Genomic DNA, 196,070 nt, shown 5'->3' with positions numbered 1-196,070 from the left:
CGATCGTGCCGATGTTGACGTGCGGTTTCGTCCGTTCAAACTTTGCCTTAGCCATTGGCCGAGCGCCTCGTGAGTTCGGGGGTCGCAGCGGACCCGGGTCAGTATCGGGCGCCACTTAGCTGCCGGAGCGGGGAAAATCAAGCACCACTTGGCCATTTGCAGAGGCCTGTGCCCGCCGCGGCAGGCCTCTGCCGGGCTTGCCCCGCCGATACCCCGAGCGGTTGCGATCCCCCTGACCGCCGCCCGGTGTCAGGGCAGCGTCTGGTCGACCATCGGAAGCGGCAGGACAGTCTTGCCTGACGCCCCCTTCGACGTCCGCGTCCGGGTGGTCGCCTTGGTCGCGGCCGGTGCGGCGGTGTTCGCGCCTGCCGACCCGCCGGCTGCGGTGGGGGAAAGCGTCGTCACCGTCCCGCCCGAGGCCGCCGCCGGCGCGGACGTGGCCTTGGCCGCCTCCCGCGCACGCTTGGCCAGCTCCGCCTTGGTCGGCTCCTTCGCCGGCACGGTCCCATGGCTGCCGTCGGCATTTTCCGGCATGCCGGCGCCTTCGGCCGGGAACCACTCGGGGTGCTGCAGAAGCCAGCCCTCGATCTTCTTCACCGCGTTGTACGCCAGCCGGTCCATCTGCGTGTGCTGGTTCTGCAGAAGGCCCGAGCCGACCACCGTCTCGCCGTTCAGCCCCTCTGTCACCACGAACTGCTTGCCCTTGGCGTTCAGCTTGGTCTGCGTCGGGTCGTCCCATATGTTGGCCGTGATCACCAAGACCGACTTGGGCGAGAGCACCACTGGAATCCCGGGCGGCGCCAGCGCGTAGCCGTCGACCTTGATCCCGAAATCGTAGAACCGGTCACCGTCGTAGCGGCCAAAGCGGTCCTTCATCGCCTTCTTCAGCGCGGCTTCCCATTCCGACGCCTTGGCATCGCGCGACACGGGGCTTTTCTGCGCCCCTTCGGCAACCACGATGTTGAGCCCCAGCTTGAACTGCCCCAACGGCGGCGGCGGCTTGTTCAGGTCGCCCTTGCCCGCGCAGGCGGCCAGCATCGACAGACAGCTTACCGCCACGACCGCGCGCAGGGTGGCGCGCTTCCGGGCGCGAAGGGCGTGCAACATTCTCTCTCCCCGTTTTTTCCCCGCTTAGCCTGCCCGCCGCCGGCACGCAACTGCCGCCACCTTTGCCGCGCGCGGCGCCTTGCCTATATTGTGTGAAAGCCACGGAGGAACGCCCATGACCCTCATCGAGGACAGGCCCGTCCCGCGGGCCGCCGCGGCCACCGCCGCAGGGGATGCCCCGCCGACCGTTCCGGTGTCCGTCCCCCTCGTCACCCGGCCGCTCGGCCTCTGGGGGTCGCTGAAGCATGCGCGGCGCAACCTCTTGGAGATCATCCCCGAGATCGCCACCCGCCAACCGATCGTCTCGGGCCGGACCGGCAAGCGCTGGCACATGGTGATGGACCCCGAGGCGAACCGCCGGATCCTGAAGGAAAAGGTCGAGGATTACCCCAAGTCCGACGTCACCAAGGCGATCCTGCGCCCGGCGATCGGCGAAAGCCTGTTCGTCGCCGAGGGTCCCCACTGGCACTGGCAGCGGCGGGTCGCGGCGCCGGTCTTCTCGCACCGCAACATCGCGGCCCTCGGTCCGGTGATGACCGCCGCCGCCGAACGCGCCTCGGACCGGATCGCCGCCCAGTCGGGCCGCGCGGCCAACCTGCATCACGAGATGGTGACCGCCACGTTCGAAGTGATCTCGGACGTGACGCTGTCGGGCGGCGAGGGCTTTGACCGCGACGAGATGCACCGCGCAATCGATGGCTACATCGCCGAGACGGCCAGGGTATCGCTGTTCGACATGCTGGGCCTGCCCGACTGGGTGCCGCGGCTGAACCGGATGTTCACCCAGCGCACCATGGGCGACATGAAATCCGTTGCCGATGCCGCGATCGAGGCCCGCAAGACGGCGCCCCACACGGGGGTGCCCGACCTCCTCGACCTGCTGCTCTTGGGGCACGACGCGAAATCCGGCCGGCGAATGACCACAGCCGAGCTGCGCGACAACCTGCTCACCTTCATCGTAGCCGGGCACGAGACGACGGCGCTGACGCTGGCTTGGTCGCTCTACCTCTGCGCCTTCGATCCCGCGGTGCAGGACCGCGCCCGCGACGAGGCGCGCGCCGTGCTCGGGGACCGCGCGGCGACCGCGGCGGATCTCGCGTCGCTCCCCTACATCCGGCGCATCGTCGACGAAGCGCTGCGGCTCTATCCGCCGGCGGCGTTCCTGTCGCGCACGGCGCAGAAGGCCGACACGATCTGCGGACGCGAGGTCCGGCCGGGCGACACGGTGATGCTGCCGATCTACGCGCTGCACCGCAATCACGCGCTCTGGCCCGACCCCGACCGCTTCGATCCCGACCGCTTCGCCGATCCGAAGGCGATCGACCGCTTCGCCTACCTGCCCTTCGGCGACGGCCCCCGGGTCTGCATCGGCGCCAGCTTCGCGATCCAGGAGGCGGTGATCATCCTCGCCACCCTGCTCGCGCGCTTCCGCTTCACCCGCGTCCCGGGCCGCGATCCGAAACCCGTGCTGATCCTGACCCTGCGGCCCGAAGGCGGGGTCTGGCTGAACGTCGAACCGGCCTGAAGCCCTGGCGCGCCCCTGCCGCGAACCAATGACGCCCTCCCCGGCGCCCCCCGGAACCTTCCTCCGCATAAGGAAACGGCCCCACTCCCCTTTCTGCTCTCAAATATCCCGGGGGTGCAGGGGGCAGCGCCCCCGCCGCCGACCGCGCCGCACGCACCGATCGCCGGGGGCGCAGCGCGCGCCCACCGCGGGCCTCACTCGCCCTTCAGGCTCTCGTAAAGCCGGATCCGCCCCGCCTTGCCCTCGATCCTGGCCCGGTAGATCGTGTAGGCCTCCGACACCCGCATGATGTAGTTGCGGGTCTCGGTGAAGGGCACCTCCTCGATCCAGTCGATCGGGTCCACCGTCTTCGTGCGCGGATCGCCCAGCACCTGGATCCAGGCCTCGGGCCGCTTCGGCCCCGCGTTGTAGCCCGCGGTGACCAGCGTCAGCGCCGGGCCGAACTCGTCCACCAGCTTCGCGAGGTAGGCCGCCCCCAGCCGCGCGTTGTAGTCGCCGTCGCTTGTCAGCCGCCCCTTGTCGTAACCGACTCCGATTGCCTCGGACATCAGCTTCGCCGTACCCGGCATGACCTGCATCAGCCCCCGCGCCCCGGCCGGGCTGATCACCGAGACGTTGAACTCGCTCTCGCGCCGCGCGATCGACAGCGCCAGCGCCGGCGGCACCGCCAGCTTCAGCTTGGCAAGGTCGGACATCGGGAAATACGGTCGGGGCAGGATCACCCCGCGATCCGCCGCCGCCTTGGCGATACGAAGCGCGATATGCGGCTCGTTCACCGCCAGGGCAAGGTCCGACAGCGGCCCCAGCTCGGCCGTCTTCAGCCCCTCGGTCAGCTGCAGGAAGAACCGCGTGGCCAGCGGCCGGTCCCCCGCCTTCACCAGCAGAAGCCCCGCCCGCACCAGCGAGGAGGACAGGAACGGCTGGCGGCGCCAGTCGGGATAGCGCTCGTGTCCCAGAAGCGACGGGTCCAGCGGCAGCCCCAGCCGTTCCGCCGCCATCTGGCCGTAGAAGGCCGACTGATAGCGCGCGCCCTTGCGCAGCGCCGCGGCGGCCTTGTCGGGCAGGCGCATCGCCTCCAGCGCCCGGCCCTGCCAGTAATAGGCCCGGCCCAGGCTGATCGGCGTCGAAACCGCCCGCTCCAGCCGGGTGAAATGCACATAGGCCGTCTTCGGATCCTTCAGCCGCATCAGCGCGACATAGCCTGCCACGAATTCCAGGTCGGCATAGGCCGCCCCGTCCTTCAGGTGGTGGTTCGCCGCGATCCGGTAGGCCTTCTTCGCATCGCCCGAGCGCATCTCGTCGCGCGCCAGCGCCGCGCGCACCCGGGCCCAGTCCTCCGGCCGCCCGAGGCTTGCCACCGAGGTGGAGCGTTGCAGCAGCAGCTCCTCGGCCGAGTCGTTGAAATCGTGGTAGTAGCGCCAGATGAAGCGGTCGTGCGCCAGCCCCGCATCGCCCGCCTCGCGCGCGGGCACCTGGTCGACCAGCGCATCCACCCCCGGCGCGTTCGACTGCAACGCGATGCGCGCCTGCGCCAGCCGCTTCGGCCCCTCGGCCACGAGGTCGAGCATCCGCCCGGCCTCGGTCAGCCGGCCCTCCCACAACAGCATGTCGAGCCGCGCGACGTGATGCGCGACAAGCACCCTGCCCATCAGCGCAAGCTGCGCCTCCTGGTCGTCGGCACCGTAGACCAGCGTGGCCCAGGCTGTGCGCGCCGCCGCCTCCGCCCGCTTGCGATCGCCCGCGGCCAGAAGCACCTTCTGCAGCGCGATCGCCCCCTTCGCCGTCTGCGGCGCGTGATGGGCGAAATAGGCCCGCACCTCGTCCGGGCTGCCGCTCTCGGCAAGGACCTTCTCTCCCGCCGCCCGCAGAAGCGGCAGGCCGGGCCAGTCCGGCCGCCGGCGCAGGAACGCGACGTAGTCCTCCAGCGTCCCTTGCCCCGCGCGCAGCCGCATCCACTCGATCACGTCGCGCCCCACCGGCCCGGCTGGCCGCGCCGCGGCCTCCGCCCCGTCCCAGTCGCGCCGCAGCACGAGATCGAGCGATTCGCGCAGGGCGTCGGCTTCGGGATCGGCATTGGCGAGGGTGGGCAGGACAAGCGCGGCACTTGCCACGAGGCCCAGAAAGGCGCGTCGGATCACGGGGATTTTTCCGTCACTTCGGGTGGGTCAGCCGGGGGCGCCGGCGCGATGCGTGGAGGGCGGGCCCGCGGATTCTAACGCCCCCGCGCCGCACCGCAAGAGCCGACCTTGGCAAGTTCCTCTCCCGGGGATAGGTTGCGCCGGATTTGCGCGGGCGCGACTCGGGTCAAGGGCCGCCCGCACCCTGCGAAAAGGAGACGCGTGTCATGTTCAAGGGATCCATCCCCGCCCTCGTCACGCCGTTCAAGAACGGCGCCGTGGACTTCGACACGCTCAAGAAGCTCGTCGAATGGCACATCGCCGAGGGGTCCTCGGCATTGGTGCCGGTGGGCACGACCGGGGAAAGCCCGACGCTCAGCCACGAGGAACACGACCAGGTCGTCGCCGCCGTGGTCAAGGCCGCCGCCGGGCGCGTGCCCGTGATCGCCGGTACCGGCTCCAACAGCACGGCCGAGGCGATCCGCCTGACCCAGCACGCCGAGGCGAACGGCGCCGACGCGGCGCTGGTGGTCACGCCCTATTACAACAAGCCCACGCAGGCCGGCCTCTACGCCCATTTCAAGGCGATCCACGACGCCACCAACCTGCCGATCATCATCTACAACATCCCCAGCCGCTCGGTCGTCGATATGACGCCCGCAACGATGGGCCAGCTGGCAAAGCTGCCCCGCATCATCGGGGTGAAGGACGCGACCGGCGACGTGGCCCGCGTATCGAAGCAGCGCCAGCACTGCGGCCGCGACTTCTGCCAGCTGACCGGCGAAGACGCCTCGGCCCTCGGCTTCCACGCCCAGGGCGGCGTCGGCTGCATCTCGGTCACCGCGAACGTCGCCCCCCGCCTCTGCGCCGAATTCCAGGCGGCAATGGAAGCGGGCGACTACGCCACCGCCCGCGACTACCAGGACCGGCTGATGCCGCTCCACACGGCGATCTTCCTCGAGCCCGGCCTCGCCGGGGCGAAATACGGCCTGTCGAAGCTCGGCATGGTCGAGAACGAGGTGCGCCTGCCGCTCCTTGGCGTCTCCGAGGCGACCATGGCCCAGATCGACGACGCCATGCGCCACGCCGGCCTCGTGAACTGAGGCCCACCACATTTGCAGGGCGCGCGCCCGGTTGCCATCGGACGCGCCCCACCCCGCCTCATACCCTCCCTGAAGTAGACAGGCGCCTGCCTTTCTTCTGAGCGGAAATATCCCGGGGGGATGGGGGCAGCGCCCCCATCGCAGATTGGTCTTGCGCGCCCTGGCGCGCTCCGCCGGTTCACGGCTTGCGCCGCCGCGCCTCGATCTGGCCGCTGCGGACGTGCCGCAGCGCCTCGATCAGCGTCGCCGTGACCAGGCCGAAATTCAGCAGCCCGTTCGCCGCCGCCATCCCCGCCAGCAGGCGCCATTCCTGCGGCAGCAGCAGGTCGCCGAACCCCAGCGTCGTGAACGCCACCAGCGAGAAGTAGACCGAGGTCTCGAGGTGGATGAAGATCCCCAGCCCCCACAGCGTCAGAGCCCAGATCCAGACGGCCATGGTGACGCTCCACATCGCCCAGGTCGCCGCGACGCAGAGCACCAGCATCATCTTCGGCCGGTGCGGTTCCCGCCGAAGCCAGCCGCCCGCGCGTTCCAGCACGTATTCCAGGCCCCAGAGGCTCAACCCGCCGATGACGATCGTCACCAGCATCAACAGCGTCCCGAGCGCGATCTGCAGGAACATGGCGGGCCTCCGGTTGGCGCGCCAAGTCTAGGCGGCGCCACCGGAACTTGGAAGCGTCGGCAGGCGACTGGACAGCGGGCCCGGCAATCCTTATCTCCTGCCCATCATGGCCAAGAATGCAGACCCGAATTCCAAGCTGATCGCCGAGAACCGGCGCGCCCGGCACGAATACGCGATCGAGGAGGACCTCGAGGCGGGCATCGTGCTCATGGGCTCCGAAGTGAAGAGCCTGCGCGAAGGATCGGCGAACATCGCCGAAAGCTACGCGTCGGTCGAGGATGGAGAGCTGTGGCTGATCAACGGCCATATCGGCGCCTATGTCCAGGCCAAGACCTGGGGCCACGAGGAGCGCCGCAAACGCAAGCTCCTGGTGTCGCGCCGGGAACTTGCCAGGCTCTGGAACGCGACCCGGCGCCAGGGCATGACGATCGTGCCGCTGAAGCTCTATTTCAACGACCGCGGCATCGCCAAGCTGCAGATCGGCATCGCCAAGGGCAAGAAGCTGGCCGACAAGCGCGCCACGGACGCGAAACGCGACTGGAACCGGCAAAAGCAGCGCCTGCTGAAGCAGAACGTCGGCTGAATCGCCCCGGAAACTGGCGTCGCCGCCTTGCCTGTCGGCGCCAGCCTGCGTATGCCAAGGACGCCGCAGGCGCCGCCGCGACCGCCGGAGCCGCCGGGGCCGTTCTAGCAGGGAGGGTTGCACGCATCATGGACGATCCGAGGACACTGGTTTCGACCGACTGGCTCGAGGCGCATCTGAACGATCCGGACCTGCGGGTGATCGACGGCTCGTGGTACCTGCCCTCGATGAACCGCGATCCGAAGGCGGAATACGAGGCCGGCCACATACCCGGTGCGCGGTTCTTCGACATCGACGAGATCTCGGACCAGCGCAGCGAGCTGCCGCACATGGCCCCCCCGCCCGAGAAATTCATCTCGCGGCTGCGCGCCATGGGCGTGGGCGACGGCCACCAGGTGGTGATCTACGACAACCACGGCATGTTCTCGGCCCCGCGGGTCTGGTGGACCTTCCGACTGATGGGCAAGACCGATGTCGCGGTGCTCGACGGCGGCCTGCCGAAGTGGCGCGCCGAGGGCCGCCCGATCGAGGACATCGCCCCGATGGTGCGCGACAGGCACATGACCGTGCAGCGTCAGGCCAACCTGGTGAAGGACGTGACGCAGGTCGCCGCCGCCTCGAAGCTGGGCGATTGGGAGATCCTCGACGCCCGTCCCGCCAGCCGGTTTCGCGGCGAGGATCCGGAACCGCGCCCCGGCCTGCGCCAGGGTCATATCCCCGGCTCCAAGAGCGTGCCTGCCCTCGGCCTCGTCACCCCCCAGGGCACGATGAAATCGCCCGAGGAACTGCGCGCCGCCTTCGACGCCGCCGGGGTCGACCTCGCCAGGCCCGCGATCACCACCTGCGGGTCGGGCGTCTCGGCAGCGATCCTGAGCCTGGCGCTCGAGATGCTCGGCCACCGCAACCACGCGCTCTACGACGGCTCCTGGGCCGAGTGGGGCATGTACAACGACCTCAAGGTCGCGAAAGGGGAATGAGATGTTCGGCAACCTGAAACCCCAGGCACAGGACAAGATCCTCGAACTCATGGCGCTTTACCGCGCCGACCCGCGGGACACCAAGGTCGACCTCGGCGTCGGCGTCTACAAGGACCCGGACGGCAACACCCCGGTGATGCGCGCGGTGAAGGCCGCGGAAAAGCGCCTGTTGGAGAGCGAGACCACCAAGAGCTACACCGCGCTGGTGGGCGAGGCGGCCTATCGCGACGCGATGGCCGGGCTGGTGCTGGGGGAAGGGTACGACAGGGCGCGCGTCGCCTCGGCGGCGACCCCGGGCGGCACCGGCGCCGTGCACATGGCGTTCGAGCTGGCGCGCATGGCCTCGCCGGACATGACCGTCTGGGTCTCGGATCCGACCTGGCCCAACCACCTGTCGATGCTCAAGCACCTCGACATCCCGATGCAATCCTACCGCTATTTCGACAATGACACGCGGGCGGTGGATTTCGACGGAATGATGGCCGATCTCGCCAAGGTGCAGCCCGGCGACGTCGTGCTGCTGCACGGCTGCTGCCACAACCCGACCGGCGCCAACCTGAACCTGACCCAATGGGCCGAAGTCGCGACCGCGCTGGAAAGGACCGGCGCGCTGCCGATGGTCGACCTCGCCTACCAGGGCTTCGGCGACGGGCTGGACGCGGACGCCGCTGCGACGCGGCTTCTGGCCGAGCGCCTGCCCGAAATGCTGATCGCCGCCTCCTGCTCCAAGAACTTCGGCATCTACCGCGAGCGTACGGGGATCCTGCTGGCCCTCTCGGCCAATGCGAAGGACACCGAGTTGGCGCAGGGCGCGATGGCCTACCTGAACCGCCAGAACTTCTCTTTCCCGCCGGATCACGGCGCGCGGGTGGTGACGACGATCCTCACCGATCCCGAGCTGCGCGCCGACTGGATGGCCGAGCTCGAGGAGGTGCGCACGACGATGCTGGCGCTGCGCGAACAGCTGGCGAGCGAGCTGCGCCGGGTGACCGGGTCGGACCGCTTCGGCTTCATCGCGCAGCACCGCGGCATGTTCTCGCGGCTGGGCGCCTCGCCCGAAGACGTGCTGAAGCTGCGCGAGGAACACGGGATCTACATGGTGGGCGATTCGCGAATGAACATCGCGGGCCTGAACCAGAAGACCGTGCCGATCCTGGCCGAGGCGATCGGCAAGGTCGGGATCTGACGGCGGCCGCCTCCTCGGGCGCCTGTGGGCGCCTCCTCGGCCGAGGAGGCGCGCAGCGCCCGACGAGGCGCCCCGCTCAGGGCTGCTTCTCGGCCTCGGTCAGCGTCTTCTGCCACGCCCCCGACTTGATGTCAGCCGAAAGCACCTTGTCCACCGCCGCCTTCAGCGCCGGATCCTTCTGCATCATGTAGCCCTTCTGGCTGTGGGTGAACGGCGCCTTCACCTCCGCCGCGCACAGCACCCCCGGATGCAGCAGCGCCTGGTGGTCTACCTCGACCCCGTCGGTCACCATCACGTCCTCTTTCCCCGAGACGATCTGGTCGAAGATCTTCGTGTTGTCGTCGAAATGCGTCAGGTCGGAATGGCTCAGGTTCGCCTTGGCGAAGGCGTCGTTGGTGCCACCCACGTTCACCACGACATGGACGTCCGGCTTGTCGATCGCGGCCAGCGTCACGTACTTGTCCTTGTCGGCGCAGCGCACGATCGGCCGCTTGCCGTCGGTCACCAGCGGCACGGTGAAAGCGGCGAATTCCTTGCGCGCATCGGTGATCGTGATCCCGCCCACCGCGATGTCGAACCTGTCGGCCTTGGTGTCCGCGGCCAGATCCTTCCAGCTGGTCCTGACCCACGCGATCTGCAGCCCGAGCGCCTTGGCCACGCGCCCGATCTCGACCACGTCCGCCCCCTTGTAACCGCCGTCCGCCCTGGCCACGCTGAACGGCGCGTAATCGCCGGGGGTGCCCACCCGCAATGTGCCCGAAGACTGGATATCGGCAAAGCTCGCGGCCTGGGCCGCCGCCCCTCCCGCCAATGCCAGCCCCAACGCCGTGGCAAACATTCTGGTCAACTTGGTCATCGCGGTCTCCTCCCTCTCGCGTGTCCGTGCGTGAAGGAACGGCGCAGTGCGGGGCGAAGTCAAGACCGCCGGCAACCGCCCTCCGGTCCCGCACAAGAAAAGGCGGCGGGGTTTCCCCCGCCGCCTTCCGGTCTTGCCTGTCCGTAGGGCTCAGCTGTGGTAGGCAGCTTCGCCGTGCTGGCTGATGTCCAGACCTTCGCGCTCGCTGTCCGCATCGACGCGCAGGCCCAGGATCATGTCGACGATCTTGTACAGGATGAACGAGATCACGCCGCACCAGACGATGGTGATCACGACCGCCTCGATCTGCACGTAGATCTGGTGCGCCATGGTCACGCCGTCGCCATAGCCCGTGCCGCCCAGCGAGGGGGCGCAGAAGACACCGGTCAGGATGGCGCCGACGATGCCGCCGATGCCGTGCACGCCGAAGACGTCGAGGCTGTCGTCATAGCCGAACTTCGACTTCACCGTGGTGACGAAGAAGTAGCAGATCGGCGAGACGATCAGACCCAGGACGACCGCACCCATCGGGCCGACGAAGCCACAGGCCGGGGTAATGGCGACGAGGCCGGCAACCATGCCCGAGGCGGCGCCCAGCATCGAGGCCTTGCCGCGGGCCATGCCCTCGACCGCGCACCACGACACGAGTGCGGCGGCGGTGGCGACGAAGGTGTTGATCATGGCGAGACCGGCGATGCCGTCCGCGGCCAGTTCCGACCCGGCGTTGAAGCCGAACCAGCCGACCCACAGGATCGAGGCGCCGACCATGGTCAGGGTCATCGAGTGCGGCGCCATGTTCTCCTTGCCGAAGCCCAGGCGCGGCCCCAGGACCAGCGCCCCGACGAGGCCCGCGACACCGGCGTTGATGTGCACCACGGTGCCGCCGGCAAAGTCTTTCGCGCCCTGCGCCCCGAGGTAGCCGCCGCCCCAGACCATGTGGGCGATCGGGAAGTAGACGAAGGTCACCCACAGGATCGAGAACAGCGTCAGAGCCGAGAACTTCATCCGCTCGGCGAAGGAGCCGACGATCAGCGCCGGCGTGATCACCGCAAAGGTCATCTGGAACACGATGAAGACGTATTCCGGGATCGTGCCCGACAGCGTGTCAGGCGTGATTCCCGCAAGGAAGGCCTTCTCGAACCCACCGTAGATCGCGTTGCCCGACCCGAAAGCCAGCGAATAGCCGTAGACCACCCAGACGATCATCACGACGCCGGTGATGATCGAGCACTGCATCAGCACGCTGAGCATGTTCTTGGTGCGCACCAGGCCGCCGTAGAACAGCGCCAGGCCCGGAAGCGTCATGAACAGCACCAGCAGCGACGAGGTCATCATCCAGGCCGTATCCGCGCCGCTCAACTTCGCGTCCTGCGCGAAGGCCGGCAGGGCCGTGAGCGCGGCGATTGCCGCCGCCAGGCCCAGGGTTTTCTTCAAGTTCGCCATGTCGTTGTCTCTCTTCCCTGTCGTTGCCGCGTCAGAGCGCGTCGTCGTTGAGTTCGCCCGTCCGCACACGCACCGCCTGGGCGACGTCGAGGACGAAGATCTTGCCGTCGCCGATCTTGTCGGTCTTGGCGGTCTTCTGGATCGTGTCGACCACCTGGTCGGCCAGGCCGTCCGCGACGACGATCTCCAGCTTGACCTTCGGGACGAAGTTCACCGCGTATTCGGCGCCGCGGTAGATCTCGGTATGCCCCGATTGCGAGCCGAACCCCTTGATTTCCGTCACCATCATGCCGCGCACGCCGATGGAGGTCAGCGCCTCGCGTACCTCCTCCAGCTTGAACGGCTTGATTGCAGCAATGATCAGTTTCACTGTCGTTTCCTTCCCGTTTTTGGCAGTCGGCAGCTCTCGCGAAGACGCCCACGGCGGAAGAAGGCCGTGAACGCGGTTCCAGAACAAGTCGCGCGGTTGTTACATCTGCCTCGTCACAGCCCCATGTTGCACAATTTTTGCACAAATAATCCTATGTGTTATTTTTTTGGGCGAAATTGAAACGGAATCAGGGACGCTCCAGACTTCGCTTTCCGCTGCTCAAAGGGTAGATTGTTCCGAAAAGGGGCGGTACAGCCCTGCAACCGAAGACAGCCCCCTGCACCAGCGGCGGCGGGGTCGAGCAGGCCAGGACATGAGCGGAAATTCGAACCGGCCACCCCTGGTGGCAGAGCGGCGCGCGGGTGCGTCGAAAACCTCGGCGCGGGGCAACTCGGCCAAGGGCAAGGCGTCTTCGGCGAAGTCGGGCGGTGCCCGGCGCGCAAGCGGCGCCGGCGGCGGATCCGGCGGCGGCGGCAAGCCCCCCAAGCGCCCGCGGCGTCAACCGGCACCGCGCCGCCCCTCGGGCGGCGGCGGCGGTGGCCTGATCGGCGCGCCGCTGCGTCTGCTGCGCCTGATTCTCCGGGTGATCTGGGCGCTCTTCTGGCGGCTGGCCCTCGTTGGCGCCGTCGTGGTGATCGCCGCCACGATCTATTTCGAGACCAAGCTGCCCGCCGCGAAGGACCTGATGGACGGCCGCTCGCGCGGGTCTGTCACCATGATCGACGATGACGGCAAGCCCTTCGCCTGGCGCGGCCGCACCTTCGACCAGATCTCTGCCAAGAACGTCTCGCCCTACCTGCGCGACGCCGTGGTCGCGACCGAGGACCGCCGCTTCTGGCACGACTTCGGCATCTCGCCGCGCGGCATCGTCGGCGCCATGGCGATCAACCTGCGTGCTGGCCGTGGCCCATTCGAAGGCAACGGCGGTTCGACGATCACCCAGCAGGTGTCGAAGCTTCTGTGCCTCGGCACGCCCTACGATCCGTCGAAGTGGAAGAACGAGACCGAGTACCAGAACGATTGCCGCCAGTCGACGCTGTGGCGCAAGATCCAGGAGGTGCCCTACTCCTTCGCGCTGGAGTGGAAATACACCAAGGACCAGATCCTCTCGATCTACCTCAACCGCGCCTATCTGGGCGCCGGCACCAACGGCTTCGAGGCCGCGGCGCAGCGCTATTTCGGCAAGTCGGCCAAGCAGGTCACCCCGGCCGAGGCGGCGATGCTTGCCGGTCTTCTGAAGGCGCCCAGCTATTATGCGCCGACCAACAACCTCAAGCGCGCGCAGGCCCGGGCGGACGTGGTGATCGACCTGATGCAGCAGCAGGGCTACCTGACGCTGGCCCAGGCGGCTACGGCCAAGGCCGAACCGGCGACGCTGTCGCAAAGCGCGACCAACCATTCCGGCGGCTACTTCGCCGACTGGGTGATGGACACCCTGCCCGCCTACCTCTCGTCGCAGACGACCGAGGACGTGACCGTAAAGACCACCCTCGACCCGCAGGTCCAGCAGGCCGCCATGAGCGCCGTGCACGACGTCTTCGACAAGAAGCTCAAGGACGGGTCCAAGGTGCAGGTCGCGGTGGTGGTGATGTCGCCCGACGGTGCCGTGCGCGCCATGGTTGGCGGCCGCACCTCCGAGGCGCCGGGCGGCTTTAACCGCGCAGTCCAGGCCGAGCGTCAGACTGGTTCGGCCTTCAAGCCGTTCATCTACGCCGTGGCCATGGACATGGGCTATTCGCCTTCGGATTACGTCGAGGATACGCCGCTGACCGTGCACATGCCGAACGGGCAGAAATGGTCGCCGAAGAACTACGAACGCACCTACGAGGGCCTCGTGACCCTGACCACCGCGCTGAAGAAGTCGCTGAACATTCCTGCGGTGCGGGTAGCGACGGCGGTGGGCCTCGACAATGTGCGCAAGGTCGCCAAGGAATTCGGCCTGACGACGAACCTGGCCCAGGGTCCGGCGGTCGCGCTGGGGGTGTCGAACGCGACGCTCCTCGACATGACGGGCGCCTATGCCGGGATCCTGAACCTCGGCCAGGCGGTGAAACCCTACGGCATGACCTCGCTTTCGCTCCGCGGCGACAACACGCCCCTGATCGGCAAGGAAGGCGGCGTGGGCGAGCGGGTGATCTCTCCCGACGCGGCAAAGCTTCTGATCTACATGATGCACCAGGTCGTCGAGAGCGGCACCGGACATCACGCCAAGCTTCCCGACCGCGAGGCCGCGGGCAAGACCGGCACCTCGCAGGATAGCCGCGATGCGTGGTTCGTAGGCTTCACCGGCAATTACGTGGCCGGCGTCTGGATCGGCAACGACGACAACTCGCCGATGACGGGCCGCGTGACCGGCGGCGGCATCCCGGCCGACATCTGGCACGCGCTGATGACCAACATCGACCAGGCCAAGAACCCGCCGGTCGTGCAGCTGCCGATGACGGTTCCGGCGCCGCGCACCCCGCCGCAGAGCGACAATCAGGGCAACCCGCTGACCGGCGCCGAGGCGAACGACAACAGCGGCGGCGGCGGCAATGTCGCCCAGCAGATCCTCAACGACGTCTCGCGCCTCTTCGGCGGCAAGAACTGAGCGCCGCCGGGCCAAACACGGCCCGGCGCCCCTCCCTGCTCCCCTCACGCCCTTGGCAGCGGGAACGCCCTTCCATCGCAGCCAAAGATGACACGACAACGGAAAAGGGGCGGTGCCCGGCAGGCACCGCCCCTTCTCGGTCGTCCGTGATGAGGTTAGGCCTCAGCCCGCCCGTTTCAGCGTCGCGATCAGCTTGTCGACATTGCCACCGTTGCGGTCGAGCAGGCCGCCGATCTCCGTTCGCTCGGTCGCCAGCATGTTCACACCGTCGATGATCAGGTTGAAGAACAGGTTGCGGCCCGACTTGTTCGACACCAGCCAGTCAAGCTCGAACGGGCTCTGACCACGCAGCTTGGCGGTGGAGGTGACCTGGTAGATGCCCGACTTGATCTCGCTCGCCCCCGTGACGGCAATCTTGCCGCCGATGAATTCGCGGAAACGCTTGCCGTACTTGCGGGCAAGGTAGCCCTTGAACGCCTCGATATAGGCCTGGCGCTGCGCCGGAGTCGCGCTGCGGTAGGCCACGCCCATCGAGGATTGCGCGATGATGTTGACGTCCGCGTACTGATTGAACAGGTGCTCGAACTGCGGAATCATCTGGTTCAGGGTCCCGCCCGAGTTGATCACGCTGTTGATCTCGTCGACGACGGAATTCACCAGCGAACGGGCCTGTGCGGTGTCCAGTGCGGCGGCCGGGCCGGCGATCGCCAGGGCGGCCGAACCGGCCATCAGGCCGGCAAGCACGGTGCGGCGCGAGGGGCTGTGGGTGTCAATTGCCATAGGGGTCCTCGTAGGGGTCGGTGAAGGCATCGTCCTTGGACTTGATGCCGAGCTGGTAGTCGCGGCTCTGAAGATAGATCAGACGCTCCTGCGCGTAGCTGTCTCCCGATCCATATAGGATCGAATCCACGGTCGACGAGTACTTGTAGCGGTTCCCCAGCTTCTTGAAGACCTGCACGACGAAGCCGCCCTTCCGCTCGTCGCCGTTGAGCAGGAAGTTCATCGGGTTGATCGCCAGGTCCACCACGGTGCCGGTCAGGTCGCGCTCTGTCGACGGGCCCAGCACCGGCACCTCGAGATAGGCCCCCTGCCGCGCCCCCCAGACACTCAGCGTGTGGCCGAAGTCGTTGGGCTGGTCGTTGATGCCAAGCGCGGTGGCCGGATCGAAGATGCCGCCCACGCCCGCCGTGGTGTTCACGACGAAGCGAAACAGCGTGTGCGCGCCATCACCGACATCGCCCTGCAGGAGATCGTTGAGGATGTAGCTTGGCTGCGAGAGGTTCGAGGCGAAATTCGCCACCCCCTGCCGAATCGGCTCGGGCACGACATGGCCGTAGACGTTCGAGGTGGGCTTCACCAGGTGCCTGTCGAGACCCACATTGAACCGGTGCACGGCCCGGTTCTGCTTCTCGTAGGGGTCGTTGATGCCACCCCCCTTGGGTGCGGGCGCACAGGCCGAGAGAGCCAGCGCCGCAACGACCCCAAGCGCAGGCAAGGCCTTTGCCGGAAGGGTCCGCGCGGCCCCGCCGTCGCCCCTCGCACCGGCGCGCAAAGGCTGCCGGCGGGGCCGCGAAAGGGTCACGGAAACTGTCGTCAGCTCACGGGAGGAGGAGGAACGATTTCGCCACATGCCTTAGCTTTCCGGAAATGGTCTTGTGTCACTGTCCTGATCAGTACGAGCGCAACAGATAGGCGCTCGGTTCCGTGAAGGCAACCTGAACGCCCCTGTTCTCGGGCGGTGGGGACGTCGTGCAACGGTCGCCGCGCCGCGGAATCGCCCCGGCCCGCGCTGCCGCGGCGCACGGAATCCTTTGCGACGTCAGGGCGGAGAAACGGGCGGATGGCGGGCGGGATCAGATCGGACGGAGGTACGGATCCCCTCGCCGCAGGGTGGGAAGAGCTTCGCACGGCGGCGCGCCCGGGGCGGCCGCTGCTCTGGCAGGCCGCCATCTTCGGCGCCTTCGTCAACCTGCTGATGCTGACCGGGCCGCTCTACATGCTGCAGGTCTACGACCGCGTGCTGACCGCCCACTCGGTCGAGACGTTGACCGCGCTCAGCCTTCTGGCCGTGTTTCTCTATGCCATTATGGCGGTGCTCGATCACGCCCGGGCGCGCCTGATCGCGCGGGCCGGGGCGGGCACCCATGACCGGATGGGCGCCCGGGTCTTCGCCGCCGCGCTGTCGCGCCTGGCGCAGCACCCGGACGACCCCCGTGCCGAGGTAGCCCAGCGTGACCTCGACCTGATCCGCGGCGCGATGGCCGCGCCGGTGGTCGCCGCGTTCTTCGACCTGCCGTGGACGCCGCTGTTCCTTGGCGCGATCTTCGTCTTCCACCCGCTGCTCGGCATCGCCGCGACGGCGGGGGGCGCGGGCCTCGTGCTGCTGACGCTGGGCAACCGGCTGGCGACACGCGGCCCCGGCGCCGAGGCGTCGGAGGCCGCCGCCCGCGCGGCACGGCTTTCGGCGCAGCTTCGCGCCGAGGCGGGCACCGTGCGGGCCCTGGGCATGGCTGGCGCGGGCTATGCCCGATGGCGCCGCGAGGAGGACACGGCGCGCGATGCCGGGCTGCGGCTGGGCGACCGGCACAGCGGCTTTGCCGCCGCCACGCGCGGCCTGCGGCTGACCCTGCAATCGGCGCTTCTGGGCCTCGGGGCCTGGCTGGTGCTGCGCGACGCTCTGACCCCCGGCGCCATGGTCGCCACCTCGGTGCTGGTGGGCCGCGCCCTGGCTCCGGTGGAGCTCATCCTCGGGCAGTGGACGGTGCTTTCCCGGGCTTCGGGGGCGCGGCACCGGCTGGCCGGCCTGCTGTCGGGAACCCCGGCCCCCGCCACCCCGCTGGCCCTGCCGCCGCCGCGCTCGGCACTTTCGCTGTCGCAAGTCACCGTGATGCCCCCCGGCAGCCGCACGGCGGCCCTGCGCGCGGTGAGCTTCGAGATCGCGCCGGGACAGGCGATGGGTGTGATCGGCCCGACCGGCGCCGGCAAGACCGCGCTGGCCCGGGCCCTGGCCGGGCTCTGGCCGCCCACCGCGGGCAGCATCACGCTAGGGGGCGCACCGCTGGGCCGCTACGCGCCCGACATGCTTGGCCGCCACCTCGGCTACCTGCCGCAGCAGGTGGTGCTGTTCGAGGGAACGTTGGCCGAGAACATCGCCCGGTTCGAGGGCGGGGCGGACCCCTGCGCCGTGATCGCCGCCGCCCGCCAGGCCGGCGCGCACGAGATGATCCTGGCCCTGCCCGACGGGTACGAGACCCGCGTCTCGCCTGCGGGCGCCCTTCTCTCGGCGGGCCAGCTTCAACGGATCGGCCTCGCCCGGGCGCTCTACCGCGACCCCGCACTCCTGATCCTGGATGAGCCCGACGCCCATCTCGACGCCACGGGGGGCGCCGCGCTGAACGCCGCGATCCGCGGCGCCAAGGCGGCAGGGCGGGCGGTGCTGGTCATGGCGCACCGCCGTAGCGCGGTGCAGGAATGCGACCAGCTGATGATCCTCGAGGCCGGCAACCTCCGCGCAATCGGTCCGCGCGAGCAGGTGCTGAGCGCAAAGGGACAGGTTGGGGCCGGACAGGTTGGGCCCGGACAGGTTGCGCCCGGACAGGGAGACCCCGGACGGGCAGATCGGGCAGAGGCCGACCCGGGCCCGCGGGTCAGTCTCACCCCGCGACTGGTGCCGGGGGGCCGGGCATGACCTTGGCGCAGCAGGAGGCCCCCTTGCGTGGCACCCTTCGTGACCCAGTCCATGCCGCCGCCCCGGCCCGCGGCGCGCTTCTGACCGGATGGCTCGCGGTGGCGCTTCTGGTCTGCGGTCTGGGCGGCTGGACCCTCGGCGCCCGTCTCTCCGCCGCGGTGATCGCGCCGGGACGGATCGCCCCGTCGCAGAATCGTCAGGTCGTGCAGCACCCGACCGGCGGCGTGATCGCCAGCCTCGCCGTGGCCGAGGGCGACGAGGTGACCGCGGGGCAGGTCCTCGCACGTCTCGACGGCACCGAACTTGGCGCCGAAGCCGACGCCGCCGACGCCCATTGGTGGGAGCTTATCGCCCATCGCGCGCGGCTCGAGGCGGAGCGCGACGACCGCCCAACGCTGCGGCCCGATCCGGCGCTTGCCGCCGCCGCAGCTTCCGATCCTGCCGTCGCGGCCCTGCTGGCCGGGCAGGCGCAGCTTCATGCCGCCCGGCGATCGGACACGGAGCGGATAGACGCCCAGCTTGCCGAACGCGCGGGCCAGGCCGGCGCCCAGATCGCGGGCCTCGCGGCACAGGCTGCGGCGCTGACCCGCCAGCGCACCCTGATCGGGGCCGAGCTGGACACCCAGCGCCGGCTGCGCGCCCGCGGCCTGACCGAGACCGCCCGGGTTCTGGCGCTGGAGCGCGAGGCCGCGCGCCTCGACGGGGTGCTGGCCGGGCTGACCGCCAGCCATGCCGCCGCCGAGGGCCAGCGCACCGAGATCAGGATCGAGCGCACGCGCCTTGCCGCGAAGCGCCGCGAAGAGGCCTTGTCGGGGCTGCGCGACCTCGGCGAGAAGATCGCCGCGCTTGCCGCGCAGCGCCGCGCGCTGGCTGCCCGGCGCGACGCGCTGACCCTGCGCGCGCCCGCGTCGGGGATCGTTCTGGGCCTGGTCCTGACCACGCCGCGCGCCGTGCTGCGCCCCGCCGAGCCACTGCTGTCGATCGTGCCGCAGGACCGCCCGCTGGTCATCAGCGCGGAGGTCTCCGCGCTCGACATCGACGAAGTGCGCGCGGGACAGGCGGCGCGGCTGCGGCTGTCGGCGCTGCCCGCGCGCACCACGCCGGAACTTTCGGGCCATGTCGTGCGGGTCTCGCCCGACGCGGTCACCGATTCCACCGGCCGCCCCCGCTACCTCGCCGAGATCGCCCTCGACCCGGGCGAGGCCGGGCGGCTTGGCAGGCCGCTGAAACCCGGGATGCCGGTGGAGGCCTATCTTTCGACCGGCAGCCACAGCCCCGCCGACTACCTGCTCAAACCGTTCGCCGACTATTTCCGCCGTGCTTTCCGCGAAAGCTGATGGGCCACCCTCACGCCGCACCCCGGGGATCCGCGGCAGACCGGCAGGGTTGCCACGCCGGCATGGCCGGGGACCGAACGGCAGGGGACGGGCGCCCGATCCTCCCTTTTCGCCGTTCGCGCCTTGGGCTAGCGTCCCCGCGACGCATGAACCCGGAGGATGCGATGAGCACGATCGAAACCCGCCTGGCCGACCTTGGCCTGACCCTGCCAGACGCCCCGGCGCCGGCGGCGAATTACGTTCCCTATGTCCGCTCGGGCGACCTACTGCATGTCTCGGGCCAGATCAGTGCCGACGAGAACGGGCTGATCACCGGCAAGGTCGGCCGCGACCTGACGACCGAAGAGGCCGCCGCCGCCGCGAAGCGCTGCGCGCTCAGCCTTCTGGCGCAGGTCCGCGCCGCCTGCGAGGGCGACCTGGAACGCCTGGTCCGGGTGGTAAAGCTGACCGGTTTCGTCAACTCGGTCCCCGAGTTCACGGAACAGCCCAAGGTCGTCAACGGCGCCTCCGACCTGCTGGTCGAGGTGCTGGGCGACAAGGGCCGCCACGCCCGGTCGGCCGTCAGCGCGGGCGCCCTGCCGATGGGCGTCGCCGTCGAGATCGACGGCGTGTTCGAGATCCGCTGATGTCGCCCGCCCTGCCGCAGGACTTCCTGCGCCTGCCGATCGCGCATCGCGCCTATCATGACCGTGCGGCCGGGCGGCCCGAGAATTCGCTGCCCGCCGTGGAGGCCGCGATCGCCGCGGGCTACGGGATCGAGATCGACCTCCAGCCCTCGTCGGACGGGGTGCCGATGGTCTTTCACGATTATGATCTGAAGCGTCTGACGGGCGAGGCCGGGCCGATAAAGGGCCGGAGCGCGGCCGAGCTGGGCCGTCTGCCACTGATCGGCGGGGGCACGATTCCGACGCTGGCCGAGGTGCTGGACACCGTTGCCGGCCGGGTGCCGCTGCTGGTGGAGATCAAGGACCAGGACGGGGCAAGCGGGCCCGGCGTGGGCGCGCTGGAGGCCGCCGCCGCGGCGCTGCTCAGGGGATACACCGGGCCGCTGGCGGTGATGTCCTTCAACCCGCATTCGGTGGCCGCGATGGCCGGGCTTGCCCCGGCGATCCCGCGCGGCCTGACCACCTGCGGCTACGCGCCCGAGGACTGGAAGCTGCTGCCCCCGGCCCGCGCCGCGGAGCTGCGCGAGATCCCCGATTACGACCGCGTCGGCGCCAGCTTCATCAGCCACGAGGCGAAGGATCTGTCACGCCCCCGGGTGGCCGAGCTGAAGGCGCAGGGTGCCGCGATCCTGTGCTGGACGATCCGCTCGCCCGAGGCCGAGGCCGAGGCGCGCAAGGTGGCACAGGGCATCACCTTCGAGAACTATCCGGCGGCGATCCCCGGCTGAGGCGACCGGAGCATTCCCCAACCGGAGGCGGCAGCGGACAGGCCGGGGGCTTCGCGCCCCCGGACCCGCGTGGAGTATTTTCGCCAAGATGAAGGTGCGGCGTGTCGAATCGCGACGGCGCGCGCGGCGGTCATCCCGACAAACCATCCTGGCCGACCACAGCGATCAGCGCGGCGCCGACTTGACCCTGACCGGGGATGGGCCATCTTGGCGGGATATGCGCGCAACATTCCCGACCCGGCCCTGCCCAGCATGACCGACACCGTCGACGTCACCCTGCTTTCCTCCGTCTCCGAGGTTCCCGCCGCGGAGTGGGACGCCTGTGCCTGCCCCGAAGCGGCGGACGGCGGGCGCCCCCTCGATCCCTTCACCACCCACCGGTTCCTGAGCGCGCTGGAACGCTCCGGCTCGGTCGGACAGGGGACCGGCTGGGATCCGCGCCCCCTCGCCGTGCGGCAGGGGGAGGTGCTGATCGCCGTCGCGCCGCTCTACGTCAAGAGCCACAGCCAGGGCGAGTACATCTTCGATTTCAACTGGGCGCATGCCTGGGAGCGGGCGGGCGGACGCTATTACCCCAAGCTTCAGATCGCCGTGCCGTTCACCCCCGCGACCGGGCGACGTTTCCTTACCCTGCCGGAGTTCGAGGAGACCGGGCGCGCCGCGCTGGTGCAGGGGGCGGTGCAGATCGCCGACGGCAACGACCTGTCCTCGGTCCACGTCACCTTCTGTACCGAGGATGAGGCCCGCGCCGGGGCGGAGATGGGCCTGATGCACCGCGTCAGCCAGCAATTCCACTGGGTGAACCGCGGCTACGCCGATTTCGACGGCTTCCTTGCCGACCTGTCGTCGCGCAAGCGCAAGACCCTGCGCAAGGAGCGCCGCACGGCGCAGGCGTTCGGCGGCACGATCCATGCCTTCACCGGCGCCACGCTGCGGCCCGAACACTGGGACGCCTTCTGGCGCTTCTACCAGGATACCGGCAGCCGCAAGTGGGGCACGCCCTACCTGACGCGCGAGTTCTTCGACGAGATCCACGCGACCATGGCCGACGACATCCTCCTCGTGCTGGCCGAGCGCGAGGGGCGCTGGATTGCCGGCGCGCTCAACTTCATCGGGCGCGAGACGCTCTACGGCCGCTACTGGGGCTGCATCGAGGATCACCCCTGCCTGCATTTCGAGCTCTGCTATTACCAGGCGATCGACCATGCCATCGCGCAGGGGTTGATGCGGGTCGAGGCCGGCGCTCAGGGCGAGCACAAGCTGGCGCGCGGCTACCTGCCCGTGCAGACACATTCGCTGCACTGGATCGCCGATGCCGGCCTCAGGCGCGCGGTGGCGCAGTTCCTCGAGGCCGAGGAACGCGCCGTCGACGAAGAAATCGAGGTGCTGACCGAATACGGCCCGTTCCGCAAGACCGGGCCCTCGCCCACCGCAGAACCGGAGGAGTAGACATGGCCGAGAAACTCTCGAACGAGGCCCGCGTCGGCGCGCTGGCCGAACTTTCCCGTACCGGCTGGACCGAGGTCCCGGGCCGCGACGCGATCGCCAGAACCTTCGACTTCGACAACTTCGTCGCGGCCTTCGGCTGGATGACGCGGGTTGCGCTCTGGGCCGAGAAATGGAACCACCACCCCGAGTGGCGCAATGTATATGGGACGGTCGAGGTCACCCTCTCCACTCATGACGCAGGCGGCCTGACCGAACTCGACATCAAACTGGCCAAGAAGATGGACGCCCTTTCGACATGAACCAGTTCTTCTACAACATCCTTCACACGCCCCTTCTGCAGGGCAAATCCATTGCCGACGTGATCACCATCCCGTTCCTCGCCTCGCTGGCGGGATCTGTGCTTTCGGCGATTCTGATCCTCGTCGTGGGCTTCTTCCTGGGCCGCTGGGCTGACAACCGCATCAGCGGGCTGTCCAAACGATATGCCCGGCTCGACGACACGCTGTTCACCTTCCTCGGCAACATCACCCGATACGCCATCCTGACCTTCACGATCCTGTTCGTACTGAACACCTTCGGGATCCAGACCACCTCGATCGTCGCGGTCATCGGCGCCGCCGGCCTGGCCGTCGGCCTGGCCCTGCAGGGGACGCTGTCGAACGTGGCGGCAGGGGTGATGATCATCATCTTCCGGCCGTTCAAGCTTGGCGATTTCGTCGAGGTGAGCGGGACCTACGGCACCATCGTCTCGATCAACCTGAACTATATCGAGCTGGCGACGGCCGATAACCTGCAGGTGATCATGCCCAACTCCAAGGTCTGGGGGAACACGATCACCAACTACTCGGTGCTGCCGACGCGCCGCGCGGAATGGATCATCGGCGTGGGCTATGGCGCGAATCTCGCCAAGGCGGAACAGATCATCCGCGACGTGCTGGCCGCAGACGAACGCACGCTGGCCGATCCCGCGCCCTTCGTGCAGGTGTCGAACCTGAACGACAGCTCGGTCGATTTCCGGGTGCGCGGTTGGGCGAACCGGCCCGATTACTGGGCCTACAGCCACGACATCCTGCGCAGGATCAAGGAAGAGTTCGACGCGAACGGCATCGACATCCCCTTCCCGACGCGAACCCTCGTGGCCGCCGGCGGCGTCGCCCCGAAGACGGACGAGCCCAAAACCCCGTCCACACCGTCTGCCCCGCCCGCCAAACCGGCGCCCGAGGCCAGCATCCTGCCCGACAACGACGACGAGGATGTCGACGGCCCGCAGCGCTGAACGCACCCTTCGGGGAAAAGGGGCCCCTTCCCTTTCATTGTTCCCCAAATACGCAAAAGCCCTTTCCCCCCTCGCACATGCGCCGGGGGAAAGGGCCAGGCGGGAGAAGGCACCCGCCCCCTCCCCGCTAACCCACGAAAACGCCGGCCTCAGATCGCGTCGAGCAGCATCTCGCCCGCCGACAGCTCGCACACGCCGGGGCTTTCCTCGACGTTCAGCACCTTGACCACGCCGTCCTCGGCATAAAGCGCATAGCGCTTGGACCGGCCGTAAAGGCCCGCGGGCGGGGCGGTGAAATCCATGCCCATCGCCTTGGTAAAGGCCCCGTCGGCATCGCCCAGCATGGCGATCCCGGCGCCGGTGGCGCCGGTCGATTCGCCCCAGGCCCCCATCACGAAGGGATCGTTGACCGACACGCAGACCACGGCGTCCACGCCCTTGCCGTCGAAGGCCTGCTTGGTGCGGATGAAGCTGGGAACATGGGCGGTGGTGCAGGTGCCGGTATAGGCGCCGGGCAGCGCGAACAGCACGACCTTTCGGCCCTTGGTCAGCTCTTCCACCGAAACCTGTTCCGGCCCCTTTTCGCCGAGTTTCAGAAGCGTGCCACCGGGCAGCGCATCGCCCACCGAAATTGTCATATCGAGTCCTCTCGCGTTGCGTATCCTGTGTTCCGGCATATAGGGTCAGCACGCGGGCGGGCCAGTGAAATCGGCCATCGTCGCCACCAGGGAAATCGGAGACCTCCATGACAGGGTCCACCATGACAGGGATCGTCATCATCGGCGCTGGACAGGCAGGGGCCTCGCTGGCGGCGAAGCTTCGGGCCACGGGGTTCGAAGGCCCCCTCACCCTGATCGGCGAGGAACACCAGCCCCCCTACCAGCGCCCGCCGCTGTCCAAGCAATATCTGCTGGGCGAGATGGAGCTTGAACGGCTCTTCCTGCGCTCCGATGCGTTCTACGCCGAGCAGAAGATCACCCTGCGCCTCGGCAAGCCGGTCACCAGGCTCGATCCTGCGGCGCGAACCGTGACCGTGGGCGGCGAGGTGCTGGGCTATGACAAGCTTGCGCTGACCACCGGCGCCGTGCCCCGCAGCCTGCCCGCCGACATCGGCGGAGAACTGGAAGGTGTCCACACGGTGCGCACCCTCGACGGCATCGACGCCATGGCGCACGAGTTCCGCCGCGGTGCGCGCCTGCTGGTTGTCGGCGGCGGCTACATCGGGCTGGAGGCCGCGGCAGTCGCGGCAAAGCTGGGCCTGAAGGTCACGCTGATCGAGGCCGCGCCGCGCATCCTCGGCCGTGTCGCCTGCGCCGAGACGGCGGATTACTTCCGCGACCTGCACACCCGGCACGGGGTCGAGATCCGCGAAGGCACCGGGCTGAAGCGCCTTCTGGGCGAGGCGCGGGTCACCGGGGCGGAGTTCACCGACGGCACGCGGATCGAGGCCGATTTCGTGATCGTCGGCGTGGGCATCCGGCCGGAAACCTCGCTTGCCGAAGCCGCGGGGCTTGCAGTCGAGAACGGGATCCGCTGCGACGCGCAGGGGCTCACCTCCGACCCGCATATCTGGGCCGCAGGCGATTGCGCCTCCTTTCCCGGGGCCACGGGCCGGATGCGCCTTGAAAGCGTCGGCAACGCGATCGACATGGGCGAACTGGTCGCCGCCAACATGCTGGGGGCCGACCGCGCCTATGACGCGAAACCGTGGTTCTGGTCGGACCAGTACGACGTCAAGCTTCAGATCGCCGGGCTGGGCACCGGCGCCGACCGCATCGTCGGCCGCCACGACGCCAACGCCGAAGGCGGCGGCACCTCTCACTGGTACTACGCCGGCGACAGGCTGCTGGCGATCGACGCGATGAACGACCCGCGCGCCTACATGGTGGCGAAACGGCTGATCGAGGCCGGCCGCTCCCCCGCGCCCGGGATCGTGGCCGACCCCGCGACCGACCTCAAGGCGCTCCTGAAGGCCCCGGCCCAGTGAGCGGACCAGTAACCGGGGCCACGGAATGAGGATCATCGCCGGCAAGCACCGGGGCCTCGCGCTGGCAAGCGTCGGCAAGGGCGACCCCGGGGCCCATCTGCGCCCCACCACCGACCGGGTCCGCGAATCGATCTTCAACCTGCTGGTCAACGGCGGCTACGGCGACCCGATCACCGGCGCGCGCGTCCTCGACCTCTTCGCCGGCACCGGCGCGCTGGGGCTCGAGGCGCTGTCGCGCGGCGCGGCGCGGGTCACCTTCGTCGACGACGGGGTGAAGGCCCGCGCCCTGATCCGCGAGAACATCGACAAGACCCGCGCCATGGGCACGACCGACCTCTACCGCCGCGATGCGACCCGGCTGGGCGAGAATCGCGGCGCCCCCTGCGACCTCGTCTTCCTCGACCCGCCCTACGGCGCGGGGCTGGGCGAACGCGCCCTTGCCGCGGCCCAAGCCGGCGGCTGGATAGCTCCCGGTGCCCTCGTCGTCTGGGAGGAAGGCACGCCCCCCACCATCCCCGAGGGGTTCGAGACCCTCGACCAGCGCCAGTACGGCGATACCCTCGTCACCATCCTGGAGGCGCCATGACGCCCTATCCCCTGACGGCCCCGCCCGAGGCCGTGCTCTTCGATTGCGACGGCGTACTCGTCGACAGCGAGCCACTCCTCCTCGCGCTGCTGCAAAAGGACTTCGCCGCCTACGGCCTGCACCTCGACATGCCGGAGATCGAGCGTGACTACGTCGGCGGCACGATCCACACGGTGGCCGAACGCGCCCGCGCTGCCGGCGCCCCCCTGCCCGACGGCTGGGGCGAGGATTTCTACGAACGGATCTACGAGATCCTCGCCGAGGGCACGCCGCTCGTGCCGGGGATCGAGGCGGTCTTCGACGCGCTCGATGCCGCGGGGGTGCGCTACGCCGTCGGCTCCAACGGGACCGACCGGAAGATGGAGATCACGCTGGGCCAGCACCCCGGGCTCTACCGCCGGCTAGAGGGGCGGATGTTCTCGGGCCAGGCCCTCGGCAAGCCCAAGCCCGCCCCCGACCTCTACCTTCACGCCGCCGGCGCGGTCGCCGCCGATCCCGCGCGCTGCGTCGTGATCGAGGACAGCGCGACCGGCGCGCGCGCCGCGCGAAACGCGGGCATTCCCTGCTTCGGCTACGCCGCCCATGGCGACGGCGCCCGCCTCACCGCCGAGGGCGCGCAGGTGTTCCACGCCATGGCCGACCTGCCCGCCCTCCTGCGCCTCTAGCCGCTTCCGTCTTTCTGCTCTCAAATATCCCGGGGGTGCAGGGGGCAGCGCCCCCGCCGGTCCGCCCCTCGCCACATGAAAAGACCCCGGACACCGCGGTGCCGGGGCCTTGCGTGACGATGGGCCGGCGGCTCGGGAACCGCCGGGCGCGCGCGTCAGTAATGCTCGAGGTGGACGTTGTTGCCGTTGCCGATCACGCGCACGCGGTCACCGACGCGCAGGTTGCGGCCGTCCTGGATGACCGAGATCATGCCCATGCGGTGATCGAGGCGCACGCTCCACGCCCGGCTGTAGCTCACGCTGTTGGAGCCGCTCTTGGCCATGCTGTTGCCGATCGCGGCACCGGCACCGACGCCGACGATGGTCGCCGCGGTCTTGCCGCCGCCCTTGCCGAACTGGTTGCCGAGCAGGCCGCCCGCAGCCGCGCCCAAGAGGGTGCCCGCCGCTTCGCGATTGCCGTCATGGGTTTGCACCTCGACGTTGCGCACACCGACGATCGTGCCGGTCCGCACGTCCATCTGCTGCACCGGCGGCGCGCTGGAATAGGATGGGCCGCTGCCATCTTCGACGCAGCCGGCAAGCGACAGGCAGGCAAGCGGAATGGCGATGAGGGCGAGTTTCATTGGTATCCTCCCGTTTGGGGCGGACATGATCGACCGCCCGTTCTTGGCCCGCGGACGGACCATCCGACCGAAGGTTTGCCCCTCAAACGCAGCCGGATGCAAGGCGGTTCCCTTCGACGGAACCGCGGCCCGGCAAAGGATCGCCGGGCCGGATCGACCGCCGGAAAGGAAGCTCAGTTGAACCGGTTGTCGCGCGGGAAGCCGCGGGGTGCCATGCGGCCTGCGCTGGCGCGCTTGCCCAGCCACTCGGCAAGGTCGGTCTCGGTCCGGGTACGGCCCGCCGGGTCCTTCCAGCTCAGACCGTCGGCCAGCGTGAAGGTGGTGGCGTCCGACAGACCGCCATCCTTGTACTTCTGCAGCCGCACGCCCTTGCCCCGCGCCATCTCGGGCAGTTCCTCCATCGCGAAGACGAGGACCTTGCGGTTCTCGCCCACCACCGCGACATGGTCGCCCGTGGCCTTGCGGAAGACATGTGCCTTCACGTCGTCCTTCACGTTCAGCACCACCTTGCCGGCACGGGTCTGCGCCAGCACCTCGTCCGTGGGCACGAGGAAGCCGTCGCCGGCGGTCGATGCCACCAGAAGCTTGTCGCCCGGCCGATGGATCAGGATCTCGACGATTCCCGCCTCGTTCGGAAGGTCGATCATCAGGCGCAGCGGTTCGCCCATGCCACGCCCGCCCGGCAGATTCGCCGCCGTCACGGTATAGACCCGGCCGTTGGTGCCGCAGATCAGCAGGCGGTCGGTCGTCTCGGCGTGGAAGATGAACCGCCCCTCGTCCCCGTCCTTGAACTTCAGCTCCGAATCGAGGGCGATATGCCCCTTCATCGCGCGGATCCAACCCATCTTCGAACAGACCACCGTGACCGGCTCACGCTCAATCATCGCCTCCAGCGGTACCTCCTCGACCTCGCCGGCCTCGGCGAAATCGGTGCGGCGCGCACCGTTCGGCGCGTCCTTCCCGAAGGATTTGCGCACCTCACGCAGCTCCTCGGCGATCTTCGACCATTGCAGCGCCTCGGCGCCGAGCAGTGCCATCAGACCGGAACGTTCCTCGCGCAGCGCGGCCTGCTCGCGCAGAAGCTCCATCTCCTCCAGCCGCCGCAAGCTGCGCAGCCGCATGTTGAGGATGGCGTCGGCCTGCACCTCGGTCAGCTCTCCCGGACCTTCCGGCGGCGAAACGTAATCGGCCTCGGACATGGCGCGGACGAATTCGCGCGTCCAGTCCTCGCGCATCAGCGCGGCCTTCGGGTCCTCGTCATAGCGGATGATGTCGATCACCCGGTCGAGGTTGAGGAAGGCCGTGATGAAGCCCGCGAGCACCTCCAACCGGTGGTCAATCTTTTCCAGCCGGTGCTTGGAGCGCCGCTGCAAAACGTCGCGCCGGTGGTCAAGGAAGGCGCGCAGCACCTCCTTGAGAGAGCAGACCTTGGGCGTCCGCCCGTCGATCAGCACGTTCATGTTGAGCGAGAACCGCACCTCGAGATCGGAGTTGCGGAACAGCATCCCCATCAGAAGTTCCGGATCGACGTTCTTCGACTTGGGTTCGATGATCAGACGCACGTCATCGGCGCTTTCGTCCCGGACATCGCCGAAGACGGGCACCTTGCGGGTCTGGATCAGCTCGGCCAGCTTCTCGATCAGGCGCGATTTCTGCACCTGGTACGGGATCTCGGTCACCACGATCTGCCAGGTGCCGCGACCCAGATCCTCGACATGCCAGCGCGCGCGCAGACGGAAAGCGCCGCGCCCGGTGCGATAGGCCTCGACGATATTCGCGCGCGGTTCGACGATGACGCCGCCAGTCGGGAAATCCGGGCCGGGGATCATGTTCACCAGCGTCTCGTCGCGGGCGTCGGGCGTCTTGATCAGGTGAAGGCAGGCCTCGACCAGCTCGCCGATATTGTGCGGCGGGATGTTGGTGGCCATGCCGACCGCGATCCCGCTCGACCCGTTGGCCAGCAGGTTCGGAAACGCCGCAGGCAGAACCGCGGGCTCCGACAGCGTGCCGTCGTAGTTCGGGCGAAAATCGACTGCGTTCTCGTCGAGGCCCTGCATCAGCGCCTCGGCCGCCGCGGTCAGCCGCGCCTCGGTGTAACGGCTGGCGGCGGGGTTGTCCCCGTCGATATTGCCGAAGTTCCCCTGACCGTCGACCAGCGGGTAGCGGACGTTGAAATCCTGCGCGAGGCGCGCCATCGCGTCGTAGATCGCGGCGTCGCCGTGCGGGTGATAGTTCCCCATCACGTCGCCCGAGATCTTGGCCGACTTGCGGAACCCGCCCGAGGACGACAGGCGCAATTCGCGCATGGCATAGAGGATTCGCCGGTGCACCGGCTTCATCCCGTCGCGCGCATCCGGAAGGGCGCGGTCCATGATCGTGGACAGCGCATAGGTCAGATACCGCTCGCCGATCGCGCGGCGCAGGGGCTCGGCGATGGCCTGGGGGCCGATATTGGGGTCGTCGGTCGTGTCGCTCATGGATCTGGTGTACCGCGCCGCCGCGTCCCGGTCCATAGGACAGATACATAAGTGAAACGCTCGGAATTGACTTTTCCGATCAAATCGCTCAGATATACCCCGTCATGCAAGGGGGCCCCTGATGATCGTCTGCCACTGCCAGCACATCACCGACCGCGACATCCACGCTGCCATCGACTGGATGCGCGCGTCGGACCCGGGTGTCGTGATCACGCCGGGCCGGATCTACCGGGCGCTCGGCAAGCAGGCGGAATGCGGCGGTTGCGTGAAACTTTTCGTGCAGGAGATGCGGTCGAACGACAACCTCGCCGTGCCGGTTGAATTGCGTGCGCTCAGAGCGCAATCTGCCTCGGGCAAATCCTAACGAAAGGACCCCGAGATGAAGGGCGACAAGAAGGTTATCGAATACCTCAACACCGCGCTGAAGATGGAGCTGACCGCGGTAAGCCAGTACTGGCTGCACTACCGCCTTCAGGAAGACTGGGGCTACGGCAAGATGGCGAAGAAATCGCGCGCCGAAAGCATCGAAGAGATGAACCATGCCGACAAGCTGATCGGCCGGATCATCTTTCTCGAGGGTCACCCGAACCTGCAGACCCTGAACCCGCTGAAGATCGGCGAGAACATCCGCGAGACGATGGTCTGCGACCTGGGCGGAGAGCTGGAGGCGGTGAAGGTCTATTCCGAGGCCCGCAAATATTGCAACGAGGTCGGTGATTACGTTTCGCAGCGCCTGTTCGAGGAACTGCTGCAGGACGAAGAGGGCCACGTCGACTTCCTCGAGACCCAGATCGCGCTGCATGACGAGATCGGGGCACAGAATTTCGGCCTTCTGAACGCCGAATCGACCGACAAGGCAGAGTAACGGCCGGAAACCTCTGGCCCTGCCGCCGGTTTCGCGCGATCACCGTCCCGGGCAGGGTATCGGGACGGCATGACACGGAAATCCATTCTCATCACCGGCTGTTCGTCGGGCATCGGCTACGACGCGGCCCACGGGCTGAAGGCGCGCGGCTGGCGCGTCTTTGCCACCTGCCGGGCCGAGGCGGATTGCGCGCGCCTGCGTGACGAGGGGCTTGAAAGCTTCGTGCTGGACTATGCCTCCGAGGAGAGCATCGAAACGGCCCTGGCCGAGGGCCTCTCCCGCACCGGTGGCACGCTCGACGCGCTCTACAACAACGGCGCCTTCGCCTGCCCCGGCGCGGTCGAGGACCTGCCCCGCGGCGCGCTGCGGGAAATCTTCGAAACCAACCTCTTCGGCGTTCACGACCTGACCCGCCGGGTGATCCCGGTGATGCGCGCACAGGGTCACGGGCGTATCGTCAACTGTTCCTCCGTTCTCGGCCTCGTGCCGATCAAGTGGCGTGGCGCCTATGTCGCGACCAAGTTCGCGCTGGAGGGGCTGACCGATACCCTGCGGCTGGAGATGCGCGACACCCCCATCAAAGTGATCCTGGTCGAACCGGGCCCGATCACCTCGCGCATCCGCGCCAACTCCATCCCGCATTTCGAACGCTGGATCGACTGGCGCGCCTCGGCCCGCCGCGACCAGTACGAGGAGAGCCTTCTCAAGCGGCTCTATGAGGCGAAGGACAAGCCCGACACGTTCGAACTGCCGGCCGCGGCGGTGACCGCGAAACTCGCGCGTGCGCTCGAGGTGCCGAACCCGCGCCCGCGCTACTACGTGACGACGCCCACCTACCTGATGGGCGCGTTGCGCCGGGTCGGATCCTCGCGCTTCATCGACTGGGTGGTATCGCGGGGCTGAGCGGAAGCAGACCGCCGGACGCTTTCGGGGAACCCGCCCCGTCGCGCTCCCTACCGTACCCCGGCGAGCACCAGAACCAGCGGGATCGTCACCAGCGCGGCCACGGTCTGCAACGTCACCAGCCCGGCCATGAACGTCCCGTCGCCACCAAGCTGCCGGGTCAGCACATAGGCCGTCGGCGCCGTCGGGATGGCCGAAAAGATCACCAATACCAGCGCCTCGGTCCCGTCGAGGTGAAAGCCCCAGGCCACCGCCGCCGCCAGCGCCGGCATCGCCAGAAGCCTGAGCGCCGCGTTGCCCCCCAGCGCCAGCACGTCGCGCCCCAACGCCGCGGGTTGCAGCGCCGCCCCCACGCACAGAAGGCCCAGAGGCAGGCTCCCCTGCGCCAGCAGCCGCAGGAACCGTTCGATCCCAAAGGGCAGCCCGGTTCCGATCAGCGCCAGCGCGATCCCCAGGATGCAGGCCAGGATCAGCGGGTTGCGCAGCATGGTGACGATCAGCACCCGCGGGTGCCGCGCGGCCCCCGCCCCGGTCAGCGCGACGATCGAGATCACGTTGACCACCGGCACCGCCACCGCCAGCACGATCGCCGCGCGCGACACGCCGAGGGTGCCGAGAAGCGCCGTCGTGATCGCAAGCCCGAGATAGGTGTTGAACCGCACCACCCCCTGCACCGCCGGCCCATAACGTGCCGCCGGGGCCCGCCGCAGCCGGCGCCCCAGGCTGAGGAGCGCGGTGGCGAGGAGGATCGTCACCCCCGTCGCCCCGCCCAGCCGCAGGACCGCGGGATCGTGGACCGGGGCATGCACGAGGCTTGCCACCAGCAGCGAGGGAAACAGCACGAAATAGTTGAACCGTTCGGCCGCGGGCCAGAATCCCGGGTCGGGGAACCCCTTCCGTGACAGCACGAAGCCAAGGCAGATCAGCCCGAAGAGCGGCCAGATCGTGAGGAGGAGCACGGCGGGGGTCTTTCCTGTGGCGGGTCGGCCCAGCTTTGCCGCAACGCGGCGGCGAGGGAAAGGCCCCCTCCCTCCGCCTTCCATCCCCCGGCCCGCCCCCCTTCCCGCTACGCGCCCGGCTTTTCCCCCGGGACTTTCGGCCGAGACCACGTTACAAGGCTGCCAAATCTCGGAGGCAGGACCATGCTGCACGATCCGCTGTTTCTCGTCGTCGCCCTCGCGCTGGTCGCCGTCCTCGGCATCCTGATGTTCGGCGTCGGAAGCTTTGGCCGCGGTGGCGACTTCAATCGCCGCAACGCCAACCGGATCATGCGATGGCGCATCATCGCGCAGGCGGTCGCGGTGGCGCTGATCCTCGTCTTCGTCCTGATCCGCCGCGGAGGAAGCTGATGGTCGTCCTGTCCAAGATCTACACCAGAACCGGCGACAAGGGCCTGACCGCGCTTGGCGACGGTTCGCGCGTGCCCAAGCCCTCGGCCCGGGTCGAAGCCTATGGCACGGTGGACGAGACCAACGCCACCGTCGGCATGGCGCGTCTGCACGCGGATGGCGAGATGGACGCGAGCCTCGCCCGCATCCAGAACGAGCTTTTCGATCTCGGCGCCGATCTCTGCCGCCCGAACCGCGAAAAGGACCACGAGGCCGAATACACGCCGCTGCGCATGGTCGCGAGCCAGGTCGACCGGCTGGAGACCGAGATCGACGCCATGAACGCCCGCCTCACTCCGCTGCGCAGTTTCATCCTGCCCGGCGGCAGCCCGCTGGCCGCGCATCTTCACCTCTGCCGCACCGTCAGCCGCCGGGCCGAACGGCTGGCGGTGGAGCTTTCGCTGGCCGAGGACGTGAACCCCGAGGCGGTGAAATACCTCAACCGCCTGTCCGACTGGTTCTTCGTCGCCGCCCGCATCGCCAATGACGACGGCACGGCCGACGTGCTGTGGGTTCCCGGCGCCACGCGTTAGCGCAAACCCATCTCGCGCCCGGAAAACGCGACGTCGGATCGCGGCCAATTGTCGGTTTTGCCCTGTTTTCCCGTCCCGCGAGACGTTACTTACCCAACTGAGCTTGAATGGCCCGCGTCCCGCGGGCGCCGCAAAAGGGAGAGACTGGCCGATGAAGGTACTGGTGCCTGTGAAGCGGGTGATCGACTACAACGTGAAGGTCCGCGTGAAGGCGGACGGATCGGGTGTCGATCTGGCCAACGTGAAGATGTCGATGAACCCCTTCGACGAGATCGCGGTGGAAGAGGCGATCCGTCTGAAGGAAAAGGGCGCGGCGGAAGAGGTCGTCGTGGTCTCGATCGGCGTCAAGCAGGCGCAGGAGACGCTGCGCACCGCGCTGGCGATGGGCGCCGACCGCGCGATCCTCGTGGTCGCCGCCGATGACGTGCACCAGGACATCGAGCCGCTGGCGGTCGCCAAGATCCTCAAGGCGGTGATCGACGAGGAACAGCCGGGCCTCGTGCTGGCCGGCAAGCAGGCGATCGACAACGACATGAACGCGACCGGGCAGATGCTGTCGGCGCTTCTGGGCTGGTCCCAGGCGACCTTCGCGTCGAAGCTGGAGATCGAGGGCGACAGCGCCTCGGTCACGCGCGAAGTCGATGGCGGCCTGCAGACGATCAAGGTGAAGATGCCTTGCGTCGTCACCGTCGATTTGCGCCTGAACGAGCCGCGCTATGCCTCGCTGCCGAACATCATGAAGGCCAAGAAGAAGCCGCTGGACGAGAAGACCGCGGCCGATCTGGGTGTCGACGTGACGCCGCGCCTGACCGTGGTGAAGACCACCGAGCCCGAGGGCCGCAAGGCGGGCATCAAGGTCGAGTCGGTCGACGAGCTGATCAAGAAACTGAAAGACGAAGCGGGGGTGATCTGATGGCTGTTCTTCTGCTGGGCGAAGTCAACGACGGCACGCTGTCGGTCGATGCCACCGCCAAGGCCGTCTCGGCCTGCAAATCCCTGGGCGACGTGACGGTGCTTTGCGCAGGCGCCCATGCGGCAGATGCCGCCGCCGAGGCCGCCAAGATCGACGGCGTGGCCAAGGTGCTCTGCGCCGAGGATGCCTCGCTCGGCCATCGTCTGGCCGAACCCACCGCCGCGCTGATCGTGTCGCTTGCTGGTGATTACAGCCACATCGTGGCGCCTGCGACCACCGACGCCAAGAACGTGCTGCCCCGCGTGGCGGCGCTTCTGGACGTGATGGTGATCTCGGATGTCTCGGGCGTGGTCGACGCCGACACGTTCGAGCGCCCGATCTACGCGGGCAACGCGATCCAGACGGTGAAATCGTCGGACAAGGTGAAGGTCGTCTCGATCCGCACCTCGACCTTCGACGCGGCGGGCCAAGGCGGTTCGGCCACGGTCGAGACCATCGGCGCGGCCGAGAACCCCGGCCTGTCCGAATGGGTCGAAGACAAGGTGGCGGCCTCGGATCGCCCCGAACTGACCTCGGCGGGCATCGTCGTCTCGGGCGGCCGCGGCGTCGGGTCGGAGGAAGACTTCAACCTGATCGAGAAGCTGGCCGACAAGCTGGGCGCCGCCGTTGGCGCCTCGCGCGCCGCGGTCGACAGCGGGTTTGCCCCGAACGACTGGCAGGTCGGGCAGACCGGCAAGGTCGTGGCGCCGGAGCTTTACGTGGCCGTCGGCATCTCGGGCGCGATCCAGCACCTCGCCGGGATGAAGGATTCCAAGGTCATCGTCGCGATCAACAAGGACGAAGAGGCGCCGATCTTCCAAGTCGCCGATTACGGCCTGGTCGCCGACCTCTTCACCGCCGTCCCGGAGCTGATCGAAAAGCTCTGAGGCCAAGGCGCCAGAACATGCGAAGGCCCGCCACAACCGGCGGGCCTTTTGCATGGATACACCTCGCGCTCAGGGCGTCCGCAGCACCTGCCGCGCGACGTCGGCCATCTCCAGCGCCATCTCGACGCTCTGTCCGACATAGGCGGCTGGATCGAGCGCGGCGCGGACCTGCGCAGGCTCCACCCCCGCCGGCAGGACACCGGGCGAAAGCAGCTTGTCGCTGAGCGCCCGGTCGTCGCCTGCATCGGCGATGGCGTGGTGGAGGATGTCATGCGCGCGAGTGCGGCCGATCACCGGGCCCAGCACCATCATCAGGTTCTCCGACGCCACATATTCCCCGGTCAGGTCCAGGTTGCGCCGCATGCGGTCGGGATCCAGTCGGAGGGCGGCGAACAGCTCTTCCATCGTTTCGGCAAGCTCCACCGCCAGCGGACAGACCTCCGCGATCATCGGTGCGACCATCAGGCTCGACGACGCGTCGCCCTCGTGGCTGGGCTGCATGGCGTCGAAGGCGAGGGTCACCTGTGCACGCAGCCGCGCCGCCAGCGCGATCGCCTCGACCGCGATCTTGGAATTCACCTTGTGCGGCATGGTCGAGGATCCGACCACCTCGTCACCCACGTCCTCGGCCACCTCGTCGATCTCGTCGGCCATGAGGGTGAAGAGGTCACGCGCGATCTTGGCGCAGGTGGCCCCGAACAGGCCCATCAGCATCACGTATTCCGCTGTCCCGTCCTGCGCCGCGCGGGACGGCACGCGCATGTGCCCGAGGCCAAGCCGCGCGGACAGGCGGGCGTTGAGCGCCGCCCCCTGCGGCCCGACCGCGTGCATCGCCCCGACGGCGCCCCCCCATTGCGCGCAGAAGACGCGCGGGGCGGCCTCGGACAGCCGGTCCCGGTGACGCAGCCATTCCTCGATCCAGGCGGCCAGCTTGAAGCCCCAGGTGACCGGCAGCGCATGACGCCGGTTGGTGCGCGCGACGGTCAGCGTCCGCGCCTCGCGCTCGGCCATGTCGGCCAGCTGTCCCAGCACACGGTCGAAGCGCGCCAGGAATGCCCCGTGCGCGCGCTTCATCGCCATTGTCCGGCCGGTCTGGATCACATTCTGCGTCGTCGCCCCCCAATGGACGTAACCGCCCGCCGGGTCGCCCGCTGCCTCGGCCAGCGCCCGCACCAGCGAGACGATGGGCGCCCGGGTGCGGGCGATATCACGCGCCAGCGCCTCGGCGTCGATCACGTCGAAGCTGGCCACGGCGCGGATCGCCTGCGCCGCCTCCGCCGGAATAAGGCCAAGCTCGGCCTGGGTCTCGGCCAGCGCCGCCTCGATCTCCAGCCAGGTGCCGCGCAGGGCCCGCGGGGTGAACAGGGCGCGCACCTCGGCTGAGGTGAGGGGCGCGCGCGGCGCGTCATCAGGCATCGTCATCGCTCACAGCACCTGATCGAGGAAATGTTGCAGGCGCGGGCTTTCGGGACGATCGAACATCCGGTCGGGCTCCGCCTGCTCGACGATCCGGCCCTTGTCCATGAACACGACCTGCCCCGCGACGGACCGGGCAAAGCGCATCTCGTGCGTCACCACGACCATGGTCATGCCGGTCTTCGCAAGGCCGGTCATCAGCTCCAGCACACCCTTCACCAGTTCGGGGTCAAGGGCGGATGTCGCCTCGTCGAAAAGCATCACCTGCGGCTCCATCGCAAGGCTGCGGGCGATCGCCACGCGCTGCTGCTGGCCACCCGACAGGTCCGCAGGGCGGCGCCGCTCGAACCCGCCGAGGCCCACGGCCTCGAGCTGCGCCATGGCCCGCGCCTCGGCCTCTTCGCGGCCGAGCCCCAGCACCTTGCGCAGGGCAAGGGTGACGTTCTCCATCACGTCGAGATGGCTGAACAGGTGGAAATGCTGGAACACCATTCCGACCCGGCGACGAAGGCGGTCGATGTCGGTGCCCTTCGCGGTGATCTCGTCCCCGCCGATCAGGATCCGCCCGGTCTGGGGCCGTTCCATCAGGTTTGTGCAGCGCAGAAGCGTCGACTTGCCCGAGCCCGAGGGCCCGATGATGCAGGTGGTCTGCCCGCCCGGGATCTCCAGCGTGATGTCGTGCAGCACGTGGTGGGCCCCGAACGACAGGTTGACCCCGTCATAGAGGATGCGCTGACCGCCTTGCGCGGCGGGGGTTTGTGTGGCGGGGGTTTGTGCGGTCATGTCAGTCATCTCCGCCGACCCTTTTCGATTGCACGCCCATGCGCCGCTCCCAGGCGTTGACCGCATAGGTCATGGGAACCGTGAGCAGCAGGTAGAAGATGCCGGCGGCCGTCAGGGGCGAGAGGTTCGCGTTGTTGATCGCCGCGTCCTGCGCGATCGAGAAGATCTCGCGCTGGCTGGTGGTCAGGCCCAGAAGGAACACCAGCGCAGTGCCCTTGATGACAAGGATGAACTGACCGGTCAGCGGCGGCAGCACGCGCCGGATGCCCTGCGGCAGGATGATGTAGACAAAGCATTTCGCCGGCGACATGCCCAGCGACCGCGCGGCCTCGATCTGGCCTTTCTCGACGCTTTGCAGGCCGGCGCGGAGAATCTCGGCCATGTAGGCGCTCTCGATCAGACCGATGGCGAAAGCGGCGTAGGCGTAGGTGTTGTTGCCGAAGAGGGCGAGGCCGGCCAGCGGCAGCCCCTGCCCGATGATGTAGATCGTCAGGATGTGAGGCAGGCCGCGCAGGATGTCGACATAGGCCCGGCAGACCCCCCGCAGCCAGCGGGCACGGGCCGACAGGCCCACCGCCACCACCAGCGCGCAGGCCAGCCCGATCAGGCTGGCGAGGATCGCCAGCAGGATCGTGTTGGGCAGCCCCGTCAGGATGAGCTGCGGCAGCACCTCCGCGATCTCGTGCGGATCGAAGAACGTCTGCTGGATCTTGATCAGACCGTCGAACATACCGCCCGCCCTATTGCGCCGGTTTCTGGTGCGGCATGCCCGGGTAGTTGGCATAGAGATCGTCGGGGATCCGCACCGTCGCCGGATGCCACTTTTCCCACAGGCTGGTGAAGGTGCCGTCGGTCATCAGCCCGGTCAGCGCCTTGTCATAGGCCTTCTTGAGCGCGCCGTTGTCCTTGGCGACGGGAAAGCCCGCCTTGCCCGTCGTGACCACCTGCGAAGCGGCAAGCTGATCGTGCTGCGTCACCAGGCGGTTCGCCGTCGACAGGCCCGTGAACAGCCCGTCGACCTGATGGGCGAGCAGTGCGTTGAGGCTGGCCGCGATGTTGGGAAACTCCCTGACCGACACCTTCGGCGCGATCTTTTCCAGCTTGGGGATCAGCGCGCTGCCGCGGGTGATCGCCACGGTCTTGCCGTCGGCGCCGTCGACCTTCTCGATCCGGGCCGTCTTCAGCGTTACCAGCCGCGCCTGATTGTAGCCGACCGGCACCGTGAAATCGACGATCTTCGCACGCTTCTCGGATTCCAGCATGTCGAAAGCGGCGGTGTCGTAGCGCCCGTTGCGCACGCCCGGCACCATGCTGGCGAAATCCGTCGCGACATAGACGACCTTCAGCCCAAGCTTCTTGGCCACCGCGTCGTTCAGTTCGACCAGGAAACCGGTGGGCTTGCCATCCTTGATGAACGACACCGGCTTGTCGTCGGTGCGGTAGGCGATGGTCAGCTGCCCCGGCCGCACGGTCTTGAGCGCGGGCGCGTCGGCCCGTGCGCCCGTGCCAAGCCCGAGGGTGGCCAGCACGGCAAGCGCCGAGGTCGCAATGGCCCGGCGGGTCCAGTCATGTCGCATTCGAATTCCTCCCGTTCGGTCGTCAGGGCGCGCGCTGTCCTCCCGACGGCGCGCTCCTCCCTGCCGGGGCGCAGGATCGGCCAGCGGCCCGGCAATGCCAATTCCGGATCGGCATGAGTTTGATAAGCTGACCTTATGACTCGGCGCGCGCCAGCCGCAGGGCATCGCGAAGCGCGGGGGCCGTGTCGCTGCGGCGATACATCATGCGCAGGTCGGCATGCACCGGCTGCACGAGCGACCGGAAGGCGACGCCGGCCACCCCCAGCCGTTGCGCCGAGGCCGGCACCAGCGCCACACCCAGACCGGCCCCCACGAGGCACAGCATCGTCGCGATCTGCGGCACCGTCTGGCCCTGCCTCGGGGTGAAACCCGCCGCCGCGCAGGCATCGCGCACCAGCAGGTTCAGCCCGCCACTCTGCTGGCGCCGGAACTCGATGAACGGGCTGTCGGCCAGCGCCGCAAGGTCGAGCGGCGCCTCCCCCGCTGCCAGCTCATGCGCCGCGGGCAGCGCCGCGACCATGTGATCGCGCGCCAGCGTGAGAAAAGCGATCTCCGGCGGCACCGACGGGTCGGGCGCCCTGAGCAACCCGATGTCCATCTGACGCTCGATCAGCAGATGCGTCTGGTCGGTGACCGAACACTGATCCAGCCGGAGAGAGATCGCCGGCCGGCAGGCGGAGATCGCCGCCATCAGCGCGGTGAACCGCGGATGGATCGCGGCCGATCCGACATATCCCACCTGCAAGGCACGATTGAGGGCGCGGCCCGCCACAAGGCCGGTCTGCTCCGCCCGGCTCGCCTGATCCAGCACCGCGCGCGCCTCGGGCAGCAGCCTGCGTCCGGCCTCGGTCAGCTCCACCCGCTGGCGCGCGCGGTCGAACAGCGCGGCGCCGAGATGGCTCTCGACCGTCTTGATCAGCTGGCTGAGCGCCGACTGGCTGATCCCCAGCTGCTCTGCCGCCAGCCCGAAATGCAGGGTTCCGGCCGCCGTGGCGAAGGCCCGCCAGTGCCGCAGTTCCAGTGCCATCGCGTCCCCCTCCCCTCCGGCCCGGTCGCCCCATTGCGCCCGCGTCACGGGGGCCAAAGCCTGTCAGTACCAAGTCTTACCAGCGAACCCCGCCGCGAACAGCCCCGATGCACAGCCCCCCTGAAACCCGCCCGCAAGCCATGCGCCGGGGACATGAGGGCTTTTCATTCACGGGGAGTTGTCGCTGCAACGCAGCAATGCCATCTATGGGGCCAAGGGAGGCGATGTAAAACGCCAAATTCCAGAGGTTTGCTATGGCCAAGACTTTCGACACCCCCGTTTCCGGCAACGCTCTCGCGCCGATCGGCGCCCAGATTGCCGCAGTTGCGAAAAGCGTCTTCGGCGGCTTCGTCCGCGGGCTCGACGCGTACATGACGGCGCGTTCGCGCCGCGACCAGATCGAGCGCCTGAACGCCAAGTCCGACGAGGAACTGGCGCAGATGGGCCTGAAGCGCGAGGACATTCCGCGCCACGTGTTCCGCGACCTGATCGGCTTCTGATCCGGACGGCGGCCCGGTTCCGGACCGCCGCCCCGTTCGCGATACGTCAGGCGGCGCTGCCGTAGCCGCCGCCGCCCGGCGTCTCCATCACGAAGACATCGCCCGCCGCCATTTCGGCGGCGTCATTGCCTGAAAGCGGCTCCACCCGGCCATCCGCACGCTCCACCGCGTTGCGCCCCGGAGCGCCCGGTGAACCGCCCGCCACGCCGAAGGCCCGGGTGACGCGGTGCGACGACAGCACCGTCGCCGTCATCGCCTCGAGGAAGCGCAGCCGCCGCACGATCCCGTCGCCGCCGCGATGCGCCCCTTCGCCACCCGATCCGCGACGGATCCGGAACTCCTCCACCCGCACGGGAAAGCGCGTCTCAAGTACCTCCGGGTCGGTCATCCGGGTGTTCGTCATGTGACTGTGCACGGCACTCGCCCCATCGAAGCCCGGACCCGCGCCGGTGCCGCCGCAGATTGTCTCGTAGTTCTGGTGGATGTCGTTGCCATAGACGAAGTTGTTCATCGTCCCCTGGCTGCCCGCCACCGTGCCAAGCGCGCCGTAAAGCGTGTCGGCGATCGCCTGGCTCACCTCGGTATTGCCCGAGATCACCGCCGCCGGCCAGCGCGGGTTCAGCATCGAGCCCTCTGGCACCACGATCTCGATCGGCTTCAGACACCCCTCGTTCATCGGGATCTCGGCCCCCACCAGCGTGCGGAAGACATAAAGGACGACCGCCCGGCAGATCGCCAGCGGCGCGTTGTAGTTCAGCGCATCCTGCGGGGCCGACCCGGTGAAATCCACCACCGCCCGGCGCGCCGCGCGATCGACGCGCACCGCCACCTTCAGCGCCGTCCCGCTGTCGAGCGGATAGGTGAAGGCGCCGTCTTTCAGCACATCGATCACCCGGCGCACGCTTTCCTCGGCATTGTCCTGCACATGGCGCATGTAGGCCTGCACCACGTCGACCCCGAACTGCGCCGTGATGCGGCGCAGCTCTGCCGCCCCCGTGGCGTTCGCCGCGATCTGGGCGGCGAGGTCGGCCATGTTCTGATCGACGTTGCGGCAGGGATAGCGGCCCGAGGACAGCAGCGCCCGGGTGTCGGCCTCGCGCAGCCGGCCCGCCTCGACCAGCCGGAAGTCGTCGATCAGCACGCCCTCCTCCTCGATGTGGCTGCTGTCGGGCGGGGCGGAGCCGGGGGTCTTTCCGCCGATGTCGGCATGGTGGCCGCGCGAGGCGACAGTGAAGAGGATGCGCTCGCCCTCAGCGTCGAAGACCGGCGTGACGACGGTCACGTCGGGCAGGTGGGTGCCGCCGTCGAAGGGGTTGTTCATCATGAAGACGTCGCCGGGGCGAATCCTGCCGGCATTGCGGCGCAGGATGGCGCGCACGCTTTCCGACATGGACCCCAGGTGCACCGGCACGTGCGGGGCATTGGCCACGAGGTCGCCCGCGGCATCGAAGATGGCGCAGGAAAAATCGAGCCGCTCCTTGATGTTGACCGAATAGGCGGTATTGGCGAGCGTGGCGCCCATCTGTTCCGCGATCGACATGAAGAGGTTGTTGAAGACCTCGAGCATCACCGGATCGGCACGGGTGCCAAGCGCCTCCTTCCGGGCCAGAGGCACGGTGCGGGTGAGGATCAGGTTGCCGCCCGGCCCGGCCTTCGCTTGCCAGCCGTCCTCGATCACGTTGGTGCCGGTCGGCTCTGTCAGGATGGCGGGACCGGCGAGGGTGTCGCCGGCGGCAAGGCTGGCGCGGTCGACCAGGGGCACATCGCGCCAGTCGCCGCCGGTGTGCATCCGCGCGGTCGCTGCGGGCGTGCCCGACGGCAGGGCGTCGGGCAGGGTCACCGCCTCGCCCGTGGCCCCCACCGCCTCGGCCGTCAGCAGGTCGAGGACAAGGTCGCCGGCCTCGGGCGCGAAGCCGAAACGTTGCAGATGGGCGGCGGCGAAAGCTTCGGCCATCTCGTCTGCCGGACCGAAGGGCACCGGCAGGGTCTGGTGCCCGCCCGAGGTCCGCAAATGCGCGGTGCTCAGGATGCGGATCGCGCCGTCGGCGATGCCCTGCCCCGCGACCTCATCGCGGGCGTCTCGGGCGAGACGGTCCAGCACGCCGGCAGCCTCTGGCGCGCCGATCGGGCGCGAGAACTGGTGTTCCCGGATCGCCCGCACATCGGCGAGGCCCATGCCGAAGGCCGAGAGCACCCCCGCGAACGGGTGGACAAAGATCGTGGTCATGCCCAGCACGTCGGCCACCTGGCAGGCATGCTGACCGCCCGCGCCGCCGAAGCAGTTCATCGCATAGCCGGTGACGTCATGGCCGCGCTGGACCGAGATCTTCTTGATCGCGTTCGCCATGTTCTCGACCGCGATGCGCAAGAAGCCTTCGGCCAGCGCCTCGGCCGACATGGGCGCATCGCCGGTCTCGTCGGCGATACGCGCGGCCATCTCCTCGAACAGCTTCCGGGGGGCGGCGATATCTAGCTTTTCGTCACCGTTCCTGCCGAAAACGGCCGGAAAGTGGTCGGGCTGGATCTTGCCCAGCACGACGTTGCAGTCGGTGACGGTCAGGGGGCCGCCGCGGCGATAGCTGGCCGGCCCGGGGTTGGCGCCCGCGCTTTCAGGGCCGACCTGCAGGCGGCCATCGCGGAACGACAGGACGGACCCGCCGCCCGCCGCCACGGTGTGAATGTTCATCATCGGCGCGCGCAGGCGCACCCCCGCAGTCTCGGTCTCAAAACTGCGCTCGTAGCTACCGGCGTAGTGGCAGACGTCAGTTGAGGTGCCGCCCATGTCGAAGCCGATCACATGGTCGAAGCCCGCCTCCTCGGCAGTGCGGGCCATGCCCACGACACCCCCCGCCGGCCCCGACAGGATCGCGTCTTTCCCCTGGAACAGGGACGCATCGGTAAGTCCGCCGTTCGACTGCATGAACATCAGGCGCCCTGCCCCCTCGTCGGCCCCCAGGGCCTCCGACACCTGCGCCACGTAGCGGCGCAGGATCGGCGAGAGGTAGGCATCGACCACCGTCGTGTCGCCACGCGCCACCAGCTTGATCAACGGGCTGGCCTCATGGCTGAGGGAGACCTGCGTGAACCCCGCCGCTCGGGCAAGCGCGCCGATGCGTTCCTCCTGCTGCGGGAAGCGGTAGCCGTGGATCAGCGCCACGGCCACGGCGCGAAAGCCCCGGGCATGGGCCCCGGCCAGCGCCCGGGCCACCGCGTCCTCGTCGAGCGGCGTCACCTCCGCCCCGTCGTGGGCGAGGCGGGCGCCAACCTCGATCACCTCCTCGGCCAATGTCTCGGGCAGGCGGATATCGAGGTCGAAGAGGCGCGGGCGGCTTTGCGTGCCGATCCGCAGCAAGTCACCAAGTCCCGTGTTGGTGACGAAAAGTACCCGCTCCCCCTTGCGCTCCAGGAGCGCGTTGGTGGCGACAGTGGTGCCCATCTTCACCGCTTCGATGGCGCCCTCCGGGATCGGGTCCGCAGCGCCGAGGCCCAGGATCTCACGGATCCCCTGCACCGCGGCATCGCGGTAGCGCTCGGGGTTCTCGGACAGGAGCTTGTGCGTCATCAGCGCCCCGTCGGGCCGGCGCGCGACGATGTCGGTGAAGGTTCCGCCCCGATCCAGCCAGAACTGCCATTTGCCCTTGCCCGCGTCCTCTGCCATCGTTCCCGTCCCATGAAGTTACCGAATTTCCGCAGGTTCCGCCCACCGCTTCCAAGCCGGAGAGGGCCTCGCCGCATCGTGACTCGGGACGCTAGTAAAACGTTGACAAATTGTCAATGTAACGACATCGTATCGTCATAGCTCGAACCAACAGGGAGAATAATCATGGGCTTTTGGACAAACTTCGGCGGCGCGCTTGCCGTCGCGCTGACCACCGCCGCGGGGGCGCAGGCCGAGACCTGGCAGATGCCGACCCCCTACCCCGACGCGACCTTCCACACCCAGAACGACATGGATTTCGCCAAGGACGTGGCTAAGGCGACCGACGGCAAGCTGGAGATCAAGATCCACTCCGCCGGGTCGCTGTTCAAACACCCCGAGATCCCGCGCGCGGTCCGCTCGGGGCAGGTGCAGATCGGCGAGTTCTTCCTGTCGATCATGAACAACGACAACCCGGCCTTTGGCGCGGATTCCCTGCCGTTCCTCGCCACCTCCTATGACCAGGCGGAAAAGCTTTGGACGGCGCAGAAGCCCGTGATCGAAAAGCTGCTGGAAAAGCAGGGGATGATGGTGCTTTACGCGGTGCCGTGGCCGCCGCAGGGCCTTTACACCAAGAAGCCGATCCATTCGGTGAAGGATCTCGCGGGCCTCAAGTTCCGGTCCTACAACGCGACGCTGGAAAGCTTTGCCAAGGCCGCCGGAATGGCGCCGACGCAGGTCGAGGTGCCGGACATCCCGCAGGCGTTCTCGACCGGCCGGGTCGAGGCGATGATCACCTCGCCCTCCACCGGCGTGAACTCCAAGGCGTGGGACTTCCTGAGTTACTACACCGATATCCAGGCCTGGCTGCCGAAGAACATCGTGGTCGCGAACAAGCGCGCCTTCGACCACCTGCCGAAGGACGAGCAGAAAGCCGTGCTGGAGGCCGCCGCCAAGGCCCAGACCCGCGGCTGGGAGATGTCGAAGAAGGAAACGGTCGAACAGACCAAGGCGCTTGCCGCCCATGGCATCCACGTCGAGAAGCCGACGCCCGAACTTGAGAAGGGCCTCAAGGAGATCGGCGCCAAGATGCTGACCCAGTGGAAGCAGAAGGCCGGCGCCGAGGGCGCGGAGCTTCTCAAGGCCTACCAGCAATAAGTCACACGCGGGCGGCACCGGAGGGCGCCGCCCGTTCCATTGGCAGGGACAGGGGAGCAACGCGATGCGCAAGGCTCTGGACGCGCTCTATCGGCTCAGCGGAGGGTTGGCCGCCTTCTTCATCGTGGCGATCGTGGTGGTGGTGCTGGCACAGGTCTGCCTGAACCTCGCCGACAAGATCATGGCCGGGCTGGGGATGGGGGCCGTGGGCCTGACGATCCCGTCCTATGCCGAGTTCACCGGCTACTTCCTCGCCGCCTCGACATTTCTCGCGCTGGCCTACACGCTGCGTGGCGGCGGCCACATACGGGTGACCCTGGCGATCCAGTTCATGCCGCAGGGCCTGCGCCGGGCGACCGAGGCGCTGGTGCTCGCGGTGGCCACGCTGATGACCGGCTTCGCGTCATGGCACATGGTGCTTTATGTCCACGACAGCTGGTCCTATGGCGACATGTCCTCGGGCATGGTGCCGGTGCCGATCTGGATCCCGCAGGCACCGCTGGCCATCGGCCTCGTCATCCTCACCATCGCGCTTCTCGACGACCTCGCCCAGATCCTGACCGGCCGCGCGCCGAGCTTCGAGGGCAAGGACGAGAGCCTTCTGAGCGAGTAGCCCCATGTCGATCCTCACCCTCTCGGCGCTGTTGCTGGCGCTTCTGTTCCTGATGCTGGGGCTGGGCCTCTGGGTTGCCTTCTCGCTGATCGGCGTGGGCCTCGCGGCGATGACCATCGGCACCGACTCCCCCATCGGCACGGTCATGGCGACCACGATCTGGGGCAATTCCAACTCCTGGGCGCTGGCGGCGCTGCCGCTGTTCATCTGGATGGGCGAGATCCTGTTCCGCTCGCGCCTGTCGGAAGACATGTTCACCGGACTCGCGCCGTGGATGGAGCGGCTTCCGGGCCGCCTTCTGCACGTCAACATCTTCGGCTCGGGCATCTTTGCCGCCGTGTCAGGCTCTTCCGCTGCCACCGCGGCCACCATCGGCAAGCTGTCGATCCCCGAACTGAAGCGGCGCGGCTATCCGGAGCGGATGATGATCGGCACGCTGGCCGGATCAGCCACGCTGGGCCTGCTGATCCCGCCGTCGATCATCCTGATCGTCTACGGCGCGGCGACCGAGCAATCCATCGCCCGGCTGTTCATCGCGGGGGTGCTGCCCGGGCTTTTGCTGGTGGCGCTCTTCGTGGGCTACGTCATGGTCTGGGGCTGGCTCAACCGCGACAGCCTGCCGGTCGAGGAAGGTGAGAACCTGAGCTTTCGCGAAAAGCTGAAACGCTCGCGCCGGCTGATCCCGATCGTGGTGCTGATCGCGGGCGTGATCGGCTCTATCTATGCCGGAATTGCCTCTCCCACCGATGCGGCCGCCGTGGGTGTCGCGCTGGCGCTGATACTGTCCTGGGCGTCCGGGTCGCTCAATCGTCAGACATTCGTCGAAGGCCTCATGAGTGCGACGATGACCTCGTGCATGATCGCCTTTATCCTTGCGGGTGCGGCCTTCCTGACCGTCGCCATGGGGTTCACCGGCATCCCCTCGCTGCTGGCGGAATGGATCGGCGGGCTGAACCTGTCGCCCTACGCGCTGCTTGCGGCACTGACGGTGTTCTTCATCGTCATGGGGTGTTTCCTCGACGGGATCTCGGTCGTGGTGCTGACCACCTCGGTGATCATGCCGATGGTGGAAAAGGCCGGGATAGACACGATGTGGTTCGGCATCTTCGTGGTGATCGTGGTCGAGATGAGTCAGATCACCCCGCCCGTGGGCTTCAACCTGTTCGTGCTGCAATCGCTGACCGGGCGCGACATCCTGACCGTCGCCCGCGCCGCCCTGCCCTTCTTCCTGCTGATGCTGGTCGCGCTGGCCCTCGTCACGCTGTTCCCGGGCATCGCGACCTGGCTGCCGAACCACATGTAGCCCCCGAACGCCCGCGTTTCCCACACGAAACGCGGGCGTTTCTTGCCTGTCTTCCCCTCGGATGGCATCATGGCGGCAAGACGGAGAGGAGCCCGCCATGTCCACACCCCCCAAGACCCAGCCCAAGACACCGGAGGCCGCGATCGTCTCGTCCGCGCATCTCGCGGGCGACGGCCCCGGCTGGCAGATGAGCGAGCTGGAATACGCGCTGACCATGGCCAACAACGCCTTTTCGCGCTGGATGCTGCATTGCATGGCCGCGCTCGGGCACAAGGATTTCAACCCGCTCGACATCCTGATCCTGCACAACGTCAACCACCGCACCAAGGAAAAGCGGCTGATCGACGTGGCATTCATGCTCAACATCGACGACACCCACACCGTGAACTACGCACTGAAGAAGCTGGTACGCGCGGGCCTGGTGGAGGGGCGCAAGATGGGCAAGGAAATGTTCTACCAGACCACGCCCGAGGGCGCCGATCTGTGCACCCGTTACGGCAAGCTCAGGCGCACATGCCTGCTCGAGGCGACCGAGGCCTCGGGCCGCGACTATGACGAGATCAGCCATGTCGCCGCGGTGCTGCGCAGCCTCTCGGGCCTTTACGACCAGGCCTCCCGCGCCGCGGCCTCGCTCTAGCCGCCCCGGGGCATCCATCCCCTGGCCGCACCACTTTCATCCCCGGTGAAGACGCACGTTTGACGTGTGGGTCACTTGGGGTAAGGTGGCGCCTGTGGTGGGCCGGGGTGAGACACACTGCGGACAAAGGCAAGAACATGGGTATCAGGACCGAGGCGACCACGCTTGAGGGGGTCGTTGTCGTCACCCCGGACAGATTCGGCGATTCGAGGGGCTTCTTCTCAGAAAGCTGGAACTGCAACACTTTCGCCGCGGCCGGCATCACCACCCCCTTCGTGCAGGACAACCACTCCTTCTCGGCCAGCCGGGGCACGGTCCGCGGCCTGCATTTCCAGGCCCCCCCTCACGCGCAGGCAAAGCTGGTGCGTTGCAGCCGTGGCCGCCTGTTCGACGTGGCAGTCGACATCCGCAAGGGATCGCCCACCTACGGCCAGTGGACCGGGGCCGAACTCTCGTTCGAGAACGGGCGCCAGATGATGATCCCCGCGGGGTTCCTCCACGGCTTCGTCACGCTCGAGGACGATGTCGAGATCGCCTACAAATGCTCCGACTACTACGCCCCCGATTGCGATGGCGCGGTGCGGTTCGACAGCCCCCAGATCGGCATCGACTGGGGCATCGCCCCGGGCAGCGCGGTGTTGTCCGACAAGGATGCCCGGGCCATGGATTTCGCCGATTTCGACTCTCCGTTCACCTACGGAGGCGCGGCATGAAGATCCTCGTGACCGGCGGCGCGGGGTTCATCGGCTCCGCGGTGGTGCGGCTTGCGGTGGCGCGGGGCCACGAGGTGGTGAACCTCGACGCGCTGACCTATGCCGCCTGCCTCGACAACGTGGCCGAGGTAGCCGACAGCCCGCTTTACGCGTTTGAGCACGCGGACATCCGCGACCGCGCCACGCTGGACCGGGTGTTCGCGGCGCATCGGCCCGACGCGGTGATGCACCTCGCCGCGGAAAGCCATGTCGACCGCTCGATCGACGGCCCCGGCGCGTTTGTCGAGACCAACGTTACCGGCACCTACAACATGCTGGAGGCCGCCCGGGCCCACTGGATCCACGCGGGCCGGCCCGACACCTTCCGCTTTCACCACATCTCGACCGACGAGGTTTACGGCTCCCTCGGCGCGACCGGCAAGTTCACAGAGGTCACGCCCTACGATCCGCGCAGTCCGTATTCCGCGTCGAAGGCGGCGTCGGACCATCTGGTCCGGGCCTGGCACGAAACCTATGGCCTGCCCGTCGTCCTGACCAATTGCTCCAACAATTATGGGCCGTTCCACTTCCCCGAAAAGCTGATCCCTGTGGTCATCCTGAACGCGCTGGCCGGGCAGCCGATCCCTGTCTACGGTCGTGGGGAGAACGTGCGCGACTGGCTGTTCGTCGAAGATCACGCAGACGCCCTGCTGACCGTGCTGACCCGCGGGCGGTCCGGGCGCAGCTACAACATCGGTGGCGAGAACGAGGCGCGCAATATCGATCTGGTGCGGACGATCTGCGCGCTGCTCGACGAGATGCGCCCCGGCGCGGCGCCGTATGCCGGCCAGATCGCCTTCGTCACCGACCGGCCCGGCCACGATGCGCGCTATGCCATCGACCCCGGGCGGATCCGCGAGGAGCTGGGCTGGCGCCCCTCCGTCACGCTCGAGGAGGGGTTGCGCCGCACGGTGCGCTGGTATCTCGACAACGAGGGCTGGTGGCGTGCGCTGCAGAACCGCGCGGGCGTGGGCCAACGACTGGGAACCGGGACATGAGCGTGCTGATCTTCGGAGAAACCGGCCAGCTTGCCCGCGAACTGGCGCATCTTCTGCCGGGGGCGCGGTTCCTCGGCCGGGACGCGGCGGACCTGCGCGATCCCGCGCTCTGCGCCGGGATCGTCGCGACCACCGACGCCGCGGCGGTGATCAACGCCGCCGCCTACACGGCCGTCGACCGCGCCGAGACCGAACCGGAGATTGCGGCAACCGTGAACGGCCTGGCACCAACGGCGATGGCCCGGGCAGCGGCCGCGCGGCGGATCCCTTTCCTGCATGTCTCGACCGACTACGTCTTCGACGGATCCGGCGCCGCCCCGTGGCAGCCGCAGGCGGAAACGGCGCCGCTGGGCGCCTATGGCCGCACCAAGCTTGCGGGCGAAAACGGGGTGCGGGCGGCGGGCGGGGTGCACGGGATCCTGCGCACCTCCTGGGTGTTCTCGGCCCATGGCGCGAATTTCGTCAAGTCGATGCTGCGGCTCGGGGCGGAGCGCGACAGCCTGCGGGTGGTCGCCGATCAGATCGGCGGGCCCACGCCGGCGGCGGCGCTCGCCGCGGCGCTGGTCACGATGGCCGACGCCCTCCTCCGTGACCCGGGGCTGAGCGGCACCTATCATTTCGCCGGCGCGCCGGAGGCAAGCTGGGCCGATTTCGCGCGCGAGATCTTCGCCCGGGCGCATCTCGGCTGCAGGGTCGAGGATATTCCCGCCACCGCCTACCCGACCCCCGCAGCCCGGCCCGCGAACTCGCGGCTCGATTGCACCGCGACCGAGGCCGCCTTCGGCATCGCGCGGCCGGACTGGCGGCCGGGGCTGAACGATGTGTTGACCGAACTGGGGGCGCTGACATGACCACGCGAAAGGGCATCATTCTGGCCGGCGGCTCGGGCACGCGGCTCTACCCCGTGACCATGGGCATCTCTAAGCAATTGCTGCCGGTCTACGACAAGCCGATGATCTACTACCCGCTGACGGTCTTGATGTTCGCGGGCATCCGCCAGATCGCGATCATCACCACGCCCCAGGATCAGGCGCAGTTCCAGCGCCTGCTGGGCGACGGAAGCCAGTTCGGTCTCTCCTTCACCTGGATCGTGCAGGAGCGCCCCGAAGGCCTGGCCCAGGCCTACCTCTTGGCCGAGGATTTCCTGGCCGGCGCCCCCTCGGCCATGGTGCTGGGCGACAACATCTTTTTCGGGCACGGCCTGCCCGAAATCCTCGCCCGGGCCGATGCGCAGGCAAGCGGCGGAACGGTTTTCGGCTACCGGGTGTCGGATCCGGAGCGCTACGGCGTGGTCGGTTTCGACGCCGCGGGCAACGCCCGCTCGATCGTCGAGAAACCCGCGCAACCGGCCTCGAACTACGCGGTGACGGGCCTTTACTTCCTGGACGGCACGGCCCCGCAAAGGGCGCGCAAGGTCGCCCCCTCAGCCCGGGGAGAGCTGGAGATCACGGACCTGCTGGAGCAATACCTGCAAGACGGCAGCCTGACCGTCAGCCGCATGGGCCGCGGCTACGCCTGGCTCGACACCGGAACCCATGCAAGCCTGCTGGACGCGGGAAACTTCGTCCGCACATTGGAAGAACGGCAGGGCCTTCAGGTCGGCGCGCCGGACGAGATCGCCTACCAGAAGGGCTGGATCAGCACGCAGGACCTCAGGGCGCGGGCCGAGACCTTCGCCAAGAACAGCTATGGAAAATACCTGATGGATCTGGCCCGGGACTGACCGCCCCGGCCGACACCGTCGCGCCCGTGCGCCCTCCCGGCGGGGGGCGCAATTTCACCAGATCACCACGCACCGCCCTGTCGGACAGCCCTGTCCGGACCGCCGCAATCGTGCCCCGACCCTACGGCCCGGAAAAACAACGCATCCCTTTCTTCTGAGCGAAAATATCCCACGGGGGTCCGGGGGTGTGAAACCCCCGGTGACCGTCCCCCGCCAAGCCGCATCCCGACTGGTCTCCCGCGTTCAGGCCGATACCATCTTCCGCAGGACCGGCGCCAGCGCGCGGGCGACTTCGGCATGCACCGCGGGCCCCGGAAGCTCGCTCGCCGCCGCCTCGTCGAGGGCCGAGAGCACCATGCCCTGATTTCCCGCTTCCCGCGCGGCGGGGGATGAGATCACCTCGATCGTCTCGGTCGCATGCACGGCCACCGCCGCGATCATGTCGCGATCGACGAGGATCGGCTCGCGGTCCAGGCGCGGCGCGGCGCCGCCCGCGGCCGGGGCGTGGTCCGCGGTCCACAGAAGCACCGTCTTGCCCGGGATCCGGCGCAGCAGAAGCTGCATACGTGCCACCCAGGCGGCCTTGAGCTCATCCGCGACCACTTCGAACCGCTCGGGCGACAGCTCCTGCAGCGCCCTGAGCATATGGCGGGTGAAGTGGAATTCGGTGAAATCCACCTCGCGGTAGATCGTCTTGAGCAGGGACGAGGCGCGCAGGAACCGGTCGTTGCGGCGCGGATGCACGGCATAGAAGCGGTTGGTCATGTTGTGGGCGCCCATGACCTGTACCACGGTCACCCGCGCGCTTGCACACAGATCGACGACGCCCGGATCGTTCAGATAGACGTCGACCCCCGCGTTCATGCAACCGAAGTTGACCATGCGCAGGCCGGTCGCTTCCTCGACCAGCGCCGGGTAGGGCCGCTCGATGAAGCGGCCATAGGTTTCGTTCCCGCCCAGCACCGCGCAGAAGTTTCCGTCAAGCTTGCGGCGCGGGCCGCGGAACACCAGCTTCGACTGCCCGTAGCGGCAGGGATGATAGTCGAGCGTTCCACCGCCCGTGATCTCGTACGCCATTGCACCCACCCTTGGATTGCGACTCACCTTCGCGCCCAGCATCGCCCCGGGGGGTTGCGAAAGCGCTAAGGCGCGCCGCCGGTAGGTGCCGCGATCCCTAGAATTCGCAGCACTCCGGGCAGCGCCGCCTTGCACCTATGCCGCACCGCCGCATATGGTGCGCGCGACGCGAACGAGGAGGTGGAGACGGCGCATGGCAGTTAAATCGGTAGGGATCGTCGGCGCGGGCCAGATGGGCAACGGCATCGCCCATGTCTTTGCGCTGGCAGGCTATGACGTGCTGCTCAACGACATCAGTCAGACCGGCCTCGACAAGGCGATCGCGCTGATCGACCGCAACCTCGAGCGGCAGGTCAGCCGCGGCAAGGTCACGGCCGAGGACAAGGCGGCGGCGCTGGGGCGCATCAAGACAACGCTGACGCTGACCGACCTCGGCCCCAGCGACCTGATCATCGAGGCCGCGACCGAGCGTGAGACGGTGAAGCAGGCGATCTTCGAGGATCTTCTGCCGCATCTGAAGCCCGAGACGATCCTGACCTCGAACACCTCGTCGATCTCCATCACCCGGCTGGCAAGCCGCACCGACCGGCCCGAGAAGTTCATGGGCTTCCACTTCATGAACCCGGTGCCGGTGATGCAGCTGGTGGAGCTGATCCGTGGCATAGCGACGGACCAGGAGACCTATCAGACCCTGCTGGGCGTGGTGGAGAGCCTGGGCAAGACCGCGGCGAGCGCCGAGGATTTCCCGGCCTTCATCGTCAACCGCATCCTGATGCCGATGATCAACGAGGCGGTCTATACGCTCTACGAGGGCGTGGGCAACGTGAAGTCGATCGACGAGTCGATGAAGCTGGGCGCGAACCATCCGATGGGGCCGCTGGAACTGGCCGATTTCATCGGGCTCGACACCTGCCTCGCGATCATGAACGTCCTGCACGAAGGGCTGGCCGATACCAAGTACCGCCCCTGCCCGCTGCTGACCAAGTATGTCGAGGCCGGCTGGCTTGGCCGCAAGACCAAGCGCGGGTTCTACGATTACCGCGGCGAGACGCCGGTTCCGACGCGCTGATCGCACCCTCGCCGTATTCGGCACAATTTCCGCCGGTCAGCGGCAGGATTTCGAGGGGGCCGATGCGGATCGGCCCCCTCGCCAGCTTCACGCGGGGCCACGCGTAGGGGCTGCAAAGCCGCCGGTGCCTACCTCAGCGCTCCGTCTATCGCCCCGGAAAAGTCCGCACTTCGTGTCAGCAAAAAGGCCATCGTGCCGGCGCGCCCTTGCGGAGGGCAGATGCGGATAGGGCCCCCAAGCGGGGGCCCTACGCAATGACAGGTCGGCGTCTGGCCCGCGGGCGGGTCAGCCCAGAGCAGCGGCCTTCACGTCGTCGTCGATGTAGGGTGCGTATTGCGCGAAGTTGTCGGCGAACATGCCCACCAGCTTGGCCGCCTGCGCGTCATAGGCCGCCTTGTCCGCCCAGGTCTGGCGCGGATCCAGCAGCGCGACGTCGACGCCCGGCACCGCCACCGGCACCTCGAAGCCGAAGTTCGGATCCTTGCGGAACTGCACCGAGTGGAGCGACCCGTCCAGCGCCGCCGTCAGGAGCGCCCGCGTCGCCTTGATCGGCATGCGCGAACCCACGCCATAGGCGCCGCCGGTCCAGCCGGTGTTGACCAGCCAGCACGACGCGCCGTGCTGCCGGATCTTTTCCTGCAGCAGCTTGCCGTAGACCTCGGGCCGGCGCGGCATGAACGGCGCGCCGAAGCAGGTCGAGAAGGTGGGCTCGGGCTCGGTCACGCCCTTCTCGGTGCCGGCCACCTTCGCGGTGAAGCCCGACAGGAAGTGGTACATCGCCTGCGCGGGCGACAACCGGGCGATCGGCGGCAGCACACCGAAGGCGTCGCAAGTCAGCATAACGATGTTCCGCGGATGCCCCGCCACCCCGGTCTCGGAGGCGTTGGAAATGAAATCCAGCGGGTAGGCACAACGCATGTTCGCGGTCTTCGAGATGTCCTCGAAGTCCAGCTCCAGCGTGTCCTCGTCCCACACCATGTTCTCGATCACGGTCGAGAAACGGCTGGTGGTGGCGTAGATCTCGGGCTCCGCCTCGGGCGAAAGGCTGATCGTCTTGGCGTAGCAGCCGCCTTCGAAGTTGAAGCTGCCCTTGTCGGACCAGCCGTGTTCGTCATCGCCGATCAGGATGCGCGCGGGATCGGCCGACAGCGTGGTCTTGCCGGTGCCCGACAGACCGAAGAACACCGCCGCATCCTCGGGGTTGCCCGGCGCGTGGTTGGCCGAGCAGTGCATCGGCATGACACCCTTGGCCGGCAGCATGTAGTTCAGCAGCGAGAATACCGATTTCTTGTTCTCGCCGGCATATTCCGTGCCGCCGATCAGGATCAGCTTCTTGTCGAAGTTCAGCGCGATCACGGTCTCGCTGCGCACCCCGTGACGTTCCGCGTCGGCCTTGAAGCTGGGGCAGTTGATGATCGTGAACTCGGGCATGAAGCCGTCAAGCTCCTCGCGCGCGGGACGGCGCAGCAGGTGCCGGATAAAAAGGCCGTGCCAGGCCAGCTCGGTCACCAGGCGCACGTCGAGGCGGTAGGTCGGGTCGGCCCCGGCGTAGAGATCCTGAACGAAGTAGTCGCCGCCCTTCATGTGGGCGATCATGTCGGCGTAGAGAACGTCGAAGGACTCGGGCGACAGCGGCTTGTTGTTTTCCCACCAGATATCGTTCTCGACGCTGGGCGTGCGAACCACGAACTTGTCCTTGGGCGACCGGCCCGTGTGGACGCCCGTGTCGACCAGGAAGGTGCCTCCGAGACCGAGCTTGCCCTCGCCGCGCTTCACGGCCGCCTCCACCAGAGCAGGTTCGATCAGGTTGTAATAGACATTGCCGAGCCCCTCGATCCCCTGGTCTTCCAAGCGTTGGGCCGGGTTAACGCGTCCGTTCGTCATCTGTAGGCTCCTGATGCCAGCCGTGGTGGCATTCCAAATGCAATCCGTGACGGCCCTGTTCCGGCTAGGGCTGCGGAACGTGCCGGCCGGTCCTCCTCCGGGCCGACAAGGCCTATTAACATGCGGTTACAAAGTTGGAACAGGACGCTTTGCCACCGTTAGCGCAACCAAGCGAACGATAGCGCAACCATCCCGGAAAGGTGAGGCAAATTAGTCAATGCTTCGGAAATTTCGCCTCTTCTGAAGGCGCATCGGGCAGGTGATTCGCAGTTTGCAGTTGATTCCGTGGCGGATAGTCCGGACAATGTGGCAAAAAGCAGGCAAATCAGAGCAGAACGAGGAAATGGTTACATGTCGCGTATTGCGCTCGTGGATGACGACAGGAATATCCTGACGTCGGTTTCGATGACCCTCGAGGCCGAGGGGTTCGAAGTCGAAACCTACAACGATGGCCAGTCGGCCCTCGATGCCTTTAACAAGCGGCTGCCCGACATGGCCGTTCTGGACATCAAGATGCCGCGCATGGACGGCATGGACCTGCTGCAGCGGCTGCGCCAGCGCACCACGATGCCGGTCATCTTCCTGACCTCCAAGGACGACGAGATCGACGAGGTTCTCGGTCTGCGGATGGGGGCGGACGATTATGTCAAGAAACCGTTCAGCCAGCGCCTGCTGGTCGAACGTATCCGCGCACTGCTGCGCCGGCAGGAGGCGTTGGGATCCGGCGAGGTCGCGGTCACCGAGGAAACCAAGGTGATGGAGCGCGGCAGCCTGACGATGGACCCGCTGCGCCACGCGGTCAGCTGGAAGGGCAAGGACGTGTCGCTGACCGTGACCGAATTCCTGCTGCTTCAGGCCCTGGCACAGCGCCCCGGCTTCGTCAAAAGCCGCGACCAGCTGATGGACATCGCCTATGATGACCAGGTCTATGTCGACGACCGCACCATCGACAGCCACATCAAGCGGCTGCGCAAGAAGATGCGCACGGTAGACGCCGACTTCTCGGCGATCGAAACACTCTACGGCATCGGCTACCGCTACAACGAAGAATGACAGTGTCGTCATGACCCTCGCCTCGCGCTTCGATTCACAAGATTCAGCCGCCCCGAAGTCATCCGCGAAGCCGGGGGCAAAAGCCGCCGGCAGCAGCGGCGACGTCCTGCTGGGCGAAGACTGGGTCGCGTCGGACGCCGACCCCGAGGCGCGCGCACGCCACAAGCGGTCGCGTCTCGTGTCGCTCAACCGCTCACCGCTGGCGCGCAAGATCATCACCTTCAACCTGATGGCGCTGATCCTGCTGGTGGCGGGGGTGCTCTACCTCAATCCCTTCCGTGACAGCCTGGTGCAGCAGCGCGAGAATGCGCTGGTCGCGCAGGCCGGGTTGATCGCCTCGATGGTCGAAAACAACCTTCCTGCCGGCGGCATGGCCGCGCCGGACGCGGGCCCCGCCGTTGCCGCGACGGCCAGACTGGCGGCCGGCAGCCTCGCCCACGGGGTTGAGCTGTTCCTCTACGATGCGGACGGCATGCAGCTCAGCCAGGCGGTCGGGCAGGCCAAGGCCGCCCCCCTGACCGGCGTTGCCGGCAAGGGGGAACGCAACACCGTGATCACCAGCTTCCTGAACTGGATCTGGGACGGGATCTCGGGCGTCCTGACGCCCGACCGCGGAACGGAGCCCGGCTACAACGCCGCCGACCAGGCCCGCGCGCTGGTGGCCGCCGCCGCGAAGGGCACCACCCAGGTCAACACCGGCACCAATTCGAAGGGCGCCACGATCTTTGCCGTCGCCACCCCGATCGTGCGGGCCGGCAAGGTGGTGGGCGTCGTCGCCGCGACCTCCGCCGCCGGCGAGATCGACCAGCTCGTCCGCTACGAGCGCGAGCAGGTGCTGCAGATGTTCGTCATCGCCATCCTCGTGTCGGTCGGGCTGTCGCTGGTGCTGGCCTCGACCATCGCCAACCCGCTGTCCGACCTCGCCGCCGCAGCCGAACTGGGCCGCGACCGGCAGGCCCGCAAGATGAGCCCCGCGCGCGTGCGCATCCCAGACCTCGCCGCCCGCCCGGACGAGATCGGGCGCCTGTCGATCGCCCTGCGTGGCATGGTGGCCGCGCTTTACGACCGGATCGAGGCGAACGAACAGTTCGCCGCCGACGTGGCGCACGAGATCAAGAACCCGCTTGCCTCGCTTCGATCCGCCGTGGCCTCGATGCGGCTGGCCAAACGCGACGACCAGCGCGAGAAGCTTCTGGGCGTGATCGAGCATGACGTGCGCCGCCTCGACCGCCTGGTCAGCGAGATCTCGAACGCCTCGCGCCTCGACAGCGAACTGGTGAAGGAAGAGGAAGAACAGTTCAACCTGCTGAAGATGCTGGGCAACCTCGGCGACTACCTGGGCAAGGAAGCGGCGCAGAAGGGGGTGGATTTCATCACCGACCTGCCCTCGCAGCCGATCCTGGTGCACGGGCTCGAGGCGCGGCTGGCGCAGGTCTTCGTCAACCTGATCACCAACGCCGTGTCCTTCTGCGAAGATGGCGACGCGGTGCGGGTCTGGGCCCGCCAGCGCGAGAACCGCGTTCTCGTGGTGGTCGAGGATACCGGCCCGGGCATCCCGGATCAGGCACTCGGCAAGATCTTCAAGCGGTTCTACTCGGAACGTCCGCCGGGGCAGTTCGGCGACCATTCGGGCCTTGGCCTGTCGATTTCCAAGCAGATCGTCGAGGCGCATGGCGGCGTGATCTGGGCCGAGAACATCCGCCCGACCGACGCCGATGCCACCTCGGAGCCGCTTGGCGCCCGCTTCGTCGTGGGTCTGCCGGTGTGACGCCGGCCGCCCCCGACGCCCCGCGAAAGGCCTCTCCGCCTCCGGACGCCGAAACCATGATCCACGCTTCCTGCGTCGCGCTCGAAGGGCGCGGCGTTCTCATTCTCGGGCCCTCGGGGGCCGGCAAGTCGGCGCTGGCGCTGCAACTGATGGCGCTTGGCGCGCGGCTGGTGGCCGACGACCGCACCAGCCTGATGCCGCGCGGCGGGCGGCTGATCGCGCGCGCCCCCGCGGCCATCTTCGGCCGGATCGAGGCCCGCGGCATCGGCATCCTGGCCGCCGACGCGCTGGACGAGGCCGAGATCGCCCTTGCCGTCGACCTCGGCGCGACCGAGACCAGCCGCCTCCCGCCCGAGCGCGTCTTCACCGCGCAGGGGTGCGCTGTGCCGCTTTGTCACGGCCCCGCGACTGGCCATTTCCCTGCCGCACTGGTGCAATATCTTCGGGCAGGTCGGATCGCATGAGGCACGAAATGAGCACGGGCGAGGCCGGACATCGGCTGGTGCTGGTCACCGGGCCTTCGGGCGCCGGGCGCTCCACCGCGATTGCCGCGCTTGAGGATCTTGGCGCCGAGGCGATCGACAACCTGCCGCTCAGCCTGGTCCCCCGGCTGCTCGACGGCCCGCCGCTGGCCCGCCCGCTGGCCCTTGGCATCGACGTGCGCAACCGCGATTTCAGCGCCTCCGCCACGATCGATCTGATCGACACCCTCACCCGCCGCCCCGACGTCGCGCTGGAGCTTCTGTTCCTCGACTGTACCGAGGACGAGCTGATCCGCCGCTACGCCCAGACCCGCCGCCGTCATCCGCTTGCCCCCGATGGCGACCCGGCGCAGGGCGTGCTGCGCGAGGCCGACCTGTTGACACCGATCCGTGCCCGGGCCGACGTGCTGATCGACACGTCGGACCTGACCCCGCACGACCTGCGCGCCGAACTGGAACGCTGGTTCGCCCCGGCGGATGGCGGGCCGCGCATGGCAGTGTCGGTGCATTCCTTTTCCTACCGTCGCGGGGTTCCGCGCGGGGTGGACATGATCTTCGACGTGCGCTTCCTGCGCAATCCGCACTGGGATCCGGCGCTGCGCGCGCAGGACGGACGCGACCCGGCGGTCGCCGCCTATATCTGGGCCGATCCGAACGCCGCCGCCTTCTTCGACAAGATCGTCGAGCTGCTGGCGATCGCGATGCCCGCACAGCTGGAAGAGGGCAAACCCCACCTCGCGATCGGCTTCGGGTGTACCGGCGGGCAACACCGATCGGTTGCAATGGCCGAGAAACTGGCGCATGCGCTTGCGCAGCAGGGCTGGGCGGTGTCAAAACGGCACAGGGAACTTGAACGGCGGGCGGCGAACGCGGCCCCGGAGGGACGGCCGTGATCGGCATCGTGATCGTTGCACATGGCGGCCTCGCGCGGGAATATCTCGCCGCGGTCGAACATGTGGTCGGCGCCCAGACCGGGATCCGCGCGATCACAATCGAGAACGACCACGACCGCGACGCCAAGCAGGCCGAGATCCGCCGCGCTGCGGATGAGGTCGACGACGGCTCCGGCGTGGTGGTGGTGACGGACATGTTCGGTTCTTCGCCCTCGAACCTTTCGCTTCCGGCCTGCATGCCCCGCAACCGCCGCATCCTGTACGGCGCCAACCTTCCGATGCTGGTCAAGCTGGCGAAATCGCGCCGGCTGAGCGTGCCCGAGGCAGTTCAGGCTGCGATGGAGGCCGGGCGCAAGTATATCGATTCCATGGATGTGGGCGGGGGAACGGAGAACCCATGACGGAATGCGTTCTGAAGATCGTGAACGAAAAGGGACTTCATGCCCGCGCATCGGCCAAGTTCGTCGAGGTGGTCGAGGCCCATGACGCCTCGGCCGAGGTCAGCAAGGACGGCATGGATGTGTCCGGCGATTCGATCATGGGGCTTTTGATGTTGGCAGCGTCGCGCGGAAGCACTATTGAGGTCCGGACCAGTGGCCCGGAGGCAGACAAGCTGGCCGTGGCGCTCGAGGCGCTGGTGGCCGACCGGTTCGGGGAAGACTTCTAGATGGGGCGGATCGATCCGGGGATCGAGCAGGCCCCGTGGGACGGTTCATCTGTGGCGGACCAGAGCCAAGAGCATCACAAGTACATCGGTGATCCCGACTATACGCCGTATGACAAGCGGCGGCTTTCCTATGCCGGGACCTTCACCAACCCCTGGAAATCCACCTCGATCCGCGCGATCGAGCTGGCGACGGGCAAGCTGCGCCTTCTGCACCTGATCCGCCAGTTCGAATCCCGCGGGCCCGCCCGCGGTCAGGAATTCTGGGACCGCACGCTCGACGTCATGGGGATCGACCTGCAGACCCCGGCGGAGCAGATCGCCCGGATCCCGAAGACGGGCCCGGTGGTGGTGGTCGCCAACCACCCTCACGGCCTTGTCGACGGTCTGGTGATGGGCTGCCTCGTCGGCCGGGTCCGTCAGGATTTCAAGATCCTGACGCGGTCGCTGCTGACCGGGATCGAGGAAATCGCCTATCACATGGTCCCCGTGCCCTTCCCGCACGAGGAAGACGCCCAGCGCAAGGGGCTGGAGATGCGCCGTCATGCGATGGATCATCTCAAGAACGACGGCGTGGTGATCCTGTTTCCCTCGGGCCAGGTCGCGGCGTCGGAAACATGGTTCGGCCCGGCGGTCGAAGCCGACTGGAACCCCTTCACCGCCAAGATGGTGCTGCGTTCGGGCGCCACGGTGCTGCCGATCTACTTCCCCGGCCAGAACTCTCGCGCCTACCAGATCGCCAACAAGCTTTCGCCCACGCTGCGGCAGGGCCTGTTGCTGCATGAGATCAAGTACGCGCTGAACCGCCCGCAGGCCCCCGTGATCGGTGCCCCGATCGCGCCCGAGGCGCTTCAGGAATGGTCGTCTAACCCGCGCGGTTTCATGGCCTGGATGCGGGAACAGACGCTGGCCCTCGGGTCGAACTGAGCCGCCGGGTGCCCCCCGGTAGGGTGCGGTTGAACGCACCCTACGAAAAGATCTTTCTCAGTGTGCGCCGTAGCTTCCCAGTGCCGAGATCCGGGCTCGGAAGACCCAGATCTGGTACCAGTTGTAGACCAGGATCACCGGGAAGAACCCGCCCATCGCCAGCGTGAAACTCAGCAGCGACAGCGACGGATCGGCCGCGTCGTAGATCGTCCACGTCCCCGGCACCAGCCACGGGAAAAGCGTCAGCCCGACGGTCAGCATCACCGAGGCGGTCGCGACCGCGTACCAGAGCATCGATTCGAGGTCGCGGTCGCGGTGCGCCGCTTCCCACATCTTCCAGACCGTGAACACGATCCACAGCCCGGCCAGCGCGAAAGCCCACCAGAACGGCCCGGCCCAGCGGGCCGAGACCCAGTCGAACGCGCTGAACATCCAGATGCCCGAGATCACGACCGACACGACCAGCAGCGCCATCGAGACGTTCAGCCACGGCTTGACGATATGCCGCTGCGGACTGTCAAGCGTGAACCGCGCCCGCAGGTAGAGCGCGCCGGCCATCACCGAGGCGATCACCCCCGCCACCCCACACCACAGGCTGAACGGCGTTATGCAGTCGAAGAGGCCGCCCTCGAACACCCGGTGGATGCCGCCGCCCGCATAGGTCACGTGAACGTTGGTCAGCGGCACGCCCTGCAGGACCGCACCCCCGGCAAGGCCGATCCCGAAGGCCGTGACCAGGGAACCGAAGCCGAAACCGAAGCCCCACCAGCGCTTGGACCGTTCGGCATGGTGGTGAAACTCGATCGAGATCGCCCGCACCAGGATGGCGAGCAGCAGGATTGCGAGCGGCAGCGCGAGGTAGTGGAAGATGGAGCCATAGACCAGCGGGAAGCCCCCGAACAGGATCCCGCCCGCGACGATCAGCCATGTCTCGTTGGCGTCCCAGGTGCCGGCCATCGCGGCCATGATCCCGTCGCGTGTCTGGTTGTCATTGTGGAACAGCGACAGCACCCCGGCGCCAAGGTCGGCCCCGTCGAGGATCAGATACATCCCCACGCTCAGCGCCAGCGCCAGCGCCCAGGCCAGCGACAGCAGGTTGTGGGTTTCCATCGCGCGGTTCAGCAACTGGTGCTTCTGCGCGGCGCTCAGCGCCGGGTCCGTCTGGGACGACATCCCCTTGAGCGTGGTGAACGACATGGGAAGGTTCCGCGCCGCCGCCTTCGCTGCCGCCTCGGCCGGATTTGCAGAGGCGCTTGCGACAGCACTCTGGCCCGGCTGCTGGGCTGTCGCCGTCTGCGCCGTGGCGGGCGCGGCGATGGTCATGGCGCCGAACATCAGCGCGAGGCCGACCCAAAAGGCCCTCAACAGGGTGCGGGGCGAATGGGTTCGGGGCGAATGGGTCTTGGGTTGCATATCGGTGTTCCTCATTCCCCGGGGACGGCATGCTGCTGAACCGCGGGCAGGCTGCCCAGCTGTTCGTGCCGCTCCTCGCCCTCACGCGGGATCGGGGTGGTCATGTCCGGGCCGTGACGCACGACCTTCAGGATGAAGTACAGGGTCGACACCATCACCAGCAGGCCGAAGGCGGCAAAGCCCACGAACCAGGCGATCTCGGCCCCTGCGGAAAGCGGGCTGCGCCCCTCCGACGTGCGCATCAGCCCGTAGACGACCCAGGGTTGCCGCGCCACCTCGCGCGTCCACCAGCCGGTCCAGATCGCGATATAGGGCAGCACCGGCGACACCATCGCGGCCATCAGGAACCAGCGATTGCGGCTGGCCGCCTCGACGCTCAGCCTGCCACGGAACAACAGCCACGCACCCCAGAGCGACAGCAGGAAGATCGCACCACCGGCCGCGACCATGACGCGGAAGGCATAGAACGGGATAAGCACCGGCGGCCGGTCCTGCGGCGGGATCGAATCGAGGCCCGGCACCGCGCCGTTCCAGCTGTGGGTTTCCAGAAGGCTCAGGACATGCGGGATGGTGATCGACCAGGCAGTGCCGTCACCCTTGGCGTTCGGCCACATGACGATGTGCCAGCCGGTGTTCACCGACCCGTCCGGATTGTGGGTGTGATAGTGACCTTCCATCGCTGCCAGCGCCGCCGGCTGCGCATGGGCCACGGTCTGGCCGAGGCTGTCGCCCATGAAGATCTGGAACGCCGCGACGATCACCAGTGCGGGGATCAGCGCCCGCAGCGCCTTGGTGAACATCTCGGTGTGGCGGCTCTTGTAGACGAAGAACGCGGCCACCGCGACGCCGACGACAAGGCTCTGTTCCAGCGCGGCGATCAGCATATGGGGAACTGCGGTCAGGCTGTCGTCGTTGAAGATCACCTTGAACCAGTCGGTGGCGAAGAAGTTGCCGCCGACCTCTGCCACACCCTCCGGGTCCTGCATCCAGGAATTCGCCGCGAGGATCCAGAACCCCGAGATCGACGAGGCAAGCGCCACGTTGAAGGTCGCGAACAGGTGCATGCGCCGGCCGATCTTGTGCCAGCCGAAGACCATGAGTCCGACGAACCCCGCCTCGTACATGAAGGCGGTGATCGTCTCGAACCCCAGAAGCCGGCCGAAGACCGGCCCAGCGGCGGCCGAGAACGGCCCGTAGAGGATGCCGAAGGCCAGCTCCATCGTCACCCCGGTGGCGACGCCGGCGCCGAAGTTGATGAGGAACAGCTTCTCGAAGAACCGGGTCATCCGGTACCAATGCTCGCTGTCGGTCCTCACCCAGCGCCATTCCCCGAACAAGAGGAGGACCGACAGCCCTATTGTCAGCGGCGGGTAGACGATGTGCATCGCCGTGATCAGCCCAAAGTCGATGCGGGCAAGTAGATTGGCCAAGTCGGACCCGGGCATGGAACCCTCCTTTCGGTGACGACCGTCGGCGCAGAAGATGCGCCTTCGGGTCGGGACCTAGGCCGGAGAGCCCAGAGGAAAGAGGTGACGGGTTGTCGCGTTCCGGGCCGCAGGGATCAAAAGATTTTGTCGTGCGGCGGATCGGCGCGGGGAAATCCGTACCCCGAAATGGGCCGCAAAACCCTGTAGGGTGCGTCCAGACGCACCCTATGAAAGCACGCGCCGGGGGCGCATGCGGAGAGGTCTGAAACCCGCCTCAGCGGTCGCGGAACTGCGGCTCGCGCTTCTCGAGGAAGGCGGCCATGCCCTCCTTCTGGTCCTCGGTCGCGAAGAGGCCGTGGAACAGCCGGCGCTCGAACAGCAGGCCTTCGCGCAGCGGCACTTCGTAGCTGCGGTTGACCGCCTCCTTCGCCGCCATCGTGGTGATCATCGACTTCTCGGTGATCTTGCGGGCGACTGTCATCGCCTCTTCCATCAGCTTCTTCGAAGGTACGACGCGGCTGACGAGCCCCGACCGCTCGGCCTCGGCCGCATCCATGAAGCGGCCGGTCAGGTGCATGTCCATCGCCTTGGACTTGCCGACGAAGCGGGTCAGTCGCTGGGTCCCGCCGATCCCGGCGATGACGCCAAGGTTGATCTCGGGCTGGCCGAACTTGGCATTGTCGCCGCAGATGATGAAATCGCACATCATCGCCAGTTCGCAGCCACCGCCCAGGGCGTAGCCGTTGACCGCCGCGATGATCGGCTTGCGCACCCGCAGGAGGGCCTCCGTCTCGGGGGTGAACAGGTCGCCGGAATAGACGTCGACAAAGCTCTTCTCGCTCATCTCCTTGATGTCGGCACCGGCGGCAAAGGCCTTTTCCGACCCGGTGATGACGATGCAGCGGACCTTTTCATTCGCGTCGGCCTGGGCCAGCGCGTCGGCAAGTTCGCCGAGCAGCTGGGAATTCAGCGCGTTCAGGGCGTCGGGACGATTCAGCCGGATCAGCGCGACATAGTCGTCGATCTCGACGATAAGCGTCTCGTAGGCCATGCGGAGGCTCCTTCTTGGCACACTGGGGCCGAGTCCATACCAGTCCCGGCCCGGGGATCAAGTCATCTCTCTCTCAGACAAGTTGCGACGTTGCGCTCAGCGCTGGCAGCGCGGGCAGTAGAAGGTCGATCGCCCGGATTGGACGATCCGCGCGATCGTGCCGTCGCAGCCCGGGGTGCGGCAGGGGCACCCCTCCTGCCCGTAGGCGCGGAAATCGTGCTGGAAATACCCCAACTCGCCATCCGCCTGCCGGTAGTCGCGCAAGCTCGACCCGCCCGCGGCGATCGCCTCCTCCAGCACCTGCCGGACCGCGGGCACCAGCGAGGCCACCCGCGGCGCGGCGATCCTCCCTGCCTTGCGCCGTGGGTCGATACCCACCCGGTTCAGCACCTCGCAGACGTAGATGTTGCCAAGGCCCGCCACCACCTTCTGGTCCAGCAGCGCCGCCTTCACCGGCGTGTTGCGGCCCCGGAAGCGGGCGACCAGGTACGCCTCGTCAAAGGTGTTCCCCAGCGGTTCAGGCCCTATTCCGGCCAAAAGCGGATGGGTTTCCGCGATCTCAGTCGCGATCAGGTCCATCGAGCCGAAGCGCCGCGCGTCGTTGAACGTCACCCGCGCCCCCCCCTCCATGTCGAGCACGACATGGTCGTGCTTCTCGGGCGCCGGATGCGGGTGGAAGAACGAACCGATCTGCACCCCAGAGACCTGCATCCGCCCCGACATGCCGAGGTGGATGATGAGTGTCTCGCCCGTGTCGAGATCGGCGAGGATGTATTTCGACCGCCGCCGCAACCGCTCCACCCGCGCACCGCTCAGCCGTTCGGCCATCCGTGGCGGGAAGGGCCAGCGCAGATCGGGGCGGTTGACGGCAGCCGCCTCGATCCGACGCCCCTCCATCGCGGGAACGAGGCCCCTTCGGACGGTCTCGACCTCGGGCAATTCTGGCACGTCTGCGGTCCTTCTCTCGCGGGCAATCCCGGGAGCCCCGATCGGGGCGCGACGCGGCGCGCATTGCAGCCGGGCCCGGGCGGCCTATAAGAAGGGGCAGCGGAATGAGTGGCAAGGCCCGATGGACGAGCAGCACGACAAGACGACGCACTTCGGCTTCCAGACCGTGGCCGAAGATCAGAAGGCCGGCATGGTGCATGGTGTCTTCACCCGCGTGGCCTCGCGCTACGACGTGATGAACGACCTGATGTCCATGGGCATCCACCGCGCCTGGAAGGACGCGATGATGGACTGGCTGGCGCCCCGGCCGGGCCAGCGCCTGCTGGACGTGGCAGGCGGCACCGGCGACGTCGCCTTCCGTTTCCTGAACCGCGCCCAGGGGGCCGGGGCCGTGGTCTGCGACATGACCGAATCCATGCTGGTCGAGGGCCGCAAGCGCGCCGAGGCCGAGAAGATGGCCGACAGCCTCGACTGGGTGGTGGGCGATGCGATGGCCCTGCCGTTTCCCGACAATTCCTTCGACGTCTACACGATCAGCTTCGGCATCCGGAACGTCACCCGCATCGCCGATGCGATGAAGGAAGCCTACCGCGTGCTGAAACCCGGCGGGCGGCTGATGGTGCTGGAATTCAGCCAGATCCCGAACGACCTGATGCAAAAGGCCTATGACCTGTATTCGTTCAACGTCATCCCGGTGATGGGCCAGATCGTGGCGAACGACCGCGACAGCTATCAGTACCTCGTCGAATCGATCCGCAAGTTTCCCGACCAGGAAACCTTTGCCGGCATGATCCGCGCCGCCGGGTTCGAGCAGGTGAAATACCGCAACCTCACCATGGGCATCGCCGCCCTGCACTCGGGCTGGAAGATCTGACGTGAGGGGCCCGCACAACTTCTGGCGACTGGTCCGCACAGGGGCCACGTTCGAACGGACTGGCGCGATGAAGGTCGTGCTGGAGCAGATGAACGCCCCGCCCCGCCTGCGGCTGGCGGCCCGGGTGATCGGCAAGCCCTTCGCCTGGCTGGGGCTGAAGGGCGACGAAAGCCTGCCGCCCACCACCCGCGCGATCACCGCGCTGGGGCCGGCGTACATCAAGTTCGGCCAAATCCTGTCGACCCGCCCCGACGTGGTGGGCGACGAGATCGCCGAGCAGCTACGCTATCTTCAGGACAAGCTGCCGCCCTTTCCCACCCAGCAGGCCAAGAAGATGATCGAGGAGGCGCTGGAGATCCGCGTCCCCGAGGTCTATTCCGAATTCTCCGAACCGGTCGCCGCCGCCTCCATCGCGCAGGTTCACCGCGCGCGGCTGGCCGAGACCGGACAGGAAGTGGCGGTGAAAGTGCTGCGCCCCGGGATCGACCGGGCCTTCCGCCGCGACATCGACGCCTTCTACTTCGCCGCCGACGCGATCGAATGGCTCTTGCCGTTTTCCCGCCGACTGCGCCCGCGCGACGTGATCGCGCATTTCGAGGGCGTGGTGATGGGCGAGCTGGACCTGCGCCTCGAATCCGCCGCGGCCTCGGAATACGGCGACAACACCAGGCGCGACGAGGGCTTTCGCGTACCGCAGCCGAACTGGGGCCTGTCCGCCCGCGGCGTGATGACGATGGACTGGGCCGAGGGCCTGCCGCTTGGCGACAACGACGCGCTCGACGCCGCGGGGCACGACCGGCGCGAACTGGGCGCGCGGGTGCTGCAATTGTTCCTCAACCACGCGCTGCGCGACGGCTATTTCCACGCCGACATGCACCAAGGCAACCTCAAGGTCGGCCCTGACGGTGAGGTCGTGGCGATCGACTTCGGCATCATGGGCCGGATCGACGAATACACCCGCCGCGTCTATGCCGAGATCCTCTACGGCTTCATCCGCAAGGATTACCGCCGCGTGGCCGAGGTGCATTTCGAGGCGGGCTATGTCCCGAAGGACCGCGACGTCGAGGCCTTCGCCACCGCGCTTCGCGCCGTCGGAGAGCCGATTTTCGGCATGGATGCCTCGCGCATCTCGATGGCGCGGCTGCTGAGCTACCTGTTCGAAGTGACGGAACGCTTCGGCATGCAGACCCGGACCGAGCTGATCCTGCTGCAACGCACCATGGTGGTGGTCGAGGGGGTCGCCCGCTCGCTCGACCCGCATATCAACATCTGGGAAGTCGCGCGGCCCGTGGTCGAGGGCTACATCAAGCAATACGTCGGCCCCCATGCCATGGCCCGCGACCTGGCCCATGTCGCCCGGGTCATGACGCGCTTCGGGCCGCGGCTGCCGCAAATGGTGGAAAAGGCGCTGATCCGGCAGGCCGAGGAAGAGATCGTCGAGGATTCCGAAAAGGCGCTGGGGAAATATGGCTGGATGCTGCTGGGCGCCGCGCTGATGGGCGTGGGCGTCTATATCGGCTGGCTCATCTGACGCGGTTTTCGCCGGAACAGGGCCTGTTTCCGGGTGGAGAGGCCGGGGGTTTCACACCCCCGGACCCCCGTGGGATATTTCCGCTCAGAAGAAGGATCAGTCCTTCAGCTTGCCGCGCAGGTCATAGAGCAGGTCGAGAGCCTCGCGCGGGGTGAGCTCGTCGGGGTGGATGGCGCGCAGGGCCTCTTCGACGGCGGAAGTTTTCGGCGCGGCCGGCTTCGTTGCGGGGGTGGCGGCGAAGAGGGGGAGGTCGTCGACGAGGTCGCGCTTGGCGGCCCCCCCTTCACGTTCGCCCTTTTCCAGCGCTTCGAGGACCGTGCGGGCACGGTTGACCACCGCATCGGGCAACCCTGCAAGACGCGCGACCTGCACGCCGTAGGACCGGTCGGCCGCGCCCTTGAGCACCTCGTGCAGGAAGATCACCTCGCCCTCCCATTCGCGCACGGCGACGGTGGCGTTCTCGGCGCCGGGGAGTTTGGCGGCCAGCGCCGTCATCTCGTGGTAATGGGTGGCGAAGAGAGCGCGGCAGCGGTTGACGTCGTGCAGGTGTTCGAGCACCGCCCAGGCGATCGAGAGGCCATCGTATGTGGCGGTGCCGCGGCCGATCTCGTCGAGGATGACCAGCGCGCGATCGTCGGCCTGGTTCAGGATCGCGGCGGTTTCCACCATCTCGACCATGAAGGTCGAGCGCCCGCGGGCGAGATCGTCCGAGGCGCCGACGCGGCTGAAGAGCTGGCTGACAAGGCCGAGGTGGGCACGGGCGGCGGGGACGAAGCTGCCGGCCTGGGCCAAGAGCGCGATCAGCGCGTTCTGGCGCAGGAAGGTCGATTTACCGGCCATGTTCGGGCCGGTCAGCAGCCAGAGGGCCGGGGTGTCGCCCCCGGTCAGCAGGCAGTCGTTGGCGACGAAGGGCCCCTGCCCCTGTCGCCGCAGCGCGCGTTCCACGACCGGATGCCGGCCGCCCGCGATCTCCAGCGCGCGGCTGTCGTCGACCTGCGGTTCGACCCAGTCCTCGGCCGCGGCAAGGTCGGCGAAACCGCCGGCCACGTCGATCTCGGCCAGCGCCCTCGCAGCCTCGCCGATCCGGGGCGCGCGGGCAAGGATCGCCTGTTTCAGGCTGTCATAGAGACGTTTCTCGATCTCCAGCGCGCGGTTTCCGGCATTCAGGATGCGGGTCTCCATCTCGGACAGCGGCACCGTGGTGAAGCGTACCTGGTTTGCCGTGGTCTGGCGGTGGATGAAGGTCTCGTTATGCGGCGGGGAAAGCATTTTCTCCGCATGGGTCGCCGTCGTCTCGATGAAGTAGCCCAGCACGTTGTTGTGCTTGATCTTCAGTGAGGGAATGCCCGTCTGCTCGGCGTACTCCGCCTGCATCCGGGCGATCACGCCGCGGCCCTCGTCGCGCAATTCGCGCGCCTCGTCGAGTTCCGGGTCATGGCCCGGGGCGATGAAACCGCCGTCGCGCGCCAGAAGCGGCGGCTCGGCAATCAGCGCCGCATCCAGCAGGTCGACCAGTTCCTCATGATCCACCAGGGCGCGGGCGGCGGAGTTGAGGAGCGGGGGCGCCTCGGCCGCCGCGATCGCCTCGGCCACCTCGCCCGCCTGGGTCAGGCCGCCGCGGATCGCCGCCAGATCGCGCGGGCCGCCACGGTCGAGCGAAAGGCGCGACAGGGCGCGGTCCATATCCGGCACCTTGCGCAGCCGGGTGCGCAGATCCTCGCGAAAACGGCTCTGTTCCAGCAGGAAACGCGCGGCCAGATGACGCGCGTGGATCTCCTCGAGATCGCGCGAGGGGCTGGACAGGCGGCGTTCCAGCAGCCGCCCACCGGCCGCCGTGACGGTGCGGTCGATCGCGGAAAGAAGGGAACCGTCACGCCCGCCCGAGGCGCCCACCGTGATCTCAAGGCTCCGTCGGGTCGCGGCGTCGATCTGCATCACCCGTTGTGCGCTTTCCTTCACTGGCGCACGCAGGAGCGGCAGCTTGCCACGCTGGGTCAGCTCCAGATACTCGACGATCGCCCCCATCGCCGAGATCTCGGCCCGGCTGAAGTTGCCGAACCCCTCGAGCGAGCCGACGGAATACAGCGCGCACAGCCGCTTTTCGGCCGAGGCGGAGTCGAAACTCGCCCGGGCAAGGGGGGTCAGCGCGGCCCCCGATTCAGTCACTGTTGCGGCCCGATCGGCCTCATCCGCCTCGCTCACCACCACCTCGCGGGGCGAGAGACGGGCCAGTTCCGGACCCAGCCGGTGGGGCGGGCATTCCATCACCCGAAACTCGCCCGTCGAGATATCGACCCAGGCCAGCGCCGCCGCGTCGCGCACCTCGGCAAAGGCGGCAAGGAAGTTGTGGCGCCGGGCCTCAAGGAGGCTTTCCTCGGTCAGCGTGCCGGGGGTGACCAGCCGCACCACGTCGCGCCGGACAACGGATTTCGACCCGCGCTTCTTGGCCTCGGCGGGGTCTTCCATCTGCTCGGCGATGGCCACGCGAAAGCCCTTTCGGATCAGCGTGAGCAGATACCCCTCCGCCGCGTGGACCGGCACGCCGCACATCGCGATATCCTCGCCCAGATGCTTGCCGCGCTTGGTCAGGGCGATGTCCAGCGCCTCGGCGGCCGCCGCGGCGTCGTCGAAGAACATCTCGTAGAAATCGCCCATCCGGTAGAAGAGCAGGGCATCGCTGTGCTGCGCCTTGATCTCGAGATATTGCGCCATCATCGGCGTCACAGTCTGGTCCGCGCTCACGGAAATCCCCCTTTGGTCCGGCGCGACCCTACAAAAGCCGCTCACGGGCGAAAAGCGGCAATTCCGCCGGATGGGCAGCCGTGCGCCGGGCCACTCCGCAGCGCCCGGGCAACGCCCGATTCGCCCGGGGGCCGGGCCGTCCTTGCAGGCGACGCGAAACCGTTACAGATTTGCGCAACCGGCGCGACGGAGAGCGACATCCCGACCAGGGTGGAGATCGCGGTCCGACGCCCAGCTTCACGGCCGTTTTCGGCCACCACTGTCAAGGTTTCGGGGGCGTCATGACGATATTCAACCTGGGCTCGATCAATCTCGATCATGTGTATTCGGTCCCGCATCTGCCGGCACCCGGTGAGACGCTGGCTGCGATGGCCTATTCCACCGGACTTGGCGGCAAGGGGGCGAATCAATCGGTCGCGGCGTCGCTGGCCGGGGCCGAGGTCTGCCATATCGGCGCGGTCGGCACAGACGGCGACTGGGCGCTGCAGCGGCTGGAACATTTCGGCGTCGATGCAACCAATGTCGCCTGCCTCGAGGCGCCGACCGGCAATGCGATCATCAACGTCGACCCCGCGGGCGAGAATTCCATCGTCATCTTTCCCGGCGCCAATGCGACCCAGTCCGAGGCGGCGATCGAAAGCGGGCTGGGCGGGGCCGGGCCGGGAGACATCCTGCTGATCCAGAACGAGACCTCGCACCAGGCCCATGCCGCCCAGCGGGGCCGCGACAAGGGCATGCGGGTGATCTATTCGGCGGCCCCCTTCGAACCTGCCGCCGTCGAGGCGATGCTGCCCTATATCGACCTGCTCGTCCTCAACGCGGTGGAGGCCGAACAGCTTTATCAGGCGCTCGGAAAGACGCTGGAGGATCTGCCGGTCTCGGGCGTCGTGGTGACGCGGGGCGGCCGCGGGGCAGAGTGGATTTCCGCCGGAACAGAGACGATCCGGGCGCCGGCCTTCCCGGTCACCCCGCTTGACACCACGGGCGCGGGCGATTGCTTCATCGGATCGCTGGCGGCCGCGCTGGACGCCGGCGAGGGCCCGGCCGCGGCGATGCGCTTTGCCGCCGCGGCGGCCGCCCTTCAGGTCACGCGCCCCGGCACCGCCGACGCCATGCCGACCCGGGCCGAGGTCGACGCCTTTCTGGAGGAACGCGCATGACCAAGCACGTGACCACCCATCAGGCCGAGGAAGACGCCCGCAACGAGACCCTGCTGATCCACGTCAACGGCCGGATCGTGCCCAAGGCCGAGGCGACGGTCAGTGTCTATGACAGCGGTTTCATGCTGGGCGACGGCGTGTGGGAGGGGTTGCGGCTCTATGACGGTCGCTGGGCCTTCCTCGACGATCACCTCGACCGGCTGTTCGAAGCCGCCAAGGCGATCGACCTCGACATCGGGATGGATCGGGCGGGGGTGGTGCGGGCGCTGGAGGAACTGCGCGCGGCCAACGGGATGGAAACCGACGCCCACGCCCGGCTGATGGTGACCCGCGGGGTCAAGGTGCGGCCGTTCCAGCACCCGTCGCTGTCGCGCTCCGGCCCCACGGTGGTGATCATCCTCGAACATTCGAAACCGTCCCTGCCCCGGCCCATTCGCCTTGCCACGGTGCCGCATATCCGCGGCCTGCCGATGAGCCAGGACCCCAAGCTGAACTCCCATTCCAAGCTGAACTGCATCCTGGCCTGCATCGCGGCGGAAAAGGCCGGCGCGGACGAGGCGCTGATGCTCGACGTGCATGGCTTTGTGAACACCACCAACGCCTGCAACTTCTTCATCGTGCGCAAGGGCGAGGTCTGGACCAGTACCGGCGACTACTGCATGAACGGGATCACCCGGCAGAAGGTGATCGACCTGTGCCGCGCCAACGGCATCCCGGTGCATGAACGGAATTATTCGCTGGTCGACACCTACGGCGCGGACGAGGCCTTTCTCACCGGCACCTTCGGGGCGCAAACGCCGGTGGCGGAAATCGACGGCCGGGTGATCGGCGAGGGCCGAATGGGCCCGGTGACGGAACGTATCCGAGGCCTCTACAAGGCCCTGATCGAGGCCCGGGCCTGATGCGTATCGCCATGTGGTCCGGCCCGCGCAACCTGTCGACCGCGATGATGTATGCCTTCGCGCAGCGCGCCGATTGCGCCGTCTGGGACGAACCGTTCTATGCCGCCTACCTCAAGGTGACCGGCATCGACCACCCGATGCGGGACGAGATACTCGCCGCCGGCGAGACCGACCCCAACGACGTGGCAGAGGCCTGTATCGGGCCAATTCCGCAGGGAAAGAGCCTGTTTTACCAAAAGCACATGGCCCAGCACATGGTCGCCGGCATGCCGCTGGACTGGGCCGACCGGGTGACGAACGTCTTCCTGATCCGCCATCCGGCCTATGTGGTGGCAAGCTATGCCAAGAAGCGCGAGGCGCCGGTCGAGGAGGATCTGGGCTTCGTCCGGCTGGCCGAACTGTTTGACCGGCTGGGGGGTGACGCGCCGATCGTTGTCGACAGCGCCGACATCCGCCGCGCGCCGGTCGCGATGCTGCAAAAGCTCTGCACACGCCTGGGCATCGACTACGATCCCGCGATGACGCGCTGGCCCGCGGGCGGAAACCCGGCCGATGGCGTCTGGTCGCCGCATTGGTACGGTGCGATCCATGCCTCTACCGGCTTTTCGAAGATGGAGGGCGATCCGCCCGAACTGACGGGTGATTACGCGCGGCTGGTGGAGGAGGCGATGCCGCATTACCTGCGCATGGCAGACGCCGCGATGACGCTCTGACGCACCGCGATGGCCCCGATTCTGGTCCTCCTCGGGCGTAACAGCAACCGGCCCTGCCGCGTGATCGACCGGGTCGCGGCAGAGCTTGCCGCCCGCGGATATGTCGTGCAGCGCTTCGAGGCGCCGAAACAGCAGAACGTCCGGTTCCTGAACCAGAAGCTCGACGCCGGCATCGGGCGATATCTGCCTTGGCTCCGATACCCCAAAGGCCCGGCGGCCCGATGCGCGCGCACCCTGGCCAAGGGCTTTATCCTGCTAGTCCACCCGCGAAGGTGGCGGCATTTTATCGACAGGATGCTCGGGCAGGCCGGGGCGCGTGCCGCGCTTCGCCGTTCGTTAGCGCATCATGCGCCGGGGAAGGTCGTGCTGCTCTCGCATTCCGCCGGTGGCATCCACGGCACCCGGATCGAGGCCAGCCCGGCAATCCTGTGCCACATCTGCTTTGGCTATCCGTTTCGCCACCCGAACCGGACGGACGAACCCTACCGGACTCGCCATCTCGGGGGGCTGCAAAAGCCGCTTCTGATCATCCAGGGGGATCGCGACGTCTACGGCAGCGCACAAGACGCGCGGCGCTATGCCCTGTCACGAAGCATCGAGATCCTTCAGGTGGCGACGGATCATGACTACGAAGGGATCCCCGAGGAGGGCGTGAGGGCACTCCTCGGAGAAATAGACCGGTTCCTGGCGGCCGTTGTCAGCGACCTTTCACCCGGGCGTTCCGGTTCGCCCAGAGCTTCAGTCGCAGCGCGTTGAGCTTGATGAAGCCCTGCGCATCCTTCTGGTCGTAGGCGCCCGCGTCTTCCTCGAAGGTCACATGGGCCTCGGAGTACAGCGAGTGGTCCGACCAGCGCGCGACCGTGCGGGCCGAGCCCTTGTAAAGCTTCACGCGGACGGTGCCGGTGACGTGCTCCTGGCTCTTGTCGATCAGCGCCTGAAGCATCTCGCGCTCGGGCGAGAACCAGAAGCCGTTGTAGATCAGCTCCGCATAGCGCGGCATGATCGAATCCTTCAGGTGCCCCGACCCGCTGTCGAGGGTGATCTGCTCGATCCCGCGGTGCGCTTCCAGCAGGATGGTGCCGCCCGGGGTCTCGTAGACGCCACGCGATTTCATCCCGACGAAGCGGTTCTCGACCAGATCGAGGATGCCGACGCCGTGCTTGCCGCCCAGCTCGTTGAGCTTGGTCAGGATCGTCGCCGGGCTCATCGCCTCGCCGTTGATCGCCACCGCGTCGCCCTTCTCGAAGGTGATCTCCACCATCTCGGGCTCATTCGGCGCATCTTCAGGGCGCGTGATGCGCTGCAGCACGTAATCCGGCGCCTCTTCGCCAGGGTTCTCCAGCACGCGGCCCTCGGAGGAAGTGTGCAGAAGGTTCGCGTCGACCGAGAACGGCGCCTCGCCGCGCTTGTTCTTGGCGATCGGGATCTGGTTCTGTTCTGCGAATTCCAGAAGCTTCGTCCGGCTGGACAGATCCCATTCGCGCCACGGCGCGATCACCTTGATCGACGGGTCCAGCGCATAGGCCGAAAGTTCGAACCGCACCTGATCGTTGCCCTTGCCGGTGGCGCCATGGGCCACGGCATCGGCGCCGGTCGCATGCGCGATCTCGACCAGCCGCTTGGAGATCAGCGGGCGGGCAATCGACGTGCCCAGCAGGTAGAGCCCCTCGTAAAGCGCATTGGCCCGGAACATCGGGAAGACGAAGTCGCGCACGAATTCCTCGCGCACGTCCTCGATGTAGATGTTCTCGGGCTTGATCCCCAGAAGCTCGGCCTTGGCCCGTGCGGGCTCCAGCTCTTCGCCCTGGCCCAGGTCGGCGGTGAACGTCACCACCTCGCATCGGTATTCCGTCTGCAACCACTTCAGGATGATCGAGGTGTCGAGCCCCCCGGAATAGGCAAGCACGACCTTCTTCGGTGCAGACATGGAACCCTCCTGCATCTTGTGAACGCAGGGCGATTAGCGCGTTTATGTGCGAAGGGCAAGGAGACGGAGGTCGGCGCCCCCCTGCGCCGCGGAACCTTAAAGGCCCAGCCACTCGCGCAGGGTACGAAGCGCGGCCGGCGACAGGGTCCGCCCGCCGGTCGCGGTGTGCAACGCGGCACCCTCGGCCTGCCGGTCCGAGCGGAGCCGGGACTTGGCCGCATCGTAGGTCTCCTCAGCGGCGCCGTTGCGGGCCTGCAGCTGCGAGAATTCCGTGTCGAGTTGCTTCATATCGGCATCAAAGGATGTGGTCAGCGCCGCCTTCTCGCCTTTCAGCTGGTCCCGCCTGGCGTCATAATCGCTGTCGGACGGGTCCAGCGCCGCGATCTTCGCGTTGATCCGGGCCATGCCCGCGTCGCGGCGCCGGGTGCGCACGTCGATCGCATGTTGCGCATCGCTGAGCGCAAGCCCCGCCCGGACAAGCGCCTTTCCGGCCTCGTCGAGGTCGGCCTCCGCCGTCTCGGTGGCCCGGGCCGCGTCGCGATAGGCGGCAAGCTTGCCCACCTGGCTGTTCGGGGCGGCATTGGCCAGCGCCTCGGGGCTTGCGTGATAGGCGTTCAGCCCCTTCAACTCCGACGCGACACTGCCTTGAGACGCCTCGGGCTTGTTGCTCGCGGCCCCCGTTTTGCTCGCGCCCCCCGTCGCGCCGTGACTGCCTGCCTGACCATGGCTGCCGGAATTGCCGCCGCCATTCCCGTGGCCCCCTCCGTGTCCTCCCCCACCTCCGCCGCCGTTTCCACCGCCATTTCCGCGGGCAAGGGCGGGGGGGGCGCCGAATCCAGGCAGGCCGGGGGAAAACGACGCGAGGGCGACTGCGCCGGCGCCGATCACGAAGATCAGAATCTTACCTGGGCGCGTCATGGGGGTCCCCCGCTCGGACGTCTGTCATACGACTAACGACCGAGCGCGCCCTTGAGGTCCGCCCCCGCGCAGACAGCAGCGGAACCCCGCCGCTGTTTCCGCCTTGACCGGGGGCGCCGAAAGACCGGTTCAGCCCATGGCGCGGGCCAGCGCGCGCTCGATCAGAAGCCGGTCGATCACCACGTCCGCCGCGGGTGCATAGGGGTCGAAGGCGGCAAGCTCGGCCTCGATCGATTCGAGCGAACCGCGTGATTCGGCCCGAAGACCCAGCGACGAAAGCAGTGTCGAGATCAGGGCCATGATGATCAGGCTGCGGGGAAACATGGGTCGCATGACGGGTCCTCCTCGGTTGCGACGGGTGCGGGGCGGGAACGGCGCCCCTTGCCAGAGGCCGGGAAACCGGCCAGAGCTTTGGCATGACGGATCTGGTGGAACAGGCGCAGCGGGCGGCGACGGCCCTTCGGGAGGTGTTCGACCCAACCCCGCTGCAGCACAACGATCATCTCTCGGCCCGGTTCGGCGCCGATATCTGGCTCAAACGCGAGGATCTCTCGCCGGTGCGCAGCTACAAGCTGCGCGGGGCCTTCACCGCGATGCGAAAGGTGCGTGCGGCGAACCCGGCGCAAGGCCATTTCGTCTGCGCCAGCGCCGGCAACCATGCCCAAGGCGTCGCCTTCGCCTGCCGCCATTTCGGGGTGCGCGGCACGATCTTCATGCCGGTCACCACGCCGCAGCAGAAGATCGGCAAGACCCGGACCTTCGGCGGCGACCAGGTGGAGATCCGTCTTGTCGGGGACTATTTCGACCAGTCGCTCGCCGCGGCCAAGACCTTCTGCGCCGAGGCCGGGGCGCATTTCCTTGCCCCCTTCGACGACCCTGACGTGATCGAGGGGCAGGCAAGCGTGGCGGTCGAGATGCTCGACCAGCTTGGCCGCGCGCCGGACCTGGTGATCCTGCCGGTCGGCGGGGGCGGCCTTGCCGCGGGCGTCACCGGCTACATGGCCCGGATGGCGCCCGATACCGATTTTCGTTTCGTCGAACCGGCGGGGGGGGCCAGCCTGACGGCCGCCCTTGGCGCGGGCGCGCCGGTGACGCTGCCGCAGGTCGTGAGCTTCGTCGACGGCGCCGCGGTGGCGCGGATCGGCGACGAACCCTTCGCCCGGCTGAAACATCTCCGGCCGGAGCAGGTGTTGCTGGCCCCCGAGGACCGGATCTGCATCACCATGCTGGAAATGCTGAACGTCGAGGGCATCGTGCTGGAACCCGCGGGCGCGCTGTCGGTCGACGTCTTGCCCACGCTGCGCGAACAGATCGCTGGTAAGACGGTGGTCTGCCTCACCTCCGGGGGCAATTTCGACTTCGAGCGGCTGCCCGAGGTCAAGGAACGCGCGCAACGCTATTCGGGGGTGAAGAAATACTTCATCCTGCGACTGCCGCAGCGGCCGGGCGCCTTGCGCGACTTCCTCCAGATGCTCGGCCCCCACGATGATATCGCCCGGTTCGAATACCTGAAGAAATCGGCCCGCAACTTCGGCTCCGTCCTGATCGGGATCGAGTCGACGGAGGCCGGGAATATCGAAAGCCTCTTCGCCCGGATGGACGCGGCAGGCTTCACCTACCGCGACATCACCACCGACGAGACGCTGGCCGAATTCCTGATCTGAGGCCGCCGTCATCGCCCCGTCAGGCCGCGCTGCTCTGGCGGCACATCGCCGCGCTGCGTTCGCGGAACGCGGCGACCGACGCGCGGTAGCTGTTCAGCACCGCGCCGATGTCGACCTTTGCCGCGGCGCCCTGGGCCGCCAGCCGCTCGCCCGTCTGGCACAGCTGCGCCATCTCCGTGAACCCGAGGTTCAGCGCGCTGCCCTTGAGAAAGTGCAACTCCTCCTCGTAGCGCGCGGGGTCGGGGTCCGTCTCCAGCCGCGCCACCACGCCGTCGGTCTCCTCAAGGAAGATCTGCACGACCTCGCAGAAATCCTCTCCGCCAATTTCATCGAACAGGGTCTCGACCCGCGTCCAGTCAATCATCGTCATCTCCTTCACGGTCACAGCCACCACCCGCCCACCATGCGCCCGAGGCCTTAAGGAAGCGTTAGCCAGCGCCGACCGGCCCGCCCCCGACCGCGCTTCATCGCGCGTTAAGCGGTTTCGGGCATCGTGGCGCGACCGACGAGAACGAGGGGCAGCGTGCAGCCGTCGAATGCAGAAACAGCCGGGCCCGCCCCGGTGGACAGCGGGTCCGCGATCCGCCGGGTGCTGGTGGTCGACGACAGCCGCGCACAGCGCCGGCTGGTGTGTTCGGCCCTGTTGCGCCTGGGCTTCCAGGTGGCCGAGGCCGGATCGGGCGCCGAGGCGCTGGCCCATTGCCGCGACCACCCCGTCGACCTGATCGTGTCGGACTGGATGATGCCGGGGATGGACGGTCTGACCTTCTGCCGTGCCTTCCGCGCCCTGCCGCGCGACAGCTACGGCTACTTCATCCTGCTCACCTCCAAGAGCGAGAAGGACGAGGTGGCGCGCGGCCTCGACGCTGGCGCGGATGACTTCCTTGCCAAGCCGGTCGACCCGGGGGAGCTGCGCGCGCGCGTCGCCGCGGGAGAGCGCATCCTGGGGATGGAGCGCGAGCTGACCGAGAAGAACCGCCTGATCGGCACCCAACTGCGCGAGATCCAGACACTTTACGATTCGCTCGACCGCGACCTGATCGAGGCGCGCAAGCTGCAGCAATCGCTGGTGCGCGACCGTTTCCGCAACTTCGGCGCGGCCTCGGTGTCGCTGCTGCTGCGGCCCTCGGGGCATGTCGGCGGCGACCTCGTGGGCTTTTTCCAGATCGACCGGCGCCGGGTCGGGCTCTATGCCGTCGATGTCTCGGGGCACGGCGTCACCTCGGCGATCCTGACGGCGCGGATCGCGGGCCTGTTCTCGGCCGCGGCGCCGGACCAGAACATCGCCTTGCGCCGCCATGGCGCGGGCCACCGCGGGCGCGCGCCGTCAGAGGTGGCGGACGCGCTCAACCGGCTGCTGCTGGAAGAGATGCACACCGACCAGTACCTGACCCTGCTCTACGCCGAGGCGGACCTGGCGACCGGGCGGGTCGCACTGGTCCAGGCGGGGCATCCGCACCCAGCGGTGCAACGCGCCTGCGGCCGGGTCGAGTTCCTGGGCGCCGGCGGCCTGCCGGTCGGCCTTGTCCCCGGGGCGCGCTACCACGATGTCAGCGTCGGGCTACGCCCCGGCGACCGGCTGATCCTGATGTCCGACGGCATCACCGAATGCCCCGACCCGTCGGGCAACCAGTTGGGCGAGCCGGGAATCGCGCGCCTTCTCGGCGCGAACCACGCGCTATCCGGCCCCCGCCTCTTCGATGCCCTGATGTGGGATCTGCACGGCTTCGCCGGCGGCGCGGATTTCCGTGACGACGTGTCGGGCGTGCTGTGGGAATATCGCGGGCCCCGGCCCTGACGGCACGCCAGAAGCGACCCTGATAAGGCTCGAATACACCTGAAATCGTAGTCCGCGCGCATTAAGCGCACGTTCATTCGGCGGAGGTAGTCTGACCGCGGGTGAATGAAGGGTGATGTGATGGACGCGCATTCCAATGTGGCGCCGGTCATCATCAAGCGGAAGAAGAAAGGCGGGGGCGACGGCCATCATGGCGGCGCCTGGAAGGTGGCATATGCCGACTTCGTCACCGCCATGATGGCTTTCTTCATGCTGATGTGGCTGCTGAACGCAACGACCGAGAAACAACGCAAGGGCATCGCGGATTACTTCTCTCCGACGATCCCGGTGAACCGCGTCTCGGGCGGGGGCGAGGGCGCTTTCGGCGGCGAGAGTGTCTTTTCCGAGGATCAGATCGCCCAGACCGGCACCGGCGCCAGCAGCGTCCATCCGACCGAGGAACGCCAGGCCTCCGGCGCGCTCGGCCCCGACCAGGCGCGGAAGGATCAGCGCCGCAAGGACGACAACGCCCTCCGCTCGGTCGAGGAGACGCTGCGCGCGCTCGGCGGCGAGACCATGAGCGACGACAACATCATGCGCCACGTCGTGACCCGTCTGACAGACGAAGGGCTGATCGTCGAGCTGTTCGACCTGCCGGGGCAGCCGCTGTTCGAAGGCGAGACGAGCACGCCGACCACCCTGACCCGTGACCTCGTCGCGATGATCTCCGACGTGTTCTCGGTGGTCGAGAACCGCATCGCGCTGCGCGGTCACGTGCGCTCCTATCCCGTGGTCCTCAAGCACAACCCGGTCTGGCCGCTGTCGGTGGCCCGCGCCCAGGCCGTGCGTGGCCTGATGGAAGGCGGCCGCCTACAAGCCGAGAGAATCGAGCGCGTGACCGGCACCGCCGACCGCCAGCCCGCGGTCCGCGACCGCGCGGCGGACCGCAACAACCGGGTCGAACTCATCCTGCTGCGCGATAAACCCTGAAGGTGCGAAAATAGAGACTGTTTCACCTTGAAACGAGTCTTTGAAGTGCAAGACCCCGCCTGGCGACAGGCGGGGTCTTGCATCTTGCGGGCGTGGGGAAATGCCCCCTTCGCCCGTTAGCGCGATCTTAAGGGAGCGCCCGCAAGATGCCCGCAACAGGAGTCGATGCAGCAGAAAGGCGCGCCCATGACGATTTCCTCCTCTCTCAATGCCGGTGTCGCGGGTCTCAACGCCAACTCGGCGCGGCTGGCCTCGATCGCCGATAACATCTCGAACTCGGGGACCTATGGGTACAAGCGGGTCGAGACCGAGTTCGAATCGATGGTGATCACCAACGCCTCGGGCAGCGGCACCTATTCCGCGGGCGGTGTGCGGGCCTCCTCCGCGCGTCTCATCGACCAGCACGGGGCGCTGGTCTCGACCAGCCACCCGCTCGACATCGCGATCTCGGGGCGCGGCATGCTGCCGGTAACGCCTTCGGTCAGCCTCGGCGCCGCGACGGGTGGCGATCAGCCGATGATGATGACGACCACCGGTTCCTTCCGCACCGACAGCGAGGGCGTGCTGAAAACCGAATCCGGCCTCGTCCTGCTGGGCTGGCCCGCCGATGCCGACGGCACGATTCCCACCTTCCCGCGCGACACCGTCGCCGGGCTGGAACCCGTGGTAATCAACGCAAACCAGACCGCGGGCGACCCGACCACCAAGATGCAGCTTGGCGTCAACCTGCCCGCGACCGAGACCGAGGCAGGCGGTGCAGGCGACTCGCTCCCCCTCTCGGTGGAATATTTCGGCAACCTCGGCACGTCCGAGACGCTGGACATCACCTTCACGCCGACCGTACCGGCCACCGGCAGCTCGAACACCTGGACCATGACGATCGCCGATTCGGCGCAGGACGGCGCGGTGGTCGGGGAATACACCCTGACCTTCGATGACACGCGCGGCGATGGCGGCACGCTGGCCTCGGTCACCGCGGTGTCGGGCGGCGCCTACAACGCCACCGACGGCACGCTGGACCTGACCGTCGCGGGTGGCCCGCTGACCCTCACCATTGGCAAGATCGGCGATACCAACGGCCTCACGCAGCTGTCCGACAGCTTCGCGCCCACGAATATCACCAAGGATGGGTCGCCGGTCGGCAACCTGACCGCGGTAGAGATCGACGAGAACGGCTATATCACCGCGACCTACGACACCGGGTTCACTCGCCGCATCTATCAGATCCCGCTGGTCGACGTGCCGAATCCGAACGGCCTCTACGTCAAGAACAACCAGACCTACCAGGTCTCGCCCGACTCAGGCTCCTTCTTCCTGTGGGATGCGGGCGACGGGCCGACCGGCGCGGTCGTGGGTTACGCCCGCGAAGGCTCCACCACCGATGTCGCCGGCGAATTGACCAACCTGATCCAGACCCAGCGCGCCTATTCATCGAACGCCAAGGTGATCCAGACGGTCGACGAGATGCTTCAGGAAACCACCAACATCAAGCGGTAACAGAGACGCAGGAAGGCTGACCCATGAGCATCGGCGCCGCCCTTTCCAACGCCCTCACAGGGCTGAACGCCGCCTCGCGGGGGGTGGAGCTTGTCTCCTCCAACGTGGCCAATGCGGCGACCCCCGGCTATGGCCGGCGTGAGCTTGAGCTGACCACCAAGATGCTCGGCACGACCGGGGCGGGGGTCCAGGTGGCCGGCGTCAACCGCGTCGTCGACCAGGCGCTTCTGAACGACCGGCGTATCGCCGGGGCCTCTGCCGCCGGCGCCGCGGTGACCGCGGATTTCTATGCCGATCTCGAGTCGACGCTGGGCACACCCGATATCGAGGGGTCGGTGAGCGCCCGTATCGCGGCCCTCGACACTGCCCTGCTCGAAGCCGCCAGCGCGCCGAATTCCGACGCGCGACTGGCCTCGGTCCTCGATGCGGCGCAGGGCCTTGCGCAACAGATCAACTCCGCATCCGACAAGATCCAGGCGGCGCGCCAGGGGGCCGAACAGGCGATCGGCTCCGATGTGGAACAGCTCAACGACGCGCTGTCGCATGTCGTCACGATGAATAACCAGATCCGGTCAGAAACCGCCGCCGGCCACGATGCCTCTGCCCTGATGGATCAGCGCCAGCAGCTGATCGACCAGATCTCCGAGATCGTCCCGATCCGCGAGATTTCGCGCGATTACAACCAGGTGGCCCTGTTCACCACGGGCGGGGCCGCGCTGGTGGACGGCCAGGCGGCAAGCTTCGGCTTCGATGCGGTCAGCACGATCACCGCGGACATGACGCAGGCCTCGGGCGCGCTCTCGGGGCTGACGCTGAATGGCAAGCCGGTGGCGACCGACGGCAACATGATCGCCGGAGGTACGCTGGCGGCGCATTTCGCGCTGCGTGACGAGCGGGCGGTGACGGCCCAGGCCCAGCTTGACGGCCTTGCGCGCGACCTCATCTCGCGCTTTGCCGATCCGGCCGTCGACCCGACGCTGGCCATCGGTGACGCGGGCCTCTTCACCGATAACGGCGCGGCCCTGGATCCGGCAGACGAGGCGGGCCTTGCGGGGCGCCTCGCCGTGAATGACGCGGTCGACCCCGCCGAGGGCGGCGCACTCTGGCGGCTGCGCGACGGCCTCAACGCCACCACCCCCGGCGCGACAGGGTATTCGACCCTTCTCAACGCGCTGTCCGATGCCTTGGGGGAACGTCACACCGCGGCCAGCGGCGGGCTCAGCGCTGCCGCACTCGACCTCTCGGGCCTGGCGGCAGACCTTCTGTCGCGCGTCGGCGCAGGCCGTCAGGCGGCCGAGGGTGCAGCCAGCTACGCCGCCGCCCGCTCCGACGCTCTCCAGACGCTGGAGCTGGAAGGCGGCGTCGACACCGACGCCGAGATGCAAAAGCTTCTGATCCTTGAACAGGCCTATGGCGCCAACGCCAAGGTGATCCAGACAATCGGCGGGCTGCTCGACCAGCTCCTGCAACTTTAGGGAGGGGCCGATGGCACTCGTCTCGCTTGGCGACATGGCGCAAAGCTTCATGTTGCGCAACCAAAACACCCAGCTGAAATCCAATCTGCAGCGCCACATGCAGGAGGTCACAACCGGACGGGCCCAGGATCTGGGCAAGCGCGTCGCGGGCAATTACGCCCCCCTCGCCGGGATCGAGCGGAGCCTTGCCCGGCTTGGCGCCTATGCCACCGCGACCGACGAAGCCGCACTGATGACCGACGCGATGCAAACCGCCCTGACCTCGGTCAACGATCTGGTCGAGGGCCTGACCTCGGGTCTCTGGACCTCGGCGCAGGCGCGTCAGTCCGCGCATGTCGACGCGCTGGGGGCGGACGCCGCCAGTCGTTTCGCCAGCGCCCTGTCGCAACTGAACGGACAGGTCGGGGACCGGACGATGTTTGCCGGCACCGCGACGGATGGGCCCGCCTTGGCCGGATCAGAGACGATACTTGCCGCCCTCGACACCGCGATCAGCGGCGCCACGACGGCGGATGACGTCGCGCGGGCGGTCTCCGACTGGTTCGACGACCCCGCGGGTTTTGCCACGGTCGGCTATCTTGGCAACACGCAGGACCTTGCCCCGGTGACAATCGGCGACGGCACCCGTCTTTCGTCGGGCATCCGGGCCGACAACACGGCGATCCGCGACACGCTCAAGGGCCTCGCCATGGCGGCGATGCTCGACCGGGGCGCGCTATCGGGCGACGCCGACGGTCGCGCGAACCTCGCCACACGCGCGGGCGAAAAACTGACCGCCGCGACATCCGACCTGACCGACCTTCAGGCGCGGCTCGGCGTCAGCCAGGCCCGAATCGAGGAAGCTGCGACGCGCAACACGGCCGAGGCCTCCTCGCTTCAGGTCGCGCGCGCGGGCATCGTTTCGGTCGACCCCTACGATGCCGCAAGCGCCCTGCAGGAGACCCAGACACAGTTGGAAACGCTCTACGCGATCACCGCGCGGCTGCAGGGGCTCTCGCTGATGGATTACCTCTGATGCGCCGCCGCAGCACCGCGCTGATCGCGCTGGTCGCGGCGCTTTGCACGACCCAGCCCGTCCCTGCCGGGGCCGCCGCGATCCGGATCAAGGATCTCGTGGAATTCGACGGCGTTCGAGGCAACGACCTAGTGGGCTATGGCCTCGTCGTCGGGCTGAACGGCACCGGCGACGGGCTGCGCAACGCCCCCTTCACCGAAGAGATCATGACCAACCTTCTGGAACGGCTGGGCGTCAATGTCTCGGGTGAACAATTCCGGCCCAAGAACGTGGCCGCCGTGCTGGTCACGGCCAGCCTGCCGCCCTTCGCCCGCGCCGGGGGGCGGGTCGACGTCACCGTCTCCGCGATAGGTGACGCCTCCAGCCTGCTAGGCGGCACATTGGTGATGACGCCGCTGAACGGCGCCGACGGCAAGATCTATGCCGTGGCGCAGGGCACGATCATCGCCGGCGGTGTTTCGGCCAAGGGCCAGGCGGCCAGCGTCACCCAGGGCGTGCCCACGGCGGGCTCGATCCCCTCGGGCGCGCGGGTCGAACGCGAGGTCGCCTTCAACTTCGGCGCGATGACCTCGGTCCGGCTGGCCCTGCGCAACCCCGATTTCACCACCGCCGCGCGGATCGAGCAGGTGATCAACCGCAATTTCGGCTCTCAGGTGGCGGAAATGACCGATTCAGGCACGGTCGCCCTGAACATCGAGGCGACCCGGATGAACAGCCCCGCCCATGTCCTCGGCCGGATCGAGAACCTGACCGTCGAGCCGGAGCAGAAGGCGCGCGTGGTCGTCGACCAGCGCTCGGGCACCATCGTCATGGGACAGGACGTGCGGATCTCAAAGGTCGCGGTGGCGCAGGGCAACCTGACGCTGAAGATCGGCGAAGCGCCGATCGCGGTGCAGCCCAACCCGTTCTCGCAGGGCGAGACGGTGGTGGTGCCCCGCACCAAGGCCGAGATAAAGACCGAAAAGGGCAAGGGCCTGGCCGAGGTCTCGGGAACGACCTCGCTGTCGCAGGTCGTGGCGGGGCTGAACGCCCTGGGCGTCGCCCCGCACGACATGATCGACATCCTCAAGAGCATCAGCGCCGCCGGCGCGCTGCACGCGGAATTCGTGGTGCGATAGAGCCTGAATGGATGGCCGCGCCCGCTCCGACGCTCGTCGTCATACGCGACGAGGAAACGCCGAAGGAACACGACGAGGCATATGCGCCTAGTTGTAGCTGCGGACGAGGGCCGAGGCGATCAGCGTCCAGCCGTTGGCGACCACGAAGAAGGCGAGCTTGAACGGCATCGACACGATTGCAGGCGGAACCATCATCATCCCCATCGACATCAGCACCGCCGCGACCACCAGGTCGATGATCAGGAACGGCAGGTAGATCAGGAAGCCGATCTCGAATGCGCGCTGGATCTCGGACAACAGGAACGACGGCATCACGAGCGACAGCGGCGCATCCACCGGCGTGAGGCCCGCCGGCAATCCCGGGCGAAGGGCCCGCATCGTCTCGAACGTGGCCGGATCCAGCCGGGCGGCCATGAAGGCCCGGAACGGCGCGATCGTCGCCTGCAGGGCCGCGGTCACGTCGGTCTGACCGTTCATGAGGGGCTGCACCCCTTCTGCCCAGGCCCTGGTGAAGGTCGGCTCCATCACGAAGTAGGTCAGGAACATCGCCAGGCTGACGATGAGCATGTTGGGCGGCGATTGCTGCAGTCCGATCGCCTGCCGCAGGATCGACAGCACCGTTACGATGAAGGGAAAGCAGGTCACCATGATCGCCAGCCCCGGAACGAGGCTGAGCACCGTGATCAGCGCGATCAGCTGGATCGACCGCCCGGCAAGGCTCGCGTCATCGCCGAGATTGAGGGAGATTTCCTGTGCCGCCGCCGGCGCGGCCAGCAACAGGCAGAACCCTGCGGCCAGCCAGAGCCATCTTCTGCCCACGGTGCTACAGCCCGCCGGCGAGGTTCGCGACCTCGGTCAGGCGCACCGCCAGCTGCCCGGCCTGCTCGCCGTCCATCTCCTGCAATTCGCCGCGTGCGATCAGACGGTCGCCGACGTACAGCTCCACCGGATCGTCGACCCGGCGATCCAGTGGCAGCACCGAGTCGGCCTCCAGCCTGAGCAGGTCGCGCACCAGCGGCCGGGTCTTGCCGACCGAGATGACGATCTCGATCGGGACCTGGCTGAACGGACTCATCTGGCCGGTTTCGGCCTGCGCAATGTCATCCATGGCTCACATCCTCGCCCTCTGCATTGAAATATTCGGCCAGAAGCCCCCGGATCTCGGCCACCACGGCGTCGAGATCGATCCGCTCCTCGCTCTCGCCGAAGCGCAGCGTCGCCTGCCCCTCGCCCAGCGTCGGTTCCTCGACCAGCTCGACCGGCAAGGTCAGCCCGTCGCCCAGCCGCGCCTCCACCGCGGCGCGGGCCGCGGGGTTGACGAAAATGCGCACCGGAACCTCGGATTGCGCAGCGGCAAGCGGGGCGATTCGGTCGGCGACCTGCGGCGCCAGCGCCGCGCCCGCCACCACTGGCAGCAGCACCGAGACGACGTCGTTCAATAGCGGCGCCAGCGCGCGCAGCACATGGGTGCGCGCCTCGTGGTAGGTGAAGGACAGCGTCTGAAGGCTGCGCGCAAGATCCGCGCCGATCCTGTCCTGCTCTGCCGCATGGGCGGTCGTCGCGTCTTCCCACCCCGCCTTGTAGCCCTGCTCATAGGATTCTAGACGCATCTCCTCGATCTGGGCACTGTCCAGCAGCGCCGCATCCGAAGGCGCCGCGGCCGCCGCCACCGTCTCGAACACCTCGAGTTGAAGCCTGCCTGCCATCACGCGCGCTCCCTGCTGTCATCGGTTTCTTCCATCCAGCTGCGCAGGATCGCGACGGTTTCGTCCTGGCGTTCCTCGATCAGTCGGCGCAGCCGCACGACCGGATCCTCGTTCCCGGCGGCAAGCCCCTCGCCCGCGTCGCCACCAAGGCCCATGCCCGGCATCTCGGGGTTGAAGACCGGCAGATCGGGCAAGCCGCCCAGCCCGTCGCCGAAGCCATCGCCAAGCCCGTTGCCCAGCCCGTCGCCGATGTCGATCTCGCCCGAGACGACGCGGGGCAGTTCCGCCCCGCCCCAGGCGCCGTCTGGCGCGGGAAGGCCGGCGAGGTCGCCCCCGGCGGCTTGCGCCCCCCGCGCCTGCGTCAGGATCGGACGCAGCACGAAGAGGCCAAGCGCCAGCGCCACCACCGACAACACCGCGATCTGGATCAGGGTCATCGGATCCAGCGCCATCGCCCCGAACATCGAGGCGGTCGCCGGGGTGCCCAGCGCGGCCAGTGGCTCGAACTGCAGGGTCTTCAGGGTGATCACGTCGCCCCGCTTCTCATCGAAGCCGACGGCCGAGGCGACCAGATCGCGCAGCGCCGTCAGCTCGGCCTCCGGGCGCGGCGCCCAGGTTTCCTTGCCGGCCGCATCGGTGGTCCGGATGCCGTCGACCAGCACTGCCACGCTCAGCCGCTTCACCGCGCCGGGTCCACGGTCGAGCTGTCGCTGGGTCTGCGATACCTCGTAATTCACCCGCTCGCGCGTTTCCGATTCCTGCGACTTGCTGCTTGACCCCTGCGCATTGGCATCGCCGGTGGGCAGGTTCGACGCAACCGTGACCCCGGCCCCGCCGTTGCCCTGCGAGGAATTCGACCGTTCCTGCGTCTCGCTGCTGATCGCAACCCGGTTCTGCGGGTCGAAACGTTTCTCGGTGATCGATTCGCGCGAGGTTTCGGTCTCGACATTCACCTCGACGACGGCGTGGCCGGCGCCGACGCGGGCCGCCAGCAACCGCTCGACATTCTGCTTGAGCGCGGCCGCGCGGTCCGTGCCCGCGCGCGCCCCGCCCGGCACATCGTCGCCGGCCTGCAGGAGGCCGCCAGACGAATCGATCACCGCCACGTCGCGGGGCTGCAGCCCAGCGACCGCCGAGGCGACGAGGAACTTCAGCGCCTTCACCTGCGCCTCCGGCAGGGTACCAAGCGACGTGGTGACCGTGACGCTGGCGGTGGGTTTCACATCCGGCAGGAAGGGTTCGGGCCGCGACGACGAGATATGTACCCTGGCCGCGCGGATGTCGGGGCTGGCAAGGATCGTACGCGCCAGCTCCCCCTCCTTCGCGCGCCAGTAGGCGGCATCGAACATCTGCGAGGTCGTGCCGAATCCCGACAAACCGTCGAGCAGCTCGTACCCTGCCGCACCGTTCGCGGGCAGCCCTTCGGCGGCAAGGGTCATGCGCAGGGAATCGCGCTGCGCCGCGTCGACCCAGATCGAATCGCCACGCACCTGGTAGCTGACGCCGCGCTGGTCGAGGGCGCGGACAACCTCCCCCGCCGGGCCCGGTTCCAGGCCCGCGTAAAGCAGTGTCAGGGACGGTTGCGTCGCCATGCGCGACAAGCCCAGCACCGCGCCGAACATCGCCAGCGTGGCAACGATCACGATGATCCGGCGCCGCGCATCGAGCGCCCGCCACATCGACAACATCTGTTCCAAGCCGCCTCTCCGTCTGCAGCGGGGCGTTCTGCCCCCGCAAGGCCCTGAATGGAGGATCCGGCTTAAGAATCGGTTAGCCCGGATTGTGTAGGACCACCCCGAGACCGAGGGCCGCCCTGGCCCCTCCCCCAGATTCGGAGGATCCGATGGCCGAGGAAGAGGCCCCCGCGGAAGAGGCGGGCAAGAAGAAGTCCAAGCTGCCCCTGCTGATCGGGCTGGTGCTTCTGCTGATCGGTGGCGGCGGCGGCTTCTATGCGACCTACAGCGGCATGGTGCTGGGCGGTGACAGCGGCGCGCAGGCCGAGGCCCATGGCGGTGGCCAGGGTGCCGCGGGCGACGGGCACGGTGGCGGCGGCGGGCCGGACCCGATGGCCGACGTGGCCTTTGTCCCCGTCACGCCGCTGGTGATCTCTCTCGGACCGGCCAGCCGTTCCACCCACCTGCGGTTCAGCTCCCAGCTGGAAGTCGCGCGGGCGCACGAGGCAGAGGTTGCCGGCCTGATGCCGCGGATCCTCGACGTGCTGAACGGCTACCTGCGGGCGGTCGAGGTGCGCGAGATCGAGGATCCCGCCGCGCTGGTGCGGCTGCGCGCGCAAATGCTGCGGCGGATCCAGATCGTCACCGGCGAGGGGCGCGTGCGCGACCTGCTGGTCACCGAATTCGTGCTGAACTGACCTACCGGCCCGCGACCCGATTTGAAGACCTGACCTGACGGAGTCTCCCATGGCGCTCATATCCGACATTCTGCTGGCCGCCGGGGCCTTTGCGGCGGCGTTCTACTGCTGGATCCTGTCGCGCCGGCTGACACGCTTCACCAAGCTCGAATCGGGCATGGGCGGCGCGATCGCGGTTCTGTCGGCACAGGTCGACGACCTGACCCGCGCACTGGAAAAGGCCCAGCGCACCGCCGTCGCCTCGACCGAGGACCTTTCGGGCCTGACTGCACGGGGCGAGGAGGTCGCGGGCCGGATCGAGCTGTTGCTCGCCTCCCTGCACGACCTGCCCGAAGCGCCCGCGTCCTCTCCACCCGCCCGCTCCGCGCCCACGTCCCGCCCGGCACAACCCGATGGCCGTACGGAGATCCGGTCCGAAACGCCGGAGACCGGAAGCCGCCGCCTGCACTTCTCTCGCCAGCGCAGCCGACGGGCGGAGCATGCATCCTTCGGAGAAGCAGCAGAATGACCCGAAACGTCTCTGAAAAAGCCGAATCTGCCCCAGCCGCGGCCCGGTCCGCCAAGCGTACCGGCGCCAAGGCTCCGGGGGCGAAGGCGACGGGGAAAAAGGCTGCACGGGCCAAGGCAACCCGCCCGGCCCGGCGCGGCACACGCGGCGCATTGTCGGTGGTCATCGGCACCTTCGTGATCGCCGGAATGCTGCGCCTTGGCGTCGGGGTCAGCGCAGCGGTGGAGCGGACCTCGGCCGCGCCGGCGGCGCAGACCGCCGGTCACGACACCGGGCCTGCCGTGCACGGTTCCGATCGCACTTTGGCCATGGCCTCGGGCCATGCCTCCGCCACGCCCTCGGCGGCCTGCGATGCGACCGCCGGGCTTGCCATGCCGCTGGTCACAGCGCTGAAGGCACGCGAGGCCCGGGTCGCCACGCGCGAGGCCGCGCTCGACGACCGGCGCCAGGCGCTTGCGCTGACCGAGAAGGTGGTGAACGCCAAACTCGCCGAACTCAAGGCCGCCGAGGAGAAGCTGTCGAAGACCCTCGCCATCGCCGACACCGCCGCCGAGAAGGACGTGGCCCGCCTGACCCAGGTCTATGCCGCGATGAAGCCAAAGCAGGCGTCTGCGGTGTTCGAACAGATGGCGCCCGACTTCGCCGCCGGCTTCCTGGGCAAGATGCCCGCCGCCTCGGCCGCCGCGATCCTCTCGGGGCTGACGCCGGAAAAGGCCTATACCGTCAGTGTCATCCTCGCGGGCCGCAACGCCGGCGCGCCGAAGCACTGATTCGGCCCGGACGAGAGCTTTTCTTAACCCCGATCTGCAAGTGTGCAGCCCATCGCCGCGCGCGCGGCCAAACCAGAGGCAGGGCCCCGGATGCTTGGCATCATCGGTATCATCGTGATCTTCGTCATGGTCTTCGGCGGCTATATTCTTGCCGGCGGCCACATGGAGATCATCCTGCATGCCCTGCCGCATGAGATGATCGTGATCGGCGGCGCGGCATTGGGCGCCTTCCTGCTGTCGAACGACATCCCCGGCGTCAAGGCCACGCTCGGGGGGATCGGCAAGGTCTTCAAGGGCGTCAAGTGGAAGCCCGGCGACTATCGCGATCTGCTGTGCCTTCTGTTCGAGCTGATCCGCATCGCGCGGTCCAACCCGGTCGCGCTCGAGGAACATATCGAGCAGCCGCACGACTCGGCCATCTTCGCCAAATACCCCAAGATCCAGAAGGATCACGAGGCGCTGGACCTGATCTGCGACACGCTGCGCGCGGCCTCGCTGAACTACGACGATCCTCACCAGGTCGAAGAGGTGCTCGACAAGCGGATGGAGACGCACCAACACCATGCCCTGCACTCCAGCCACGCGCTGCAGGCCATGGCCGACGGAATGCCCGCGCTGGGGATCGTGGCGGCCGTCCTGGGCGTGATCAAGACCATGGGGTCGATCGACCAGCCGCCCGAGATCCTGGGCGGGATGATCGGCGGCGCGCTGGTCGGGACGTTCATGGGGGTGTTCATCGCCTATGGCTTCATCGGTCCTATGGCCAGTCGGGTGAAGTCGGTGACCGAGGACGACCACCACTTCTACCAGCTGATCCGCGAAGTGCTGATCGCCAACCTCTACAACCACCCCACCAACATCTGCATCGAGGTGGGTCGCCAGAACGCCCCCCACAGCGTCCGTCCCTCCTTCACCGATCTCGAGGAGGCGCTGCGCGAGCTCAAGCAGGAGGCCGCATGAGGCAGGCGCTTTTCCTTGGCCTCGCGCTCTGTTTCGGCGCATTTTCCGCTATTGCCGAGACGATTCCGATCCGCTCGGGGGAACATGGCGACTTTTCCCGCATCGTGCTGCCACTTGAGCAGCCGGCCGAGGGCTGGACCTTCGGGCGGCTCGACGACGGGTACCAGCTTCGGCTGGGGCGCGGCGGGGTGCATTTCGACCTGCGCCAGGTGTTCGAGAAGATCCCGAAGACCCGGCTCACGGCGATCTCGGCCGACGATGCGAAGGGCTGGCTGACGCTGCGCCTCGCCTGCGCCTGTTATGCGGAGGTCTTTCCATTCCGCGAAACGCGGCTGGTAATCGACATCCGGCGCGGTCCGCCGCCCTCGAATTCTCCATTCGAGAAACCGCTGGAGACGGCGGCGCCGAAGCCGAAGCCCGACCCGTCGCAGACCACGCCCTCCGGTCCCGCCTTTGTCTGGCGCGGTCTCGACGGGCCCTTCCTGCCGCCCCCCGCCCCGCCGGATGTAGAGATGCCCACGCCCGAGAACCTGGCGATCACTAGGGCGCGCGAGGCGCTGCTGCGCCAGCTGGCCCGCGCCGGAACGCAGGGGCTGATCAAAGTGGACCCGAGACGCCTGACCCCCACACCACGGGACGAGGCGCCGGCCCATCCGGGCAAGGCGCACCCCGATCCCGCGCCTGAACATGTCTCTCCCACACCGGAAAATGCGAATCCCCTGGGGGTGCAGTCACGCACGGTGATGGACCGTGACGCGCCCGAGACGCCCGATCCCGGGCTCGCCGCCGAGGGGGCCCACTGCCCGCCGGACACATCGGTCGATATCGCGTCCTGGGTTGGCGAAGGCGCGCCCGCAGACCAGATCGGCGCCGCCCGGCGGGCGCTTGTCGGGGAATTCGACGCGCCCAGCTCCAACGGGGCCGAGGCGCTTGCCCGGCTCTATCTCGGCTTCGGCCTCGGGGCCGAGGCGCGCGCGGTGCTGACCGCCTTTCCCGATACCGCCGGCCGCGACCGCCCCGTCCTCCTCGCGATGACCGCGATCTTCGACCAGGACCACCCCGAGCTTGCCCGCGCCCTGTCGGGGTTCGGGGCCTGCCCGGGCAAGGTCGCGCTCTGGTCGATGTTGGCCAGCCCACCGCCCGGCCCCGGCGACCCGGTCGATGCAAACGCGGTGCGCCGCACCTTTTCCGGTCTGCCGCTGGCCATGCGGCGCGAACTTGGGCCGCGCCTGTCGCAGATCTTTCTCGCCCGCGGCGACAAGGACACCGCGCTGGCGCTGCGCGACGCGATCACCCGTGCCGCGGGCGACGGTGGCGATGGCCTGCGCCTGACCGACGCGCGGATCGACATGGCCGACGGTGACCCCACCGGCGCGGAACACCAGATCACCCCGGTGATCCTCGGCGATGGCCCTGACGCGCCCGACGCGATGGTGCTGCTGGTCGACACCAGGATCGCCCGCGGCGAACCGGTCGACGGCCACACGATCGAGGCGCTCGCCGCCCTGGCCCATGAACGCCGCGGCACCCCCGAGGGCAACCGGCTGATCCGCGCCGAGGCGCTTGCCCTCGGCACCACCGGGCAGTTCGCCGCCGCCTTCGCGATGATGGGCGACGACCCGGAGGGTGCGCCGCGGCTGTGGCAACTGCTGGCAGAGCACGGCAGTGAAGAGGCCCTCCTGCAGGCCGCCATCACACCGCCGGACCTGCCCCTCGACGCCGAGACGCGGCGCCGGATCGCGGACCGCCTGATCGGCCTCGGCTTCGGGGCCGCGGCCAGGGCGTGGATCACCACCGACCAGTCCGGCGACGAGGCGGACAGGCTGCGTCTCGGCCGCGCCGCGCTGGCAAGTGGCGACAGCGCCGCGGCGCTCTCGGCGCTTGACGGTCTCGCGGACCCGGCGGCCGCCCTGCTCCGCGCCCGCGCCCTTGCCGCCGAGGGGGACCACGAGGCCGCGACCCGCGCCTATCAGCAGATCGGCGCGGTCGATCTGGCCGGTTCGCAGGCCTGGCGCGCGGGCGATACGGCAATCGTGAAATCCGCAGGCAGCGAAGCGCAGAAAAAGGCTCTGTCTCTGCCTGATCCTTCTTCGGCGGTGGCGGACCCGGCCCTCGGCCCGCTTGCCCGCGACCGCGCCAGGGTCGATGCCAGCCGCAACGCCCGCGAAACCCTGACCAAGCTGCTGGCCGAAACCCCCAGCACCCTGACCGAGACCACGCCCAACGCGCCGGCCACCCACTGAGGCCCCCATCGGCCGCGCCGCTGACCCCTCCCCCGCTTACCGAATCGAAAGGGAATCTTCCTAGGGTCCCCCCGGGCGCCCAGAACGGCCGCCGCTTCAGGAAGGCTCCGGATGAACGTGACCCGCCGCAGAATGCGCCAGACGAGGCATTTCCTCTCCCCCCTTCGCGGCGGGGTCGGTGTCATTGCCGTTACCCTGGCCTGCCTCGTGTCGCGCCATGCCGGGGCGCAGGATCTGCCCGCGCTCTGCGAGACGGCCGCACGCCGCGCGTCGCACGAAACCGGCGTACCGGTCGCCGTGCTGCAGGCAATCTCGTTGACCGAAACGGGACGGCGCCGTGGCGGCACCACCCGCCCCTGGCCCTGGACCGTGAACATGGAGGGCAAGGGCGTCTGGTTCCCGACCCGCGGCGCAGCGCTCGACTACGTCAAGCAAAGCTATGCCGCCGGCGCCCGCAGCTTCGACCTCGGCTGTTTCCAGCTGAACCACCGCTGGCATGGCAAGGCCTTTGCCGATTTCGACGCGATGTTCGACCCGGAGGCAAACGCCCTCTACGCCGCGCGTTTCCTCAAGTCGCTCTACGACGAGACCGGCGACTGGACCAAGGCCGCCGGCGCCTATCATTCGCGCACCCCCGAACATGCCCGCCGCTATGCCGAGATCTTCCGCAAGCACCTGGCCCGGGTGATCGACGCTCCGCCCGCCGCGCCGGCCATCGCCGCCACCGCGCCCCGCCCGGTGCAACTGGCCGCCGCCGAAGATCCGCACCCCCCGCGCGTCAATGCCTTCCCGCTGCTGCAGGCGGGCGACACGGCCGGTCTCGGCTCGCTCGTGCCGCTCGGCGCGGGCGGCCGGTCGCTCTTTGCCGATCCGCAGGGCTAGGCCGATGCCGAAACTCACCCTTCAGACGATCTTCCGCCCGACAATCCTGCTGGCGCTGGCCCTGATGGCGGTGATCGTGATGATGATCCTGCCGATGCCGGCCTGGGTGCTCGACATCGGTCTTGCCACCTCCTTCGCGCTGGCGATCCTGATGTTCACCGTGACCCTGTTCATCGAACGCCCGCTGGATTTCTCGGCCTTCCCGACGATCCTGCTGGCGTCGCTGATGCTGCGCCTGTCGCTCAACGTCTCCTCGACCAAGCTGATCATCGGTCAGGGCCACACCGGCACCGCCGCCGCCGGCCACGTGATCGAAGGCTTCGCCAGCTTCATCATGGGCGGGTCGATCCTGCTGGGCCTCGTGGTCTTCTGCGTCCTGCTGATCGTCAACTTCATCGTCATCACCAAGGGCGCGGGCCGGATGGCCGAGGTCGGCGCACGCTTCGCCCTTGACGCGATGCCCGGCAAGCAGCTGGCGATCGACGCAGACATGTCCGCCGGCGCCATCGACCATGCCGAAGCCAAGCGCCGGCGCGAGACGGAACAGGCCGAAACCACATTCTTCGGCTCGCTCGACGGCGCCTCGAAATTCGTCAAGGGCGACGCGGTGGCGGGCCTTCTGATCACGCTCCTGAACATCATCATGGGTCTGGTGATGGGCGTGGCCGTCCACCACATGCCGATCGGGCGCGCGTTCGAAACCTATGCCATCCTCACCGTGGGCGACGGTCTCGTCAGCCAGATCCCGGCCGTCATCATCTCGGTCGCCGCCGCCCTGCTGCTTGCCCGCGGCGGACAGAAGGGCGCGGCCGACCTCGCCCTCGTCGCCCAGCTCGGTCGCTATCCCGCCGCATTGGGCACGGTTTCCCTGCTGATGGCACTCTTCGCGCTGATCCCCGGCCTGCCGTTCCTGCCTTTCCTCGCGGGCGCGGCCGCCCTCGGCGCCGCCGCCTGGTTCGGCCATCGCCACGCGCAACGCATGGCCCTGGCCGCCGAGGAAAGCGCGCAGCGCCCCGATGAGGCGCCCGCCGAACGCCCCCTGGGCGATGTGCTCGACCTCGACGACATCCATGTCGAATTCGCCACCGACCTGGTCACCATGGTGCTCGATCCGGCCACCGGCCTCGACGCCCGCATCGCCAACATGCGAAAGCACGTCGCGATGACCTATGGCGTCATCCTGCCCGAGATGCGCCTGACAGATGAGGCAAGCCTGCCACCCGGCAGCTACCGCATCCTGATCCAGGGTGTCGAACAGGCCCGCGACCGGCTCCATCCCGAACGCGTCCTGGCGCTGCTCTCCGATGACGACATGCTGCTTCCCGCGGGCGAGGACGTGAAGGAACCGGTCTACGGCGCCCCCGCCCGCTGGCTGCCGCCCGAGGCGCAGGAAGACGCCGCGATTTCCGGCGTCACCGTGGTCAGCCCGACCGAGGTTCTCGCGACCCACCTGCTCGAGGTCTTGCGCACCAACCTTGCCCGCCTGCTCACCCTCAAGGGCCTGCGCCGACTGCTCGACGAATATTCCAACCTCTCCGATCCCGCCCGGGCCGAGGCCAACCGCCGCCTGCTCGACGAGCTGATCCCAGACAAGGTGCCGATGGACCTGCTGCTGACCGTGCTCAAACTCCTGCTCGACGAAAGGGTGTCGATCCGCAACCTCGCGCTGATCCTCGAATCCATCGCCGAGGTGCGCCAGGGCCACCCCTCGCCCGAGGCGATCTGCGAACATGTGCGCCAGCGGCTCGGCTTTCAGCTGGTCGCCGATCTTCGTCGACAGGACGGCACCATCCCGCTGCTGCAACTTGCCCCCGAGTGGGAGGAAACCTTCTCGACCTACCAGGTTGACAGCGACCGCGGCGCGCCGGACGTCGCGCTGCCCCCCGACCGGTTCAACCGGCTGGCCGCCGCACTGGCGGAAAAACTTGCGAAAGCCGGTGAAACAGGAACATTTCCAGCGCTCGTCACCTCGTCCCGCCGGCGCCGCTTCCTGCGCACGGTGATGGCGGCCAAGGGCCTTTCCGCCCCGGTCCTGTCGTTCGAGGAAATCGGGATGGAGGCCCGGCCCGCACTGGTCGGCACGGTCGCCGCATGACGGCGCCTCCCGCAGAGAGCCGCCGATGATCGAGGTGCTGGCCCAGATCGCGGGGCTGGGGCAGGGCTGGCTCGCGGCCGCGGCCCTCGTCTTCCTGCGTGTCGGCGCCGCCATGGCCCTCCTGCCCGGCTTCGGCGAACGCGCGATCCCCGGCCGGATCCGGCTGGTGCTTGCCCTCGCCTTCACCGCCATCATCACCCCGGCTCTCCTGCCCCGCCTCGGCCCACTCGGGGCCCCTCTCGGCCCCGCCTTCCTCGCCGCGATCTTCCCCGAGGCGATCACCGGCCTCGCCCTCGGCGCGGTGCTGCGGCTGTTCGTCCAGGTTCTGCAGATGGCCGGAACGATGGCCGCGCAATCCGCCTCCCTGTCGCAATTCTTCGGCGGCGCGGGGGCCGAGCCGCAGCCGGCGATGGCACAGATCCTGATGCTCGCGGGGATCGCGCTTGCCATGGCCACGGGCCTGCACATCCGCCTCGCCGAGGCGCTGATCCTCAGCTACCGGATGGTCCCCCCGGGGCAGTTTCCCGGCCCCGCCGACCTGTCGCACTGGGGCGTGGCGAACGTTGCCCGGGCCTTCGCCCTTGCCTTTTCGCTCGCCGCCCCCTTCGTGATCGGGGCCGTACTCTACAACGCGGCGCTCGGCGCCATCAACCGTGCCATGCCACAGCTCATGGTGGCCTTCGTCGGCGCGCCGGCCCTCACCCTTGGCGGCCTCGTCCTGCTGGCGATCGCTGCACCGCTGATGCTGCACCTCTGGCTGGAGGTGTTCCAGACCGTCCTCGCCAACCCGTTCGACACCCCGGGATGAGGGCCGCGGGATGAGCGAGGACGACACCGAGAAAGAGCACGAACCAACCGAAAAACGGCTGGAAGAGGCTCGAAAACGCGGCGAGGTTCCGCGGTCGCCCGAACTGACCACCGCCGCAGGCTATGCCGGCCTGCTCCTTGCCGGCGCGGCGGTCGGGCCGGCCGCGCTGCAACGCATCGGCACGGCCGGCGAGGTCCTTATCGACCGGCCCGACCGCCTCGCCCAGCTGTTCAGCCAGGGGGCGACGGCACCGGTGGGCGGGCTGATCGACACCGTCCTCGCCGGCATGGCCCCCTTCGTGCTGATCCCCGCCGTGCTGGTCGTCGCCACCCTCATCGTTCAGCGCGCCTTCACGGTGACGCCGGAAAAGCTCGCGCCCAAGCTCAACCGCATCTCCCCCCTGTCCACCGCGAAGAACAAGTTTGGCCGCTCCGGCCTCTTCGAATTCGCCAAGAGCTTCGTAAAGATGATCCTCGTGGCCCTCATTCTCGGCGCGCTGCTGATGTCGCGCCTGCCTGCGATCCTCGGCACCATGGCGCTGTCGCCCGGCCAGTCGGTCGCGGCCCTCCTCGGCCTGCTGATGGAATTCCTGTTCCTCATCCTGCTGCTCAGCGCCGTGATGGGGGGGATCGACTATCTTTGGCAGCGCCAGGAACATCTGCGCAAGAACCGGATGTCGCGCAAGGACATCAAGGACGAGATGAAGGATTCCGAGGGCGACCCGCATTTCAAGCAGGCCCGGCGCCAGCGCGGCTACGACATCGCGATGAACAAGATGCTGGCCGAGGTGCCCAAGGCCGACGTGGTGGTCGTCAACCCGACCCATTACGCTGTCGCCCTGAAATGGGAACGGATGCGCGGCGGTGCCCCGATCTGCGTGGCCAAGGGCGTGGACGAGATCGCAGCGCGGATCCGCGAGGCGGCGCTCGAGTCCGGCGTTCCGTTGCATCGCGATCCACCGACCGCGCGCGCCCTGCATGCCACGGTCGACCTGGGGCAGGAGATCCCGCGCGATCAGTACCGCCCGGTCGCCGCCGCCATCCGCTTCGCCGAGGCGATGCGCGCCAAGGCAAGACGGAGCCCGTTCCGATGAAAGATGCAAGGAAGCTCGCGGCGCTCGGCCGCCTGTCGCAGATGCGCCTCGACGCCGAGCTGGCCCGGCTCCGGGCCGCGGCCCGGGCGCGCGAGGCCTCGCTTGCAGCGCTCGAGGCGTTGAAGGCCCCCGACGAAAGCCCCGGCGATCTGTCGCCCGTGGCCGCAGGGCTGGCGCAGTTGTCCTACCGCCGCTGGGCCGAGGCCCGGCGCGCCGAGATCAACGTGACGCTCGCACGCCAGACCGCCGAATGGGCCGAGGCGCGCGACCGCGCCGCGCTGGCCTTCGGCCGCACGCAGTCCCTCGACGGGCTGGCCATGAAATTGAAGAAAGCGCAGAAAAGGCAGGACTAGAGCCTTTTCCACGCCTTCTGGCCGCCTGTCAGAGGGAATTCAGGCGTCCTGTCTCACCATGTCGATGATAAGGACGTCCTTCAGTACCGGTCCCAGCACCTTGAAGGCCGCCTCCTTCAGGGCATCACGCAGCACCAGCATGTTGTTGCCCGAGGTGAAATTGCCGTCGAACCCGCCGGAATTGGCATGATCGAACATCACCCGCAGGAAGGCGTCGCGCAGCTTGGGTTCCAGCGCGAAGACCTTGTCGCGGCCCCCCGCCGACACCTCGAGGCTGAGCGACATGATCACCAGAGAACTGACCCGCCCGCCCTCCAGCACCGGGATGATGAACTGGTTGTTGAGCTTGACGAAATCGTGGGCTTCGGAATCCGTCGCCTCGCCCGCCCCGCCCGACGACCCGCCATGCCCCTTCGCCTCGGCGCCATGTCCGGCTCCCTGGTCGCCACCTCCCTGTACTCCGGCCCCATGCTCTCCGGTCCCGGCCGGGGCGCCGTGCCCATCCGCCGCCTTTCCCTCGGCGCCCTGCGATGCCGCCGGGGACGGGCCATCGCCCGCATCCGCGGCGGCCTCGGGCGCCGGGCGCAGGAAGATCCCCGCGCCCGCGCCTGCGCCCAGCCCGACAATCAGGAAGACGATCGGCAACAGTTTCTTCAGCATCGCCTCGCCCCCTCAGAACGGCAGCACGATATCAGTGACCTGCTGGCCGTAACGCGGCTGCTGCACGTCAGTGATCTGGCCGCGCCCGCCGTAGGCGATCCGGGCGCCGGCGATCTTGTCGTAGGTAATCTCGTTCGTGCGGGTGACGTCCTCGGGGCGGACATACCCCGTGACCACGAGGTCGCGCAGCTCGAAATTCACCCGCACCTCCTGCGACCCCTCGATCCTGAGAACGCCGTTCGGCAACTCCTCCACCACCGTCGCCGCGACACGCAGCGTCAGCTTCTCGTTGCGCTGGACCGAGCCCTGGCCCTTGTAGCTCGACGATCCGGTGGCCGAGATCGCGTCTGCCATGCTGGCCCCCGAAGGCAAGTGCCTGTCGATCCGCTGCGGCAGGCCCAGCATCTGCGGAATTCCCATCGATTCCGACCCGTCACGTGACCGGCCGGTGGAGTTCGAGATCTCCGCTTTGTCGTTGATCTCGATCACCACGGTCAGGATGTCGCCCCGGTGCCCGGCCCGGCGGTCGCCGAACAGCGACTTGCGCGACCCTGTCCAGAGCGAGGCCTGTTGCGCCGGCTCGCCCGCGTGGCGTTCCCACGGCGGCGGCCGGGTGTAGATCGCGTTGTGCTGTGGCGTCTCGAGCGGCGTGAAAGCCGGGGCCTTGCCGACCTGAGCCAGCCGGTCGCAGGCGCTCAGCGTCAGCAAAGACAGGATCAGGGCGAGGGGGAACAGGGCGTGATGCATGAAGCTCCTCAAGGGGTCAGTAGCCATGCCCGACGACAACCGATCCGTCCGGCTGGACGGTGCCGCTGATCGTGGTCCGGGAGGCGGTATTCATGACGCGGATCTCCTCGCCCGCGCCGGCGCGGCCAAGGGCCCGGCCCTCGGCGTGAATCGTCAGCGCGCCCTGCCGATAGGCCAGCGCGACCAGCTGGTTGCGCTCGACCAGCGCAGGCGGGCCGACGTCGCCCCGGCGGATCGGCCGCCCGGCATAGAGCACCACCCGCGCCTCCTGCCCGATCACGGTGGCCGGATCGGTGAGCGCGCCGGGCACATCGGCCCGGATCGTCGAAAGGTCTTCGGGCCCCAGAACGGCGCGGGCGCGGATCGTATGCGCCGCGATCAGCGTCTCGGCCTGCAGCGGGCGGGTCAGGAACAGCACCAGCAGCATCACGAATGCGAGGAGCCAGCGCATCACCGCACCTGCGTAGTCGCGCCGAGCATCTGGTCGGCGGCGGTGATCACCTTGGCGTTCAGCTCGTATCCCCGCTGCGCCTTGATCAGTTCGGTCACCTCGCGCACCGCGTCGACCGAGCTTTCCTCAAGATATCCCTGCCGCACTGTGCCCAGGCCGTTCTGCCCCGGCGTGGAGACTTGCGGTGGCCCGGAGGCGGCGGTTTCGAGGAACAGGTTCGATCCAGTCGCCTCGAGCCCCTTGTCGTTGGTGAAGCTGGCCAGTGTGATCTGCCCCAGAAGCTGCGGCTGGGTCTGGTTGCGGAAATAGGCATACACCTCGCCCGCGCCGTTGATCGAGATGCTGGTGGCCTGCTGGGGGATGGTGATGCCGGGCACCACCGGGTAGCCGTCCGAGGTGACGATCTGCCCGTCCGCCGCGCGTTTCAGCCCCCCATCGCGGGTATAGGCCGAGGTGCCGGAGGGCAGCGTCACCTCGAGATAACCCCGCCCCTCGATCGCCAGGTCGAGGTCGCCGTTGGTCTGGGTCAGCGTGCCCTGCGCCAGCGTGACCGAAACCGAGGTGGGCCGCACCCCGAGGCCAAGCTGCACGCCGGCGGGCAGCAGCGTCCCGTCCTCGGCATTCACGGTGCCGGGGGCGACGTATTGCTGGTAGGGCAAGTCCGCGAACTCGGCGCGGCGGGCGTTGTAGCCGGTGGTCGACATGTTGGCGAGGTTGTTCGACACCACCTCGACCCGCATCTGCTGGGCGCTCATGCCGCTCGCGGCAATCTGAAGGGCACGCATGAAAACCTCCTATCGGCCAAGGGTGTCGATGACGCCACGGATCCGCTGGTCCTCGCGGTCCAGCAGGCCCTGGCCCAACTCGTAGGCGCGCTGCACCGCGATCATCCGCGTGATCTCGCGCACCGGGTCGACGTTCGACTGCTCGACATAGCCCTGGCGCAGCCTGGCCCCGGGCGCGGCTTCGACGCCGTTGTCGGCGCGAAAGAGCGTACCGCCCTCGCGCACCAGATCGGTCGCCTCAACGGGCTGGTAGAGCCCGATCTGCGCGATCGGCTGGCCGTCCGCCGCCAGCGTGCCATCGGCCGCCAGGGTGACGTTGCGGGCCTCAGTGGGCGCGAAGACGGGGGTTCCGCCGGCATCGAGCAACCGGTTTCCCTCCGGCGTTGCCAGCAGGCCGTCGGGCCCCGGGGTGAAGCTACCCGCGCGGGTCAGCCGGTCGCCCTGCGGTGTCTGCACCAGAAAGAACCCCTGCCCCTCGATCGCGAAGTCGTAGGTGCCGCCGGTCCGCTCCATCCCGCCCTGGGCAAGGTCCACTGTCCGCGCAGTCGCGGTCGCCATCGACAGCGACGGCTCGTTCCCGTCCAGCCGAGAGACGAATTCGGCAAAGATAGTGCCTTCCCGGCGGTAGCCGGTGGTCGAGGCATTGGCGATGTTGTTGGCCACCGTCGCCATCTGCCGCATCAGGCCCGATTGCCGCGTCAGCCCGGTGTAGATCGCGTTGTCCATCGCCCCTCAGCCCCCCGCGATCAGCGGCACCAGCCGCTGGGTGAAGAAGTCGACCAGCGTGTCGGTCATGAACGACATCGACACCCAGAACACCGCCAGCATCGCCCCCACCTTCGGCACGAAGGTAAGCGTCATCTCCTGCACCGAGGTCAGCGCCTGAAAGAGCCCCACGGTCACGCCGGCGACCAGCGCCACTGTCAGCAGCGGGGCCGAGATCTTCACGGCAATCCAGAGACCCGCGCGCAACGTGTCGTAGATGACGGGTTCGCCCAGCATCAGACCGGCATCCTAAGGATTTCCTGGTAGGCCTCGACCACCTTGTCGCGCACGGTGACCGCGGTCTCGACCGCCAGTTGGGTGTCGGACAGGGCCTGCACCAGCGCATGGGGGTCGGCAGTGCCGGCCATCGCGGCCTTGGCCGTCTCCTCCCCCGTGCGCAGGGTATTGGCGAAGCCCTGGGCCAGGTCGGCGAAGGCCGCACCGAATCCCTGGCCCTGTGCCGCATCGCCCGGAAGGGTGGCGGGTTTCGCCTGCACATAGGCGCGCTCCGCGATCGAGGTGACATTGCTCATCGGGTTTCTCCCTGTCAGCGGCGCAGAAGGTCGAGGAGGCTGGTCGCCATCTGGCGCGCCTGATCGAACATCTTGAGGTTGGCGTCATAGCTGCGCTGGGCTTCGCGCCCGTCGGCGATCTCGACCACGAGGTCGACATTGGATCCGTCATAATGGCCGGTCGCATCGGCCAGCGGGTTTCCGGGATCGTAGACCCGTTCCAGCGGGCTGCGGTCGAGCGTGACCGGCCCGGTCATGACCCCGCCGGTGGCATGCCCCTGCGCCATTTCCGCAGCGAAAGAGACGGTTTTGCGGTGATAGCCCGGGGTGTCGGCGTTCGCCACGTTCTCGGACACGTGGCGCAGACGCTGCGCCTGCGCCCCCATGCCGGAAGCCGAGACCGCAAGGCTCTTGAGGAGATCGCTCATCGCCCCGCCCCCTTACGCGCCGCGCCCGAGGCTGGTGCGCAGAACCGACTGGGCCGTGCGGTAGATCGCCAGCGCCATGTCGTGCTGTTCGCGCAGCTGGGCCGCGGTGACCATCTCGTGTTCCAGCGAAACGCTGTTGCCGTTGGGCGATTCGGTGCCTGGCGCCTGCCGCGGGGCAAGGCGGGTTTCCGAACCCTGGTCGAAGGCGCCAAGGTGCCCCGCGCGCGTTTCGCGCAGCGACAGGGACTGATCGTCCCGATAGGTCTCGGCAAAGCTGGGGGCGTCCACGGCCTTGTAGCCGGGTGTGTCGGCATTGGCGACGTTCTGAGCCACCGCCGATTGCCGCAGCGCCGCGTTCGACGCCATCTGGCCGGCCATCCTGAGGATGGAAAGATTCTGATACATCGGGGCTTCTCCCTCGATCCGTTTCACCAAGGCTTAAGGCCGATTCCTTTAGAAACGGTAAGGACGGACCAGGGAGACCTTCGATGCATGGAACCAACGGACCGGCACAGCCGGCGGCCGCCCCCCCGGGCCTCGACCGGCTTCGCGCGCGCATCGCCGGGCTGGAGCCGGTGCGCCGCTTCGGCCGGATCGAGGAACTCGCCGCCGGCGTGCTGCGCGTCACCGGACTGACCGGCGCCGTCAGCCTCGGCGACCGGATCGAGGTGCGCGGCGCAGGCGGCCAGCGCATCGGCGGCGAGGTTTTGCGCCTCGCGAAAGACGGCGTGACCGTCCTGCCCGACCAACCTCCCGAGGGCCTCGCGATCGGCGATGCGGTGGCCCATCTCGGTCCCGCCGGCATCGCCCCCGACGACAGCTGGATCGGCCGCATCGTCGACCCGTTCGGACGGCCGCTCGACGGGCGCGCGCTGTACCCCGGCGACAGCCCGCGCCCGCTGCGCGCCCCCGCCCCGCCCGCCGCCGCACGGCACCGCATGGCGGGCCGCCTTGAAACCGGCGTCGCGGTCTTCAACACGCTCCTGCCGCTGGTGCGCGGCCAACGCATCGGCCTGTTCGCGGGCTCCGGCGTCGGCAAGTCCACCCTGCTCGCCAAGTTCGCCCGCGGCATCGCGGCGGACGTCGTGGTGATCGCGCTGATCGGCGAACGCGGCCGCGAGCTGCGCGAATTCGTCGAAGAGGTGCTGGGCATGGCCGGAATGGCCCGCAGCGTCGTCGTCGCCGCCACCTCGGACCTCTCGCCACTGATCCGCCGCCGCTGCGCCTGGGCCGCGATGGCAGTCGCCGAACACTTCCGCGACAAGGGGATGCACGTACTCCTCCTGGCCGATTCCGTCACCCGCTTCGCCGAAGCACACCGTGAGGTCGCCGTCGCCGGGGGCGAAGGCGCCGGCCTGCGCGGCTATCCCCCCTCGACCCAGCACATGATCATGTCGCTCGCGGAACGCGCGGGCCCCGGTGTGGGCGACGCGGGCGACATCACGGCGGTCTTCTCGGTCCTCGTGGCCGGGTCGGACATGGACGAACCCGTCGCCGACATCCTGCGCGGCGTGCTCGACGGCCACGTGGTGATGGACCGCAAGATAGCGGAACGCGGACGCTTCCCTGCGATCGACCTGCTGCGCTCGGTCTCTCGCGCTCTGCCCGACGCCGCAAACGCCGAGGAAAACCGCCTGATCGGCGAAGCCCGCGCCCTGCTGGGTGCCTACGACCGCGCCGAGATGATGATCCAGGCCGGTCTCTATTCCGCCGGATCCGACCCCATGGTCGATGCCGCGCTCAAGGTCTGGCCAGGCCTCGACGGCTTCCTCGCCGAGGACGAACCCGGCGACAGCGCCGCCAGCTTCGCCCGCCTCGCCGCCTGCCTCGCCCCGGCCAGAGGCAGACCGGGGCGCTAACCCGTTACCCGCAACGGAACGTCTCTAAGTGCCCGGAAAACGGCAATGGTGGATAGGTCGGCGGCGGGGGCGCTGCCCCCTGCACCCCCCCGGGATATTTGGACTCAGAAGAAGACCAGAAGGACCTTTCCTTTCTTCTGAGGGGAAATATCCCACGGGGGTGCGGGGGTGTGAAACCCCCGCGGGCACGCCCTCGACACCAGCACGACGCCGGGGAAGCGCCGGATCCTATTTCCGCTTGCGGGTGACCTTGCGCTTGGCCTTCGCGTCGCCCACCCGCGCCTTCGGTCCCTTGCGCCCCGGCGGCTTGCCGCGGCCCTTGGGGCCACCACGGCCTCGCGTCACCCGGCCGCCCGGCAGCGCCTTGTCGTCGACCGACAGAAGCTCCAGCATCAACCCGCCGGTCACCGGCACCGCCTCGGCCAGCCGCACTGTCACGCGCTGGCCCACGCCCAGCGTCAGCCCCGTCTCGGAGCCCATCAATGTCTGGCTCTGCGCATCGAAGTGGAAGAACTCGCGCCCCAGGGTCCGGATCGGGATCAGCCCATCCGCCCCGGTCTCGTCGAGCTTCACGAAAAGTCCGAAGCGGGTCACGCCCGAGATCCGGCCGCCGAACTCGTTCCCCACCCGCTCGCTCAGGTAGGCGGCAAGGTAGCGGTCGGTCGTGTCCCGCTCCGCCGCCATCGAGCGGCGCTCGGTCTCGGAGATATGTTGCGCCGTCTCGGCCAGCCCCTCGATCTCCTCGGCGCTCAGCCCGTCGTTGCCCCAGCGATGCCCCGAGACCAGCGCCCGGTGCACGATCAGGTCGGAGTACCGCCGGATCGGCGAGGTGAAATGGGCGTAGTTCCGCAGCGCGAGGCCGAAGTGGCCGTAATTCTCGGGCGCGTAATAGGCCTGCTGCATCGAGCGGAGCGTGGTGATGTTCAGAAGCTCGTCGAAGTCGGTGCCCTCTGCCTGCGCCAGAAGCCGGTTGAGGTGCTTGGTATGCAGCACCTGACCCTTCGCCAGCTGGAACCCCGAGGCCTCGGCCACTTCGCGCAGCGCGTCCAGCTTCTCGACGCTGGGCTCCTCGTGCACCCGGAACAGGAGCGGCCGGCGCAGGCGGATCAGCTCCTCCGCCGCGGCGACGTTCGCCAGCACCATGAACTCCTCGATCAGCCGATGGGCGTCGAAGCGTTCCTTCAGCGCGATCGAGACGACCTCGCCTTCCTCCGACAGCACGATCTTGCGCTCGGGCAGATCGAGGTCCAGCGGCTGGCGCGTACTCCGCGCCCGTTTCAGCGCCGCGTACCCCGCGTAGAGCGGTGCGATCACCTCGTCCGACAGCGCGGCACAACGGTCGTTCGGCTGACCGTCCTGCGCCGCCTGTACCTCTTCGTAGGACAAGGACGCGCGCGAGGTGATCATCGCCCGGGTGAAACGGTGCGAGATCTTGTTGCCCTGCGCATCCACCACCATCCGCACAGCGATCACCGGCCGCGCCACGCCCTCGTGCAGTGAACAGAGATCGGCCGAAAGGCGTTCCGGCAGCATCGGCACCACCCGGTCGGGGAAGTAGCTGGAATTGCCGCGCTTGCGGGCCTCGCGGTCCAGCGCGGTGCCCGGGGTCACGTAATGCGCGACATCGGCGATCGCGACCCAAAGGACGTGGCCGCCATCATTCCCGGGGGTGTCGTCGGGATGGGCGAAACAGGCATCGTCATGGTCGCGCGCGTCCGAGGGGTCGATGGTGACGAAGGGCAGGCCGCGCAGATCCTCGCGCTCGCCGAGGGGGGCGGGCTTCAGCCGCTCGGCCTCGGCGATCACCTCGTCGGGGAATTCGTCGGGGATGCCATGCTGGTGGATCGCGATCAGCGAGACGGCGCGCGGACCGGACGGATCGCCCAGTCGCTGGGTGATCCGTGCCCGCGGCAGGCCGAGGCGCCCCTTGGGCCCGGCCTGTTCCGCCTCGACCAGCTCGCCGTCCCTGGCACCGCCAGTCGCGTCCCTGGCCACCAGCCATTCCTTGTCGGAACCCTTGTCGATCGGCACGATCCGTCCGCCTTCCGACGTCTCGCGGAACACCCCGAGGAGCTTCTGCGCCCCGCGCCCGATGCGGCGGATCAGCCGGGCCTCGTAGGCATGGTCCTGCCCCTCGACCCCGGTCAGCCGTGCCAGCACCCGGTCGCCCGCGCCGACCGCGCCTTCACCCGGCCGCGTAAGGAAGAGGATCTTCGGCGCCTCCTCGAACCGGCCCTCCAGCGGGCGGGCGAAAAGATCGCCGTCGGAATCGGGTTCGAGGATCTCCAGCACCGTCACCGGGGGCAGGCTGCCTGCCTCGCGGAAGGTCTTCTTGCGCTTTTCCAGGTGGCCCTCCGCCTCCAGCTCCTTCAACAGGCGCTTGAGGTCGATCCGGGCAGCCCCCTTGATGCCGAAGGCCTTGGCGATGTCGCGCTTGGCCGTCTGCGTCGGGTTCTCGGATATCCAGGCGAGGATCTGGTCTTTGGTGGGGATCTGGCTCATGTCCCGGCCCTACCACGCGGCGCGGTGCGCGTCATCGGGAATCCTGTGGGCCCCCTGGTCGGGCGCGCCCCGTCTTGCTGCGAACCGGGAGCGAGACGCGAAAGCGCCCATGGAGGGCCTCAGAGCGCCAGCGCCATCTCGCGATGCGGCACGCCCTCGTCGTCATAGACCGGGCCGCTGACCGCGAACCCCAGCTTCTCGTAGAAACCGAGCGCCCGGCATTGCGCGCCAAGCTTGACCGTCTCGATCCCGCCCCGGGCGGCAAGCCGGGCGATCCCCTCGCGGATCAGCGCGGCGCCCAGCCCCGTTCCCCGGTGCGAAGGCAGAACGCAGACCCGGCCGATCTTGCCCACCGCTCCGTCGACCAGAAGCCGCGCGGTGCCCACCGGCACGCCCGCCTCCGTCGCCAGCAGATGCACCGCCGTGGCGTCGTGCGCATCGACCTCTCCCTCGGCCGCAAATCCCTGCTCCACGACAAAGACCGCGTGGCGCAGCGCGATGCACGGCGCGGGGTCCGCCGCCTCGGCGATCGTCACCGTCATGCGAAATACTCCGCCAGGATCCGGCCGTAGATCCCCTTCAGCTGACCGATGTGGGCCAGTTCGACCCGCTCGTCGACCTCGTGCATCGTCCGCCCGACCAGGCCGAACTCCACCACCGGGCAGTGATCCTTGACGAAGCGGGCATCCGACGTACCCCCCGTCGTCGACATCGACGGCTTGCGCCCGGTCTCGGCCTCCACGGCCTTCGACACCAGCGAAGAAAGCTCCCCCGGCGGGGTGAGGAAGCTTTCGCCAGACACGCTCACCGCCATCTCGGCGCGCACTCCGGTCTCGGCCTCGATCCGGTCGGCCTGCCCGCGCAGCCACCTGGTCAGCGAGGCGCCGCTGTGGGCGTCGTTGAATCGGATGTTCACCGTGGCGCGGCAGGACGCCGGGATCACGTTCGACGCCGTGTTGCCGGTGTCGATCGTGGTGATCGCCAGGGTCGAGCGGTCGAAATGCTCGGTCCCCTCGTCCAGCTCATGCGTCGCCAGCCGGTCCATCAGCCGCACCATCGCCGTCAGCGGGTTGTTCGCCCGGTGCGGATAGGCCGAATGCCCCTGCTTTCCACGCAGCGTGAACTGCGCCGTCATCGATCCACGGCGGCCGATCTTCATCATCTCGCCCATCTCGTTCGGACAGGTGGGTTCTCCGACCAGGCAAACCGACATCCGCTCCCCCGCCTCGGCCATATGGTCGAGAAGGGCGCGCGTGCCGTCCTTGCCCGGGCCTTCCTCGTCGCCCGTGATGGTCAGGATCACCGCCCCGTCCGGAGGCGTATTGGTGACGAAATCCACCGCCGCCGCGACGAAGGCCGCGACGCCCGATTTCATGTCCGTCGCACCCCGGCCCCAGAGCATCCCGTCATGGATCACCCCGCCGAACGGGTCCTGCGTCCACTCCGTCGGGTCGCCCACCGGCACCACGTCGGTATGGCCGTTGAAGCCGAAGGTCCGGTTCGCCCCGGCCCGCCCCCAGCGCGCGAAAAGGTTCGACACACCGCCACGATCGACCCGGGTGCAGTCGAACCCCGCACCTTCGAGGACCTCTTGCAGCAGCACCAGCGCGCCGCCCTCCTCGGGCGTGACCGACGGGCAGCGGATCAGGTCGGCCGTCAGCTTCACCGGATCGACGGGTACGGTAGTGGTCATGTCAGCGGCTCCTCGCAAGTGCGGCCAAGGCGTAGCGCCGCCCGCCCCCCGTTGCAATCGCGCAAGCAACTGTGGCCCGACCGCCACCGCTCTCGTTTTCGCGATGTCGTGGGACGTAATGAGGTGACTTTTCGGTCAAGCCACGGCTAGGTTGAGGAAAAATGCGCCTGAGGCAGGGCAAGCGCCGGGTCAATGTACCCGACATCGCGTGAACGGGCAGTTCGCGAAACAGTGCGAGGACCGCGCATCCGGAGGCCAAGGGCCATCGGCGCGGGCGTTTGACCTGTCCCGGGTGAAGAGGGGCAGGAATGGCAGCGAAGGCAGCAGAGCTTGGGTATGACACCCATGCGTCGGCGATGGAGATGGCCAACACCATCTTCGGCGACGGCGTGACGGTGGTGAACGCCAGCTATACCGGGGCGAAGAATTCGTCCGCGATCTATTCCAACGGCGACAACGTCTCGCCCGATGCGACGCCGTCGGACACCGGGGTGATCCTGTCCACCGGCAACGCGTCGGATTTCACCAATTCCAGCTCGAAGAACTGGTTCTGGTCGAACTCCGACCCGAACCAGTCGACCCACACCTCTACCGACACCTCGGGCCCCGACAACATGGCCAGCTTCAACGCGGCCGCCGGCGGCGCCCAGACCCACGACGCCAGCTACATCGACGCCGATTTCATCCCCAGCGGCGACACGATGACGATGCAGTTCGTGTTCTCGTCCGAGGAATACCCCGAATACGTCAACTCGCTGTTCAACGACGCGGTCGGCGTCTGGGTCAACGGCAAGCCCGTCGACGTAACCGTGGGATCGGGAGACGCCAACGTCGACAACCTGTCGGGCATGTCGAACGTCAACCTCTACAACGACAACACCCATGACCAGTTCAACACCGAGATGGACGGCTTCACCGTCACCCTCTCGCTGAAAATGCAGGTGGTGCCGGGTCAGGTGAACTCGATCCGCATCGGGATCGCCGACGTGGGCGATTCCCTGTACGATTCCAACCTGCTGATCGCGGCCGACAGCGTGCAGACCGCGCTGATCGCGCAGAACGACGAACTGACCATCGCGCCCGACCACGACAAGACGATCGACGTGCTGGCGAACGACCACGGGCCGGGCGGGTCGACCCTGACGATCACACATATCAACGGCCACGCGGTCAGCGCCGGCGACAGCGTGACGCTGCCCTCCGGCCAGACGGTCACGCTCCACCCTGACGGCACCTTCGGCGTGGAAAGCGGCAGCGACGTCGGGCATTCGAAATTCACCTACACCGTGTCGGACGGCCAGGGGCACACCGACACGGGCTTCGTCACGGTCGACACCGTGCCCTGCTTCGTCTCCGGCACCCGGATCCGAACCCCCGGGGGCGAGCGCAGGGTCGAATCGCTGAGGCCCGGCGACCTCGTCTTGACCCGCGACCATGGCCCCCAGCCGCTGCGCTGGATCGGCCGCCGCCGCGTCGCCGCCAAGGGATCCATGGCCCCGATCCGCATCAAGGCGGGCACTTTCGGCCGGCATCGTGACCTTCTGATCTCGCCACAGCACCGGGTGCTCGTGCGTGACCGGATGGCCGAGCTGCTGTTCGGCAGCCCCGAAGTGCTGATCGCCGCCAAGCACCTCGTCGACGGCCGAAGCGTCACGATCGAAGAGAGCGCCGAGACCGACTACGTCCACATCCTTTTCGACCGGCACGAGGTGATCTGGTCCGAGGGCCTCCTGTCGGAAAGCTTCCTGCCCGGGCCGCAGACGGCAGGCGGGTTTGCCCCCGAGACGCTGAACGAGATCTGTGCGCTGTTCCCCGAGCTCGATCCGCGAACTGGCGCGGGATACGGCCCGTCGGCCCGCTGTTCGCTGCGCGGATACGAGGCGCGGCTGCTGCGTGCCGCCCGCCGCAAAGCCCGCCGGGCCGCCGGCCGTGCCGCGGCCTGAGGAGGAGACGCCCATGCGCTGGCTCGCCATCTGCGACGCATCCGACGCCCCGATGCACCGCCGCCCGCCGCCACCCAAGCCGATGCCCGAACTCTTGGGTGTCGGGACGCTGGTGCTGGAATGCGCGCTTGCAACACCTCCCGCCGCGCCCCTCGACCTGATCGCGCAGGACGAGACCCGGGATTGGCGCCGCGAACTGCGCCTGACGCTGGCGCCCGACGGAACCCTGACCCTGCACCAGCGGCAGGGCGCGGGAACCGCCTCGGTCGCGCTGCCTCTGACGCTGCCCCGCGACATGCAGGGACTGTGCATTCTCTACAGCTGGGACGCGCCGCGCCGGTCCAGCCATCTGACCGCCCGGATTCTGCCCGCGGGCCCCGAAGTGTCGATCGCCGGGCGCAACCCGCTGCCGATCCCGGCCGAGGATCTCATCCGCCTTTTCACCGAACCCGGAGCGGCACAGCGGCACGGCGCGGTCTCGTGGCTTGGGCTGGCCGATGTCGCAGACCCGCCGCCGCTGCGCCCGGGGATCTCCGCAGGCCTGCCGGTTCTGACGCCTTCAGGCCATGTCAGAGCCGATTCCCTGCACCCCGGCGACCTGGTGGAGACCGCCATGCATGGCATGCTCCCGCTCCGCTCCGTCACCCGGATCCACCTGCCCGCGCAGGGCAGCTTTACCCCGGTACGCCTGCGGACCCCCTATTTCGGGATCGGTCATGACCTGATCGTCTCGCCCGGCCAGCGGGTCGCGCTGTCCGGCGCCGAGGTGGAATATCTCTTCGGCGAGGAAGAGGTTCTGGTGGCGGCGCGTCACCTCGTCAATGGCCGCTCCGCCGTGCACGAGACCCGGCGGCCCTTCGTCACCTACCTCTCGCTCGGCTTCGAGGTTCCGACGGCCATCCTGGCGATGGAGTGCCTCTTGGAATGCCCCGCCGACCCCGCAATCACCGGCCGCGCCGACCTGCGCGACCTGGAACGCTACGAGGCCGTGACGCTGCAACACATGCGCGAGGGTCAACAGGCCCTGAACGCGGCCTGAGCGCGGCATCGGAAAGCCCTGATACGGCTCTGTCACGGCTTGAAACGGCCAATCGACGTTCAGCCCACCTGCCGGACGATCGCCTTGAGCTTGAGCCCGGTCTCGCCCCCCGGCCCTGCGCCTTCCCACATCAGCCGGCCAAGCCAGGCGGCGAAAGCCACCGCCGCGGCCTCGCGCTGGCGGGCGGGCTTTTTCTCGTCCGTGGCGACCCGCAGCGCCAGCTCCGCCTCCATCCGCGCGCGCCAGGCTTCGGCCAGGTCGCGCAACTCGGGCGCCCGCTGACGCGGCACGAGGACGGACAGAAGATTGTCTTCCGCCTTCGCCACCAGCTTGAGGAAATCCGCCCCGCCCTTGGCGGTGCGCGGGGCCGTGGCGGCGGCCTCTTCCGTGCGGGCCATCAGCACCGCCCAGCCGTCGGCCAGTGCCGCACGGACCATCGCGTCGCGGTCGCCGTAGCGCTGGACCAGACTCGACCCCGCCAGCCCAGCGGCCCGTGACACGGCGGAAAAGGTGACGGATTTCCCCCCGCCCGCCGCGATCAGCGCACGCACATGACCGAGAACTTCGGCATCGGGGATCGAACGGGGACGGCTCATGCCCGAAGCTTAGCCGAATGCGCGTTCGCGTCCCAGCGCGGAATCCCCGCCTGCGCCGATGGTTCAAGGCCAGATCTCGAAAATGTGCAACGACGTGTTCGGCGCGTGCCTTTCCACGACGCGGCGGCGAGCGAAATCATAGAAATTACAACCGGAAGTATGTTTGGAGAAACCGCCATGGCAGATGTCGCCCCTTCCGAAGCCCACCTGAGAAAGGACGCAGGCCCGATCGGCCTCATGTTCGCCTCGGTCAGCGCGATGATCGGGTCGGGGTGGCTGTTCGCCAGCCTGCACGCCGCCAAGATCGCCGGTCCGAACGCGATCTGGTCCTGGGTCGTGGGCGCCATCGCGGTGCTTCTGCTGGCGCTCGTGTTCTCCGAGATCACCACGATGATGCCGAAGTCGGGCGCCCTGGTGCACATGTCCTATGTCAGCCACGGCACCATGGTCGGCCGGGTCTGGGGCTGGCTGCTGTTCTTCGCCTATGCCTCGGTCGCCCCGGTCGAGGTCGAGGCGGTGCTGACCTATGCCAACAACTACCTGCCCGGCCTCGTCGACCCACAATCGGGGGTGCTGACCTCGACCGGTTTCATCTGGGCGCTGATCATCCTTGCGATCTTCGTCGGCCTCAACTTCATGGTCGTGAAATACGTCCTGATGGTGAACACCGCCGCGACCTGGTGGAAGATCGCGATTCCGCTGATCACCGTGCTGGTCCTCGTCAGCCTGTCGTTCCACGGCAGCAACTTCACCGAGACCAAGGGCGATGGCGGCTTTGCCGCGATCTTCGAGGCGGTGCCGGCGGCGGGGGTGATCTTCTCGCTGCTGGGCTTCCGGCAGGCGATCGACATGGCGGGCGAGACGGCGAACCCCTCGCGCAACATCCCCGTGGCGGTCATCGGTTCGGTCTTCCTGTCGACTGTGGTCTACATCCTGCTGCAGATCGCCTTCATCGGCGCGCTCGACCCCAAGGACATCGCGGGCGGCTGGTCCACCCTGCATTTCGCCGGCGCCATGGGGCCGCTTGCGGCGATCTCGGTCACCGTGGGCGCGGCCTGGTGGGCGACGATCCTCTATGCCGACGCGATCATCTCTCCCGGCGCGACCGGTTTCATCTACTCCACCGCGACCTCGCGCGTGGCCATGGCAGGCGGCGAGATGAAATCGCTTCCGCCGATCCTGGCAAAGATCAACGGCAACGGTGTGCCCGTGGTGGCCCTGATCGTGACCTATGTCGTCGGCGTGATCTTCTTCTTCCCCTTCCCCGCCTGGCAGAAACTGGTCGAGATCATCTCGTCGCTGACCGTGCTGACCTATGGCATCGGGGCCGTGGTGCTTCTGCACCTGCGCCGGACCTCGCCCGACGCGACGCGGCCGTTCTTCCTCAAGGGGGCATGGATCATCGCGCCGCTGTCGTTCATCGTCTCGACCTGGATCATCCAGTGGACGGGCCTCGACAAGACCAGCTACCTGTTCGGCGCGATCCTGATCCTGTTCGTGATCTACGTCATCTACTACTACGCCACCGGCAAGCAGCATCAGCAACCCTTCGGCTGGGAAACCGGCTGGTGGCTGATCCCCTATTTCGCCGGGCTCTGGCTGCTGAGCTACTTCGGCCCGACGACCTTCGACGGCCAGGGGCTGATGACCTTCCCTGTCTCTCTGCTTGTCGGCGCGATCTTCAGCGTGGTCATCCTGTGGCTTGCGCTGATGGTCGGCATGAGCCCCGAAGACACCGAGGGCTACCTCAAGCACATTGCCGTCAAGGAACATCCCGGCAAAGGCTGACCCCGCAAGGGCTGAACCGGCAGGGTGCGTTTCGGCGCACCCTGCGAAAGCCGCCGGAACAGAGCCTGAAATCAGCTCCGACGCAGCCCCGCTGACGTTAACCGCCCGCTTTCGCGCCCTTCTTGAAGGGGGCCATTCCCGCCCGGGCCAAGGCGTCGGCTCGCTCGTTCTCGGGATGCCCGGCGTGCCCCTTCACCCATTGCCACTGCACCTTGTGGCGCCCCCGCGCCGTGTCCAGCCGCTGCCACAGGTCGTCATTCTTCACCGGCTTGCCGGTCGAGGTGCGCCAGCCCTTGCGCTTCCACCCCGCCAGCCACTCGGTGATGCCGTTCTTAACATAGGCGCTGTCGGTGACGATGGTGATCGCCGTGTCGCGGCTGAGCGCCTCCAGCGCGTTGATCGCGGCCAGAAGCTCCATCCGGTTGTTGGTGGTCTGCGCCTCGCCGCCCGAAAGCTCGCGCTCCTTCACCACCTCGGATCCCTCGACCGCCTGCATCAGCACGCCCCAGCCCCCGGGGCCGGGATTGCCGGAACAGGCGCCATCCGTGTAGGCGATGAGATCGGGCATGTGGCCTCCGGTGGTTCGATGCGTCCGGCGGGTGTAGGCCGCGGGCGTCGGGGCGTCAACGCGCACCCGGATGCCGTTTCAGCCCTGCCGCACCGCACGCAGGTGCAGCGCGTTGAACTGCCGCCCGTCGAAGCCCTTGTCCGGATGCCGCCGCGCCGCCACGACCTCCACCCCTTCGGGCGCGAGGATCCCGGCCAGCGCCTCGAGCGTCCAGTGATTGTAGAGCCGGTCGAGCGAATCGCGCAGGCCTTCGCTGCCCTCATGAATGCCGATCGCGATCACGCCCCCCGGCGCCAGCGCCCGCGCCAGCCGGGCCAGCGCATTCGGCAATGCCTCGCGCGGGATGTGCTGAAGAGAGAAATGCGCCCAGATGCCCTCGTAGACGGCCGTCTTGGGCAGGGCATCGATATCGCCGTGAATCGTCTCTATCCCGGCGCAATCGGAAAGCATGTCCAGCATCTCGGCCACCGGGTCGAGGGCAGTGACGGCAAAGCCCTCCTCCACCAGCGTGCGCGATGCCCAGCCACCGCCGCAGCCGAAATCGAGAACCCGCCCGCCGGACGGCAGTGCGGCGGCGAAGGCGGTCAGATCGCGGGTCCGCCGGCTCGACGCCCCCATCTTGGCGGCATATTCCCCGGCCATGCCGGCATAGAAGGCAAGTGTCTCGCGATCGGCGCTCATGCCGGTTCGCGCAGAACCCGGGGCACCTTGAACTCCACGTTCTCCTGCGCGGTCTCGACACGCTCAAGCATCACCTCGAACCGGTCGCGGAAGGCCGTGACCACCTCGTCCACCAGGACCTCGGGCGCGCTGGCCCCGGCGGTGATGCCCACGGCCCCGGCCCCTTCGAGCGCACGCCAGTCGATGTCGTCCGCGCGCTGCACCAGCTGCGAATGCGCACAGCCCGCCGCGCGCCCGACCTCGACCAGCCGGCGCGAGTTCGACGAGTTCGGCGCCCCGATCACCAGAAGCGCGTCGATCTTGCCCGCGATCGCCTTCACCGCCGACTGACGGTTGGTCGTGGCATAGCAGATGTCTTCCTTGTGTGGCCCGACGATGGCAGGAAAGCGCGCCTTCAGCGCCGCGACGATCCCCGCGGTATCATCCACCGACAGCGTGGTCTGCGTGATGAAGGCCAGCCGCGATGGATCGCGCACCTCAAGGCCCGCCACATCCTCCGGCGTCTCGACCAGCAGCACCTCGCCGTCGGGCAGCTGGCCCATGGTGCCCACCGTCTCGGGGTGGCCGGCGTGGCCGATCATCACCATCTGAAGGCCGTTCTCATGGTGTCGCTCGGCCTCGATATGCACCTTGGACACCAGCGGACAGGTGGCATCGACATAAAGCATCTCGCGCGCCTCGGCCTCGGCCGGCACCGATTTCGGCACGCCGTGTGCAGAAAAGATCACCGGGCGGTCGGGCGGGCATTCGTCCAACTCCTCGACGAAGACGGCGCCCTGATCGCGCAGACTGTCGACCACGAACTTGTTGTGCACGATCTCGTGGCGCACGTAGACCGGCGCGCCCCATTTGCGCAGCGCCATCTCGACGATCTTGATGGCACGATCGACACCGGCGCAAAAGCCGCGCGGGGCCGCGAGATAGAGTGTGAGGGCAGGCTTTTCCATGGCCCAGAGGTAAGCCCGCGCGGGCGCCACGTCCAGAGGCAGAGCACACGGGCGCCAGTGGCGGGAAACCGCGGGCACGCGGGGGGCCTCGCCGCGGGCCTCGCGGGCGGGCGCCCATGGAAATGCGGCACTCCTGCGCCGGAAATGCACGGAACCGGAAATGCAGGGGGCCCCAAATGCAGGGGGCCAGGGCTTCCCCAAGCCCCGGCCCCGTCCCCTGGATCGCCTCATCGTGAGTGGTGGCGGCGATCCCGGGTTGTGCCTCGGTCACTCGCTCTCGGCGTGGACCCCTTCGCGTTCGGTCTTCACCTCCCGCGGCTCGCGCGGGGGACGGCCGATCACGTCGCGCAGCTCGTCCAGTTCGATGAAGTTGTCGGCCTGGCGCCGCAGCTCGTCGGCGATCATCGGCGGCTGGCTGCGGATCGTCGACACCACCGAAACCCTGACGCCCTGCCGCTGCAGGCTTTCCACCAGTGGCCGGAAATCGCCGTCGCCCGAGAACAGCACGATATGATCGACCCGCGGCGCCAGTTCCATGGCGTCCACGGTCAGCTCGATATCCATGTTGCCCTTGACCTTACGGCGGCCCTGACTGTCGGTGTATTCCTTGGCCGGTTTGGTCACCATGGAGAACCCGTTGTAATGCAACCAGTCGACCAGGGGGCGAATCGGCGAGTAATCGTCGTTCTCGAGAAGCGCGGTGTAGTAGAAAGCCCGCAACAGCTTGCCGCGGCGCATGAACTCCTGCCTCAACAGCTTGTAGTCGATGTCGAAACCCAACGCCTTGGCCGCGGCGTAAAGGTTCGAACCGTCGATGAACAAGGCAAGGCGATCGTCCTTGTAGAACATCGGTCGTCCTTTCTAAATGTGTCCTTAACAATCGCAGCGGGGTGAGTGGTGAGTGGTGTAACGGGAATAAACAAATGCGATCGAGGACCTGGGAACCGGTTTAGGTCAATTCTGCTTCCGCGCAAGCGCGGTTATACGAAAGTGTCATCCCGATATGCAAAATGACCAGCGGATTCTGATCGCATTGGGCGCCAACCTGCCGTTCGGCGAACATGCGCCCGGCGAAACCCTGCGCGAAGCTCTCGCAGAGCTGGATAAAACCGGCCTGCGCGTCCTTCGCGCCAGCAGGTTCTACGACACGCCGTGCTTTCCGCCCGGCGCCGGCCCCGATTACGTGAATGCGGCAGCCGCGCTGGCCGGTCCCGATGACCCGCAGGCCGTGCTGGCCGCGCTGCACGCGGTCGAGGACCGATTCGGCCGCGCCCGGACCCAACGCTGGGGGATGCGGACGCTTGACCTAGACCTGATCGCGATCGGCGACAGGGTGCTGCCCGATGTCGCAACGCAGGGGGCCTGGCGCGCCCTGCCCCCCGAGGATCAGGTGCGCCGCGCGCCGGACCGCCTCATCCTGCCCCATCCCCGGCTGCAGGATCGCGCCTTCGTTCTGGTGCCGCTGGCAGATGTTGCGCCGGACTGGCAGCACCCGCTGCTTGGGCGCACTGTGGCGCAGATGCTGGCCGACCTGCCCCCGGACGCCCGGGCCGAGGTCGTGCCCCGGCCCGGCCCGGAGGCCTGAAACCTGGCCGAAATCGCGCGAATTGGGCGGGTTTCGGGGCCGGTTTTCCGGGTTCTTGCTTGTCAAGACCCATCGAACCGCATAGATAGGCGTCTCCAACCCGATACGAATTGGAGTGCCCCATGGCCCGCGTGACGGTCGAAGACTGCGTTGACAAGGTTCCGAACCGGTTCGAGCTGGTGATGCTTGCCGCCCATCGTGCGCGCGAGATCGCCTCGGGCGGTCCGCTGACCATCGACCGCGACAACGACAAGAACCCCGTCGTCAGCCTCCGCGAGATCGCGGAGGAGACCCAGGCCGCCGACACCCTGCGCGAACGCATGATCGAAAGCTACCAGACCCAGATCGAGGTCGACGAGCCGGAAGAGGATGCGATGGCGCTGCTCATGGGTGGCGAGGCCGACAAGCCCGAGCAGGACGACATGTCCGAGGAAAAGCTTCTGCGTGCGCTGATGCAGGCGCAGGGCGAGGGCTGAGCGCGCCACTTCCTGTCATGGTGGCGCACCTTGGGATCCGGGCAGCATGATCGACGTCGAGGACCTGATCGCGCTCGTCCGGAACTACAACCCCGCGACGGATGCCGCGCTTATCAAGCGCGCCTATTCCTATGGCCAACGCATGCACGAGGGGCAGTTTCGCCGCTCGGGCGAGCCGTATTTCACCCATCCGGTCGCGGTCGCCGCGATCCTGACCGAGCAGGCGCTTGACGACGCCACGATCGTGACCGCGCTGCTGCACGACACGATCGAGGACACCAAGTCGACCTACCGCGAGGTATCGGACCTGTTCGGCTCCGAGATCGCGGAGCTGGTCGACGGGGTGACCAAGCTCACCAACCTGCAGCTGTCGTCTTCCGAGGCGAAGCAGGCCGAGAACTTTCGCAAGCTGCTGATCGCGATGTCGCGCGACCTGCGGGTGATTCTGGTCAAGCTGGCCGACCGCCTGCACAACATGCGCACGATCAAGTCGCTGCCGCCTGAAAAGCAGGTCCGCAAGGCGCGCGAGACGATGGACATCTTCGCCCCGCTGGCCGGCCGCATGGGTATGCAGCAGATGCGCGAGGAGCTGGAAGACCTCGCCTTCAAGGTGCTGAACCCCGAGGCCCGCGCCTCGATCATCCGCCGCTTCGTCATGCTCCAGCGCGAGACCGGCGACGTCGTGCACCGCATCACCGCCGACATCCGGCTGGAACTGGAAAAGGCCGGCATCGACGCCGACGTCTACGGCCGCGCCAAGAAGCCCTATTCGATCTGGCGCAAGATGCAGGAGAAGGACCTCGCCTTCTCGCGCCTCTCCGACATCTACGGCTTTCGCGTCATCACCGGGTCCGAGGCCGATTGCTACCGCGTGCTGGGGGTGATCCACCAGCGCTGGCGTGCCGTGCCGACCCGGTTCAAGGATTACATCAGTCAGCCGAAGTCCAACGGCTACCGATCGATCCACACCACGGTATCGGGCCGCGACGGCAAGCGGGTGGAGGTGCAGATCCGCACCCGCCAGATGCACGAGGTCGCCGAATCGGGCGTTGCCGCGCATTGGTCCTACCGCGACGGCCAGCGCGTCCATAACCCCTTTGCCGTGGACCCGGCGAAGTGGATCGCGAACCTGACCGAACGGTTCGACGCCGCCGACGATCACAGCGAATTCCTCGAGAACGTGAAGCTCGAGATGTATTCCGATCAGGTCTTCTGCTTCACCCCCAAGGGCGACGTGGTCAAGCTGCCCAAGGGCGCGACGCCGCTGGATTACGCCTATGCGATCCACACAAGGATCGGGAATTCCTGCGTCTCGGCCAAGGTCGACGGGCTGCGCGTGCCGCTCTGGACCCGGCTGAAGAACGGCCAGTCGGTCGAGATCATCACCGCCGAGGGCCAGCGCCCGCAGGCGAGCTGGGTCGACATCGCCGTGACCGGCCGCGCCAAGGCCGCGATCCGCCGCAGCCTGCGCGAGGAAGACCGCTCGCGCTTCGTCAAGCTGGGGCAGGAACTTGCCCGCGTGGCGTTTGAGCATGTCGGCAAGAAGGCCACCGACAAGGCCCTGCGCACCGCCGCGCGCACCATGGGCATCCCCGACACGACGGAACTTCTGGCCCGCCTCGGCAGCGCCGAGATCTCTGCCGCCAAGGTGGTCGAGACGATCTACCCCGAGCTTGCCAACATCCACCCCGCCGAGGAGATCGACGCCAAGCGCCCGGTGGTCGGCCTCGCCGCCGGCCAGATCTACCGCCGCGCCAATTGCTGCCAGCCGGTCCCGGGAGAGCGTATCGTCGGCATCACCTACCGCGGCCAGGGCGTCATCATCCACGCCATCGACTGCCCCGCGCTGGCCGAGTTCGAGGAACAGCCCGAACGCTGGGTCGACCTGCACTGGACCGAGGGCCGTCACCCGCCGGTCCACACCGTCAGCCTCAACGTCACCATCTCGAACGACGCGGGCGTGCTGGGGCGGATCTGCACCCTGATCGGTGAGCAGAAGGCCAACATCTCGGACTTGCACTTCGTCGACCGCAAACCAGATTTTTACAGGTTGCTGATCGAAGTCGATCTGCGCGATGTCGAGCATCTCCACAACGTCATGACCGCGCTCGAGGCGGAAAGCGACGTGGCACAGCTCGAACGTTACAGGGATCTCAGCCGGAAGCCCTGAGGCCGGCTGTGGGAAGGGGAAGGCCGGGTGGTATTCAAGCGACGCACCAAGAGATCCTTCCTTCAACGTACCCTTGATGTCGTCTACCCGCGCGGGGGCTACCTGCGGGCGATCTGGTACGTGATCTACCGCCTGCGCCGGCTGCCCGATCAGCCGCACCGCATCGCCCGCGGCATCGCCTGCGGCGTCTTCGTCTCGTTCACCCCGTTCTTCGGCTTTCACTTCGTGATCGCGGGCGCGCTGGCATGGATCATCGGCGGCAACCTCGTCGCCGCGATCCTCGCCACCTTCGTCGGCAACCCGGTGACCTTCCCCCTCATCATGGCTGTATCGGTCGAGCTTGGAAGCCGCATCCTGCACCAGCCGGGCGGCATGCCGATCAACCACATCGTCGGCGCCTTCGGCCAGGCCTCGGTCGAGCTGTGGGAAAACTTCCGCGCGATCTTCACCGAGCACACCGCGCATTGGGGAAGCCTGATCCGCTTTTTCGACCGCGTCTTCTACCCCTATTTCATCGGCGGCCTCGGCCCCGGTATCGTCGGAGGGCTGGTCGGTTACTACCTGTCGCTGCCGCTGATCGAGGCCTATCAGCGCCGGCGCAAGAAGAAGCTGAAGGAACGGATCGAGAAGCTGCGCGAACAAAAGGCCCGTGCGGCCGCCGAAGCCGCCGCGGCGCAGGCCGAGGACTGAACCGAGGACTGAGCCGAAGCCGCCCCGCCACCGGCCCGACGCCACCGCCCCGGCCCGCGCTTTCCCCGCAACCGGCTTGACCTTCCCGGCCCGAGCGGGTGATCTCTGCGCGAAACCGCAAAGGATCTGCGCGATGACCGCTTTCAAGGGCCGCCTCCGCCTCGGCGTCAACATCGACCACGTCGCCACCGTCCGCAACGCTCGCGGCTCGGCCTATCCCGACCCGCTGCGCGCCGCCAAGCTGGCCGAGCAGGCCGGCGCCGACGGCATCACCGCCCACCTGCGCGAAGACCGCCGCCACATCGCCGATGCCGACATCGCGGCGCTGCGCAAGAACCTGTCGGTGCCGCTGAACTTCGAGATGGCCGCGACCGAGGAGATGCAGCGCATCGCGATGACCCACCTGCCGCATGCCGTCTGCCTCGTGCCCGAGAAGCGCGAAGAGCGGACGACCGAGGGCGGGCTGGACGTCGCGCGCGACGACAACCGGCTGGGCCAGTTCATCGCGCCACTGCGCGAGGCGGGCTGCCGGGTGTCGATGTTCATCGCCGCCGATCGCGCACAGGTCGAGGCCTCGGCACGGATCGGCGCGTCCGTGGTGGAGCTGCACACCGGCGCCTATTGCGACCTGCATTACGAAGGCAAGCTGAAGGAGCGCGACGCGGAACTTGCGCGCCTGCGCGACATGGCCGCGCTGGCCGACAGCCTCGGGCTTGAGGTCCACGCGGGCCACGGCCTGACCTACGAGACGGTGCAGCCGATCGCCGCCTTTCCCGAGGTGATGGAGCTCAACATCGGGCATTTCCTGATCGGCGAGGCGATTTTCGTGGGCCTCGAGGCTGCGATCGCCCGGATGCGCACCGAGATGGACGCGGCGCGGGCATGACCCTCGCGCATCTTGCCATCGTGCTTGCCGGTTGGGCCCTGCAGGCGGGCAGCCCCGGCCCCGCGACGCTGGCGCTTTCCGCCACGGCCATGGGCCAGGGACGGCGCGCCGCGCTGACCCTCGCGCTCGGGATCTGCTGCGGGTCGGGAGTCTGGGGCCTTGCCGCCGCACTGGGGCTGAGCACCGTGATGCTCGCCAATGCCTGGATCTTCGAGGTGCTGCGCTACCTCGGCGCGGGCTACCTGATGTTCCTCGCGGTCAAGGCGCTCCGCAACGCGGCGCACCCCCGCCCCGCCTCCACCGCCGCGACCGAGGGGCACAGGCTGTTCCTCAAGGGCCTGGCCCTGCACCTGACCAACCCCAAGGCGATTCTCGCCTGGGGCGCGATCTACCTGCTCGCCCTGCCCGCGGGGGCGCCCATGACACAGATCTGGGCCCTGTTCGCCTGCCTTCTGGCGACCTCGGCCATGATCTTCGTGGGCTATGCGTTGATGTTTTCGCACCCGCGCGTGGCCCAGGGCTATGCCCGCACCCGGCGCGGGTTTGACGCGGCTTTCGGCGTCCTGTTCGGGGCGGCGGGCTTCGGCCTCCTGACGGCGCGGCTGTGACGGGGCACCCTCCCCCTCCCCGGCACCTCGTTTCTCGTCCTCCCGCCGAGCAGAAGCGCAGCGTCCGACAGGGCCCCCCGCCCGCACCCCGGAGATCCCGATGATCCTCGGCATCGGCACCGACCTGTGCAATATCGACCGCATCCAGGGCACGCTCGACCGGTTCGGCGACCGGTTCCGCAACCGCGTCTTCACCGAGCTTGAGCAGCGCAAGGCCGAGCGCCGCGCCGACACCGCCGGAACCTATGCCAAGCGGTGGGCGGCGAAGGAGGCCTGCTCCAAGGCGCTCGGCACAGGTCTTCGCATGGGCATCGCCTGGCGCGACATGGGCGTGGCGAACCTCCGCACCGGCCAGCCCGTCATGCACCTGACCGGCTGGGCCGCGGATCGGCTGGCCCAGATGACCCCCGAAGGCCACGAGGCGATCGTCCACGTGACGCTCACCGACGACCACCCCTGGGCCCAGGCCTTCGTGGTGATCGAGGCACGCCCCCTGTCCGCGCGCGCAAGTGAAGCGCCGGAAACTTGACTTCACGCCCCGCGCCCCGCATGTAGCGCCGGACTTGGGGCCCCGGGGCCCGCATCGGTACGGGGACAGAACCGAATGGCAAGCAAGGCGGACAAGAAGGGCGACGGCTTCGCCGAGACCATCAAGACGATCGTCTACGCACTTCTCATCGCGGGCATCTTCCGCACCCTGTTCTTTCAGCCGTTCTGGATTCCCTCCGGGTCGATGAAGGACACCCTGCTGATCGGCGATTTCCTCTTCGTTAACAAGATGGCCTATGGCTATTCGCGCTATTCCTGCCCGTTCGGCCTGTGCCCCTTCACCGGCCGCATCCTTGCCCGCGACCCGCATCGCGGCGACGTGGTGGTGTTCCGCAACCCGACCAACGGCGAGGATTTCATCAAGCGGCTGATCGGCCTGCCCGGCGACACCGTCCAGATGAAACAGGGCCGGCTCTGGATCAACGGCAAGGAAGTGCCCGAAACCCCCGCAGGCACCTTCGTCGAGAAATACGCGCCGCAGGGCCCGATGGGGAATTATCCGCGCTGCGAGAACGCCCCGGTGGGCGAAGGCGCCGATTGCGAAAAGACCCGCTTCCGCGAAACCCTGCCGGGCGGCGTGAGCCATGACATCCTGAAGATCACCGATCAGGGCTATGCCAACAACACGCCGGTGTTCACCGTGCCCCAGGGCAAGTATTTCTTCATGGGCGACAACCGCGACAATTCCGAGGACAGCCGCTTCGCGCAGGACGTGGGCGGCGTCGGCTTCGTGCCCTACGAGAACCTGATCGGCCGTGCCGACCGGATCATCTTCTCGTCCGCCGGGCGGTCGCTGTTCTACGTCTGGACCTGGCGCGCGGACCGCTTCTTCAAGGGGATCGAGTGAAGCTCTCGGCGGACCTTGCGGATTTCTCCGTCCGGATCGGGCATGACTTCGCCCGGCCCGAGCTTCTGATCCGCGCGGTCACGCATTCCTCGATCTCCTCGGCCACTCGCCCCGACAACCAGCGCCTCGAATTCCTTGGTGACCGCGTGCTTGGCCTCGTCATGGCCGAGGCGCTGCTGGCCGCCGACCGCGGCGCGTCCGAGGGCCAGCTGGCCCCGCGCTACAACGCGCTGGTGCGCAAGGAGACTTGCGCCGAGGTCGCCCGTACCGTCGATCTGGGCGCCGTGCTGAAGCTCGGCCGGTCCGAGATGATGTCGGGCGGGCGCCGGAAAGAGGCATTGCTGGGCGACGCGATGGAGGCGCTGATCGCGGCGGTCTACCTCGACGCCGGGTTCGAGGCCGCGCGCGCCCTGATCCTGCGGCTCTGGGGCGACCGGATCGCGACGGTCGAGGCCGATTCCCGCGACCCCAAGACCTCGCTTCAGGAATGGGCCCAGGGCCGGGGCATGACGCCCCCCAGCTATACCGAGATCCGCCGCGAAGGCCCGGATCACGCGCCGATCTTCACCATCCGCGCCGAGCTTTCGAACGGCGAGGCGGCCGAGGCGAGCGCCGGCAACAAGCGCCAGGCCGAACAGGCCGCCGCCAGGGCGCTGCTGGACCGGGTCGAGCAGGGCTGACCTCTTTCGCCACGCGCGCGGGGCCCCACGCTGGACCGCGCGTTGCCGTATCGGCGGCGCGGCAACGCCACGCTGGCCTTTGCAGCGCCTTTCCGCTATGCCCCGCCAATCCACCCCGAGGGAAAGACTCATGACCACACGCGCGGGCTTCGCCGCCCTGATCGGAGAGCCGAACGCCGGCAAATCCACCCTGCTCAACCGCATGGTGGGGGCCAAGGTGTCGATCGTGACCCACAAGGTGCAGACCACGCGCGCCCGGATTCGCGGCGTCTGCATGGCGGGCGAAAGCCAGATCGTCTTTGTCGACACCCCCGGCCTCTTCCGCCCCCGCCGCCGGCTTGACCGTGCCATGGTCGCGGCCGCCTGGGGGGGCGCCGCCGATGCCGACGTCATCGTCCTGCTGATCGAGGCCCACCGCGGCCTGACCGAGGGCGCCCGCGCCATCGTCGAGGCACTGACCGAGCGCGTCCCCGACGGCACCCCCGTCGCGCTGGCCATCAACAAGATCGACAAGGTGAAGGCCGAGACCCTCCTCGCCCTGACCAAGGAGCTGAACGACGCCTATCCCTTCGCCAAGACCTTCCTGATCTCGGCCGAACGCGGCCATGGCGTCGAGGATCTGCGCGAATGGCTGGCGGGCGAGATGCCCGAAGGCCCCTGGCTTTACCCGGAGGACCAGATCGCCGACCTGCCGATGCGCATGATCGCCGCCGAGATCACGCGCGAGAAGCTGACGCTGCGCCTGCATGAGGAACTGCCCTACCAGCTCACGGTCGAGACCGAGGCTTGGGAGGACCGCAAGGACGGCTCCACCCGGATCGACCAGCTGATCTACGTCGCCCGCGACGGCCACAAGGGAATCGTGCTGGGCAAGGGCGGCGAGACGATCAAGGGTATCTCCACCGCGGCCCGGGCCGAGCTGGCGGAATTCCTCGGCCGGCCGGTGCACCTGTTCCTTCAGGTCAAGGTGCGGCCGAACTGGCTTGAAGAGGCCGAGCGCTACGGCGAGATGGGCCTCGACTTCCGCGACGGCGACTGATGGCACGGCTGACCGCTGATTTCTGGGTGCATGCCTACCTTCGGCGTCTTCAACTGGCCAACATCCCCGCTTATGTCACGGCCCATGGCGACGACACGGCGGGGGCAGTGCTGGTCAAGGTGGCCACGCTCGATGGCAAGGCCCGCGCCTACCAGCGCAGCTTTGACCTGATGAGCGGGGACCGCACCTGGGTCGTCCTTGCCGAGGGCGAGGAACGCGCGGTGGACGAGGCCATCGCTCGCCAGCGCAATTTCGACCCCGATCTCTGGGTGATCGAGGTCGAAAGCCGCGAAGGGCGGCACCTGCTGGACGAGGAAGGGCTGGAGTAGGGCCTAGCTTGCCGCGAGGATCGACAGGATCCCCCCGGCGCTTCCCCCCTGCCCTGCCTGCAGGATCTGCAAGGCGGCCGAGGTTCCCGTCGTTGCGCCGGAGGCGCCCGAAGCCCCGGCCCGGATCATGAACAGCCGCACCAGCTTGTCCATCTGCTCCGGCGCCGAGAACTGGCTGACCGAACTATCGCCGAAATAGGCCGTCGACTTGTCCTGCAAGGTCTCAAGCTGGAGGTCGAGATCCAGAGCGGCAAAGCTGGACGGCAGACCCAGCGCCGTCTCGAATACCGTTCTGATCGACGTCGTGCCCATGACCGAGAACCACTTGGTGGTCTCCGAGGCGCTTTTCTCCGCGATCGCGCCCAGCGCTTCGGGCAGCGCCATCGCGAGGCGCATGTTGTTGTCCTGCTCACCCACAGCGATCTCGAACTGCTTGCGCGCATAGGGCGACAGGATCGTGTCGGCGAAATCGCTTTTCTGGGTATTCGGCGGTGTCAGGTCGAAGCTGAAGGCGCGTGCCAGCGACGCATAGCGGCTGTCCGACAGCTTGTTGCCAAGCGCATCCGACGACAGCGTGCCATCGGCCAGAACCCTGGTGATGAAGGCCTTGTTCGGCAGGTCGTCATCAAGCCCGAAGGCACCCAGCGCCACCTTCAGCAACCGGTAGTCCGAGACCAGATCCTCCGCGGTGGTCACCTTGGCGATGTTTTCGCGGAAATAGTCACTGTCCCGACCCTGGGTGCCGCTGTTGTTAAAGGCCTCCTGCTGGGCCTCCATCGTGCGGCTGAGGAATTTCCAGCCGGCGTAACCCGTAAGTGGCAGGACCGGCTGAAAGGTCATGTCGGACAGGCGGCCAGAAGCCGCTCCTCGCGCGGGAGAAGGGCGCGCAGGAACTTCAGCGCCTGGTAATGCTGCCCCTCCAGCACCGAGGCGGTCGCCTGGGTCAGTTGCTTGCGGCTGTCGTGATCGGTCAGCACCTGGGAAAGCTGCTCGATCCCGCGCAGAAGCTGCATACGCGCCTCTTCGGCATCGGCATCGCCAGACAGGACAAGCTGGGCGATGTAGCAGACCCGGCGCACCGGCGTGTTCACCTCGCCGGGGTGGATCGCGTCGCGCAGGCGCAAGATATGCGCCCCCGGCGTCTTGATCGACAGACGCGACCGTCGGTCGCCGTTCTCGATCACCGCACCGTTGATCAGCACCCGCTCCTTGGGGCCGAGCTTGAGGACGAGGCCGCTCATCTGGCGACCTCGCGGCCGAGGGTGCGCGGTCCCGCGTGGTTCGCCGCGCGGGTCGGCGGCTGCGGCGCGGGCGGGGCGATCGGATCGCTGCGCAGGCCCCGCATCACCGCGGTGTTGATGTCGATCAGCACGTCCACCGTGGCCTGGCGGGCCAGCACCTTGCGGCTGTGCTGTTGCGTGAATTCGTTGAGATAGAAGATCCGTGCGCGCAGCGACTCGGGCAGCTGGTTGCCGGGATCGGCGACGTCAGTGGCCAGAATGGTCCAGAGACGGCGGTTGTCGTACAGCGCGCGAACCAGCGCCCCGAAGGCCCGCCTGTCGTTCGATTCCGACGCCGATTTCAGGCGATGGGTCACGCGGGCGAGAACATCGTATTCAAGGCCGCGGCCGGTGCGCGTGGGCGCGCCCGGAGTGGCATAGGCAGTACGGGCCATGTTCATTGCGGTCACGTCGGAATCCTTCCGTAACGTTTCATCTTTGGCGCGAAGCGGAGCGCCGCGCTTCCGGCGGCGCCCCGTCCGTCATCAGCGGAACAGCGACAGGATGCTCTGCGGCGCCTGGTTGGCGATCGAGAGGGACTGCACACCCAGCTGCTGCTGCACCTGGAGCGCCTGAAGCCGGGCCGAGGCCTCTTCCATGTCAGCATCGACCAGCGACCCGATCCCTGCCTTCATCGAAGAGGTCAGGTCCGAGATGAACGTCGACTGGGTTTCCAGCCGGCTTTCCGCCGAACCGAAGGCCGCCGCGGCGGTGGTCGACTTCTCGATCAGGGTATCGATCGCGGCAAGCGCCCCGGTCGCACCCGAATCGGTGGTCACATCCATCGTCGCAAGCGCACCGAGCCCACCCGAAGACAGGTCGGAGCCGGCGGTGCCGCCATCCGTTGCCTGCAGACCGACGTCGATCGACGCACTCGAGCCGTTGGTGATGGTGATCACGTTGTCCGTGCCGCCGACCGCGACGGAGTAATCCCCGCCCGTCGCCGCCTCGAAGAACGCGTTCATCTGGCTCATCAGGTTCGCCGCCACGTCGGCGGTTCCGTCCGTCGCGCTGGCGACATATTCGAACGTCCGCGTGCCGGTGGCCGTGCTGCCGTCGGCGGTGTTGATTTCCAGACCGTCGATCTTGATCTGGTAACCAACGCCCTCGGCGACCTGGCCGATGGTGATGCTTTCGGTCCCGCTGGCCGCCACGGTTGCCGCCGCGGTCAGCGCGTCGGTGCCCGCCGCCTGGGTGGTGCCGCTGCCCGAGATATAGTTTGCCGGCGTGGTCAGCGTGCCCGAGCCATAGCTTTGCGCGCTGGCCGGGGTCGTCACCGACAGGTTCTGGCGCGACACGTCGATATGCTTCGGCGTCACGCCGCCGCTGGCATCCCGGTCAAGCGACGACAGCACGCTCATGGAATCGGTGCTGGTGCCGTCGATCAGGTTCATCCCGTTGAACTGCGCCGCGCCCACGACCGATTTGATCTGGTCGGTGAGCGCCTCGATGTCGGTCTGGATCTTCGCGCGGTCGACGTTTTGTTCCTGGGCCGCGACGATCTTGCCCTTCACCTCGGTCAGCAGGTCGGTGATCGTTTCCGTCGCCTGGCGGGCAACGGCCACGGTCGACTGGCCGAGCGAAAGGCTGTCCGAGATCCCCTTGAAGCCCTTCACGTCCGATTCCATCGTCTTCGAGATGGCCCAGACAGCGGCGTTGTCCTTGGCCGAGGCCACGGTCTTGCCGGTCGAGATTTCCGACTGGGTCTTTTCCAGGCCGGTGTTGATGCCCTTCAGGGTTTGCAGCGCGACCATCGCGCTGGTGTTCGTCAGAATGGACGACATGGTGTCTTTCCTCACTAAATGCCCGCGCTTCGCGCCAGGCGCATCCGCCGCCCGAGGGCAGCCGTTAAGGCGTTCTCACCGCTGCGGCCTGCGTCGGCCGCGCCACCCCCTTCCGGGATGCCCGAGCACTTAGACCCGATCACCCCTAAGGGAGTGCTAACCGCCGCCGCTTCCACCGCACTTCCGGCCGGCTTTCTGGAGTCGCGGTTAACACTTCCTCGCCAGCCAGGCCGGCCGCCACCCGCGTCATGCAAAGACCCCCGGGCGTGGCGGCACCCGGGGGTCCTGTCGTTCATGCGTTCGGTATCGCCTCAGGCGCGCCGCTCCACCCTGCCGGACCTGACGGAATGCAGGTTCTTGCGGCCCGCGCGGTCGTAGGTCTCGGTGCCCGACTCGATCCGGCGAAGCTCCTCCAGCCGCAGCCGCGCCGCGCGGACCCCGCCGATCGCCCCGCGCAACGCCCCCGCGTTGCGCTGCGCCTCGGCCAGCAGCGCCGAAAGCGCCCCGGCAGATCCGCCCCCAGCCATCGCCGATCCCTCAGGCTCAGCCGCCTCGAGCTCACGTGCCAAAGCCTCCTTTTGCGGCAACAGCTCGGCCAAAGCCGCGAAATCGGCCCTGCGCAACGCCGCCGATTCCTCACGCATCAGCATTCGAAGCGCCTCGGCCACCGCGTCGAGCTGCGTCATCTCCGGGGCCTCTGCCCCGGTCTTCCCCATCGGGCCATGCCCCGTCTCAGCTTGCGCCATCCGCCCGCTCCTTCAGGCTGTGAAAGATCTGTTCGGCCAGTCCGATCCCCCCCTTCGCGACGATTCGCTCCGCCTGGGCCTCCCGCAGGAAGGAGGAGAACTGTTCCTCTCCCGCGCCGCCGCCAAAGCTGCCCTCCATCGCGCCAAGGCCGGCATGACCCAGCATTTCGGACAGGAACGAGGTTTCCAGCGCCCGGGCCGCCTTCATCAGCTGCGCATCGCGCGAATCGTTGGGGACCGACCTGGCGGGGGCGGGCGACGCACCGCGCGAGGTAAATCCTGCTACGGTGGGATCGGGGCCGTTCAGCGCGGGCATGGTCAAGGGCGAAAGGGTCATCGTGTCGCTCCGTTCTGGATCGGGCGAGATTAGGCGGCGCGGGGTAAAGAACCGGTAACCTCTTGCGGCGAAACTGCGCGGGCAACGGCAGAAGTCGCGGACAATGATGAACCCACTCGCAGATTTTCAGGTGCCGGCGGCGCCGCGTGGCCGCCCGGTCTCGACACCGGCCGCAACCCCGGCCACCAACCGTGCCGGCCGCGCTGACCCCGCCGTAAGGGACGCCTTCCGCGCCGAGGTCGACTCCGCTGGGGGCGCATCTACCGGTGGCGCATCCCCCGGGATCACCGCTTCGGGCGCCGCCGCGTCCGGCGCCGCCACGGCGTCCACGCAGGCGCCGCGCCCCTCCGGCAAGGCCGCCGCCGCCCACCATCCCGGCCCCTTCGCCGCCCGATTAGCGACCGAAGAGACACCAGCGGACGCGAAGGCCGCCGATGTCAGCACCGGCGACGGCGCTGAGGCCTTGGCACCGGCATCTCTGACCGAGCCTGACACACCGGAATCGGCCCCCATACCGAATGTGCCTGATCCCGAGGCGGCGGCCGAGACCACCGCCCAACCGCCCCTTGCAGACGATCCCACGGCAACGCCGCGCCGGGGCGGGGCATCCGCACTTGGCCCGGCCAGGGCAAACGCACCACCCGCGTCTTCCCCCGCGACGGAGACGCCCGACACCGTGGCTGCCATGCCCGGCCGGCAAATGATCACGCGGCCCGCACACCGAGCGGAAGGCCGCGCGTTGCCGGATATCGACACAGGGTCGGCGAAAGAGCTGGCACCGGACGATCCGGCCCCCTCCCTTCCCTCCGCCATCACCTCCACCCTAGTCGCCGCCCCAACCGGTGCCCCAGCGATCGCGACACCGGCCGCTCCCGGCACGCCCCCTCGGCTGTCGGGGCAAAGCGCCCCCGTCGTCACCGGCGGCAGGGGGGCAGCAGCACCCACACCCGCGTCGCCCGCCGTCAGCGCAGCGCGGACCGACGGCACCACTCTGGCCGGCGGAGGCCTGCCGCAGAAAATCCTCGGAGAGCCCCCGAACGCGGAGGGGGGGAACATCGGCGCCCGCCCTGCTCAGGCGCAAGACCCGGCGGCCGCCCCGGTCGCCGCAGCGCAGCCGACCCCCGAAGGACCGGACATCCCTGCCCCGGAACCCCCGGACCGGCAGCCGCCCGCAATCGCCGCACCTTTCATCTCCGCCCCCGCCAAGGGCGGTGCGGGCGCCATCGGCTCCGCGCCCACTGTGACCCCAGGCACGCCCCTTCTCCCGACTGACGCAGGGGCACCCGATACCGCCCCGACCCCCGCTTCCACCGGCGGGGCCGGCCCTCAAATGGTCACGAACGCCGCCGCTCCAACTCTCACCCCGGGTCGCCCCGAGATCGGACCGGGGGCAGAAACCGGCACCACCCCGCCTCCCCACGACACCCGGGCAAGAGCCAAGCAGACCGACGCCTTCCACGCGCCGTTTGGTCACGTGCACGCGGTCCGGGCCACGGGTGAGCCCGCCCCGCCCCAACGCCCGGCGGACCCAGTTCAGTCCGCGCCTGCCGCCGGCCTGACGGCGGATCGGGGCACCGAGGGGATCAGCCTCACCCCCGGGGCAAATACCGTGCCCGCGCCCATCCATGGCAGCGCGACCAGCCCCCCGGCCACGTCGGTCTCTGGGCCGGACCCGCAGGCCGCGGCCCGCCCGGTCGCATCGCAACTTGCCACCGCCGTGGCCCGTCACGCCGACAGCAGTACGGTCGAGCTTGCCCTGTCTCCGGAGGAGCTTGGCCGTGTGCGCATGGTGATCCGCCACGACACCCAGGTGATGAGCGTCGCAATCCACGCCGACCGCCCCGAAACCCTCGACCTCATGCGACGCCACGCCGAGGTTCTGGCCCAGGAATTCCGGGCCCAGGGCTACAGCGGCACGGCGTTTTCCTTCACCGGCGGCGAGGGTGGCGCGGCCGGTCGCGGATCGCAGGCCCCCCCCTCCGCCCCGATAGCACCCGCGGCCGGCGATTCCTCCCGCGGCGAGGCCGCGAACGCCGGCTTCTCCGCCCCGCCGCCACGCGCACGCTATAGCGCCGACGGCCTGGACCTGCGCCTCTGACGGCGCCCGACCCGCCCTCCGCCTTCTCCGGCCCCAGAAAGGAGCCCGCCATGAGCGTCACCGCACCAACCGCCAGCACGACCCAGACCGCGACAACTTCCACCGCCACGACTTCCGCTGCCACAACTTCCGCTGCCACAACTTCCACCGCCACGGCGACGGGAAGCGGTTCGAGCGGTGCGCTGATCAATTCCGATTTCGACACCTTCCTGAAGATGCTGACCACGCAGATGCAGAACCAGGATCCGCTCAACCCCATGGATTCGTCGGATTACGCCGTGCAGCTCGCCACCTTTTCGGGCGTCGAACAGCAGACCAAGACGAACGATTTGCTGACCGGGCTGTCCACGCAGATGAGCGCGATGGGCCTTGCCCAGCTGTCCGGCTGGGTCGGGATGGAGGCCCGCACGACCGAACCGGTCTGGTTCGACGGCAGCCCCGTTACGCTGTCCCTCGCGCCCGAGACCGGGGCCGAAAAGGCGGTGCTGGTGGTCAAGGATTCCTCCGGCACCGAGGTCGGCCGCGGCGAGGTCACCCCGACGGCGGGAGAGATCCAGTGGGCGGGCACCGGGTCCGACGGCACCCCCTATGCCTCGGGCCAGTACAGCTTCACCCTCGAAAGCTACAAGGACGGCACGCTGAGTTCGACCGCCGCGGTGCCCGCCTATGGCAGGATCACCGAGGCCCGTGCCGGCGAATCCGGGCCGCTTCTGGTGCTCGAGGGCGGGGCCGAGGTCGCCTCCTCCGCCATCGATGCGCTGCGCCAGCCGGGCTGACCCGCGCCGCCGCTCCGGGCGCCTGGACCATATGGTCGCCGCGACGGGACCGCGCGGCGCGCATCTGAACCGGCCCCGCAACGGCCACCTCGCTGTATCCCGCAGGGCAGATGCCCGGCAGCCACGGCCGGGATGCACGGACGGCGATACCCCAGCCCGCTGGAGCCGCGCCCCGCGCTGCCGGGCAGGTCTTCCCCCGCGGTGTGGGCATCCCCGGAATCGGCGCCGGAGAGGCGTGGCCCTCGGGTCGCCCCCCGCGCCCTTCCGCGATCCCTCTTTAAACCCAGGCCGTTTCGCGTTACATCGCGGCGACTTTTCGACAAGATCGATTGCAGGAGGTCCCGATGGGCTACAAGGTCGTCGTCGCGGGGGCCACGGGGAACGTGGGCCGCGAAATGCTGAACATCCTCGCCGAGCGCGAATTCCCGGTCGACGAGATCGCCGTGCTGGCCTCGCGCCGTTCGCTCGGCACCGAGGTGAGCTTTGGCGACAAGACCCTGAAGACGCAGGATCTGGACACGTTCGACTTCACCGGCTGGGACATCGCGCTGTTCGCCGTGGGGTCGGGCCCGACCAAGGAATACGCACCGAAGGCCGCCAAGGCGGGCTGCGTGGTGATCGACAACTCGTCGCTCTACCGCTACGACCCGGACGTGCCGCTGGTGGTGCCCGAGGTGAACCCCGAGGCGGTCGAGGGCTATGCCAAGAAAAACATCATCGCGAATCCCAACTGCTCCACCGCGCAGATGGTGGTGGCGCTGAAACCGCTGCACGACCGCGCGAAGATCAAGCGCGTGGTGGTGTCGACCTACCAGTCGGTCTCCGGCGGCGGCAAGGATGCGATGGACGAGCTCTGGAATCAGACCAAGGCCGTCTACAACCCGACCGAAGAGGTCGAGCCGAAGAAGTTCACCAAGCAGATCGCCTTCAACGTCATTCCCCACATCGACGTCTTCATGGAAGACGGCTCGACCAAGGAGGAATGGAAGATGGTCGCCGAGACAAAGAAGATCGTCGACACCAAGATCAAGGTGACGGCGACCTGCGTGCGCGTGCCTGTCTTCGTGGGCCACGCCGAGGCCATCAATCTGGAGTTCGAGGAATTCCTCGACGAGGACGAGGCGCGCGACATCCTGCGCGAGGCGCCCGGGATCATGGTCGTCGACAAGCGCGAGGACGGCGGCTACATCACCCCGGTCGAATGCGTGGGCGACTTCGCGACCTTCATCAGCCGGATCCGGCAGGATTCGACGATCGAGAACGGGCTGAACCTGTGGTGCGTGTCGGACAACCTGCGCAAGGGCGCGGCCCTGAACGCTGTGCAGATCGCCGAGACGCTGGGCAAGCGCTGCCTCAAGAAGGGCTGAGCCGGGGCCCTTAATCCAGGCTTAACCATTGAAGGCCACGATCCGGGGATGGACCGGATCGTGGCCTCTTTTCATGTCGATGCCGCTGCCTGGGCGGAATTCCGGGCGCTGTGCTCCGCGGCGTCGGAGACGCCCGACACCGCCCTGCGCAATCTCCTTCGGCTGGAGATCAGGCGCCGGACCCGCCGACGGACGAGGAGAAGCGAAGCGCCTGACGAGGCGCTCCTCGATCGTCTTCGCCGTCTCGTCGCCGAGGCCCTCGAAAATTCGACCGATTGGCAAGGATACCGGTGCGCGCTCCGCGACCGCGGCCTCGACATCGCGCCCAAGGGCGGCGGCCTGGTCGTGCGGAGTGCTGCCGACGGGCGCGAGCTTGCAAAGGCGTCCCTCGTCGGGCCCGGCTACCTGCCGCTGGTGCGACGGTTCGGCGCCCCGATGCCGGGCCACCCGCAGACGCGGCTTGCCGCCATCGCCATGGGCGAGCCGCCGCGCGCCCATGGCTGCACCGACATTGATGGCGGCCCCGAGGACGACCCCGACGATGATTTCGACCTGATCGAACCCTGCTAGACCCGAACGAAAGCTTTCACCGCCGGGTCGTATTGCTCCAGCGTGCCTTCACCGATGTCGTTCCACAGCCCGTGCAGCGTCATCACCTCGCTCTCGACCGCCTCCCTCACGAAGGGGAAGGTCATCAGGTTCTCGAGGCTGACCAGAACCGCCTCGCGCTCCATCGCGCTGGTCCGGGCCGCCGGATCCTCGATCTCCGCGGTCCTGTCGAAACCCGGGCGCAACAGGTCCATCCAGCGCCCGACATAGCTTTCCTTGGCTTCCATCGCCGGGGCATGCCCCGAACACATGTCGAAGCAGCCCTTCACGCCGCCGCAGTTGGAATGCCCCATCACCACGATATGCGCCACCTTCAGCGCGTTCACGGCGTAATCCAGCGCCGCAGAGGTACCGTGCAGGTCGCCATCGGGTTTGTGAGGCGGCACCAGGTTCGCGATGTTGCGGTGGATGAAGAACTCGCCCTGGTCGGCCCCGAAGATCGTGGTCACGTGCACCCGGCTGTCGCAGCAGGCGATGACGAAGGCGCGCGGATGCTGCCCTTCGTTGGCCAGACGCTTGTACCAGGCCTTGTTCTCGGGATATGCGGTCGCCTTCCAGCCGTGGTAACGCTGGACAAGATAGCCGGGCAGCGGCTTGGCATGGTGCATCGGGGTCTCCTTCGCGCGGGGTCCTGTGCTGTCGCGAACCTGCTTTAGGCCTGCCCGCCCGAGATTTCGAGCGGATTCCCGCGTCCGGTTCAACCTTTTCTTCAGTCCCAGCGGTCATTCTCGTCTCCGGGTGAGACTTTGGGATGAGGTAGGGTCATGGAAAGTGGAGTTTCCGTGCTGCGGATCGACGAGAGGGCATATCTGGATGCGGCGCGGCTGGCAGAGCTCAGCGCCGAACACGGCGTGGTCGAGGCCGAGAACCTGATGACGCGCGCGGTGGGGGAACTTGCCCTGATCCTCGCGGCGATGGTTCGCCATTATGTGAGCGGCGATCTGAGGGCATTTGCCCGAGAGCTGCGGCGCCTCAGGTTCATGGCCGGACAGGTGGGCATGCCCAGCCTCGCCGCAGCGACCGAAGGCGTCTCGATCAGTCTCGAACGTGGCGATTCCACGGCCCTCGCGGCCACTTGGGCACGTTGTCTCCGGCTGGGGGAAAGCTCCCTCCAGGCGGAGTGGGAGGCGCAGGATCTCTCCGGTTAGGCAGGCCGGAGGCCTCTTGCAGGCCCCTGCGAAGTGACTAGGCTGCGGCGCGTTGCAATCCGGACGCCCCCGAAAGGAGCCAGACCATGCCGCTGACCTTCGCCCCACAGGAGGCCCCCGCCCTGCCCTTGCACATCGTGCCGAAGGATGGTCTCGCCGCCTGGCTGCTGGACCAGCCGGCGGCCGTGGCGGACTGGATCAAGGCCACCGCCTACGACGCGGCCCCGGGCAGGATCGCGCTGCTTCCCGATGGCAGCGGTGGCCTTGCCGGTGCGGTGATCGGCGCCGACGGTGACAGTGCCCGGCGGCGCCAGCGCTTCACCCTTGCCCGCGCCGCCGACGCACTGCCCGAAGGCGTGTGGGAAATCGCGACCCCGCTGGAGCCGGAGGCGGCGGAGGAGGCGGCCCTTGGCTGGTTGCTGGCGGGCTACCGCTTCGACCGCTACCGCAAGGCGGCGCGCGCGGCCGCGCAGCTTCGCGCCCCGGCCGGGGTCGACGCGCGGAGGGTCGAGGCGATCGCCGCGGGCGAGGCGCTGACCCGCGATCTGATCAACACCCCGGCCTCCGACATGGGCCCCGACGAGCTTGAGGTGGCGGCGAAGGCCCTGGCCGAAAGCCACGGCGCCGCCTTCAATGCGGTGATCGGCGATGACCTGCTCGACCACGGCTTCCCGATGATCCACGCCGTCGGCCGCGCCTCGCCGCGGGCGCCGAGGCTGGTGGAGATCACCTGGGGCGACGCAGGACCGCTGCTGACGCTGGTCGGCAAGGGGGTGTGTTTCGATACCGGCGGGCTGGACCTGAAGCCTGCCTCCTCGATGGGCCTGATGAAGAAGGACATGGGCGGGGCGGCCACGGTGCTGGGGCTGGCCCACATGATCATGGCGCTCGGCCTGCCGCTGCGCCTGCGGGTGCTGATCCCGGCGGTCGAAAACGCGGTGTCGGGCGATGCCTTCCGCCCCGGAGACATCCTGACAAGCCGCAAGGGCCTGACGGTCGAGGTCAACAACACCGACGCCGAGGGACGGCTGGTGCTGGCCGATGCGCTGGCGCTGGCCTGCGAGGAAATGCCCGACCTGCTGATTTCCATGGCGACACTTACCGGCGCGGCCCGGGTGGCCGTGGGCCCCGATCTCGCCCCGTTCTACAGCGTGTCCGACGCGGACGCAGAGACGCTGCACTCCGCCGGCCTGACGGTGCGCGACCCGCTCTGGCGCATGCCGTTCTGGGACCCCTACGAGGAGATGATCGAGCCGGGCATCGCCGATCTCGATAACGCGCCGTCCGGGGGCATGGCCGGTTCGATCACCGCGGCGCTGTTCCTGCGCCGCTTTGCCGAGGGCGCGCGCTACGTCCATTTCGACATCTACGGCCACCAGCCGAAGCCCGCGCCGGGCCGGCCCAAGGGAGGCGTCGGCCAGGGCGCGCGGGCGATCCTTCAGGCCCTGCCCCGGATGCTGGAGATCTGACATGCGCGATCGCCGCCTCACCCCCTCGAACGGCCGCGTGGCCCATGTGTCGCTCCAGGGGTTGGTGGCGGCGCAGAACTTTGTCGGCGGCACCTGGCGCCGGATCGCGGTGCCCGTCGCCGACATCCTGACCCGGCCCCACGGCCCGCGCGACCGCCAGATCCTGATGGGCGCCCGGGTGCTTGTGCTCGAGACGGCGGAGGGCTTTGCCTTCATCCAGGCGGAGCGCGACCGCTACGTCGGCTACGTCCGCGAGGAAACGCTGTGCCCCGATGCCGCCGCGACCCATTGGGTCAGTGCGCCGGCGACCCATCTCTATCCCGAACCCTCGATCAAGCACCGGGAGATCGGCCTTCTGTCGCTGGGCGCGCGGTTGACGATCACAGGTGAGCAGGGCCGGTTCGCCGAAACAGCCGAGGGGGCCTTTGTCCCCGTCCGGCACCTGACGGCACTTGGCGCGTGGGAGGATGACCCGGTCGCGGTGGCCGAACGGTTCCTTGGAACGCCTTACCTCTGGGGCGGCGATTCCTATACCGGGATAGATTGTTCGGGCCTCGTCCAGGCGGCCTTTCTCGCCTGCGGACAGCCCTGCCCGGCCGACAGCGACCTGCAGGAAAAGGGCCTGGGCCGCCCGCTGACGGAGGGCGAGACCCCGGCGCGCGGCGACCTGGTGTTCTGGAAGGGACACGTCGCGCTGGTCTCCGGCCCCGACCGCATCCTGCATGCCAGCGCGCACCCGATGGCAGTGGTCTACGAAGGCCTCGACGCCGCGAGGGAGCGGATCCGCAAGGCCGGCGAGGGCGAGGTGACCTCGGTCAAGCGGGTCGAGTTGGGCTGAGGCAGCGCCCCTTGCAGACGGGGACGCGGGCGGGGGTTTCACACCCCCGCACCCGCCACATTCGAAGGGGTTTCACACCGCCGCACCCCCGTGGAGTATTTTCGCCAAAATGACGGCAAGGATCGCCGCGAAAGGGTGCGGTCAGTCGACCGGGCGGATCAGCTTGCGTTCGAGGACGCGCAGCACGGTCGGCAGATCGTGGCCGCGGCGCAGGATCTGGCCATCGAGGCCGACCACGGAATACATCCCCTGGCGCCCGCGCAGCTTGGGGCGCTTTTCGATCCGGTAGAGCGGATGCTCGGCGGTGCGGCGGAAGACGGAGAAGACCGCGACCTCGCGCAGGCAGGAAATGCCGTAGTCGCGCCACTCTCCCGCGGCGACCATGCGCCCGTAGAGACCGAGGATGGCGCCGAGTTCGCGGCGGTCAAAGCTGACCTGCTCGGGCAGGGCGCGGGCTGCGGGGAATTGGGTCGGCGGCTGCGCGTTCATGCCTCTCAATCTGGCGCGGTGGCACCGCTAAATCAAGCATGGCCCGAATTCGGCCCGAAAATGACCCCGGAAAGGGCGGCAACCTTGCGTGATGGCGCCGCGATTGCCGGCGATACAGGCATTACAGCGAAAGACGCTACCCGGTGCCGCATTCAACAGCCCCCATCCAATCTGCAGCACCGGGGACTTTCGCGGAACGAGGGTGCCCCCGCCAGCCAAGGCGGGGGCTTCGTTCGTTCAGGGGCCCTGAAAGCGCTGCGCCATCGTGCCGTTGGCCGGCGGCATCGCCGGAAAGGCCGCGTCGTCGTGGTCCAGCCAGCTTTCCGAAAGCGGCAGCAGCGCGGCATAGGCGGCCGCGACCCGGGCCCGCGCGCCACGCAACTCGGGCGGCAGCAGCGCATCGGGCAGATCCGGGTGGCGCAGCACGATCCGGCGCCAGCGGTGGATCAACAGCACCCGCGCGGCCATCGCGTCGAGCGGGGCGGAGGGCGGGGACCGGAGCGCGCCCAGGTCCGACATCAGCCGCGATAGCGCCTCGCGATGGTCCGGTGTCGGCAGGCGATCCGAGAGCGCCGCAGGATCGGCCAGCAGCCGCCCCGTGACCGAGAGGGCCGCATCCGCGCCCGCCGCCCCCCGCGGTGTCTGCACCAGCCAGAGCCCCGGGCCCAGCACCACCGCGCCCCCGGGCGGATCGCCCCCCAGCGCCAGTGTCCAGTCGCCCCCGGTATCGGGCCGCGCCGGCGCGTAGATCCGGCCCGAGGCCGGGGCGAATTCGCCAAGGCCCCGCACACTCAACCGGTAGAAGCTGTTGCGCCCCTCGCGGTCGCGTTCAACCCAGCCGTCCGACGCCAGCCGCGACAACGCGGTGCGCAGCGCGCCCGCCTCCACCCCCAGCCGTTCCATCAACCGTTGCAGGCGCGCCGCCGCGACGCGCCCGCCGCGCGGCCGGACGGCATCGCCGAAGACGGTGATCACAAGCGACCAGACGCGCAGACGTCCGTCAGCGGAGAGCGAGGCGAGGAGGGGCGCAAGCGGATCCATGAAGATCCGTTTAGCCGCGATAGGCCACCATCGTCAAAAGCTCGTAGTCCGCGACCTTCTCGTCGTCCTGGTTGTAGAGGCTCACGGCCCAGGCGACCTCGCCATAGGTGTCGGTCCGCCGGGTCTTGCGCGCGCAGGTCAGGCGGACATGAACGCTGTCGCCCGGGCTGACCGGTTTCATGAAGGCCAGGGCATTCAGCCCGGTATTGGCCAGCACCGGCCCCGGATCCGGCTGCACGAAAAGCCCCGCCGCGAAGCTGAGCAGAAGGTAGCCATGCGCCACACGGCCCGGGAAGAACGGGTTCGCCTCGGCCGCGGCCTGGTCCATGTGGGCGTAGAAGGTGTCGCCGGTGAAATGCGCGAAATGCTCGATGTCGTCGAGGGTGACCTGGCGCGGGTCGGACCGCAGCGTTTCGCCGATCTCGAGGTCGTCGAAGCTGCGGCGGAAGGGATGTTCCGGGCCCGTCACCTCGGGCGCGCCCGCAGTCCACTGCCCGGTGAGGGCCGAGATCATCCGCGGGCTGCCCTGAACCGCCGTCCGCTGCATGTAATGCAGGACGCCCCGGATACCGCCCATCTCCTCTCCTCCGCCCGCGCGGCCGGGGCCGCCGTGGATCATGTGCGGCAGGGGGGAACCATGGCCGGTCGCCTCGGCCGCCGATGTGCGGTCGTTTATGTAGAGACGGCCGTGCCAGGCCGCGGCCTCCAGCGCGACGGTGCGCGCGACCTGCGGGTCATTGGTGAAGAGCGAGGCGACAAGACTGCCGCCACCGCGGTTCGCCAACGCCGCCGCATGGGGCGCGTCGCGATAGGGCATCAGCGTGGCGACCGGGCCGAAGGCCTCCACCGAATGCACCGCGCGGGCGGCGTCGGGGTCGTCGCAAAGGTACAGCATCGGCGGCAGGAACGCCTGCGCCGGGTCGGCATCGTGGATCGCGAAGGCGTCGGGATCACCGAAGATCCGGCGCGCCTCGGTTTCGATGGCGGCGGCCTTTTCCAGGACGTCGGCCTTTTGCGACAGCGACGCCAACGCGCCCAGGCGCACGGCGCGGTCCTCGGGGTTGCCCACGGTGACCTTGGCCAGCGCTCCGGTCAGCGCCTCGGCCACCGGGTCGATCAGGTCGGCGGGCACGATCAGGCGGCGCATGGCGGTGCATTTCTGCCCCGCCTTCGTGGTCATCTCCGTCACCGCCTCCTTCACGAACAGCTTGAACTCCTCGCTGTCCGGTCCAGCATCAGGGCCGAGGATCGCCGCGTTCAGGCTGTCCTGTTCGGCGATGAAGCGGGTGGAGTTGCGCGCAAGCGCCGGATTCTGGCGCAGCATCAACGCGGTGTCGGCCGAGCCCGTGAAGCTCACCACGTCCTGCGCGCCGAGCCTGTCGAGCAGGTCGCCCGTCCGCCCGACGATCAGCTGCACCGCGCCCTCTGGCAGGATGCCGCTGTCGACGATCATCCGGAACGCCGCCTCGGTCAGATAGCTGGTCTGGGTGGCGGGCTTTACGATCGCGGGCACCCCGGCCAACAGACAGGGGGCTAGCTTTTCCAGCATCCCCCAGACCGGGAAATTGAAGGCGTTGATGTGCACACCCACCCCCCGCAGCGGCACCGCCATGTGCTGGCCCACGAAGGTGCCGTTCCGCGACAGCGCCTCGGTCCCGCCGTCGAGATAGACCTGCCCGTCCGGCATCTCGCGCCGCCCCTTCGAGGCGAAGGCGAAGACGGTCATGATCCCGCCGTCGATGTCGACCCAGCCGTCGCGCCGCGTCGCGCCGGTCAGCGGGTTCAGGGCGTAAAGCTCTTCCTTCCGCGCGTCGAGGTGCTGGGCCAGCGCCTTGAGCATCCGCGCCCGGTCGTGGAACCCCATGGCGCGCAGCGCGGGCCCGCCGGTGTCGCGGGCATGGTCCAGCATCGCCTGGGGCTCGATCTCCGACCCGGTGCGCGCGATCTCTTCCCCGGTCACCGGGCTGCGCAGGATCTGCGCCCCCGCCCCCGGTCCGATCCAGCGCCCGGCCTGGTAGCTTTCCGGTGTCAGCATGATGTCCTCCCTCAGAGTCGGGGCGATCCTGCACGTTTCCCGTTCGCGATTCAATACTCTTGACCGCTTGGTCGGTTTTGTGCAGCATCCGGGGCAACGGCGGGAGGGCCGTGACCGGAGGAGGCTATCATGACACCCCAGGAACGCGCGGAGCGCAGCGCCGCCGCCATGCAGGCCGAGGATCACGCGACGAAGTGGCTGGGCGCCCGGCTTGAGGCGGTGGGGCCCGGGACGGCGACGTTTTCCATGATCGTCGAGACGCATCATCTGAACGGCCAGGGTATCTGCCACGGCGGGTATATCTTCACCCTGGCGGATTCGGCCTTTGCCTTCGCCTGCAACAGCTACAACCGGCGCGTCGTCGCCCAGCACAATTCGATCAGCTATCTCAGCCCCGGACAGAAGGGAGAGCGGCTGACCGCCACCGCACGGGAAGCATTCCTGTCCGGACGGTCTGGTTTGTACGACATCACCATCACCGGCGGCGACGGTCGCAAGGTGGCCCTGTTCCGCGGCGCCTCGCGCCAGGTCAGCGGCCAGCATTTCGAGGAGGAGGAGCAATGATGGAACGGACCCCCGGACAGGGAGCGCGGAGATGAAGGATCTTTCCCCCCGCCCCGGCGACCTCGACCAGATCGAAACCGCCTCGCGCGACGAGATCGCGGCGCTGCAGCTCGACCGGATGAAATGGTCGCTGCGCCACGCCTACGACAACGTGCCGTTCTACCGCCAGTCGTTCGACGCGGCGGGTGTTCACCCCGACGACCTTCACAGCCTCGCCGATCTGGCGAAGTTCCCCTTCACGGTGAAGCAGGACCTGCGCGACCATTACCCCTACGGCCTGTTCGCTGTACCGCGGGAAAGGATCGTCCGGCTTCATGCCTCCTCTGGCACCACGGGGCAGCCGACAGTGGTGGGCTACACGGCGAAGGATATCGACACCTGGGCCACCTGCGTCGCCCGCAGCCTGCGCGCCAGTGGCACGCGACCGGGCGACGTGGTGCACGTGGCCTATGGCTACGGCCTTTTCACCGGGGGCCTCGGCGCGCATTACGGCGCGGAAAAGCTGGGGTGCACCACGGTGCCGGTCTCGGGCGGGATGACCCCCCGCCAGGTTCAGCTGATCGAGGATTTCGGCGCCTCGACGATCATGGTAACACCCTCCTACATGCTCTCGATCCTCGATGAATACCGCGCCCAGGGCCGCGATCCGCGGCAGAGCCCGCTGCAGGTCGGCGTCTTCGGCGCCGAACCCTGGACCAACGCCATGCGCGAGGAAATCGAACAGGCGGTCGATATGCACGCGGTCGACATCTACGGCCTGTCCGAGGTGATGGGCCCGGGCGTCGCCAACGAATGCGTGGAAACCAAGGATGGTCTGCACATCTGGGAGGATCACTTCTACCCCGAGGTGATCGACCCCGTGACCGGCGAAGTCCTGCCCGACGGCGAGCTGGGAGAGCTGGTCTTCACCTCGCTGACCAAGGAGGCGCTGCCGATCATCCGCTACCGCACGCGGGACCTGACGCGGCTTCTGCCGGGCACGGCGCGATCCATGCGGCGGATGGAAAAGATCACCGGCCGCTCCGACGACATGATCATCCTGCGCGGCGTCAACGTCTTCCCGACCCAGATCGAGGAACAGCTTCTGGCGGTGCCCGAACTTGCCCCGCATTTCCAGATCGAGCTGACGCGCGAAGGGCGGATGGATCAGATGTCCGTGCTGGTCGAGGCGGTGGCCGAGTTTGCCGCCGACGATCACCGCGCCGCCTCCGCCAGGGCGCTGTCTCACCGTATCAAGCAACGCGTGGGCGTCAGCGTCCGCGTGACGGTGGCCGACCCCGGGTCGGTCGCGCGCAGCCAGGGCAAGGCCGTGCGGATCCTCGACAAGCGGCCCAAGGGGTAGGCATGGCGCGGGGTCTCGGACGCGATCACGACGAGAAGCGCGCGGCGATCCGCAAGGGCGCCGCCGCCTATTTCGCGGCGCACGGTTACGATCGCGCCTCGATGGCGGGCGCGGCCTCGGCCTGCGGCGTGTCCAAGGCGCTGATCTACCACTACCACGACAGCAAGGAGGCGCTGCTCTTCGAGATCCTCGAGGCGCATCTCTCCGACCTGACCGAGGTGGTCGAAGCAGCGCTTGCCGACACCGCCGCCGCCCGCCCCGAGGCGCGGCTTTACGCCCTGACCCACGCCATCCTCGGCGCCTACCGCGACGCGGATGCGGAACACAAGCTGCAGATCGACGCGCTGGAGACCCTGCCGCCCGACCGCCAGGCCCCGCTGATCGAGATGCAGCGCCGGCTGGTTACGGTGATGTCGGATACGCTCTCGGCCGCGAACCCGGCGCTTGCCGGGACCCCGCAGCTGCGCCCCCTGACGATGAGCGTCTTCGGCATGCTCAACTGGTTCTACATGTGGCACCGCCCGGGCCACGGGATCGGGCGGGACGATTATGCCGACCTGGTGGCCGACCTCGTCCTTGGCGGGCTTGGCGCGGTGGCGCCCCAGTGATCGCTCAGCCGCAATAGGCGCGCGTGATCACCCGGTTGGCGTCGAACTCGATGTTCAGCCGATGCGCGTTGAAATCCTGCGTGATGGGCGAGCCCGCCTGGTAGATTCGCGCAGGCGACGGCAGCGACATCGCCTGCACGATCGCCACCTTCTTGCCGATGACGCCCCCCATCCGGTCCGCCCCGCACATCGCCGGCGCGACCGGCCCCGAGGCGACCTTGGTCCCGGCCGGATCGCTCATGTCGACGGGCCCGCCGCCGCCGCACCCCGCCAGCATCGCCACCAGTCCCAAACCCAGACCCAGCCCCGCAATCCCAAGCCGCATCGTACGCTCCTTCTCGATCCGCGCCGCCACCTTCGGCGGATCGCCATTCCCCCGCAACCCCTCCCCTTCTTTCTGCTCTCAAATATCCCGGGGGGTGCAGGGGGGCAGCGCCCCCCGCTCCCGCCCCCCTCCCGCCCCAAGCTCGCAGCCCCGCCCACTGGACACCGCCCCGCCACACGCTAGGGTATCCGCCAGACCAGTTGCAGAAGGATCGCCCCGATGGCCGACAAGTCCGACGAGAAGGACGACAACGAGAAACCGAAGGGCCCGCAGATCGACCAGCTCTTCTTCAAGAGCCGCAGCGTCATCGTCGCGGGCGAGATCAACGACAAGCTTGCCAGCCGCGTCACCACCCAGCTTCTGGCGCTGGCCGAGGATGGCGACGACCCGATCAACATGTACATCTCTTCCCCCGGCGGTCACGTCGAATCGGGCGACATGGTGCATGACATGATCAAGTTCATCCGCCCCAAGGTCCGCACCATCGGCTCGGGCTGGGTGGCATCTGCCGGCGCGCTGATCTTCGTCGGGGCGGAAAAGGAAGACCGCTACTGCCTGCCCAACACGCGCTTCCTGCTGCACCAGCCCTCGGGCGGGATCGGCGGCAAGGTCAGCGACATGCAGATCCAGGCCGAGCAGATCCGCATCATGCGCGAGCGGTTCGACAAGCTCTTCGCCGAGGCGACCGGCCAGACGCCGGAGAAGATCGCGCAGGACACCCAGCGCGACTTCTGGCTGACGGCGCAGGGCGCGATCGACTACGGCCTCTGCGGCAAGATCATCTCGTCGATGGATGAGCTGAAATAAGCCATTCCGGCTGCGAAAGACGGCACCCGCGGGTTTCACGACCCGCGGGCGTTTTCATTTGGAAAAGGTGGCGGCGACTGTTCCGGCCCCGTTGATCAGGGTGGGGAAGGGTCGGCGGATCAGGGTGGGGGAGGGTCGGCGCGGTCTGGGGTTGGCCGCCACGCGCCGGCGCATATCGGGCCAAGGCTTGCCGGGCCAAGGCTTGTCGGCGCTACCGCACCACCTCTTCCGGCGGCGGGGCGTTCGGATCCTCGGGGAAGGTCTTCTCGAATCCGCGAAGGCGCTTGTGGATCGACAGAAGCTCGATGATCGTGGTCCACGACCCGACAAGGTACTGGAACGACCCCGTCACCTGCCCGAAGGCGGTCAGCACCTGCTGCATGATGCCGAAGCTGATCTTGCCCGCCACGATGGTCGGGATCAGCATGATGTTGGCGAACACGTTATCGGCCTGGATGTAGAAGCCGCGGAACACATTGAAATAGGCGAAGTGGAAGAAGTAGCGGAAGTACGATTGCCGCACCTGGCCGAACAGCTCGCTCACCGTAAGCGGATGCGCCCGGGCCTCGTCATCCTCGCCATAGACCAGCTCCTTGCGGTAGGCCGCCTCGGTCAGCTGATTGTTGAAGGCAAGCCCCGGCAGCTTGATCCCCGCCACCGCCAGAAGCACCGTGCCGAACAGCGACCAGAACAGCGCCGTCAGCAGGAGGGCATCGGGCACGTGGCCGATGATCGGAAGCTCGGTCACGTAATGGCTCAGCCCCGCCAGCACCGGCAGGAAGGCGAACAGCGTGATCACGCTGTCCACCATCGAGATCCCCAGATCCTCGACGATCGCGGCGAAACGGGCGGTATCTTCCTGCACCCGCTGCGAGGCGCCCTCGATCCGCCGGGCATGGGGCCAGTGCGACATGTAGTAATCGTTCATCGCGGTGCGCCAGCGGAAGACGTAGTGACTGGTGAAAAACCGGGTCGCGATATAGACGATCATCCAGACCGCGGCGATCTGGAACCAGGTCAGCAGCAGGCCGTAAAGATCGCCCTCCGTCACCTTTGCGCCGTGCCACGGCTTGCCGTCCAGCGCGTTCTGGATCGCATCGAAGAACGGCCGCTGCCAGTTGTTGATATTCACCGTCGCCTGGACGCTGAAGTAATCCGAGAAGATCAGAAGCGCGGTGCCCGGGATCGACCACCACTGCCAGGGATGCGGCGAGAAGATCATCCAGGCCGCGGTGAAGACCGCGACGAAGACGAAGCAGTAGATGTAGAACCACAGGAAGTTCGGCGTGACGAAATAGCCAAGCCCGATCACCGGCGGCGTCCCCGGGGCCGGGGGGCCCATGCCGAAGGCGCCGCCCATGTCCTCGCCGAAGGTGTACCAGCCGATCACGGCGATCACCGTCCAGATGAGGACGCTCGGAAAGAAGATCCGGGGGTGCGGAAAGAAGGATTTGAACACGAAATCGGCCTGCCATTGCGGCCGTATCCGGCCCGTTTCCCAAGGCATAAGTCCTAGCGCGGGGGGCGTGAACCGCGCAACCCGCCGGTGTCACGTCGAATTGTACCTTCGCAAGCCCTTTCCCCCGGCACGCGCGCTATGTATCACCCTGCCATGGCCTTTCCCCACGCGTCCTACTGAGCCGGAACCCTCGCCATGCCGACATTGCGCACAGCCACCCCCGACGATCACGACAACCTCTGGTCCATGCTGGAACCCGTCTTCCGGGCCGGCGACACCTACGCGATCCCCCGCGATATCGACCGCGATGCGGCGCTGGCCTACTGGCTTGAACCCGGGCACGAGGTGCTGATCGCCGAGGAGGACGGCACCGCCCTCGGAACCTACTTCCTGTGCGCCAACGGCAAGGGCGGCGGCGACCACGTCGCGAATTGCGGCTTTGTCACCGCGCCCGGCGCCCGCGGCAAGGGCGTGGCCCGCGCCATGCTCGAACATTCGCTGCGGCGCGCCCGCGCGCGCGGCTTTCGGGCGATGCAGTTCAACTTCGTCGTCTCGACCAATACCCGAGCGGTCGCGATCTGGCAGCATTACGATTTTCGCGTCGTCGGCCGGCTTCCCGGCGCCTTCCATCACCCCGAACTGGGTTACGTCGACGCCCTCGTCATGTACAAGACCCTGTAAAAGGGAGTTCCCATGACCGAAAGCCGCCCCCAGCAAGCCGCCCGCGCCCCGCGTCTTTGCGTTCTGATCGACGCAGACAACGTGCCGGTGCGCCACGCCGAGTCGATCTTTCGCGAGATCGCGCGCCTGGGCGAGGCCTCCGTCCGCCGGGTCTACGGCGACTGGACGGCGGACCGGCTGCGCAAGTGGCACGACAAGGCCAGCGCCATGGGCCTTGTTCCCGACCAGCAATCGTCGAACACCAAGGGCAAGAACGCCTCGGACATCGGCCTTGTGATCTCGGCAATGGATTACCTGCACTCGGGTCTCTTCGACGGCTTCGTGCTGGTGTCGTCGGACAGCGACTTCACCCGCCTTGCCGCGCGGATCCGCGAACAGGGGATCGACGTCTACGGCATCGGCGAGCAGAAGACGCCCTCGGCCTTTCGCAACGTCTGCAACCGCTTCATCTACATCGAGAACATCGACGCCGAGGAAGCCCCCGCCGACCCCGCCGCACCAGAACGCGCGCCGGCCCAGCCCGCCCGCGACAAGGCCCCGGCCAAGGACGCGATCCCGCTGATCGTCGAGGCGATGCGGGCAATCGGCGAGGATGAGGACTGGGTCTCGCTCGGCCAGATCGGGCAGTTCATCTCGCAGGCCCAGCCGGATTTCGACACCCGCAGCTACGGCAGCGCAAAGCTGTCTGACCTGATCCGCAAGACCGGCCGGTTCGAGATCCGCAAGGCCAGTGGCAACCACTGGGAAGTGCGCGACCTCGCCTGAGGCGGGGCAAACGGGTCAGGCCGTCTCGGCGGCGTCGGCGATCTTGGTTTCTTCCGTCGCGTAGCGTGCGAGGAACATGTCGACGGCGCTTTTCACGATCTTGTTGCGCTTCTGGGCCGAACAGGTCTCGTCCTGCTTGAACAGGCGCCGGACCTGGATGTCGGCCTTGCACAGCTCCGAGAATTGTTCCGCCGCCAGCGGCACGTCCTCGATCTCCAGCTGGCCGCGGTCCATCGCGCGCTGCAGGTAGTCGCACAGCCGGTTGCGCACCAGAAGCGGGCCGGATTCGTAGAATTCGCGCCCGATCTCGGGAAAGCGGTCGGCCTCGGCAAGGCAGATGCGGAACACGCCGCGGCCCATGTCCGACATCGCGAGGTCGCCGATCCTCCGCCCGGCGATGGTCAGCACCTTGCGAGGCGAGGCCCCCTCGTCGTCGAACTCCGCCGCGCTTTCCGCTTGCCTGCGGCATTCGGCCTTGGCGACCTCCATGAACAGCAGGCGCTTGTCGGGAAAGTAGCTGTAGAGCGTGGCCTTAGACACGCCCGCCTCGCGCGCGATGTCATCGACGCTGGCGCCCTCGAACCCATCGCGTAGAAAGATGACGCGGGCGCCGGCAAGCACCTGATCGAACTTCCGGCCACGCTTGATCTTGCTTGCGACGTTCATCCCGTCTCCTTCGACCTTTGATCCCGGCGAGACCTTGCCGAGGAAGTTAAACCGCGGAGTTCACTTGAGGCAAGCATCGTTACACACGCCTTCGTGACGCCGCACCGCGGCGACTTGCATTGCCCGGCCAAGCTGCTAGTTTTGAATTGTTCTAAATAAGGATGGGGTCGATGCTCCTCGGTTTCAACTCTGGCCGCCGCCGCTTCTCCGACCTCACCGAACAGGAGATCCTTGCGCTTGCGATCTCGTCGGAAGAGGACGATGGCCGGATTTATCGCCTGTACGCCGACCGTTTGCACGGCGAATTCCCCGCTTCGGCGGCCATTTTTGAAGGAATGGCCAAGGAAGAGGACGATCACCGCCGTCGGCTGATCGACCTGCACCAGTCCCGCTTCGGCAATGCCATCCCGTTGATCCGGCGCGAACATGTCGCCGGTTTCTACGCCCGCCGCCCGGTCTGGCTGATCGAGAACCTCGGACTCGCGCGGATCCGCGATGAGGCCGAGGCGATGGAACGGCAGGCCGAAGCCTTCTATCGCAAGGCCGCCGCGCAAACCAGCGATGCCGCGACGCGGAAACTTCTGGGAGACCTCGCCGCCGCCGAATCACACCACGGCGAGCTGGCCGAGCAGCTGAAGGCCGACAACCTCGACGACGACGCCAAGGGCGTCGAGGACCGCGCCGCGCGGCGCCAGTTCATCCTGACATGGGTGCAGCCGGGCGTTGCAGGGTTGATGGACGGCTCGGTCTCGACCCTCGCGCCGGTCTTCGCCGCCGCCTTCGCCACGCACGATCCGCACCAGACCCTGCTGGTTGGCCTCGCTTCGGCGGTGGGTGCAGGCATCTCGATGGGGTTTGCGGAATCGGTGGGCGACGACGGCGAATTGTCGGGCCGCGGCAGCCCGCTGAAACGCGGCATCGCCTCGGGGGTGATGACGGCTCTCGGCGGCCTCGGCCACGCCCTGCCCTACCTTATCCCGGATTTCTGGACCGCCACCCTCGTCGCGATGGTCGTCGTGGTGATCGAGCTCTGGGCGATCGCGTGGATCCAGAACAAGTTCATGGAAACGCCGTTCTTCCGGGCCGCGCTGCAGGTCGTCGTGGGCGGCGCGCTGGTCTTCGCGACCGGGGTGCTGATCGGCGGCGGCTGACCGCGGCACCCTGCCTCCGGGCGGCGCAAAAAGGGCAGGTTTCCTGACCCTGGGGCTTGCATCTCCCCGCAAGGCATGAACTTTCTGCCGGCGACCAAGAGGCATTTCCGGGGCGAAGGGACAGGTTCGGCGCGATGATCGACATTCTGATCCGCACCCTGCCCTTCTTTGCGATCATCGGGCTGGGCTACTGGGCCGGGCGCACGCGCTTCTTCACCGAAGAAGCGACCGCCTACCTCACCAAGTTCGTCTTCTTCTTCCCGCTCTCGGCGATGCTGTTCCGCTTTGCGTCGAACCTGTCGCTGGAACAGATCTACTCGACCCGCTTCGCGCTGGCCTACCTGACCGGTTGCGTCGCCGTCTACCTGCTGGCCACCCTGGTCGCGGTATTCCGGCGGCTGACCATGGCCGAGGCGGCGATCGAGGCGCAATGCGCGATCATCGGCAACACGGGCTTCCTCGGTGTGCCGATGCTGACCGCGATCATGGGGCCGCGGGCGGCGGGGCCGATCCTGCTGTGCCTGTCGATCGACCTGATCGTCTTCTCCTCGCTCTTCACCTTGCTGATCAATGCAGCGCGCTCGGGGCGGATCACCCTGCAGATCCTCAAGGTCATGGGGCGCGGCCTGTTGGCGAACCCGATGATCGTGTCGATGGTCGCGGGTCTTCTGTGGTCGGCCAGCCGCGCGCCGGTGCCGGCGCCGCTCAACGATTTCATGGGGCTCCTGGGGGCCGCCGCCACCCCCGGCGCGCTGTTCGCCATCGGTGCCTCGCTGGCCTCGAAATCGGCCGAGCGGCTGCAGGTGGCGGGCTGGCTTTCGTTCTGCAAGCTGGTGCTGCACCCCTCGGCTGTCGCCATCGCGGCGTTGCTGATCTACCACGTCGAACCCGCCGCGGCCGCGGTGATGATCGCCTCGGCCTCCCTTCCCGTCGCGGGCAATGTCTATATGCTGGCGCAACACTACCAGGTCGCGCCGCACCGCGTGTCGGCCTCGATCCTGATTTCCACTGTCGTCTCGATCCTGACGGTCCCCTTCGTCATCGCCTGGGTCGAGCAGCTCTAGGGAGGCCCGATGAAGACGATCTCGGAAAACCGCTGTTTCGGCGGCGTGCAAGGGGTCTATACCCATGCCTCCGACGCCACCGGCTGCGACATGACTTTCGGCCTGTTCCTGCCGCCCGAGGCCGAGGACGGTCCGGTGCCGCTGCTGTGGTATCTCTCGGGTCTGACCTGCACGCATGAGAACGCGATGACCAAGGCCGGCGCACAGGCCTGGGCTGCGGCGACAGGCATTGCCGTCGTCTTTCCCGACACCTCGCCCCGCGGCGAAGACGTGGCGGACGACAGCGCCTATGACCTGGGCCAGGGCGCCGGTTTCTATGTCAACGCGACGCAGGCCCCCTGGGCGCCGCATTTCCGGATGTGGGATTACGTGGCCGAGGACCTGCCCCGCCTGCTGTTCGCGAACTTCAACCTCGAAGAAGAGCGCCAGGCGATCACCGGCCATTCCATGGGCGGGCACGGAGCACTGACGCTGGCGATGACCTATCCGGGCCGCTATGCCTCGGTCTCGGCCTTCGCGCCGATCGCCAACCCCACCGCCTCGGACTGGGGGCGCAAGCAGCTGGCCGCCTACCTGGGGAAGGACGAGGCCGCCTGGGCCGCGCATGACGCCACCCTTCTGATGCACGAGCGGGGCTTCGACGGGCCGATGCTGATCGACCAGGGCGCGTCGGACCAGTTCCTCGACCTGCTGAAACCCGAGGCGCTGGCGGGCGCGATCGCCACCCGGCGCCAGCAGGCAAGCTTTCGCATGCAGAAGGGCTATGACCACAGCTACTTCTTCGTCTCGACCTTCATGGAGGACCACATGGCCTTTCATGCCGAGGCGCTCTACGGCTGATGGCGGTCTATGTCGATGCCGACGCCTGCCCGGTGAAGGCCGAAGCCGAGCGCGTAGCGACGCGCCACAAGCTGCCGATCCTCTTCGTGTCGAACGGCGGCCTGCGCCCGTCGCAGAACCCGCTGGTGCAGATGATCTATGTGCCCGAGGGTCCCGATGCCGCCGACATGTGGATCGCGGAGCGCTGCGGGCCGGGCGATGTTGTGGTGACCAATGACATCCCTCTGGCCGCCCGCTGCGTCGAGGCGGGCGCCCGTGTGGTCAAGACGAACGGAGAGGCGCTAACCTCGGCCAACGTGGGCAACGCGCTGGCAACGCGCGATCTGATGGCCGACCTGCGCGCCGCCGACCCGTTCCGCCAGGGCGGCGGCCGGCCGTTTTCCAAGGCCGATCGCTCGCGCTTTCTCGACGCGCTGGAACGGACCATCCGGGAGGCATCCAGATGAATGTGGAGGCCGTGATCTTCGATATCGGCAACGTGCTGATCGAATGGCAGCCGGAACGCTTTTACGACCGGGAATTCGGAAAGGACCGCCGCGAAAGGATGTTCGCCGAGGTCGACCTGCACGGCATGAACGATCGCGCCGATCGGGGCGAGAGTTTCAAAACGGCCGTTCGGGAAACCGCCGCCGCCCACCCCGACCATGCCGATCTCATCCACCTCTGGCATGATCGCTGGCTCGAACTGGCCGGGCCAGAGATCCCCGGCTCGGTCGCGCTGCTCCGGGCCTTGCGGCGCAGGGGCGTGCCGGTCTTCGCGCTTTCAAATTTCGGTGTGGAGAATTTCGCGCTGACCGAACGCCATTATGTTTTCCTGACCGAATTCGACCGGCGCTACATCTCGGGGCAGATGAAGATGGCCAAGCCCGATGCCGAGATCTACGCCCGTGTCGAGGCGGATTGCGGGATCGCGCCGGGCGGGCTTCTGTTCACCGACGATCGTGCCGACAACATCGCCGCCGCCCGGGCTCGCGGTTGGCAGACCCATCATTTCCAGGGGCCACAGGGGCTTGCCGACAGGCTGGTTCGCGAGGGGCTGCTGACCCAAGAGGAGACGCGACAGACATGAAATCCCGCATCATCGGACCCGAGGCCGAGAGCAAGCTCGACTGGATCGCCCTGACCGAGGCGCTGCGCGCAGGCCACGCCCTGCCGCGCGCCAGCATCACCGACACCTTCCTCGACCGCGGGCCCGACACGCTTCTGTCGCGCGCGGCCTGGATCGAGGGGATGGGCGTTCTGGTGAAATCCGCCACGGTCTTTCCTGGCAACAAGACCTCGGGCACGCCGTCGGTCAACGGTGCCGCCACGCTGTTTTCCGACAGCGACGGCACCCTCGACGCGATCGTCGATTTCCACCTGCTGACGAAATGGAAGACCGCCGCAGACAGCCTGCTGTCCGCCCGCCTTCTGGCCCGGCCCGACAGCCGGGTGATCGTGATCGTCGGTGCGGGCCATGTCGCGAAATCCATGATCTTCGCCTATCGCAGCGTCTTCCCGAACGCCCAGATCATCGTCTGGAACCGCACCATGTCGGCCGCCGCCCGGCTGGCGGAGGAGGTCGTGGGCATCACCACCACTTCGAACCTGGAACAGGCCGTGCGCGGCGCCGACATCGTGGCGACCTGCACCATGTCGAAGCAGCCCGTGGTGATGGGCAAGTGGTTGCGGCCGGGCACCCACCTCGACCTGATCGGCGCCTTCACCCACGACATGCGCGAGGTCGACGACACCGCGCTGCAGCGCGCCCGCATCTTCGTCGACAGCCGCGAGACGACACTGGGCCATATCGGCGAGTTGAAGATCCCGCTGGCCTCCGAGGCGATCGCCCATGACGACGTGATCGCGGATTTCTACGATATCGGCACGGGCAAGTTCACCCGCACCGACCCTGACGAGATCACCATCGCCAAGAACGGCGGCGGCGCCCATCTCGACCTGATGACCGCGCGCTACATCCTGGACAGCGTCCGCAACAAATGACCTGGCTGGCCCTCGGCATCGCGGTCCTGATCGTCGTCGCCCTGCCGTTCTGGGCCGAGGCCCGTCGCAGACCGGTCGATGCGAAGGCCCGGCGCAACGCCACCGGCGACTTCGCCGATCTGACCGGGGGCCTGACCTATCACGAATGGCGCGGGCCCTCGCGCGGGCCCGTCGTCGTCTGCGTCCACGGGCTGACGACGCCCTCCTACGTCTGGACCCCGCTGGCCGAGACGCTGGCGCTCAAGGGCTTCCGCGTCCTGACCTACGATCTTTTCGGCCGCGGCCTGTCCGACCGGCCGAAGGGCGCGCAGGACAGCGCCTTCTTCCTGCGCCAGTTGCACGAGCTGCTGGAGGATCAGAAGATCGCCAGTCACGTCACCCTGATGGGCTATTCCATGGGCGGGGCGATCGCCACCGCCTATGCCGCGCGCTACCCCGAGGCGGTTGACCGCCTCGTCCTGCTTGCCCCGGTCGGGATGGGCCACCGGTTGAGCCCCTTCCTCGAGGCCTGCCAGCGCATTCCGGTTCTGGGCGATTGGCTGATGCGGGTCTTTGGAGGCATCGTGCATCGGCGCGGCATCGACACGACACTGGCCGCGCCGCCCTCGGTCCCCGACATGGCCGCGCGGCAAAGGGACGAGATGTCATGGCGCGGCACGCTGCCTGCCGTGCTCTCGTCGCAGCGCGGAATCCTCGGCGAACCGCGCGACGACGATCACCGCCAGCTGTTCCGCACGACCCTTCCTGTCCTCGCGATCTGGGGCGAGGAGGATGCGCTGATCCCACTCGCGGCGCTCGGCCGGCTGACCCAGCTCAACCGCCGCACCCGGCAGGTGACGTTGTCGGGCGCCGGCCACAGCCTGCCCTGGACCCACCCGCGCGAGGTGATGTCCGCCCTGTCCGATTTCCTGGCCGACGCCGAGGCGTGATCTGGCGCCTCAGGCGGGAATGCGCAGGTCCGGCGGCGTCTCGCGCACCGGCAGGTGGATGATCGCGCTGAAGGCCCCGACGCCCACGCCGATCCACCAGACCGTGCCGTAGGTGCCGTTCAGGTCGTACATCACCCCGCCCAGCCAGACGCCGAGGAAGCCGCCGATCTGGTGCGACAGGAAGACGATGCCGTACAGCGTCCCCATGTAGCGCAGCCCGTAGATCTGCGCGACGAGGCCCGAGGTCAGAGGAACCGTCGCCAGCCACAGCCCACCCATGGAGAACGAGAACAGCAGAACGGTCGCCGGGGTGATAGGGGTCAGGATGAAGGCGGCCGAGATCAGCGTGCGCAGAAGGTAGATCCCCGACAGCAGGTACTTGCGCGAATAGCGCTGGCCCAACCATCCGGCGGTGACGGTGCCCACGACGTTCGCCATCCCGATCACCGCAAGCGACAGCGCCCCCAGCGCCGAGGTGGTCGAGATGCCGATCGCCGCCAGCGGCCCGTTCGGCGCGGGGGTGCCGCACATCTCGGTCACCAGCGCGGGGAAATGCGCGGTGATGAAGGCAAGCTGGTAGCCACAGGCGAAGAAGCCGAGGAAGATCATGATGAAGGTCGGGTCACGAAGGGCACGGGCCAGGACCGGGCCGAGGGGCTCGTCCGCCACGGCCGTTGACGTCGCGGCCTGCGGCGTCCGCAGGAACGGCAGCGCGAAGAGGCTGCACAGCACGATCGCGGCGAAGATCATGAAGACGCTGGGCCAAGCGTAATGCGCCAGCAGCGCCTCGGCCACCGGCGGGCCGACCACCTGCCCCGCCGATCCGGCGGCGGTGGCGATGCCCAGCGTCAGGCTGCGGTGCTCGGGCGCCGCCGCGCGGCCGACAATGGCGAGGATCACGCCAAAGCCTGTGCCCGCGATGCCGAAGCCCACCAGCACCTCGAGCCCCCAGTGCTGCCCCGGTGTGACCGCAAAGGCCGACAGGACCAGCCCCAGCGCATAGGCCAGCGCCCCCAGGATCACCGCCTTGCGGTCGCCGAACCGCTCGGCAATGGCACCGAAGATCGGCTGACCGATGCCCCAGGCGAGGTTCTGGATCGCGATGGCCATCGAAAAGTCGCTGCGCGCCCAGCCGAAGCCCTCGGCGATCGGGATCTGGAACAGGCCGAACGAGGCCCGGATCGCGAAGCCCAGCATCAGGACGAGGCTGCCCGCGACCAGCACGGGCGTGAAGATCGGCGCGGGCGGCGCGGCGGGGGATGTCGATGTCATGGCGGGGCTCCTGTCAGCCGACCGAAGGTGATCCTTTTCACGGAAACGTCAATGCGGATTCGCGCGCCGCGGTCGCCTGCCCGATGCCCGCCACCCGTCACGCGGTGCCCGGATCGCGGTGATCACTGCAGGGTCCGATGCAGGAGACAATGCGCGGACAATACGGCAGTCGCCCCGGCCCTTCCCCTTCCCCGCGGGCCGCGCTACATCGACCGGATGCGCCAGACCCTGACCGAGATCTATGACGCGCGCGCGGCCGAGGGCCGCCTGCGATCCGACCCCGCCCAACGCGGGGTGCTGCCCCTGCTCGAGGAGGTCCGCCTCGCGATGGAGGAGACCTCGGAGAAGGCGCGCGGCCTCAAGCGGCTGTTCCAGAAGGAGCCAGAGCCGCCGAAGGGCCTGTACCTCTGGGGCGGCGTGGGCCGCGGCAAGTCGATGCTGATGGATCTGTTCTTCGGCGCCACCGACATCCGCCGCAAGCGCCGCGTCCATTTTCACGCCTTCATGCAGGAGGTGCAGGCGGGCCTCACCGAGGCGCGCAAGACCTCGACCCCGGACGCTCTGGAACCCGTCGCGCGCAAGGTGATCGAGACGACGCGCCTACTGTGCTTCGACGAGATGCAGATCACCGACATCGCCGACGCGATGATCGTGGGACGGCTGTTCCAGAAGCTCTTCGATGCCGGGGTGGTGGTCGTCACCACGTCGAACCGGATCCCTGACGATCTCTACAAGGACGGGCTGAACCGGCAGCTGTTCCTGCCCTTCATCGACCTCCTGAAGGAGCGGATGAAGGTGCAGGAACTGGTCAGCGCCGAGGATTACCGCCAACACCGCCTGACCGGCGCGCAGGTCTGGTTCACCCCCGCCGGCCCGGCAAAGCCCGAAATCGACGCGGTCTGGCACGATCTGACCGGCGGCGGTCAGGGCGAGATGCTGGAGCTGACGGTCAAGGGCCGGACCGTCGTGGTCCCCGCCTACAAGAACGGCGTCGGACGGGCGAGTTTCTGGGAATTGTGCGGCGCTCCCCTGGGGCCCGCGGATTACCTTGCGCTGGCCGATGCGGTGCAGGTGCTGATCCTCGAGGGGATCCCGCACCTGTCCTCGTCGAACTACAACGAGGCGAAGCGCTTCGTCACCCTGATCGATTCGCTCTACGAGGCGAAGACCCGGCTGATCTGCTCTGCCGCGGACGAGCCGGAAAGGCTCTATACCGAGGGAGAAGGCTCGTTCGAGTTCGAGCGCACCGCCAGCCGCCTGCGCGAGATGCAGGACAAGAGCTGGGGTCAGACGTCCTAGGCGCGGGGGCGCTGCCCCCCTGCGCCTCTCTCTCTGCCCCCCGGGCGTATTTGGGGAACAATGAAAGGGATAGGTCAGGCGTTGTCGCGCAGAACCTGGCCCGCGAGATAGAGCGACCCGCAGATCAGCAGGCGGGCCGAGGGATCGGCTGCGACGATCTCTTCGATGGCCGCCCGGACGCTTTCGGCGGTGGTGGCCTTCATGCCCACCGACAGCGCCGCGTCGCGCGTGGCCTCGGCCGGCAGGGTCGCGGTCTCGCCCGGGATCGAGACGGCGTGCAGGTCCGCCACCTGGGCGGCCAGCGGGCGCAGGTAGCCCGCGACATCCTTGGTGTTGAGCATGCCGCAGACCAGATGGGTGGGCCTGGCCGGCATCCGCGCCAGCGTCGCCGCCACCGCCTTGCCCCCCGCCGGGTTGTGCCCGCCGTCGAGCCAGAGTTCCGCGCCCTGCGCGGCGTCGACCAGAGGGCCGGTCTTCAGCCGCTGCATCCGGGCGGGCCAGAAAGCGCGGGTCACCGCGCCCTCGCAGGCCGCCTCGGCATAGCCCAGATGGCGCAGCGCCATCAGCGCCGCGCCCGCGTTCATGATCTGGTGCGGCCCGGGCAGGTTTGGCAGCGGCAGGTCCAGCAGGCCATTCTCGTCCTGGAACACCAGGCGACCGCGTTCCTCGGTCACGTGCCAGTGCTGGCCATGCACCAGAAGCGGAGCGCCAAGCCGCGCGGCCCGCGCCTCGATCACCTCGAGCGCCGCCTCTTCCTGCGGGCCGACGACACAGGGCACCCCACGCTTCAGGATCCCAGCCTTTTCTCCCGCGATCTCGGGGAGCGTCTCGCCGAGGTACTGCTGGTGGTCGATCGAGACCGGCGTGATGATCGTCAGCTCGGGCCGTGCCAGCACATTGGTGGCGTCAAGGCGCCCGCCCAGGCCCACCTCCAGCAGCACGTGATCCGCCGGCACCCGCGACATCGCAACGAAGGCCGCCGCCGTGGTGATCTCGAAGAACGTCATCGGCAGGCCGGCATTCGCCGTCTCGCATTCCTCGAGCACCTGTACGAGCATGGCCTCGGGGATCGTCTCGCCCGCCAGCCGGATCCGTTCGTGGAACCGCGCGAGATGGGGCGAGGTGTAGGCATGGACGCGCTCACCCGCCGCCTCGAGGCCGGCGCGGATCATCGCCTGTGTCGACCCTTTGCCGTTGGTGCCCGCGACGTGGATCACCGGCGCGATCCGCTCCTGCGGGTCGCCGAGGGCGTGAAGCAGCCGGACCATCCGGTCCAGCGTCAGGTCGATCACCTTGGGGTGCAACGTCAGCAGATGCTGAAGCAGGGCGTCCGACGCCACCACCTGCACCTCGGTCTGGCCCGTGCTCACGCCTTGGCGTCCCCTTTCGGCGCCGGTTCGGGCGCGGAGGACTGCTCGGGCGCGGCGTCCGGTTCCGCCGGTTCGGGCGGCGAGGGAAGCTCCCCCTTCACCGCGGGGGGCTGGCCGGTCAGCATGCGCAGGATCGTCACCAGCTCATCCTTCATCGCCTTGCGGTGGGTCACCCGGTCGAGCATGCCGTGATCCAGAAGATATTCCGCGCGCTGGAACCCTTCGGGCAGCTTCTCGCGGATCGTCTGCTCGATCACCCGGGGGCCGGCGAAACAGATCAGGGCGTTGGGCTCGGCGATCTGCACGTCGCCCAGCATCGCATAGCTGGCCGTCACCCCGCCGGTGGTCGGATGGGTCAACACGACGATGTAGGGAAGACCCGCCTCCTTCAGCATCTGCACCGCGATGGTCGACCGCGGCATCTGCATCAGGCTGAGAATGCCTTCCTGCATACGCGCGCCGCCCGCGGCGGAAAACAGGACGAACGGGCGCTTGAGCTTCACCGCGCGCTGTGCGCCCGCGATGATCGCGTTGCCCACCTGCATGCCCATCGATCCCGCCATGAACGAGAAATCCTGCGCCGCCGCAACGATCGGGGTGCGCCCCATCTCGCCCTCGGCGACCAGCATCGCGCCCTTTTCGCCGGTCTCGCGCTGCGCCGCGCGCAGACGGTCGGGATAGCGCTTCTGGTCGCGGAACTGCAGCGGATCGGGCAGTGGCTCCGTCACCGCGATCTCGTGGAACACGCCGCCGTCGAACAGTGCGGCGAACCGCGCCCGCGGCGTGATCGCCATGTGGTGATCGCAGGTCGTGCAGACGTTCAGGTTGTCCGCCAATTCGCGGTGGAACAGCATCGTGCCGCATTCAGGGCACTTGGTCCAAAGGTTCTCGGGCACCTCGCGGCGCGAGAACAGCGAATTGATCTTGGGGCGGACGTAGTTCGAGATCCAGTTCATCGGGCCCATGGCCTTTCGTCGCAGCGTCGTGGCGCCCGAGATAAGCCGCACAGGGGCGAATTGCAATCGCCGGACGCCATCTCCCCCGATGCCGCCCGCGCGAGGCGCCGTGGCGCTTGCCCCCCGCCCCCGCACCCTGCCCCCACATCGGCGGCGAACCCCCCCGACGGCAGGGGTGATCAACCTTGCCCCACGCGCCGCAGCAGATTATCCCCTCCGGACGCCGACCGCGGAGGAAGTCATGCGCCATGCCGACAGCGTGCCCCCGAAGCCCAGGAGCCGCCTTGCCCGCCGGCAGCGCAAGCTGCCGCCCCCAGTACGAACGCCCGGCACAGGGCGCCGCCGCCGCGCGGCCGTTCTGCTGGCTGCGGCGATCGTCCCGCTGGTCGCTGCCTGCACCGGGCTCATGGCGCCGCAGCGGATGCCCGTCGCGGGCGGCAGCGTCGTGATCGCGGGGCCTGCCGGCTATTGCGTCGACACCACCCACAGCAAGGATTCGGCACAGGGCGCCTTCGTGCTGCTGGGCAGTTGCGCCGCACTTTCGAATACCGCCAGCGCGCCCCAGCCCAAGGCCTATGCCGTGCTGACCGCCGCCGTGTCGGCGGGCGCCTCGGGCGCGGGCATCTCCAGCGACCAGAAGCGCCTCGCCCGCTACTTCGAATCGCCCCAGGGCCGCGCCGCGCTAAGCCGGTCGGGACGGGCTTCGACCGTGCGCATCCTTGGCCACCACGACGGCAACGGCGCCTTCTTCCTGCACCTGCGCGACAGTTCGGCCTTCCCCGGCCGGCCCGACACCCCGGAAAGCTGGCGGGTACTGTTCGACCTGAACGGCCATATCGTCACGCTCTCGGTGGTGGGTCTGCCGAACCGCGCGATCGGCGCGCGCCGGGCCGAGACGCTCCTGCGCGCTTTCATGGCACAGGTGCGGGCGGAATCGCCAAAAGCCACCGCAGCCGCGACGACGGGCTAAGGCCCCACCTCAAGGGAGTAGCTTTCTCAAGGGGGTGGCTTTGTTCACTCTTTTTGGCGATACATCCCGGAAGGGGGCGCCGAAACAGCGGCCAAGGCCGTGAATTGGTGAGCAGTCGGGGCAGAATGAAGAGCAGCCTGGGCCAGTATTTCGATAGCATGGTGCAGCGCCGCGCGTTGCGCCGCTGGCGTCGTGCGGCGGAACAGGCGGGGCAGATCGACCTTGGCACCCTTCGGGCCGTGCGCAGCCAGGCACGCGCCCTGGACCGGCAGCTGGAACGTCTCGCCCATGTCGCCGACGGTCGGCTGGCCCTTCCGATGATCGGCTCCAACGCGATGCGCAAGCCGGCCTCGGCCGACTGGTCCTGGCGCCCGGAACTGTGGCGCGGGCCGATGCCCGCGCGCGGGCTGTCGGCAGTGGAAAGCCAGACCATGTTCGGCGCCGAGGCGACCGTGTTCCACGATTGCGCCACGTCCGAACTGACGCTGCGCCAGATCCGCAATACGCGCGAGGCCGATCTTGCGCCCTTCGGCCTGCGTCTCGACGTGTTCCGCTTCGACGGCAGTTTCCTCTCGCTGGTCCTCGACCTGCCGCAAGAGGCGATCCACGGACTGCGCCGGCGCCACATCGTGCGCATGGACACCACCGTAGAGATGGAGCGCCCGATTGAGATCTTCGCCCGTCTCAACGTCAAGCATGGCCCCAATACCGACCAGGTGGTGCGCGAACTGCCGCTGCAACAGCCCGAGGTGATGGTGGAATTCGACCTCGGCTATACCAAGATCAACGAGAAGCGGATCGAGAAGATCTGGGTCGACCTGATCTTCGAGACCCCCGAGATGAACCAGATCACCCTGCGCGACCTGACCTTCTCGCGCCGGCCGCGGGCGGAGGTGTGACATGCCGGCATCCGACTTGACCCTGACCAGGCTTCAGATCTCGCAGGGGGTCTGGTCAGGCCGGCTGAGCGGCCCCGCCACGCCCGACGGCGGCGCGCCCCTGCTGTCGGTCACCCACCTCGACCAGCCGGTCCCCGGCATCCGCGTCATCCCGGAACGTGACGGCGGCTGGACGGTCAGCGTGCCGATCCCCGCCTCGGCGCTGAGCGACGGGGTGCAGACCGTGCTGATCCGCGACGCCCTGACCGGGGCACGGCTGGCAAGCTTCGCCATCATGACCGGCGAGCCGCTGGAAGACGACATCCGCGCCGAAGTCGACCTGCTGCGGGCCGAGCTCGACATGCTCAAGAAGGCGTTTCGCCGCCACTGCACCGAAACCGCCGGCTGACGGCCCTCTCGGCCCCGCGCGGCCAAGGGCCTTGCCATTGACGAAGCCCCCACCGCGCCCTAGGCCTTCGTCAAACAGGAGACGCCCATGCAGCCCGGCACCCATGCCCTGATCGTGATCGACGTCCAGAACGATTTCTGCCCCGGCGGCAAGCTTGCCGTCACAGACGGCGACCGCATCGTTCCCCGGATCAACGCCCTGATGAAGGACTTTCAGGTCAAGGTGCTGACGCAGGACTGGCACCCGGCAGACCATGCCTCCTTTGCCTCGCAACACCCGGGCGCCGCGCCGTTCGGCGTGACGACGATGCCCTACGGAGAGCAGGTGCTCTGGCCCGACCATTGCGTGATCGGCACCCCCGGCGCGGCGTTCCACGACGACCTTCACACCGACGGCGCGGACATGATCATCCGCAAGGGCTTTCGCAGCCAGATCGACAGCTATTCCGCGTTTTTCGAGAATGACCATGCCACCCCCACCGGGCTTGACGGATACCTCCGCAGCCGCGGGGTCGAGCAGTTGATGCTGGTGGGCCTCGCCACCGATTTCTGCGTCCAGTATTCCGCGCTCGACGCGGCGCGGCTGGGCTATGACGTGACCGTGCTGGAAGACGCCTGCCGCGCGATCGACCTTGACGGCAGCCTCGAGGCCGCGCGGGGCGCGATGGTCGAGGCTGGCGTCGTGCTGGAGGGCTGACGAATGGTCGATATCGCCACCAGGGTCTACAACCACCGCTGGAAAATCGACCCGATCGTGCGGTCGCTGATCGACACCGACTTCTACAAGCTGCTGATGTGCCAGTCGATCTATCGCAACAGCCCGAAGACGCAGGTTACCTTCAGCCTGATCAACCGCTCCAAGAACATCCGACTGGCCGAACTGATCGACGAGGGCGAGCTGCGCGAACAGCTCGATCATATCCGGTCGCTCCGCCTCGGGCGCGGCGAAAGCACCTGGCTGCGCGGCAACATGTTCTACGGCAAGCGGCAGATGTTCCGCCCAGACTTCATGGAATGGTTCGACGCGCTGCGCCTGCCGCCCTACCACCTCGAGAAACGCGACGGCCAGTACGAGCTCACGTTCGAGGGTACCTGGCCCGAGGTCATGCTGTGGGAGATCCCGGCGCTGGCCGTACTGATGGAACTGCGCTCGCGCGCCGTGCTGAACGACATGCGGCGGTTCGAGCTTCAGGTTCTCTACGCCCGGGCGATGACCAAGCTGTGGGAAAAGGTCGAGCGGCTGAAGGCGATCGACGGGCTGAAGCTGGCCGATTTCGGCACGCGGCGGCGGCATTCCTTCCTATGGCAGGACTGGTGTGTCCAGGCCCTGCAGGAAGGGCTGGGCGAGGCCTTCGTCGGCACCTCAAACTGCCTGATCGCGATGAACCGCGACCTCGAGGCAATCGGCACCAATGCGCATGAGATGCCGATGGTCTATGCCGCGCTCGCCGAGACCGACGCGGACCTGCGCGAGGCCCCGTATCGCGTGCTGGCCGACTGGCACGAGGAACACGAGGGGATGCTGCGCATCATCCTGCCCGACACCTACGGCACCAGGGGCTTCCTGAAACACGCGCCGGACTGGCTTGCCGGCTGGACCGGGATCCGCATCGACAGCGGCGACCCGGTGGAAGGCGCCGAGAGCGCGATCGCCTGGTGGAAGGAGCGCGGCGAGGACCCGACGAAGAAGCTGATCATCTTTTCCGACGGTCTCGACGTCGAGAAGATCGCCGAGCTGAGCACACGATTCGCGGGCCGGGTGCGGTTCAGCTTTGGTTGGGGCACACTTCTGACCAACGATTTCCGCGGGCTGGTGCCGGGCGACGCGCTGGCGCCCTTCAGCCTTGTCTGCAAGGCGGTCGCGGCCGAAGGGCGGCCCACGGTGAAACTGTCGGACAACCCGGTCAAGGCGATGGGGCCCCCCGAGGAAGTCGCACGCTACAAGCGGGTGTTCGAGGTCGGCGCGCAGACGCCCATGGACGTGATCGTCTGAGATCACGAGGGCGTGCCCGGGAAGGCCCCTGGGCAAGGCCGGGGGCCAGCCCCCGGACCCCCGGGATACTTCCGCTCAGAAGAAGAGGAGGCGGGGCCGAGTGTGGGGCCGTCAGTCGCGTCGGACCGAGGCGGTGACGTAGTTCACCGACAGATCACGATCGGACAGGCTCCACGACCAAGCGAGCGGGTTGAACACCATGCCCTTGCGGTCGACCGGGTCGAGGCCCGCGCGGCGGATCAGGTCGTAAAGTTCCTCGGGCGTGATGAACTTGGCCCATTCGTGGGTGCCCTTGGGCAGCCAGCGCATCACCCATTCGGCCCCGACGATCGCCATCGCGAAGCTTTTGGCGTTGCGGTTCAGCGTCGAGCAGATCATCAGCCCGCCGGGCTTCAGCAGGTCATGGCAGGCGGTGAGATAGGCGAGCGGGTCGGCGACATGTTCGACCACCTCCATGTTCAGCACCACGTCGAAGCGTTCGCCGGCCGCGGCCAGCGACTCGGCCGTCACGTTGCGGTAGTCGATCGCAAGCCCCGACTGCTCGGCATGAAGCCGCGCGACGGGAATGTTTCCGGCGGCCGCGTCGGCGCCAACCACCTCGGCGCCCAGCCGCGCCATGGGTTCCGACAGAAGCCCACCACCGCAGCCGATATCGAGCAGCCTGAGACCCGCGAAGGCCTGCGGATCGGCAAGATCCCGGCCGAATTCGGCGGCGATCTGGCGGGTGATATAATCCAGCCGGCAGGGATTCATCTCGTGCAGCGGCTTGAACTTGCCATGCGGATCCCACCACTCGGCGGCCATTGCCTCGAACTTCGCCACCTCGGCGGGATCGACCGTCGCGGTCCCCGTTGCGGCCGTCGCGGGGGCGGTGGATGCGCGTGTCATATCAACTCCTGTCGATTCCGGGCACTTGCGACGACGCGACACCGTGGCGGGACGCGTCTTCGCGTTATATAACCCTGACATGGACAGAAACGCAGGCCAAAAGCGCGCAGGCGCCTACCTCTACCCCGCGATCGAGCCTTTCGATCAGCGGATGCTGGACGTGGGCGATGGGCATACCGTCTATGTCGAGCAATCGGGCAACCCCCGGGGGGTGCCCGTCGTGGTGGTCCATGGCGGCCCCGGCGGCGGGTCGAGCCCGGCCATGCGGCGATATTTCGACCCGGCGCATTACCGGGTCGTGCTGTTCGACCAGCGCGGCTGTGGCCGGTCGAGGCCGCATGCCTCGGTCGAGGCCAACACGACCTGGCATCTCGTCGCCGACATGGAGCGGATCCGCGAGGCGCTGGGGATCAAGCGCTGGATGGTCTTCGGCGGCAGCTGGGGCGCGACGCTGTCGCTGATCTATGCGATCACCCACCCGGAGCGGACCGCCGCGCTGATCCTGCGCGGTGTCTTCCTGATGATGCAGCGCGAGCTTGGCTGGTTCTACGGTGGCGGGGCCGGGGCGTTCTGGCCCGACCTCTGGACGCGATTCGCCAGCGCCATTCCCGAGGACGAGCGTGACGACCTGATCACGGCCTATCACCGTCGGCTGTTCAGCGGCGATTATGCCGAGGAAACGCGCTTTGCCCGGCTTTGGGCGGGGTGGGAGAATGCCCTTGCGACGATCGAGCATGACGCTGGCCGGGGCGAGGGGCCGTCGGAATACGCCCATGCCTTCGCGCGGCTGGAGAATCACTATTTCACCCACGGCGGCTTTCTTGAGCACGATGGCTGGATCCTGGACCAGAAGGTGCGGCTGCGCGACATCCCGACGGTGATCGTGCAGGGTCGTTATGACATGATCTGCCCGCCACGATCGGCCTGGGACCTGTCCGCCAACTGGCCCCGCGCCGACCTGAAGATGGTGCCGCTGGCCGGCCACGCTCTGTCGGAGCCCGGGATCAGTGCCGAGCTGGTGAAGGCGATGGACGGCTACCGCGCCAGCGCGGTGGCGATGGGGTTCTGATCAAGGTCCGGTGCCCCCGGCCGGTCAGCACCGCACCGCACCGCTCAGCACCGTACCAGCGTGCCGAAGATCCGGCTCTTGTGTTCGCGCATGTAGATCTGAAGCCACGGGGTGAAGCGGGCCGGGTGACGCTCCACCTCGGCACAGAGATCGTGCAGCTCGATCCAGCGGGTGTCCATCACCTCGTCAGGGTTCGGGGCAATCTGCATGCCCGGCGTGGCGTACGCGATATAGATATCCACCACCTCGTGCTCGACCATGCCGGAGCCGACGTCGGCGCGGTATTCGACCCGGTCGCGGTGGTTGGGATAGAGACCGCTTAGCCCCAGCTCCTCGCGCAGGCGACGCACGGCGCAGTCCACCGGGTCTTCTTCCCAGCGCGGATGGGTGCAGCAACTGTTCGCCCAGAGACCCGGCGTATGGTACTTGGCCATCGCGCGGCGCTGTATCAGGGTCTTGTCGCCGTCGATGACGAAGACCGACACCGCCATGTGGCGCAGGCCTGCGCGATGCACCTCCAGCTTGTCACGCGGCATCAGCGTGCCGTTCACCCAGGCGGGAATCTGATCTTCCATGCAGTCACCGGCTCTCCTCTCCGACTATATTAACGCGCGAGGCAGCGGCGAGGCATCAAGGCAAGATGACACAGGTCGTTGTGCAGCAGTGCGCAGATCCTCCCCTTATCGTGTTCAGCCCGCTCAGATCAGCCCGAGCGGTGCCGCCATCAGGAGGGCCGCCTGTGCCGGGCCCGATTGGCGATAGAGGCCGAGTTTTCGCAGCGCGCGGGCACGCATCGCCCGCGGCCCGGCCCGCAATCGGACGAATCCCTCGACAAGCTGCCGGTTTTCCTCGGTCAACCGATGAGACGATGCCGCCAGCGCACGCAGGTTGATCGCATTCCAGTCGCGCAGCCCCCCCGACAGTACGCGCGCGACCCGCCGGGCCCGCGCCGGCAGCGACCGGTTCTCACCCACGAGGTTGGCGCCGTGCTGACGGTAGAGGACGGTCGGCTGCGGATCGTAGATCACCCGTCCCCCGGCGCCCGAGACGATCTGGTAGATCCACCAGTCGTGCGACACGATCTGCCCCGCCTCGGCCGCCGCGGCCTGCACGAGGTCGAGCGCGGCGCGGTTCAGCATCATCGTGTTGCCGCCGACGATGCACTGCATCAGCGCATTGCGAAAGCCCGGCGGCCGGCGATGCAGCGGCGAAGGATGCAGCCGCGTCAGGTTTCGGTCGCAGACCCAGGTGCGGCTGCCGTAAAGCGCGGGCATGTCCGTCGGCACCATGGCAAGATGCGCGACAGCTCGGGCGATCTTTTCCGGCAACCAGACGTCATCCTGATCCGACAGCGCGACATGCGGCGTGTCCGGCCCCGCCGCGCGGATCAGGTGCAGAAAGTTCTGGCCGAATCCCCGCCGCGGCCCGTCGATCAGCGTCACCGCCCGCCCGTCGGCGGCGCCGGAAAAGGCCCGCACGAGGGCCGGCCCCGCGTCCGTGGAACCGTCATCCGACACGATCAGGCGCCAGTTGGCATGGCTCTGGTCGCGGTAACTTTGCAGTTGCGGATCGAGGCAGGGCGCCCCGTTGAACAGGGCAAGAAGGATCGTCACCTCGTCGGGTCGGGCCTGTCGCGACATCCTTGCCTCCTGCTGCAGGGACGGCCCGGTTGGCCATCCGTCAGTTCTCAAGGCTAGGGCGCAGATCTTACCGAAGCGTGAGCGAATGCAGGCGTTTTGCCTAAGATTAGAGACGTTTTCATGCGGCTTCGCCAGCATGCCAGAGCGCGCGCGCAATACGTTCCCAGACCGGGCGCGTCAGCCGATCGCGCCCGATCTCGTTGCCCGATACCACGGGGTCGGCCAGGGTCAGGCCCGGCTGGACCGATGCGCGGCGGGCCAGGAACCGGGCGTTCGAGGCCGTGAACCGCTGCGCGATATCGCTACTTTCCTCGGGCGAGAAGATCGTGCCCCGCATGTCGGGCCCGAACTGGTCGCGCAACACCTGTTCAACCAGCCCCACCAGTGCCGCCGGCGCGATCCCGGGGCGCGAGATCGCCCCCGCGACCAGCGCCGCCAGCGGATCGTGCGACACGTTCGACCGTCCCTTGGCGAAGGGCTTCAACTGGTCCGCCCGAACCGGCACATGCAGCCGACGCAGCATCTCGCCCATGATCCCACCCTCCGAGGCGGTCGCGGCCTCGTAGCTGAGGAACGTCAGCTCATCGGGGGCGAAAACCGTCTCGAGATGGGCGGAAAGCGCGTCATAATCCATCCACAACCCGTCGGCGAAGCCAGTGTCCAGCGCGTGCCGCACGAAGCCCCGCACCTCGGGCGCGGCGCGGTCGCGGGCGATCTGGCCATAGACCGATTGCAGGAAGCTGCGCTGGTTGCGGAGCATGCAGATCACCTGCACCGACTCGTAAGGTTCCGTCAGCCGGCGCAGATCATCGAGGTCGACCTGCCGCGGATGTGCGCGCGAGAATTCCTCGGACGAGAGGAAGACGGTGCCGTCGGCATCGGCATAATCGGCGGCGACGCGGTGCCACTCGGCCTCGGGGTTGCCGCGCAGGGCATAGGGGGCGGGCATCGGGATCCAGCGCGTGACCAACCCGTGATGCCCCCGCGTCTCGCCCACGAAGGGATAGATCAACCCGTGGTTCAACAGCAGTTCGCGGTTCTGGAACAGCGTGTCCTGGATCGTCGTGGTCGCGGTCTTGTGCAGGCCGATGTGAAGGACGAGATGCGCCATGTCTAGTTTCCGTCTCCCCCGGGTTTGCCGGTCCCGGTCCATTGGGCCAGCACGTCGAGGCAGGCGCGTCCATATTGCTCGGACGGCTCCAGCATCGCCTTCTCGGCCCATTCGTTCCAGGCGTTGATGAACAATTCCCCGCGGTAGGAAGCCGGCAATCGTGCCGCCCCGATCCGCGAGAGCCAGTGATGAAAGCGCGCGGGATTCGCGCCGTAGGCGACATGGCCCCGGTTGCCGCGCCGCGCGGTGTTGTCCCACGACGGCATGACCCCGGCGATCAGGTTCTTCGGCCGCCCACGGTCCGGCGCCAGGCTGTTGCGCATCGCGCCGGCATAATCGTAGATCAGCCCCTCGAACCCCGGGGCGACATCAAAGCCCAGACGGTTGCCCCCCGGCCCGCCGAACAGGAAATCCTGCCCGTGGACCAGCCCGTGCGGCGGCATCTCGATCCAGAAGTCGAAGACGTGCGGCGCAACCGGCGCCTCCCCACCGACATGGAAGCGCACCGCCCCGATCTCCACCTGCCCCAGCCCCAGCTCGCGCCAGGCGGCACGCAGGCGGGCGACGTTGGTCTCTGGGTCCGGCATGTCCTCGGGCCGGTAGATCACGAACCGCGGCCGCCGCCCGTCGGGCCGGGCATAGCGCGGGTCGGACATGTAGGGCATCAGGTCCTGCGCCAGCGCCGCCTCGAACCCCTCGGCGTAGGTCTGTTCCATCAGCACCTCGCCCGACAGGCCATCCCAGTTGCGGCGCCAGCTTTCGTTGGCCCAGCACAGGTAGAATGGAAAATCCGTGCCTGTTTCTGCCAGAAGCCGGTTCAAGGGCTCATGCAGCACGCGGCGGCCATCGAACCAGTAATGGTAGACGCAAAAGGCATCGACCCCCGCCGCCCGCGCCATCCTGGCCTGCATTCCCATCACCTCGGGCAGGCGCAGATCGTAGAAACCCGTCTCGCCCGGCAGCATCGGCTGGCGATGGCCCGGGAATTGCGGCGTGGCCCGGATCACGTTGGTCCATTCGGTGAACCCCTTGCCCCACCAGGCGTCGTTCTCGGGCGTCGGGTGGAACTGCGGCAGGTAGGCCGCCGTCACGAAGGCCGGTCGTACCGGCGCCGCCGGCGGGCCGCTCTCGATCAGCTGCGAGGTCTGGGCGATGGTCATGCCCGCCGCCTGCACGAGGTGCCCGAGCGCGCGTTCCACCGCATGGGCCAGCGTGCCGTCGACCTGCCCCTCCTCCGGCTCGAAGATCGCTTCAGTCAGCGCCATGCCCCGCAGCATCGCGATCATCAACGGCTTCAGCCAATAGATCGACCCGGCCGGAAAAGAGAGCGGAAACTCCCCCGTCCGAATCTCGACACGGCGCAGGAGGTGGGTCACCGTCTGCCGGTTGCAGCCCCACCATTCGTCCCCTGTGTAGTGCTGGCCGTCGGCGACCCAGAATGCGGCGTTCGGATCGGCAAGGAAACGGTCGAGCAGCGGCCCTGTGTCGGCGCCGGGAAGGATGCCGCCGATCAGGTGGCGGCGCCAGTGATCGCCGTCCTGCCGGTGTGGCGACTTCTTGGTATGCAGCTTGCAGATCGCGCGGTACCCGTCGAGCACCCCGGCATTCACCAGATGCAGGAAGGGAAAGATGTCGCGCCCGTGGTTCGGCATCGGCACCAGCACAGCGCCCGGGTGGCTTTCGCGGATCCGCGCCATCAGCGCCTCGGTCGCGGCGCCCTTGTGGGTGAGCGTGACGAAAAGGTCGTGATCCACCCCCGCCTCGGCCAGGGTTTCGGCGATCTCGTCCCACATTTCGTGATAATAGATATGGACGACGACCGCGAATTCCGCCGTCCGTGCATGGCCGCGCAACACCGGCGGGCGCACCGGAAGGCATTCATCTACCGGGGGCAGTTCCTTGGTGATGCGGTCCTCATGCCGACCGGCGCGCAGATAATGCAGGAAGGGCGCCGGCTGCCCCTTCAGATCCGGGTTGTAACCGACATAGGCCCGCGGGCTGAAATCCGGGTTGGGGCGCAGACCCATCGCCTCGCCGAAGGTGACATAGTGCCGTTCGGGGAACGCACGGAACAGCGCGTGCAGCGACGGGTTGGCGCCACGGTAGAACGTCCGGTCGAACAGTCCGGACCGCTTCGCCTCGGCGATGTAGCGCCAGCGCCAGGGCGCCGGCAGGGCAAACCGTTTCATCACCCGCAGCCTGTGCCGGGCCCGTGCCATCCCCGGCCCGCGCAGAAAGGCCAGGTCGATCCCGCTTGCATCCGTCATCTCATCCCTCCGCAGCCATGGTCCGGGAATGGCGCCTCAGTAGCATCAGCCCCGCCGCCAGCGCCGTCAGGGCCGCGAGGTAAACGAAGGAGGACGACACGAAGGCAGCCTCGTAAGTCGGGTAGAATCCCGCCCGCATTTCGGCGGTGACGTGGATCAGTGGGTTGAACCAGAGAACCTCACGCGCCGGCAGGGGCAGGCCCTCATACAGGAAGAACGCCCCCGAGATCAGGAACAGCGGCCGCGTGACGATCGCCCAGATCCGCGCCCAGGCGGGGAAGGCGGTCATCAGGTAGCAGTTCAGCGTACCCACCCCGGCGCCCAGTGCCGCCGCCATGCCCAGCGCGTTGCCCGCCGCCCATGGGTCGACCCAGGGGCGCAGGCCGAAAACCGCGACGATCCCCGCGATCACGATATACATCGCCAGAACCTGCGTCAGGAACGCCAGCACGAACCGTACCACCAGCGCGTCGAGGAAGGTGACGCGCGGATAAGCCAGCAGCGGGCGCGAGTAGAGGATCGCCTGGCTGAGGTTCTGCGCCACCGCGTTGTAGAGCAGGAACGGCAGGTACCCCGTCGCATAGAACAGCGGAAAGTTGTCGCCCAGCGGCGGCCGCCGCAGGAAGAAGGTGAAGACAAGGGTCAGCACGGCGATTCCGCCGATCGGGTCGATCAGGGCCCACAGATAGCCGCCGGGCGACCGGCCATAGGTCGTCGCCATCTCGCGCAGCATCAGGGCGGTGATGTTCCGTGGCAGGGCGAATCGCGCCTTCGGGCCTTGATAGGGCCTGATCTGGCTGTCTTGCGCCGCCATACTCACCATCTTCCTCCTGTCGCGGGCACCCCGACCCCGACGCGGCCCGAATGCGGCCCCAACCTGGGCCCCGGCATGCTGCCGTCAGGGGTGACACTGGGGTAAACCGGTTAAAGAAGGCTCAACCGTTCCGTGATGTTCTGCGTGGCATGAGCATCACCGACACGCCCCCCCGCCAGAAGGCGATAGAAACTGCGGCTCGGACAGCGGCACGGACGGTCCCCCACCGCGCCAGTGCCGAAGCCGTTCCCCCGGACAATTCCCATCGCAACGGGGCGCCCCAGCCCGTCAAGCCGCGGCCGGCAGGGGCAGCCCCGTCCCCCGGTCACGCGAAACATGCCCCGCGGAGACCCGGCCAACCGAAGGCCGGGCCGGCAAAGGGCCCCCAGGCTGGTCGCCCACAGGCGAAGGCCCCTCCTCCCCGACCTGCGGCACCCCAACCTGCGGCACCCCAACCTGAAGCACCCCAACCTGAAGCACCCCGGCCGGCCGCGCCGCAGCGCCCCCTGCCCGGACCCTATCAACGCCCCGTGGCAAGCCGGGCGCGCTGGCGGCTACGTCATCGCGGATTGCTGGCCACCTTCGTGATCTGCGTGCTGCTGCCCGTGCTGGCGGCGGGCGGCTACCTCTGGGGGATCGCCGCGAATCAGTACGGCTCGACCGTCGGGTTTGCCGTGCGAACCGAACAGATGCGCTCCTCCCTCGACATCCTCGGCGGATTGTCGGCGCTGGCGGGCGGGGCTTCGTCCTCCTCCGACATGGATATCCTCTACAAGTTCATCCAGAGCCAGGAAATGGTCGCCGCCGTCGACCGCCGGGTCGACCTGCGCGCGCTCTGGTCGCCGCCCTACCCGCATGACCCGGTCTTCGGCCTTGATCCCAAGGTGCGGATCGAGGGGCTGACCGATTACTGGAACCGCATGGTCGACCTGGCCTACGACCCCGCCACCGGGCTGATGGAGATCACCGTGCGGGCCTTTACCGCCGCCGACGCCCAGCGCATCGCCAACGCCCTGTTCGACGAAAGCGCCCGGCGGATCAACGCGCTGTCGGACATCGCGCGCGAGGATGCCACCCGCTATGCGCGGACCGAACTAGAAACCGCCAAGACCCGCCTGAAATCAACGCGCGAGGCGATGACCGCGTTTCGCATGAAAAGCCGGATCGTCGACCCGAAAGCCGACATACAGGGCAAGATGGGGCTTCTGAACTCGCTCCAGGCGCAGATGGCGCAGGCGCTGATCGACCTCGACCTCTTGCGCGAGAATACCAAGGCCGGCGACCTGCGCATCACTCAGGCGGAGCGGCGCATCGCCCTGATCCGCAAGCGCATGGAGGAGGAGCGCGACCGATTCAGCGCCACGGGCAAGGGGCCGTCGGGCGAAAGCTACGCCACGCTGGTCGCCAGCTTCGAGCGCCTCGCCGCCGATCAGGATTTCGCCGAACGCGCCTATACCTCGGCGCTGGCAGCCTATGACATGGCGCTGAGCCAGGCGCAGCAGCAGTCGCGCTACCTTGCCGCCTACATCCGCCCCACACTGGCCGACGATCCGGAATATCCGCGCCGTTCGATGCTGCTGAACATGCTGTCGGCCTTCCTTCTGCTGGGTTGGGCGGTGGCCACGCTGATCTTCTACTCGGTGCGGGACCGGCGATGATCCGGCTGGAACGCCTGTCGAAGCACTATCGCCTGCACGGCCGCCACCACGTCGTGGCGAACCGTATCGACGCGGTCTTTCCCAAGGGCGTTTCGGTTGCCCTTCTGGGTCGCAATGGCGCGGGGAAAAGCACGCTTCTGCGGATGATCGCGGGCGTGCTTCCGCCCTCGTCGGGCCGGATCGTGGCCGAGGGGTCGATTTCCTATCCGGTGGGCTTCGCGGGCTCGTTCCACGGCGACCTTACCGGGGCGCAGAACGTGCGGTTCGTGGCCCGCATCTATGGCGTGGACAGTGACGAACTCGCGGACTTCGTCGAGGAATTCGCAGAGCTGGGCCAGCATTTCCGCCTGCCGTTCCGCACCTATTCCTCGGGCATGCGGGCGCGGCTGAGCTTTGGAACCTCGATGGGCCTGCCGTTCGACCACTACCTGGTGGACGAAGTCACCAGCGTCGGCGACGCGAGGTTCCGAAAGAAGAGCGAGCGGGTGTTCCGCGACCGGTTGCGCACTGCCGGGGCAATCTACGTCAGCCATGCCCTGGGCGGGGTCCGCGCGCTCTGCACCCAGGGCGCGGTGCTGGAGGCCGGCCGCCTGACCTGGCACGACGACTTGCGCGACGCGATCCGCCACCACCAGAAAAACCTTGCACGGGGGTGACCCCGGAAAGACCCTGTTTCAGCCAAAAACGACGATGTGTGCCTCCAGCCCCGTGGTGGAATGCAGGCCGGACAGAAGCACGCTTGTACCGTCGTCGAACCCGAACAGCAGCCCCTGCGCCGTGTCGTGCATCAGCCCCATCACTCCCGCCGCGTCGCGACCGCCCGCAAGCGTGCGGTTGAAGTACAGCTGATCATGCTCGACCACGCTGAAATCGGCCACCGTGTCGGCACCATAACCCGGGTTGAACACGAACCAGTCGTTGCCGGCATTGCCCGCCATCACGTCGTTGCCGGTGCCGCCGACGATCTTGTCACGCCCCTCGCCGCCGAGGATCGTGTCATGCGCCGAATTCCCGACGATCGTGTCGTCGCCCGCGCCGCCCAGCAGGTAGTCCGACCCCGCGTTTCCCACGAGGCGAGAGGCCCCCGGCCCATCGCTGATCGTGTCGGCCCCGCTGCCGCCGAACAGCTTGTTGTTGCCCAGGGTCGCGATGATCCGGTCGTTGCCGTCCTCGCCCAGTGCGCGGTCGTTGCCCTGGCCCGCATAGATCACGTCATGCCCCGCGCCGCCGCGCAGCGTGTCGCTGCCATCGCCGCCGTCCAGCGTGTCGTCGCCGTCGTCGCCCCGCAGCATGTCGCGGTCGCCCAGCCCGATCAGGAAATCGTCGCCCGCCCGACCGACCAGCGTATTGGCCCCGCCGGTGCCGCGCAGGTCGTCGGCATAGGTGGAGCCAAGGACCACCTCGATCCCGGAATACATGTCGCCGCGCGCATCGCCCTGGTTCACGTCGGGATTCGACAGGTTCACCGTGACGCCCGTACCGGCGTTGAAGTAGCTGGCGACGTCGCCCAGCCCATCGCCACCGACAAGATAATCGTATCCCGCCCCGCCTTCGAGCGTGTCATTGCCAGCGCCGCCCTCCAGCGTGTCATTGCCACCGCGGCCGAGGATCCAGTCGTCGCCATCGCCACCGCCGAACCACTCGGTCGCGTCGGTCCCCCCCAGCGTATCTCCCGCGGCGGAGCCCAGCAGACCCTCGATCGAATTGTAGCTGTCGCCCGCCGCATCCCCGGTGTTCGTGCCGGGACCCGCCATGTCGGCCCGCACGCCCTCGGCCGAGGTGGCATAGCTGGCGATGTCCCATCCCGCGCCGCCGCGCAGATCGTCCGCGCCGCCGCCGCCGTCCAGCGTGTCCTCCCCCGCGCCGCCGTCCAGCACATCGTCACCGCGGCGGCCCTTGATCAGGTCGTGCCCGCCATCGCCGTAGATCAGGTTGGCGTCATTCGAGCCCAGAAGCTGATCGGAATAGCCGGAGCCGAGGATCGCCTCGATCGAGGTGTAGCTGTCGCCGACGGCATCGCCGGTGTTGGAGGACCGGATCAGAAGGTCGGCATGCAGGCCCTTTGTCGCGCTGGCATAGCTGACCCAGTCGGTGCCCTCGCCCCCGTCCATCAGGTCGGCGCCCTGTCCGCCGTCCAGCGTGTCGTCGCCGCTGCCGCCGGTCAGCGTGTCGTCGCCGCCAAGGCCCGACAGGTATCCGCCGGAATCGTCACAGGCCAGAAGGTCGGCGGCCCCCGTCGCCGTGGTCATGACGCCGCCACTGCTGCCCGGGGTGGTGCCCGTATCCGTCGCCTCGGTGATCACCACCGCCTCGTCCCCGGCATTGCCAAGGTACGTCCGGTCGACGTTGACCACGTCGGCGTCGGTGAAATCGCTGGCGCGCAGCGTCCCGCCGTCGGCCGAACGCACGTCGATCCAGTACTCGCCATAGGTCAGCCGCACGCCCCAGCTCTTCGCCGAAAACGCGATCCGGTCGGTGCCGTGGCACAGCGGCAGCGCCGAGAGGTCGAGCTTGTCGATCCCCTTCTGAAAGTCGAGCACGGTGCCCAGCTGGCCCGTCGCCAGGGCGGCCTCGGGGCGGAATACGAACAGGTCCGCCCCCGCCCCGCCCGAAAGCGCATTCGCCCCGCTCCCCGCGATCAGGATATCGTCACCCGCACTGCCCGAAACAGTCACCGATCCCGCCGACCCCTGCGCCACGACCCCCAGGGCCGAGGTCGCGACGGTCATGTGCGCGATGCCGGGATCCGTCTCTGACGCGGCGAAAAGGTTCAGCGTTCCGCCCACCGCGGCCAACTCCACCGCCTTCACGTTGGCCAGCGCCCGGTCGTATGTGTCTTCGACCGCTCCAAGGTGCACCAGCCGCCCGCCCGGCGTCAGGGCGAACAGGCTGATCCCGTCGTCGCTGCCCCCCGCCAATACGAAGACATGCCCGTCGGCCACCGTGGCCGCGACCGACGTGACGTTTTGGAACCGGGTCGCGAGATCGTCGAGGATGTGGTCGGTGGCCAGCAACGTGCCATCCGACCGCACCTCGACCACGCTGAGGCTGGATGTCCCCGCCGCGCCGATGATCGCGTAGCTGTGGCCGTCCATCACCACGGTGTCGATCGCCGTGGGGGCCGCGATGCCCAGCCCCGAGGTGATCCCCACCTGGTCGACCAGCGACAGCTTGCCACCCGAGGATACCTTGTAGCTCATCACCTGGTCGGCGCCGTGCAGGCCGACCACAAGGTAATCGCCAGTGCCGACCTCGATCCCCGCGATGGCCCCGATCCCGCCGTCGCGGTTCAGCCCGGTCTGGCTCAGCGCGTCCGCCTTGTCGGTCTGCACCAGGTGGCCGGAGCTGTCGTAGCCGTAAAGCCGCAGATACGCCCCGCCCTGCTCGGACAGCGCGACATAGCCGCCCACGCTGTCGCCGACACCGGGCGTTCCGGCCAGGCCCCAGGATGGCGTCAGGTCCACGCTGGTCGAGCTGACGACGCCGCTGGCGCCGACCTTCTGCGCCTTCACCGTCGCGCCCTGCCGACCCAGCGCCACCAGCCCCTCGCCCCCCGACGGCAGGTCGAGCGCAAGCAGCCGCGTGTCAGACGGCAGCGCCGACCCAGAGGGATAGGCCTGCAGGCCAAGCTGGCTGACCGTTCCGCCGGCGCCGATCCGCCAGGCACCCAGGCCGCCATCGGGGCCGGTCGCGGAATAGAGCGTCAGCCCCCCGCTGCCTTCGAGAATCGTGAAATCCGTGATCCCCGCCGTCAGGACGGCAGGGTTGGCCGCGATTGTCGCGGCATACCCGATGTCCACCACATCACCCCTTCGATCGCGCCCACCACGGCACAGTGCCGGGGTTATCGCAGGCCGAAGTTTCCGTTTTCCCAACAATCGCCCCTGCACGGCGAAAGCTTCCGCACGGCATTCATCTCAAATGCCGCCTACCCCATCGAAAGGCCGCAACTCCCGCCCCCGCGTTCAGACACTGCCTTCGGTCTCTATATGCAAGGTGGTGCCGCAATGCTTGCAATGCACCGCGTCGGGGTCATGCAGCTTCAGGCCGCAGGTCGGGCAGGTGTGGCGCACCTTCGCGGGGCGAAACAGGACCTGTGCCAGCCGCAGGAACAGCGTGACGCCGAAGATCATCACCGCGACCGAGATCATCCGCCCCGTGGTGCCGGTCAGGGTGATATCGCCGAACCCCGTCGTCGTCAGCGCCGTGACGGTGAAGTAAAGCGCGTCGGCATAGTTCCCGATCTGCGGATTGCTGCGGTACTGGGTGGCATAGACAAGGCCGGTCATGACGAACATGAACACCAGAAGGTTCGCCGCGGCGACGATCACCTCCTCATGGCTTCGGAAAAAGCGGAAGTCGGTGCGCAGCCGTTTCAGCATCTGATAGGTGTGCAGCAGGCGAAGCGTGCGCAGGATCCTGAGGAATCCGAGCCCCTCGCCCGCCAGCGGCGCCAGGAACGAGACGATCGCCGCGACATCGGCCAGCGTGGACGGCGCCAGGAAGAACCGGCCCTTGCGCGGCGCGATCACCGTCCGCGCGGCAAAGTCGGCCAGGATCAGCAGACCGAACACCGCGTCGATCGCCTCGACCAGCGGGCCGTGACGGCTGAACGAGGTGGCGACGACGAAGATCACGGTGACCAGGTCGAAGGCCAGAAGCGCGTAGCGGAACCGGTGGGCGCGGCGGCTGTGCCCTTCGTAGAGCCGTCTGAGCGCGTCGATCCTGTTTCCGGTCATCTGCCACCTTCCCTTGCCTCTTGCAGGGAAGTCTGGCGCCGCGACAGGGCGGTTGGCAAGCGTTCGGGCCTGCGCCACCTTGCCGCCGCCGCCCGGGCGGCGTATCCGGGGAGGACACAGCGAGAGGGGGAACAAGTGGCTGCGCAGTCGTCACTTCTGGGGGTCTTCCGCAACCGTACCTTCCGGGCACTCTGGTCGGCGGCGCTGGTGTCGAATCTGGGGGGCCTGATCCAGGGCGTGGGGGCGAGCTGGGCGATGACCTCGCTTACCACCTCTCATGCGCTGGTGGCGCTGGTGCAGGCCTCGACCACGCTGCCGATCATGCTGTTCGCGCTGCCCGCCGGCGCGCTTGCCGACAGTTTCCCGCGGCGGCGGATCATGCTGGCCGCACAGGTCTTCATGCTGGTGGTGTCGGTGCTGCTGACGGCGGTGGCCTTCCTCGGCGGCCTCGGACCGTGGAGCCTTCTGGCCTTCACCTTCCTGATCGGCTGTGGCCAGGCGCTGAACAACCCGTCGTGGCAGGCCTCGATGGGCGACATCATCGGCAAGGAGGAGCTGGGCAAGGCTGTCCTCGTGAACTCCATGGGGTTCAACATGATGCGGTCGGTCGGCCCGGCGATCGGTGGCGCGATCGTGGCGGCGGCAGGGGCGGCGGCGGCCTTCGCCCTCAACGCCGCCTCCTACGTCTTCCTGATCGCCGCACTGTTCGGCTGGCACCCCGAGACCGCGGACAACGCGCTTCCCCGCGAACATTTCGGCCGGGCGATCGGGGCCGGTCTGCGTTATGTCTCGATGTCGCCGCACCTGCTGCGGCTGATGGCGCGCGGCATGATCTTCGGCATCGCGGCCGTCTCTATCCTTGCGCTTCTGCCCCTCGTGGCGCGCGACATGCTGAACACCGGAGCGCTGGGATATGGCGTGATGCTGGGCGCCTTCGGCATCGGCGCGATCCTCGGCGCCTTTTCCAACAGCCGGATCCGCGCGCGCTATTCCAACGAGACGGTGGTGCGCGGCGCCTTCCTCGGGTTCGGCTTTTCCACGCTGGTGCTGGGGCTGAGTGCGTCCTTCGCACTGAACTGCGCCGTGCTGCTGATCTCGGGCGCCTGCTGGGTGCTGGCGCTGTCGCTGTTCAACGTGACGGTCCAGCTGACCACGCCGCGCTGGGTGGTGGGCCGCGCGCTTGCCCTCTACCAGACCGCAACGTTCGGCGGCATGGCCGCTGGCAGCTGGATCTGGGGCGCGGTCGCGGGCAGCTGGGGCATTCCGGCCGCGCTTTTCGGCACGACCTGCGTGCTGTTGATCGGCGCCGTGGTGGGTCTGCGCTGGCCGCTGGACGAACAGGGTGGGCTGAACCTCGACCCCCTTGGCCGGTTCTCAGAACCGCTGCTGCGGCTGGACATCAAGCCGCAATCGGGGCCGATCATGGTGATGGTGGATTACGAGATCGCGCAGGAGGACCTGCCCGAGTTCCTGCGCGTCATGACGCTGCGCCGCCGGGTTAGGCGGCGCGACGGGGCGCAGCAATGGTCGCTTCTGCGCGACCTGGAAAATCCCGACATCTGGACCGAGACCTACCACGTTCCGACCTGGACGGATTACGTGCGCCACAATACCCGCCGGACCCAGGCCGATGCCGAGGTCTTCGAGCAGCTTCTGGCCCTGCACAAGGGTGAGGGCGCCCCCCGCGTGCATCGGATGATCGAGCGCCAGACCGTGCCGGTGGAAGAACGGCTACGGCTGAAGGACCCGACCGGCGCGGTGCTGGGGCCGTGATGCCCCTGTAGGGTGCGTTCAAACGCGCCCTACGAACGGCGCCCGAACAGCCCGAACCAGCGCCGCCGCCGACGCGGACCGTCGCCGCGCGTCACGATCATCAGCATCGAGGGGGTCACGATCAGCGTCAGCACGGTCGCGAACGCCAGCCCGAACACGATGGCCGAGGACAGCGAGATCCACCATTGCGTCGACGGCGCGCCATAGGTCGTCTCGTGGCTCAGGATCTCCAGGTTCAGGCCGAAGGCGATCGGCAGCACGCCAAGGATCGCCGTCAGCGCCGTCAGCACCACCGGCCGGGCCCGCTCCCGGCAGGTTTCCAGGATCGCGTCGACCTTGGCCATGCCGCCCTCGCGCAGCTGGTCGTAGGTGTCGATCAGCACGATGTTGTTGTTCACCACGACGCCCGCCAGCGCGATGATCCCGATCCCGGTCATCACCACGCCGAAGGGCTGGCCCATGATCATCAGGCCCAGGAACACCCCGATGGTCGACATCACCACCGCCGAGAGCACCAGCCCGACCGAGGTGAACTTGTTGAACTGTGCCAGCAGCACCGCGAAGATCAGCGCCATCGCCGCAAGGAATGCCTTGCCGAGGAAGGCCTGCGCATCCTTCTGGTCCTCGTCCGCGCCCGCCATCTTCCAGCGGATCCCCTGCGTGTCGAATCCCATCTTCGCGACCGCCGCCGCCACCTTCTGGCGCACCGGATCCTGCTGCACCCCGGCGGGGATGTTGGCCTGCACGGTGATCGTGCGCACCCCGTCGATCCGCGTCAGCGTGCCCACCGTCGGCGCCGCCTCGCGCGTCACGAAGTTCGAGATCGGGACCGGGCCGTCGCTGGTCTCGATCCGAAGCTGGTCCAGCTCGGACACGGTGCGTTGCTCGCGCGGCAGGCGCAGGGTGATGTCGACCGCGTCATCGACCCCGGTCGGGCGGAATTCCGACAGCTTCAGGCCATTCGTCACCATCCGCACCATCGCCCCGACCGATCCCGGGGTGATGCCGTAGCGGGCGGCCTCGGCCCGGTCGACCTTCAGCTCCCAGTCGATGCCGGGCAGCGGCATGCCGTCGTCGATGTCGATCGCATCCTTCATCCCGCCCAGAAGATCGGCCACCTTCTTCGCCGCCGCCGGCAATACCGACGGATCCGCCGACGACAGCTGTACCTGGATCGCCTTGCCCGTGGGCGGCCCCGCCTGCGGCACCGAAACCTCGACCGAGGCCCCCGGAATGCCGACCATCACGCGGCGCAGGTCGGCGAGGATCTCGTTCGCGGGCTTGCGGTGGCGCCAGTCGACGAATTCGTACTGGATCGTTCCCACCACGTCGGCCGCCACATCCTGCCCCTGCGCGCCCGACCCCTGCCCCACGCGGGTGTAGACCGTCTTGATCCCGGGCCAGCCGAGGATCCGGTCCTCGGCCTGCCGCACCAGCGCGTCCTTCTCGTCGATCGACAGGTTGCCGCGGGCATGGACGTAGAGCAGGCCGTAATCCGGCTCGACATTGGGGAAGAACTCCACCCCCTTGCCGTACTTGCCGTAAGCCACCGGTACCGCGACCAGCGCGGCCACCGCCAGCGTCAGCACCAGCCACGGGTGACGGATCGCCCGGCCGACGATCTTCATGTAAAGGCCGTCGCGGTGCTTTTCCTCCTCGACCACGGGGCGGGCGACCATGGCGCCCAGCGTCGGCGCGAAGATCAGCGCGTAGAGCATCGACGCCGAGAGCGTCGCGATCAGCGTGATCGGCATGTATTTCATGAACTCGCCGACCACCCCGGGCCAGAACAGGAGGGGCGAGAAGGCCGCGACCCGGGTCATGGTGGCCGCGATCACCGGGCCCGCCATGCGGTGCGAGGCCATGGCGAAGGCCGCGCGCTTGTCCATGCCCTCGGACATCCGGCGTTCGGCGAACTCGGTGACGATGATCGCGTCGTCCACCAGCATCCCCACGGCGAGGATCAGCGAGAAGAGAACGACGATGTTCACCGTCAGCCCCGCCATGTCGAGGCCGAGGATACCGATCAGGAACGACGCCGGGATCGCCAGCCCGATCAGCAGCGACGCCCGTCCCGACAGCGCGAAAAGGATGACGATGAACACCAGGATCACCGCCGTCAGGACCGAGTTCTGAAGATCCGACAGAAGCTGGCGGATGTTGTCCGACTTGTCCTGGGAAAAGGTGACCACGGCGCCCTTGGGCAGGATCTTGGCGAAGTCGTTGGTGATCGTCTTCACGGTGTCGACCGTCTCGATCAGGTTCGCACCCACGCGCTTCGAGATCTCGATCGCCACCGCGGGCTTGCCGTTCAACCGGGTGATCGTCTCGGGGTCCTTCTGCGTCATCCGCACGGTCGCGATGTCGCGCGCCGTCACCGTGGCGTTGCCGTCGGCCACGATCGGGAGGTCGGCGACGTCGTTGATCGTCTCGATCAGCGTCGGCACCTTGACCGCATATTTCCCCTGGCGCCCTTCCAGCGCGCCGGCCGCGACCAGCTGGTTGTTGGCCTGCACCCCCTGGATCAGTTGGTCGGCCCTGAGCCCGTAGGACGACAGCTTCGCCGGGTCGATCGTCACCTCGGCCACGTCGTCGCGCACGCCCTGAAGCTTGGCCTCGAGAACGCCCGGAACCTCCTCGAGCCGGTCCTGCAGCTCGCGCGCAGCGACCGCCAGCGCCTGTTCAGGAACGTCGCCCGAAAGCGTCACCACCAGAACCGGAAACTCGGACAGGTTGACCTCGTGCACCTCGGGCTCGTCCGTGCCGTCGGGCAGCTTGGGCTTGGCGTCCTGCACCCCGTTGCGCACGTCCGTCAGCGCCTTGTCGAGGTTGGCCCCTGCCTGGAACTCGATCAGCACGTTGCCGCCGTCCTGGTAGGCGGTCGAGGTCATCTTCTTGATGCCGCTGATGTTCTTCAGCTTCGATTCCATCGGCCGCAGCAGCAGCCGTTCGCTGTCCTCGGGCGAGATCCCGGTGTAGTGCATCGAGACGTAGATGATCGGGATCTGGACGTCGGGCTCGGCCTCCTTCGGGATCGAGATGTAGGCCATGGCGCCGGCGATCATCAGGAACACCAGGATCGAGATGGTCAGCCGCGCGTTGCGGATCGCGGTTTCGACAAGCTTCATCGCCCCGCCCCCATCGCGCCGGTCATTCGAGCGCGGCGTTCTTGGGCTGGGTCACGGCGTTGACCCGTGCACCCACGGCGACCATGTCCTGGCCCGAGACAATCACCCTGACATCCCCCGGCACGCCAGTGATGATAAGCCCGTCCGGCGTGTCGTCGACAAGCTTCACCGGCACGAAGCGCACCACGTCGTCCTTGCCGATCGCCCGCACGCCCAGATCGCCGTTGCCGTTCAGCGTGATCACCGACCGGCGCACCCGGATCGCCTCAACCGCAGGTGCGTAGAGTGTGACTTCGGCAGTCATTCCCGCCGGGATAGAGCCTTTTTCATTGGGTAGCGCCACCTCGACCGGGAAGGTCCGCGTCCGGGCCGAGGCTTCGGAGGCGACGAAACGCACCGTGCCCTCAAGCTTGCGGCCGTCGACAAGGCGGACCTCGGCCTTCGACCCGCGGTGAATGACCCCGATGTCGGTCTCGCTCACCTCGGCCTTAACCACTATCGGGTCGAGCGACAGCAGAGCAGCGATCGGTGTCCCGATCTGCACCCATTCGCCAAGTTCGACCGGGACCGCGTCGATCACGCCGGAGAACGGCGCGGTAAGTTGCAGGCGGTCCTTGTCGGCCCGGGCCTGGCTCAGCTGTGCCTGGGCCGCCGCCATCGCCGATTTCGCAGCGGTCAGCGCGGTATCCGAGGTGTTGCCCGACTTGTTCAGCTTCTCGGCAACCGTCAACTCGCGCTGGCGCTGTGCCAGCATCGCCTCGGCGGTGGCGACATTGGCCGTGAATTCCGGCCCCTCGACCCGCATCACAAGCGCGCCCTTCTCGATCCGCTCGCCCTTATGAACGGGCAGCGCGTCGATGATGCCGCTCGACCGCGCGGCCAGCGTCGTCGACTTGTCCGGCGCGGTGTTGCCCGAGATCACGATGGCGCGGCGGTGTTCCTGGAAATCTGGCGTGACCACCGCGACGGTGGGCCGGCCGGCATCTGCCGTCGCGCCGCCCGCCTGGGCCGAAGGGCCTGGGGCCGGCTGGTCCGCCGCGGCGGTACGATCGGCGGAGGCTTCCGGCTGTTCACTGCCGACGGCCGAGAACTTGCCGGTCGCCACCCAGGCGCCCGCGCCGAGCAGAACGACAATCGCGGCGACGCGGTGAAAGCGAAAACGACTGGACATAGGGAAACGTTCCTCCGGCCGACACGCGCGCGCCCTTCTCCTCCGGAACGCTGCACACGGCTGGATCGCAACATTGTGTTTGCGAGCTGGCCCGTCAAGACGCCGACCCGCCCCCGAAGAGCGAATGTTACTGGTTTGCACATTAGGTGACGCAAGGTCACCCTGCGGGACACACGGCCGGAACCGGCCGCGGCTAGACGTCCTGCCGGCCGATGTGGAGCGTGCCGCGAGCCTCGGCCCGTTCGACCTGCCTCTGACGTTCGCGAAATCTTGCCCGATCGGCCTCGGAATACTCCTCTGCGCAGGCCGGACAGCTGACCCCCTCCTCGTATTCGGGGGCCGCGCGGTCGCGGTCGGTCAGAGGCCGCCGGCAGGCGTGGCAGGTCGACAGATTGCCGGGCACGAGACCGTGGCCCACGCTGACCCGCTTATCGAAGACGAAACATTCGCCCTGCCAGAGGCTTTCGGCCTCGGGCACCTCCTCGAGGTATTTCAGGATCCCGCCCTGAAGGTGAAAGACCTCCGCCGAGCCTTCCGAGCGCAGGTAGGCGGTCGCCTTCTCGCAGCGGATTCCACCGGTGCAGAACATCGCGATCCGCTTGCCCTCGAACCGTGCCCGGTTCGCCTGCCACCAGGCCGGGAAGTCGCGAAAGCGGTCGGTGCCCGGATCGACCGCACCCGCGAAGCTTCCGATCGCCACCTCGTAGGCGTTGCGCGTGTCGATCACGGCCACGTCGGGGGCCGAGATCAGGGCATTCCACTCGGCGGGTGCGACATAGCGCCCGACCGCGCCGACCGGATCGACCTGCGGCTGCCCCATGCTGACGATCTCGCGTTTCAGACGCACCTTCATACGCCCGAAAGGCATCGTCTCGGCATGGCTTTCCTTCCAGCCGAGCGCCGCGCAGCCCGGCAGCCCGCGCACATGTGCCAACACGTCGTCGATGCCCTCGCGGGGGCCCGCGATCGTGCCGTTGATCCCCTCGGGTGCGAGCAGCAGGGTGCCCCGCACGCCCCCGGCCTCGCACAGCGCCAGCAATGGCGCACGCAGCGCGGCCGGGTCGGCGAAGGGCGTGAAATGGTAGAGCGCAGCGACGATGAACATGGCGCTGATGTACGGGGCGCGTTGGCGCGTGGCAAGCGGGCCGGGGGCCAGCCCCCGGACCCCCGGGATATTTCCGCTCAGAAGAAGGGGGTATCGCCGGGAGGGGGCGCTACTCTGGCTCGTTCGGGCGGGCGCGCAGGGCCTTGACCTGGCCGCGCTCTGTCTTTGCCTTCAGGCGGCGGCGCTGGCTTCCCAGCGTGGGGCGTGTCGGGATCCGCTTCTTCGGCGCGGTCAGGGCCTTTCTGATCAGCTCGGCCAACCGCTCGCGTGCGATCTCGCGGTTGCGGGCCTGGTGGCGGGTGTCCTCGGCCCGGATCACCAGCGCGCCGTCCGCCGTCCAGCGCCTCCCCGCGATCCGCCTGAGCCGGGCCTTGACCGCGGGCGGCAGATGCGGCGAGCGCTCGGCCTCGAACCGCAGTTCGACCGCGGTCTCGACCTTGTTGACGTTCTGCCCGCCGGGACCGGAAGAGCGGGTAAAGCTCTCGGTCATTTCCCAGTCCTGCAGGACGATATCGTCGGTGATGCGCAGCATAGGCCGGAGGCTAGCCGCAGCGCGGCAAAAGGAAAAGGGCCGTGCGTTGCGCACGGCCCTCCGAGTTCCTGGAGATGGGCCAATTAGGAGACCCAATCAGGGGGGTGAAGCCTTCGGGGCTGCCCTCAGGCGACAATCCTCCTGACTGTCTTGACACCTCTCTCCAATATCCCTCTCGACACTGGACCACCTCCTTTCAATGCGTTTCAGCTAAGGAAAGGGTGACACAGATTTTGTGTTTGTCAAAAGTTTTTACGCAAGGGGTACGGTCACTTTCCGCACCACTGCCCGATAAGGCAGCAAAGACACGAGGACGAGGGCCAGCTTCACCCCCCAATCGGCAACCCCCAGACTGACCCATAGCGGCGCGCGCGGACCGACGCCGAGGATCGGCAGCATCTCGTTCGCCCAGGCGACATCGGCGGCCGGGCCGAGGAGTGTAAGCGCCGCAGCGAAAGCCAGGGAGAAGAAGATGATCGAGTCGAGTGCAGACCCAATCAGCGACGACAGGATCGGACCCTGCCACCACACCCGCCGGCGCATGGCGTTGAAGACGAAGATGTCCATCAGCTGGCCGACAACGAAGGCGGTGAGCGAGGCGAAGGCCACGCGCGCCGTCACCAAGGGACCGTAGGCGCCGTCGATCTGCGTTCCGATGAGCGAGCAGATCAGGCCGACGACGAAGCCGGCCAACACCACGCGCTTGGCCACGCGGACGCCGAAGACCCGGTTGGTCAGGTCGGTGACGAGAAAGGTGAACGGGTAGGTGAAGGCGCCCCATGTCAGCCACTGGCCGCAGAGGAACTGGACGAGGATGTTCGAGGCCACCACGACGATGGCCATGGCGAGGACGCCGGGCAGGTAGGTGCGGATCATATGTGCTTTCCGTTTTGACAAGGTCGCGGAGACTTGGCCCCGACCCGCCGCCGGGTCGGGGACGCGGTGCCTTATCGCCCCGCGCCGGTCACGGTCAAGCGTTCAGGCCGATCTTGGCGGAACCGATTGTCACCAGAGGCCGGGGACAAGCCGCCAGACCGTCCGCGCCTTGTAGCTGGCATAGCCGGCGAGGTTTTCCTCAAGAAAGCGTTCCTCGTGCACCAGCCGAAGCGCCAGCATCGCGGCGATGATCAGTGTCAGAGCCACGCTCAGCCAGCTTCCCAGCAAGAGCGAGGCGCTGAGCTGGCAGGCGATGGTGACGGTGTAGAACGGATGCCGCACGATGGCATAGGCGCCGTTGTCGACGACCCGGTGCCCGCGGTCCGTCTGCAGACAGACGGTCGTGGCCAGAAACGGGTTCTGGCGCATCGTCATGTATCCCATCCAGACGCATAGCGGCAGGCAAAGCGCCGCCGCCGCCCTCAGGTCGAACGGAACGTGCGACCAGCCATGGCGCACTGCGTCGTATCCGGCCGACGCAGCCCAGAGCAGGATCATCGCACTGTGGAACGGAACGAAGATGCGGTCGGAAAGGGGTTGCCCGCGCGGCGCGAGCGACAGCCTTGCCTCGATCAGTTTCGGATCGTGGCGCAGCAGCGCATACGCGGCGGGAAAGATCGAGATGGTCACCAGCCCGAGAAAGAACCACCCCCCTGTCCAGTCGTCTGTGCCCGCCCCGTAAAACAGCACTCCGGCGAAAATCAAAAGCTCGAACCCCAACGCCGCGCCGATCTTCACCGCCAGGGCATGCCGCCCCAATACCTTGTCCAGCCTGTGCATTCCGTTCCCATGTCCCCTTAAGCCACGGGAAAGGATCTGACGAGGAAACCTTACGCCACCCTTACAGCCGGCCTGACGATTGGTCACCGGGGTGCGCGGGCGCAGCGGTCACGGCCCCTTGGCGGACGCGGCATGCGCCATCGCCGGGGCCACGACGTAATCGACGAGCTCGGTCTTCTGTAGGAAGAGGAAGTTGTCGTCGGAAATCATCGTCAGGCGGATCCGGCTCTGGGCATCGCGCCAGACGGCCAGCCCCTCGAGGTTGTCGTACTGGCCAGGGTAGCTCTGGAACAGCTGCACCGCGTCGACCGGGCGGTTGCCCGCGCCCATGGTCACGCGGATCACCCGGGTCTGGAAGCCGAAGATGCCCAGGAAGGCCCGCTCGAGGATATAGAGCCGGCCATCGGGGCCGAAATCGGCCCCGACCGGGCGGAATCGATCGGGCCGGGTCAGGCTGAACGGCTGGGTCCAGCGTCCGCCGGCGTAGCGGTAGACCGGGATCGGGTGCCCCACCGGCCCGACTTCGGGCATGGTATAGAGCGCGCCGCCGGCATCCACCGCCAGCGCCTCGAGCGAGCCGTTCAGCGGCATGTTCAGGAACGCGGGATCGCGCGGCAGGGCATGGGCCGGGCCATCGGGACGATCGTATTCCAGCACACGCTGGATCCCCTCGAAGCTGAGATAGATCTTGCCCGAGGACGAGACCGCCAGCCCCTCGCTGTCGCGCCGGGTCGCGCGCAGGACCTTGCCGTCAGGGCCACGCTCGGGCGTGATCGGGTTGGCCGAGACGGCAGTCACCGCCCCGGAGGCGTCGCGCGTGAGGCTGCCCGAGATCAGGTTTCCCTTGTCGCTCTGGCTGAGGAAACGGTGGCCGTCGTCGCTGAGCTCCAGCCCGGACCAGCCGCCGAAATGGGGGTCATCGACATGCCAGACATAGGTGCCGACATGCGTGGCCAGATCCGGCGTCCGGGCCCGCCCCGACATCGTGCCGACGGCCGCGCCCGCCAGCGCGACGCCCGCGATCAGGGCGAGGACAGGACGGTAGCGCATTGCGACGGAAGATCTGACAGGACGTAGGTGCGCGCGGTCCGCTTGGGCGGCCCCTTGGGTTTCGCGGGTTTCTTCGGCTGTCCCTTGGGCGGGTTGAGCAGATCCGTCACCCACCAGTTCAAGGTGGCGTCACAGCCGTCGCCGCCCTTCGACAGCTTGGCCACGGTCGGCCGCTGTGTCCGGCACAGCGGGTCGCCGGAGGGGCATTTCAGCCGCACGTGGAAATGGTAGTTGTGGCCGAACCACGGCCGGATCTTCTGCAGCCAGCCCCGGTCGTTCGCTGGCGTCGCGTTGCACATGGCGATCTTGGCGGCGGCGGCGACGAAGATCCGGTCGACGCGCGGATCCATCGCGGCACGGCGCATCAGCAGGTAATGCTGCCGGTCCCAGTTGCGGGTGACGTTGCGCTGGTCCGCCGTGCGGATCGGGATCGAGCTGATCTTCTCGCGCTCTGCCCGGGAAAGGCGCATATCGGTGCCCGGCAGCATCCAGATATCGACGTCTAGCCCCATCTGATGGCTGGCATGCCCCGAGGCCATCGGCCCGCCCCGCGGTTGCCCGATATCGCCGACGTAGAGACCGTTCCAGCCCCGCAGAGTGGCGGCATAACGGCTCAGGTCCTCGATGAACGAGACGGTCTCGGGCATCCCCCAGTTGCGGTCGCGGCTCAGCCGCATCGCCTGCCAGGTCGGGCCGGTCTGCGGCAGCCGCACCAGGCCCTGGGCACACCCCCGGCTGTAGGATCCGATCGCCAGCGACGGGCCGCGGCTCGGTCCGTCGACCGCGCCGAAAAGCGTCTTCGCCAGCGGCTGTGCCCCGGCGGACGTCGCCATGACCAAGGCGAGGCCCGCAAGAAGCGCGGGGATCAGTCGGTGGAAGGGTTTGCCCATAGGGTGTCTGCTCGGTCGCCGTCGGGTTTCACCCAGACTAACAGAACACCCGCGATAAGAAAGAGTGCGATCAGGGGCGTGATTCCAAGCTGTTGCGAGCCGGTCAGCCCGGTCACCGCCGCGATGGCCGTCGGCGCAAGGAAGGAGGTCGCCTTGCCCGACAGCGCGTAGAGTCCGAAGCTTTCGGTGATCTTGGCCGGATCGGCCTGGCGCACCAGCATGGTCCGGCTGGCGGACTGGATCGTGCCTCCGACCGCGCCGATCAGCCCGCCCAGCACGTAGAAGGTGATGTCGGGCAGCTTGCTGTCGGGCGTCACCGCAATGCCGAAGACCGCGTGCCGTGTGACCATGACGATCGAGATCACGACGATGATCAGCACCAGCACGCAGACCACGATCACCGGTTTCGGCCCGAACCGAGAATCCGCCTTGCCGCCGACCCAGGTGAAGATCGCCCCGGTCACGGCGGCGAGGATGCCGAACACACCCATCTGCACGACCGACCATTCCAGTACCTTCGTCGCGTAGAGGCCGCCGAAGGCATAGATGCCGTTCAGGGCGTCGCGGTAGAACATCGACGCGCCGAGAAAGGCAAAGAGGCTGGGGTTTCGCGGCAGCCCGCGCAGGGTGTCGCGCAATTCGGGCAGCGCTACCCGCACCGCGCGGCCAATCGGCACCGCGCCGGGCTTTTTCGGCTCTCGCACCCACAGGAAGAACGGGATCATGAACACCGCGTACCAGATCGCGGTGAAGGGGCCGACCGCCCGCGTCCCCTCGCGCGCAGCGGCATCGAGGCCGAGGATGGGCGAGATCCCGATCAGCGTCCGGCCCGTGGCGTTCTCGGCGAACAGCGTCAGCATCAGCACCAGCGAGATCACCCCCCCGACATAGCCGAAGGCCCAGCCGGAGCCCGAGATCCGCCCGATCTCTTCCTTCGTGCCCAGCTCGGGCAGCAGCGAATTGGTGAAGATCGTGGCGAATTCCATGCCGATCAGGCCGATGCCGAAGAACACGAGGATCGTCACCGGATCGAAGGTCGCGGGCGCGGAATACCAAAGCCCCCAGGCCCCCACGACATACATCACGGAGAAGACCCAGATGAACGCCATGCGCCCCCCGGAGCGGTCGGCGATCGCGCCGAGGATCGGGGCGAGCACGGCGATCGTCAGGCTGGCCGCGCCGATGCCCCAGCCCCAGACCTCCTGCGCGCGGGCGCCGTCGGTGAACTGGCTGGCGAAATAGGGGCCGAAGATGAATGTAAGCAGAAGCGTGTTGTAGGGTTGGCTGGCCCAGTCGAAGAAGAACCAGCCCCATATCCGGCGCTTTGCAGTGATCCCGACCATGCCTGACTCCCGTCCCCTGCCGGGATAAGACAGGCAAACCCGTTACCACGCAAGCGGCATCGCTTCGTGCGTTTGCGTCAGCCCTGCGGCGGCCACGGCCGTTCCGCATCCGCCGCGATCCAGGCCTGCACCCACGAAGGCAGCGCCGGGCTTTCGCCGGAAACGCCCAGCGCCGCGCCCACCTTCGCCGGCGCCACGATGCCTTGCGCATCCGTCACCGCGACTCGCAGCAGAATGTGATTGGCGCAGGTTTCGCCCAGCCACAGGCTCTGTTCGACATAGGAGAAGCGGTGATCCCAGCCGAGCATCCGCGTCCGCATCTCGAACCGCGCCATGAGCTTGATCCGCTTGCGGTATCGGACCGAGGCGCCGGCAATGCTTGCCCCCCATCGGTTCGTCCGCATCGCGCCGACGATGCCGGTGCGCTGGAAGAACGGGATCCGCCCCAGATCGTAAAGCGTCAGCGTGCGCCCGTTGTTCAGCTCGCGCCAAGGGTCGAGATCCCACGGCCAGCAGCGGTGATGCGTCACCAGCGTCTCGAACGGGCTGGCGGGCGCCAGCTTGCGGGCAAGGTAGAGTTCGAGCGCCAGGCGGGCGAAGGGATACATGGGGCGGCCTCCTCCCCCTCGGCGTGGCGCAGGCACCCGGTCGGGTCAAGCCGGACCTTGCGGCATTTTCCCCATTGCCGTGCCGTTGCGGGGCCAGAAAGGTTGTGCTTTGGGCAGGCCTCCCTTACCTGTGTCGAAACCTTGCAACCGGAACGGACGACCATGGTCTCGATCGCGCAAATCCTGATGATGATCCTGAACATCGCCAAGTTCATCGTGATCGTGCAGATCATCATGTCGTGGCTGATCAGCTTTCAGGTGCTGAACCTGCGCCAGCCGCTGGTCTACCAGATCTGGGACGGCCTGAACCGTCTGCTGGAGCCCGTCTATTCGCGTATCCGCAGCTTCCTGCCCAACACCGGCGCGCTCGACCTCGCACCGCTGGTGTTCTTCTTCATCATCATCGCGCTGCAGATGATCATCGCCAACAACATCGGCACCTTCGCAAGCTACTGACGGGCCGCCCGCGATGCCCGTGCCCGCCGCCCCAGACGCTCCCGCCGCCCCCGCCGCTTCCGGTGAGCTTCTGCGCAGCATCTTCGGCTTCGACGGCTTCCGCCCGGGGCAGGAGGAAATCGTGGCCTCGGTCTCGGCGGGCGAAGATACGCTGGCGATCATGCCCACTGGCGGCGGCAAGTCGCTCTGCTACCAGTTGCCCGCGCTCTGCCGTGACGGCGTCACCCTCGTCATCTCACCTCTCATCGCGCTGATGCGCGACCAGGTCCGGGCGCTGCGCGAGGCGGGGGTTGAGGCCGGGGCGCTGACCTCGGGCAATACCGATGAAGAGACGGAGGAGGTCTTTCGCGCCCTCGACGAGGGACGGCTGAAGCTTCTCTACATGGCGCCCGAACGTCTTGCCTCGGGCGGTACGCTGCAACTCCTGCGCCGGGTGAACTGCAACCTGATCGCGGTGGACGAGGCCCATTGCGTCAGCCAATGGGGCCACGATTTCCGCCCCGACTACCTGCGCATCGGCGAGTTGAAACAGACCCTTGGCGTGCCGCTTGCCGCCTTCACCGCCACCGCCGACGCCGAAACCCGGGCCGAAATCGTCACCCGCCTCTTCGGCGGACAAAGCCCGCGCGAATTCCTGCGCGGCTTCGACCGGCCGAACATCCATCTGGCCTTCGCCGTCAAGGACAGTCCCCGTGCGCAGATCCTGAACTTCGCCGCCGCCCGCAAGGGGCAGTCCGGCATCGTCTATTGCGCGACCCGCTCCAAGACCGAGGGGCTGGCGGCCGCGCTGCGCGACGCGGGCCACGCCGCCATTCACTATCACGGCGGGATGGAGGCCGACGACCGCCGCAAGACCGAGTTCCGCTTTCAGCAGGAAGACGGGCTGATCGTCTGCGCCACGATCGCCTTCGGCATGGGCATCGACAAGCCCGACATCCGATGGGTCGCCCATGCCGACCTGCCGAAATCCATCGAGGCCTATTACCAGGAGATTGGTCGCGCCGGCCGAGACGGCGCGCCGGCCGAGACCCTCACCCTCTACGGCCCCGAAGATATCCGCCTGCGCCGCGCCCAGATCGACGAGGGCCTCGCCCCGCCCGAACGCAAGGCCGCCGACCACACCCGCCTCAATGCCCTTCTCGGGCTGGCCGAGGCCCAGGGCTGCCGCCGCCAGGTCCTGCTTGGCTATTTCGGCGAACATGCCGAACCTTGCGGAAATTGCGACCTGTGCGACGCCCCGCCCGAGCTTTTCGACGCGACCGAGGCGGTGCGCAAGGCGCTTTCGGCCATGCTCCGCACCGGTGAAAGCTTCGGCGCAGGGCACCTGATCGACATCCTGCTCGGCAACACCACGGACAAGATCCGCGCCCGCCACCATAACGACCTGCCCACCTTCGGCGTCGGCCGCGACCTGTCGCGCGCGCAATGGCAGGCGGTGTTTCGTCAGATGATGGGCCGCGACCTGATCCGCCCCGACCCGGAGCGTCACGGCGCCTTCCGCATGACCGACCCGGCCCGCCCCGTGCTCCGCGGCGAGGAAAGCGTGACGCTCCGCCGCGACACGATCACCAGGGCCAAGACG

Annotated in this window: 194 protein-coding genes (1 of these 194 only partly in view); 110 read left to right on the top strand and 84 right to left on the bottom strand. The window is 67.9% G+C overall.

Annotation, left to right across the window (positions count from 1 at the left end; all coding sequences use genetic code 11):
• Positions 1-249: 249 nt before the first annotated feature.
• On the bottom strand, positions 250-1,107 hold the full coding sequence (locus tag CVV76_RS25390) for a hypothetical protein (RefSeq protein ID WP_233192772.1): 858 nt from the start codon (positions 1,105-1,107) through the stop codon (positions 250-252).
• Positions 1,108-1,222: 115 nt separating this feature from the next.
• Here CVV76_RS25390 and CVV76_RS08160 point away from each other — a divergent pair, with 115 nt between their 5' ends.
• Positions 1,223-2,632: a cytochrome P450 gene (locus CVV76_RS08160; protein WP_102224126.1), complete on the top strand. Its 1,410-nt coding sequence runs from the start codon at positions 1,223-1,225 to the stop codon at positions 2,630-2,632.
• 194 nt (positions 2,633-2,826) lie between these two features.
• Here CVV76_RS08160 and CVV76_RS08155 read toward each other — a convergent pair whose 3' ends face one another.
• Positions 2,827-4,770, bottom strand: coding sequence for a lytic transglycosylase domain-containing protein (locus CVV76_RS08155; RefSeq protein ID WP_233192771.1), 1,944 nt, complete (start codon positions 4,768-4,770; stop codon positions 2,827-2,829).
• 206 nt (positions 4,771-4,976) lie between these two features.
• On the opposite strand from CVV76_RS08155, the gene dapA reads away from it, so the two are divergent.
• A complete protein-coding gene (gene dapA, locus CVV76_RS08150; protein ID WP_102224125.1) occupies positions 4,977-5,852 on the top strand; it encodes a 4-hydroxy-tetrahydrodipicolinate synthase in 876 nt (291 codons plus the stop codon).
• Positions 5,853-6,030: 178 nt separating this feature from the next.
• On the opposite strand, the gene CVV76_RS08145 is transcribed toward dapA, so the two are convergent.
• Entirely contained in the window at positions 6,031-6,474 is a 444-nt protein-coding gene (locus tag CVV76_RS08145) for an ion channel (protein WP_102224124.1), read from the bottom strand.
• Positions 6,475-6,580: 106 nt separating this feature from the next.
• Here CVV76_RS08145 and smpB point away from each other — a divergent pair, with 106 nt between their 5' ends.
• The 3 genes from smpB to CVV76_RS08130 all read left to right on the top strand — a co-directional run bounded on the left by smpB (position 6,581) and on the right by CVV76_RS08130 (position 9,220).
• Positions 6,581-7,057: an SsrA-binding protein SmpB gene (gene smpB, locus CVV76_RS08140; RefSeq protein ID WP_102224123.1), complete on the top strand. Its 477-nt coding sequence runs from the start codon at positions 6,581-6,583 to the stop codon at positions 7,055-7,057.
• A gap of 125 nt (positions 7,058-7,182) precedes the next feature.
• Positions 7,183-8,034, top strand: coding sequence for a 3-mercaptopyruvate sulfurtransferase (gene sseA, locus CVV76_RS08135; protein WP_102224152.1), 852 nt, complete (start codon positions 7,183-7,185; stop codon positions 8,032-8,034).
• Position 8,035: 1 nt separating this feature from the next.
• Positions 8,036-9,220, top strand: coding sequence for an amino acid aminotransferase (locus CVV76_RS08130; RefSeq protein ID WP_102224122.1), 1,185 nt, complete (start codon positions 8,036-8,038; stop codon positions 9,218-9,220).
• 76 nt (positions 9,221-9,296) lie between these two features.
• Here CVV76_RS08130 and CVV76_RS08125 read toward each other — a convergent pair whose 3' ends face one another.
• From CVV76_RS08125 to CVV76_RS08115, 3 genes are all read right to left on the bottom strand, one after another.
• Positions 9,297-10,076: a transporter substrate-binding domain-containing protein gene (locus tag CVV76_RS08125; RefSeq protein ID WP_199178529.1), complete on the bottom strand. Its 780-nt coding sequence runs from the start codon at positions 10,074-10,076 to the stop codon at positions 9,297-9,299.
• Positions 10,077-10,226: 150 nt separating this feature from the next.
• Positions 10,227-11,519, bottom strand: a complete 1,293-nt coding sequence (locus tag CVV76_RS08120; RefSeq protein WP_102224121.1) for an ammonium transporter — start codon at positions 11,517-11,519, stop codon at positions 10,227-10,229.
• 31 nt (positions 11,520-11,550) lie between these two features.
• Positions 11,551-11,889 carry a P-II family nitrogen regulator gene (locus tag CVV76_RS08115; RefSeq protein ID WP_102224120.1) on the bottom strand — a complete coding sequence of 113 codons (339 nt, stop codon included), beginning with the start codon at positions 11,887-11,889 and terminating at the stop codon, positions 11,551-11,553.
• Between the two features lie 313 nt (positions 11,890-12,202).
• Here CVV76_RS08115 and CVV76_RS08110 point away from each other — a divergent pair, with 313 nt between their 5' ends.
• Entirely contained in the window at positions 12,203-14,479 is a 2,277-nt protein-coding gene (locus tag CVV76_RS08110) for a transglycosylase domain-containing protein (RefSeq protein WP_102224119.1), read from the top strand.
• Between the two features lie 162 nt (positions 14,480-14,641).
• Here CVV76_RS08110 and CVV76_RS08105 read toward each other — a convergent pair whose 3' ends face one another.
• The gene (locus CVV76_RS08105) at positions 14,642-15,259 is read right to left on the bottom strand and encodes an MlaC/ttg2D family ABC transporter substrate-binding protein (protein WP_102224118.1); all 618 of its coding nucleotides are present in this window, start codon (positions 15,257-15,259) and stop codon (positions 14,642-14,644) included.
• A complete protein-coding gene (locus CVV76_RS08100; protein WP_233192770.1) occupies positions 15,249-15,974 on the bottom strand; it encodes an MlaA family lipoprotein in 726 nt (241 codons plus the stop codon). The genes CVV76_RS08105 and CVV76_RS08100 overlap by 11 nt, the downstream gene beginning before the upstream one ends.
• A gap of 345 nt (positions 15,975-16,319) precedes the next feature.
• On the opposite strand from CVV76_RS08100, the gene CVV76_RS08095 reads away from it, so the two are divergent.
• The 7 genes from CVV76_RS08095 to CVV76_RS08065 all read left to right on the top strand — a co-directional run bounded on the left by CVV76_RS08095 (position 16,320) and on the right by CVV76_RS08065 (position 23,622).
• A complete protein-coding gene (locus CVV76_RS08095; protein WP_102224116.1) occupies positions 16,320-18,167 on the top strand; it encodes a type I secretion system permease/ATPase in 1,848 nt (615 codons plus the stop codon).
• Positions 18,168-18,190: 23 nt separating this feature from the next.
• Positions 18,191-19,504, top strand: a complete 1,314-nt coding sequence (locus CVV76_RS08090; protein WP_233192769.1) for an HlyD family type I secretion periplasmic adaptor subunit — start codon at positions 18,191-18,193, stop codon at positions 19,502-19,504.
• 164 nt (positions 19,505-19,668) lie between these two features.
• On the top strand, positions 19,669-20,130 hold the full coding sequence (locus CVV76_RS08085; protein ID WP_102224114.1) for a RidA family protein: 462 nt from the start codon (positions 19,669-19,671) through the stop codon (positions 20,128-20,130).
• A complete protein-coding gene (locus CVV76_RS08080; protein WP_102224113.1) occupies positions 20,130-20,897 on the top strand; it encodes a glycerophosphodiester phosphodiesterase family protein in 768 nt (255 codons plus the stop codon). The genes CVV76_RS08085 and CVV76_RS08080 overlap by 1 nt, the downstream gene beginning before the upstream one ends.
• A gap of 252 nt (positions 20,898-21,149) precedes the next feature.
• On the top strand, positions 21,150-22,346 hold the full coding sequence (locus CVV76_RS08075; RefSeq protein ID WP_102224150.1) for a GNAT family N-acetyltransferase: 1,197 nt from the start codon (positions 21,150-21,152) through the stop codon (positions 22,344-22,346).
• 2 nt (positions 22,347-22,348) lie between these two features.
• A complete protein-coding gene (locus tag CVV76_RS08070) occupies positions 22,349-22,645 on the top strand; it encodes a 4a-hydroxytetrahydrobiopterin dehydratase (protein WP_102224112.1) in 297 nt (98 codons plus the stop codon).
• Complete coding sequence (locus CVV76_RS08065; RefSeq protein ID WP_102224111.1) at positions 22,642-23,622, top strand: mechanosensitive ion channel family protein; 981 nt, start codon at positions 22,642-22,644, stop codon at positions 23,620-23,622. The genes CVV76_RS08070 and CVV76_RS08065 overlap by 4 nt, the downstream gene beginning before the upstream one ends.
• 149 nt (positions 23,623-23,771) lie before the next feature.
• Here CVV76_RS08065 and CVV76_RS08060 read toward each other — a convergent pair whose 3' ends face one another.
• Positions 23,772-24,260 carry a peroxiredoxin gene (locus tag CVV76_RS08060; RefSeq protein WP_102224110.1) on the bottom strand — a complete coding sequence of 163 codons (489 nt, stop codon included), beginning with the start codon at positions 24,258-24,260 and terminating at the stop codon, positions 23,772-23,774.
• Positions 24,261-24,382: 122 nt separating this feature from the next.
• On the opposite strand from CVV76_RS08060, the gene CVV76_RS08055 reads away from it, so the two are divergent.
• Genes CVV76_RS08055 through CVV76_RS08045 form a run of 3 tightly spaced genes read left to right on the top strand, consistent with a single transcriptional unit; the run spans position 24,383 to position 26,860 of the window.
• A complete protein-coding gene (locus tag CVV76_RS08055) occupies positions 24,383-25,609 on the top strand; it encodes an NAD(P)/FAD-dependent oxidoreductase (protein WP_102224109.1) in 1,227 nt (408 codons plus the stop codon).
• 25 nt (positions 25,610-25,634) lie between these two features.
• Entirely contained in the window at positions 25,635-26,195 is a 561-nt protein-coding gene (rsmD, locus tag CVV76_RS08050; protein ID WP_102224108.1) for a 16S rRNA (guanine(966)-N(2))-methyltransferase RsmD, read from the top strand.
• Positions 26,192-26,860 carry an HAD family hydrolase gene (locus tag CVV76_RS08045; protein ID WP_102224107.1) on the top strand — a complete coding sequence of 223 codons (669 nt, stop codon included), beginning with the start codon at positions 26,192-26,194 and terminating at the stop codon, positions 26,858-26,860. The genes rsmD and CVV76_RS08045 overlap by 4 nt, the downstream gene beginning before the upstream one ends.
• 155 nt (positions 26,861-27,015) lie before the next feature.
• Here the strand turns inward: CVV76_RS08045 and CVV76_RS08040 are convergent, their stop codons facing one another.
• Both CVV76_RS08040 and CVV76_RS08035 read right to left on the bottom strand, forming a co-directional pair.
• Positions 27,016-27,483 carry an outer membrane lipoprotein gene (locus tag CVV76_RS08040; RefSeq protein WP_158243118.1) on the bottom strand — a complete coding sequence of 156 codons (468 nt, stop codon included), beginning with the start codon at positions 27,481-27,483 and terminating at the stop codon, positions 27,016-27,018.
• Between the two features lie 173 nt (positions 27,484-27,656).
• Positions 27,657-29,960, bottom strand: coding sequence for a DNA topoisomerase IV subunit A (locus CVV76_RS08035; protein ID WP_102224105.1), 2,304 nt, complete (start codon positions 29,958-29,960; stop codon positions 27,657-27,659).
• 121 nt (positions 29,961-30,081) lie between these two features.
• Between CVV76_RS08035 and CVV76_RS08030 the strand changes: the two genes are divergently transcribed.
• From CVV76_RS08030 to CVV76_RS08020, 3 genes are all read left to right on the top strand, one after another.
• On the top strand, positions 30,082-30,324 hold the full coding sequence (locus CVV76_RS08030) for a (2Fe-2S)-binding protein (protein WP_102224104.1): 243 nt from the start codon (positions 30,082-30,084) through the stop codon (positions 30,322-30,324).
• Between the two features lie 15 nt (positions 30,325-30,339).
• Positions 30,340-30,825, top strand: coding sequence for a bacterioferritin (gene bfr / locus CVV76_RS08025; protein ID WP_102224103.1), 486 nt, complete (start codon positions 30,340-30,342; stop codon positions 30,823-30,825).
• 69 nt (positions 30,826-30,894) lie between these two features.
• Positions 30,895-31,728 carry an SDR family NAD(P)-dependent oxidoreductase gene (locus CVV76_RS08020; RefSeq protein ID WP_102224102.1) on the top strand — a complete coding sequence of 278 codons (834 nt, stop codon included), beginning with the start codon at positions 30,895-30,897 and terminating at the stop codon, positions 31,726-31,728.
• Between the two features lie 50 nt (positions 31,729-31,778).
• Here the strand turns inward: CVV76_RS08020 and CVV76_RS08015 are convergent, their stop codons facing one another.
• Positions 31,779-32,687, bottom strand: a complete 909-nt coding sequence (locus tag CVV76_RS08015; RefSeq protein ID WP_102224101.1) for an AEC family transporter — start codon at positions 32,685-32,687, stop codon at positions 31,779-31,781.
• Positions 32,688-32,870: 183 nt separating this feature from the next.
• Between CVV76_RS08015 and CVV76_RS08010 the strand changes: the two genes are divergently transcribed.
• The 4 genes from CVV76_RS08010 to CVV76_RS07995 all read left to right on the top strand — a co-directional run bounded on the left by CVV76_RS08010 (position 32,871) and on the right by CVV76_RS07995 (position 35,488).
• Positions 32,871-33,077: a twin transmembrane helix small protein gene (locus CVV76_RS08010; protein WP_102224100.1), complete on the top strand. Its 207-nt coding sequence runs from the start codon at positions 32,871-32,873 to the stop codon at positions 33,075-33,077.
• Positions 33,077-33,649, top strand: a complete 573-nt coding sequence (locus CVV76_RS08005; RefSeq protein WP_102224099.1) for a cob(I)yrinic acid a,c-diamide adenosyltransferase — start codon at positions 33,077-33,079, stop codon at positions 33,647-33,649. The genes CVV76_RS08010 and CVV76_RS08005 overlap by 1 nt, the downstream gene beginning before the upstream one ends.
• A 151-nt stretch (positions 33,650-33,800) precedes the next feature.
• Positions 33,801-34,562, top strand: a complete 762-nt coding sequence (locus CVV76_RS08000) for an electron transfer flavoprotein subunit beta/FixA family protein (protein ID WP_102224098.1) — start codon at positions 33,801-33,803, stop codon at positions 34,560-34,562.
• The gene (locus CVV76_RS07995) at positions 34,562-35,488 is read left to right on the top strand and encodes an electron transfer flavoprotein subunit alpha/FixB family protein (RefSeq protein WP_102224097.1); all 927 of its coding nucleotides are present in this window, start codon (positions 34,562-34,564) and stop codon (positions 35,486-35,488) included. The genes CVV76_RS08000 and CVV76_RS07995 overlap by 1 nt, the downstream gene beginning before the upstream one ends.
• A gap of 69 nt (positions 35,489-35,557) precedes the next feature.
• Here the strand turns inward: CVV76_RS07995 and CVV76_RS07990 are convergent, their stop codons facing one another.
• From CVV76_RS07990 to CVV76_RS07970, 5 genes are all read right to left on the bottom strand, one after another.
• On the bottom strand, positions 35,558-36,910 hold the full coding sequence (locus tag CVV76_RS07990) for a lyase family protein (RefSeq protein WP_199178528.1): 1,353 nt from the start codon (positions 36,908-36,910) through the stop codon (positions 35,558-35,560).
• Positions 36,911-36,913: 3 nt separating this feature from the next.
• Entirely contained in the window at positions 36,914-37,687 is a 774-nt protein-coding gene (locus CVV76_RS07985) for an amino acid ABC transporter ATP-binding protein (RefSeq protein ID WP_199178527.1), read from the bottom strand.
• 1 nt (position 37,688) lies between these two features.
• Positions 37,689-38,417, bottom strand: a complete 729-nt coding sequence (locus CVV76_RS07980) for an amino acid ABC transporter permease (RefSeq protein WP_102224095.1) — start codon at positions 38,415-38,417, stop codon at positions 37,689-37,691.
• A gap of 10 nt (positions 38,418-38,427) precedes the next feature.
• The gene (locus CVV76_RS07975; protein WP_102224094.1) at positions 38,428-39,264 is read right to left on the bottom strand and encodes an ABC transporter substrate-binding protein; all 837 of its coding nucleotides are present in this window, start codon (positions 39,262-39,264) and stop codon (positions 38,428-38,430) included.
• Between the two features lie 133 nt (positions 39,265-39,397).
• Positions 39,398-40,291, bottom strand: coding sequence for a LysR family transcriptional regulator (locus CVV76_RS07970; RefSeq protein ID WP_102224093.1), 894 nt, complete (start codon positions 40,289-40,291; stop codon positions 39,398-39,400).
• A gap of 254 nt (positions 40,292-40,545) precedes the next feature.
• Here CVV76_RS07970 and CVV76_RS07965 point away from each other — a divergent pair, with 254 nt between their 5' ends.
• Complete coding sequence (locus CVV76_RS07965) at positions 40,546-40,791, top strand: hypothetical protein (protein ID WP_233192768.1); 246 nt, start codon at positions 40,546-40,548, stop codon at positions 40,789-40,791.
• Positions 40,792-40,837: 46 nt separating this feature from the next.
• On the opposite strand, the gene CVV76_RS07960 is transcribed toward CVV76_RS07965, so the two are convergent.
• Positions 40,838-44,449, bottom strand: a complete 3,612-nt coding sequence (locus tag CVV76_RS07960; RefSeq protein ID WP_102224092.1) for a hydantoinase B/oxoprolinase family protein — start codon at positions 44,447-44,449, stop codon at positions 40,838-40,840.
• A gap of 165 nt (positions 44,450-44,614) precedes the next feature.
• On the opposite strand from CVV76_RS07960, the gene CVV76_RS07955 reads away from it, so the two are divergent.
• The 8 genes from CVV76_RS07955 to rfbA all read left to right on the top strand — a co-directional run bounded on the left by CVV76_RS07955 (position 44,615) and on the right by rfbA (position 51,612).
• On the top strand, positions 44,615-45,586 hold the full coding sequence (locus CVV76_RS07955; protein ID WP_102224091.1) for a TRAP transporter substrate-binding protein: 972 nt from the start codon (positions 44,615-44,617) through the stop codon (positions 45,584-45,586).
• Positions 45,587-45,650: 64 nt separating this feature from the next.
• Positions 45,651-46,199, top strand: a complete 549-nt coding sequence (locus CVV76_RS07950; protein WP_102224090.1) for a TRAP transporter small permease — start codon at positions 45,651-45,653, stop codon at positions 46,197-46,199.
• Positions 46,200-46,203: 4 nt separating this feature from the next.
• Positions 46,204-47,502 (top strand): TRAP transporter large permease, encoded by a 1,299-nt coding sequence (locus CVV76_RS07945; protein WP_102224089.1) that lies wholly within the window; start codon positions 46,204-46,206, stop codon positions 47,500-47,502.
• 97 nt (positions 47,503-47,599) lie between these two features.
• Positions 47,600-48,139, top strand: a complete 540-nt coding sequence (locus tag CVV76_RS07940; RefSeq protein ID WP_102224088.1) for a winged helix DNA-binding protein — start codon at positions 47,600-47,602, stop codon at positions 48,137-48,139.
• A gap of 137 nt (positions 48,140-48,276) precedes the next feature.
• Positions 48,277-48,852, top strand: coding sequence for a dTDP-4-dehydrorhamnose 3,5-epimerase (gene rfbC, locus CVV76_RS07935; protein WP_102224087.1), 576 nt, complete (start codon positions 48,277-48,279; stop codon positions 48,850-48,852).
• Positions 48,849-49,889 (top strand): dTDP-glucose 4,6-dehydratase, encoded by a 1,041-nt coding sequence (gene rfbB / locus CVV76_RS07930; RefSeq protein WP_102224086.1) that lies wholly within the window; start codon positions 48,849-48,851, stop codon positions 49,887-49,889. Before rfbC ends, rfbB begins: the two co-directional genes overlap by 4 nt.
• Positions 49,886-50,740 carry a dTDP-4-dehydrorhamnose reductase gene (gene rfbD, locus CVV76_RS07925; RefSeq protein ID WP_102224085.1) on the top strand — a complete coding sequence of 285 codons (855 nt, stop codon included), beginning with the start codon at positions 49,886-49,888 and terminating at the stop codon, positions 50,738-50,740. The genes rfbB and rfbD overlap by 4 nt, the downstream gene beginning before the upstream one ends.
• Positions 50,737-51,612, top strand: a complete 876-nt coding sequence (gene rfbA, locus CVV76_RS07920) for a glucose-1-phosphate thymidylyltransferase RfbA (protein WP_102224084.1) — start codon at positions 50,737-50,739, stop codon at positions 51,610-51,612. The genes rfbD and rfbA overlap by 4 nt, the downstream gene beginning before the upstream one ends.
• A gap of 243 nt (positions 51,613-51,855) precedes the next feature.
• Here rfbA and CVV76_RS07915 read toward each other — a convergent pair whose 3' ends face one another.
• Positions 51,856-52,689 (bottom strand): DUF6473 family protein, encoded by an 834-nt coding sequence (locus CVV76_RS07915; protein ID WP_102224083.1) that lies wholly within the window; start codon positions 52,687-52,689, stop codon positions 51,856-51,858.
• A 193-nt stretch (positions 52,690-52,882) separates the two neighbouring features.
• On the opposite strand from CVV76_RS07915, the gene CVV76_RS07910 reads away from it, so the two are divergent.
• Positions 52,883-53,758 (top strand): 3-hydroxybutyryl-CoA dehydrogenase, encoded by an 876-nt coding sequence (locus tag CVV76_RS07910; protein ID WP_102224082.1) that lies wholly within the window; start codon positions 52,883-52,885, stop codon positions 53,756-53,758.
• 285 nt (positions 53,759-54,043) lie between these two features.
• Here the strand turns inward: CVV76_RS07910 and CVV76_RS07905 are convergent, their stop codons facing one another.
• Positions 54,044-55,642 (bottom strand): phosphoenolpyruvate carboxykinase, encoded by a 1,599-nt coding sequence (locus CVV76_RS07905; RefSeq protein WP_102224081.1) that lies wholly within the window; start codon positions 55,640-55,642, stop codon positions 54,044-54,046.
• Positions 55,643-55,993: 351 nt separating this feature from the next.
• Here CVV76_RS07905 and CVV76_RS07900 point away from each other — a divergent pair, with 351 nt between their 5' ends.
• The 7 genes from CVV76_RS07900 to CVV76_RS07870 are packed head-to-tail and all read left to right on the top strand — an operon-like array spanning position 55,994 to position 61,429.
• Positions 55,994-56,695, top strand: a complete 702-nt coding sequence (locus CVV76_RS07900; protein ID WP_102224080.1) for a response regulator transcription factor — start codon at positions 55,994-55,996, stop codon at positions 56,693-56,695.
• A gap of 10 nt (positions 56,696-56,705) precedes the next feature.
• Positions 56,706-58,463 carry a sensor histidine kinase gene (locus tag CVV76_RS07895; protein WP_102224079.1) on the top strand — a complete coding sequence of 586 codons (1,758 nt, stop codon included), beginning with the start codon at positions 56,706-56,708 and terminating at the stop codon, positions 58,461-58,463.
• 56 nt (positions 58,464-58,519) lie between these two features.
• The gene (locus tag CVV76_RS07890; RefSeq protein ID WP_102224078.1) at positions 58,520-58,927 is read left to right on the top strand and encodes an HPr kinase/phosphorylase; all 408 of its coding nucleotides are present in this window, start codon (positions 58,520-58,522) and stop codon (positions 58,925-58,927) included.
• A gap of 8 nt (positions 58,928-58,935) precedes the next feature.
• Entirely contained in the window at positions 58,936-59,838 is a 903-nt protein-coding gene (rapZ, locus tag CVV76_RS07885) for an RNase adapter RapZ (RefSeq protein ID WP_102224077.1), read from the top strand.
• Complete coding sequence (locus tag CVV76_RS07880; protein WP_102224076.1) at positions 59,835-60,239, top strand: PTS sugar transporter subunit IIA; 405 nt, start codon at positions 59,835-59,837, stop codon at positions 60,237-60,239. The genes rapZ and CVV76_RS07880 overlap by 4 nt, the downstream gene beginning before the upstream one ends.
• The gene (locus CVV76_RS07875; protein WP_102224075.1) at positions 60,236-60,505 is read left to right on the top strand and encodes an HPr family phosphocarrier protein; all 270 of its coding nucleotides are present in this window, start codon (positions 60,236-60,238) and stop codon (positions 60,503-60,505) included. The genes CVV76_RS07880 and CVV76_RS07875 overlap by 4 nt, the downstream gene beginning before the upstream one ends.
• On the top strand, positions 60,506-61,429 hold the full coding sequence (locus tag CVV76_RS07870) for a lysophospholipid acyltransferase family protein (RefSeq protein ID WP_102224074.1): 924 nt from the start codon (positions 60,506-60,508) through the stop codon (positions 61,427-61,429). It begins immediately after the preceding gene.
• A 57-nt stretch (positions 61,430-61,486) separates the two neighbouring features.
• Here the strand turns inward: CVV76_RS07870 and CVV76_RS07865 are convergent, their stop codons facing one another.
• The 4 genes from CVV76_RS07865 to mutM all read right to left on the bottom strand — a co-directional run bounded on the left by CVV76_RS07865 (position 61,487) and on the right by mutM (position 66,268).
• Positions 61,487-62,842 carry a cytochrome d ubiquinol oxidase subunit II gene (locus CVV76_RS07865; protein ID WP_199178526.1) on the bottom strand — a complete coding sequence of 452 codons (1,356 nt, stop codon included), beginning with the start codon at positions 62,840-62,842 and terminating at the stop codon, positions 61,487-61,489.
• Positions 62,843-62,853: 11 nt separating this feature from the next.
• Positions 62,854-64,287, bottom strand: a complete 1,434-nt coding sequence (locus CVV76_RS07860) for a cytochrome ubiquinol oxidase subunit I (protein WP_102224073.1) — start codon at positions 64,285-64,287, stop codon at positions 62,854-62,856.
• A gap of 256 nt (positions 64,288-64,543) precedes the next feature.
• Entirely contained in the window at positions 64,544-65,320 is a 777-nt protein-coding gene (locus CVV76_RS07855) for an enoyl-CoA hydratase (RefSeq protein WP_102224072.1), read from the bottom strand.
• A 96-nt stretch (positions 65,321-65,416) separates the two neighbouring features.
• Positions 65,417-66,268, bottom strand: a complete 852-nt coding sequence (gene mutM / locus CVV76_RS07850; RefSeq protein ID WP_102224071.1) for a bifunctional DNA-formamidopyrimidine glycosylase/DNA-(apurinic or apyrimidinic site) lyase — start codon at positions 66,266-66,268, stop codon at positions 65,417-65,419.
• 121 nt (positions 66,269-66,389) lie between these two features.
• Here mutM and ubiE point away from each other — a divergent pair, with 121 nt between their 5' ends.
• Both ubiE and ubiB read left to right on the top strand, forming a co-directional pair.
• Positions 66,390-67,142, top strand: coding sequence for a bifunctional demethylmenaquinone methyltransferase/2-methoxy-6-polyprenyl-1,4-benzoquinol methylase UbiE (gene ubiE / locus CVV76_RS07845; RefSeq protein ID WP_102224070.1), 753 nt, complete (start codon positions 66,390-66,392; stop codon positions 67,140-67,142).
• 1 nt (position 67,143) lies between these two features.
• On the top strand, positions 67,144-68,673 hold the full coding sequence (ubiB, locus tag CVV76_RS07840; protein ID WP_102224069.1) for a 2-polyprenylphenol 6-hydroxylase: 1,530 nt from the start codon (positions 67,144-67,146) through the stop codon (positions 68,671-68,673).
• 96 nt (positions 68,674-68,769) lie between these two features.
• On the opposite strand, the gene mutS is transcribed toward ubiB, so the two are convergent.
• A complete protein-coding gene (gene mutS, locus CVV76_RS07835) occupies positions 68,770-71,388 on the bottom strand; it encodes a DNA mismatch repair protein MutS (RefSeq protein ID WP_102224146.1) in 2,619 nt (872 codons plus the stop codon).
• A 308-nt stretch (positions 71,389-71,696) separates the two neighbouring features.
• Between mutS and CVV76_RS07830 the strand changes: the two genes are divergently transcribed.
• The 4 genes from CVV76_RS07830 to CVV76_RS24635 are packed head-to-tail and all read left to right on the top strand — an operon-like array spanning position 71,697 to position 74,946.
• Positions 71,697-72,575, top strand: a complete 879-nt coding sequence (locus CVV76_RS07830; RefSeq protein WP_102224068.1) for a ribokinase — start codon at positions 71,697-71,699, stop codon at positions 72,573-72,575.
• Positions 72,572-73,477, top strand: a complete 906-nt coding sequence (locus tag CVV76_RS07825) for a D-amino acid aminotransferase (protein WP_102224067.1) — start codon at positions 72,572-72,574, stop codon at positions 73,475-73,477. Before CVV76_RS07830 ends, CVV76_RS07825 begins: the two co-directional genes overlap by 4 nt.
• The gene (locus CVV76_RS07820; protein ID WP_102224066.1) at positions 73,477-74,190 is read left to right on the top strand and encodes a sulfotransferase-like domain-containing protein; all 714 of its coding nucleotides are present in this window, start codon (positions 73,477-73,479) and stop codon (positions 74,188-74,190) included. Before CVV76_RS07825 ends, CVV76_RS07820 begins: the two co-directional genes overlap by 1 nt.
• A gap of 9 nt (positions 74,191-74,199) precedes the next feature.
• Complete coding sequence (locus tag CVV76_RS24635; protein ID WP_146010267.1) at positions 74,200-74,946, top strand: alpha/beta family hydrolase; 747 nt, start codon at positions 74,200-74,202, stop codon at positions 74,944-74,946.
• Here CVV76_RS24635 and CVV76_RS07815 read toward each other — a convergent pair.
• From CVV76_RS07815 to CVV76_RS07805, 3 genes are all read right to left on the bottom strand, one after another.
• Positions 74,888-76,117, bottom strand: a complete 1,230-nt coding sequence (locus CVV76_RS07815) for an argininosuccinate synthase (RefSeq protein WP_102224065.1) — start codon at positions 76,115-76,117, stop codon at positions 74,888-74,890. The genes CVV76_RS24635 and CVV76_RS07815 overlap by 59 nt on opposite strands.
• A 96-nt stretch (positions 76,118-76,213) precedes the next feature.
• Positions 76,214-76,744, bottom strand: a complete 531-nt coding sequence (locus CVV76_RS24945; protein WP_158243117.1) for a hypothetical protein — start codon at positions 76,742-76,744, stop codon at positions 76,214-76,216.
• A gap of 420 nt (positions 76,745-77,164) precedes the next feature.
• Positions 77,165-77,368: a hypothetical protein gene (locus tag CVV76_RS07805; protein WP_146010266.1), complete on the bottom strand. Its 204-nt coding sequence runs from the start codon at positions 77,366-77,368 to the stop codon at positions 77,165-77,167.
• Positions 77,369-77,451: 83 nt separating this feature from the next.
• On the opposite strand from CVV76_RS07805, the gene ilvA reads away from it, so the two are divergent.
• Positions 77,452-78,699, top strand: a complete 1,248-nt coding sequence (ilvA, locus tag CVV76_RS07800; protein WP_102224062.1) for a threonine ammonia-lyase IlvA — start codon at positions 77,452-77,454, stop codon at positions 78,697-78,699.
• A gap of 19 nt (positions 78,700-78,718) precedes the next feature.
• Here ilvA and CVV76_RS07795 read toward each other — a convergent pair whose 3' ends face one another.
• Positions 78,719-79,063, bottom strand: a complete 345-nt coding sequence (locus tag CVV76_RS07795; RefSeq protein ID WP_102224145.1) for an Hpt domain-containing protein — start codon at positions 79,061-79,063, stop codon at positions 78,719-78,721.
• A gap of 198 nt (positions 79,064-79,261) precedes the next feature.
• On the opposite strand from CVV76_RS07795, the gene CVV76_RS07790 reads away from it, so the two are divergent.
• The 6 genes from CVV76_RS07790 (at position 79,262) to CVV76_RS07765 (ending at position 86,571) form a co-directional block, all read left to right on the top strand.
• Positions 79,262-80,497 carry a PP2C family protein-serine/threonine phosphatase gene (locus CVV76_RS07790; RefSeq protein ID WP_233192767.1) on the top strand — a complete coding sequence of 412 codons (1,236 nt, stop codon included), beginning with the start codon at positions 79,262-79,264 and terminating at the stop codon, positions 80,495-80,497.
• A 120-nt stretch (positions 80,498-80,617) separates the two neighbouring features.
• Positions 80,618-81,466 carry a flagellar motor protein MotB gene (locus tag CVV76_RS07785; RefSeq protein WP_102224061.1) on the top strand — a complete coding sequence of 283 codons (849 nt, stop codon included), beginning with the start codon at positions 80,618-80,620 and terminating at the stop codon, positions 81,464-81,466.
• A 186-nt stretch (positions 81,467-81,652) separates the two neighbouring features.
• A complete protein-coding gene (locus CVV76_RS07780; RefSeq protein ID WP_199178525.1) occupies positions 81,653-82,963 on the top strand; it encodes a flagellar hook protein FlgE in 1,311 nt (436 codons plus the stop codon).
• A gap of 23 nt (positions 82,964-82,986) precedes the next feature.
• Entirely contained in the window at positions 82,987-84,438 is a 1,452-nt protein-coding gene (flgK, locus tag CVV76_RS07775; RefSeq protein ID WP_102224059.1) for a flagellar hook-associated protein FlgK, read from the top strand.
• Positions 84,439-84,448: 10 nt separating this feature from the next.
• On the top strand, positions 84,449-85,453 hold the full coding sequence (locus CVV76_RS07770) for a flagellin (RefSeq protein ID WP_102224058.1): 1,005 nt from the start codon (positions 84,449-84,451) through the stop codon (positions 85,451-85,453).
• Positions 85,453-86,571, top strand: coding sequence for a flagellar basal body P-ring protein FlgI (locus tag CVV76_RS07765; protein WP_102224057.1), 1,119 nt, complete (start codon positions 85,453-85,455; stop codon positions 86,569-86,571). Before CVV76_RS07770 ends, CVV76_RS07765 begins: the two co-directional genes overlap by 1 nt.
• Positions 86,572-86,658: 87 nt before the next feature.
• On the opposite strand, the gene fliP is transcribed toward CVV76_RS07765, so the two are convergent.
• From fliP to fliF, 4 genes are read right to left on the bottom strand one after another with little or no spacing between them, the layout of a single operon-like run.
• A complete protein-coding gene (gene fliP, locus CVV76_RS07760; protein ID WP_233192766.1) occupies positions 86,659-87,390 on the bottom strand; it encodes a flagellar type III secretion system pore protein FliP in 732 nt (243 codons plus the stop codon).
• A gap of 4 nt (positions 87,391-87,394) precedes the next feature.
• Entirely contained in the window at positions 87,395-87,679 is a 285-nt protein-coding gene (locus tag CVV76_RS07755) for a FliM/FliN family flagellar motor switch protein (RefSeq protein WP_199178524.1), read from the bottom strand.
• Complete coding sequence (locus CVV76_RS07750) at positions 87,672-88,277, bottom strand: FliH/SctL family protein (RefSeq protein WP_233192765.1); 606 nt, start codon at positions 88,275-88,277, stop codon at positions 87,672-87,674. The genes CVV76_RS07755 and CVV76_RS07750 overlap by 8 nt, the downstream gene beginning before the upstream one ends.
• Positions 88,277-89,965: a flagellar basal-body MS-ring/collar protein FliF gene (gene fliF, locus CVV76_RS07745; RefSeq protein ID WP_199178534.1), complete on the bottom strand. Its 1,689-nt coding sequence runs from the start codon at positions 89,963-89,965 to the stop codon at positions 88,277-88,279. Before fliF ends, CVV76_RS07750 begins: the two co-directional genes overlap by 1 nt.
• A gap of 155 nt (positions 89,966-90,120) precedes the next feature.
• On the opposite strand from fliF, the gene CVV76_RS07740 reads away from it, so the two are divergent.
• From CVV76_RS07740 to CVV76_RS07695, 10 genes are all read left to right on the top strand, one after another.
• Positions 90,121-90,648 carry a flagellar basal body-associated FliL family protein gene (locus tag CVV76_RS07740; RefSeq protein ID WP_102224055.1) on the top strand — a complete coding sequence of 176 codons (528 nt, stop codon included), beginning with the start codon at positions 90,121-90,123 and terminating at the stop codon, positions 90,646-90,648.
• A 49-nt stretch (positions 90,649-90,697) separates the two neighbouring features.
• On the top strand, positions 90,698-91,156 hold the full coding sequence (locus CVV76_RS25385) for a hypothetical protein (RefSeq protein WP_233192764.1): 459 nt from the start codon (positions 90,698-90,700) through the stop codon (positions 91,154-91,156).
• Complete coding sequence (locus CVV76_RS07730; protein WP_233192763.1) at positions 91,153-91,926, top strand: MotE family protein; 774 nt, start codon at positions 91,153-91,155, stop codon at positions 91,924-91,926. The genes CVV76_RS25385 and CVV76_RS07730 overlap by 4 nt, the downstream gene beginning before the upstream one ends.
• Positions 91,927-92,016: 90 nt before the next feature.
• Positions 92,017-92,886: a flagellar motor stator protein MotA gene (motA, locus tag CVV76_RS07725; protein WP_102224054.1), complete on the top strand. Its 870-nt coding sequence runs from the start codon at positions 92,017-92,019 to the stop codon at positions 92,884-92,886.
• Positions 92,883-95,129: a hypothetical protein gene (locus tag CVV76_RS07720; protein WP_102224053.1), complete on the top strand. Its 2,247-nt coding sequence runs from the start codon at positions 92,883-92,885 to the stop codon at positions 95,127-95,129. The genes motA and CVV76_RS07720 overlap by 4 nt, the downstream gene beginning before the upstream one ends.
• 111 nt (positions 95,130-95,240) lie before the next feature.
• Positions 95,241-96,011 (top strand): transglycosylase SLT domain-containing protein, encoded by a 771-nt coding sequence (locus tag CVV76_RS07715; protein WP_233192762.1) that lies wholly within the window; start codon positions 95,241-95,243, stop codon positions 96,009-96,011.
• A 4-nt stretch (positions 96,012-96,015) separates the two neighbouring features.
• Positions 96,016-98,106: a flagellar biosynthesis protein FlhA gene (gene flhA / locus CVV76_RS07710; protein ID WP_102224052.1), complete on the top strand. Its 2,091-nt coding sequence runs from the start codon at positions 96,016-96,018 to the stop codon at positions 98,104-98,106.
• A 25-nt stretch (positions 98,107-98,131) separates the two neighbouring features.
• Positions 98,132-98,914 carry a flagellar biosynthetic protein FliR gene (locus tag CVV76_RS07705; RefSeq protein ID WP_102224051.1) on the top strand — a complete coding sequence of 261 codons (783 nt, stop codon included), beginning with the start codon at positions 98,132-98,134 and terminating at the stop codon, positions 98,912-98,914.
• A 10-nt stretch (positions 98,915-98,924) separates the two neighbouring features.
• Positions 98,925-100,007 carry an EscU/YscU/HrcU family type III secretion system export apparatus switch protein gene (locus tag CVV76_RS07700; RefSeq protein ID WP_102224050.1) on the top strand — a complete coding sequence of 361 codons (1,083 nt, stop codon included), beginning with the start codon at positions 98,925-98,927 and terminating at the stop codon, positions 100,005-100,007.
• Positions 100,004-100,360, top strand: coding sequence for a hypothetical protein (locus CVV76_RS07695; RefSeq protein WP_102224049.1), 357 nt, complete (start codon positions 100,004-100,006; stop codon positions 100,358-100,360). Before CVV76_RS07700 ends, CVV76_RS07695 begins: the two co-directional genes overlap by 4 nt.
• Positions 100,361-100,399: 39 nt before the next feature.
• On the opposite strand, the gene CVV76_RS07690 is transcribed toward CVV76_RS07695, so the two are convergent.
• From CVV76_RS07690 to CVV76_RS07650, 9 genes are read right to left on the bottom strand one after another with little or no spacing between them, the layout of a single operon-like run.
• Complete coding sequence (locus tag CVV76_RS07690; RefSeq protein WP_102224048.1) at positions 100,400-101,020, bottom strand: flagellar basal body-associated FliL family protein; 621 nt, start codon at positions 101,018-101,020, stop codon at positions 100,400-100,402.
• A gap of 12 nt (positions 101,021-101,032) precedes the next feature.
• Complete coding sequence (gene flgH / locus CVV76_RS07685) at positions 101,033-101,767, bottom strand: flagellar basal body L-ring protein FlgH (RefSeq protein ID WP_102224047.1); 735 nt, start codon at positions 101,765-101,767, stop codon at positions 101,033-101,035.
• A 16-nt stretch (positions 101,768-101,783) separates the two neighbouring features.
• Positions 101,784-102,218 (bottom strand): flagellar basal body P-ring formation chaperone FlgA, encoded by a 435-nt coding sequence (flgA, locus tag CVV76_RS07680; protein WP_102224046.1) that lies wholly within the window; start codon positions 102,216-102,218, stop codon positions 101,784-101,786.
• Positions 102,218-103,003, bottom strand: a complete 786-nt coding sequence (gene flgG / locus CVV76_RS07675; protein ID WP_102224045.1) for a flagellar basal-body rod protein FlgG — start codon at positions 103,001-103,003, stop codon at positions 102,218-102,220. The genes flgA and flgG overlap by 1 nt, the downstream gene beginning before the upstream one ends.
• Positions 103,004-103,012: 9 nt before the next feature.
• Positions 103,013-103,729, bottom strand: a complete 717-nt coding sequence (locus tag CVV76_RS07670) for a flagellar hook-basal body complex protein (RefSeq protein ID WP_102224044.1) — start codon at positions 103,727-103,729, stop codon at positions 103,013-103,015.
• Positions 103,730-103,735: 6 nt separating this feature from the next.
• Positions 103,736-104,005: a flagellar biosynthetic protein FliQ gene (locus CVV76_RS07665; RefSeq protein WP_408607879.1), complete on the bottom strand. Its 270-nt coding sequence runs from the start codon at positions 104,003-104,005 to the stop codon at positions 103,736-103,738.
• Positions 104,005-104,301, bottom strand: coding sequence for a flagellar hook-basal body complex protein FliE (gene fliE, locus CVV76_RS07660; protein ID WP_102224043.1), 297 nt, complete (start codon positions 104,299-104,301; stop codon positions 104,005-104,007). The genes CVV76_RS07665 and fliE overlap by 1 nt, the downstream gene beginning before the upstream one ends.
• Positions 104,302-104,315: 14 nt before the next feature.
• On the bottom strand, positions 104,316-104,708 hold the full coding sequence (gene flgC, locus CVV76_RS07655; protein ID WP_102224042.1) for a flagellar basal body rod protein FlgC: 393 nt from the start codon (positions 104,706-104,708) through the stop codon (positions 104,316-104,318).
• A gap of 12 nt (positions 104,709-104,720) precedes the next feature.
• Positions 104,721-105,113, bottom strand: a complete 393-nt coding sequence (locus CVV76_RS07650) for a FlgB family protein (protein WP_102224041.1) — start codon at positions 105,111-105,113, stop codon at positions 104,721-104,723.
• Positions 105,114-105,196: 83 nt separating this feature from the next.
• On the opposite strand from CVV76_RS07650, the gene CVV76_RS07645 reads away from it, so the two are divergent.
• Positions 105,197-106,567 carry a FliI/YscN family ATPase gene (locus CVV76_RS07645; protein ID WP_102224040.1) on the top strand — a complete coding sequence of 457 codons (1,371 nt, stop codon included), beginning with the start codon at positions 105,197-105,199 and terminating at the stop codon, positions 106,565-106,567.
• Positions 106,568-106,795: 228 nt separating this feature from the next.
• Here CVV76_RS07645 and rnr read toward each other — a convergent pair whose 3' ends face one another.
• The 3 genes from rnr to dapE form a co-directional block, all read right to left on the bottom strand.
• Complete coding sequence (gene rnr / locus CVV76_RS07640; RefSeq protein ID WP_102224039.1) at positions 106,796-109,069, bottom strand: ribonuclease R; 2,274 nt, start codon at positions 109,067-109,069, stop codon at positions 106,796-106,798.
• 119 nt (positions 109,070-109,188) lie between these two features.
• On the bottom strand, positions 109,189-109,611 hold the full coding sequence (locus CVV76_RS07635; RefSeq protein ID WP_102224038.1) for a GNAT family N-acetyltransferase: 423 nt from the start codon (positions 109,609-109,611) through the stop codon (positions 109,189-109,191).
• Positions 109,608-110,762 (bottom strand): succinyl-diaminopimelate desuccinylase, encoded by a 1,155-nt coding sequence (dapE, locus tag CVV76_RS07630; RefSeq protein WP_102224037.1) that lies wholly within the window; start codon positions 110,760-110,762, stop codon positions 109,608-109,610. Before dapE ends, CVV76_RS07635 begins: the two co-directional genes overlap by 4 nt.
• A gap of 308 nt (positions 110,763-111,070) precedes the next feature.
• Here dapE and CVV76_RS07625 point away from each other — a divergent pair, with 308 nt between their 5' ends.
• Positions 111,071-112,705, top strand: a complete 1,635-nt coding sequence (locus CVV76_RS07625) for a Hint domain-containing protein (RefSeq protein ID WP_233192761.1) — start codon at positions 111,071-111,073, stop codon at positions 112,703-112,705.
• Between the two features lie 13 nt (positions 112,706-112,718).
• Positions 112,719-113,744: a Hint domain-containing protein gene (locus CVV76_RS07620; protein ID WP_146010265.1), complete on the top strand. Its 1,026-nt coding sequence runs from the start codon at positions 112,719-112,721 to the stop codon at positions 113,742-113,744.
• 59 nt (positions 113,745-113,803) lie between these two features.
• Here CVV76_RS07620 and CVV76_RS07615 read toward each other — a convergent pair whose 3' ends face one another.
• Positions 113,804-114,340 (bottom strand): transcriptional regulator, encoded by a 537-nt coding sequence (locus tag CVV76_RS07615; protein WP_146010264.1) that lies wholly within the window; start codon positions 114,338-114,340, stop codon positions 113,804-113,806.
• A 177-nt stretch (positions 114,341-114,517) separates the two neighbouring features.
• Between CVV76_RS07615 and CVV76_RS07610 the strand changes: the two genes are divergently transcribed.
• Positions 114,518-116,128 (top strand): APC family permease, encoded by a 1,611-nt coding sequence (locus CVV76_RS07610; protein WP_158243116.1) that lies wholly within the window; start codon positions 114,518-114,520, stop codon positions 116,126-116,128.
• A 97-nt stretch (positions 116,129-116,225) separates the two neighbouring features.
• Here CVV76_RS07610 and rnhA read toward each other — a convergent pair whose 3' ends face one another.
• The 4 genes from rnhA to CVV76_RS07590 form a co-directional block, all read right to left on the bottom strand.
• Positions 116,226-116,696 (bottom strand): ribonuclease HI, encoded by a 471-nt coding sequence (rnhA, locus tag CVV76_RS07605; RefSeq protein WP_102224033.1) that lies wholly within the window; start codon positions 116,694-116,696, stop codon positions 116,226-116,228.
• A gap of 78 nt (positions 116,697-116,774) precedes the next feature.
• Positions 116,775-117,377 carry a class I SAM-dependent methyltransferase gene (locus CVV76_RS07600; protein WP_102224032.1) on the bottom strand — a complete coding sequence of 201 codons (603 nt, stop codon included), beginning with the start codon at positions 117,375-117,377 and terminating at the stop codon, positions 116,775-116,777.
• A complete protein-coding gene (ispH, locus tag CVV76_RS07595; RefSeq protein WP_102224031.1) occupies positions 117,374-118,324 on the bottom strand; it encodes a 4-hydroxy-3-methylbut-2-enyl diphosphate reductase in 951 nt (316 codons plus the stop codon). The genes CVV76_RS07600 and ispH overlap by 4 nt, the downstream gene beginning before the upstream one ends.
• Positions 118,325-118,591: 267 nt before the next feature.
• Complete coding sequence (locus CVV76_RS07590) at positions 118,592-119,173, bottom strand: LabA-like NYN domain-containing protein (RefSeq protein WP_102224030.1); 582 nt, start codon at positions 119,171-119,173, stop codon at positions 118,592-118,594.
• 154 nt (positions 119,174-119,327) lie between these two features.
• On the opposite strand from CVV76_RS07590, the gene folK reads away from it, so the two are divergent.
• From folK to CVV76_RS07535, 11 genes are all read left to right on the top strand, one after another.
• Positions 119,328-119,909, top strand: coding sequence for a 2-amino-4-hydroxy-6-hydroxymethyldihydropteridine diphosphokinase (gene folK / locus CVV76_RS07585; RefSeq protein WP_102224029.1), 582 nt, complete (start codon positions 119,328-119,330; stop codon positions 119,907-119,909).
• A 122-nt stretch (positions 119,910-120,031) separates the two neighbouring features.
• Positions 120,032-120,385, top strand: a complete 354-nt coding sequence (gene rpoZ / locus CVV76_RS07580; protein WP_102224028.1) for a DNA-directed RNA polymerase subunit omega — start codon at positions 120,032-120,034, stop codon at positions 120,383-120,385.
• A gap of 46 nt (positions 120,386-120,431) precedes the next feature.
• Entirely contained in the window at positions 120,432-122,555 is a 2,124-nt protein-coding gene (locus CVV76_RS07575) for a RelA/SpoT family protein (protein ID WP_102224027.1), read from the top strand.
• 27 nt (positions 122,556-122,582) lie between these two features.
• A complete protein-coding gene (locus tag CVV76_RS07570; RefSeq protein ID WP_102224026.1) occupies positions 122,583-123,245 on the top strand; it encodes a DUF2062 domain-containing protein in 663 nt (220 codons plus the stop codon).
• Between the two features lie 133 nt (positions 123,246-123,378).
• Positions 123,379-124,131, top strand: coding sequence for a pyridoxine 5'-phosphate synthase (locus CVV76_RS07565; protein ID WP_102224025.1), 753 nt, complete (start codon positions 123,379-123,381; stop codon positions 124,129-124,131).
• On the top strand, positions 124,128-124,739 hold the full coding sequence (locus CVV76_RS07560; RefSeq protein WP_102224024.1) for a LysE family translocator: 612 nt from the start codon (positions 124,128-124,130) through the stop codon (positions 124,737-124,739). The genes CVV76_RS07565 and CVV76_RS07560 overlap by 4 nt, the downstream gene beginning before the upstream one ends.
• A gap of 100 nt (positions 124,740-124,839) precedes the next feature.
• Positions 124,840-125,268, top strand: a complete 429-nt coding sequence (acpS, locus tag CVV76_RS07555; protein ID WP_102224023.1) for a holo-ACP synthase — start codon at positions 124,840-124,842, stop codon at positions 125,266-125,268.
• Between the two features lie 75 nt (positions 125,269-125,343).
• Positions 125,344-126,135, top strand: coding sequence for a signal peptidase I (gene lepB, locus CVV76_RS07550; RefSeq protein WP_102224022.1), 792 nt, complete (start codon positions 125,344-125,346; stop codon positions 126,133-126,135).
• The gene (gene rnc, locus CVV76_RS07545; RefSeq protein ID WP_102224021.1) at positions 126,132-126,815 is read left to right on the top strand and encodes a ribonuclease III; all 684 of its coding nucleotides are present in this window, start codon (positions 126,132-126,134) and stop codon (positions 126,813-126,815) included. Before lepB ends, rnc begins: the two co-directional genes overlap by 4 nt.
• Before the next feature lie 130 nt (positions 126,816-126,945).
• Positions 126,946-127,854 (top strand): GTPase Era, encoded by a 909-nt coding sequence (era, locus tag CVV76_RS07540; protein WP_102224020.1) that lies wholly within the window; start codon positions 126,946-126,948, stop codon positions 127,852-127,854.
• The gene (locus CVV76_RS07535) at positions 127,854-128,183 is read left to right on the top strand and encodes a DUF1491 family protein (protein WP_199178523.1); all 330 of its coding nucleotides are present in this window, start codon (positions 127,854-127,856) and stop codon (positions 128,181-128,183) included. The genes era and CVV76_RS07535 overlap by 1 nt, the downstream gene beginning before the upstream one ends.
• 3 nt (positions 128,184-128,186) lie before the next feature.
• On the opposite strand, the gene CVV76_RS07530 is transcribed toward CVV76_RS07535, so the two are convergent.
• The 6 genes from CVV76_RS07530 to CVV76_RS25380 form a co-directional block, all read right to left on the bottom strand.
• Positions 128,187-129,023, bottom strand: a complete 837-nt coding sequence (locus CVV76_RS07530) for a DUF1217 domain-containing protein (protein WP_102224018.1) — start codon at positions 129,021-129,023, stop codon at positions 128,187-128,189.
• On the bottom strand, positions 129,020-129,424 hold the full coding sequence (flbT, locus tag CVV76_RS07525) for a flagellar biosynthesis repressor FlbT (protein WP_102224017.1): 405 nt from the start codon (positions 129,422-129,424) through the stop codon (positions 129,020-129,022). The genes CVV76_RS07530 and flbT overlap by 4 nt, the downstream gene beginning before the upstream one ends.
• The gene (flaF, locus tag CVV76_RS07520) at positions 129,421-129,864 is read right to left on the bottom strand and encodes a flagellar biosynthesis regulator FlaF (protein ID WP_332888537.1); all 444 of its coding nucleotides are present in this window, start codon (positions 129,862-129,864) and stop codon (positions 129,421-129,423) included. The genes flbT and flaF overlap by 4 nt, the downstream gene beginning before the upstream one ends.
• Positions 129,865-129,948: 84 nt before the next feature.
• A complete protein-coding gene (locus CVV76_RS07515; RefSeq protein ID WP_102224015.1) occupies positions 129,949-131,247 on the bottom strand; it encodes a flagellin in 1,299 nt (432 codons plus the stop codon).
• A 311-nt stretch (positions 131,248-131,558) separates the two neighbouring features.
• Positions 131,559-131,993, bottom strand: coding sequence for a hypothetical protein (locus tag CVV76_RS07510; RefSeq protein ID WP_102224014.1), 435 nt, complete (start codon positions 131,991-131,993; stop codon positions 131,559-131,561).
• Positions 131,980-132,330: a rod-binding protein gene (locus CVV76_RS25380; RefSeq protein WP_233192760.1), complete on the bottom strand. Its 351-nt coding sequence runs from the start codon at positions 132,328-132,330 to the stop codon at positions 131,980-131,982. The genes CVV76_RS07510 and CVV76_RS25380 overlap by 14 nt, the downstream gene beginning before the upstream one ends.
• A gap of 1,609 nt (positions 132,331-133,939) precedes the next feature.
• Here CVV76_RS25380 and CVV76_RS24940 point away from each other — a divergent pair.
• The 4 genes from CVV76_RS24940 (at position 133,940) to CVV76_RS07485 (ending at position 137,141) form a co-directional block, all read left to right on the top strand.
• Positions 133,940-134,428, top strand: coding sequence for a flagellar hook-length control protein FliK (locus tag CVV76_RS24940; RefSeq protein WP_158243115.1), 489 nt, complete (start codon positions 133,940-133,942; stop codon positions 134,426-134,428).
• A 50-nt stretch (positions 134,429-134,478) separates the two neighbouring features.
• Positions 134,479-135,204, top strand: coding sequence for a flagellar hook capping FlgD N-terminal domain-containing protein (locus CVV76_RS07495; RefSeq protein ID WP_102224012.1), 726 nt, complete (start codon positions 134,479-134,481; stop codon positions 135,202-135,204).
• Between the two features lie 344 nt (positions 135,205-135,548).
• Positions 135,549-136,571, top strand: coding sequence for an aspartate-semialdehyde dehydrogenase (locus CVV76_RS07490; protein WP_102224011.1), 1,023 nt, complete (start codon positions 135,549-135,551; stop codon positions 136,569-136,571).
• A 48-nt stretch (positions 136,572-136,619) separates the two neighbouring features.
• The gene (locus tag CVV76_RS07485; protein WP_102224010.1) at positions 136,620-137,141 is read left to right on the top strand and encodes a hypothetical protein; all 522 of its coding nucleotides are present in this window, start codon (positions 136,620-136,622) and stop codon (positions 137,139-137,141) included.
• Here CVV76_RS07485 and CVV76_RS07480 read toward each other — a convergent pair.
• Positions 137,138-137,788: a carbonic anhydrase gene (locus CVV76_RS07480; protein WP_102224009.1), complete on the bottom strand. Its 651-nt coding sequence runs from the start codon at positions 137,786-137,788 to the stop codon at positions 137,138-137,140. The genes CVV76_RS07485 and CVV76_RS07480 overlap by 4 nt on opposite strands.
• A 156-nt stretch (positions 137,789-137,944) precedes the next feature.
• Between CVV76_RS07480 and CVV76_RS07475 the strand changes: the two genes are divergently transcribed.
• The 3 genes from CVV76_RS07475 to CVV76_RS07465 all read left to right on the top strand — a co-directional run bounded on the left by CVV76_RS07475 (position 137,945) and on the right by CVV76_RS07465 (position 140,635).
• Positions 137,945-138,328 carry a hypothetical protein gene (locus CVV76_RS07475; RefSeq protein ID WP_102224008.1) on the top strand — a complete coding sequence of 128 codons (384 nt, stop codon included), beginning with the start codon at positions 137,945-137,947 and terminating at the stop codon, positions 138,326-138,328.
• Between the two features lie 86 nt (positions 138,329-138,414).
• Entirely contained in the window at positions 138,415-139,797 is a 1,383-nt protein-coding gene (locus CVV76_RS07470; RefSeq protein ID WP_102224007.1) for a leucyl aminopeptidase family protein, read from the top strand.
• Position 139,798: 1 nt separating this feature from the next.
• The gene (locus tag CVV76_RS07465) at positions 139,799-140,635 is read left to right on the top strand and encodes a C40 family peptidase (RefSeq protein WP_102224006.1); all 837 of its coding nucleotides are present in this window, start codon (positions 139,799-139,801) and stop codon (positions 140,633-140,635) included.
• Between the two features lie 141 nt (positions 140,636-140,776).
• On the opposite strand, the gene CVV76_RS07460 is transcribed toward CVV76_RS07465, so the two are convergent.
• From CVV76_RS07460 to paaZ, 3 genes are all read right to left on the bottom strand, one after another.
• Positions 140,777-141,124: a DUF2794 domain-containing protein gene (locus CVV76_RS07460; protein ID WP_102224005.1), complete on the bottom strand. Its 348-nt coding sequence runs from the start codon at positions 141,122-141,124 to the stop codon at positions 140,777-140,779.
• Between the two features lie 237 nt (positions 141,125-141,361).
• Positions 141,362-142,165, bottom strand: coding sequence for a PaaX family transcriptional regulator C-terminal domain-containing protein (locus CVV76_RS07455; protein WP_102224004.1), 804 nt, complete (start codon positions 142,163-142,165; stop codon positions 141,362-141,364).
• A 10-nt stretch (positions 142,166-142,175) separates the two neighbouring features.
• Positions 142,176-144,200, bottom strand: a complete 2,025-nt coding sequence (gene paaZ / locus CVV76_RS07450) for a phenylacetic acid degradation bifunctional protein PaaZ (RefSeq protein WP_102224003.1) — start codon at positions 144,198-144,200, stop codon at positions 142,176-142,178.
• Between the two features lie 129 nt (positions 144,201-144,329).
• On the opposite strand from paaZ, the gene paaI reads away from it, so the two are divergent.
• The 3 genes from paaI to CVV76_RS07435 are packed head-to-tail and all read left to right on the top strand — an operon-like array spanning position 144,330 to position 146,714.
• Entirely contained in the window at positions 144,330-144,764 is a 435-nt protein-coding gene (gene paaI / locus CVV76_RS07445) for a hydroxyphenylacetyl-CoA thioesterase PaaI (protein ID WP_102224002.1), read from the top strand.
• A gap of 31 nt (positions 144,765-144,795) precedes the next feature.
• Complete coding sequence (gene paaK, locus CVV76_RS07440) at positions 144,796-146,106, top strand: phenylacetate--CoA ligase PaaK (RefSeq protein ID WP_102224001.1); 1,311 nt, start codon at positions 144,796-144,798, stop codon at positions 146,104-146,106.
• A 2-nt stretch (positions 146,107-146,108) separates the two neighbouring features.
• Positions 146,109-146,714 (top strand): TetR/AcrR family transcriptional regulator, encoded by a 606-nt coding sequence (locus CVV76_RS07435; protein ID WP_102224000.1) that lies wholly within the window; start codon positions 146,109-146,111, stop codon positions 146,712-146,714.
• 4 nt (positions 146,715-146,718) lie between these two features.
• Here CVV76_RS07435 and CVV76_RS07430 read toward each other — a convergent pair whose 3' ends face one another.
• The gene (locus tag CVV76_RS07430) at positions 146,719-147,039 is read right to left on the bottom strand and encodes an I78 family peptidase inhibitor (protein WP_146010262.1); all 321 of its coding nucleotides are present in this window, start codon (positions 147,037-147,039) and stop codon (positions 146,719-146,721) included.
• 219 nt (positions 147,040-147,258) lie between these two features.
• Here CVV76_RS07430 and CVV76_RS07425 point away from each other — a divergent pair, with 219 nt between their 5' ends.
• A complete protein-coding gene (locus CVV76_RS07425) occupies positions 147,259-147,846 on the top strand; it encodes an ATP-dependent Clp protease proteolytic subunit (protein WP_102223998.1) in 588 nt (195 codons plus the stop codon).
• A gap of 211 nt (positions 147,847-148,057) precedes the next feature.
• On the opposite strand, the gene sbmA is transcribed toward CVV76_RS07425, so the two are convergent.
• Positions 148,058-149,305, bottom strand: a complete 1,248-nt coding sequence (gene sbmA / locus CVV76_RS07420) for a peptide antibiotic transporter SbmA (RefSeq protein ID WP_233192759.1) — start codon at positions 149,303-149,305, stop codon at positions 148,058-148,060.
• 195 nt (positions 149,306-149,500) lie between these two features.
• Between sbmA and CVV76_RS07415 the strand changes: the two genes are divergently transcribed.
• A complete protein-coding gene (locus CVV76_RS07415; RefSeq protein WP_102223997.1) occupies positions 149,501-149,986 on the top strand; it encodes a GNAT family N-acetyltransferase in 486 nt (161 codons plus the stop codon).
• A gap of 12 nt (positions 149,987-149,998) precedes the next feature.
• Positions 149,999-150,751: an NYN domain-containing protein gene (locus tag CVV76_RS07410; RefSeq protein WP_102223996.1), complete on the top strand. Its 753-nt coding sequence runs from the start codon at positions 149,999-150,001 to the stop codon at positions 150,749-150,751.
• Between the two features lie 15 nt (positions 150,752-150,766).
• On the opposite strand, the gene CVV76_RS07405 is transcribed toward CVV76_RS07410, so the two are convergent.
• Positions 150,767-151,417, bottom strand: coding sequence for a TetR/AcrR family transcriptional regulator (locus tag CVV76_RS07405; protein ID WP_102223995.1), 651 nt, complete (start codon positions 151,415-151,417; stop codon positions 150,767-150,769).
• Positions 151,418-151,587: 170 nt separating this feature from the next.
• Between CVV76_RS07405 and mbfA the strand changes: the two genes are divergently transcribed.
• The 7 genes from mbfA (at position 151,588) to CVV76_RS07370 (ending at position 157,384) form a co-directional block, all read left to right on the top strand.
• Entirely contained in the window at positions 151,588-152,568 is a 981-nt protein-coding gene (gene mbfA / locus CVV76_RS07400; RefSeq protein ID WP_102223994.1) for an iron exporter MbfA, read from the top strand.
• A gap of 134 nt (positions 152,569-152,702) precedes the next feature.
• Positions 152,703-153,632, top strand: a complete 930-nt coding sequence (locus tag CVV76_RS07395; protein WP_102223993.1) for an AEC family transporter — start codon at positions 152,703-152,705, stop codon at positions 153,630-153,632.
• A gap of 9 nt (positions 153,633-153,641) precedes the next feature.
• Positions 153,642-154,472 (top strand): S-formylglutathione hydrolase, encoded by an 831-nt coding sequence (fghA, locus tag CVV76_RS07390; protein WP_102223992.1) that lies wholly within the window; start codon positions 153,642-153,644, stop codon positions 154,470-154,472.
• Positions 154,472-154,918, top strand: coding sequence for a YaiI/YqxD family protein (locus tag CVV76_RS07385; RefSeq protein WP_102223991.1), 447 nt, complete (start codon positions 154,472-154,474; stop codon positions 154,916-154,918). Before fghA ends, CVV76_RS07385 begins: the two co-directional genes overlap by 1 nt.
• A complete protein-coding gene (locus CVV76_RS07380; protein WP_102223990.1) occupies positions 154,915-155,541 on the top strand; it encodes an HAD family hydrolase in 627 nt (208 codons plus the stop codon). The genes CVV76_RS07385 and CVV76_RS07380 overlap by 4 nt, the downstream gene beginning before the upstream one ends.
• The gene (locus CVV76_RS07375) at positions 155,538-156,455 is read left to right on the top strand and encodes an ornithine cyclodeaminase family protein (RefSeq protein ID WP_102223989.1); all 918 of its coding nucleotides are present in this window, start codon (positions 155,538-155,540) and stop codon (positions 156,453-156,455) included. Before CVV76_RS07380 ends, CVV76_RS07375 begins: the two co-directional genes overlap by 4 nt.
• Positions 156,452-157,384 carry an alpha/beta fold hydrolase gene (locus CVV76_RS07370; protein ID WP_102223988.1) on the top strand — a complete coding sequence of 311 codons (933 nt, stop codon included), beginning with the start codon at positions 156,452-156,454 and terminating at the stop codon, positions 157,382-157,384. Before CVV76_RS07375 ends, CVV76_RS07370 begins: the two co-directional genes overlap by 4 nt.
• 9 nt (positions 157,385-157,393) lie before the next feature.
• On the opposite strand, the gene CVV76_RS07365 is transcribed toward CVV76_RS07370, so the two are convergent.
• A complete protein-coding gene (locus CVV76_RS07365) occupies positions 157,394-158,656 on the bottom strand; it encodes an MFS transporter (RefSeq protein WP_102223987.1) in 1,263 nt (420 codons plus the stop codon).
• A 216-nt stretch (positions 158,657-158,872) separates the two neighbouring features.
• On the opposite strand from CVV76_RS07365, the gene zapE reads away from it, so the two are divergent.
• Positions 158,873-159,955 carry a cell division protein ZapE gene (gene zapE, locus CVV76_RS07360; RefSeq protein ID WP_102223986.1) on the top strand — a complete coding sequence of 361 codons (1,083 nt, stop codon included), beginning with the start codon at positions 158,873-158,875 and terminating at the stop codon, positions 159,953-159,955.
• 74 nt (positions 159,956-160,029) lie between these two features.
• On the opposite strand, the gene CVV76_RS07355 is transcribed toward zapE, so the two are convergent.
• Both CVV76_RS07355 and accD read right to left on the bottom strand, forming a co-directional pair.
• Positions 160,030-161,304: a bifunctional folylpolyglutamate synthase/dihydrofolate synthase gene (locus tag CVV76_RS07355; RefSeq protein ID WP_102224136.1), complete on the bottom strand. Its 1,275-nt coding sequence runs from the start codon at positions 161,302-161,304 to the stop codon at positions 160,030-160,032.
• 17 nt (positions 161,305-161,321) lie between these two features.
• Complete coding sequence (gene accD / locus CVV76_RS07350; RefSeq protein ID WP_102224135.1) at positions 161,322-162,281, bottom strand: acetyl-CoA carboxylase, carboxyltransferase subunit beta; 960 nt, start codon at positions 162,279-162,281, stop codon at positions 161,322-161,324.
• Between the two features lie 241 nt (positions 162,282-162,522).
• On the opposite strand from accD, the gene CVV76_RS07345 reads away from it, so the two are divergent.
• The 5 genes from CVV76_RS07345 to pncB all read left to right on the top strand — a co-directional run bounded on the left by CVV76_RS07345 (position 162,523) and on the right by pncB (position 166,530).
• On the top strand, positions 162,523-163,251 hold the full coding sequence (locus CVV76_RS07345; RefSeq protein ID WP_102223985.1) for a hypothetical protein: 729 nt from the start codon (positions 162,523-162,525) through the stop codon (positions 163,249-163,251).
• Between the two features lie 125 nt (positions 163,252-163,376).
• Entirely contained in the window at positions 163,377-164,150 is a 774-nt protein-coding gene (locus CVV76_RS07340; RefSeq protein ID WP_199178521.1) for a DUF6478 family protein, read from the top strand.
• A gap of 1 nt (position 164,151) precedes the next feature.
• A complete protein-coding gene (locus tag CVV76_RS07335) occupies positions 164,152-164,538 on the top strand; it encodes a hypothetical protein (RefSeq protein WP_102223984.1) in 387 nt (128 codons plus the stop codon).
• Positions 164,539-164,625: 87 nt separating this feature from the next.
• Positions 164,626-165,234 carry a bifunctional nicotinamidase/pyrazinamidase gene (pncA, locus tag CVV76_RS07330; RefSeq protein ID WP_102223983.1) on the top strand — a complete coding sequence of 203 codons (609 nt, stop codon included), beginning with the start codon at positions 164,626-164,628 and terminating at the stop codon, positions 165,232-165,234.
• Between the two features lie 3 nt (positions 165,235-165,237).
• Complete coding sequence (pncB, locus tag CVV76_RS07325; protein ID WP_102223982.1) at positions 165,238-166,530, top strand: nicotinate phosphoribosyltransferase; 1,293 nt, start codon at positions 165,238-165,240, stop codon at positions 166,528-166,530.
• A gap of 111 nt (positions 166,531-166,641) precedes the next feature.
• Here pncB and ubiG read toward each other — a convergent pair whose 3' ends face one another.
• Positions 166,642-167,418 carry a bifunctional 2-polyprenyl-6-hydroxyphenol methylase/3-demethylubiquinol 3-O-methyltransferase UbiG gene (gene ubiG, locus CVV76_RS07320; RefSeq protein ID WP_102223981.1) on the bottom strand — a complete coding sequence of 259 codons (777 nt, stop codon included), beginning with the start codon at positions 167,416-167,418 and terminating at the stop codon, positions 166,642-166,644.
• Positions 167,419-167,497: 79 nt separating this feature from the next.
• Here ubiG and pip point away from each other — a divergent pair, with 79 nt between their 5' ends.
• A complete protein-coding gene (pip, locus tag CVV76_RS07315; protein WP_102223980.1) occupies positions 167,498-168,487 on the top strand; it encodes a prolyl aminopeptidase in 990 nt (329 codons plus the stop codon).
• A gap of 44 nt (positions 168,488-168,531) precedes the next feature.
• Here the strand turns inward: pip and idi are convergent, their stop codons facing one another.
• The 5 genes from idi to CVV76_RS07290 form a co-directional block, all read right to left on the bottom strand.
• A complete protein-coding gene (gene idi, locus CVV76_RS07310) occupies positions 168,532-169,062 on the bottom strand; it encodes an isopentenyl-diphosphate Delta-isomerase (protein WP_102223979.1) in 531 nt (176 codons plus the stop codon).
• A 123-nt stretch (positions 169,063-169,185) separates the two neighbouring features.
• The gene (locus CVV76_RS07305; RefSeq protein ID WP_102223978.1) at positions 169,186-170,127 is read right to left on the bottom strand and encodes a glycosyltransferase family 2 protein; all 942 of its coding nucleotides are present in this window, start codon (positions 170,125-170,127) and stop codon (positions 169,186-169,188) included.
• 118 nt (positions 170,128-170,245) lie between these two features.
• Complete coding sequence (locus tag CVV76_RS07300; protein WP_102223977.1) at positions 170,246-171,238, bottom strand: hypothetical protein; 993 nt, start codon at positions 171,236-171,238, stop codon at positions 170,246-170,248.
• Positions 171,239-171,240: 2 nt separating this feature from the next.
• Entirely contained in the window at positions 171,241-173,457 is a 2,217-nt protein-coding gene (locus tag CVV76_RS07295) for a glycoside hydrolase family 99-like domain-containing protein (RefSeq protein ID WP_408607882.1), read from the bottom strand.
• Between the two features lie 49 nt (positions 173,458-173,506).
• Positions 173,507-174,319 (bottom strand): ABC transporter permease, encoded by an 813-nt coding sequence (locus tag CVV76_RS07290; RefSeq protein WP_102223976.1) that lies wholly within the window; start codon positions 174,317-174,319, stop codon positions 173,507-173,509.
• A gap of 530 nt (positions 174,320-174,849) precedes the next feature.
• On the opposite strand from CVV76_RS07290, the gene CVV76_RS07285 reads away from it, so the two are divergent.
• Both CVV76_RS07285 and CVV76_RS07280 read left to right on the top strand, forming a co-directional pair.
• A complete protein-coding gene (locus tag CVV76_RS07285; RefSeq protein WP_102223975.1) occupies positions 174,850-175,977 on the top strand; it encodes a sugar transporter in 1,128 nt (375 codons plus the stop codon).
• Positions 175,974-176,633: an ABC transporter ATP-binding protein gene (locus CVV76_RS07280; protein ID WP_102223974.1), complete on the top strand. Its 660-nt coding sequence runs from the start codon at positions 175,974-175,976 to the stop codon at positions 176,631-176,633. The genes CVV76_RS07285 and CVV76_RS07280 overlap by 4 nt, the downstream gene beginning before the upstream one ends.
• Positions 176,634-176,651: 18 nt before the next feature.
• On the opposite strand, the gene CVV76_RS07275 is transcribed toward CVV76_RS07280, so the two are convergent.
• Complete coding sequence (locus tag CVV76_RS07275; protein WP_233192758.1) at positions 176,652-179,780, bottom strand: calcium-binding protein; 3,129 nt, start codon at positions 179,778-179,780, stop codon at positions 176,652-176,654.
• A gap of 162 nt (positions 179,781-179,942) precedes the next feature.
• Positions 179,943-180,716: an ion transporter gene (locus CVV76_RS07270; RefSeq protein ID WP_102223972.1), complete on the bottom strand. Its 774-nt coding sequence runs from the start codon at positions 180,714-180,716 to the stop codon at positions 179,943-179,945.
• A gap of 135 nt (positions 180,717-180,851) precedes the next feature.
• Between CVV76_RS07270 and CVV76_RS07265 the strand changes: the two genes are divergently transcribed.
• Positions 180,852-182,489, top strand: coding sequence for an MFS transporter (locus CVV76_RS07265; RefSeq protein ID WP_102223971.1), 1,638 nt, complete (start codon positions 180,852-180,854; stop codon positions 182,487-182,489).
• A 29-nt stretch (positions 182,490-182,518) separates the two neighbouring features.
• Here CVV76_RS07265 and CVV76_RS07260 read toward each other — a convergent pair whose 3' ends face one another.
• The 10 genes from CVV76_RS07260 to CVV76_RS07215 form a co-directional block, all read right to left on the bottom strand.
• On the bottom strand, positions 182,519-185,617 hold the full coding sequence (locus CVV76_RS07260; RefSeq protein WP_102223970.1) for an efflux RND transporter permease subunit: 3,099 nt from the start codon (positions 185,615-185,617) through the stop codon (positions 182,519-182,521).
• Between the two features lie 22 nt (positions 185,618-185,639).
• Entirely contained in the window at positions 185,640-186,788 is a 1,149-nt protein-coding gene (locus CVV76_RS07255; protein WP_102223969.1) for an efflux RND transporter periplasmic adaptor subunit, read from the bottom strand.
• Between the two features lie 193 nt (positions 186,789-186,981).
• Positions 186,982-187,893 (bottom strand): oxygen-dependent tRNA uridine(34) hydroxylase TrhO, encoded by a 912-nt coding sequence (trhO, locus tag CVV76_RS07250; RefSeq protein ID WP_102223968.1) that lies wholly within the window; start codon positions 187,891-187,893, stop codon positions 186,982-186,984.
• 109 nt (positions 187,894-188,002) lie between these two features.
• Complete coding sequence (gene arfB / locus CVV76_RS07245; protein ID WP_102223967.1) at positions 188,003-188,425, bottom strand: alternative ribosome rescue aminoacyl-tRNA hydrolase ArfB; 423 nt, start codon at positions 188,423-188,425, stop codon at positions 188,003-188,005.
• Positions 188,426-188,677: 252 nt separating this feature from the next.
• Entirely contained in the window at positions 188,678-189,301 is a 624-nt protein-coding gene (locus tag CVV76_RS07240; RefSeq protein WP_102223966.1) for a queuosine precursor transporter, read from the bottom strand.
• Positions 189,302-189,430: 129 nt separating this feature from the next.
• The gene (locus tag CVV76_RS07235) at positions 189,431-190,141 is read right to left on the bottom strand and encodes a methyltransferase family protein (protein ID WP_102223965.1); all 711 of its coding nucleotides are present in this window, start codon (positions 190,139-190,141) and stop codon (positions 189,431-189,433) included.
• Between the two features lie 108 nt (positions 190,142-190,249).
• Positions 190,250-191,191, bottom strand: a complete 942-nt coding sequence (locus CVV76_RS07230) for an esterase-like activity of phytase family protein (RefSeq protein WP_102223964.1) — start codon at positions 191,189-191,191, stop codon at positions 190,250-190,252.
• Entirely contained in the window at positions 191,164-192,081 is a 918-nt protein-coding gene (mepA, locus tag CVV76_RS07225) for a penicillin-insensitive murein endopeptidase (protein ID WP_102223963.1), read from the bottom strand. Before mepA ends, CVV76_RS07230 begins: the two co-directional genes overlap by 28 nt.
• Complete coding sequence (locus tag CVV76_RS07220; protein WP_102223962.1) at positions 192,057-193,424, bottom strand: MFS transporter; 1,368 nt, start codon at positions 193,422-193,424, stop codon at positions 192,057-192,059. The genes mepA and CVV76_RS07220 overlap by 25 nt, the downstream gene beginning before the upstream one ends.
• 77 nt (positions 193,425-193,501) lie before the next feature.
• Complete coding sequence (locus CVV76_RS07215) at positions 193,502-194,032, bottom strand: acyl-CoA thioesterase (RefSeq protein WP_102223961.1); 531 nt, start codon at positions 194,030-194,032, stop codon at positions 193,502-193,504.
• A 162-nt stretch (positions 194,033-194,194) separates the two neighbouring features.
• On the opposite strand from CVV76_RS07215, the gene CVV76_RS07210 reads away from it, so the two are divergent.
• Together CVV76_RS07210 and recQ are read left to right on the top strand one after the other, a co-directional pair.
• Positions 194,195-194,488 (top strand): YggT family protein, encoded by a 294-nt coding sequence (locus CVV76_RS07210; RefSeq protein ID WP_102223960.1) that lies wholly within the window; start codon positions 194,195-194,197, stop codon positions 194,486-194,488.
• Positions 194,489-194,501: 13 nt separating this feature from the next.
• Positions 194,502-196,070, top strand: partial view of a DNA helicase RecQ gene (gene recQ, locus CVV76_RS07205; RefSeq protein ID WP_102223959.1) — the 5' portion only. The gene runs 507 nt beyond the window's last position; 1,569 of the gene's 2,076 nt are visible here — the first part of the coding sequence; the start codon lies at positions 194,502-194,504; its stop codon lies off the right edge, out of view.

It is taken from the genome of Acidimangrovimonas sediminis, from assembly GCF_002871005.1.
In the GTDB taxonomy this organism is placed as follows: Bacteria; Pseudomonadota; Alphaproteobacteria; order Rhodobacterales; family Rhodobacteraceae; genus Acidimangrovimonas; species Acidimangrovimonas sediminis.
The sequence above is the reverse complement of the archived record's forward strand: the minus strand, read 5'-3'. Positions and strand labels throughout refer to the sequence as shown.

Coding starts and splice junctions, on each gene's coding strand:
- CVV76_RS25390 (WP_233192772.1), bottom strand. CDS start 1,107: ATGTTGCACGCCCTTCGCGCCCGGAAGCGCGCCACCCTGCGCGCGGTC.
- CVV76_RS08160 (WP_102224126.1), top strand. CDS start 1,223: ATGACCCTCATCGAGGACAGGCCCGTCCCGCGGGCCGCCGCGGCCACC.
- dapA (WP_102224125.1), top strand. CDS start 4,977: ATGTTCAAGGGATCCATCCCCGCCCTCGTCACGCCGTTCAAGAACGGC.
- CVV76_RS08145 (WP_102224124.1), bottom strand. CDS start 6,474: ATGTTCCTGCAGATCGCGCTCGGGACGCTGTTGATGCTGGTGACGATC.
- smpB (WP_102224123.1), top strand. CDS start 6,581: ATGGCCAAGAATGCAGACCCGAATTCCAAGCTGATCGCCGAGAACCGG.
- CVV76_RS08130 (WP_102224122.1), top strand. CDS start 8,036: ATGTTCGGCAACCTGAAACCCCAGGCACAGGACAAGATCCTCGAACTC.
- CVV76_RS08125 (WP_199178529.1), bottom strand. CDS start 10,076: ATGACCAAGTTGACCAGAATGTTTGCCACGGCGTTGGGGCTGGCATTG.
- CVV76_RS08120 (WP_102224121.1), bottom strand. CDS start 11,519: ATGGCGAACTTGAAGAAAACCCTGGGCCTGGCGGCGGCAATCGCCGCG.
- CVV76_RS08110 (WP_102224119.1), top strand. CDS start 12,203: ATGAGCGGAAATTCGAACCGGCCACCCCTGGTGGCAGAGCGGCGCGCG.
- CVV76_RS08105 (WP_102224118.1), bottom strand. CDS start 15,259: ATGGCAATTGACACCCACAGCCCCTCGCGCCGCACCGTGCTTGCCGGC.
- CVV76_RS08095 (WP_102224116.1), top strand. CDS start 16,320: ATGGCGGGCGGGATCAGATCGGACGGAGGTACGGATCCCCTCGCCGCA.
- CVV76_RS08085 (WP_102224114.1), top strand. CDS start 19,669: ATGAGCACGATCGAAACCCGCCTGGCCGACCTTGGCCTGACCCTGCCA.
- CVV76_RS08080 (WP_102224113.1), top strand. CDS start 20,130: ATGTCGCCCGCCCTGCCGCAGGACTTCCTGCGCCTGCCGATCGCGCAT.
- CVV76_RS08075 (WP_102224150.1), top strand. CDS start 21,150: ATGACCGACACCGTCGACGTCACCCTGCTTTCCTCCGTCTCCGAGGTT.
- CVV76_RS08070 (WP_102224112.1), top strand. CDS start 22,349: ATGGCCGAGAAACTCTCGAACGAGGCCCGCGTCGGCGCGCTGGCCGAA.
- CVV76_RS08065 (WP_102224111.1), top strand. CDS start 22,642: ATGAACCAGTTCTTCTACAACATCCTTCACACGCCCCTTCTGCAGGGC.
- CVV76_RS08060 (WP_102224110.1), bottom strand. CDS start 24,260: ATGACAATTTCGGTGGGCGATGCGCTGCCCGGTGGCACGCTTCTGAAA.
- CVV76_RS08055 (WP_102224109.1), top strand. CDS start 24,383: ATGACAGGGATCGTCATCATCGGCGCTGGACAGGCAGGGGCCTCGCTG.
- rsmD (WP_102224108.1), top strand. CDS start 25,635: ATGAGGATCATCGCCGGCAAGCACCGGGGCCTCGCGCTGGCAAGCGTC.
- CVV76_RS08045 (WP_102224107.1), top strand. CDS start 26,192: ATGACGCCCTATCCCCTGACGGCCCCGCCCGAGGCCGTGCTCTTCGAT.
- CVV76_RS08040 (WP_158243118.1), bottom strand. CDS start 27,483: ATGAAACTCGCCCTCATCGCCATTCCGCTTGCCTGCCTGTCGCTTGCC.
- CVV76_RS08035 (WP_102224105.1), bottom strand. CDS start 29,960: ATGAGCGACACGACCGACGACCCCAATATCGGCCCCCAGGCCATCGCC.
- CVV76_RS08030 (WP_102224104.1), top strand. CDS start 30,082: ATGATCGTCTGCCACTGCCAGCACATCACCGACCGCGACATCCACGCT.
- bfr (WP_102224103.1), top strand. CDS start 30,340: ATGAAGGGCGACAAGAAGGTTATCGAATACCTCAACACCGCGCTGAAG.
- CVV76_RS08020 (WP_102224102.1), top strand. CDS start 30,895: ATGACACGGAAATCCATTCTCATCACCGGCTGTTCGTCGGGCATCGGC.
- CVV76_RS08010 (WP_102224100.1), top strand. CDS start 32,871: ATGCTGCACGATCCGCTGTTTCTCGTCGTCGCCCTCGCGCTGGTCGCC.
- CVV76_RS08005 (WP_102224099.1), top strand. CDS start 33,077: ATGGTCGTCCTGTCCAAGATCTACACCAGAACCGGCGACAAGGGCCTG.
- CVV76_RS08000 (WP_102224098.1), top strand. CDS start 33,801: ATGAAGGTACTGGTGCCTGTGAAGCGGGTGATCGACTACAACGTGAAG.
- CVV76_RS07995 (WP_102224097.1), top strand. CDS start 34,562: ATGGCTGTTCTTCTGCTGGGCGAAGTCAACGACGGCACGCTGTCGGTC.
- CVV76_RS07990 (WP_199178528.1), bottom strand. CDS start 36,910: ATGACGATGCCTGATGACGCGCCGCGCGCGCCCCTCACCTCAGCCGAG.
- CVV76_RS07985 (WP_199178527.1), bottom strand. CDS start 37,687: ATGACCGCACAAACCCCCGCCACACAAACCCCCGCCGCGCAAGGCGGT.
- CVV76_RS07980 (WP_102224095.1), bottom strand. CDS start 38,417: ATGTTCGACGGTCTGATCAAGATCCAGCAGACGTTCTTCGATCCGCAC.
- CVV76_RS07975 (WP_102224094.1), bottom strand. CDS start 39,264: ATGCGACATGACTGGACCCGCCGGGCCATTGCGACCTCGGCGCTTGCC.
- CVV76_RS07970 (WP_102224093.1), bottom strand. CDS start 40,291: ATGGCACTGGAACTGCGGCACTGGCGGGCCTTCGCCACGGCGGCCGGA.
- CVV76_RS07965 (WP_233192768.1), top strand. CDS start 40,546: ATGGCCAAGACTTTCGACACCCCCGTTTCCGGCAACGCTCTCGCGCCG.
- CVV76_RS07960 (WP_102224092.1), bottom strand. CDS start 44,449: ATGGCAGAGGACGCGGGCAAGGGCAAATGGCAGTTCTGGCTGGATCGG.
- CVV76_RS07955 (WP_102224091.1), top strand. CDS start 44,615: ATGGGCTTTTGGACAAACTTCGGCGGCGCGCTTGCCGTCGCGCTGACC.
- CVV76_RS07950 (WP_102224090.1), top strand. CDS start 45,651: ATGCGCAAGGCTCTGGACGCGCTCTATCGGCTCAGCGGAGGGTTGGCC.
- CVV76_RS07945 (WP_102224089.1), top strand. CDS start 46,204: ATGTCGATCCTCACCCTCTCGGCGCTGTTGCTGGCGCTTCTGTTCCTG.
- CVV76_RS07940 (WP_102224088.1), top strand. CDS start 47,600: ATGTCCACACCCCCCAAGACCCAGCCCAAGACACCGGAGGCCGCGATC.
- rfbC (WP_102224087.1), top strand. CDS start 48,277: ATGGGTATCAGGACCGAGGCGACCACGCTTGAGGGGGTCGTTGTCGTC.
- rfbB (WP_102224086.1), top strand. CDS start 48,849: ATGAAGATCCTCGTGACCGGCGGCGCGGGGTTCATCGGCTCCGCGGTG.
- rfbD (WP_102224085.1), top strand. CDS start 49,886: ATGAGCGTGCTGATCTTCGGAGAAACCGGCCAGCTTGCCCGCGAACTG.
- rfbA (WP_102224084.1), top strand. CDS start 50,737: ATGACCACGCGAAAGGGCATCATTCTGGCCGGCGGCTCGGGCACGCGG.
- CVV76_RS07915 (WP_102224083.1), bottom strand. CDS start 52,689: ATGGCGTACGAGATCACGGGCGGTGGAACGCTCGACTATCATCCCTGC.
- CVV76_RS07910 (WP_102224082.1), top strand. CDS start 52,883: ATGGCAGTTAAATCGGTAGGGATCGTCGGCGCGGGCCAGATGGGCAAC.
- CVV76_RS07905 (WP_102224081.1), bottom strand. CDS start 55,642: ATGACGAACGGACGCGTTAACCCGGCCCAACGCTTGGAAGACCAGGGG.
- CVV76_RS07900 (WP_102224080.1), top strand. CDS start 55,994: ATGTCGCGTATTGCGCTCGTGGATGACGACAGGAATATCCTGACGTCG.
- CVV76_RS07895 (WP_102224079.1), top strand. CDS start 56,706: ATGACCCTCGCCTCGCGCTTCGATTCACAAGATTCAGCCGCCCCGAAG.
- CVV76_RS07890 (WP_102224078.1), top strand. CDS start 58,520: ATGATCCACGCTTCCTGCGTCGCGCTCGAAGGGCGCGGCGTTCTCATT.
- rapZ (WP_102224077.1), top strand. CDS start 58,936: ATGAGCACGGGCGAGGCCGGACATCGGCTGGTGCTGGTCACCGGGCCT.
- CVV76_RS07875 (WP_102224075.1), top strand. CDS start 60,236: ATGACGGAATGCGTTCTGAAGATCGTGAACGAAAAGGGACTTCATGCC.
- CVV76_RS07870 (WP_102224074.1), top strand. CDS start 60,506: ATGGGGCGGATCGATCCGGGGATCGAGCAGGCCCCGTGGGACGGTTCA.
- CVV76_RS07865 (WP_199178526.1), bottom strand. CDS start 62,842: ATGCAACCCAAGACCCATTCGCCCCGAACCCATTCGCCCCGCACCCTG.
- CVV76_RS07860 (WP_102224073.1), bottom strand. CDS start 64,287: ATGCCCGGGTCCGACTTGGCCAATCTACTTGCCCGCATCGACTTTGGG.
- CVV76_RS07855 (WP_102224072.1), bottom strand. CDS start 65,320: ATGGCCTACGAGACGCTTATCGTCGAGATCGACGACTATGTCGCGCTG.
- ubiE (WP_102224070.1), top strand. CDS start 66,390: ATGGACGAGCAGCACGACAAGACGACGCACTTCGGCTTCCAGACCGTG.
- mutS (WP_102224146.1), bottom strand. CDS start 71,388: ATGATGGCGCAATATCTCGAGATCAAGGCGCAGCACAGCGATGCCCTG.
- CVV76_RS07830 (WP_102224068.1), top strand. CDS start 71,697: ATGACGATATTCAACCTGGGCTCGATCAATCTCGATCATGTGTATTCG.
- CVV76_RS07825 (WP_102224067.1), top strand. CDS start 72,572: ATGACCAAGCACGTGACCACCCATCAGGCCGAGGAAGACGCCCGCAAC.
- CVV76_RS07820 (WP_102224066.1), top strand. CDS start 73,477: ATGCGTATCGCCATGTGGTCCGGCCCGCGCAACCTGTCGACCGCGATG.
- CVV76_RS24635 (WP_146010267.1), top strand. CDS start 74,200: ATGGCCCCGATTCTGGTCCTCCTCGGGCGTAACAGCAACCGGCCCTGC.
- CVV76_RS07815 (WP_102224065.1), bottom strand. CDS start 76,117: ATGTCTGCACCGAAGAAGGTCGTGCTTGCCTATTCCGGGGGGCTCGAC.
- CVV76_RS07805 (WP_146010266.1), bottom strand. CDS start 77,368: ATGCGACCCATGTTTCCCCGCAGCCTGATCATCATGGCCCTGATCTCG.
- ilvA (WP_102224062.1), top strand. CDS start 77,452: ATGACGGATCTGGTGGAACAGGCGCAGCGGGCGGCGACGGCCCTTCGG.
- CVV76_RS07795 (WP_102224145.1), bottom strand. CDS start 79,063: ATGATTGACTGGACGCGGGTCGAGACCCTGTTCGATGAAATTGGCGGA.
- CVV76_RS07785 (WP_102224061.1), top strand. CDS start 80,618: ATGGACGCGCATTCCAATGTGGCGCCGGTCATCATCAAGCGGAAGAAG.
- CVV76_RS07780 (WP_199178525.1), top strand. CDS start 81,653: ATGACGATTTCCTCCTCTCTCAATGCCGGTGTCGCGGGTCTCAACGCC.
- flgK (WP_102224059.1), top strand. CDS start 82,987: ATGAGCATCGGCGCCGCCCTTTCCAACGCCCTCACAGGGCTGAACGCC.
- CVV76_RS07770 (WP_102224058.1), top strand. CDS start 84,449: ATGGCACTCGTCTCGCTTGGCGACATGGCGCAAAGCTTCATGTTGCGC.
- CVV76_RS07765 (WP_102224057.1), top strand. CDS start 85,453: ATGCGCCGCCGCAGCACCGCGCTGATCGCGCTGGTCGCGGCGCTTTGC.
- CVV76_RS07755 (WP_199178524.1), bottom strand. CDS start 87,679: ATGGATGACATTGCGCAGGCCGAAACCGGCCAGATGAGTCCGTTCAGC.
- CVV76_RS07750 (WP_233192765.1), bottom strand. CDS start 88,277: ATGGCAGGCAGGCTTCAACTCGAGGTGTTCGAGACGGTGGCGGCGGCC.
- fliF (WP_199178534.1), bottom strand. CDS start 89,965: ATGTTGTCGATGTGGCGGGCGCTCGATGCGCGGCGCCGGATCATCGTG.
- CVV76_RS07740 (WP_102224055.1), top strand. CDS start 90,121: ATGGCCGAGGAAGAGGCCCCCGCGGAAGAGGCGGGCAAGAAGAAGTCC.
- CVV76_RS25385 (WP_233192764.1), top strand. CDS start 90,698: ATGGCGCTCATATCCGACATTCTGCTGGCCGCCGGGGCCTTTGCGGCG.
- CVV76_RS07730 (WP_233192763.1), top strand. CDS start 91,153: ATGACCCGAAACGTCTCTGAAAAAGCCGAATCTGCCCCAGCCGCGGCC.
- motA (WP_102224054.1), top strand. CDS start 92,017: ATGCTTGGCATCATCGGTATCATCGTGATCTTCGTCATGGTCTTCGGC.
- CVV76_RS07720 (WP_102224053.1), top strand. CDS start 92,883: ATGAGGCAGGCGCTTTTCCTTGGCCTCGCGCTCTGTTTCGGCGCATTT.
- CVV76_RS07715 (WP_233192762.1), top strand. CDS start 95,241: ATGAACGTGACCCGCCGCAGAATGCGCCAGACGAGGCATTTCCTCTCC.
- flhA (WP_102224052.1), top strand. CDS start 96,016: ATGCCGAAACTCACCCTTCAGACGATCTTCCGCCCGACAATCCTGCTG.
- CVV76_RS07705 (WP_102224051.1), top strand. CDS start 98,132: ATGATCGAGGTGCTGGCCCAGATCGCGGGGCTGGGGCAGGGCTGGCTC.
- CVV76_RS07700 (WP_102224050.1), top strand. CDS start 98,925: ATGAGCGAGGACGACACCGAGAAAGAGCACGAACCAACCGAAAAACGG.
- CVV76_RS07695 (WP_102224049.1), top strand. CDS start 100,004: ATGAAAGATGCAAGGAAGCTCGCGGCGCTCGGCCGCCTGTCGCAGATG.
- CVV76_RS07690 (WP_102224048.1), bottom strand. CDS start 101,020: ATGCTGAAGAAACTGTTGCCGATCGTCTTCCTGATTGTCGGGCTGGGC.
- flgH (WP_102224047.1), bottom strand. CDS start 101,767: ATGCATCACGCCCTGTTCCCCCTCGCCCTGATCCTGTCTTTGCTGACG.
- flgA (WP_102224046.1), bottom strand. CDS start 102,218: ATGCGCTGGCTCCTCGCATTCGTGATGCTGCTGGTGCTGTTCCTGACC.
- flgG (WP_102224045.1), bottom strand. CDS start 103,003: ATGCGTGCCCTTCAGATTGCCGCGAGCGGCATGAGCGCCCAGCAGATG.
- CVV76_RS07670 (WP_102224044.1), bottom strand. CDS start 103,729: ATGGACAACGCGATCTACACCGGGCTGACGCGGCAATCGGGCCTGATG.
- CVV76_RS07665 (WP_408607879.1), bottom strand. CDS start 104,005: ATGCTGGGCGAACCCGTCATCTACGACACGTTGCGCGCGGGTCTCTGG.
- fliE (WP_102224043.1), bottom strand. CDS start 104,301: ATGAGCAATGTCACCTCGATCGCGGAGCGCGCCTATGTGCAGGCGAAA.
- flgC (WP_102224042.1), bottom strand. CDS start 104,708: ATGAGCGATCTCCTCAAGAGCCTTGCGGTCTCGGCTTCCGGCATGGGG.
- CVV76_RS07650 (WP_102224041.1), bottom strand. CDS start 105,113: ATGTATCAGAATCTTTCCATCCTCAGGATGGCCGGCCAGATGGCGTCG.
- CVV76_RS07645 (WP_102224040.1), top strand. CDS start 105,197: ATGCATGGAACCAACGGACCGGCACAGCCGGCGGCCGCCCCCCCGGGC.
- rnr (WP_102224039.1), bottom strand. CDS start 109,069: ATGAGCCAGATCCCCACCAAAGACCAGATCCTCGCCTGGATATCCGAG.
- CVV76_RS07635 (WP_102224038.1), bottom strand. CDS start 109,611: ATGACGGTGACGATCGCCGAGGCGGCGGACCCCGCGCCGTGCATCGCG.
- dapE (WP_102224037.1), bottom strand. CDS start 110,762: ATGACCACTACCGTACCCGTCGATCCGGTGAAGCTGACGGCCGACCTG.
- CVV76_RS07625 (WP_233192761.1), top strand. CDS start 111,071: ATGGCAGCGAAGGCAGCAGAGCTTGGGTATGACACCCATGCGTCGGCG.
- CVV76_RS07620 (WP_146010265.1), top strand. CDS start 112,719: ATGCGCTGGCTCGCCATCTGCGACGCATCCGACGCCCCGATGCACCGC.
- CVV76_RS07615 (WP_146010264.1), bottom strand. CDS start 114,340: ATGAGCCGTCCCCGTTCGATCCCCGATGCCGAAGTTCTCGGTCATGTG.
- CVV76_RS07610 (WP_158243116.1), top strand. CDS start 114,518: ATGGCAGATGTCGCCCCTTCCGAAGCCCACCTGAGAAAGGACGCAGGC.
- rnhA (WP_102224033.1), bottom strand. CDS start 116,696: ATGCCCGATCTCATCGCCTACACGGATGGCGCCTGTTCCGGCAATCCC.
- CVV76_RS07600 (WP_102224032.1), bottom strand. CDS start 117,377: ATGAGCGCCGATCGCGAGACACTTGCCTTCTATGCCGGCATGGCCGGG.
- ispH (WP_102224031.1), bottom strand. CDS start 118,324: ATGGAAAAGCCTGCCCTCACACTCTATCTCGCGGCCCCGCGCGGCTTT.
- CVV76_RS07590 (WP_102224030.1), bottom strand. CDS start 119,173: ATGTTCTACAAGGACGATCGCCTTGCCTTGTTCATCGACGGTTCGAAC.
- folK (WP_102224029.1), top strand. CDS start 119,328: ATGCAAAATGACCAGCGGATTCTGATCGCATTGGGCGCCAACCTGCCG.
- rpoZ (WP_102224028.1), top strand. CDS start 120,032: ATGGCCCGCGTGACGGTCGAAGACTGCGTTGACAAGGTTCCGAACCGG.
- CVV76_RS07575 (WP_102224027.1), top strand. CDS start 120,432: ATGATCGACGTCGAGGACCTGATCGCGCTCGTCCGGAACTACAACCCC.
- CVV76_RS07565 (WP_102224025.1), top strand. CDS start 123,379: ATGACCGCTTTCAAGGGCCGCCTCCGCCTCGGCGTCAACATCGACCAC.
- CVV76_RS07560 (WP_102224024.1), top strand. CDS start 124,128: ATGACCCTCGCGCATCTTGCCATCGTGCTTGCCGGTTGGGCCCTGCAG.
- acpS (WP_102224023.1), top strand. CDS start 124,840: ATGATCCTCGGCATCGGCACCGACCTGTGCAATATCGACCGCATCCAG.
- lepB (WP_102224022.1), top strand. CDS start 125,344: ATGGCAAGCAAGGCGGACAAGAAGGGCGACGGCTTCGCCGAGACCATC.
- era (WP_102224020.1), top strand. CDS start 126,946: ATGACCACACGCGCGGGCTTCGCCGCCCTGATCGGAGAGCCGAACGCC.
- CVV76_RS07535 (WP_199178523.1), top strand. CDS start 127,854: ATGGCACGGCTGACCGCTGATTTCTGGGTGCATGCCTACCTTCGGCGT.
- CVV76_RS07530 (WP_102224018.1), bottom strand. CDS start 129,023: ATGACCTTTCAGCCGGTCCTGCCACTTACGGGTTACGCCGGCTGGAAA.
- flbT (WP_102224017.1), bottom strand. CDS start 129,424: ATGAGCGGCCTCGTCCTCAAGCTCGGCCCCAAGGAGCGGGTGCTGATC.
- flaF (WP_332888537.1), bottom strand. CDS start 129,864: ATGAACATGGCCCGTACTGCCTATGCCACTCCGGGCGCGCCCACGCGC.
- CVV76_RS07515 (WP_102224015.1), bottom strand. CDS start 131,247: ATGTCGTCCATTCTGACGAACACCAGCGCGATGGTCGCGCTGCAAACC.
- CVV76_RS07510 (WP_102224014.1), bottom strand. CDS start 131,993: ATGGCGCAAGCTGAGACGGGGCATGGCCCGATGGGGAAGACCGGGGCA.
- CVV76_RS25380 (WP_233192760.1), bottom strand. CDS start 132,330: ATGACCCTTTCGCCCTTGACCATGCCCGCGCTGAACGGCCCCGATCCC.
- CVV76_RS07495 (WP_102224012.1), top strand. CDS start 134,479: ATGAGCGTCACCGCACCAACCGCCAGCACGACCCAGACCGCGACAACT.
- CVV76_RS07490 (WP_102224011.1), top strand. CDS start 135,549: ATGGGCTACAAGGTCGTCGTCGCGGGGGCCACGGGGAACGTGGGCCGC.
- CVV76_RS07485 (WP_102224010.1), top strand. CDS start 136,620: ATGGACCGGATCGTGGCCTCTTTTCATGTCGATGCCGCTGCCTGGGCG.
- CVV76_RS07480 (WP_102224009.1), bottom strand. CDS start 137,788: ATGCACCATGCCAAGCCGCTGCCCGGCTATCTTGTCCAGCGTTACCAC.
- CVV76_RS07475 (WP_102224008.1), top strand. CDS start 137,945: ATGGAAAGTGGAGTTTCCGTGCTGCGGATCGACGAGAGGGCATATCTG.
- CVV76_RS07470 (WP_102224007.1), top strand. CDS start 138,415: ATGCCGCTGACCTTCGCCCCACAGGAGGCCCCCGCCCTGCCCTTGCAC.
- CVV76_RS07465 (WP_102224006.1), top strand. CDS start 139,799: ATGCGCGATCGCCGCCTCACCCCCTCGAACGGCCGCGTGGCCCATGTG.
- CVV76_RS07460 (WP_102224005.1), bottom strand. CDS start 141,124: ATGAACGCGCAGCCGCCGACCCAATTCCCCGCAGCCCGCGCCCTGCCC.
- CVV76_RS07455 (WP_102224004.1), bottom strand. CDS start 142,165: ATGGATCCGCTTGCGCCCCTCCTCGCCTCGCTCTCCGCTGACGGACGT.
- paaZ (WP_102224003.1), bottom strand. CDS start 144,200: ATGCTGACACCGGAAAGCTACCAGGCCGGGCGCTGGATCGGACCGGGG.
- paaI (WP_102224002.1), top strand. CDS start 144,330: ATGACACCCCAGGAACGCGCGGAGCGCAGCGCCGCCGCCATGCAGGCC.
- paaK (WP_102224001.1), top strand. CDS start 144,796: ATGAAGGATCTTTCCCCCCGCCCCGGCGACCTCGACCAGATCGAAACC.
- CVV76_RS07435 (WP_102224000.1), top strand. CDS start 146,109: ATGGCGCGGGGTCTCGGACGCGATCACGACGAGAAGCGCGCGGCGATC.
- CVV76_RS07430 (WP_146010262.1), bottom strand. CDS start 147,039: ATGCGGCTTGGGATTGCGGGGCTGGGTCTGGGTTTGGGACTGGTGGCG.
- CVV76_RS07425 (WP_102223998.1), top strand. CDS start 147,259: ATGGCCGACAAGTCCGACGAGAAGGACGACAACGAGAAACCGAAGGGC.
- CVV76_RS07415 (WP_102223997.1), top strand. CDS start 149,501: ATGCCGACATTGCGCACAGCCACCCCCGACGATCACGACAACCTCTGG.
- CVV76_RS07410 (WP_102223996.1), top strand. CDS start 149,999: ATGACCGAAAGCCGCCCCCAGCAAGCCGCCCGCGCCCCGCGTCTTTGC.
- CVV76_RS07405 (WP_102223995.1), bottom strand. CDS start 151,417: ATGAACGTCGCAAGCAAGATCAAGCGTGGCCGGAAGTTCGATCAGGTG.
- mbfA (WP_102223994.1), top strand. CDS start 151,588: ATGCTCCTCGGTTTCAACTCTGGCCGCCGCCGCTTCTCCGACCTCACC.
- CVV76_RS07395 (WP_102223993.1), top strand. CDS start 152,703: ATGATCGACATTCTGATCCGCACCCTGCCCTTCTTTGCGATCATCGGG.
- fghA (WP_102223992.1), top strand. CDS start 153,642: ATGAAGACGATCTCGGAAAACCGCTGTTTCGGCGGCGTGCAAGGGGTC.
- CVV76_RS07385 (WP_102223991.1), top strand. CDS start 154,472: ATGGCGGTCTATGTCGATGCCGACGCCTGCCCGGTGAAGGCCGAAGCC.
- CVV76_RS07380 (WP_102223990.1), top strand. CDS start 154,915: ATGAATGTGGAGGCCGTGATCTTCGATATCGGCAACGTGCTGATCGAA.
- CVV76_RS07375 (WP_102223989.1), top strand. CDS start 155,538: ATGAAATCCCGCATCATCGGACCCGAGGCCGAGAGCAAGCTCGACTGG.
- CVV76_RS07370 (WP_102223988.1), top strand. CDS start 156,452: ATGACCTGGCTGGCCCTCGGCATCGCGGTCCTGATCGTCGTCGCCCTG.
- CVV76_RS07365 (WP_102223987.1), bottom strand. CDS start 158,656: ATGACATCGACATCCCCCGCCGCGCCGCCCGCGCCGATCTTCACGCCC.
- zapE (WP_102223986.1), top strand. CDS start 158,873: ATGCGCCAGACCCTGACCGAGATCTATGACGCGCGCGCGGCCGAGGGC.
- accD (WP_102224135.1), bottom strand. CDS start 162,281: ATGAACTGGATCTCGAACTACGTCCGCCCCAAGATCAATTCGCTGTTC.
- CVV76_RS07345 (WP_102223985.1), top strand. CDS start 162,523: ATGCGCCATGCCGACAGCGTGCCCCCGAAGCCCAGGAGCCGCCTTGCC.
- CVV76_RS07340 (WP_199178521.1), top strand. CDS start 163,377: ATGAAGAGCAGCCTGGGCCAGTATTTCGATAGCATGGTGCAGCGCCGC.
- CVV76_RS07335 (WP_102223984.1), top strand. CDS start 164,152: ATGCCGGCATCCGACTTGACCCTGACCAGGCTTCAGATCTCGCAGGGG.
- pncA (WP_102223983.1), top strand. CDS start 164,626: ATGCAGCCCGGCACCCATGCCCTGATCGTGATCGACGTCCAGAACGAT.
- pncB (WP_102223982.1), top strand. CDS start 165,238: ATGGTCGATATCGCCACCAGGGTCTACAACCACCGCTGGAAAATCGAC.
- ubiG (WP_102223981.1), bottom strand. CDS start 167,418: ATGACACGCGCATCCACCGCCCCCGCGACGGCCGCAACGGGGACCGCG.
- pip (WP_102223980.1), top strand. CDS start 167,498: ATGGACAGAAACGCAGGCCAAAAGCGCGCAGGCGCCTACCTCTACCCC.
- idi (WP_102223979.1), bottom strand. CDS start 169,062: ATGGAAGATCAGATTCCCGCCTGGGTGAACGGCACGCTGATGCCGCGT.
- CVV76_RS07305 (WP_102223978.1), bottom strand. CDS start 170,127: ATGTCGCGACAGGCCCGACCCGACGAGGTGACGATCCTTCTTGCCCTG.
- CVV76_RS07300 (WP_102223977.1), bottom strand. CDS start 171,238: ATGGCGCATCTCGTCCTTCACATCGGCCTGCACAAGACCGCGACCACG.
- CVV76_RS07295 (WP_408607882.1), bottom strand. CDS start 173,457: ATGGCACGGGCCCGGCACAGGCTGCGGGTGATGAAACGGTTTGCCCTG.
- CVV76_RS07290 (WP_102223976.1), bottom strand. CDS start 174,319: ATGGCGGCGCAAGACAGCCAGATCAGGCCCTATCAAGGCCCGAAGGCG.
- CVV76_RS07280 (WP_102223974.1), top strand. CDS start 175,974: ATGATCCGGCTGGAACGCCTGTCGAAGCACTATCGCCTGCACGGCCGC.
- CVV76_RS07270 (WP_102223972.1), bottom strand. CDS start 180,716: ATGACCGGAAACAGGATCGACGCGCTCAGACGGCTCTACGAAGGGCAC.
- CVV76_RS07260 (WP_102223970.1), bottom strand. CDS start 185,617: ATGAAGCTTGTCGAAACCGCGATCCGCAACGCGCGGCTGACCATCTCG.
- CVV76_RS07255 (WP_102223969.1), bottom strand. CDS start 186,788: ATGTCCAGTCGTTTTCGCTTTCACCGCGTCGCCGCGATTGTCGTTCTG.
- trhO (WP_102223968.1), bottom strand. CDS start 187,893: ATGTTCATCGTCGCTGCGCTCTACCATTTCACGCCCTTCGCCGACCCG.
- arfB (WP_102223967.1), bottom strand. CDS start 188,425: ATGCTGCGCATCACCGACGATATCGTCCTGCAGGACTGGGAAATGACC.
- CVV76_RS07240 (WP_102223966.1), bottom strand. CDS start 189,301: ATGATCCGCACCTACCTGCCCGGCGTCCTCGCCATGGCCATCGTCGTG.
- CVV76_RS07235 (WP_102223965.1), bottom strand. CDS start 190,141: ATGCACAGGCTGGACAAGGTATTGGGGCGGCATGCCCTGGCGGTGAAG.
- CVV76_RS07230 (WP_102223964.1), bottom strand. CDS start 191,191: ATGCGCTACCGTCCTGTCCTCGCCCTGATCGCGGGCGTCGCGCTGGCG.
- mepA (WP_102223963.1), bottom strand. CDS start 192,081: ATGGGCAAACCCTTCCACCGACTGATCCCCGCGCTTCTTGCGGGCCTC.
- CVV76_RS07220 (WP_102223962.1), bottom strand. CDS start 193,424: ATGGTCGGGATCACTGCAAAGCGCCGGATATGGGGCTGGTTCTTCTTC.
- CVV76_RS07215 (WP_102223961.1), bottom strand. CDS start 194,032: ATGTATCCCTTCGCCCGCCTGGCGCTCGAACTCTACCTTGCCCGCAAG.
- CVV76_RS07210 (WP_102223960.1), top strand. CDS start 194,195: ATGGTCTCGATCGCGCAAATCCTGATGATGATCCTGAACATCGCCAAG.